The sequence below is a fragment of the Ancylobacter mangrovi genome, from assembly GCF_024752335.1.
Lineage (GTDB): Bacteria > Pseudomonadota > Alphaproteobacteria > Rhizobiales > Xanthobacteraceae > Ancylobacter > Ancylobacter mangrovi.
The window spans coordinates 620,685-794,430 of the sequence record NZ_JANTHY010000003.1 but is presented as its reverse complement, the minus strand read 5'-3'; the positions used below and the strand labels follow the sequence as shown (position 1 = coordinate 794,430).

Sequence of the window (173,746 nt, the reverse complement as noted above, 5' to 3'; positions counted from 1 at the left end):
GGGGCCGGTTTTTTCGGGGGGCCCCCCCCCGGGCCCCCCCCCCCCCCCCCCCCGGCCCCCCCCCCCCCCCCCCCCCCCCCAGTCACGGGGAATGCCTCATTGACCCTCGAGCACACTTCCGGAGCGGGGAGGAGAACGGAGCGCCGGTCATGCGTCCGGCATGGCTATCTAAGCGGCTGAGGCGCCGATTGACGGGTGAAGTCGTAGACCAGCGCCTCAGCCAAGTCCGACGAGGGTTGCGCACTCATCAGACGCAGTAATCTTAACCCGACTTCTGCGCGCGCTGCTGTTTCAATTTGTTTCGAAAAGGTTTCTTTAGACCCAACCTTCCCGTCGATCCCGGAACCGGCCGATAATTCAGCAACGTCAACGCTCTGTCAGTGCGGAGGGCTTCAGAGAACCTTGAGGTCGGGCTGAGGGAACCGATCGTTTGCTCACGTTTGCGGCGTCGGAAGCAGGCATTGGCTCCCGACGCCGCGTTATCGAGTTGTCGGCTGGCCTCTCAGTGACTCGGGACTTGCCTGCCTGGGGCGTGAAGGCCCGTCGTCGTGGCCTCGCCTTCCGGCCGGATCCGATACCAGATGGTGTAGAGCGCCGGCAGGAAGACGAGGATGAGGACGGTTCCGGCCGCCGTGCCGCCGATGAGCGTGTAGGCGAGCGAGCCCCAGAACACGGATGCCGTCAGCGGCGCGAAGGCCAGCACCGCTGCCAGCGCCGTCAATATGACGGGCCGGGCGCGTTGCACGGTCGCCTCCACCACGGCCTCGAACGGAGCGAAGCCGTTCTCCTGGTTCACGTGGATCTGGTCGATGAGGATCAGCGTGTTGCGCATCAGGATGCCGGACAGGCCGATCAGCCCGAGTATGCCGTTGAAGCCGAACGGGACCTGGAAGATCAGCAGCATCGGCACGACGCCCACCAGCCCGAGCGGCGCGGTGAGGAACACCATGAACATCGCGGAGAAGGAACGCACCTGCAGGATGATCACCAGCAGGGTGAGGCCGATCATTATCGGGAAGATGGGCGCGAGCGCGTCGTTCGCCTTCTTCGATTCCTCGGCATTGCCGCCGATCTCGATCCGGTAGCCGGGCGGGAGTTCCGCGATGACGGGCTGGAGTGCCTTCCACACCTCGGCGGTGACCTGCGGCGGCTGGAGTTCCTCATTGTAGTCGGCCTGCACGCTGATGGTGGGGATGCGGTTGCGCCGACGCAGCACCGGGTCCTCGGGGCGCACCTCGACATGGCCGATCTGGCTGAGCGGGATCGGCTGCCCGTCATGGTTGACGAGGGTGAGGTCGTCGAGACGGCTGAGATCGGGCTTTTCGCCGAGGTCGCTCCGCACCACCAGATCGACGGCGCGAATGTCCTCCCGGACCTGGGTGATGGTCACGCCGCTCAGCAGCACCTGAAGCTGTTCGGCGGCATCGATCGAGGTCAGGCCGATGGCCTGCAGCCGGTCCTGGTCGAGCACGAAATGAGCCGTGGGTACCTGCTCGCTCCAGTCCCGGTTGACCATGCGGGCATTGGGATCAGCCCGCAGCACCTTCTCGACCTTGTCGGCGATTCCGCGCAGCGTGTTCGCATCCGGCCCCATCACCCGGAAGACGACCGGGAAATGCGAATACGGGCCGAAGGTGAGCTGCGTCACGCGGATGCGGGCCTCGGGCGCGAGACCGTCCGCCACCGCCTGGCGCGTGCGCAGCTTCAGAGCATCGCGTGCCTCCTGGCTGTCGGTAAGGGCGATGATCTTGGCGAAGGACGGGTCGGGAAGCTCGGGGTTGTAGGCGAGCCAGAAGCGCGGGGCGCCGGCGCCGATATAGGTCGTCACCACCTTGGCTTCGGGCTGCTGGCGCAGCCAGTCCTCGACGTGGCGGGCGACGGCTTCGGTGGCGTTGATGCCGGTACCTTCCGGCATCTGCACCTCGACGAAGACCTCGCGTCGGTCGGAGGTGGGAAAGAACTGCTGCTTCAGGCTGCCCATGCCGACCACCGCCGCCACGAAGACGGTGAGGACGGCCGCGGCCACGAAGAACTTACGCCGGATCGACCAGGCCACCAGCCGACGGAAGCGGTTGTAGTTCGGGGTGTTGTAGATGTGCTCATAGGCGCCGCCTTCGATCTTGCGGATCTCCGGCAGCAGTTTCACACCGAGATAGGGGGTGAAATAGACGGCGACCAGCCAGGAGGTGAGCAGCGAGAAGCCGGTGATCCAGAAGATGTTGCCGGCATATTCGCCGGCGGAGGAGCGCGCGAAGCCAACCGGCAGGAAGCCGATGATGGTGATGACCGTCCCCGCCAGCATCGGCGCGGCGGTGTGCGACCAGGCATAGGAGGCCGCCTCCACGCGGTCCCACCCCTCTTCCAGCTTCACCACCATGATTTCGATGGCGATGATCGCGTCGTCGACCAGCAGACCGAGCGACAGGATGAGCGCGCCGAGCGTGATGCGGTCCAGCATGCGGCCCGTCACCATCATGATGACCAGCACGGCGGCAAGGGTGAGCGGCACGGCGGCGGCGACGACGATACCGACGCGCCAGCCGAGGCTGAGCAGAGAGACGATCATCACCACGCCGAGGGCGACGAAGAACTTCAGCGTGAATTCGCCGATCGCCTCCTCGATGTTGATCGCCTGATCGGTCACCTTGGAGATGGTGACGCCGGCCGGCAGGTCGTCGCCCAGCGTCGTCTCGGCCTGTGCCAGCGCCTTGCCGAGATCTAGGCCGTTCCAGTGGTCCTTCATCACCACATTGATGATCAGCGCCTCCTGCCCGTCATTGCGGATGAGGAAGCTCGGCGGGTCTTCGTAGCCGCGCTCGACCGTGGCGATGTCGGAGAGCTTGAGCACATGGCCGTTGGAGACGATCGGCGTGTCGCGGATCTTCTTCAGGTCGTCCAGCGCGCCGTCGAGGCGCAGGAACACTTCGGGACCGGCGGTCTCCACCGAACCTGCCGGCGCCACCGCGTTCTGCCGCTGCAGGGCTGCGAAGACGTCGTCGGGGCTGACCCCGAGAGTGGCGAGCTTCGCATAGGAGAAGTTCACGAATATGCGCTCGGGGCGCTCGCCCAGTATGTCGACCTTCTTGACGCCGGGCACATGCAGCAGCCGCTGGCGCACGGTCTCGGCGTGCCGGACCAGCTGGCGCGGCGGGAGGCCTGCGCCCTTCAGCGCATAGACCGCGAACACGACGTCGGAATACTCGTCATTCACGAAGGGGCCGATGGTGCCTTGCGGCAGCTTGCTCCTGAGATCGCCGAGCTCGAGCTTCTTGCGGGCCTGGTAGAACTGGTCCGGAACCTCTGCGGGCGGGGTGGAATCGAGCAGGAACAGCGTGATCAATGCGAGGCCGGGACGGGCGACCGTTTCGACGCGGTCGTAATAGTCGAGTTCCTGCAGTCGCTTCTCGATTGGATCGGCGACGAGGTCCTGCATCTCCTGGGCCGTGGCGCCCGGCCAGGCCGCGGTCACGGTCATCGCCTTGACGGTGAAGGCCGGGTCTTCCGCGCGGCCGAGCTTGAGATAGGCGACGAGGCCGGCGACCACGATGGCGATGATGAGGAAGAGCGTGACGCTGCCCTGGCGGACGGCGAGGGTCGAGAGGTTGAAGCGGTTCATTGCATGGCCGCCTTCTGCTCGGCGATCCGGATCTCCTGGTCGGCATGGAGATAGTGGCCACCGGTAGCGACGATGGTCTCGCCCGGCGCGACCCCGCCCGACAGCGTGACGCGCTCGGCGCCCAGCCTGCCGACGCTGACGGGACGGCGTTCCAGCCGGTCACCGTCGAGCACGACCCAGACGAAGAACCCCGATCCCTCGTCGTTCAGCGCCGCGATGGGGATGGAGGACAGCGGCGCCGCGTTGCCGAGGGGAATGCTGATCGTGATGGTCGCGCCCAGCGGAGCCTTTGCGGCATCTCCCTCCAGCACATAGCGCGCCTCATAGGTGCGCGTGTGCGGATCGGCGGCATCGGAGAGCTGCCGCAGCGTGGCGCGCCCCGTGAGGCGGTTGCCATAGAGCGTCGCCTGCGCCGGCGAGCCGATCTCGGGCCGCACCGACTCGGGAAGATTGACCGACGCTTCGCGCGCGCCGCGATGGGCCAGGCGCACCACGGTCTGGCCTGCGGCCACCACCTGGCCGGGCTCGGCCAGCGTGTCGACGATCACACCGTCCTCGTCGGCGAGCAGCTGCGAGTAGGAGCTCTGGTTACGTGCCACCTGGGCTTCCGCCTTGGCGGCTTCCAGATTGGCATTGGCCGTATCCAGCGCGGCCTTGGACTGTTCGTAGCGCTGCTGCGTCGCCCAGCCGTTCTCGCGCAGCTCGCGATACCGGACCTCGTCGGCGGCCGCCTGCGTGCGGACCGCGTCGGCGGCCGCGACCGCACGTTCCTTGGCCGCGATCTCGAGATCGAGATCGGTGCGGTCGATGCGCATCAGCGGCTGGCCGGCCGTGACGGTCTGGCCAGTGTCGACCAGCCGTTCCGTCACCTTGCCCGCTACGCGAAAGCCCAGATTGCTCTCGACCCGGGCGGCAACGACCCCGGTAAAGGCGCGCTCGACCGGCCGGGCGGCCTCGACCGTCGTGGTCTGGACGATACGGGGCGCCTGTCGCGGATCGGCCTGGGCTTCCGGCTTGCAGCCGCTGATGGCGAGCGCCGCGAGCGCTGTCGCGGCGAAGGCGAAGCGTTGAAAGGCGACCATAGGACCCTCCAGAGGAGTGGGTTGTAGAAATATTATGATCATCATATAAAACGACAGGTCACGCCCCGCAACCGTTAAAATGATGGTTGTCATTTTTTATCAGTCGTCATTGGTCCGCCGCCCTCGCAAGCAGCGAGGAGCCGTCGCGGCAATCAGGAGGCAGGGATGAGTCTGCAAACGCTCGCGTCCGCGACCGCTCCGGCCCGCTACAAGGCGGGAACGACAGACACCCGCGCCGCAATCGTTTCGGTGGCGGAGCGCTGGTGCCGACGCGTCGGTTTTCGCCGGACCGCGGTAGCGGATATCGCGGCCGAGCTCGGGATGAGCCCGTCCAATGTCTTCCGGTTCTTCAGCTCGAAGGCCGTCCTTGGCGACGCCGTGGCGGAGCGGGTACTCGGCGGGATCGTGGAGACGCTGCACGGCGTTGCCGCGCGCTCAGACCTTGCGCCACCGGACCGGCTGCGCGCGCTTCTGCTGGCCTGGGTCGAGACCACTGCGACCGTTCTTGGCACCGACGATCACATGCGGGAGCTGATCGAGGCCGGCATGGGCGAATCGTGGAAGGCCTGCGTCGAGCACACGGGCCAGATCGACCGCCTGCTCCGGCTGACCCTCGAGAGCGGGGCGGCCTCGGGCGACTTTGCCGTACGCGATGTCGCGGTGAGCGTCGGGTGCGTCCGGGCGGCGATGCTGGCCTTCACCTATCCGGGCCTGCTGGGCCAGGCCGCGCCCGACACGACGCCCCGGCAGATCGTAGCCTTTGTGCTCTACGCCGTATCGGTCGGCCGCTGCGCCCCGCCATCCGCATGGCCGGAGACGGCAAGACGTCCACGCTCGTTCCCCGCGACGGAAGAGCCGTCCTGATCAGGGTGCGCAGCGGTCAACGGCACGGCGCAAGGTCGCCTCCTCGGCACTGGTCTTCACGAGCGCCAAGGAGGCGCTGTGCGATGGCGGCACGTTGACCATCTTCTTTTATATGATAAATATCATTCAAACAGTTCGGCGGATGTGCAGGCCCGGTTCTCGCCCCCTCCCGCACGCTTCAGGCTGGGCGGAGCGCTCCCGGGGACACGTCGCAGTGGCGCCTCGCTCACCACGCCGAAAAAGGCAGCGATATCCGGCCGTTGATAGCGATCCATAGTTGGTCGCATCGAGGTCTGGGGCGACCATGACAAAGGAGGGCGATATGCCCCTCAGCAAGGCACACAAGGCTGAAACGCGCGAACGCATCCTGCAGAAGGCGAGCGAGCTGTTTCGGCGCGATGGGATCGACGGCGTCAGCGTGCCGGCCCTGATGAAAGAGGCGGGCCTCACGCATGGTGGCTTCTATGCGCACTTCGCTTCCAAGGACGAACTCGTCGCCGCAATCTTCGAACGCGCCTTGAACGAAACCTCGGAATATCTCGACGCGGCCGCCAAAGGAGCGGACTCGCCGGCCGATGCCGTCATCGACGCCTATGTCGGGGCATTCCATCGCGACCATCCCGAACAAGGCTGCGTCGTAGCCGCACTGGGCTCGGAAGCGGCGCGCGGGACGCCTATCGTCCGCGAAGCGCTAGCCCGCGGCGTTCGCCATGCCGCCCAGCGCCTGGGCGAAACCCTCCACCTCGGCGAGGATAGAGAGGACGAAGCTATTGCGCTCTATTCAAGCCTGGTTGGGGCGATGATTCTCTCCAGAGCCTGCAGGGACGATGCCTCCTTTTCCCAGCACATACTGGATGTGTGTCGAGCTGATCTGAAGAAACGGAAAGCTATTTCGTAGATCGAGATGCGTGGCGCCGAATTTTCGGGCCGCGGGATGCCTCAGTTCGACGAACTCTTCAGGATGGAGGTCAGCCCTTCCGGCCATGGAGCCCATGGCGAGCGACGAAACATCTGTCTTCGTCACCCGGCAACCGACATCCAGGCTCAAGACGCCGGGCGAACTCGCCGCAGCCGCTGTTGACCCAGCGCGGACGTACAGAAGGGCCCGTCGCCAGGGTACTGCCCAGGTGACTGAAGGGCCCGATCCGGGCATCGATCGGTTCGGCCATCACCCCGTCGCTCTGCCCTGCCCTCACGCAGTCGCGCCACCAGCAAGTCGTCGACATAACCCTGCGCATACCGGGGATCGGCATTGCGCGGGGCGATTTGGTCCCATTTTCGATGGATCAGATCGGGCCGACCGAACAGGCGGGCGGCGCACAGCTACTCATCGCCTCGGAATCCGACGAAGCGGGTGCACTCAGCCTTCGGCATGCTCGCCCCATGTTCATCCGAACCTGAGGCAACTTCTTTTGGCGGCAGAAAAACCGTTGAGAATGCTGGTGCTGCGAGAGAGGATTGAACTCTCGACCTCTCCCTTACCAAGGGAGTGCTCTACCACTGAGCTACCGCAGCGCCGGCGCATCGGGGGCCGTGCCCGCCGGAGCGCGGCGACGTTTGCCACAGCATGCCCGCGCGCGCAAGCTCGACCTTGCCCTTCATGCACCGCCGCTTCCCCCGGCCCCGCCGGCGCCCCTTCCGCACGGCCGCGTTACGCCCTATGGCAGGACGGGTCGGGGCGGCGCCGCGGGAGGCGCGGCGTCGGCGGCACGCCAGCAGGATGGAGCCCATGAGCGGAGAGGATCAACAGCAGCGGGCCGAACGCCTCGCCGCCGCCCTGCGCGAGAACCTGAAGCGGCGCAAAGCGCAAGCGCGCGGCCGCAAGGACGACGCCCCCGCGCGGGATACGGGCGACGCGACGGCCGGTTCCGGAGCGGACGCCGGCGAGGCGGCGGTGAGCGAGCCTGCAAAGGTGAACCCAACGCGGACCGGGTCGGAGTAGTTCTGCCCGGCCCCCCGCCCCTCTGCCCGCGCATAGGAAGCGAACCGGCACTGCGCGGACCGCCGCTTTGCGGCGACCCGCCACCGCCCGGTCCGACGCCGTTCGCCCGGCACGTCTCGCCTGCTCGTTGTGTCGCCGGCCCAGTCGCGCTAACCCTTGGGATCGGCATCCTGCCCGGCGCCACGAATCGGCCCGATACTCAGGGCATGGCCGAACCCGGCAAGGCGCTGCGCGCCGAGGGCCGCCGGGCGACACTGGGCAAGGAGTTTCGAACCTCATGGACCGCATCCGCATCATCGGCGGCAATCCGCTCAACGGGTCGATCCCGATCTCCGGCGCCAAGAACGCTGCCCTCCCGCTGATGATCGCGGGCCTGCTCACCGACGAGAAGCTGGTGCTGGAGAACGTGCCGCGCCTCGCCGACGTCGCCCTGCTCCAGCGCATCCTCGGCAATCACGGCATCGACATCACGGTCAACGGCAAGCGCCGCGGCGACGACGCCTATGCCGGCCAGACCATGGAAATCGACGCCCGGGTGATCGTCGACACCACCGCGCCCTACGATCTGGTCTCGAAGATGCGCGCCAGCTTCTGGGTCATCGGCCCGCTCGTGGCGCGCATGGGCGAGGCGAAAGTGTCTCTGCCCGGCGGCTGCGCCATCGGCACGCGCCCCGTCGACTTCCATCTCGACGCGCTGCGCGCGCTCGGCGCCGAGATCGAGATCGACGGCGGCTATGTGCTCGCCCGCGCCCCGAAGGGCCTGAAGGGCGCGCGCATCGTGTTCCCGAAGGTCTCGGTCGGCGCCACCCACACCGCGATCATGGCCGCAAGCCTCGCCGATGGCGAGACCATCATCGAGAACGCCGCGCGCGAGCCGGAGATCGTCGACGTCGCCGACTGCATCAACGCCATGGGCGGGCGCATCGAGGGACAGGGCACCGCGACCATCCGCATCGTCGGCGTGCCGCGCCTCAGGGGCGCGCGCCATTCCGTGCTGCCCGACCGCATCGAGACCGGCACCTATGCGATGGCGGTGGCGATGACCGGCGGCGACGTGATGCTGGCGGGCGCGCGGGCGGACCTGCTCGATTCCGCGCTCGACACGCTGCGCCAGGCGGGCGCCGAGATCACCGTCTCCAACGAGGGGCTCAAGGTGAAGCGAAACGGTGCCGGCATCTTCCCCGTCGACGTCACCACCGCGCCCTTCCCCGGCTTCCCCACCGACCTGCAGGCCCAGCTCATGGCGCTGACGACGCGCGCGGGCGGCACCTCGCACATCACCGAGACCATCTTCGAGAACCGCTTCATGCATGTGCAGGAGCTCGCACGCTTCGGCGCGCGCATCCATCTCGACGGCGAGAAGGCGACCATCGAGGGCGTGGAGAAGCTGACGGGCGCGCCGGTGATGGCGACCGACCTGCGCGCCTCGGTGTCGCTGGTGATCGGCGCCCTCGCCGCCGAGGGCGAGAGCATGATCCACCGCGTCTACCACCTCGACCGCGGCTTCGAGCGGCTGGAGGAGAAGCTCTCCGCCTGCGGCGCCGAGATCGAGCGCATCGCCGGCTGACCACCGCCAACGGAGGGTCGCCAACGGAGGGCCGCGCCGCACGGGGCGGCGTGCCGCACGGCGCAAGGGCGTGCGCCCGCGCATCTGGCATGCGCGGGCCGTTCATGTGTGCTTCTACCTAACCCCTTGCCGTGTCACACTCAGATCGCCATTTCCGGCTCGTGGCCAATGCGGGTTCATGGCCATTTCCGGCTGATGGCGATGCGGAGTTGAAAAATGGCGGGTCTCAAACTCATTGCGCTCGACGGCGAGGATCTGGCGGTCCTCTCGGTCCATCTCCAGGATGCGGTGGTGTCGGTCGCCGACATGACCTACCTGCCGAAGGAGCATCGCTTCGTCATGCTCGCCAACCGCTTCGACTGGGAAAAGGCGATCCAGGCCGAGGCGATGGCCGATCTCGACACCGCCCCCGGTGCCGCGGCCGCCGCGGCCGGCCCCTGCGTGCGACGCCGCTCGGGGCTGCACTTCGACCGCGTGCTCGGCGCGCGGGTGCGGGGCATCGACCTGAGGAACCGGCAGGGCGTGCTGAACCTGCTGGCGCTGCATTTCGCCGAGACCGACGCTCCCTCCGGCACCGTCACCTTCCTGTTCTCCGGCGGGGCCGAGCTGCAGCTCGACGTCGAGTGCATGGAGGCGGGGATGGAGGATCTGGGACCGGCCTGGGACGCCAAGGGCACGCCGTGCCACGAGGCCGATTGACGGCTCGTCCGGCCGGCGCGACATCCCGGCCGCCAGGACCGGCGCGGGACGGCGCACTTGTGTTCGGGCGGCCCGGTTGCGATAGGACGGGCCGACGCCCCGCCTGCCGCAGGACATGATGATGCCGCTTCGCCTCGACACACGCTCTCCCGATTTCGACGCCCGCTTCACCGCCTTCCTCGGCACCAAGCGGGAAGTCTCCGCCGACGTCGCGCAGGCGGTGGCGCACATCATCGAGGAGGTGCGCACGCGCGGCGACGCGGCACTGGTGGAACTCTCCCGCAGGTTCGACCGGGTCGACCTCGAGGCGCTCGGCATCCGCATCGGCGAGGCCGAGATCGATTCGGCGCTCGCGGCCTGCGATCCCGCGACGCTCGACGCGCTGAAGCTCGCCCATGAGCGCATCCGCTCCCACCATGCGCGCCAGCTTCCCGAAAGCGGGCGCTATGTCGACCCGATCGGCGTCGAGCTCGGCCATCGCTGGACCGCGGTCGACGCGGTCGGGCTCTACGTGCCAGGCGGCACCGCCGCCTACCCTTCCTCCGTGCTGATGAACGCGGTGCCGGCCAAGGTCGCCGGCGTCGGGCGCCTCGCCATGGTGGTGCCCGCGCCGGACGGGCAGCTCAACCCGCTGGTGCTCGCCGCCGCCCGGCTCGCCGGCGTCGACGAGGTCTACCGCGTCGGCGGGGCGCAGGCGGTGGCGGCGCTCGCCTACGGCACCGCGACCATCGCGCCGGTGGCGAAGATCGTCGGCCCCGGCAATGCCTATGTCGCCGCCGCCAAGCGCCACGTCTTCGGCACGGTCGGCATCGACATGGTGGCCGGCCCCTCCGAGGTGCTGGTGATCGCCGACGGCGCGCAGAACCCGGACTGGATCGCCGCCGACCTGCTGGCGCAGGCCGAGCACGACACCGCCGCCCAGTCGATCCTGATGACCGACGACGACGCGCTGGCCGAGGCCGTGATCGCCGCCGTCGAGCGCCAGCTCGCCACCCTGCCGCGCCGCGACATCGCGGCAGCGAGCTGGGCCGATTTCGGCGCCGTGATCCGCCTCGCCGGCCTCGACGAGGCGCCGGCGCTGGCCAACCGCATCGCGCCCGAGCATCTCGAGATCATGGCGGCCGACCCGGAGGCGCTGGTCGGGCATATCCGCCATGCCGGGGCTATCTTCCTCGGCGGCCACACGCCGGAGGCGATCGGCGACTATGTCGGCGGCTCCAACCACGTGCTGCCGACCGCGCGCTCGGCCCGCTTCTCCTCCGGCCTTGGCGTGCTCGACTTCATGAAGCGGACCTCGATCCTGAAATGCGGGCCCGAGCAGTTGCGCGCGCTGGGGCCGGCGGCGATCGCCATCGGCGAGGCGGAAGGGCTCGGCGCCCATGCGCGCTCGGTCGCGATCCGGCTCAACCTCTGAGGCGAGGCGATGGCGCAGGGCGAGGACACCGACCGCGCGTCCCGCCGGGAGAGCTGCGACACCCCCGACGGCGACGCCGGCCGCGCCAAGGCGGCAGGGAAGAAGGGCGACGCGCCGCGCGAGGCCGGGCGCGAGGCCGATCCGTTCCCGGACAGCCGCCGCCTCTCCGGGGTGACGCTGGACGCCGATTCGATCGGCCGCGCCAATCGCGACGTCGAGCATGAGCGGGCGGTCGCCATCTACGATCTGATCGAGGAGAACAGCTTCTCCCCGCAGGGCGACCCGATGCCCGGTCCCTATCACCTCACCATCGCATTGGCCGAGGGGCGGCTGATGCTGGACATCACCCGCGAGGACGGCGCGCCCGTGGTCCAGCACCATCTCTCGCTGAGCCCGCTGCGCCGCGTGGTGAAGGACTATTTCCTCGTCTGCGAGAGCTATTATGCCGCTATCCGCACCGCTACCCCGTCGCAGATCGAGGCCATCGACATGGGCCGGCGCGGGCTCCACAACGAGGCCTCGGAGCTGCTGCGCGAGCGGCTGAAGGACAAGGTCGACATCGATTTCGGCACCGCCCGGCGGCTGTTCACGCTGGTCTGCGCGCTGCACTGGAAGGGCTGAGCGTGGCCGTTCCCTCCGCTTCCGACGCGCTTCCCGGCCCGCTGGCCCGGCCCCGGCGCGAGCGCCCGCAATCCGTGCTGTTCATGTGCGGGCAGAACGTGGTGCGCTCACCCATGGCGGCGGTGCTGGCCCATCATCTGTTCGGCCGCTCGCTCTATGTCGGCTCGGCCGGGGTGATGAAGGGCGAGAACGACCCGTTCGTGCGCGCCGCCATCGACGAGATCGGCCTCGACCTCGGCCGCCACCGGCCGCAGACGCTGGAGGAGCTGGAGGAGAATGAGGGGCTCGGCTTCGACCTCGTCGTCACCCTTTCGCCCGACGCCCACCACCGGGCGCTGGAGCTGACCCGCACCAACGCGATCGACGTCGAGTACTGGCCGACCCCGGACCCGACGCTGGCCGGTGGCAATCGCGAGCAGCGCATGGACGCCTACCGCGCCGTGCGCGACGAGCTGGAGCAGCGAATCCGCGCGCGTTTCCGCCCGCGCTGACGAAAGAACCTTCTTCCGTGCGTCCCCGACGCGTCCCCTTGGGCGCAAAGCGACCTCCGGCGCGGATTTCTGCGGCCGAGGTGATTTCACAGGATCGGAAAATTCTCTAGCTTGCCGGTCCTTGCGACATGGCCCGCCGGACGATCCGGCGGGAAAAGGAGTTTTCGCGTGAGCGCCCGCCCCCAATTGGTGCTGGCCTCGGGCTCGCCGCGCCGGCTGGCGCTGCTGGCCCAGGCCGGTCTCGAACCCGACGCCCTTCTGCCGGCCGATATCGACGAGACGCCCGAGCGGGGTGAGCTGCCGCGCCGCCTCGCCCTGCGCCTCGCGCGCGAGAAGCTGATGGCGGCCGACGCGCGCCGCAAGGCCGGCGACCAGTATGACGAGGCCTATCTGCTCGCCGCCGACACGGTGGTCGGGGTGGGCCGGCGCATCCTGCCCAAGCCCGAGCTTTCCGAGGAGGCGGCCGACTGCCTGCGCCTGCTCTCCGGGCGCGCGCACCGGGTCTATACCGGCGTGGCGCTGATGACGCCGCGGGGCGGCGTGCGCACGCGCCTGGTGGAGACGCGGCTGCGCTTCAAGCGGCTGTCGCGCGAGGACATGGAGTTCTACATCGCCTCGCGCGAATGGCACGGCAAGGCGGGGGGCTACGCCATTCAGGGGCTGGCCGGCAGCTTCGTGATCAAGCTGGTCGGCTCCTACACCAATGTGGTGGGCCTGCCGCTCGCCGAGACGGTGGCCCTGCTCGCCGGCGAGCGGTTTCCCATCCATCACGCCTGGGCCACGGCCGAATGAGCCTGCCCGGCCAGGGAGGAGGACCATGAGCACTGACACGCCCGGCGACCGACACGCCGGCCGCCCGACCGCCCCCGCCTGCCCGATCTGCGGCAAGGCCGAGGCGGAGAAGTACCGCCCCTTCTGCTCCGCGCGCTGCGCGGACGTCGACCTCAACCGCTGGCTCACCGGCGCCTACGCCATCCCCGTGACCGAGGATGACGACGAGGACGGCGAGGAACCGACCCTGACCCCCGCCCCGCCGCGCGAGCGCTAGGGGCTGGGCTCGTAAAGAATGCGGGTTGGAGCGAGTGCCGATCCAAGGTACCGGAAAGCTCTTGGACGGCGTCTGCCGGGCGTGGGACGAACTGGGGAAGGCGGCTTTTTCGCTAGCCGACCATATGGACATGCGCCGGAGGAGACTCTATAAGGCGGCCCGCTCCGGACGGCTTTCGCCCGCGCCGGCGGCGCCCAGGTAGCTCAGTTGGTAGAGCATGCGACTGAAAATCGCAGTGTCGGTGGTTCGATTCCGCCCCTGGGCACCATTTCCTGGTCCCGCATGGTCCAGTGACATCCAAAATAATCAAATATTTCAATGAGATCGCGCTTCCAAGCTGTCTAATGTAGGCCGGTTCGGTCCATGGGCATCCGATAAAATTGTTGGTATCGCATGTTGGGGCTGTTGGTATCGCCCCAAAAGGACGCCGACGATGCCCCTTGCCGATACTGCATGTAGAAATGCCAAGCCTGACAAATCCCTCAAAAAGCTGTCCGATGGCGGAGGTTTGCAGCTCTGGATCCAGCCCTCCGGAAGCAAGCTCTGGCGGCTAGCGTATCGATTCGAGGGCAAACAAAAGCTACTGGCGATCGGGCCGTACCCGCTGGTATCCCTCAGCGACGCTCGGCGAGCCCGAGACGACGCGAAGCGGCTCTTACTGAACCGCCAAGATCCATCGGAGGCCAAGCGGGCTACTCGAGTCGCCCAGAGGAGCGGTCCGACTTTCCAAGAGGTCGCGGGGGAGTATGTGGCCAAACTCGAGCGGGAGAATCGATCAGAACAGACGATTTCGAAGCTCAAATGGTTGCTGAGCCTTGCGGAGGCGGATCTCGGCGAGCGCGAGCTCACAGGAATTAAGGCGGCCGACGTTTTCCCAGTGCTTCAGGCGATAGAGTTAAGCGGCCGCCGCGAATCGGCGCGACGGCTTCGCTCCACGTTGGGGGCTGTTTTTCGATTTGCAATCGCTACGGGACGGACTGAGTTAGACCCCACGATTGCACTGAAGGGAGCGTTGGCTGCGCCGATCGTCAAATCGCGCGCGGCCGTCACCGATCCGAGTCAGCTCGGTGGCCTATTACGGGCCATTGACGGATTCGACGGACAACCGACCACCCACGCCGCACTCAAGCTAATGCCAATTTTATTTCCCCGGCCTGGCGAACTTCGAGCTGCGGCGTGGGATGAATTTGATCTCGAACTGGGCGAATGGATCATTCCGGCAAGTCGCGCAAAAATGCGCAGGCCGCATAGAGTGCCGCTTCCTCTGCAGGCCCTAACCATCTGTTATTCGTCAACCGGCAACCCGCGCAGCAGGTCCAAGACCTTTGGCGAAAGCCGCAGCTGATGCTGCCCCTTAGTGGCGCCTCAAGCACGCCATCGCGAACGTCCGCTTTGCGGCGCCATCTCGGTCATCAATCTAGCGACGGCATCGGCCGAAGAGCGGACGTCAGCGACTTGGGGCACGTGGCACCATTGCCGCTGCGGAGCAGACATGCCCACATACATCAGCTATCGGCGTAAATGACATAGCTTTGGAACGAAGGCTGACGCGCAACAGCGCCGAGCGGTTGGATACTCAGCACCGTTTCGAGTAATTGTTGCTGATATTCGCGGCTGATAGACTGGCTTGCAAAAACCAGCCGATAAATCACTGGCGCAACGATCAGATCCATTAAGCGGTCCGGATCGTGAACTGCTTCTCCGCGTAGCGTGGCCTGATTTGCAAGCGTCTTGAGATTTGCGAAGGCGTAGCCAGCCGCCTGTCTCGCCACTGCTGCGTTGCCAACCCTTTCCTGCAGCAGCGTGCGACCCGGCCCCGACGAAATATCGTCGACGAACTGCTCAAGCCAGATGCGCAGATCCTCTCTAAACGAGCCTGTGTCAGGTGGGTCGCGGTCGCCGTGAAACTCTTCCCGGAGAACGGCGGTCAATAGTTCGGCGAATGTGTTCCAGCGCCGATAAATGGTGGAAGGGGTGACATCGGCCCGTGCGGCGATCATGGGCACCGTCAGCGCTTCTTCACCGACTTCCTTGAGCAGATCCCGAACCGCAGCATGCACAGACTTCTGAATCCGTTCGCTGCGTCCACCCGGACGAATGAGCGGGCGCTCAGACATCATTAACCTCTGATTAAGGGCTAAAAGCTAACCGTTCGCTTTAGTGGATGCCGAAAGATCGACTCCGCAACCAGCGATGAAGATACCAAAATGCGCCTGCGCGATGCTCGTCTCGTGACCACACTTGAGCAAAAACCTATCTCGAACCAAGCTCGGGTGGGGTACGACGCGCACACACTATCGCGCCGACGCCTGAAAATGGCTTTTGTGGTCTTTGCAGCGATCTATGGCGTTATCGCCATCCGGCTCACCTATCTCGCTAGCCAGGGCGCTCCTACCCAACCATCGCGGCAATTGCACGCCTCGTCGTCACGTCCCGACATCGTCGACCGTAACGGCTACCTGCTGGCAACAGATCTGCGGGTAGCGTCGCTCTATGCAGAGCCGCGCCGGATTTTGGACGTGGATGAGGCGATCGAGGGGCTGCAGAATATTCTGCCCGAACTGGACTTTGCCCAGACCTACGCGAAGCTCAAATCGGACTTGGCTTTCGTATGGCTGAAGCGGCAGTTGGCCTTCGAGCAGCAGCGGGCCATCACAGCCCTTGGCATCCCGGCGATCGGGTTTCGAGAAGAGACCCAGAGGTACTATCCCAACGGACGTGAGTTCTCTCACGTCATTGGACTGACCAACATCGATAATCAGGGCATCTCTGGCTTGGAGAAGTGGATCGATGGCCAGGGACTCACCGATCTAAATATCGCCGGACTCGGCAGATCGGTCGACTTCAAGCCGATCAAGCTATCTCTCGATGCACGCGTCCAGCATGTGCTGCACGACGAATTGTCTCTTGCCTTAGCGCGTTACAAGGCCGCGGCCGCCGGCGGGGTCATTCTCAACGCCAAGTCAGGAGAGATTGTCGCTCTCGTTTCTCTTCCGGATTTCGATCCGAACAACCCGCATGACGCGTTTGCTGAGGACAAGCTTAACCGCATTTCTGCCAGCACCGCGGAAATGGGTTCCACCATCAAAACCTTCACGACTGCCATGGCGATGGAGATCGGGAAAGCCTCTCTCTCTACAATGTTCGATGCCAGCCAGCCGATCGTTGTCGGGCGCCAGCGGGTCCACGACCCTCATAGCAAGGGGCGGCCGCTATCGCTTGAGGAGGTGTTCCTGTTCTCCTCCAACATCGGCTCCGCCCAAGAGGCGCGCCTGGTTGGTGTTGAGCAGCACCAAGCCTTTTTGACACGATTGGGACTGCTCACGCGCCTTGATACCGAATTGCCAGAAATCGCACACCCTGTTCAACCTCGACGGTGGTCGCAAGCGACGTCGATCACGGGGGCCTTCGGACATGGATTTGCCACCACCCCGCTGCAGACGGCCGTCGGCATCGCGGCCATTCTGAATCATGGACGATTGATCCCACCAACGTTTCTCCCGCGGACCGAGGCAGAAGCGAGCCGTCTCGCTACGATCGTTGTTGGGGAAAGGACCAGCCAGGCCATGCGCTATCTGTACAGGCTGAACGGCGTCAAAGGGTCGGGCCGCCGAGCGAATATTCCCGGCTTTCGCGTGGGCGGCAAAACCGGAACGGCTGAGAAGGTCATCGATGGTCGATACGCAAAGGACCGCAACTTCAATGCATTTGTGGCCGCCCTACCGATGGATGATCCCCAAATGGTCATTCTGGTTGTCATTGACGACCCAAAGCCGGAAAAAGTGGGCCAAGGCAATACGTCGGCAGCGAACGCCGCGCCGACAGCCGGTGCCATCATCAGACGTGCAGCCTTGATGTTGGGGCTTCGGCCTGAGCCCGACTTAGAAGAAGCAATCGTGGTTGGAGATTTTAAGAGGGATTTTGTTGTTCTTGGCGATGAGTAGGCCACGGCTGCGCGTGCTTGGCTCGCCGGCAGCAGAACGGCGGCTATCGGCCCCAGACCGGCCATTCGTCGTTGCCGCAGCACACTTCTGCTTATGGCGCGTTTACGCTGGCCTGCCTGAACCGGGCCGGCTCAAAAAGCCTCGTCGGCGAGGGACGGCTTTCCGGGCGAAGGTCGCTATTGAACGCCACCTCAACGTATCTGTGGACAAGGGGTAAATGGGTTTCGAACCGCCGAACTAAGTTGAATTGTTGGTATTTTTTTGCTTTTGCGCATCTAAAAAACAGATATTTGCTGATATATCAGCACTTTATCGATCCAATTCGATTCCGCCCCTGGCACCATTTCTTGATCCGGCGTGGTCCAGCAGCATCCTAACCTAGCAAATATCGACGAGATTACGCCTCAGTCCGGCCGGCTCGGATCAGCCCAATCCATCGGCATACGGCGAAATTGTTGGTCGCAGCGCCAACGACATCCCGCCGGGAGACGAGGCCGAGCATACCGAACTCGCCCTGACAGTCTACGACTTCAGCGCCTATCGGATTCCGTCGGGCTGGAGCGAGATCAAGCTTGGCAGCCTGGTGTTGGCGACCCCGACCCCGGCCCTGCGGGAGGGCAGCGCGGGAGTCGGGAGGTGCCAGGAACGGAAATGCGAGGTTTCCTCGATAGCGGATGCCCGTGAAGAAGACTTCAGCGCTTCATTCAGGGCATCGCTCTCGCGGCGCCGACGACGCCTGCCTGCGAACGTAGGAGATCGCTGGTCAAGACGCGATCACTTGGGTGCGGCGCAGTACCGATCCGTCGCCAAGCTCCGTGACGAGATCTAGATATTCCGCTTCCCGTCGTCGGGCGGTCACTCCCGCGGCCCTTCGGCATGGAGCCGGGCCATCCGGGCGCGCAGGCGCGGCACGGCCCAGTCGAGGAAACTGCGAACTTTCAGCGGCAGCGGATCGGCCGGCGTGTAGATGAGGTTCACCGGTAGCGGCTCGGGGGCGAATTCCGGCAGCAGGACCTGCAACTCGCCGGAGCGCAATTCGTCCGACACCTGGTAGGACAGCACGCGGATGATGCCGAGACCCGCCAAAGCCGCCTGAATAGCCGCCGCCGTCGTGTTGACAGCCAGTTTCGGGCGCGGCTCGACGGCAAATGCGACACTGTCCCGCCGATAGCGCCATTCCGGCGCGGTCGCAAAGCCCTGAAAGCTAATGCCGTCATGCTCCGCAAGATCATCCGGCCGGCGTGGCAGGCCTCGGCGGGCGAGATAGGCGGGGCTGGCGCAAAGCACCCGGCGCACCTCACCCACGCGGCTCGCGATCAGTGCGCTGTCCGCCAAGTGCCCGATCCGCAGGGCGACGTCGACATGCTCGTCCGCCAGGCTGATCTGCCGATCGACCAGGCTGAGCCGGAGTTTGATCTCCGGTTGTTCCTTGAGAAAATCCAGCGCAATGGGCAACAGGTGACGCTCGCCGAAAGCAATCGGCGCGGTTACGTGCAGCCCTCCGCGAAGCGCGCCGTAGTCGCCGGTCGCCTGGCGCTCCGCCGCTTCCAGTTCCTCCAATATCCGCCGCGACGCGGCAACAAAGGCGCGGCCTTCGTCCGTAAGGGCAAGGCCCCGACTGGTCCGCAGAACGAGGCGGACGCCCAGATGCTTCTCGAGGTCGGAGACCTTGCGGCTGACCGTCGCCAGCGGAGCGTGCAACCGTCGCGCACCGGCCGAGAGGCTGCCGGCCTCGACCACGGCCAGCAGCACCGACATCGCCTCGAAGCGATCCATCACGGACCTTCCAAAATTCGGGAGGAGAGCTTCCGAAAAGACAGAATACGCCCTCAAATCTGGATGTCCTAGCCTCTCAGCCGATCGGTTGGATCTAACGGTCGCTTCGTCGCACCGAATGACCCGAGGGAGGGTTTCATGCCTCATTTGAGCCGCCGTGCCTTTGTTGGTGGACTTCCCGTTGGCTTCATCGGCGCAAGCGTGCTTGGGGGCGGGCTCTCAAGTTTCGTCGGCGCGACTTCGGGCGTCGCTGCCACACCGCGGGCACCGGTAAGCGTGACGCCGCTGGCACAGATCCGCGTCGGGCGCTTCACGGTAACCGCTCTGACCGACGGCTATGCCGACATGCCCTACAATTTCTTCCCGGGGCGTTCAGCCGCCGAGGTGGAGCGGGCGGCGGTCTCGCAATTTGCGGCCCGGCCAAGCGGGGTACGGATCCTTTTCAACCAGTACCTGATCGAGGATGGCGAACGGCGCATCCTGATCGATACCGGTCCGGCCGGCTCAATCGGACAGACCGGCGCGCTGCCCGACGCGCTCGGCGTGGTCGGCCTGCAACGCGACCAAATCGATGCGGTGATCGTGACGCATATGCATCAGGATCACATGGGTGGTCTGATCGTCGATGGGCGAAACAATTATCCCAATGCGGAGCTCTATATCGACAGGCGCGACGTCACGCACTGGACGGATCCGGCCAAGCGCAACGGCGCCCCGGACTATCTGCAGACGAGCTTCCACATGGCCGAGGAGGTCGTGCGTCTCTATCCGAAGCTTCAGGCGATCGACGGCGAGCGCGAGATCGTGCGCGGCATTTCCATCGTCGACCTTACGGGCCACACGCCCGGCCATATCGGCGTTCGGATCGAAGATGACGGCAAGAGCCTCATCATGGTGTCCGACATGCTCTTTCCGGTGGTGCATCCCGGTGCGAGCGATGTCGGTTTCCTGTTCGAGCAGGATCCCCAGGCGGCACAGGCGATGCGAGAGCGCTTCTTTCCCCTCGCCGCCTCGGAAGGCGCCCTGATCGCCGCGACGCACATGCCATTCCCGGGACTTGGCCGTATCGTTGCCGACCAGGGGCAGATGCGCTGGCAGATTGCGGACTGGGCCCTGCAGGACTGACGTCGACTGCGGCGCGCCATCCGGATGGCCGCGGAGGTGGAATCGCCATGGCTTACAAGTACCTTGATATCGCTACGACACCATCCGTCGCTGCCGCGCAGGAGCACTATGGAAGTGCGGCACAATGGGCGCGGATGCGCGAGCGTGAAACCTCCGGCGAGCCCACAAGGGGGTGCTCCTCGGCCCGCCCCGAAAAGGCGTTCATCGCGGCACGTGACGGCTTCTACCTCGCGAGCGTCTCCGAAACGGGCTGGCCCTATGTGCAGTACCGCGGAGGCCCGGCGGGGTTTTCGCCACCATTGATGAAACGACACTCGGCTTCGCCGATTTTCACGGCAACCGGCAATACATCACCACGGGCAATGTCCAGGCGAATGATCACGTTTCGCTGTTCCTGACAGACTATGCGCGCCGTCAGCGCCTGAAGATCTTCGGCCATATGAAGGCCGTCGACGCTGCGGACGATCCAGCGCTGGCGAAGCGGCTGGAAGTGCCGGGCTACGCCGGCCGCGTCGAACGCCTTGCTCTAATCGCGGTGGAAGCGTTCGACTGGAAGTGCCCGCAGCACATCACCCCGCGTTTCACCGAGGTCGAAATAGCCCGCGCGATGGAGCCCTTGCGGTCGCGGCTCCAGCAGCTGGAAGCGGAGAATGCGGCTCCGCGCGCACGGCTTGCGAGCATTGGCGAGTAATCCGCCGCATCCTCCCCTGGCTCTTCACCGGAATGCGGATTTTCGGCTTGGCTTGCAGTCAGCCGTTGCGACCGGTCTCGGCACCTTCGAAAGCCAACGTTTCCGGCTGACGTGCTGAAGGTCGCAGCCGCGCGCAAAGCCCACGTTCCACGGGGCAGGCCACGCGCAGGTGCCCCTATGAGCGGCGGCGGGCGGGGATTGCACATATACTCCCGGCAGTATAATTCCGGTGCGTGGAACCTTTCAGTTCGCACGCGTCGGAGACTCAATGCCGCATTCGCCGGATGACAAGAAGCGTGCCCTGACGCGCCTGCGCCGTATCAAGGGGCAGGCCGAGGCGCTTGAGCGCGCCATCGAGGCCGGGGCCGAGTGCCGCCTGCTGCTCCAGCAGATCGCCGCGCTTCGCGGAGCCGCCGGCGGGCTGATGGCCGAAGTGCTCGACAGTCATCTGCGCGACACCATCGGTCCCCTGGCCGCGAAGGAAGGGGTTGCGCCGATGGCGGATGACCTCGACGACATCATGCAGATCCTGCGCACCTATCTGAAATAGTTGCACAACAATCCGGATAAAGGGAAAACTCATGAAATCGCGTGCTGCCGTCGCCTGGGAAGCCAAGAAGCCTCTGACCGTCGAGACCATCGAGATCGGCGGGCCGAAGCCGGGCGAGGTGCTGGTCGAGATCATGGCGACCGGCGTGTGCCATACCGATGCCTACACGCTCGATGGGCTCGACAGCGAAGGCAAGTTCCCCGCCATTCTCGGCCATGAGGGCGCGGGCATCGTGCGCGAAGTCGGCGCTGGCGTTACCTCGCTGAAGGTCGGCGATCATGTCATTCCGCTCTACACACCGGAATGCCGGAACTGCAAAACCTGCCTGTCGCAGCGCTCGAACCTGTGCACCTCGATCCGCGCCACGCAGGGCCAGGGCCTGATGCCGGACCACACCTCTCGCTTCTCCTGCGATGGTGGAGAAATCTTCCATTATATGGGCTGCTCGACCTTCTCGAACTTCACCGTGCTGCCGGAGATCGCGCTGGCGAAGGTCCGCGAGGACGCCCCCTTCGACAAGATCTGCTACATCGGATGCGGCGTCACCACCGGTATCGGCGCGGTGGTCTACACGGCCAAGGTCTGGCCCGGCGCGAACATCGTGGTGTTCGGCCTGGGAGGCATTGGCCTCAACGTGATCCAGGGCGCCCGCATGGTCGGCGCCGACAAGATCATCGGCGTCGACATCAACCCGGCCAAGGTCGAGATGGCGAGGAAGTTCGGCATGACCGACTTCATCAACCCGCTCGAGATCGGCTCCGACAAGGTGGTCTCCGCGATTCAGGACCTGACCGACGGCGGCGCGGACTTCACCTTCGACTGCACCGGCAATGTGAATGTCATGCGTCAGGCTCTGGAAGCCTGCCATCGCGGCTGGGGCACCTCGATCGTCATCGGCGTGGCGCCGGCGGGTGCGGAAATCTCCACCCGCCCGTTCCAGCTCGTCACCGGCCGAAACTGGCGTGGCTCGGCCTTCGGCGGCGCGCGCGGGCGAACCGACGTGCCGAAGATCGTCGACTGGTACATGGAGGGCAAGATCAACATCGACGACCTGATCACCCACACCATGCCGCTCGACGAGATCAACACCGCCTTCGACCTGATGCACGAAGGCAAGTCGATCCGTTCCGTGGTGATCTACTGATGGAGACGACGGCGATGGAAACGGTCTCGACGGCGAAGTCGCATGGCGGCGTGCAGGGTGTTTACCGGCACTCGTCGAAGGTCACCGGCTCGACCATGACCTTCGCCGTCTTCGTGCCGCCTCAGGCCGCAAGCGGGCCCGTGCCGGTGCTGTGGTATCTGTCCGGCCTCACCTGCACCCATGCCAATGTCATGGAGAAGGGCGAGTACCGCGCAGCGGCGGCCGAGCGTGGCGTCATCGTCGTCGCGCCCGACACCAGTCCGCGTGGCGCTCACGTCGCGGATGAGCCGGACAACTGGCAGTTCGGCTCCGGCGCGGGCTTCTACCTCGACGCCACGCAGGAGCCCTATGCCGCGCACTACAACATGTATTCCTATATCGTCGACGAACTGACCGCGCTCATCGCCGCCGAGTTCCCCGCCGACATGAAGCGTCAGGGCATTTTCGGCCACTCCATGGGCGGGCACGGCGCGCTCACCATCGCGCTGAAGCACCCCGATCGTTTCGCCAGTTGCTCGGCCTTCGCGCCCATCGTCCAGCCCTCGACGGCGGACTGGTCGCGGCCGGCGCTGGAGAAATATCTCGGCAATGACGAACTGGCCTGGCGCTCCTACGACGCGGTGGCGCTGATCGAGGACGGCAAACGCTTCCCGGAGTTCCTTGTCGATCAGGGCTCGGCCGACCCGTTCCTGAAGACCGGGCTGCGGCCGGAGCTGCTGGTCGATGCCTGCCAGGCCGCGGGCATCCCCGTCACGCTCAATATGCGCGAGGGGTACGACCACTCCTATTTCTTCATCTCGACTTTCATGGCCAGCCACATCGCCTGGCATGCGGCGCGGCTGGGGCGTTAGGAGGCTGATGTCAGCTTCCAGCGCCGTATGCTCGCCAGCCCTGCCTCGATCAAGGCTCCCAGATGGGAGGACTTCCGATTGATTTCCGCAGCGCCTCGGTGAATGTCTTCACCTTCGCGCTCGGCCGCGGCAGGGCGCGCAGGAGGTGGATGCCGGCCGGCGCCGAATTCCACGGCTCGTCCCCGAGCCGCAACCGGACCAGCCGCCCGGCCCTCACGTCCGGCCCGACGACCCAGCTCGGCAGGAACGTCGCTCCCAGGCCCGCCTCGGCAGCCGCGCGCAGGGCCTCGAAATCATCCGAACGGAAGGTAACCGTGCCGTTCCCGCCATGACCGGCCGGGCAGCCGATCACGTCGCGCCAGCCGAGAAGATCTGCGCCATGCAGCTTGTCGAGGAGGCAGTGCGATGAGAGATCGGCGACGCTTTCGGGCGTGCGCGCTCTGGCCAAATAGGCCGGGCTTGCCACCAGCAGCCTCGTCAGAAGCGCAAGCCTGGTCGCGATCAGCGTGCTGTCGATCAGCGCGCCCATGCGGATGACGACGTCGAGACGCTCGATGACCGGATCGGCGAGCCGCTCCGTCAGGTCGAGTTCCACGCGCAGATCCGGATGCTCGGCTTGCAATGCTGCGACAACCGGCAGGACATAACGTTTGCCGAAGGTCGGGAAGCAGGCGATCCGCAGCGTGCCCGAGACGGAGCCGGCGAAGGCGGCGACCTCCGCGTGGGTGTCGGCCAGCTCGTCGAGATGACGCTGGGCTCTTTCATGCAGCCGCTGGCCAGCATCGGTGAGCGTGAGCGCCCGCGTCGAGCGAATGAACAGGGCGACGCCGAGGTCCTCTTCCAACGCGTCGATCTGGCGGACGATCGCCGAGGGCGTGACCGCGCGCCGACGTGCTGCCCCGGAAAAGCTTCCCGCCCGGACGACATCGACGAAGGTGGCGAGGAATTCGACGAAATGGGGTCTCATCTTTGCGATCCAGGCAAAGCCGTTACCGGGAGGCTCAGGCTTATCATCGGCCCGAGACACTCGCATATTCGTGGCGTGCACACAGTGGCGGCGCCTCTTCGCCGGACCACAAACGGCGGCGTGGGGCGAGCCGGTGTTCCATCTCGCAAGAGAAGACCGGGATCCTAGCTATCTCGAAATACGCCTGGCCCAGTTACTGCGCATAACCGAGTGCGGCGTCGCACTTCAATGTATCGGCAGCTCCCATTCTGGGAAGATGGTCGTTGACGTCTGACACGAACGTTTATCGGGAAGTCAATTTCATGAAAATCCTGGCCGAAAAAATCCTCTCTCAGTCCGCCTATACCACAGAGATCGACGTACCTCTGGAGAAGGTCGACATCGCCGACTGGCTGTTCAACCTGCCCGAGGCGGAATATCTGCGCTGCTGCCCGCCCGACCATATCGGCTCCGGCGTCACGACGACGGATGACGGCCGCCGCATGGTCATCAATGTCGAGATGATCGGCACCGGGCTGGTCATCCAGCACTATGTCGCCGAGGAAGCCACCCCCAGCTACTGCCGGATGAACTCGATTTCCGATGTGTTCACGTCGGTCGGACGGACGCAGGTCAACGTGGTCTGGGAGTTGATCGCCGAGGCCATCGAAGGTGGGCGCACCCGCTATACCAATCGCGTCACCTCGCACCCCACCGACGTGTTCATGGACTTCCTCGCCGCCCATGGCCAGACGTTCGGGCAGGCCGCCGTGGCCCGGCAGGAGGCCGGCGGCGACCACAACCGCCGCGAGACGCCGCTTTTTGCCGCCAGCATCGCCCGCCGTGCGGTCGCCCGGGCGGCCGCGAAATGAAGGCGATCATGTACGACAACTTCGGCGAGGCGGACGTCGTCCACCTCGCCGAGGCGCCGATGCCGGAAACTCGTGCCGGCGACCTCTTGGTCAAGGTGCACACGGCCGGCGTCAACCGCGCCGATCTGCTGCAACGGCAGGGCTATTACGGCCGTCAAACTTACGGCGAGAGCGACTTGCTGGCCGCGGCGATCGGCGTGAAGCGCTCCTGCGTACCGAAGACGCGCGAGGTTCCGCCCGAACCCATACGGGAGGCAACCGCGCATCCGATCGTATCGAGCAGATGCAGCTTGATGCGATGGAGAACGGGAGCAGCCACCTCCTCGTAGCGCAGTTCCGCGGCGAAGGCGGCGACGGTCGCCGTCACGTCGTCGCTGCCCGGATCGGCAGACGCGCCGGGAGAGGCATCGGTCGATGCCGCATGCTCTGTCGTGGACATGTCGAACGTCGAAGCCAATGACCGCGCGGGTTCAGCGACGGAAATATTTCAGGAAGACGTGCCGCTCGATGGCCCCCGCCGTCAGCGTCAGCGGCAGGATAACGGCCACGAAGAAGGCCGCGGCCAGGGTCAGGACTTCCAGCGGACGGAAGGTGTGGATCGATAGGCGCTGGCCTTCATAGAGGATCTCGCCGACCGCGATGTAGCTGCCGAGCACGGAGTTCTTGATCGCCATCACGCACTGGCTGGTGAAGGGGAGAAGCACCCGCAGGGCAGCCCCGTGACGCGCAGCATCACCGTCAGGGGCTTCACGCCCACCGACATGCCGGCCTCGATGAGCCCACGATCGACCGCCTGCGCGCCGGCGCGGAAGATCTCCGCGAAGAACACGCCCGAATAGAGAGCGATGGCGAAGACGCAGGTCCAGAAGGCAGGCAGGGCCGGCCCCGTCAGGATCGGCAGGCAGTAATAGCACCACACCACCAGCACCAGCGGCGGGATCGAGCGGACCACTTCGATGATCGCAGTCGCGGATAGCGCAGCAGCCGAAGCACCGCCATGCGGTGACGATCTTCTCCACCGTGATGCGGCTGGGCTCCCTCACCGCGGCGGCGACGTCGCTCGGGATCGCGCAACCTTCGGTGAGCAAGTCGATCGCGCTTATGGAGCACCGGCTGGGCCTTCGCCTGTTCGAGCGCGTCCGCGGGCGCCTCGTGCCCACGGCCGAGGCGGGGCTGATCCTCGGCGAGGCCCTGCGCATCGAGGAGGAGCTCTCCCGCTTCGACCGCTATCTCGATGATGTGCGCCACCTTCGGGCGGGCCAGCTGAGAGTGGCCTCGACGCCCGCTCTGGCCCTCAATTTCCTGCCGCTCGTCGCCCGCAAGTTCCGCCAGCAGCTGCCTAGCTACGGCCTCTCGCTCGACATGCACCTGAACCATGAAATCGCAGGACTGGTCGAGCGCGGCCAGTACGACATCGGCCTCGCCGTCATACCCTCCGCGGATGAACGCGAGGACCTGACCGTGCTGCGCCGCGGCCGTAACGTCTGCGTGCTGCCGCAGGCGCATCCTCTGGCGACATCGCCCGCGGTCCACTGGGAGGATATCGACCCCGCCGAGCTCATCTACATCACCACGGATGCACGCCTCGTCATGCTGCTGTCAGCGGGCATCCCCGGCTTTCTCCACCACAGGCAATCGGCCACCGAGACCAATCGCTACTCGATTGCCGTGCGGCTCGTGCGTCAGGGCATGGGCATCACTTTGGTCGACGAATTCACGATCATCGACGCCGAAGCGGAGGGGCTGACGATGCGTCCCTTCGAACCGGAGCTCGAGGTGTCGCTCGTGATGGCGCTGGACTCGAAACGCGTTGCCCGCAAGGCGCTGAACGAGTTCACGACGTCCATTCATCTCACGCTGGATGAAGAGCTGGCCTCGCCGCGCGGCTGAGCGGCCCGCAATAGCGACATCCCTGCCAAAGCCGGCGGGAGGGGCGCTTCCTGCGTTGGAGCCGATGTCCGCTTCGGCTCGGGCACCTGGTCACGTTACCCAGCACGGGAATTCGCCCTGACGGCCTTCCCCGCAGCATCAAGGAACCGCTCGGCGTCGTCCATCAGGCGATACAGCCCTCCCAGCGGAGGCAGGAACCAGGGGTCGCCGGTGTAGAGCGGGTTCGCGGGCAGAGCGATCTTCTCGAAAACCGAGGGTGGATCGTCCGGCCGGAGAATGTTGCGCGCCGCGACATGGCCGAGATAGGCCATAACCGCGATGCCGCTGCCGTTGCAGCCGAGCGCGTAATGCATTCCCTCGTACCGGCCCACATGGGGCAGGTGGTCGAAGGTGAAGCCGAGATTGCCGGTCCAGGAGTGGGTGATCCTCGCGCCGGCGAGCTGGGGAAAGCGAGCGCTCATCGCCGCGTGGAGCAGCGCCCCGCTGGTGCGGGCGCCGACCTGCGTGAAGCGCGAGCGGCCGCCGAACAGCATCCGCCGGCCGTCGGGCGAGAGCCGATAGTAATAAAGAACCCTCTTGGAATCGACGACGATGCGACCGCCGGGCAGCAGCGAGGCGGCAAGGTCCAGCTCGAGCTCCTCGGTCGCGATCATGTGGCTGGCAACGGGGACGATGCGCCGGAGAAGGCCGGGCGTGGCCGGGCCGGTATAGCCGTTGGTCGCCACGAGAACCGCATCGGCCTCGATTGCCGCGCCGTCGGCGAGGTCGACCTTCCAGCCCGCATGGCGGCGCGAGAGCGAGCGAACCTCGGCCCTCGAAACGATCTGGCAGCCGGACGAGATCGCGGTGTCCAGCATGGACTTGTAGTGCAGCGCCGGATGCAGCGCCCCGGCGAGATCGACGCACAGGCCGCCGGCGTAGAAATCCGAGCCGATCTGCTCGCGCTGGCGCTCCGGAGGCAGCAGACGCGCCTGGTCGGGATGAAGGCGGTTCAGGGCATCGGCCTCCACCGCCATCCGCGCGAAATGCCCCGACGTCCACGCAGCGTCGAGGCGGCCGCAGCGCTTGTAGAGGGAAGCGTTGCCGCCTTCTTCGGCAAGGCGCTCGGTCAGCTCGAACGCCACCATCGCCTCGCGGGCGATCTCCCGGTTCCGGTCGGCCTGTCCGTGCCCGATCTCGGCACTGACCTGGCCGCCATTGCGGGTGCTCGCGCCCTCGCCGGGGGCGTTCCGTTCGAGGACGACGACGCCGAGCCCGGCACGCGCGAGCTCCGCACCCGCGGCGAGGCCGGTATAGCCGGCCCCGATGACGACGACGTCGGCACGCGCCGGAAGCGCAGCGCGGATGTGTACCGGCGCGTAGTCGTCCCACCAGAAGGGCGTGTCGCGAAAGTCTGGATGGAAGATCGCCCGGTTGGCGGCCATGGTGTCAGATCGAACGGGTGGGAACGTGGGGGCTGATGATCCAGAGCACGCGCGTGGTGGTGCTCCCCGGATTCGACAGGCGATGAGGCGACGCGGCATTGAACTGGAAGCCGTCGCCGCTCGACAGCAGCGCAACCCTCCCGTCCACCTCGAGGGACAGCGACCCATCGAGGACCATGCCGGCTTTCTCCCCCGGATAGGAGTAGGGCTCCTCTCCGGAACCGTTGCCGGGTTCGATGACCAGTTCCATCACCATCAGGTCGCCCATGCCCGGCGGGCAGATGAACTCCTTCACCATCAGGCCCTTGCCGAGATCGATGGTGTTGCGCTCGTCGACGCGGCGCACGAAGTCGGCCGGAGCGGGAGAAGGCGCCGGGGCTTCGCTGAACAGTTCCTGCAGGCTGACGCCGAGCGCCGTCCGCAGCTTGGTCAGCGTCCGCATGGAGGGGCTGACGCGCCCGCGCTCGATCTGGCTGAGGGTGCCGCCCGACACCTCCGACGCCCGTGCGAGCTCGTTGAGCGAAATGCCGCGCGCGAGCCGAAGCTTTTTGATCGCCTCGCCCGGCAAGGGGTCACCGTCGAGAGGGGTCGCCACCTTCTCCGCCGTTCTGCCCATCAAAACAAAACTCCCCCGCCCGTTCGTTTCGTTAAACTGCCATTCAATGCGACAAATTTGTGCAGTGATGCACACAGTGTCGTCAATTCTTATATCTTATTGATTTTCCTGTCATTATATTATTTTTGGCCGCCTTGACGGAGATATTTCGACTCTCTAACGTTTAACTAACTTACATATAGCGTTTTGATTGGCAAACGCTACGCGGCGACCCGGAGGGTGCCGAGGCGGGCAGGACGGAAAGTGCGATGAGCACCACGGAGCCTATCATCAGCTTTGAGGGCGTCGGCAAATGGTTCGGCGCCCTGCAGGTCCTCCGCGGCATCGATCTGGAGATCGAGGAAGGCAGCGTCGTCGTCATCTGCGGTCCGAGCGGCTCGGGCAAGAGCACCCTGCTGCGGGCGATCAACGGCCTGGAGCGGATTCAGGCCGGCACCATCCGCGTCATGGGACAGACGCTCGATGAACGCACCATCCGCTCGACCCGGTTCCGTGCCGACATCGGCATGGTGTTTCAGAAGTTCAGTCTCTATCCGCACCTGACGGTCATGGACAACATGCTGCTGGCGCCGCGCAAGGTGCGCGGCCAGCGCGCGTCGGACGTCGCGGTGGCAGCCCGGGCCCTGCTCGATCGCGTCGGCGTCGGGCACAAGGCGGACGACTATCCGAGCCAGCTTTCCGGCGGGCAGCAGCAGCGCGTCGCCATCTCCCGCGCGCTGATCATGCAGCCGAAGATCATGCTGTTCGACGAGCCGACCTCGGCGCTCGATCCGGAAATGATCCGCGAGGTGCTCGACGTCATGCGCGACCTCGCGCGCAGCGGAATGACTATGGTCATCGTCACCCACGAGATCGGCTTCGCGCGGGAAGTGGCCGACCGTGTGGTCTTCATGGACGAGGGCCAGATCGTCGAGGTCGGCGATCGCGATGCCTTCTTCGGCAATCCGCAGTCCGACAGGGCGCGGCGTTTCATCGACAAGGTGCTTCACCACTGACGCGGCCGGGGTCGCGCGGAATCAATGGAGGCGAATGTGCGTGGTCTGCTCAAGAGTGCGGGTCTTGCGCTCGCGGTTCTGACCGTCGGCTTCACCGGCGCTCATGCCGAGGGAACGCTCGACAAGATCAAGGAGCGCGGCAAGGTCATCTTCGGCGTGCGCTATGACTTCCCGCCGGTTGGGTCGGTGGACGAGTCGGGCAATCCCGTCGGCTTCGGCGTCGACCTCGGCAAGATGATCGCCAAGAAGCTCGGCGTGCCCGTCGAGTTTGTGCAGACGACCTCCTCGAGCCGCATTCCCCTGCTTCAGAACGGCAGCATCGACGCCGAGATCGGCGTCACCACGCCAACCGTGAAGCGCGAGGAAGTCGTCGACTTCACCATTCCCTACATCTGGGATTCGGTGGCCCTAATCATCAAGAAGGGCGCGAGCAAGAAGCTCGAGGACTATGCGCCTCCCAAGACGATCGCGGCGACTCAGGGCAGTGCCAATATCGACGTCGTGAAGGGACTGATGCCCAACGCCCAGTTCATCTACATGCAGGAATACCCGGACGCCGTGGTGTCGCTGTTGAACGGCAAGTCGGACGCGGTCGCCACCAACCGCATGAACGCGGCGGAGATCCTGAAGAAGTACGACCAGCTCGACATCTCGGACGATTTCTACCGCGATCCGCTGGCCATCATGGTGCGCCAGAACGACTCTCTGTGGAGGAACTACCTCAACAAGACGATCCAGGAATTCTGGAGCGACGGCAGCTACCAGACGCTCTACAAGAAGTGGTTCGGCACCGATCCCAACTTCATGATGTGGTCGCAGTACCGCCTGCAGCCGGGCATCGGCCAGTGAGCCGTCGGCTCACCCGCCCTCACCTCGCCCGAGGCTGAGCATGCATTGGGAGATTATCTGGGACTACCGGTTCGCCCTGCTCCAGGGACTGCAGCTCACCGTGCTGCTGTCTGTGGTGGGCATTGCCGGTAGTCTCGCCTGGGGCACGTTTCTCGCCTGCCTGGACGAGATCGGCGGCGAGGACGTCCGCTCCGTGGTAGCTGTCTACATCGAGATCATGGGCGACCTGCCAACCATCGCCCTGCTCTTCATTATCTATTTCGTCGCGGCGGCGGATGCCGTGCCGGCGGCGCTGCTGACCCTGATCCTTCATCAGGGCGCCTATATCGCCAGCGTCGTCATTTCGGGCTTCCGCACCCTGCCGCGCGAGCAGATGGAGAGCGCCCATGCCTCGGGCCTGACGCGCGTGCAGGCGCTCTGGCATGTCGCGCTGCCGCAGGTGATGCGCTCCGTCGTGCCGGCGATGGCGAACCAGTTTATTGAGGTGATCAAGAATACATCGGCGGCGATGCTGATCGGCGTGCACGAACTGACCTTCCAGACCCAGGAGATCGCGCAGCAGACCTTCCGCGGCTTCGAAGCCAGCACGGTCGTGACCGGGATCTACGTGGCGCTCGCGCTGGCGGTCGCCTATGGCGCGTCCACGCTGCAGAAGAAGTGGGGGGTGAAGTGATGAACGACGCGCTTCCTCTCGGTGCGCCGGTGCAGCGTCGGTCGGCCCTGCGCCGTCCCCTGAACTGGATCTGGATCGCCATCATCTGCGCCAGCGCCTACGGCATCACGCTGTTCGACTGGCACGTCGTTTGGGCGAGCCGCTGGCTCCTGCTTCACGGCATCGGCGTGTCCTGGCTGCTGACGCTCATCGGCATCGGCATCGGGCTGCCGGTGGGGATCGTGCTGGCGGCTGGCCGACTCTACGGCCCTCCCGGGATCCGCCACCTCGCCGTAGGCGTGATCGAGTTGGTTCGGGCGACGCCCCAGCTCATGATCATCTTCTGGATCTATTTCACCTATCCGGCCATCAGCGGCAGCGCCAGCCCGTCGGCATGGGGGGCCGCGATACTCGCGCTCTCCGCCATCGCGGCCGCCTATTTCGCGGAAATCATGCGCTCTGGCCTGCAGTCTGTGCCGGACGTGCAGATGGAAAGCGCGCATGCGACGGGCCTGTCGCTGTTGCAGACCTTTCTGCACGTGGTACTGCCGCAGGCGATCCGAAACATGTTCCCCGCGTTCATTTCCATGTTCGTCATGATCTTCAAGATGACATCCTTCGTCTATGTCATCGGGCTCGTCGATCTGTTTCGCGCGACCATCCTGATCAACAATCGGGAATACGCACCCTACACGCTGTATTTCTTCATGGGTGCCGTCTACGTCGTGTCGTGCTTCGCATTGACATCGATCTCCCGCCGCTTCGACCGCGCGGGGGCCACCAAACTCTGACGCCGCGCGATCCGCCGGCGCCCTCGGGGACTTCGACGATGAATGACAAGTGCCGGACGCTGCGCGATCTGATTGCCCAGCCGCGCCTCATACAGATGATGGGCGCCTATGATGCGCTCTCGGCGCAACTCGCAGAGCGCGCCGGCTTCGAGATTCTGCATGTCGGCGGCTATTGCCTGTCGGCCGCGCATTTCGCCATGCCCGACGTCGGCACCCTCACCATGTCCGAAGTCCTCGGCTTCGTACGCACGATCGCCGCGCGCACGACCCGGCCGATCATCGCAGACATCGACGACGGCTATGGAAACCATCTCAACGTGACCCGGGCGATCGAGGAGTTCGAGCGCGCGGGCGCGGCAGGCGTCCACATGGAAGACCAGATGCTGCCCAAGCGATGCGGCCACATGCAGGGCAAGCGGCTGGTCAGCAAAGAGGCCATGGTAACGAAGATCCGCGCCGCGGTGGCGGCCCGGACCAACCCGGATTTCGTCATCGTCGCGCGGACCGATGCGGTCGCCGTTTCCGGCTTCGACGACGCGCTGGACCGCGGGCGCGCCTATGAGGCGGCCGGGGCCGACGTCATCTTCGTCGAGGCGATCGAGACCGAGGAGCAGGCAGCGCTGGTGCCGAAGAGCTTCTCGGTGCCGACCCTGTTCAACTGGTGCATCGGCGGCAAGACGCCGACCCTGCCGGCGGCGCGGATCGAAGAGATGGGCTTCCGGCTGCTGATGTTCCCGGACATCCTGTTTCCGGTCGTCAAATGCCTGCAGGACTTCCACGCCGAGGTCCGGCGCGAGGGAACCTATCTCGGCTTTGCCGACCGCATCGTGCCGTTCCAGGAGTTCAACGACCTCGTCGGCATGAAGCGGGTGGAAGAGCTCGACCGGCTCTACGACCCGGCCTAGGCGCCGTCAGGCCGAGCGAGCGCCCAAGGCCGCCCGTCGGCCTGACGGGCTTCGAAGGCGGCGATTTCGTCGACGTGCTGCAAGGTGATCGCCACGTCGTCGAGGCCCTCGAGCAGGCGGTGGCGATCGGCCTCGGGAATCTCGAAACCGATCTCCTCGCCCCCGGATGTTGCCAGCACGCGGCGGCGAAGGTCGGCCGTGACAGTCTCTCCCGTTCGCGCCGCGCGCCACAGCCCGGTCATCCGGTCCTCCTCGACGCGGGCGGCGAGAATGCCGTTCCGCGTGCAGTTTCCACGGAAGATCGCGCCGAAGCTCGGGGCGACGATCACCCGGATTCCGAAATCCGCGATGGCCCACACCGCCTGCTCGCGCGCCGAGCCGCACCCGAAATTGGCGCCGGCGACGAGGATGCCCGCCGACCTCCAGGTCGGATCGTTCAGCACGAAGTCCTTCGGCGTGCCGCCGGCGTCGAAGCGATGGTCGTGGAACAGCAGGGCGGCATAGTCGGCCCGCCGCGAGCGCATGAGAAAGCGTGCCGGAATGATCTGGTCGGTGTCGATATTGGCCGCCGGCAGCGGAGCGGCGACGGCGGTGATCGAGGTCATGGCCTTCATGCGCGTGCGTCCACGATGCGCCCGTTCAGGGCCGCTGCCGCCGCCATGGCGGGGCTCATGAGATGGGTGCGGCTGCCCGGCCCCTGGCGGCCGGCGAAATTGCGGTTCGAGGTAGCGGCGCAGCGCTCGCCCGAGGGCACCTGTTCGCCGTTCATGCCCACGCACATGGAACACCCGGCCCCGCGCCATTCGAAGCCGGCCTCGAGAAAGACGCGGTCGAGCCCCTCCTCCTCGGCCTGGCTGCGCACCGTGTTCGAGCCCGGCACCACGACCGCCGGGACCCTCGCGTGGCCGCGCCGTGCAACGGCCGCCGCCGCGCGCAGGTCCTCGATCCGTCCGTTCGTGCACGAGCCGATAAAAACGCGGTCGATGGCGATGTCGGTCATGGCGGTGCCAGGCGCGAGATGCATGTAGTCCAGGGCACGCTCCATGCGCGCGCGCTGCGCGGCATCGATCGCCGAGCCCGGGTGGGGGACGGCGCCGGACACGGGAACCACGTCGTCCGGGCTGATGCCCCACGTCACCATGGGCTCGATCGATCCGGCATCCAGACGAAGCTCCCGGTCGAAATGTGCATCGGGGTCGGAAGCGAGCGCGCGCCAGTCGGCGACCGCCCGTTCCCAGTCGTCGCCGACCGGAGCGCGGGAGCGCCCCTTCAGCCAGGCGAAGGTGACGTCGTCAGGCGCGACGAGGCCGGCGCGTCCGCCCGCCTCGACGGTCATGTTGCATAAGGTCATGCGGCCCTCGACGCTCAGCCCCTGCACGGCGGAGCCCGCATATTCGATCATGTGGCCGGTCGCTCCGTTGGCACCCAGCTTGCCGATGAGGAACAGCGTCATGTCCTTGGCGCTGACCCCAACCGGCAGCACGCCGTCGATCGTCACCCGCATCGACGGGGAACGGGGAAACCAGAAGGTCTGCGTGGCGAGGATGTGCGTCTGCTCCGACAACCCGACGCCGATCCCCAGGGCGCCGACCCCGCCATGGGTGGCGGTGTGGGAATCGCCGCAGACGACGACCGTGCCCGGCAGCGAAATGCCCTGTTCGGGCATCATGACATGCGCGATGCCGCGGCGCCGGTCGTTGAGGTCGAACAGTTCGATCCCGTACTGCTCGGCGTAGCGCCGCGACAATATGATCGCGTCGCGGATTTCCTGGCTCGGTATGTCGTCGAGACCGAACCTGCCATGACGGGTGGGGACCGTATGGTCCATCGTCAGAAAGGTTAGGTCCGGCCGCCGCACCGGCCGGCGCTCGTCCTCCAACCTCTCCAGGCAGGTGAAACAGGTCTCGTCCAGATAATGCCTGTCGACAAAAAGAAGGTCTTCGCCCTCATTGGCGACGACGATGCTGCCGCGTAGTATTTTTTCGAAGATATTGTAGCTTTTCTGCATTCTATTTCACCAGCGCGGCGCAGCGTCGAAACCGTCTTTAGAATCGATCTATATGGACTATAAATAATCCCTATAGAGCGTCCTGTTCGATATTCGGAGAATGCAGCTTTCAGGCTATCCGGTCGATTCAAATTATTGAATCAGAGGATGGTAACCGGTTGTCCCATGCGCCCCGGCGAGATTTCTTTTTCCGGCGAGAACGGCGACGCGGACGCGATCGCGCAGGCCGGGAGCTTGGCTCCCGCCGTACGCCCGCGCCCGATTCTGCATGCTCGCGAGCCCGTCTGTGACCGCTGTCTGTCGGGCTGGTCGCCCGGTCCGCCGTGTCGCCCGCCAGGAGCAGACGAAACCTACGGGGCGTTCGGCACCCATTTCAGGATATGCACCGCGACAGCCGCCAGCTTTCCCGTGTCGACAACGTGAACCTCGACGTCGGCGTAGGAGCGGCGGGCCTGCGCATCGATGCGCGCGATCCGGTATGTCACGGCGATGGTCTCGCCTATCCGCACGCCCTCCAGAAACCGCACCCGGTCGTAGCCAAGCGAGACGGGCGTCTCGCCGCCGTCCCTGGCGTTGGCGCAGGCCATCGTCGAGCAGGCCGACATGTAGCCGACCAGCAGCGCGCCATGGGCGATGCGCCCGCCATAGGGCGTCTCGCGCATCGCCGCTTCATCGACATGGTTCGGCGACAGGTCGCCGGTGATGCCGGCGAAGGCATAGACGTCCGCTTCCGATACCGTCTTGCGGAAGCTGTAGCTCTGCCCGACCTCGACGTGAAACTCGCTCATCGAAACGATCTCCGCCTCTCAGGCCGCCGCGCGAGTGGCGGGGGCCCCAGCCTCGACACCACGCACCGACATGAGGTTGCGCATGCGCGAGCAGGCGAGTTCCGGCTCCAGCAGAACCCCGGCCTGATCGGCGAGGCGGAACAATTCCGCCAGATGCAGGGTCGAGCGCGCGCTCTCCTGACCATTGGCGAGCGTGAAATGGCTCTGGAAGCCGTTCAGCCAGGCGAGGAAAACGACGCCGGTCTTGTAAAACTGGGTGGGCGCACGGAAAATGTGCCGCGAGAGCGGGACCGTGGAGTCCATCAGCCGGTCATAGGCGGCGCGGTCGCCCTTTGCGAGAGCGGTGAGAGCGGCGCTCGCCGCCGGCGCGATGGCGTCGAAGATGCCCAGCAGCGCCTGAGAGTGATGGGTTGAATCGCCTGCGATCAAGGTGGGGTAGTTGAAGTCGTCGCCGGTGAACATTTCGACGCCGGCCGGAAGGCGAGCCCGCATCGAAACTTCCTTCTCCTCGGAGAGCAGTGACACCTTGATGCCGGCAACCTTGGAGGCGTTGGCCTTGATGATGTCGAGGCAGACGTCCATCGCCCTCCAGTGATCGTCATGGCCCCAGTAGCCGGCGAGAGCGGGATCGAACATCTCGCCGAGCCAATGCAGGATCACCGGCTCCGGGCTTTGGGAGAGGATGCGCTCATAGACCCGGCGATAATCGTCCGGCCCCGCCGCGGAACGCGCCAGAGCCCGGCTCGCCATGAGGATGAATCGGCTCCCCGACGAATGGACGGCGCTGCACTGCTCCTCATAGGCTGCGATGATCTCGTCGATCGTGCAGTCGCGGCCGGCGGCTAGCTGGTCTGTGCCGACACCGCTCGCGAGCAGCGCATTGGGCCCATAGGCACGCGCTTCCGCAGCGGTTCGGGTGATCAGCTCGAGGGAGGTCGGCCAGTCAACGCCCATGCCCCGCTGAGCGGTGTCCATGGCTTCGGCGACGCCGAGGCCCAGATCCCACAGATAGCGGCGATAGGTGAGCGTGGCCTCCCAGTCGACGGCGGTCTTCAGCCACGGATCAATGTCCGCGAACGGATCGACCGTCACATGCGCGGCCGAAAAGGCGATGCGGTTGAACGGCCCGGTGGCTCGGCGCGGGAGCGGCTCGCCGGCTTTCAACGCATAGCGTTCGAGTGCGCCGCTCGCCGTGGGAAGCGTGATGTCCATTGCAGGTCGTCCTTGTGATGTCAGGCGGCGCTGTCGACGGGCGCAGCAGTGTCGAAGAAGCGGGCGGACATGGTCTTCGGCTCGCGGATGATCGGCATGAAGCCCATGCGATCCAGGATGTCGGCCCGGATGTCGATCCCGGGGGCGACCTCGGTCAGTTCGACCCCCTCGGGGGTCAGCCTGAACACCGCGCGCTCGGTGACGTAGACGACCTTCTTTCCCTCCGCGATCGCCTGCTCGCCGCTGAAGGTGATGCCGGCGACGCGGTCGACCAGCTTGCGCACCTCGCCGTGCCGGTCGATCACCAGCCTGCCGTCGGCCACGCGGCTACGTGCGCCCTTGGTATCGAAGCTGCCGCAGAACACGACGGCCTTCGCCTTCTGGGTGATGTCGATGAAGCCGCCGGGGCCGCTGATCTGGCCAGCGAAATGCGACACGTTCACATTGCCGGTCCCGTCCATCTCGGCGAGGCCGAGGAAGGTCATGTCCAGTCCGCCGCCGCTGTAGAGGTCGAACTGCTCGGGCGAGGAGACGATGCCCATCGGGTTTGCGGCGATGCCGAACATGTCGCCGGTCAGCAGGTCGCCGCCATGAATGCCCTGCTCGATGGTGAACCAGAAATCCTTCTGGCGCCCCGTACGGAAGATGATCTCCGCCACGTCGGCCGACATGCCGAAACCGAAATTGAGCGTGGTGCCGGGGATGAGCTCGTCGGCGGCGCGGGCAGCGACGATGCGGCGGGCCGCGTCGTCCTTGCCACTGCTGCGCACCACGTCGCCGTGCTCGAGCCCGGCGAGCGAGAGATGGTAGCCGCCTTGGTAGGTCTGCTGCTGATCGGGACAGACGATGACGTAGTCGACCAGATTCCCCGGAACCGTCACCTCGCGCGGACGGATATGGCCGTTCGCAACGCGCTCGCGCACCTGCGCCACGACGATGCCGCCCGAATTGCGCGCGGCGAGCGCGAGGGAATAGGCGTCGAGATCCGCCGGCTCCTCGCTTGCGCTGATGTTGCCGGCTTCATCGACATAGGTGCCGCGGATCACGCCGACATCGACCGGGAACGGCTTGTAGCGCAGCACGTCCTTGCCATCGATGTGCATGAGCTCGACGATATCCTCGGTCGAGATCGCGTTGCAGCGCCCGCCCTGCTGCCGGGGATCGACGAAGGTGCCCAGGCCGACATGGGTGAAAAGGCCCGGGCGGCCGGCGCCGATCTCGCGGAACAGATGCATGATCGCGCCGCCGGGAAGGCAATAGGCTTCGATCTTGTTCTCCTGCGCCATGCGCAGCATGGTGGGCGACCAGACCCAGTGGCCGCCGATCACCCGGCGCACCATGCCTTCATGGGCGAAGCGGTTCACGCCGCGCCGCGCGCGGTCACCGAGGCCGAGCGCGTGCACCAGCGTAAGGTTGCGCGGCGTGCCCTGCGCAAGAAACGCCGCCTCGAAGCAGCTCAGCGCGTCGTCCGGCTCCATCAGGCCGCCGCCTGCGCCGCTGGTGGCGACGGTCGCGCCCTCCTTCAGCTCCGCCAGGATCGACTGGAGCTCCTCCTTGGTAACGATTTTCATCTTGGCTCCCTCGCGGGGTGCGGTCGGCCCTGCTTCGGGGCGACGCTTGGCAATGTAGGTAGAACGTTCTACTTTGCGCTCTGCCCCGCCGTCAAGACGCGCTCGGGCACCGAGGCGCCGACACGGAACGAAGAGGCATCGACGGCGCGCCGTCGTGAGCGAGGAAAAGATGGATCTCGTAAATATCGACCGCGATGGAGCCGTCGGCACGATCGTGCTGGCCCGTAGCGCGAAGCTGAATGCGCTGACACCACAGATGATCGGCGAAATCGGCTCTGCAATCGAGGAGCTCGAAGCTTCGCCGAATATTCGCGTCGCCGTTCTCACCGGGCAAGGGCGGGCATTCTGCGTCGGCGCCGACGTGAACATCTGGGGAAGTCTGACGCCGGAGGACGTTCGCCGCAGCTGGATCCTGAACGGCCATCGGGTCTTCCAGCGCATCGAGACCTCCCGCCTGCCGGTGGTCGCCGCGATCCACGGCATGGCCTTCGGCGGCGGACTGGAACTGGCGCTGGCCGCCGACATCCGGGTCATCGACGCCGAGGCCAAGGTCGCGCTGCCGGAAACCTCGATCGGAACCGTGCCGGGCTGGGGCGGAACGCAGCGTTTGAGCCGTCTCGTCGGGCTTCCGCGCGCGAAGCTCATGGCCTTGACGGGGCGTCGGATCGATGCTGCAACCGCACTGGCCTGGGGACTGGCGACCGACGTCTCCGAGCCCGGCGCGGCGTTCGCGAAGGCGATGGAAGTTGCGCACGAGATTGCCGGCATGGCACCCATATCGACGCAGATCGCCAAATCGATTCTCAACGGAGGTCTCGGAATTGGCAGCGATGCAACGTTCGAACTCCTTGCCGGCATGGCCGCCGCGGGCACTGATGATGCCCGGGAAGGCGTGCAGGCGCTGCGAGAGAGGCGCCCGCCGCACTTCAACGGACGCTGAAGCCGCCAATGAATGAGATCACGCCGCTCCGGCGCGTCACGATCATCGACATAGCCAAGGCGGCGGGGGTCTCGCCCTCGACGGTGTCGCTCGTTCTGCAGAAGAACGAGCGCATTTCGGCCGAGACGCGGCTGCGGGTCGAGGAGGTCATCCAGCGGCTCGGCTACAAGTACAATCGGAGCGCCGCCAATCTCAGGCGGCAGACCTCGCAGGCGATCGGCCTGATCATCAACGACATCTGCAACCCGTTCTTCGCCGAGATGACCGCCGGCGTTCAGCAGGGACTGGAGAGCACGGATTTCCTCGTGTTCCTGGTGGAGGCCGGCGACGACATCGAGCGCCAGTCGCGGGTCTATCGCTCGCTGGAGGAGCACGGCATCGGCGGGCTCATCATCTTTCCCGCATCGGAGACGAAGCCGGAATTCCTGGAGCGCATCGCCGCGGGCGGCACGCCGATCTGCGTGGCCGTCCGCCGGCCGCCGGATGCCGATGTGGACTATGTGGGACCGGACAACCGGCTGGCGGGCCGGATGGCGACGCGTCACCTCATCGAGCTCGGCCACAAGCGCATCGCCTTCATCGGCGGCGAAGCGCACAGCCCGGCGCGCATCGACCGCATCGCCGGCTATCGCGATGCGTTGCAGCGGGCGGGGATCACGTTCGAGCCGGCGCTATGCACGGAGAGCAGGCCCACCCGGGCCAACGCCATCGTTGATATCAACAAGGCCCTCGATCTTGTCGAGCCGCCTACCGCCGCGATCGGCTACAACGACAACGTCGCCATCGCCGCCATGCACGGCCTGCGCATGCGCGGGATCGAGCCGGGACGGGAGTTTGCGCTCGTCGGCATCGACGGCACGTCGGATGCCGAGCTCGCCTATCCCGCTCTCACCACCGTCGCGCTCCACGCGCACGACATCGGCCGCCGTGCCGCCGAACTGGTGCTCGAGCGCATCAAGATGCCCGGCCGCATCCACGAGAACGTCATCCTGCGGCCGAACCTGATCGTGCGGGCCTCCTGCGGCAGCCGGTAGCCGCTCACGGCGTCAGCTCCCAGAGAAGCAGGCAAACGAAAAGGGCGGCCCCGCCTTGCCGGGCCGCCCTTCATTCCTTGGTCTTTCCTTCGGGCTACGGCCCCAGGATCGGCCCCGCCAGATTGGGAAGGAACAGGTAGATCTGCGGAAGCATGATCACCGTCACCAGCACCAGCAGCATGGGCAGAAGCTGGATCATCGTGTCCTTGATCACCGCCTTGAGCGGTTCGCCCGACGCGGCCGTGGCGATGAGCAGGCATAGGCCATAGGGCGGCGTTACGAGGCCGAAGGCCAGCGACACGATGCCGATCAGCGCGTAGTGAAGCGGATCCATGCCGGCATGCTGGGTCAGCGGCTGAAGGATTGCGCCGACGATGACGATGGCCGGAATGGCATCGAGGAAGCAGCCGACGACCAGGAACACCCCGGCGACGAAGAAGCCGGTCGCGGTGATGCCCATGTTCCACTCGACCGCATGCGCGAGCAGCGCGTTGGGCACCTTGTAGTAGGCAAGCAGCCAACCGAACACGGAGGCCGTGCCGAGGCAAAACAGGGAGACCGCCGCGAACCGCCCGGTGTCGACGAAGGTCGCGAACAGCGACTTCAGGTTCAGCTCACGGAAGACGACCACCGCCAGCACGATGGCATAGCTGCCCGCGATCGCCGCGGATTCGGTGGCGGTGAACCAGCCGAAGATCTTTCCGCCCGCGATGATGAAGGGCATGAACAGGGCGGGTATGGCGACCAGCGCGGCGCCGGCGAGCTCCGCCAGGCTGGCGCGTGCGAAGCGGGGATAGTGACGCTTCGTTGCGTAGATGTGCACCGTCGCCATCATGGCGAGGCACAGCATCAGCCCCGGCAATATGCCGCCGATATAGAGCGAGCCGACCGAGATCGAGAGCGTCCCCGCCCAGATGACCATGAGTATGCTCGGAGGAATGATCACCGAGAGCACGGACGAGACAGCGGTGTTGGCGACCGAAAAGCTCTTGTCGTAGCCTTCCTTCACCATGGCGGGGATGAAGATCTTGCTCTGGCTCGCCGCATCGGCCGTCGCCGAGCCGCTGACGCCGGCGAACAGCACGCTGAGCACCACGTTCATCTGTGCGAGCGCGCCCGGGAAATGCCCGACCAGCGAGCGCGAGAGGCGCAGCATGCGGTCGGTGATACCGCCGGCATTCATCACATTGGCGGCGAGCAGGAAGAAGGGCACCGCCAGCAGCAGGAACGAATTGTAGGAGGAGTACATCTGGTCGATCAGGACGTAGAGATCGACCTGCGGATCGAACAGCAAGGGCGGCAGCGACGCGATGCCGAGCGCGAAGGCGACGGGCACGCGCAGCATGAGAAGCACGGCGAAGGTGCCGAGCAGAATGGCAGCAACCTCACCGGGCCCCATTTTCAGCCTCCTTCAGTACGGGCGCGGATTCAGCCCGGAGATAGCCGGCGACGGCGTCGTAGATGCTCTCGAGCGTGAAGGCGACCCAGCCGATCGCAGCAAACGGGAAGGCGCTGTAGACATACGCCATGTTGATGTCCGACATATCCGAGGTCATCCGCATGCCGAACTTGGTGTAGGAGACGCTTCCCCACAGAAAGGTCAGCGCGAACCCGAGTACACAGAGGCGAACGAAGAGCTGGGCGACCAGCGCGCCGAAGGCGGTCCGCGGCGTCGGCAGCAGATCGATGTCGAAATGTGCGTTCTCACGCACCGCGACGGCGGACCCGACCATGATCAGCCAGATCAGGTTGAAACGAGCGGCTTCCTCGGTCCACAAATAGGCCGGAATGATTTCGCCATAGCGGGCAAGTATCTGCATGCCGACCGGAATCATCAGCGATATGCAGAGTATTCCGAGCATGAGGACGAGGAAGAGGTGGTAGAACCTCAGCAAGCGTCGCATAGGCGGGTCCTCGCATTGGCCGCGGCCTACGCCGCGGCCTGGTCTTTCTGCCGGTCACGTCTGTCCAGCGTTCGGCGGCTCACTTGATGGCGCGGATGCGCGCCAGCACGTCCTCGGCGCCGAGCTCCTTGGCATAGGCGTCGATCACCGGCTGAACCTTCTCGTGCATCGCCTCGCGATCCTTGAACTCGTGGATGCGCACCTTGCCTTCGGCCGCCATCTTCTCGAGCGTGGCGGCATCTTCGGCACTCTCCGTGGCGCGCCACCAGGCCGCCGCTTCGGCGCCGGCCTTGACGATGGCCGCCTGCAGGTCAGGCGGCAGCCGGTCGAAGGTGGCGCCGTTGAACACGAGCGGGCGCACGGTGATGATGTGGCGGGTGCGGATCACTTCCGGCGCCACCTCGTAGAAGCGCATCTGCGCATTGGTCGACGCCTCGTTCTCCAGCGCGTCGATCACGCCGCTCTGGATGGCGTTGTAGATCTCGTTATACGCGATCACGCTCGGCACGATGCCGACCGCGGCGAACGCCTTGGCGTGGATCGGCGTGCCCTGCACGCGCATCTTCAGCCCGTGCAGACCGGCGAGATCGTCGGCCGGCTTCTTGGAGAGGATGTTGCGTTCGGCGCCGCCGCCGAGGCCGAGGATCTTCACATGGCCGCGCTTCTCGATGTCATCGATGATCGGCTGAAAGGCGTCGCCGGAGACCGCCTTCTTCCACTGATCCACGTCCTTGAACAGGAACGGCGTGTCGAGGATGCCGGCGCTCCGGGAGATCGGCGTCATGTGCGCCGGGGCCACGACAGCGAAGTCCACCGAGGTGCCGCGCGTCATCAGGCCGAAATAGCCGGCCTCGTTCCCGAGCTCGCCATTCTCGTGCATCACGAATTCGACGGGCTTGCCGTAGTACTTCTTCGTCAGCTCGGCGAATTTCTCCATCGTCCGGTTGAAGATGTGGTCCTTGTTGTAGGCGCTGGCGCCGTGAAGGACGATCTTCTCCTGAGCCATGGACGGGCCCGACATGCCGGCGAGCAAGGCGCAGCCCGTCAGGATGGCTGCGGCGAGCTTCAGTGACTTCATGAGGTTCCTCCTGTTTGTTCGATTGGCCACCGACTGCCCCCGCGGCACGACGGATCGTGATCCTCATGCAGCGTGAGCCGAACAGCGCCACGCTGCGCGGCGGCGGTGTTTCAGCAGCGGGGAAGAAAGCTTTTCGGGCCCCTCGCACGCGGACATGCGGGACTGCGGCGTCGGATGACCGCGACCGAAATGGGGGCCTTGGACATGAGTTCCTCCTGCAGGCCTTTGCGCCTTCTTGAGGGAGGTCTTAGCCCAGAGACAGCGTGAAGTACAACGATTTATCAACTCGACAGTGGCTTGACGCGCAGCAAATGCCGCATCAATTGTCTCGTAAAATATTGAAAAACAATGATTATCATCGATAACGCTGTGTCGTTAATTTTCCATCACGCCCCGGCAAGCTCTAAATGCGCCACAAATCCCCATGCCAAAGCCACCGCGGCATCGGTTTATGAATTAAAGCGTTATATATCAATGCTTTATAGTGATATAGCGCGCGGGATCGCGCCGCCTCGCGCCGTACTCGAAGGCCAAATCCGGGCGTCCGCAGCGGCCTAGACGCCTTGACGCACAGCAGAAATCTGGTCAAACGATATACCAATCGCGGGCCTCAGACCCGCCAGTTTTCGTTCGAGGATACGACATGAGGGACTATGCGCCTCCGGCTGCGCCGGATGGCCGGCCGGTAGCCTTCGTCACGGGCTCCAGCCGGGGCATCGGACGCGGAATCGCTCTGGCACTGGCATCGAAGGGGTTCGACATCGCCGTCCACGGCCGTTCGAATCTCATCGAAGCGCAGCGCACGGCCGAGGAGGTCGCCGCGCTCGGTGGCCGGGTCACAGCCCTCGTGGGCGACATCGGCGATCTTTCGCGGCACGAGGCGATGCTCGACCAGGTGGAGACCGCGCTCGGCCCGCTGACGACCTTCGTGAACAATGCGGGCGTCGGAGCGCTCAAGCGTGGCGACGTGCTCGAAGCTTCGGTGGAAAGCTACGAGCACTGCATGCTCTACAACGCCAAGGCGGCATTCTTCCTCACCCAGGCGGTGGGGCGGCGCCTGTGCTCGCGCCCGCGCGATCCGAGCCTCTATCACTCCATCCTGCTGGTCTCCTCGGTGAGCGCCGTCGCCGCCTCGACCAATCGCGGCGAGTACTGCGTATCGAAGGCGGCCACGGCCATGATCGCGCAGGTCTTCGCCGCGCGCCTCGCCGCGGAAGGCATCTATGTATTCGATCTGCAGCCCGGCGTGATCGAGACCGACATGTCGCGGCCGGCACTCGCCGACTATCAGCGCCGGGTCGACGAGGAGGGACTGACGCTCATCCCCCGCCTCGGGCAGCCGGCCGATGTGGGAGCCGTTGCCGCGTCGATAGCCTCGGGTGGCCTCCCCTACGTCTCCGGACAGGTGATCCGCGTCGACGGGGCGATGCTGCTTCCCCGCCTCTAGGCCCTGCCGCTGCCACTAGCACCCCAGAAAACAGGAGGAAACCATGTCCGACGCCGGAGCCGCCCTGCTCAGCATTACCGGGGAAACCCGCCTCTATTTCGTGATCGGCGATCCGATCCGGCAGGTCCGCTCGACCCAGCTCTACAACAAGATCGCGGCGGAGAAGGGCATCGACGTCGTGTTCGCACCGCTCCAATTCGCCGCAAACGATTTCGACGCCGCGGTCCGCGGCCTTCGCAGCTTCAAGAATCTCGCCGGCATCATCCCGACCATTCCGCACAAGCCGCGCATGATGGAGGTCGTCGACCGGATCGAACCGCGCGCGAAGCTGGTCGGCGCGGTGAACTCCATTCGCGTCGAGGTTGACGGCACCTGGGTCGGCGACACCTTCGACGGCGTCGGCTATGTGAACGGCCTCGAGTCCAGCGGGCACAATCCGGGCGGCCGTTCGGTCCTGCTGATCGGCGCCGGCGGCGCAGGTGCGGCGATCGCGGTGGCGCTGGCGGATGCGAGCGTCTCGCGCCTGCGCGTCGTCGACGTGGACGCGGGCAAGGCCGAGCGCGTCGTCGCTGCGGTCAAGAGCGCCTATCCCGCCATCGAGGTCGATACCGGCGCGCCGGTTCCCGCCGAATTCGATATCGTGGCCAATGCGACCCCGCTTGGAATGGCGGCGGGAGACCCCTACCCGATCGATCCCGCGACCCTCGTTCCGGGACAGATCGTCACCGACATGATCATGAAGCCGCCCGTGACGCCGCTGCTGCAGGCGGCGGAGGCGAAGGGCTGCCCGATCCAGGTCGGCTACCAGGCGTTGGTCGGTCAGGCTGAAGCGAACTTCAACTTCTTCGGCCTCGCCTGAGATCCGAGAAAAAGAGAGTCCGCCCGGTTCTGGCAGCCGGGCAGACTTCCTGTGTCAGGACTCCGCCAGCGCGCGGGTGAGCTCAGGCACCGCCGTGAACGCGTCGTCAACCAGCCCGTAATCCGCCACGGCGAAGATCGGGGCCTCCGGATCGGTATTGATCGCAACGATGACGCGCGAATCTTTCATGCCCGCGAGGTGCTGGATGGCGCCGGACACGCCGACCGCGATGTAGAGGTCGGGCGCGACGATCTTCCCGGTCTGCCCCACCTGCAGGTCGTTGGGCGCATAGCCCGCATCGACCGCCGCGCGGGTGGCGCCAATGGCCGCGCCGAGCGCGTCGGCGAGCGGCGTCAGAACGTCGTCGAAGCGCTTCGCGGAGCCCAGCGCACGTCCACCCGAGACGACGACGCGGGCCGATCCAAGGTCCGGGCGCTCGTGGACCGTCACGTCCCGGGAAACGAGCCGGCGCGCGGGAACCGGGGCCACACGCTCCCAGTCCGTCCACGACACCTCCTCGACCGGCGCAGGCGCTTGCGTCTCGGCCGCCGCCTCGAATGCGGTAGCGCGAATGGTGAGCACCTTGATCGGGTCGCGTGAGCGCAGGCGCTCGAGCGCGTTGCCGGCATAGAGCGGGCGCGTGAAGACGCCCTCGCTCTCGATGGCGACGACGTCGGCCACCAGCATCACATCGAGCAACGCGGCAAGGCGCGGCAGGAGATCCTTGGACGCGCTGGTCGCCGCCGCGACGATTGCGTCCGCACCGCGCTTTTCCGCGAGAGCCTTCAGGAGCATCGCCGCGGCCTCGACTGAAAGGTCGCCCGGCGCGTCGATCCGGAGCACGCGGTCGACGCCCGAAAGCTTCGCAGCCGCGGCGGCCAGCGAGTGGGCGCCGCCGAGCAGCACCACCTCCACCGTGCCGGTCAAGGCGCGAGCTGCGGTCGCGGCGCGTGCCGTCGCCGGCGAGATGGCATGTCCGTCATGGTCGGCAATGAGGAGCGTGGTCATCGTTCAGGCCCTGGCAAGAGTGCGGATATGGGCGGCAAGCTCGTCCACCGAGCCGACCTTCACGCCGGCCTTTCGGCCAGCGGGCTCGGCAAGCGACAGCCGCTCGAGACGCGGCGTCAGGTCGACCCCGAGGCTGGCCGCGTCGATGGATTCGAGCGGCTTCTTCTTCGCCTTCATGATGTTCGGCAGCGAGGCATAGCGCGGCTCGTTCAGGCGCAGGTCGGCGGTCACGACCAGCGGCAGCGGCAGCTCCCAGCTTTCGAGGCCGCCGTCAATCTCACGCGTGACGCGGGCGATGTCGCCCTCGATCGCAAGCCGGGACGCAAACGTGGCTTGCGGCCAGCCGAGCGTTGCGGCGAGCATCTGGCCGGTAGCGTTGGTGTCGTCGTCGATGGCCTGCTTGCCGAGCAGCGCCAGCCGCCCCTCCTCCCGGCGAATGACCTCCGCCAGCAGCCGCGCGACAGCGAGCGGCTCGGGCGACGTCTCGGCCACGAGGTGGATGGCGCGGTCGGCCCCCATGGCGAGCGCATGGCGAAGCGTCTCGCTGGCCGATGCGCTGCCGATGGTCACGGCAACGATCTCGCTGACCTTTCCAGCTTCCTTCTGGCGGATGGCCTCCTCGAGCGCGATCTCGTCGAACGGGTTCATGGCCATCTTCGTGCCGGTGAGTTCGATCCCGGAACCGTCCGCCTTGAGCCTGATCTTCATATTCGGATCGACGACCCGCTTGACCGCCACAATCGCTTTCATGCGAATTCTCCTCATCCAGCCGAATGCCTTTCCATAAATAACTAGTTAGTTACTTAAGATGCCATTGGCAACCCGCTTGGCGGGTTCAGCGGTCGCGCTGGCCATGCCGTTGGGCTAGAAGAGTCGCGGCCTGCAAAAGGAGCCGGCAAGGCAATCGGGGGGCATAGGGTGACGGACGGTCCAGGCGCCAAGGCCGAGAATGAATCGGAAAGCGCGGCTCCACGGGCCCGGACTCCGCGTCCGCGCGAGGCCGACGCTACGCGCCGGCGCATTCTAGACGCGGCAAAAGCGGAGTTCGCACGGCTTGGGCTGGCGGGCGGGCGCGTCGACGCCATCGCCGCGCGGGCGAAGGCCAACAAGCGCATGATCTACCACTATTTCGGCAACAAGGAGGGCCTGTACGTCGCCGTCCTGGAGGACGCCTATGGCACGATCCGCGCCGCCGAACAGCGGCTCAATCTTGCGGAACTGCCGCCCGAGGAGGCGATCCGCCAGTTGGTTACCTTCACCTGGAGTTACTTCATCAGGAACCCCGAATTCCTGACGCTGGTGAACACCGAGAACCTCCACCGGGCGCGCTACCTAAAGAAGTCCACCGTGATCCGCGAGTTGCACACTCCGCTGATCGAGATGGTGGGCTCCATCCTCGAGCGCGGCGTCGCCGCCGGCGTGTTTCGCGACGGCCTCGATCCCGTGCAGGTCAACCTGACCATCGCCGCGGTCGGCTACCACTACCTGAACAATCGCTTCACCGGGTCGATCATCTACGACCGCGACCTGAATTCGCGCGAAGCGCTCGACGAGCGCCTCGCCTTCAACGTCGACACCATCATGCGGCTCCTTCGGCGGGACTGATCACGGCTCAGGTCGCGCGGCGCTTGCATCGCCATGAGATCGAAAGTAAGTAACTAGATAGTTATAAATCACATCTCGGGAGCGCCTCATGTCCTTGTCCGAAACCCATGTCCAGATCCGCGACATGGCGCGTCGCTTCGCACAGGAAGTGGTGCGGCCGCGGGCGGAAGAGCTCGACCGGGACGAACGATTCCCCGGCGAGATCTATGAGGAGATGGGCCGTCTCGGGCTCTTCGGCATCACCGTGTCCAGCGACCATGGCGGAGCGGGCCTTGACGCGCTCGGCTACGCGCTGGTGATGGAGGAGCTTTCGAAGGGCTATTCCTCCGTCGCGGACCAGTGCGGCCTCGTCGAGCTCGGCTGCACGCTTCTCTCAATCCACGGCACCGACGCCCAGCGCGAGACATGGCTTGAAAACGTGATCGCCGGGCGGAAGCGCGTCGCCTACTGCATCACCGAGGCCGAGGCCGGCACCGACGTCTCCGGCATCCGCACCACCGCCGAGCGCACCGACGAGGGCTGGGTGCTGAACGGCGGCAAGCTCTGGATCCAGAACGCCCCACTCGCCGATATCGGCTTCGTGCTCGCGCGCACCGACAGGAATGCCGGCAAGCGCGGCATGACCATCTTCCTGGTGGAACTCAACCTGCCCGGCGTCACCCGGGGTCCGAAGGAGCACAAGATGGGTCAGCGCGCCTCGCAGGTCGGCGGGCTGACGTTCGACAATGTGCGCCTTGCTCCCGACGCCGTGCTCGGCACCGAGGGACGCGGCTTCCACATCATGATGAGCGTGCTCGACAAGGGTCGCATCGGCATCGCCGCACTGGCGCTCGGCATCGCCCAGGCTGGCCTCGAGGCCAGCCTCGACTATGCGCGGACCCGCAAGCAGTTCGGACAGACGATCTCCGAATTCCAGGGAATCCAATGGATGCTCGCCGACATGGCCAAGGATATCGCGGCGGCGCGCCTGTTGACCCACGACGCGGCGGCGAAGTTCGACGCCGGCGAGCCCGCCACGATGGCCTGTTCGATGGCGAAGTGCTTCGCGTCGGACGTCGCGGTCGCGCAGACCGCGAATGCTGTCCAGATCTTCGGCGGCAGCGGCTACATCCGCGGCTTCGAGGTCGAGCGCCTCTATCGCGACGCCAAGATCACGCAGATATATGAAGGGACGAACCAGATACAGCGCACGATCATCGCGCGTGAACTGCTTAAATAGTGAATTGCGACGGGCTATCCTGCATCGTCACGGACCGTCTTCGCGATTACTGAGCGGTGGACTGCGCGCGGCCGGGAGTTGAACGGCCACGTCCCACCTCTCTGAGCGCCTCACGCCACCCCTCTTGCTCCCCGGGACGCGCTCTTCAATCCACGGCCGCGCGCCCTCTTGGCTCTGTTCGTGACAGAAAAGTCGCGCGTACACCATGCCCTTGAAACGCTGCGGCCAGAGCGCGGCCATGATGTTGACGGTGCGCGCGCCCCAGTCGAAGCCGCCGAGGATCGCCGTTTCCACCTTCAGGGCGTCGAGGAAATCCATCGCATCCACGGCGAATGCGGCCTGCTGGCCGTTTCGTGCCGTCTTCCCGGAGATGAAGCGAGTGGTGCCGTAGCCCCTGAGATGGGGAACGAGCACGCGATAGCCGGCCGCGGCAAGCCGGGGCGCCACGTCCACATAGGCGTGGATGTCATAGGGCCAGCCGTGCAGCAGAAGGACGACGGGCCCGTCGGCCGGGCCTGCCTCGGCATAGCCTACATCGAGCGATCCGGCGCGCACCGTCTTCAACGGAGCGAAGGCCGCGTGGGCGTCGCGCCCGGCCGAGGCCTCGGCATGAGCCGTCGACGATGAAGCGGCCGGCTGCGCGGAGGCGGAGGACAGGGCGAGCGGGCCTGTTGCAAGACCGAGGGCGGCCAAACCGAGAAGGTTGCGGCGCTGAGGATCCATGTCGAACTCCATGAGACATTTCCGATTGCGAGTAATGACTAGGAGTAGATGGCGAATTATCCGCAGGCTGGGGAACATGGTGAGCCACGATAAGCGATCGCTCTTGCCGGGCCGCACGGGATCGCTGCTTGAAATTCAGCAAATCGGGTGTGCCAATGTTTCAACGTCGCTGGTCGATGACAGAGGCTTATCCATCCAGTCCACGACGTGGCTAACCGAGGCTGATGCGACGCTCGATGCCGATCTGGCCGAGGAATGCCTCGTCATGGCTAACGACGAGCAGGGCGCCGTCATAGGTGAGGAGGCCGCGTTCGACCGCCGCAATCGACTCGATGTCGAGATGGTTGGTCGGCTCGTCGAGGATGAGCAGGGAAGGAGGGCATGCTCCTCCGAGTACGCAGGCAAGCCCGGCACGCAGCAATTGCCCGCCACTGAGCATGCCGGCCAACTGGTGAGCCGCTTCCGCCCGGAACTCGAAATTGGCAAGGGCGGCACGGCACGCGTTCTCGCCTGTGCCGGGATTGAGCCGCAAAAAATTGTCGCGCAGGGTGGCCGCGAGATCGAGCATGCCAACGCTTTGATCGAGCATGGCCAATGCCACCGAGACTGTGACATGGCCGGCCGTGGGCAAGAGGCTGCCGATGATAAGCTTTAGCAGCGTGGTCTTACCCGATCCGTTCGGTCCCACTAGGGCGACGCGTTCAGGCCCCGTCATTGAGAGGGAAAAATGTCGGATGATCGGGTTCGCCGCACGATAGCCTCCCGTGACGTCGTCCAGGTTCAGGACCTGTCGGCTCGCCGGAAGGCCCGTCGATGGCAGCTTCACCGACATCGTTTGCAGAACCTCCAGGCGCGATCTGGCTGTCGAAGCCGATTCAGCCGCTCTCGTCCGTTGGTGTTCAATAAGCCGCAGACCGCTGGAGCGGCTCGCTTCCGCGTTGTTCTTGCGTCCGCCGACAACGATGCGGGGAAGGTCGCCGCGGGCGCCCTTGCGGGTCGCGTTCGCTTTGCGTCGGTCGCTGCGCTCGGCTGCGAGCTGAGCCTTGCGATGAGTCTCGGCCACCTGTTTCTCCGCATGAGCGAGGTCATGCTCAGCGGCGGCGCGTTCGGTCGCCTTGCGGATTCGATAAGCGCTCCAGTTGCCGCCATAGCGGGCGACACCGAGCGAGGTCAGCTCCACGATGGTGTCAACATGGTCGAGAAGTTCGCGGTCGTGGCTGACGATGATCGCGCCGGATCGCCAGCCAGAAACGAGGTCGATGACCAACAAACGGCCGGCGCGGTCGAGATTGTTGGTCGGCTCGTCCAGCAGGAGGAAATCCGGATTCCCGAAGATCGCCGCCGCAATGCCGGCCCGCGTCCGCTGTCCGCCCGAAAGCCTTGCAAGCGGCACGGCGGCATCAGCAGGCAAATTCATGCGCGTCAGCGCGGCGGCGAGACGCTCTTCGAGGCCCCAGTCGACATCGGGGAGTTCATCAATGGTCGCCTCGCCCGCCATGGCGCGATGCGCCAGCGCCAGCGCGCCCGAAGCTCCAAACAGATCGGCGATAGTCATCCCCGGATCGACCTGCGCCATTTGCGACAGACGACCAATTCTGCCGTTGGCACGGACAGCTCCGACTTGTGGCGCGATGTCGCCAGCGATCAGCCTGAGCAGGGAAGACTTGCCTGTGCCGTTGCGTCCGACAACGCCTGTCCGCTCAGGCCCGAAGGAAAGATCGAGGTCGGTAAAGAGCGAATTGCCATCCGGCGCGGTCCATGACAGTCCCGACAGATCGATTGACGCCATTGGTTTCATCATTCATTGCATAACGGCACGGCTCCGTATCGTTACAGAATACAGACCTAAAACGCAACGACGTCGTGTCGTTTTTGTGAGGGTGAGGTGTGCAGTGAAAAGCGAGTGTCATCCTGGCAGGCGGCTCGGCGGACGGCCGAGCAAAGAGGAAGCGGAACGCCTCGGCGCGAAAATCCTTGATGGCGCACGTGCCGTCTTCGGCACGAGGGGAATCGGACATGCGTCGCTGGATGAAATCGCGTCCGAGCTGGGTGTATCCAAGCACACGATCTATCGGCGCTATCCCGGCAAGGCGGCCTTGCTCGAAGCGGTTGTCGGTCGCGATATAGCGAGATTTCGGCAGGCGCTTGTCGCTGCCGGCGAGGCGGGCACGGAGCCGCTGGACAAGGTGCGGCGGATTGCCCGGAGCTATGTCGCGTTCGGCACAGCGCGCGACTATGCCGCCTTCTATCTCTCAGTGAACGCCGAAGCCGCCGTCAGTCCGTCATTGAGGGAGCAACTCGCCATATGGTCGGCCGCGGCATTGGAACCGCTGGCTGAGGCGGTAAGCGTCGCACAAGGAACAGGCGTCCTGCGACCGGGCGATTCCCTCTTGGCACGCGACGTCCTGATCGATCTCATGGAGGGGGTGAACAACCGTGTGCGCCTCGCTGCGGGTGTGATCCCAGATGTCGAGCGTTTGTTCGAGGACCGGTGGCAAGTCTTCCTTGCTGCGATGTCGACGCCGGCAGATCCTGGCCGCTAAACGAGTTCTAGAGAACGCGGCCACCATCAATCGTCACGCTGGCGCCAGTCATGTGGGCCGACAGCAGATCACCTCGGCCCTCCTTTGGCATGTTTGCAAGAGAGATTCGGTGTCGCGAAGTTCCTAGCCAAGATCAACTCCGACAATCTGATCGAGGACCAAGCGCTCTGTGGGCGCCGGAGATTTGGTGCGAACCTTACCGGCGCCCTCCGCACTAGGTGGCTCTGCTTGTGTTTCGGCATGGAAGATTGACCCCGTTGTGAGGGGGATCGGCGTGTAATTTTGCACGCCTCTTGGCTCATGGTCTGTCGTTTTGTTGCGACGGGCGGCTGGGGATGAAGGGCGTGAATACGATTGCGCGGATCCAGCGCGAGCATTTCGTGCGCGGCAAAGTCCATCAAGGAGATCGTGCGGGAGCTGCACGTCTCACGGAACACGGTGCGCAAGGTGCTGCGGACCGGAGCGACGGCATTCAGCTACGAGCGGGAGGTGCAGCCGCTGCCGCGGATCGGGCCTTGGAGGGATGCCCTGGATGGGCTGCTCGCCGGCAACGAAGGGAAGCCGGCGCGGGAGCGGCTGACGCTGATCCGCATCTTCGAGGAGCTGCGCAGCCAGGGGCATGAGGGCAGTTACGATGCGCTACGCCACTATGCCAAGGGCTGGCGGCGGGTGCAGGCGACGATGACGGCTGCGGCCTACGTGCCCCTGAGCTTCGCGCCCGGCGAGGCCTACCAGTTCGACTGGAGCCACGAGATCGTCCTGATCAACGGAACCATGGTATCGGTGCGCGTCGCCCATACGCGGCTGTGCCATTCGCGGATGCTGTTCGTGCGGGCCTATCCGCGCGAGACGCAGGAGATGGTGTTCGACGCCCACGATCGGGCCTTCGCCTTCTTCAAGGGCTGCTGCACGTGCGGCATCTACGACAACATGAAGACCGCGGTCGATGCGATCTTCGTGGGCAAGAAGCGGGCTTATAGTCGCCGCTTCCTGCAGATGTCCAGCCATTACCTGGTGGATCCAGTCGCTTGCACCCCCGCGTCCGGATGGGAGAAGGGTCAGGTGGAGAACCAGGCCGGGTTGGCGCGGGAACGTTTCTTCACGCCGCGCCTGCGGGTGAAGAGCTACGATGAGTTGAACGCCTGGCTGCTGGACCAATGCACCGCCTTCGCCAAGGGCCACCCGCACCCCGAGCGGCGGGAGGAGACCATCTGGCATGCGTTCGAGGCCGAGCGTCATGCCCTAGTGCCCTATGCCGGGCGGTTCGACGGCGTCCACGCCGTCCCGGCCGCCGTATCGAAGACCTGCCTGGTCCGCTTCGATAACAACCGCTACTCGGTCTGTGCCAGCGCCGTGGGGCGCCCGGTCGAGGCCCAGGCCGATGCGGAGCGGATTGAGCTGCGCCAGGATGGGCGGCCGGTCGGCTCCCACCCGCGCTGCTTCGGCCGGGACCAGACCATCTTCGATCCCGGGCGCTATGTGCCGGTCCTGGCGCGCAAGCCTGGCGCCCTCAGGAACGGCGCTCCGTTCAAGGACTGGGTTCTGCCCACGAGCCTCGATCGCGTCCGGCGCAAGCTCGCCGGTGCCACCGATGGGGACCGGCAGATGGTGGACATCTTCACCAACGTGCTGAGCGATGGGTTGCCCGCGGTCGATGCAGCGTGCGCCGAAGCTCTCGGCCAGAACGTCCACTCGGCCGACGTGATCCTCAACATCCTCCCCCGGTGCCGGGAGCCCGCAGCCCCCGTCACCATCATCACGCCCGACGCCTTGCGCCTCCGCCACGCCCCGAGCGCCGACTGCTCGCGATACGACCTGCTGAGGATATCCCCATGATGGAGCGTTCCCAGATCCTCGAGACCATGGGCGAGCTCAAGCTCCAAGGGATGAAGGCCGCCTACGACGAGATCATCGCCACCGCCGTCAAGCGCCAGCATGAGCCGCAACGCATCGTCGGCGACCTTTTGTCGGCGGAGATCTCCGAGAAGCAGGCCCGCTACATCAAGTACCAGATCACCATCGCCAAGCTGCTCCTGGCCAAGGACATCGACGACTTCGTGTTCGACGACACCCCCATCAACGAGACCTTGGTGCGCGACCTCGCCGGCGGCAACTTCCTCGCCCACCAGCGCAACGTCGTGTTGATCGGCGGCACCGGAACCGGCAAGACCCACATGGCCATCGCCATCCCGCGGTCCGCCATCCGAGGCGGCGCCAGAGGCCGCGTCTTTAACGTCGTCGACCTCGTCAACAAGCTGGAGGCCGAGGCCCGATCCGGCCGCCAGGGTCGCATGGCCGATTATCTCTCCCGCAAGGACTTCATCGTCATCGCCGAGCTAGGCTACCTACCCTTCGCCCAGTCCGGCGGCCAGCTCCTGTTCCGCCTCGTCAGCCGGCTCTACGAACAGACCTCGGTCATCGTCACCACCAACCTCGCCTTCGGGGAGTGACCGAGCGTCTTCAACAACCCCAAGATGACCACGGCCCTCCTCGATCGCCTCACCCACCACTGCGACATCGTCGAGACCGGAAACGAGAGCTGGCGTTTCAAGAACCGCGCCTGACCTCCGCCACCATTGACCCCGCTGCCGCTGCGCCAAACCAACGCTCCGCGGCAGTGGGGTCAATGCCCCAGACAGGGGTCAACATTCGGCGCCGATAGGGGGTCAGGTTTCCACGCCGATTGACAATTGGCGCCCAAAGCTAAGGCAATTGTCGGCGGAACGACGCTCTACGCGTCTTCTGCCGATAAAGCTTTGGCAATATCGCGGCAACTGACAGGAGGCATTCCGCGGGCTGGAGACGTTCTTGTAACCGGGCGGCGAAGGTTTCGCGGTCGACGCCAGCCTGATCCGGGCCGACGCCAACCGTCAGCGCTCGGCCGACGGCGCGGAGGACGTCGATTGGAACGAGCTGGCGACTTCGCGCCGCTCTGTCTGCGAATACCTCGACACGTTGGACGAAGCAGCTTGGGGCGCGGCGAGCGACACCCGGCCGAAGTTCGTGTCGCGGTCCGATCCCGCCGCGCAGTGGACCGGCGCTCATAAGGGTCACGCCTTCTTCGCCTACGCCACCAACTACCTGATCGACCTCGACCATGTCGTCATCGTCGATGTTGAGGCCAGCCGCGCGATCCGGCAGGCCGAGGTCGGCGCCGCGCAAACGATGGTCGAGCGGACCCAGGACCGCTTCGGGCTCTGGCCCGAGCGGCTCGCAGCCGACAGCGCCTATGGCTCGGCCGAGATGCTCGCCTGGCTGGTCCATGAACGCGGGATCGAGCCACACATCCCGGTGTCCGACAAGAGCGCCCGGACCGACGGCACCTTCAGCCGCTCGGACTTCGCCTATGACCACGCCCTCGATCTTTACACCTGCCCGGCCGGGAAGGAGCTGAGACCCCGCCAGAGGGTCTACCGAAGCTCGGCTCCGCTCGTCGATGACGACGGCATGATGCGATACCGAGCAAGCAAGTTCGACTGCGACGCCTGCTCCCTGAAACCGCAGTGCTGCGCAAACACGCCGGCCCGGAAGATCCCTCGCTCGATCCACGAGGGCGCTCGCGACATGGCAAGGGACATCGCAAAGACCGACGCCTACGCCGCCTCCCGGCGCGAGCGGAAGAAGGTCGAGATGCTGTTCGCTCACCTCAAGCGCATCCTGCGGCTCGACCGATTACGCCTTCGAGGGCCATGCGGAGCCCGCGAAGAGTTCTTGCTCGCCGCCACCGCCCAAAACCTCAGGAAACTGGCGAAGTTGGTCCCCACCCCGAGCCCAATCCTGGGCTGAAAGAGCCGAAAGGCCGCTCGTCTTCCGGCCGCCAGCTCGGGGCGTGCTGTCAAACAGCCGACTTCTTCAACGCAATCGGTCAGAAGCTGACACAGATCGTGTTGGTCGCTAATGACTGAAATGGGGTCGGAAGCCGCCGTTCCGCTGTCGGGGCGAAGGTCTTATTGAACGCCACCTCAACGTATCTGCGGACAAGGGGCAGATGGGTTTCGAACCGCCGAACCAGGTTAAATTGTTGGTATTTTTGCTGCTTTCGCGCGTCTAAAAAATAGATATTTGATTATATATCAGCACTTTATCGATCTAATTCGATGCCGCCCCTATCCTAATTTTCCTTAGACACCCATGGCTTAAGGCACCCACCCGACAGCCATCCGCTGCGCGGTTACGCTGTAAGCTCGAAGCGTGCAGCCGCTGCCCACAGCGCGGCGAGATCCAGTTCTTGATCGAGCGCGCGCAGGCGCCGCAGAAGCTCGTCGGCCGCTTCCGGCATCATGGCGCGCGCCGCGCACGAACGGAACTTCGCGGCGTGATCCTCCGCGCTCATCGGGCACTCGGGGTTGCCGATGGCGAGGTCCCGTGCACCGTGGATGGTTCGGCCGTCGCGCAGGCGAAACGTCATCCGGACCGGCGCCGTGCCGATGAAGCCGAGCGCCGCAAGCTCGGGCGACACGTCGAGCCGGACGGCCGCCATGAGCCGCCGCACCGCCGGCTCGGCGAGCGTCTCGAGCGCGAACAGGTCCCAGGTCAGCGGGCCATGCACGAGCGTCGCGGCCAGCGCGAACTCCATGGAGAAGCGCGCCTCCTGCGGCGTGCGCGGCGCGTGGACGACCAGTTCCCGCTCGGCGAGCAGGCTCACGCCGACTTGGATCTCCGCCACCTCGTCGGCGCCGAAGCCTTGCTCGGCCATGAGGTCGAGCGTGAGGTCGCAGGCCGGATGCGCGCCGCTGCAGCAGGGGAAGCGCTTGAACGCCAGACCGCGCTCGACGAGATCGAACGGCGCGCCGAACGGGAGGTCGCGGCCGGCGATCCGCGCGCGGGCCGCGGCACCGGCGAGGCATGCGACGTAGCCGTCCTGACCCTCGATCGCCGTGCGCGAGGCGGTGACGCCGGCGCGCGCGAGCGACACGGCCTCGAGCCCGTTGCGGGCCGCCATGCCGGCATGCCACGGCTTGGCCTGCGTCCCGAAGTTGGAGCGCACGCCGCCGGAACGCGACGCCGCGAGCCCGAGCGCATGAACGCATGTGGCCCGGTCGATATCCAGAAGAAGGGCGGCCGCGGCGGCGGCGCCGAGGGCGTAGAGCGCACCCGTGGTGTGCCAGCCGGCCTCGGAAACCTCCGGCATGCAGAACTCGGCGATGCGGTGCGCGACCTCCACTCCCGCGACATAGGCCCGGAGGGCGTCGGCACCGGAAGCGCCGACCTGCTCGGCAATGGCGAACGCCGCCGGGGCGACCACGGTGGTCGGATGGCCGATCGTCGTCCAGCTGGTGTCGTCGAAATCGAGCGCGTGGCCGGCCACCGCGTTGCAGAGCGCGGCGTTTTCGGGGTCGAGCCGCAGGCCGCCGGCACCGATCACCGTGGCGCCCATGCTGCCAAAGGCACGCTCCGCCGCCCAGGCGCGCACATTGCGGGCGACCGGCTCCGAGGCCCCCGCGAGGGCGACGCCCACATAATCGGCGAGCGCGGTGCGCGCGATGGCGACGACGTCGGTGTCGAGAGAGGTGTGGCGCAGGCCGGTCAGGAAATCAGCCGCCTGTTCGGCGACGCTGCGCCCGGCGCCCCCCGCGGCCCCAGCAGCGCCGGCCATCAGAGCACCTGGGACAGGAATTCCCGGGTGCGCGGGTCGCTCGGTGCGCTGAAGAAGGTCGCGGGCGGCCCGTGCTCGACGATGACGCCGTGATCGGTGAAGTAGATGTGGTCGGCGACGTCGCGCGCGAAGTTCATCTCGTGGGTCACCAGGAGGCAGGTCATGCCGTCCTCGGCGAGCTCGCGGATGGTGAACAGCACCTCCTTCACCGTCTCCGGATCGAGCGCGGCGGTGACCTCGTCGAACAGCATGATATCGGGCCGCATCGCGAGCGAGCGGGCGATGGCGACCCGCTGCTGCTGGCCGCCGGACAGCTCGCCCGGATAGCTGTCCTCTTTTCCGGTGAGCCGGACCTTCTTCATCAGGGCGCGGGCGCGCTCCTCGACCTCGCCCTTGTCCTGATGGAGAACGTGGATCGGCGCCATCATCACGTTCTGCAGCGCGGTCTTGTGCGGGAACAGGTTGTACTGCTGGAACACCATGCCGACCTTGCGGCGCAGCGCCAGCTTGTCGAGCTTGGGGTCGGCCACCTCGATGTTCTCGACCAGGATGGTGCCGGACGTAACCGGCACCAGAGCGTTGATGCAGCGGATCAGCGTCGACTTGCCCGAGCCCGACGGGCCGATGATGCAGATCACCTCGCCTTTCTTCACGTCGAAGCTGACGCCCTTCAGCACCTCGAGCGTGCCGAAGGATTTATGGACGTCGATCAGCTGGACGATGGGCTGATCGGGTGTCCAGGGGCGGGGGTCGGTCGCAGCGGCCATGCGTGAATGGTCTCTCAGCGGATGTGGAACCGGCGTTCGAGCCGGGCGGTGAACCGGTCGATCGGGTAGCAATAGAGGAAGAAGCAGAACAGGGCGAAGCCATAGAGCGGCGCGAAGAGTTCCGGCCGGCCGCCCTCGGCCGTGTGGACCTGCGCGGTGAGCGTCAGCATCTCGGAGACGCCGACGATCGAGGCCTGCACGGTCGCCATGGTGACGAGCGAATAGAGGTTCATCCACGGCGGCAGCATGCGCTTGACGCATTGGGGCAGAATGATCTGCCACATGGTCTGGCGCGGCGTGAAGGCGAGCGATTCCGCCGCTTCCCATTGCGTCGACGGCACGGAGCGCACGGCGCCGCGGACGATCTCGGCGACGTTCGCCATCACCGGCAGGGAGAAGCCGACCGTCGCCTTCACCCAGTCCGGCAAGGGGATCCGGACGCCGAACACCGTGATCTGGAACGGCACCAGGAACATCACGAAGAACAGCAGCACCAGCCACGGCGCGTTGCGGAAGAACTGCGTGAGCGACCAGCAGACGCGGGCGATCAGCGGATTCTCGGACAGCATGCCGAGACCGACACCGAGGCCCGCGCCCGTGCCGAGCGCCATCGCGATCATGGAGATCAGGATGTTGAAGGCGAAGCCGGACAGCAGCAGCGGCGCCCATTTGATGATGACGTCGAGCGGCGACAGCTGGGCGGCGTCCGCCTGCGCCCAGGCGGTCCCCGCGAGCAGCGCGAGGCCCGCGCCGATCAGCACGGCATGGACGGGCGCGAGGCGAGGCGTCCCCAGCCGGGTGGGCTCGATGCGGAACGGCAACAGGACCGGCAGCGGCGCGTCCGCATTCGTCTGCGTGTTCTTGGTGCTCATCGGCCATACCCCGGGATGCGCAGCGACTTCTCCCATCGGTGCATGATCCAGACCAGGATGCCCACCAGGATGCCGTAGGTCACGAACAGCACCAGCATCATCTCGAACACGTTCTGCGACTCCGACCAGATCTGCTTCACGGCGTAGAGCGTCTCCGGCACGGCGATCGCATAGGCGAGGGTCGTGGTCTTGAGCAGGTTGACGAGGTTGTTGTTCAGGGCCGGCAGGCACACCCGCAGCGCGAGCGGCAATATCACGTAGACATAGGCCTTGAGCCGCGTATAGCCGAGCGCCTCGGCGGCCTCCACCGTGGTCTTGGGCACGGCTTCGACGCCGGACCGGAAGATCTCGACATTGAAGGCGCCGGCGAACAGCGACAGCGCGATGATCGCCCACTCCACATTGTCGATGAAGGGCTGGCGCAGGCCGAACTGGTCCCGCCCCGCGGGAAGTATGGCGCCGATGCCGAAATAGAAGAAGAAGATCTGCACCAGCGGCGGCGTGTTGCGGAACAGGACGACGAAGCCGTTGACCGCGCCGCGCACGATGCGCGAGGGGGCGCTTTGCAGCAGGGCGCCGACCGCGCCGATCAGAAGGCTCGCCAGAATGGTGGAGACCGTCAGCAGGACGGTCATCCTCACACCGTCGACATAGCGGTGCCAGTCATAGGGGTCGTAGAAGACCGTGAAATTGAGACCCGTCGTTTCGTAGAGGTCTTTGAACCAGGCGGGTATGACGTCCATCGCGCTATCCGGTTGGCGATCCGTGAAAGGCGCGCCGTCTCAAAACGTCAGAAGACGCGGCCGACCCGAAAGGGGATCGGCCGCGCCATGCGATCAGTTGGTCGAGCTCTTCATCTTCTCGTACATGGCCTTCGAATACTCGGTCGGCTCGATGCCGAACTTCTTCTCCTCGGAGACGATGAAGCCGGTCTTCATCCAGTCCTTGGTCACGCCCTCGAGGAACTTCATCAGGCTTTCATTGCCGTTCGCAACCGCCATGATCCACGGCGCATCCAGAATGCCCTTCAGCGGCATTGCGTAGTCGCCGCTCCACTCGGAGTCGAGCAGCTTGCCCTGGATAAACGTCTGATCATAGAGATAGCCCACGCAATTGCCCTGCTTGAGCGCGAACAGCGGCTTCTCCGAGCCGTCGAAGGCGACGATCTTCACGCCGTACTTCTGGGCGACTTCCTTGTTGTACCAGGCGCCCGAGGTCGCGCAGAGCGGCTTGTCCTTCAGCTCGGACCAGTCCTTCACGCCGGCCTTCTTGGGCAGCAGCACGTTGACGAAGTCGGAATAGTAGGGCGGGTCGATGGCCTGCACGACCTTCCGGCGCTCCGGCTTGTCCGACATGGTCGCGATCAGCATGTCGACCTTGCCCTGCTGCAGGAACTCGATGCGGTTCGACGAGACGACCGGCACGAGCTCGAGCTTCACGCCCAGCCGCTTGGCGACGTCCGCCGCGAGGTCCGGCTCGATGCCGACCACGGCGCCCGACGGGTCACGGAAGCCGAAGGGCTTGTAGTCGGCCTTGACGCCAACGACCAGCGTGCCCCGCTGCTTGATGGCGTCGACACCGTCCGCCGCGTGTGCGGCCACGGGCGCGAGCACGCCGGCAAGGAAAAGAGCGATCATCGATTTGCGCATGCGAGGGAACCTTTCTTCGAAATTGGGACCAAGAGTGCCGTTCAGGTGATCGCAGCCGGCGAAAAACAAACCGCCGGACGTCAATTAGTGTGTCATGCGGAGGCGACTTGGAAGCGCTTAAGCGAAAAGGGGGTCAGGTCGAAGGTGCTAGGCGCGCCCGTGACCGCCTCGGCCACGGCCTGGCCGATGCCCGCCGAATGCTTGAAACCGTGGCCCGAACAGGCCGAGATCACCATCACGCGGTCCTGCTGCGGGTGGCGGTCGATGATGAAGCCGCTGTCGGGCGTGACTGTATACAGGCACGCGGCCGCCTGCGCGACCTCGGGCGTCACGCCGGTGACGCGGCCGGCGACATGCGCCTGCCACATCGCGGCGGATTCGGCGGGAGAGACCTGGCGGTCGAGGGCCTCGGCCGTCGTCGCGGCCGTGTACTGTTCCGTCGCCACCTTGAATCGATCGTCGCCGGGCAGCGGGGGGAAGCCGTAGAAATAATCCTCGTCGCCCGCCCCGTGCATCCAGATGAAGACCGGGGCTCCGGCGTGCGGCGCGGGGTCCTCCAGGCGGAACCAGTGCAGCACCTGCCGTCTCACCGTGAGCAGACGCTCGAACGGCGCGCCGAGCAGCGGCACCGTCCAGGCGCCGGCCGCCACCACGACCTGATCGGCGACGATCTCACTCCCGCCGACGCTTATGCGGACCGCATCGCCCTCCTGCCGGATCGATGTGACCTGCGCACCGAGCCGGAGACGGGCGCCGAGCGCCTGCGCCTGGTCCCGCTGGACCGCGATGCAGCGTTCCGGCCGCACATAGCCGCCGCCCGGCTCGTAATAGACCTTGTCGTCGCTCGAAATGCCCTCGAGCTGCGGAAACCGCCGGCGCGCCTCGGTCCCGTCGAGAACCTCGTGCGGTATGCCGAACGCCCGCGCCGTCTCGATCGAGCGCGCCACGAAATCCGGCTTGCCGTGATGGGACGACGCGCCTGAGCCCGGCGCGATGACGAGCACGCCGCACGCCTCCAGCAGCGGCTCGCCGGAGGCCGCCTCGAGCTCCCGCCAGATCGCGTGCGAGGCGAGGACGAACGGTACATAGTCGCCGCCTTCGCCGACGGCCTGGCGGGTGATCCGCGTTTCGCCGTGGCTCGAACCGAGATCATGCGGCGGCTCGAAGCGATCGATCCCGATCGCGTCGACGCCCCGCCGCGCAAGCTGGTAAAGCGTCGCCATGCCCATGGCACCAAGACCGACGACGGCAATCTGCGCCCGCTCCACGGCTCTAACGCCTCTTCTCTGCACAAAATGAAGTCATGTCGCAAAAACGATCACGGCATAGCGCCGGGGTCAATCGAAATGCGGCATATTCAGTAGATCTACAAAGAATCATTCGTTACGATGATAATGTTGTGATCGACCTCGATTTGCATACCTTCCGGATCGTCGCCGCCGTGGCGGATACGGGCAGCGTGACTGCGGCTGCTGAGCGCGCCGGGGTCACCCAGTCGGCCGTCTCGCAGGCTCTGCGGCGTGCGGAGGCGCTCATCGGCGCCCCGCTGTTCGACCGCAGCCGGCGGCCCCTCACACCAACCCATGTCGGGCGAATGGTTGCCAGCCGGGCGGACGAACTCGCCCGCGCGGCCGAGCGGCTGCTGGCCGATGCGCGGGCCGCCGCCGAACTGCCGGGGCGCATCGATCTGCGCATCGGCCTTGTCGATTCGCTGGCCGGCACCATCGGCGCGCGCATCGTGCGGGAGCTTGCCGACGGCGCCCTTGCCCTGACCGTGACCGCGTGGTCGGGCCTCGCCTTCTCCCATACGCGGGCGCTGATGCGCCACGAGATCGATGCGGCGCTGACCTGCGATCCGATGGAGGGGCTCGGCGGGGTCGAGCGGATCGTGGTGTTTCGGGAGCCTTATGTGCTGATCGCCCCGCGCACCGAGATCGATGCGGTGCGCGGCAAGGATTTGCGGGCCATCCTCGAGCGCTACCGTCTGGTGCGCCACAGTGCCCGCTCCTATGCCGGCCAGCATATCGAGCGGCATCTCGGCCGGATGGGGCTTCGCCCGCCACGGGCGTTCGAGTTCGACACCTCGGACGCTCTCGTCGCCATGGTCGCCACCGGCATGGGCGTCGCCATCACCACCCCGCTCTGCATCTTGCAGGGGGCGGCGCATACTGACGGCGTCGTGGCCATGCCGCTGCCGGGCACCGCCTTCTCGCGCGAATTGCTGCTGACGACGCGGCGCGGCGACTTCGCCGATCTGGCGCCGCGCATCGCGGAGGTCGCCCGCAGCATGACGCGATCCCACGCCCTTCCGCCGATGCTCGCCATGGCCCCCTGGCTGACGCCCCGGGCCCTCGCGCTCGATTGAGGCGCGGCGGGCGGCCGAGATCGGGCCGGCGCCCCGCGCCTCATTCACCTCGGAACCCAATCTCTCCCGCCGGGATATGCTTCCTCGCTTCGAGTCAGTGACAGAAAAGTCGCGCATACACGCAAAAATTGCGTTGGCCGAAGCAAGGTAATTTGCTGCCTCTCCTTACGTAATCTCCCACCGTAAGCTCGCTTCGCCGATGCAAGGCCGCTTTATGCTCGACGATACCATTCGAGTGTGAGCGCGCGTGGGAGGGGAAGACATGAGAAGTGTTCCCGCAATTCTGGCCGCGGTCGCGACGCTCTATGCGCCGCACGCCCGGGCGCAGGACGCGAAGCTCGCTCAGGAGCTCTCGAATCCGGTCGCCTCGCTCATCAGCTTTCCGTTCCAGTTCAACTACGACACCAACATCGGCCCGGCCAACGGTTCACGCGTCCTGCTGAACATACAGCCGGTCATTCCGTTCGACCTGAACGAAGACTGGAATCTCATCTCGCGCACGATCATCCCGGTGGTGTGGCAGACGGATGTTGCGGGCCGCTCCGGCGACCAGTTCGGCTTGAGCGATACGGTCCAGAGCCTGTTCCTTTCGCCCAAGGAGCCCGGCCCTGCCGGCATCATATGGGGCGTGGGTCCGGTATTCCTGTTGCCGACCGGCACGGACGACCTGCTCGGCAGCCGGCAATGGGGCGTGGGCCCGACCGCCGTCGCGCTCAAGCAGACCGGCGGCTGGACCTATGGAATTCTTGCCAACCACATCTGGTCCGTGGCGGGCGACGAGGAACATCCCGACGTCAACTCCACCTTCATGCAGCCCTTCCTGACCTACACGACCAAGGATGCGTGGACGTTCGCCGTCAACTCCGAGATGACCTATGACTGGACGGGGGAGAACTGGTCCATCCCCATCAATTTCCAGATCAGCAAGCTTCTTACCATCCACGATCAGCCCGTCAGCTTCCAGGCCGGCGTCCGATACTGGGCGCGGACCTCGGAATACGGCCCCGAGGGCTTCGGCGGCAGGCTGAGCGTGACCTACCTCTTTCCGACGCAATGACGATCTCTGCCGACGATCGCCGGTGAGCGACCGCCGTGAAAGGACGGGAGGGGCGGATGAAGGCCGGGGGAAGGCGGTCAGGCTCGTGGCTGGCCTGCGCGATCGTGGCCGGCGCGATGTCGACCGCGGCAGACCTGCATGCCGCCGAGAACGGCATCGGGTTCTACCTGCTCGGCGGGCGCGGGCCCATGGCGGGCTACATCCCGCCGCCGGGTTTCTACCTTCAGAACGACATCTATTTCTACAGCGGAAAGGCGGATGCGAACCGGCGCTTCCTTTCCGGCGGGCAGCTCATCGCCAATGTCCGCGGCGAGGTCCGCGCCGACTTCCTGACCGGAACCTGGGTCCTGCCGCCGCAAGTGCTGGGCGGGAACCTCGCTGTCGGCGTCCTTGTGCCGGCCGGCCGGCCGGAAGTGACCGCCAACATCCTGTTGAACCCGGCTGATGCCGATCCGATCGCGGGAAAGGTCACCGACGACGCCTTCGTCTTCGGCGATCCGGTCGCCTCGGTCGCGCTCGGCTGGCATTCGGGAAACTGGCACTGGAACGTCGCCGGCCTCCTCAACATCCCGATCGGCGATTATCGCGAGGGCGAGATCGCCAATCTGGCCTTCCACCGCTGGGCCGGAGACATCTCCGCCGCCGTGACATGGCTGGAGCCGACGAGCGGCATCGAGCTGTCCACGGCGGCCGGCTTCACCTTCAACGGCACGAACGACGTGACCGACTACACGACGGGCACGGAATTCCACGTGGAGTGGTCGGCCACCAAGGCGCTGACCAAGCAGCTCTCGGTCGGGCTCGTCGGCTATTATTACGACCAGGTCACCGGCGACAGCGGCGCCGGCGCGCGGCTGGGCGACTTCAAGGGCGAGGTGACGGCGCTCGGCGGCACCATCGCCTATAATTTCGAGCTCGGGCAAACCCCGGTGTCGACGCGGCTCAAGGTCTACCGCGAATTCGACGCGGTGAACCGGCTCGAGGGAACCTCGGCCTTCATCACCGTCGCCTTCCCCTTGTCGGTGACGAAGTAGAGAGGAACAGGCGCCGTCGCGGGACGTCTCATCCCCGTGGATCGGCCCGTCGCGGATTGAGCGGCGGCAGCGAGGCGCGACGCTCGGCATCGGCCCGCCGACGGCGGAGCGGCGCGAGGCTGGCGAGGAGACAGGACGCGTCGCCGCGCGCCCATGCGGTGCCCGCGAACAGCGTGCCAAGCAGCGGGCCCGCCGCGCGGGTCGCCTCGCGCTGCCGGTCCGCGGGAAGCAGCCGCGTCCACGCGGAGAAGCAGCGATAGATCTCGGCGGCGTCGCCCTGCGCGCAGGCGCGGCGAAGCGCGGCATAGGAGGCACGTTCGGGATCGGGCTGGCGGGTGCGCAGCCGGCGTATCGCCAGTAGCATTCCGAGGCCGAGCGCGGCGAGAAGCACCGCGCCGAGGCCGAAGACCAAGGGGGACATCCTCATCCCGCCTTCCGGCGCGGCGAGCATGGCGCCGGCGACGCGGATCGCGGCACCCTCGGCCACCGCTGTCTTGAGGCGACCGGCCGCGAGGTTCCACCAGGGCTGCTCCACCGAAGGCAGGTCGAAGCTGCCGCCGCGCTGGAACACATAGGTGATGCGGTCGGTCCTGTGGCCGGTGACGACGCCGCGATTGCTGGTGTCCTGGATGTCGGGCGGGTCGGCATAGACCCGCACGCCCTCTGGCGCCGCGGTTTCGAGGTCGCGCAGGGCGAGGCCCGGCACATCCTCGGCGCTGCGGGTGATGGTGCGCACGATGGCGTCGCCCGCCTTGAAGCGGCCGGCCGGCGGAGCGGACCATTGCTGCTTCAGCGACAATCGCCGCGTGGCGACAACCGGCCCGGACGGATCGACACCCGGCGGCACGACGACGGACAGTCGGACCGTTGATCCCTCGATGTCTCCCGAGACGTCACCTGCGCGGTCGAACAGCGTCACCGACGCCGGGGGAATGTCGAACGTGCCGCCGCGCCGCGGGTAGAGCGCGAATTCGAAACGCTGGCCGACATAGGTCTCTCCATCGAGGCTGTCGCGCATGGTCGTGCCCTGCGTCTCGAAGCGGATGATCTGCAGGCCCGGCACATCGGGCATGCCGACGCGCGGCGGTCGCGGCATCTCGCCACGAAACAGCACGTCGACATGAAGGACGACATGCTGGCCGATAACCGCACCGGAGGCGGGCTCGACGCTCTGGCGCACCACGACGGCGAGCGGGTGTGTGGCCGCTGGACCGGCTTCCTGCGCGGCAAGAGGCCCGCAAGCCAGCAGGAACAGAAGCGTCGCGAGCCAAGCCATCATCGCCTCGCCATCATCGCCTCGCCTCATTGCCCGGTGCCGGGCTGCGCCTCGAGCTGATAGGCGAAGCGTGCCCGCAGGAAATCGGCGGGCCTGGTCTGCACCCGCTTCAGCCAGAGTGCGCGTATCGCCGCGTCGTCCATCGGCGCGCCTGTGCTCTCCGTCTCCTCGCCGCGCGGATTTTCCGCATCCTTGTCGTAGACGATCTCGTCGGCGCCCTCGCGCTGGTCGCCGGCATCGGCACCGGGCGCCTTCAGCCGCTCCGCGCGCAGTTGCGCGATGCGCCGGTTCGCCTCGGCCTCGACCCAGCCCGGCCTCAGTTCCAGCGCATGGCCGTAGCGCGCGGCCGCCTCGTCATATTTGCCGAGCATGACGAGCGCATTGCCCTGATCGAATGCCGCATCGGGCGTATCGACGCCCGCGAAGGCCGCTTCCGCCGCCTTGAAATCGCCGGCGCGGAAATAGGCCACGCCGCGCCACAGCGGATCGCGGAACCGCTCCGCCGCCTCGGCCGGGCGGCCGTGTTCGAACAGGTAGCGGCCGCGCTGGTCGGGGCTGGCCCAGAGGTTCGCCCATCCCACGCTCCACGCGCCGACGGCGAGCCCCAGAACGAGGGCGAGGCCAAGCAGGGCAAAGGCGCGTCCCATCCTCATGCGAGCACCCATCCGCGCCGGAACCAGGCGAGCACCAGCAAAGCGAGCAGCGGCGTCAGCCAGTAGCCCGCATCCACCCAGCGCGCCTCCTCGCCCGGCGCGGGCGGAGGCGGCCCCGCGGTGGCGAGATGGCGGGCGATGCGTGTGACGTCGGCGTCGTCGAGGGTCAACGCGACGACATCGCCATGCAGCGCCCCGGCGGCGGCCTCGATCGAGGGCTCGCGATCCGCGCGATCCGGCGAGACGATGGCGAACAGGGTCACTGGCACTAAGGCATCCACCTCCTGAAGCGCCGGCGCGGAATCCGCGAACACCACGATCGAGCCACCCTGCCCGCCTTTCGCCAGCGTATCGGCCGCCAGCTTCACCGCATCGGCGAGCGCGTCGCCCGCCCGCGGCATCAGCTCCGGCGCCAGCGCCCCCGCCATCGACAGCACCACGGAAGCGTCCGGTGTCGGAGGCAGCACCAGATGCGCCGAGCCGGCATAGGCGACCAGCCCGCTGGGCGCTCCTTCGCGCAGCTCGAGCAGGTCCGCCATCTTCTGGCGCGCCCGGTCGAGGCGGGTGGGCGCGAGGTCGCGCTCCATCATGGAAGGCCGAACCTCGAGCACCAACATCGCCGGCCGCGCCGCCTGCGCGAAGGGGGACGGCATCTGCCGCCATGTCGGCCCCGCCACGGCGACGATGCCGACGATCCAGCCGGCCAGAAGAAGGCTCTCCGGGCTCAGCCATCCGCGCCGGTCCCCGCCCACGGTGAGATGCCGCAATAGCTCGGGAGCGATCTCCCTGCGCCAGCGCGCCGTCGTGTCCACTTCTCCCCTTTGCAGCCACCACAGCCCCAGCGCCGGCAGCATCAGCGCGAGCCACCAGGGCCGCAGGAAGTGGAACGGAGCGAGCGCCTCGATCATGGAACCGCCTCCGCCACCCGCCGGCGTGGCCGGCGCACCAGACGCATCGCCTGCGCCAGCATGGAAAGCAGCACGAGCGCCGCCAGCGGCATCCAGAACAGCTCGATCCTGGGCTGGAACGACACGGTCTCGACCTTGCGCGTCTCGATGCGGTCGAGCTGCGCATAGATCTGCGCGAGCTGCTCCCGGTCGAGCGCGCGGTAGAAGCCGCCGCCGGTCGTCTCCGCCACCTGCTTCAATGCCCCCTCGTCGAGCTTTTCCTCGCCGGTGGCGCCGGGATCGCCGATCGCCACCGTGTGGATGACGATGCCCTTATCCTTCGCCACCCGTGCCGCCTCCACCGGAGGCACCAGGCTCGCCGTGTCGTTGCCGTCGGTGAGCGCGATGATGGTCTTCGCCGGCGCCGCGGAAGCGGCGAACTGGTTGATGCCGAGGCCGATGGCGTCTCCCAGGACGGTGCGCGGCCCGGCCATGCCGACCTGCATCTCGCCCAGCAGCTGCCGCGCGAGCCCGAGATCGGCGGTGAACGGGACCAGCACGAAGGGCGAGTTGCCGAACACCACGACGCCGACGCGGTCGCCCTGCCGGCGGGCGAGGAAGTCCTCCAGCACTTGCTTCACCGCGGCGAGCCGGCTCACCTTGTTGCCGAACGGGTCGGTGAAATCCGCCGTGTCCATCGAGCCTGAAAGATCGACCAGCAGCAGTAGGTCGCGCGCGGGACGATCCTGGTGGATCGGCGGCAATATCCATTGCGGGCGCGCTAGCGCGGCGATGGTGAGAATCCAGCAGGCGAGAAGGGTCAGCAGCCGAAACAGGCTTCGCCGGCTGATGCTCACGCCCTCTCGGACCTCCGCCCCGGACAGACGGGCGAGATCGGCGAAGAACGGCACGCGTATCGCCGCGCGACGCCTCTGATAGGCGGGCAGCAGCCAATAGGCCAGCAGGGGTGCCGGCAGGAGCAGGGCGAACCATGGGCTGGCGAAGGACAGCATGGCTATCGCCCTCCCGGGTGGCGCTTCACCCAGCGCCGCGCGCTCGCCAGCAGGGCGGCCCCGTCCTCGGCGACGCCATTCGTGACACTCCCGGCAAAGCACGCCCTTTCGCGGAAGCCACCCTCGCCGCCGGTCCGGTCGAGAAAGGCAGCCCAGTCGGGTCCGGTGAGCGCGGCCACCTGCGGGCGCGGATAGGCGACGAGCGCGGTGCGCTTCAGGATAGTCGACAGTGCGACGACATCCGCCGGGCGCGTCACCGTCCCCAGCCCGTCGATCTCAGCCAGGGCCTGCCGCCGATAGGCGTTGCGGCGCCACCGTCGGGCGGCGGCGAAGGCGAGGAGGGCCAGCGCCGCCAGCAGCACGGCGGCCAGGACCCACCAGCCGGGCGCCGGCGGCCACCAGGGCGGGGGCGGCGGTACCACGATGTCCGCGAGGCGGGAGAGATCGGCCGCGTCGTCCATCACCCGGCCCTTGCGCGATGGTCCGCCGATACGGACCGCGTCAAGCGGCGTCCGAGCAGTTCGCGCAACTGGTCGGCCGTGTCCCGCCCGGTCGTCAGCGGCAGCACCGGAATGGCCCGCCGCTTCGAAAAGCCGTCGATGGCGTTGCGCCGCTCGGCAAAGGTCGCGGCAAAGTCGCCGCGAAGCCCGCGCCCGGAACTGTCGATCTCGATCTGCCGGAGCCCCTCCGCCAGAACGGTCCGGCCGATATCCGGCAGGCTGGCCTCGAGCGGATCTGACACGAAGATCATCAGCACGTCGTTATGCGCCATCATCTGCGTCACCAGCCGCACGGTCTCGTCATCCGCGCCTGCGGCGTCGGTGATCAGCGTCAGCAGCCCGTCATGGCGCAGCAGTTGCGGCACCTTGGCGAGGGCGGCGTTCAGCAGGCCGGGGTCGGAAGGGCGGGGATCGTCGGCCCTGAGCGCGCGATTGTGCCGGACGATGGCCTCGAACAGCGGCCCGATGGCGGCGCGCCGCGCCCGCGGCCGGATCTCGTCCATGCCGTTCTCGGAGAACACGATCCCGCCGATCCGGTCGCCGAGCGACACGACGCGCCACGCCGCCAGCGCCGCCGCCTCCGCCGCGACGACCGATTTCATCGCATGCCGGCTGCCGAAGAACATGCCGAGCCGCTGGTCGACCAGAAGCAGGACCGGGCGATCACGCTCCTCGCCATAGACGCGAAGCTGCGTCTCGCCGAGGCGGGCCGTGGCGCGCCAGTCGATGGCGCGCACGTCGTCGCCCTCGTAGTAGTGGCGCAGTTCCTCGAATTCGAGGCCGCGCCCGCGCAGCCGCGACGCGTGGCGGCCGGCGAGCAGCGAGTGGACCGGCTGCTTCGGCAGGAAGCTGAAGCCCTTGGCACGGTGATCGAGCCGCAGCAGATCGTCGAGCGTGATGTGGGCGCGGGCTTGCGGAAGGGCGTTGCGAGTCATGGCCACCCGCCTAGACCGCGACCGCCACCTGGCGGATCAGTTCGTCGATGACGTCGTCGGACGTCTTGCCGTCCGCTGTCGCCTCATAGGTCAGCGAGACGCGGTGGCGCAGGCAGTCATGGGCGACGTTCTGGACGTCCTCCGGGCTCACATAGTCGCGGCCCTGCAGCCAGGCGAAGGCGCGCGCGGCGCGGTCGAGCGCCAAGGTGCCGCGCGGGCTCGCGCCGATGCCGACCCAGTCCTTGAGCTGATCGCCGAATTCGGCCGGACGCCGCGTGGCGGCGACCAGCGCGACGATGTAGGTCTCCACCGCCTCGACCATCGTCATCGCGTCGATCTCGCGGCGGGCGTCGAAAATCACGCTCTGAGGTATCTTCGGCGGCGGCCCCTCGCCGCTCCCCGTCCGCTCGGCGCGCACCAGGCGCATCACCTTCGCCTCGTCCGCATCGCTGGGGTAGCCGATGGTGACGTGCATGAGGAAGCGATCCATCTGCGCCTCGGGCAGCGGATAGGTCCCCTCCTGCTCGATGGGGTTCTGGGTCGCCAGCACCATGAACAGTTCGGGCAGGCGATAGCGGGTGCCCGAGACCGTGACCTGCCGCTCCTCCATCGCCTCCAGCAGCGCGGACTGGACCTTGGCCGGGGCGCGATTGATCTCGTCGGCCAGAACGAGATTGCCGAATATCGGCCCCTTGCGGAACTCGAAGCTTCCCCCTTCCGCACCCTCGGCGCGGTAGATCTCGCCGCCGGTGACGTCCGAGGGCAGCAGGTCCGGGGTGAACTGGATGCGGCTGAATTCGCTCTCCAGCGCCTGCGACAGGCTCTTGATGGCACGGGTCTTGGCGAGGCCGGGCAGTCCTTCCAGCAGCACGTTGCCATTGGAGAGCAATGCGATCAGCAGCCGCTCGACCACGCGTTCCTGCCCGATGATCGAGGCATTGACGCGCTGCTGTATCTCGCGAACGGCATCAATCACCGCCATGTCGACCCGCCTCAAACGATTTTTCCGCCGGTCCACGCGCCGGCCGCCCGGTCCATGCGAGGTGAAGAAGCCCGGGCCCCCTCATGGCCCCCACCCTTCCCGCTTGGGGAGCTGGATGGTGTCCCGGCGCGCTCGCCACGCCGGGACACCGCCTCTGCGAAGGTCGCGGGCGCTACTGACCGCCGCCCGCGTTTTCGAACTGCTGTTCGAGGCGCTGCTGGATCTGGTCGATCGAGAAGCTCGCCGCCCGCTGGGCCGGCGGGAACTCCTTGAACGTCTCGAGGAACTTGCCGACCGCCACCTGCGCCGGCACGAGAAGATAGGCGCGGTCCAGCATCCAGTCGTAATAGGTGTTGGATGTGAGGTCGGCCCGCTCATAGGGGTCGGAGCGCAGGTCGAAGATCTTGGGCACGCGAAGCTGCGTGAAGGGCTCCGCCCAGATCCGCAGCGTGCCGGTCGCGCGCTGCTCGGAGAACACGAGCTTCCAGTTCTCGTAGCGCATCGCCACGACCTGCCCGTCATCGTTAAAGTAGATGAACTCCTTGCGGGCGCTCGTGTCGGTCTTGCCGGTCAGATAGTCGAGCTGGTTGTAGCCATCGAGATGGTTCTTGTACTGCTTGCCGCCGATGGTCGTCCCCTGAAGCAGCTTTTCCTTGATGTCGGGCTCGCCCGCGGCGGCCATGAGGGTCGGGAACCAGTCGAGGCCGGAGAAGATGCCGTTGGCGACCGAGCCGGGCTTGATGTGCCCCGGCCAGCGGATCATCGCCGGCACCCGGAAGGCGCCTTCCCAGTTGGTGTTCTTCTCGCTGCGGAACGGCGTAGTGCCGGCATCCGGCCATGAATTCTGGTGAGGGCCGTTGTCGGTCGTGTAGATGACGATGGTGTTGTCGGCGAGGTTAAGCTGGTCGATCTTGTCGAGGATGGTGCCGATCACCTTGTCGGTCTCGATCATCCCGTCCGCATATTCGGTGAGCGCGGTGAGGCCCGGCTTGCTGCGGTGCTCCGGCCGCACATGGGTGCGGAAATGCATCCGCGTCGTGTTCATCCAGACGAAGAACGGCTTGCCGGCCTTGGCCTGGCGGTCGATGAAGTCGATGGCCGCTCCCGAGGTCTCGTCGTCGACCGTCTCCATGCGCTTGCGCGTCAGGGGACCGGTGTCCTCGATCCTGCCGTCGGCATAGGAATGGAGAACGCCGCGCGGCCCGAACTTCTTCCGGAATTCCGGGTCCTGCGGGTAGTTGAAGTTCTCGGGCTCCTCCTCGGCATTGAGGTGGTAGAGATTGCCGAAGAACTCGTCGAACCCGTGGGCGGTGGGCAGGAACTCGTCGCGGTCGCCGAGATGGTTCTTGCCGAACTGGCCCGTGGCGTAGCCGAGGTCCTTCAGGGCGGAGGCCATCGTCACGTCGCTGGCCTGAAGCCCGACATCCGCGCCGGGCAGGCCGACCTTGGAAAGCCCGGTCCGCAGGGTCGACTGGCCGGTGATGAAGGTCGACCGGCCGGCGGTGCAGCTCTGCTCGGCGTAGTAATCGGTGAACTTGAGGCCTTCATCGGCGATCCGGTCGATATTGGGCGTCCGGTATCCCATCAGGCCGAAGCTGTAGGTCGACAGGTTTGTCTGGCCGATATCGTCGCCAAAGATGACGAGGATGTTTGGCTTGTCCGGTGGCTGCTGCGATTTTGCTGGGGTTATGGCCGTCAGGGATGTGGTCGCTGCGAACATGACGGCGCCCAGTAGCCCTCGAATACGCATTTTCGCCTCCCTCAACACGTTCGCGACGCCTCAAGTAATTCTTCGACATCGCGGCGAGTTTAAATCGAATTCCATCAATGAACGGAACTCTGGCGTTTTCGCCGGCCGCAGCATCGGGCGAGGATGACGTAAAGACAAGTCCAATTGATGTTGAAGCATCCGCAACCGGCCGCCGATCGGCGATTTGTTGCACCGCAGGCCGACCGCCGCGAGGACCCGGCATGCTCCCAGCATTGCCAGATCCTAGGTATCGAAAGACCATCGGCGCCGATGCCGGATAACTTCTTTCATGACCGAAGCACCGGCGCGTTCCCGGCCGGCGTCAGCAGGACCCGCCGATCGCCCTGGCCTCGATACCGCAACGCATCGACGATCACCGTGAAGGCGGCCGAGGGCTGGAGCCGGAAAACCCTTCGCGTTGCCTGCGCAGGCCCGGAACATGCCAAGCGGAGCGAAAATCCGGCCAATTCCGCCACCGCAGGACGCATCTTCGCCATGATGCTGGCTAGGAATACCGATCCTTGCCGGCCGCGATGCACGCCGAATCCAGCTCAGCCAAAGGCCGAGCCTGTCAGTCCGAATGTGCATCGGCAGTCTCCGGCGCCGAAGGATGCCCGGCGGGTCGCGCCCGCTGGCCAGTGGGATAGTGGGGAAGTTCAGGATCATGAGTATTGACGGCGGGAATGCCGATGCCCGCGGGCTCGGCGAGTTTGCCCCGTTCGGACGCCCGGCAGGCGCTTTCAGCCGCCGGTCGTTTCTTGTCGGCTCGGCCGTCAGCCTCGGCGCGCTGGGGCTCGCCGGCTGCGCGTCGGGGGGCATGACCCTCGCCGAGGCGCAGAAGGTCTACGGACCGGTGCCGGACGAGAAGTTCCCGATCCCCGCGGTCGACGTCAGCAAGGTCAATCCGAAGTACTACCGGCGGACCGTGCAGTACGAGACCAACGAAGAGCCCGGCACGATCATCGTCGACCCCTCCAACTACTACGTCTACCGCGTCGACGGCGAAAACTCGGCCACGCGCTACGGCGCCAATGTCGGCCGCCAGGGCTTCCTGTGGAGCGGCGACGCCTATGTCGGGCGCAAGGGGGAATGGGCGATCTGGACGCCGCCCAAGGAGATGATCCAGCGCCAGCCCGAGGCGGCGAAGTACGCCGGCGGTATGCCGGGCGGCCTCGACAACCCGCTCGGCGCCCGCACGCTCTATCTCTACCAGAACGGCACCTACACGCTGTACACGATCTACGCCACCAGCATCCCCGAGACGATTGGCTCCGGCATCACCAGCGGCTGCGTCGGGCTGCTGAGCCAGGACATGATCGACCTGTACGACCGCACGCCGGTCAACACCAAGGTGGTCGTCCTGCCGGCCTAGCAGGACGCTCGAAGCGCCGGCGGGCTCCCCGCCGGCAGGCACCTTGCGGGAAGGCTCCTCGCGGCGCCGCTACCCCGCGCGCGCCGGTCCCTCGCGTCCCTCGATCGCGAATTTTGGATCGACCAGCCCGGGAGCGGCGGTGGCGCCGCGCGGGACGATGGCGTCGACGGTCGTCTCGTCCTCGGCGGTCCAGGCGACGTCGAGCACCGCCAGATAGTCCTGCCATTGCTCGAAGGTCCGCGGGCCGACGATGCACGAGGTCACGTAGTCGTTGGCCAGCACCCAGGCGAGCGCGAAGGCGGTCGGCGGCACGCCCCGTTCGGCCGCGTAGCCGGCGATGCGCATGGCGGCGGCGACGGAATCGGGATGATAGGCGGCCTCCAGGATACGCCTGTCCGCCACCGCGACCCGGCTGTCGGGCGGGGGCGGCGCGTCGGGGCGGTACTTCCCGGACAGGATGCCCCGGGCCGTCGGGCTGTAGACGGCGACGCCGAGGCCGAAATGCCGGCAGGCGGGCAGCAGCTCGCGCTCCGCCGTGCGGTCCAGCGCGTGATAGAGCGGCTGGGAGACGACCGGGCGGTCGATGCCTTCCTGATCGCACAGGGCGCAGAGCGCCGCGATGCGCCAGGCGCTGTGGTTCGACACGCCGAAATAGCGGATCGCGCCGTCGCGCTGGAGCTGGCCGAGCGCGCGCACCGTTTCCTCCATCGGCGTCAGCGGATCTTCCATATGCAAGTACAGGATATCGACGTAGTCGGTGCCGAGCCGGCGCAGGCTCTGATGCGCCTCGTGCAGGATCCACTTGCGCGACAGGCCGCGGTCGTTGAGGCCGGGCCCGTTGCGATTGGCGAGCTTCGTCGCCAGCACCCATGCGTCGCGGTCGGCGGCGATCGCCTTGCCGACGATCTCTTCCGAGCGGCCGCCGGCATAGGTGTCGGCGGTGTCGATGAAGTTCACGCCCGCCTCGGCCGCCGCCGCGATCATGCGCAGGGATTCGGCTTCATCGGTGCGGGCACCGAAATTCATCGCGCCCAGCGCGAGGCGCGAAACTGTCAGGCCACTGCGCCCGAGGCGCCGTGCGGGCATATGCGTCGACATGCTGAAGATCCCGGATACGGAGCGGACTCCCGTCGCGCCCGCCATGAGGCGCGGCGGGAGGATAGCACCGATCCGCTCCCCCGCGCGGGCGCGACGGCGCCGATCACGCGCTTGCGCCCGCAGCGCCGGAACGCCGGCGCGCCTTGCGTAACGGCAGTGTTGCGGTAGAAGGACACCTTCCAATAAAGCGCCCCGAACGCGACAAATGACTTCAACTCATCACGAAATGCGTTTTAGCTGAAGGCGGGGCAGGACGGCGTGCAGCGGACGCCGTAGAAAAGGGGCAGCGCCGTGGTGGGGATCCGGCAGTCGTTCGGTCGGCTATTTATTGCACTTTCCGTGGCTCCGGCCGCGATGATGAGTCTCTCGGCAATCGGCGGCTCGGCGGCCTTCGCGCAGGCTTCGGGCTGCGACGTATGGAGCTGCAACACCGAGCTCCTGTCGAATTTCGGCACGCTCACCCAATCGAGCGCCGGCAAGGATATTCTGGACAAGAATCTCTCGACCGAGATCGAGATCTATTCCACCTCCACCTCGGCACAGAAGCAGACGGCGGCGCTCGACAGCCAGCTCCAGTCCCCGACGCTGTACTACAACATCTGGAACCACGCGGTCCCGCAGCTCAGCTACCTGTTCGACGCGGGCAACCTGCTCGCACCGGGAACGAATTTTCCCGACACGCACGGGGCCTACATCGCCAACACCTTCAATGCGGTCAACGCATTCGTCGACATTGCCGGCGGGCTAAAGAACTATTTCGGCAATAGCTCCACCCTGAACAGCTATGGCGAGCACTATAAGCCTCTGTCCATATACGCGAGTGACGCCGCCGGAGATCCCCGCCCCTTCGTGGTGTCGCCCGAGATCCACGGCAATCCCTGGACCCCCGACCAGGCATCGCCGCTGGCCGTGACGATTCAGCAATCCTCGAACGTGCCGCAGGGTTATCAGGCCCAGGACTGGGGAACCTATATCGACAACTCGGCCTTTCCCAGCGGCCATTCCACCATGGGCAACACCCTTGCCCTGCTCACGGGCATCATGGCCCCGGAGTACTTCAAGGACTTCCTCAGGGCCGGCGTGGAGTTCGGCCTCAGCCGCAACATCTTCGGCGTGCATTACCCGCTGGACGTCATCAGCGGCCGCATCCTCGCCACCTACAACATCGCCCAGTGGCTCAACGGCGTGAACTACGACGGCGTCTTCGTGCCGGACGACGACCAGAAAATCCTGTCCCTCCAGCCCGTGGACCTCGCGGCGGCCAGCGCGTCGCTGCAGGCCTATATCGGTTCGGGCGGAGGCTCGCCCTATGCCGCGAGCTGCGAGAACAACGTCATCGGGTGCATCCGCGCCGGCGTCATCCCGACCGCCGCGCAGTTCGCGCAGGACCGGCAGGACTATCTGAATCTGCTCACCTACAACCTGCCCGACCTCACCTCCACCACCGAGGCGCCCGTCGTGCCGGAGGGAGCGGAGGTCCTGCTGTCCACCCGCTTCCCCTACCTCACCGCCGACCAGCGGCGCGAGGTGCTGAGGACGACCGAGCTCCCGTCCGGCAACGTGTTCGACAACGGTAAGGGCTGGGCGCGGCTGAACCTGTACGCCGCCGCCGACGGCTTCGGCGCCCTCAATTGCGGCGGCGAAGGCTCGCAGGGGTGCATCCAGACGGTGACGATGAACGCCGCGCGCGGCGGCTACAACGCCTTCGACGTCTGGGCCAACGACATGACCGGCGATGGCGGCCTGGCCCTGCGGGGCAGCGGCACGCTCGTCCTCGCCGGCAACAGCCTCTACACGGGCGGCACCACCGTCGAGGGCGGCACGCTGGCCCTGACCGGCTCGATCGTCGGCCCGCTCTCCATCGGCCAGGCCGGCACCTTCTACAATGCCGGCACGGTCTCGGCGCGCGGCGGCTCGGCCGTGCACAATGACGGCGTCCTGATCAACGACGCGCTGATCGACAGCAATGTGAAAAGCACCGGCGCCTTCGGCAATAACGGCACCGTCACCGGGAGCGTCGAGACCGGCGGCCTGTTCTTCGGCACCGGCACGGTGCAGCGCGACCTCATGGTGAGCGCCGGCACCATCGCCCCGGGCAATTCGGTTGGCACTGTCACCGTCGGCGGCAATGTCACGCTGGCGCCGGGCACGACCTACCAGGCCGAATTCGCCCAGGACGGCACCGCCGACCTGATCACCGCCGGCGGCACCGTCGCGGTCGCGGGCGCGAACCTTCAGCTCAGCCTCGCCAGCCCGTATATCGGCCTGCGCCATTACGAGATCCTCGGCGCCGCGGGCGGCGTCAACGGCGCCTTCGCCGGCGTCAACGACCCGTTCGGCACCGCCTATCCCCTGCTCGACGCCGTGGTGTCCTACACCGCGAACGGCGTGGCGCTGGACACGGTGCGCAGCGACGTGCCCTTCGTGGCGCTGGCGAACACCGCGAACCAGACCGCCGTCGCCGCCGCGCGCGATACCATGCAAGCGGGCAGCACGCCGCTCGACGACGCCCTGCTGTCGCTCAATGCCGGCACCGCCCCGGCGGCCTTCTCCTCCCTCTCGCCGGAGATCAACGCCTCGGCCAAGAGCGTGATGATCACCGACAGCCAGTTCGTGCGCCGCGCCGTGTTCGACCGGCTGCGCACGGTGGACGGGAACGGCGGCGCCAACGACATCGCCGTCGCGCCGCTGTTCTACGGTGCACCGGCGCCGGTCCCGGCGGCGAGCGCGCCCTTCCCGACCAAGGCAGCCCCCGCCCCGGCCGAGGCCTCGCCCGGCACGCTGTGGGCGAGCGGCTTCGGCAACTGGTCGTCGATGAACGGCAATGGCGATGCGGCGGGCCTCGACAGCACCATCGGCGGCTTCTTCATCGGCGCCGACGGCGAGTTCCAGGGCTGGCGGCTCGGCGTGCTCGGCGGCTACAGCTCGGGCAGCATGGACGTCGACGCCCGCGCCTCCTCCGGCGACAGCGACAACTGGCACGGCGGCGCCTATGCCGGCCGCAAATGGGGCGCGCTCGCCCTGCGCACCGGCCTCGCCTATAGCTGGCAGGGCCTCGAGACGACGCGATCGCTGGCGTTCAACGGCTATGCCGACACGCTGAAATCCGACTATGACGCCGGCACCTTCCAGGCCTTCGGCGAGCTCGGCTACGGCATCGACACCGCGCTCGCCCATTTCGAGCCCTTCGCCAACCTCGCCTATGTGAACCTGCACACCGACAGCTACGGCGAACAGGGCGGCAGCGCCGCGCTGGTCACCGAGGGGTCGACCAGCGAGACCGGCTTCACGACGCTCGGCATCCGCACCTCGCTGCCGCTCGCCGTCGCCGGCGCCGACATGTCGTTCTATGGCAGCGTCGGCTGGCAGCACGCCTTCGGCGACACGACGCCGACCGACGTCTCCTACTTCGCCCTCGGCGGCGCCTCCTTCATCACCAGCGGACTGCCCATCGCCGAGGACGCGGCGGTGGTGGAGGCCGGGTTGCGGCTGGCGACATCGGAAAGGGCGAACCTCAGCGTCGCCTATTCCGGCCAGTATGGCGACGGCACCACCCAGAACGGCCTCAACGCGACGCTGAAGGTGAGCTTCTGATAGGCGCTGCCCGCCGCCGGAACGGCAGGCAACCGAGACGGTGGCGGGCCGGGAAAGCCGACCCGGTCCAACGCCGGGTCGGTGGCCGCGACGACGATGGTTACTTGCCCCGGCGCGCCGGACGGTGGCCCATCTTCCCTACCCGGGCCGCTCGACCAGCAGCCACGCCGCCCCCGCCGCGGCGAGGGTGCACAGGCCGGTGATCAGGAACACCAGCCAGTAGGCGCCGGTGGCGACCAGCAGCGTGCCGCAGACGGCAATCGCCACCGTGCCGCCGAGCATCTGGATCGACAGGTTCACGCCGCTCGCCTGCCCCTGCTTGTCGAGCGCTACCGCCCCCATCAGAGCCGGGCGCGCGGTGACCGCGATGCCCGGCATCACCGCGCCCCAGACGACCATGACCGCGCCGATCAGCAGCTCGCTGCGCAGCACCGTGCCGATGCCGATCGCCATGACGCAGAGCGCGGTGAGGAGAAGCGCCAGCGTCAGCGGCCCGCGCGCGCCCCGGGCGTCGCGGATCCGCCCGGCGAGGCGCGAGGTCAGCAGGGTGGGCACGATCGCGATCGAGACCAGCAGGCCGCTCTCGATCGGCGTCCTGCCGAGCACGTGCTGCAGGTAGAGCGCGACGAAGATGAAGACGATGGTCTTCTCGAACTGGAACACGGCGAAGACGATGTTGCCGCCGGTGAAGGTCGAGATCGCCAGCAGGTCGAGCTCGATGAGAGGCGCGGCGCGCTTCAGCTCGACGCCGACGAAGGCCGCGAGCAGCACGAGACCGCCCGCCAGCAGCGTGAGGATCGCGGGCGACGACCAGCCCCATTCGGTGGCCTGCATCAGCCCGATGGTGATCGCGGTCAGGGCGCCGACCAGAAGCGCCAGCCCGGCGCGGTCGAAGCGGGCGAAGAGCCCGGGGGCCCGGGTGACCGGCTTCTCGACATAGGCGAGCCACAGGGCGCCGACGGTGAGCAGCACGATCGGCAGGTTGATGAGGAAGATCCAGCGCCAGGAGATGGTCTGTGCGAACACGCCGCCGACCAGCGGCCCGGAGGCCATGAAGCAGCCGGCGAGCGTCGTCTGCACGGCGAACGCCATGCCGCGCCGCTCCGGCGGGAAGGTGTGGGTGACGATCGCCATCGAGGCCGGGAAGGTCACGGCCGCGCCGATGCCCTGCACCGCGCGCGCCGCGATCAGCCACCCGCCCGAGGGGGCGAGGCCCGCGAGCAGCGAGCCCAAGAGGAAGATCCCCGCGCCGACCGGGAACACGACGCGCCGCCCCAGCATGTCGCCGAGCTTGCCGCCGACGGCGAGGAAGCAGGTGAAGGTGAGCAGGTACGCGTTGACGACCCAGTGGCTCTCGACCTGCGACATGGCGAGGTCCGCCGACATGGTCGGCAGCGCCACACCGACCACGGTCTCGTCGAGCACGACGAGGCCGAGCACCGCGCTCGCGGCCACGAGCACCCACCACGGACGGGTAGTTTCGCTCAATTTGAACATCTCGCCCCCCGAAATTCCCCCGGCGATTGTCGGGGGAGTATCGACCGGGGAGGTGCCCGAGGAAAGCCGGGCGTGCCGAAGAGGTCGCGGGACGGCGCTCAGCGTTTGCGCCAGAGCGCGGCCCCGCCGGTTAGGCCGGCGTCGTTCGAGGCGATGGTGACGTTGTCCGGCAGGTCGATCTCGACATGCTTGGCGTTGCCGCCGCCGAGATAGAGCCGGTCGTAGTGGAGCAGGACGTAGAGCAGCTCGATGACCCGCTTCACATGCTTGTTCCAGTGCTTCTTGCCGTGCTTCTCGTAGGACGCGACCCCGAGATACTCGTCATAGGTCTTCTTGTGGTGGACCGGATGGTGCGCCAGCTCCATGTGCGGCATCAGCTCGCCATCGCGGAACAGCGCCGTGCCGGCACCGGTGCCGAGGGTGAGCACCATCTCCAGCCCCTTGCCGGAAACGATGCCCATCCCCTGCATCTCGGCGTCGTTGATAAGCCGGGTCGGGTGGCCGCCGAGCTGCTTCGACATGCTGTCGGCCAGCGTGAAGCCGGCCCAGGCGTCGGTGCCGAGATTGGGTGCGGTCAGCACCGTGCCGTGGCGCACCACGCCGGGAAAGCCGATCGAAATGCGGTTGAAGGCCGGCAGCCGGCCCGCCATGCCGGCATAGGCGTCGAGCAGCGCCGGCGGTGGACAGGGATGGGGCGTCTCGACGCGCTCGCGCTCGGAGAGCATCGCCCCGTCCTTGTCGATCACCGCGGCCTTCAGCCCGGTTCCGCCGATGTCGACGGCGAGAATGCCTGCCGCTTTGCTGGCCATCTTCTTCACTCCCTCACTGCGCCGTTTCGGCGGGTTCGGCGACCCGCCGGCTGGCGTCGGGCGCCTGCGGGTCCTGGCTGCCGTGGAACATGGTGCCCTCGCCGTCGATGGCCACCGCGAAATCCGTGCCCTCCCACTTGTCCGCCCCGGTCCAGAAGAAGGTGAATCGCAGATGCCGGCCATGCGCCGCCCCGCTGGTGGGCAGGTCGGCGATGTGGAGGCCGAAGGCGTTGGCGGCGGTCGGCGTGTCGTGGGTGGTGGCCCAGCCGTCGGCCGACCAGTGGATCACCGCCGGCGCGGGAAGCTCGATGCGCAGGATCAGGCCGGTCGGGATCGAGCGGAGCTTCTCGTTGAAGCGCCAGGTCCGGCGCGGCGAGGTCACCTTGTCCACCAGATAGCGCTGCACGGTCTGGGGCGGCATGTCGAACACCCGGCCGTCGCGCAGCGAGCGCATAAGCTTGATATGCTCCGAATGCGCCCACACCAGCGGCATGGCGCTGCCCGAGGGCCGGCCCTTGAAGAGTTCGCGCTCGGGGACGTCCTCGCTGTCCCAGACCTGTTCGGGCAGCAGCCCGCCGGGCCCGGCCGAATCCTCCAGCGTGACGAGAAGCTGCGCCGCGCGCACCAGATTGCCGGCGGCGATCTCGTAATGCGCGCGCTCGCCGGTCAGCAGCGGCCAGGCGCGGCCGATGCCGGTGCCGTCGAACGGCGCGCCGTCCTCGTGCTCGCCATAGCCGTCGCTGTTGTAGCGGTACCAGAGCGGGCCCTGCGGCAGCTCCACCTTCAGCAGCGCGTCGATGGCCTTGATGGTACCGAGTATGCGCGGGTCGTCCGGCGCCCGCAGGCCGAAGCGCACCAGCGCCAGCGCATCGGGGCTGATGAGCTGTGCCGCCGGCTTGTCGGTGTCGGCGGGCGGCCGGTTCTTCACCGGCACGAAGCCGTCCAGCGGCGAGGCCGCGTCGGCCGTCTCGACCGGAGCGATGCGCACATAGTAGCCCTCGACGCCAAGCTTCTCGGCGAGCTCGGTATTGGTGGCGAAGGTCCAGTGCTCGACGCAGTCGTTCCAGGCGTCGGCGGTCTCGCGCAGATAGCGCGCCTCGTCGCGGCGGCCGGCGATCTCCATCATGTCGGCGGCGGCGAGCAGGGCGGCGATCTCGACCGCCAGCGTGAAGGGCGAATAGCCCGCATCCTCCTCCCAGCGGTCCTGCCCGGTCACCGGGCCGTTGCGCAGGATGAAGGTGGCCGCGCGCGCCACCATGTCCATGTAGGAGGCGAGCTCGCCATGGCCGAAATGGCCGCCGCGCCGGATCATGTCGGTCAGCAATATGGGGAAGGCGCACTCGTCCATCTGCACGCCGCCCCAATAGGCGGAGCCGTCCAGCCAGACGTTCTGCGACCAGTGGCCGTCCTCTTCCTGGATCGCCCGCAGATAGCCGAGCACGGACTTCGCCTCGTCGACCGCGCCGGCGGCTAGCAGCCCGCCCGCGTTCTCCACCAGGTCGCGCGGCCAGACGAGATGGTAGCCGCCGAGGTCCTCGTCACCCTTGTTGAAACCCCAAGGGATCGACAGGCTGGCGATGATGGCGCCGGCGACCGAGCGCGGCTGGTGGGTGGCGAGTACGATGGTGCTGGCGCGGTAGGTGTTGATGTTCGAGCGGTTCTGCGGATGGTCGAGCGGCAACAGCGTGCCCTGCCAGGCTCGCCAGCCCTGTACATAGTCGCGGCGCAGCTCCTCGAAGCCGTCGAGCAGGCTGGAGACGGCGCGGAAGCCCGCCTCCTCCGGGCGCACCCCGAAGCCGAGCGCGATCAGCATCGTGCCGTCGCAGGCGGCGAGGTCGATCTCGGCGCTGAGCGCGACATTGCCGTGCTCGGCGCGCTGGTAGCGCTCGTCGAGGCAGCCGTCGTTGCGCAATTGCCGCCAGCCGTCCGACGCGCCGACATAGCCGACCGAGCGCGCCTTCCACGGCACCGAGCAGGCGAGCGCGAGCGAGACGCCCTGCCGGCCGGAGCCGAACAGCATCGGCGTGCCCTTGTACTCGCCGACCCAGGCAGAGTTGTCCGCGCCCGCATTGACGAGGTGCGGGGCGAGCAGCGCGAACAGCCGGTAGTCCGAGATGTCGCCGATCAGCGCCTCGAAGGTGACCTGCTGCAGCAGTGCTTCGCGGCGGGTGTCGGTGATGATCTGCTTCTGGATGCGCCAGCGCCCGTCCTGCGCGGTGTTGAGCAGGTGATAGGCCGGCACGCCGTGCTCGAGCACGCCGACCTCGTGGTCGGCGTCGCGCTTCTCCTCGGCGAAATAGCCGTCCGACGAGGTGACGAGAAAGCCGAAGTCGCGCGTGCAGGCGGCGTCGACGCGCGGATAGTAGATCTCGTTGAGAATGCCGTGGCTGAGCGTGAACCACAGCCGGCTCGCGGCGGTGCGGGCGGTGCCGACGCCCACCTTGGCGCTCGACGTCCAGCGCGCCGGGCCGCCCGGCCCGCCCGGCGGCGTGATGGCGTTGTCCTCGTTCATGGATGGTTTCCCCCACATCATTGGGCCGCCGATCTTCGTCGTGGCCGGGCCATAACCTGAAACCACACGCGCCGGCTGCCAAGCCCGCTCGCGATTTTCGCAGAGGCTTTATTCCGGGGCGGAAGCCGGGATCGGGGGAGCGGGTGGGTATTTTCACCCCCGCGGGGCCGGGAAAGCTAGCGCGCGCGGCCGTTCCAGGCCTCGCGCTGGGCGAAGACGCGCGTGACCTCGGCCATGTTCTCCGTGCCCCATGTGCACAGCGGCACCAGGGCGCCGGCGAGGCTGACCCCGAGCGGAGTGAGGCTGTAGTCGACGCGCGGGGGGACCTCCATGTAGTCGGTACGCTTCACCATCCCGTCGGCCTCCAGCTCCTTGAGCTGCTGGATCAGCATCTTGTCGCTGACGTCGCGCACGGAGCGGCGCAGCTCGCCGTAGCGGGTCGGGCCGCCCTGGGCGAGGAAGTACAGGATCAGCGGCTTCCACTTGCCCGAGATGACCCGCAGCGTGGCGTCGAGCCCGCAGGTGAAGCCGGGCAGCGTGGGCGTGCAGGCAAGGGGCGACGAAGGAGTGGCCTGCGGGGGAACGGTAGACGGGGGAACGGTCGGGTTTGCGCGATCGGATGACATTTTCAGGTACTTACCAAAAGGTGCATACTTGTAGATAGGTAGGCGCCCGGCCAACTCAGTGCAACCTTGAACAAGGAGCACATCATGAGCAGGCTAAAAGGCAAGACCGCGGTGGTGACCGGCGGCGGCAGCGGCATCGGACTCGGTGCCGCCAAGAGGTTCGTCGAGGAAGGCGCGTTCGTCTACATCTTCGGCCGCCGGCAGGAAGCGCTCGACGCCGCGCTGGCGGAGCTCGGGACGTCGGCGCGGGCGGTGCGGGGCTCGGTGACCGATCTCGCCGATCTCGACCGGCTCTATCAGGTGGTGAAGGACGAACGCGGCGGGCTCGACATCCTGTTCGCCAATGCCGGCACCGGCATTATCGCCCCGCTCGGCGAGATCACGCCCGAGCATTACGACCAGACCTTCGACGTCAACGTGAAGGGGCTTCTGTTCACCGTGCAGAAGGCGCTGCCACTGATGTCGTCGGGCGGGTCGATCATCCTCACCGGCTCGACCACGGGGGTGATGGGGACGCCGCAGTTCAGCATCTACAGCGCCACCAAGGCGGCGGTCCGCAACCTGGCGCGAAGCTGGGCACTGGACCTGCGCGACACTGGCATCCGCGTCAACGTGCTCTCGCCCGGGCCGACCCGCACCGAGCTGGCGATGGAGGTGGTGGGCGAGGACGTGCTGGAGGCGCTCGGCGCCACGACGCCGCTCGGGCGCGTGGGCGACCCGTCCGAGACCGGGGCGGTGGCCGCCTTCCTCGCCTCCTCGGACAGCAGCTTCATGACCGGCGGCGAGGTGTTCGTCGACGGCGGCCTGGCGCAGGTCTGAGGCGCAGGCTCCGAACACAAGAGCGCCGACCACAAGGGCTCCGGTGACGCACCGGGGCCCTTTTTGCGGGCTGGTCGCGCGCCGGCAGGCTCATTCAGCGCCGAACGCCTCCCGCAGCGCGGCGGCGATATCGGGCACCACCTGCGCCAGCACCACCTCGCCCTTCTGTGCCGAGGCGGCGGCCGCCGAGGAGAGCACGCCGGTGTCCGGGATCGGGCCGGTATCGAAGGGGTAGACGTCATAGGGCGGGAATGCTGCCGCCGGCCCATCGGGGATCAGCGCGCTGCGCACGAGATCGGGCCGGACATGCAGCATGACGGAGGTTTCCATCACCGCCGCGTGCTCCAGCTCCCAGCTCGGGAAGCCGTCCGGGAACAGCACCTGCTCGGTCGCCTTGGTGATGAACTCCCAATAGCCGAGCTTGATGATCTTCACGTCGTCGCGCCCCAGCATTGTCTGGTCGCGCAGGGCGAGGTCGGCGGCCTCCACCAGGAACCACTGGTTCTCCATATGGCCGTCGAACAGCACGATCCGGCGCACGCCATGGCGCACCAGCTCGTTGACGATGTTGCGTACGAGCCCGATCAGCACGTTCGCGTCGAGGCTGAGCGTGCCCGGGAAATGGTTGCCGCCGCCCGATTTCGGCTGCGACTTGTAGCCATAGGCGACGGGCGGCGCGACGAGGCCGCCGACCCGCTCGGCGACCGCGGTGGCGAGGGCCTGCGGCAGCAGCGTGTCGGTGGCGAGCGGCAGGTGCGGGCCGTGCTGTTCCACCGAGCCGATCGGCAGGAACACGATCGGGTTCGCCTTCACCCGTTCGACGAAGTCGTACCAGGTGAGGTCGGCGATCTGGGTCGGGGACGCGGCCATGTCAGAAGTTCCCCGACGGCGTGGCGGGCCACATGTCGCTGTTGCCGATCAGCCGGTGCACGCCGATGTCGATCTGGTTGCAGCGCCGATGGATGGCGTCGAAATAGGGCTCGAACGTCTTGTTCGCCCGCTCCACGCCCGAATGATACTCGTTGAAACCCGGCATCGCCGCCCTCAGCTCGGCGAGCAGCGCACCCTCGTCGACCTTGGTCAGGCGGCCGTTCTCGACCACGATCTCGCCGTTCACCATCACCTTCTCGATCGAGGAGCCGTTCTCGCAATAGACGAGGTGGTTGAGGATGTCGTTGCGCGGCGTGAAGCTCACCGTGTCGAGGTTGACGATCAGCAGATCCGCCTTCTTGCCCGCCTCCAGCGAGCCGGTCTCGTGCTCGATCAGCGCGCTGCGGGCGCCGGCGAGCGTGCAGGCGTGCAGCACCTCGGCCGCGCTCACCCACTGGCTGTAATCCGGCGTCGTCACCTTGTGGATCAGGCCGCAGGCATGCATCACGTCGAACATGCGCGGCGTGTCGTTGGAGCAGATGCCGTCGGAGCCCAGCGCCACGTTGACCCCGGCGTCGAGGAGCTGGCGCACCGGCGCGATGCCCGCGCCGAGCTTCTGGTTCGAGATCGTGTTGTGCACGATCGACACCCCCGCCTCGCCCATCAGCGCGATGTCGTCCGGCGTCACCCAGACCGAATGGGCGATGGTGGTCCCGCTGTGCATCAGGCCGAGATCGGCCATGTAGCGCATCAGCGTCTTGCCGTAGAGCACCGGGCCGGTGACGCCCTGCACCTTGGTCTCGACGATGTGGGTGTGGAACGGCACCCTCCATTCGAGCGCCAGCTCGTTCGCCGCCTGCATCAGCTCGGCGGTGCAGCGCTGCGGCGCCGAGGGGGCGAGCATGAAGCGGATGCGCCCCGCGCGGCCATGGAACTCGGCGTAGGCCTGCCTGGCGAAATCGACATATTCGGCGGCGGTCGGCACGCCGAGCCTGGCGACCTCGGCCTGCAGCTCGGCGGGAACGTGCTCGCGCGAGAAGGGGATGGAATCGAGGAAATCCTTGTCCATGACATGGCCGGAGACGGTGGCGCGGATGCCCGCGTCGTCATAGGCCTGCACCGCCGCACCGAGCTGGGAGAGCGACTGGCGCGGGGCCTCGAAGATGTCGTCGGTGAGGCAGGTGACGCCCGTCTTCAGCGACTCGATGGCGACCACCATGGAGCGCAGATAGATCATCCGCTCCGCCAGCGCCTTGGCTCCGAGGATCGGGTAGGAATAGAGCATCCACAGCTCGAGCGGCAGGTTGTCGTAGCGGCCCTTGAACAGCGCCTCGCCGGAATGCAGGTGCGAGTTGACGAGGCCGGGCATCACCAGCTTGCCGGCGCCCTCGATGATGGTCGCGCCTTCGGGCACCGGCAGGTCGGGACCGATCGCCGCGATGCGGTCCCCCTCGATGAGGACGTCGCCGGTGAAGGGCGTGCTGCCGGACGCCCCGCCCATGGCGAGTACGGTGGCGCCGCGGATAAAGGTCGACATCGGATCACTCCATGACTGGATGCAAGGGGGAAAGCGCGGTCAGGCCGGCAGGAAGAAGCCTTCGTCCTGCGGCCAGCGGGCGATGACGGCGTCGCCCGGGCTGAGCGGGGTGTTCTCGATCTGGCGCAGCGAGCGCTGGATGCGCAGCTCGGCGCCGCCGGCGGTCTCGAGGAACACCGTGACCGAGGAGCCGACGAATTCGAGCGTCACCACCTTCGCCTCGATCTCGTTGCCCGCGCCAGAGCGCGCGGCGCCGAGGTCGATCCGGTCGGCCGCCACCACCAGCGTCACCTCACCGCCCTCGCGCAGTGTGACGTCGGCGGGACGCGGCGCGAGAGCGGTGCCGAACGGGCCCTCGACCCGCAGCAGCCCCTCGCCCGCCGCCGCGGCGGTGCCGGAGAACAGGTTGTTGCCGCCGACGAACTCGGCGACGAAGCGATTGGCGGCGCGGCGGTAGATCTCGCGCGGCGCGCCGATCTGCTGCACCCGCCCCTCGCTCATGATCACCACCCGGTCGGCCATGGCGAAGGCCTCCGAATGGCTGTGCGTCACGCAGACGAAGGTGATGCCGAGCTCGCGGTGCAGCCGCACCAGCTCGGACTGCATGCGTACCCTCAGATGCGGGTCGAGCGCGGAGAGCGGTTCGTCGAGCAGCAGCATCTCGGGCTCGAGCGCCAGCGCGCGGGCGAGCGCGACGCGCTGGCGCTGGCCGCCGGAGAGCTGGTCGACGCCGCGCTCGGCAAAGCCGGCAATGCCCAGCCGCTCCATCCATTCCAGCGCCTTGCGGCGCCGCTCGGCCGCCGGCAGGCCGCGCTGCTTCAGCCCGAACTCGACGTTCTTCGCCACCGAGAGGAAGGGGAACAGCGCATAGTGCTGCCACACCAGCGGCGCCTCGCGCTCCCACGGCGCGTCCTCGTTGATGCGCCGGCCCCACAGGCGGATCTCGCCGCTGCTCGGCGTGTCGAGCCCGGCGATCATGCGCAGCGTGGTGGTCTTGCCGCAGCCGGACGGGCCCATCAGGGCGATGAACTCGCCCTTCTCGATCCCGAACGACACGTCCGCCACCGCGACCGTGTCGCCATAGCGCTTGGCCAAGCGGTCGATCTCCAGCATCGGGCCGGCTTTGCTTCCGGTCATGTCAGGCTTCCTTGCTGCGGCGACCGAGCAGCCGGCCGATCAGGATCTGGGCGAGGACGACCAGCGTCATCGAGACGATGAACACGATGGCGCCGATGGCGTTGATGCGCGGGCTCACCTGCCCCTGCAGCATGGCGAGCACCCGCACCGGCAGCGTCTCGTTCACGCCCGACACGAACCAGGCGATCATGAACTCGTCGAAGGAGACGGCGGCGGTGAGGAACAGCGAGGCGAGGATGGCCGGCAGGCAGAAGGGGATCACCACCCCGGTCATGGTGCGCCACGGCGTGGCGCCGAGATTGGCGGAGGCGCCCTCGATGTCGGGATCGAGATCGGCAAGGCGCATGCGCACCAGCGCCATGGCGAAGGGCGCCGCCAGCACCACATGGCCGACGGTGACGCCGGCGAGCGTGCCCGACAGGCCAACGCGCCCCTCGAAGGTGAGCATGGCGACGCCGAGGATCACCACCGGCACGGTCGGCGGCAGCGCCACCAGCGCGGTGTAGGCGATCTTGCCGACGAAGCGGTAGCGGTAGTCGACATAGGCGGCGGCGAAGCCGAGGAAGGTGGCGAGCACCGAGGTCGCGCCGGCCACGATCAGGCTGTTGGTCAGCCCGCGCTGGATGCTGGCATCGGCGAAGATCGCCTCGTACCAGCGCAGGCTGAACCCGGCCCAGGGCAGGCTCGGGAAGCGGTCGGCGTTGAAGGAGAACACCACCGTCGAGACGATCGGCGCGAAGATGAAGGCGAACACCAGCGCCGTCCAGGCGATGAGCGCCGCGCGGCGCAGCAGGTTGGCGTTCATCGCCGGCCTCCCCTGCGGCCATAGGCGAGGCCGAGCATGCCGGTCATCACCACGATCAGGGTGAGGATCATGATCGCCGCTACCACCGAGGCGCGCGGCCAGTGATTGCCGGACTTCACCTGGTCGGCGATCAGGATCGACAGGGTGGGCGGCTTGGAGCCGCCGAGATAGAGCGGCGCCACATAGTCGCCGAAGGCCAGCACGAAGGTGAAGGTGGCGGCGACGATCAGCCCGACCCGGGCCGAGGGCACGATCACCGTGAGGATGGTGCGCAGCCTGCCGCAGCCGAGATTGTGCGCGGCCTCGATCAGCGTCTTCGGCACGTTCATCAGCGCGAAGGTCTGCAGCAGCACGACCAGCGGCAGGGTGAGCACCAGATAGCCGACCACGGTGCCGGTCGGCGTGTTCAGCACCGAGACCGGGCCGAAGCCGAGCGGCGCAATCAGCGCGTTGATGATGCCTTCCGGGCTGAAGAAGATCTGCGTCGAGTAGATGCGCACCGGGTAGGAGGTGAAGAACGGCACCACCAGCATGAAGATGAGGAAGCGCCGGGTCGCCGGCTTCAGCCGGTAGGCAAGCGTATAGGCGGCGGGAAAGGCGACGAGGCTCGCGATCAGCGCGGTCAGCGCCGCCAGCCAGAAGGTGTAGACATAGGCGCTGCGGAAGAAGCCGGCATTGAGGATGAACCGCCAGTTGGCGAGCGTCGCGTCCGGGATCAGGCGGAAGTTCTTCACCGACCAGAAGGTCATCGCCACCAGGAAGCCGAGCGGCGTCACGAAGAAGGCGAGCTGCCACAGCAGCGGCGGCAGCCCCCACACCGCCGCGAAGCGCATGCGGGTCGCCCTGGCCGAGGAGGCCGTTCTCGCCGGAGAGGCCGGCGCGGGGGCCGGAGGGGCGCTTTGATCGGACATGAAGGGTCGCGGCGGCCTGTGCAAGCGTGGGCGGTGACGGGTGAGGAGCGGCGGCTGACGGGTCCGCGCCGGGCGGCCCGGGGGCCGTCCGGCGCGGCTTTCATGCCGTCGCCTCACATCGCCTTGAATTCGGACCAGGCGTCGTTCCAGTCCTCGATCGACTGCTGCACCGGCGTCTGGCGGATGTGGATCTTGCCGTCCTTGTACTCGTCCATGACGTTGCGCTCGTCGAAGGTGAGGCGCAACGCCTTGGCGTCGGCCGGATGCTCCTTGTTCAGTACCTCCCACCCCTTCTTGTTGGGGATCGAGGCCCAGTAGGCCGGCAGGATCGCCGAGCGCGCCTGGCCTTCCGGCGAGGAGGCGTACTGGATGAACGCCTTGGCGAGGTCCTTCTTGGTGGAGGAGGAGACGATCGACATCGACTCGGTCCACTGGATGCCGCCCTCCTTGGGGACGGTGGCGGAGACCGGCACGCCGTTCTTCTGCAGGAGCAGCACCACCCAGTCGCCGATGCCGGGGATGGCGGCGGCGGTGCCGTTGGTGAGCATCGAGAACTGGTCGGCCATCGAGTAGAAGCCCGACGCCTGCGGCTTCAGCGAGAACATCGTCTTCTTCAGCTTGTCGAAGGCGTCGGCGGAGATGTCGAAGGGCTTGCTGTTGCCGTCATAGAGGCTGAGGCAGCCCATGGTCGGCAGGTACCAGTCGAAGAAGCCGACCTTGCCCTTGATCTTCTCGTCCCACAGCACCTTGTAGGATTCGACGTCCTGCGCGCTCAGCACGTCGGTGCGGTAGGCGATGCCGAGATAGCCGAAGCGGATCATCACCGAATAGAGGTCCTCGCCCACCCAGTGCGGCGGGAAGTGCTGGAACTCCGGCCAGTAGTCGGCGAGCGGGTAGTCGGCGGGGTTCATCTTGTCGATGAAGCCGCCCTCCTGGAGCATGTGGATGTACTCGGCGTCGGCCAGCACCACGTCGAACGAGCCGGGCGGCGACTGGTTCATCAGCGCCAGCATCGGCTCGCCGCCGACATATTCCTTGGCGACGACCTTGACGCCGTACTTGTCCTCGAACGGCTTTACGAAGGCCGGATCGCCGTGGCCCGGCCAGCTCAAAAGGTTCAGCACCTTGTCGTCGGCATAGCCCGGCGCGGGCGCGTTCGCGGCGCCGACTGCGGCGGCACCGGCCAGCGCGCTGGCGCCCTGCAGGAAGCGGCGGCGGTTGAGCGGGTGAAGCAGGCCGCGGAAATCCGTGATCTTTCCGTCGAACTCAGTCATGGACGAAGGCTCCATCGGGAAGGTTGTTTGTTTGAAACCGTGCCGACGCTTTCTCCGGTCGACGCGGGCGGAAGGCGCGGCACGTCACAGAAACGGGTCGAAGCTCGGCATGGCGGCCCACTCGTCCAGCACCTCGCGGGCCTCGGGGCCCAGCAGGCGCCGCGCGGGCAGCGCGCGCTCCTCGACATCGGAGCGGACCATCGTGCGCAGCGGCGCGCAGTCGAGGCCGATCTGCTCGCAATCGCCGAGCGTGTTGGCGTAGTACATCTTCGAGATCTTGGCCCAGAACATCGCGGCGGCGCACATCTCGCAGGGCTCGCAGGAGGTGTAGAGCTCGCAGCCGGACAGGTCCCAGGTCTTGAGGTTGCGGCCGGCGTCGCGGATCGCCTCCATCTCGCCATGCGAGGTGGCGTCGTGGTTGTTGACGACGTTGTTGACGCCCTCGCCAACGATCACCCCATCCTTGACGATGACGCAGCCGAACGGCGCGCAGCCGTCCACCCGCATCTTGTCGCGGCTGATGTCGATGGCGCGGCGCATGAAGACTTCTGGCGTGCTCATTGGAGGACCTCGACGGGTACGGGGCGGAAGGCGGGAGGAACGGGATCGAAGGTGGGCCGGACACGCTCGAGCGCGGCCGCGAGGCGCACCACGTCCGCCTCCCCGAGCGCGCGGCCGACGATCTGGAGCCCGACCGGCATGCCGTCCGCGTCGAGCCCGGCGCAGATGCTGGCGGCCGGCTGGCCGGTCAGGTTGAACGGGTAGGTGTAGAAGACCCAGCTCAGGAGGTTGCGCTCGGACAGGTGCGCGGGCATGTCGAGCCCGGCATCGAGCGAGGTCACCGGCAGCACCGGCGAGACCAGCGCGTCGTAGCGCTCGAAGAAGCCCCGCATCTCCTCGCGCAGCGCGTAGCGGCGGAACACGGTCTCGTAATAGCCGCGCATCTCCTGCGACAGCGCGGCCTGCAGCACCTCGGCCACCGCAGGGTCGAGCAGCTCGCGCCGGGTCTCCACCACCTCGCGCAGGCGCGTGCCGACGCCGGCATAGAACTCGGCCGCCCACAGATCGGCGGGGTCGGAACCGAACACGGTTTCGACCTCCTCCACGACGGCGCCGAGCCCGGCAAGGCGCTCCACCGCCGCGCGCGTGACGCGCAGCACCTCCGGGTCCGGCCGGGCGTAGCCGAGCGTCGGGCTCCAGGCGATGCGCATGCCCGCGACCGGCGCGTCCACCGCCGCCTCGACATCGGGCACCGGCCCGGCGACGCTGAACGGATCGCGCGAGTCGTAGCCGGCGATGGCGGCGAACAGCATCGCCGCGTCGGCGACGTCCCGCGCGATCGGGCCGACATGGGCCAGCGTCGGCGTCGCCGAGGTCGGCCACACCGGCACGCGGCCGAACTGCCCCTTGATGCCGGCGAGGCCGGAGAAGGCACAGGGGATGCGGATCGAGCCGCCGCCATCGGTGCCGAGCGCGAACGGGGTGACGCCCGCCGCCACGGAGGCCGCCGCGCCGGCGCTCGAGCCGCCGGGCGTCTTGTCGAGGTTCCACGGATTGCGGGTGATGCCGGTCAGCGGGCTGTCGCCAATCGGCTTGCAGCCGAATTCACTGGTGGTGGTCTTGCCGATCAGGATGGCGCCGGCCGCCCTCGCGCGCTCGACCGCCGGCGCATCGACGCCGGCAATGTTGTCCGCCATGGCGCGCGAGCCGGAGGCATAGGGCGCGCCCTTCACCGCCATCAGGTCCTTGGCCGAGAACGGCAGCCCGTGCAGCGGGCCGGTCGCCTCGCCGCGCATCACCGCCGCCTCCGCCTCCCGCGCGGCTGCCATCGCCTCCTCCTCGAAGATGAGGAAGAAGGCGTTGAGGCTCGCCTGCGTCTCCCGCGCGGCGTCGAGCGCGGCACGGGTGAGCTCCACCGGCGAGATCTCGCGCCGGGCGATGCGCGCGCGGGCCTCGCGGGCGCCCAGCCGGGCAAAGGGAGCATGTGCTAGCAAACGGGACATCATCGCTTACCGCGTAGCAAAAAGGGTGCCGTATGCCGGACCGTCAGGCCGGCATACGGTCGGCACTTTCAATCGACGATGGCGAAGGCGCGCACCGGCGAGCCCGACCCGCCCTTGAACTTCAGCGGCGCCCCGAAGAACTGGAACTCGCCCTTGCCGATCAACTCTTCCAGATTGACCAGCCACTCCCAGTGGCTGATGCCGAGTTCGCGGCACAGCCGGTGCTGGGCGAAGATGTCGTCGGTGGGCTTGTCGGTCGAGGGGCCCTCGACGCCGTGCATCCGCGAGCCGCGCTCATAGAGCCACCGGGTCGCCTCGGCCGTCAGCAGCGGGTTCTTCCAGACCGAATCGAGGCGCGGATAGTTGCGCTGGTGGAAGCCGGTGCAGAGCAGCACGATGTGGCCGTCGACCTTCACCCCGGCCTTCGCCTCGGCCTCGGCCATGTCCTCGACGCCGATGTCGCCGAGATCGGGAATGTGCCTCAGGTCGAAGCACACCGCCTTGCCCATGAACATCTCGAGCGGCATCTCGTCGATCGGCGCGCCGTCCGGCTTCACATGGCGGAAGGCGTCGACATGGGTGCCGACGTGGTCGAGCATGGCGATGAAGTTGGTCTGGAACGTCATCGCGTCGCCCGGTACGCCGAGGCCGAGCGCCTTCGAGCTGTCATGACTCAGATGGGTGGTGATGACCGGGCGCTGGAAAAGCTTGTGCGCCGGCATGTTGTCTTCGATGAGCAAGCTCAGGTCGATGACGCGAGACATGGTCACTCCTTCACGATTGAACGGAAACGCGCCGCACGGCACGCTCGGGCGACGGCGTTTCCCTGCCCCGCCCGCCGGCCGGCGCCGGGCTCTCGAGGCCGAGCGGCAGCGTCGCGACCAGCGGCTGGCCGCGCCCAAAACCTTGATAAGACACGATTCATTCTCCTGTCGTCGGCAGGATTCGTGGTTCGGCGAGCGTCGTGGCCCGGATCTTCTGGGTGCCTAATCAGGCTAAATATAAGTGGCGCCTATCGACAAAGATTAATTTCCGATGGCTCATATAGGTTTGAGCTATTACAGCGAAACATAGGCAGCGACTATGAGCGCCAATTCTTCCCAAGCCACTGATTTCGCTTCATAGTTTCATGTTACCTGTCAATAGTTTGTGCATATGGCCTATTTTTTAGTCGTTTGACAAACGGCCGGGCGGCGGCAGAGTTGGCCGGGAAAGGCCGCCTCCATGGATTTGCGTCAGCTCAAATACTTCGTCCAGATCGCCGAAAGCGGCAATTTCTCCCGGGCCGCGGAAGTGCTGCGCATCGCCCAGCCCTCGCTCAGCCAGCAGATGAAGAACCTCGAAGACGAACTCGGCGTCGATCTGCTGCTGCGTCATGCCCGCGGCGTGACGCCGACCGATATGGGCCAACAGTTCTACGACCACGCCCGGCGCATCCTGCAGGAGGTGGAGCGCACCCGCGAGGTCGTGCGCTCGCAGTCGCAGAACCCCTCCGGCAAGGTCTCGGTGGGGCTGCCGACCTCGGCCTGCCGGGGGCTTTCGCTGCCCCTCATCAACGCCATGGCCGAACGCCAGCCCAACATCACGCTGCACCTCGTCGAGGCCATGACCGGCTATCTCGACGACTTCATCCAGATGGGCCGGCTCGACGTCGCGCTTCTCTACGACCACAAGGCGTTCGAGCACGTCGCTTGGACCGAGATGATGGTCGAGGACCTCATGCTGTTCGCCCCGCCCGACCATCCGGTGGCCGGCGAGGGGCAGATCGCCTTCCGCGACATGTTCAAGCTGCCGATCGTATTGCCCGGCGCGCCCAACGTGATGCGCACGGTGATCGAGCAGTTCGCCGCCCGCCACGACGTCGTGCCCCACGCCACCGCCTGCGACAGCCTGCCGGCGATCGCGCGCATGGTCGGCGCGCGGCGCGCGCTCGCGGTGATGCCGCATTTCGCGTTCGGCGACGAGATGGAGCGCGGCGAGATGGTCGCCATTCCCATCGTCGACCCCACCCCGTCCTGGCGGCTCTCGGTGGTGGTCTCCCAGCGCACGATGAACCCGCGCGGCAGCGAGGCCGTCGCCAAGGTGCTCGCCGACGTCATCGCCGAGATGGTGAGCGCCGGCACCTGGCAGGCGAAGCTTCGCGGCGAACGCGCCCGCCCCGACACCCTGCGCGCGGGCGCTCGCTGACGCCGCCCGAGCCGACTAGTGGATCACCTGCCGCAGGAACTCGCGCGCCCGCTCGCTCGCCGGCGCGGAAAAGAAGCGCTCCGGCGTGTCCTGCTCGACCACCGCGCCCTTGTCCATGAACACGACGCGGTCGGCGACCTCGCGGGCGAAGCCCATCTCGTGGGTGACGCAGACCATGGTCATTCCCTCGCCGGCGAGGCCGACCATGGTGTCGAGCACCTCCTTCACCATCTCCGGGTCGAGCGCCGAGGTCGGCTCGTCGAACAGCATGACCTGCGGGCGCATGCACAGCGCGCGGGCGATCGCCACACGCTGCTGCTGCCCGCCGGAAAGCTGGCCGGGATATTTGCCGGCCTGGTCGGGGATCCGCACCTTCGACAGGAAGTGCATCGCGATCTCGCGCGCCTCCCTGCGGGCGATGCCGCGCGCCTGCACCGGCGCCAGCATGCAGTTCTCGAGGATGGTGAGGTGCGGGAACAGGTTGAAGCTCTGGAACACCATCCCGACCTCGCGCCGCACGGCGGCGATGTCCTTCAGCGCGTCGGTGAGCTCGTGGCCGTTGACCACGATCCGCCCCCGGTCGTGCGTCTCGATGCGGTTGAGGCAGCGTATCAGCGTCGACTTTCCCGAGCCCGACGGCCCGCAGACGATGACGGTCTCGCCCCGCGCCACCTCGAGGTCGACATGGTTCAGGGCCCGGAAGCCGCCATAGAACTTGGTGACGCCTTCCAGCACGATGGCCGGCTCGGCCTGCGCGGGGCCGGCGAGCCTCGGCGTGGGCAGGTGCATGTTCATCGGCGGGACTACCGGTTCTGGTTGAGCTGGGTGCGGCGGCGCAGATAGGCGACGAGCTGCGAGGCCGTGCAGCAGATGACGAGGTAGACGACGGCGACGGCGAGATACATCTCCACCAGCCGGCCGTTGAGCTGCGCCAGCTTCGAGGCGGCGCCGACCAGGTCCGTCAGCGACAGCACGTAGACCAGCGAGGTGTCCTGGAACAGGATGATGGTCTGGTTGAGGATGATCGGGCTGGTGACGCGCGCCACCTGCGGCAGGATGACGAAGCGGTAGGTCTTGTAGGTCGACAGCGAGAGCGCCTGCGCCGCCTCGTACTGGCCCTTGCTGACCGAGCGCAGCCCGACCCGGATGATCTCCGAATAATAGGCGGCCTCGAACAGCGAGAAGGTGATGAAGGCGGTCCAGACCCCGCCGATCGGCATCGGCCGCCCGCCATTCATCAACGCGCCGAGCATCAGCGGCACCAGGAAGAAGAACCAGAACAACACGAGGATGAGCGGGATCGAGCGGATCAGCGCCACATAGCCGCGCGCGAGCTGGGCGCCGACCGGCACCTCGAGATGCTGCAGCAGCGCGAGGCCGGTGCCCAGCACCATGCCGGCGGCGAAGGCGACCGCCGTCAGCAGCAGCGAGAAACGCAGCCCCTCCCACAGATAGGGCAGGTTGTCGAAGACGACGCTGAAGTCGAGCTGGCTCATGAGGAGGCTCCCTCCGGCAGCCGGCGCGCCAGCAGCCGCAGGCTCTTCCTGCGGGCGGGAGGCGCCGTGCCGGGGATCCGCGCCCGCTCGTCGATCCAGTTCATGAGCTGGTAGGCGGCGAGCGCGAGCATGAGGTAGATGATCGTCGCCGCGCCGAAGGCGGCGAAGGTCTGGAACGCCTCCTCGCTGATCTGGCGGGCCTCGGCGGTGAGCTCGAGCAGGCCGATGGTCAGCGCCACCGAGGTGTTCTTGTAGATGCCCATGACCTCGCTGGTCAGGCTCGGCACGATCAGGCGCAGCGCCTGCGGCACCAGCACCAGCCAGTAGGTCCGGCGTTCGGTGAGCCCGAGCGCCGCGGCGGCCTCGCGCTGGCCGGCCGGCAGGGCCTCGAGGCCCGCCCTCACCTGCTCGGCGACGCGCGCGGCCGTGTAGAAGGACAGGCACACAAGGGCGGGGAAGAACGCGCCCCAGGGCGGGGGCATCTGCTTGATCCAGGTGCCGAGGCTCGCCGGCAGCAGCTCGGGCACCACGAAGTACCAGAGGAACATCTGCACCAGCACGGGAATGTTGCGGAACACCTCGACATAGACGCGCGAGAGGATGGCGATGGTCCGGTTCTCGACCGTACGGCCGATGCCGACCACCAGCCCGATCGCGAAGGCGAGCCACCAGCCGAAGAAGGCGAGGCTCAGTGTCCAGCCGAGGCCGGACAGCAGCCAGACGCCGTACATGCGCCCGTCCGAGCCCTGGTCGAATAGCACGGTGAACATCGCGCGCCTCCTTCTGCCCGCCGTGGCGCGGCGCGGTCGGGGGACCGCGCCGCCGGCAGGATCAGTAATCCACGACGTCGCTCGGCTTGGCGACGCGCTCCTTCAGAGCCTCGCTCATCGGGAAGTTGAGGTTCATGCCCTTGGGCGGGATCGGCGACACGAACCACTTGTCGTAGAGCTTGGTGAACTCGCCCGAGGCCATCAGCTTGCCCAGCACGTCGTCAACCGTCGCCTTGAACTCGGGATCGTCCTTGGAGAACATCAGCCCATAATAGGTCTTCGGGTACTGGTCCGACAGGAAGGCGAGCTTCGCCGGGTCCTTGTACTGGGCCTTCAGGCCGGCGAGCAGGATGTCGTCCTCCATGAACGCCGCCGCGCGGCCGGAGGTGAGCATCAGGAAGGATTCGGCATGGTCCTTGGCCTGGACGATGCTGAGGCCGAGGCCCTCCTTCTGCGAGATGCCCTGGGCGATGCCGACCGCGTTCGAGCCCTGGGTGACGACGACGGTCTTGCCCTTCAGGTCGGCGGCGGACGTGATGCCGCTGTCGGCCATGGTGAGCCAGGACGGCTGGCTGGCGAAGGTGGACACGCTGAAGCTCACCTGCTCCAGCCGCTTCTTGCTGCTGGAGGTGCCGCCGCACTCGATGTCGATGGTGCCGTTCTGGATCAGCGGAATGCGGTTGGACGAGTTCACCGGCACCAGGTTGACGGCGATCTTCTCGCCGAGATCGGCCTCGAGCCGGGTGACGAGCTTCGAGCAGAGGTCGAGCGAGAAGCCGATCGGCTTCTGGTCCGCCCCGAGATAGGAGAACGGGATCGAGGCGTCGCGATAGCCGATGGAGATCGCCTTGTTGGACTTGATGCGGTCGAGCGTCGGCCCGGCCTGCGCGGCGGAGAGCGTCAGCACCGACAGGGCGGCGGCGGAAAGGAACGCGGCCAGTTTCATCAGTTTGGTTCCCTCTGGTTGGTTATAGGGCATTGGCTTGACGGCGGGAGCGGGCGAACCGCATCCGGTCGCGGCTAGGCGGCCCTCGGCGAGCGTCCGGGCCGGACGCCGCGCTCGCGGACCACGTCGAGGAAGCGGTCGACGTCGGCGGCGGTGTTGAACATGCCGAACGAGATGCGCACGCCGTCGCGCTCGGGCGACAGGCGCACGCCGCGGCTGGCGAAATAGTCGAGCCACTCCTCGGCTGGCAGCGCGGCCACATAGATGTGCGGCGCCCGGTGGGCGCGCGCGCGCGGCCCCACCAGCGCGACGCCGCACGCATCGAGGCCCTCGATCAGCCGGTCGCCGAGGTCGAAGCAGTGGGCAGCGATGTTCTCGACGCCGATGGAGCCGATGAGATCGAGCGCGGCGCCGAGCGCGTGGGTCGCCGGCAGGTTGAAATTGCCGATCTCGAAGCGGGCGGCTGTGGGCGCCGGCTCGAGGTCGTCCGGCCGGGCGATCAGGTCTGCCGGCGGACGGGCGAGGCTGATGGCGGCGAGATAGGCCGGCTCGAGCTCAGTGCGGGTCCGGTCCCAGTAGAGCAGTCCAAGCCCCTGCGGCACCAGAAGGCCCTTGTGGGTGCCCGAGCCGATGAAGGTGGCGCCGACCCGCTTGACGTCGATCGGCACCACGCCGACGCCCTGCATGATGTCGAGCACGTAATAGAGGCCCGCCTCCGCGCACAGCCGACCGACGTCTTCGACGTCGAAGCGATGGCCCGCATGGAAGGTGACCTGCGACATCGAGATCGCCCGGGTGCGGGCATCGATGTGCGGCCGGAAGCTCTCCGCGTTCACCGTCTCCGTCATCGGAACGAAGCGGACCTCGACCCCCTTCCGGGCGAGGTTGAGGAAGGCATAGGCGTTGTTGGGGTGGTCGCCATGGACCATCAGCACGTTGTCGCCGGCGGCCAGAGGCAGCGCGTTGGCGGCGATGTTCATGCTCTCGGAGGTGTTCTTGGTGAAGGCGACCTCTTCGGGCGCGGCGTTGAGGAACGCGGCGAGCTTCGCCCGCGTCGCCTCCATCCGCTCGATCCAGACCGACTTCGGCCCCGCGGTCTCGTAGGCCTCCTCGATGAAGGTCTCGAGCGCCCGGCGGACCGGGGTCGACATCGGGGTCTGAAAGCCGGAGTCGAGGTAGGTCAGCCTCTCCGCGGCGGGAAACAGCTTCCTCACGGCCTCGACGTCGTAATGCTTCGTCATCATCGTCTCCAATCGGCCGGCGGACCGGCCCCGCCGCGCGGGCGCCGCCTTCCCGATGCCGATGCACTCACCGCGGGCGCTCGCGGGGAGCGGCCGCACTGCACAAAAACGGACCATCCGGCGCCGCCGATCAAAGGATAGGCGAAGGCGTCGTTCCGTCCATATGAATGTCATTTTATGAGTATTTTTTATTCCGATTTATGAGAATTTACTAGATGAATGATCGCCTCAACCGTGGAGCCGAGGCGCAAGAATGCGTGCCTCCGCGCTGGCGAAGTGCCTGTGTGGTCAAGCTTTCCGGGAAGGTCTCGGGGGTCGCGCGGCGCTAGGCGCCGTCGAAGTCGGCGTCCACCTGCAGGATGGTGTCCGACAGCAGCCGGGCAGCCCGCAGCAGCGGCTCGCGGAAGCGCTCCAGCTCCTCGAAGCTCACCCGCGCCACCGGCACCGAGACGCCGAGGCAGGCGAGCAGCGTGCCGTCCGGCGCCTTGATCGGCACCGCGCAGCCGACGACGCCCTTCACGAACTCCTCGTTCGTGCGCGCCCAGCCGGCGCCCCGCGTCTCCTCGAGCACCGCGAGCAGCCGGTCCGGGTCGACGATGGTGCGCTCCGTGTGCCGCTCCATCGCCAGCGCACGCACCAGCTTCTCCCGCGCCCGGGCGGGCAGCAGGCTCATATAGATCTTGCCGGTCGAGGTGCAGTGCAGCGGCGCGCCGTTGCCGGGGTCGAACTGAAGGCCCTGCGGGGCAGTGACGCGCACGCTGTCGACATAGACGACGAGATTGCTGCGCACGATGCCGATCTCGCACTGCTCGCCGATTTCCGCCGCGACGTTCTGCAGGACCGCGTGCCGGCGCGCCGAGCGGAAGGCGGAGCCGATGGTCTTTCCCGCCAGCACCACCAGCTTGTTGCCGACCACGTAGCGCCGCGTGCCCGCCGCACGCTGCAGCAGGCCCCGCGCCTCCAGATTGCCGATCAGCCGGTGCGCCGTCGGCAGCGGCAGGTCGAGAGTCTTGGCGATCTCGGCGGCCGACACCGCCTTGAGCTGCCCCGCGACGAACTCCAGCACGGCAAAGGCACGGTCGAGCGGGCCCTCAAGACTGGCGGGCGAGGTCACCTTGTTTCACCTTGAGCGTGGTTTCGGGACGGGATGCGGCACCGGCGCACGCCCCTTATGTCCCCACTCCCCCCGGCGGGCAAGGCGGCCGGGGGGAAGGTCGCGCCCGCCATTTCGGCTCGCCGATATCGCCGCGCGGATCAGGACACGCGCAGATAGGCGCGGGGCGATGCGCCGAGAACCCTCTTGAACATGGTCGTGAACGCCGCCGGGTTGTCGTAGCCGAGGTCGATGGCGATCGTCGTCACCGGCTGGCCGGCGGCGAGGCGCGGCAGCGCCGCCATCAGGCACGCCTGCTGGCGCCAGGCGACGAAGCTCAAGCCCGTCTCGCGCCGGAACAGGCGGGTGAAGCTGCGCCGGCTGAGGCCGAGCGCCTCGCGCCAGCCGTCGATGGTGTCGTGCGGTGTCGGGCTGCGCAGGAAGCGCCGGCAGCGCGCCGCCAGCGCCGGGCTGGCCGGCATCGGAAGAGACAGAGGGAGCGAGGGCAGATGGCGCATCTCGTGCTGGATCAGCGTCATCAGCGCCCCATCGCGTCCGTCGAGCTCGTACTCCGCCGGCAGCGCCACGGCTTCCGCCAGCAGGCTCGCCATCAGCGCCGAGATGCCAACCACCTGGCAGCGCTCCGGCATGCCGTGGATCGCTTCGGGCGCGAAATAGAGGCTGCGCATCCGCACCTCGCCCATCATCTGCACCTCATGCACCACGCCGGGCGGAATCCACATGCCGCGCTGCGGCGGCATCATCCAGGTGCCGTGCCGGGTGGTCGCCAGCACCACGCCGGTCGAGCCGTGCAGGAGCTGGCCGCGCCGGTGGTGATGCGGCGCGATGACGTGGCCGTCGGGATATTCCGAGCCGAACGCGATCACCGGGCGCGGCACGTCCTCGCGAAGAGTGGTCTCGTTCCGTCTCATCTCGTGGCCCACTCACGTAAGATATTGACCCTAACGAAGTAGCGGGCCGGCGGCCACCCACTATGTTGGCGGCCGAAGCGCCGGCTGCCCGGCGCGATGGTGGCGAGGAAATTCCCCATGAGCGAGGTCAGTCTGGAGCGGCCGAGGACGGCCGGCGCCACCGTGTTCCCGGTGCTCGCCGGCGCCAGCTTCTGCCACCTGCTCAACGACATGATCCAGTCGCTATTCACGGCGGCCTACCCGATCTTCAAGGGCGGCTTCGATCTCAGCTTCGCGCAGATCGGCCTGCTGACGCTGGTCTACCAGCTCACCGCCTCGCTGCTTCAGCCGCTGATCGGCATCTATACCGACCGCCGCCCGCAGCCCTATTCGCTGCCCTTCGGCATGGGCGTGACCATGGTCGCGCTGCTGGTGCTCGCCGTCGCCTCGAGCTACCCGATGCTGCTCGCCGCCTCCGCGCTGCTCGGCATCGGCTCGTCGATCTTCCACCCGGAATCCTCGCGCCTCGCGCGCCTCGCCTCGGGCGGCGCGCACGGGCTCGCGCAGTCGATCTTCCAGATCGGCGGCAATCTCGGCGCGGCGCTCGGGCCGCTGCTGGTGGCGTTCTTCGTGCTCCCGCACGGCCAGGCGAGCCTCGCCTGGTTCGCGCTCGCGGCGCTGGGTGGCATGCTCGTCCTCACCGCGCTCAGCCGCTGGTACACGAGCAACGGCCACGCCCGGCCGGCGGCGCGCGGCGGCGCGGTCATCCATCCCGATCTCACCATGCGGCAGGTCGGCGGCGCGCTGTCGGTGCTGTTCTGCCTGATGGTCTCGAAGTGGTTCTACCTCGCGACCTTCACCAGCTACTACATCTTCTTCCTGGTGGGCCGGTTCGGCATCCGCGACGCGCAGGCGCAGATTTATCTCTTCGTCTTCCTCGCCGCGGTGGCGGCGGGCACGCTGATCGGCGGGCCGGTCGGCGACCGGATCGGCCGCAAGACCGTGATCTGGGTCTCGATCCTCGGCGTGCTGCCCTTCGCGCTGGCGCTGCCCTATGTCAGCCTGCCGGCCACTGTCGCCCTCAGCGTGGTCATCGGCCTGCTGATCGCCTCCGCCTTCCCGGCCATCGTGGTCTATGCGCAGGAGCTGATGCCGGGGCGGGTCGGCATGGTGTCGGGCCTGTTCTTCGGGCTCGCCTTCGGCATGGGCGGCGTCGGCGCCGCGGTGCTCGGCGTGCTGGCGGACTGGACCAGCATCGACTTCGTCTACCGCGCCTGCGCCTTCCTGCCGGCGATCGGCGTGCTGGCCGCGCTGCTGCCGAATGTCGACCGGCGCCGGACGGCAGCGGGGCGATAGGCCGCCATCAGCCGCGCGCGGGCCTGCCGGCAGGCTTCTTCTTGCCGAGGTTGAGCGCCACCGCTTCCTGGAACAGCGCCTTGAAGGCGGCGGCGTCGACCGCCTCGCCCTCGCGGATGTCGATCGCCCGGCGCGTGCCGCCGCCGAAGCCGGCATTGAACAGGCCGGCGGGGTCCTGCAGCGCCGCGCCCTGGGCGAAGGTCAGCTTGACATAGGTCTGGTAGACCTCGCCGGTGCAGACGATCCCGGCGTGCTCCCACACCGGCACGCCGGAGGGGTTGGTGGGCTTCACCCACTTCACCGTCTCGACCACCTCGGGATCGGCCTCGTGGATCAGCCCGCGCATCCGCGCCAGCGCCTCGCCGCGCCAGCCGCCGAGGCTGGCGAGCTTCGCGTCGATCCGGGCCGACGGCGAATCCTGATCGGTCATGCGTCCCTCGCGATGGTCTTCCGGCCGCGCCGTGAAGGCTATCGCTTCTGGGTAGACGCCGCACGCCTCCCGCGCAACCGTCCCTCGGGCGCGGGCTAGTTCAGCCCGCGCGTCAGCACCGCCAGCCAGTCCGCCTCCGTCACCACCCCGACCGGCCGGCCCTCGGGATCGACGATGAAGACGGCATGGACCCGCTCCTCGGCATAGCGCGTCAGCAGGTCGATCGCCGGCGTGTGCGGTGCCGCCGTCGAGGCCGGCGACATGATGTCGGCGACGGTTCGCGCGGAGGGGTCGAGCTCGCGCAGCCCCACCGCGCCGGCCACGCGCCCTCCCGCGTCGAGCACCGGCAGGCGGCGCACATCCTTCGCCACCAGCAGCACGCGCGCCTCTTCGGCGGTCGCGGTGGCCGGCACCGAGACGACGTTCGCGCTCATCAGGTCGCGGCAGGCGAGCTGGCGATAGGCGCGCACCAGCGCGCGCTGCTTCAGCACCGCCAGCAGGGCCTCGAGATCCTCGGGGCTGATGTCGAAGGTCTCGCCCATCTCCTCGAGCGCCTGCGCGACGTCGCCGCGATCGAACGTCCAGGCCGGCGTGTCGGCCGGCTTCGGCGCCGGCGGCCGGTGCGGATAGGCGTGGCCGGACACGCGATGATAGAGCCACGCGCACGCGACCAGCACGACCGCATTCGCGCCCACCGGCAGCAGCGGCAGCAGGTAGCTCGACGAGCTGCCGGCGAACAGCCCGACCAGCGCGGCCGCCCCGCCCGGCGGATGCAGGCAGCGCAGCAGCGACATGGCGGCGATGGCGCCGCCGACGGCCAGCGCCGCGGCGAGCGCCGACAGCGGCATGTAATGCGCGATGACGACGCCGATGAAGGCGGAGACGATGTTGCCGCCGATGGCCGCCCAGGGCTGGGCCATCGGGCTCGCCGGCACGGCGAACAGCAGCACCGCCGACGCGCCCATGGGCGGGACGATCCAGATCAGCGGCGTACCTTCCTTCGCGGCGAGGCCGGTGATCAGCGCCGTCATGCCGATGCCGAACAGCGCGCCGAGGCTGGCGAACAGACGGTCGCGCAGCGTCGCTCCCGCGAGCATGGGTCGAAACAGCTTGGAACGCGCCGTGGTGGACAAGGTCATCTCCGGTATGTCGTCGGGAAGGGAGGAAGGAGCCGGCTCAGGCCTGGGCCGGCGGCTGCGCCCGCGCGCGGTCGAGCGTCAGGATCAGGCTGCGGAAGCCCTCCTCGCGCTCGACAAGGTCGGCCAGCGTGCAGCCGTCCAGCACCGCGAAGAAGGCCGCCATCGCCCGGTCGAGCACCGAGGACAGGCCGCACCCGCTCGACAGCGCGCAATGCGGGCAGTCGACGAGGTCGAAATCGTCCTCGGTGTGGCGCAGCAGAGCGCCGATGCGGATCTGCCCGGCCGGCCGCGCCAGCCGGAAGCCGCCGGCGCGCCCGCGCACGCTGGAGACATAGCCGGCCCTGCCGAGATCGTTCAGCACCTTCATCAGATGGTTGTGGGAAATGCCGTAGGCTGAGGCGATCTCGGAGATCGAGCACAGCTTGTCGCGATGCGCGGCGAGATAGAGCAGCACGCGCATGGCGTAGTCGGAATAGAGGGTGAGCTGCATGGGCGGCCTGTCTGGAAGCTTTCCAGGCGGTGAAAACATGTATACTATATACATGATTTAGACGGAGGCCAAGCGATGGTTGAGAGCAAACGCACGACCGGGACGGGGGTGGCCAGCGGAGCGGAGCTCGCTCAGGAAGGCGCGCCGCGCCCCTTCGTGATCGAGAGCCGCCATGCCGAGAGCGACGTCATCACCTCCTTCGTGCTGGTGCCGGCCGATGGCCGCCCGCCCCTTCCCCATGTCGCCGGCCAGCACCTCACCCTGCTGGTCGACCTGCCGGAAGCGGGCCTGCACAAGCGCAACTTCACCATCTCCAGCGCGCCGGACGGCGCCGGCTACCGCATCTCCGTGAAGCGCGAGCCGGAGGGGCTGGTCTCGCAATGGCTGCACGACAAGGCCGCGCCCGGCGCGCGGGTCGAGGTGGCGCCGCCCTCGGGCAGCTTCATCCTGCCGGAGGGAACACGCCCGGTCGTCATGGTGAGCGCGGGCGTCGGCCTCACCCCGATGGTCGCCATGCTCGAGGCCGCCGGCGCGGCGGGCGGCAGGCCGGGCCTGCACTTCGTCCACTGCACGAGGAGCCGGCGCACGCAGGCCTTCCAGCACCATGTGCGCGACCTCGCCACCGAGGCCGGGGCGACGACCACCTTCTTCCACACCCGCCCCGAGGAGGGCGAGGTCGAGGGCCGCGACTTCGACATCGCCGGGCGCCTCTCGCTCGACTGGTTGGCCGCCCACACGCCGGTCGCCGAGGCGGACTATCTCGTTTGCGGCCCGCTCGACTTCATGCGGACCTTCGTGCCGGGGCTGATCGAGGCCGGCGTGCCGGCGGAGCGCGTGCACTACGAGTTCTTCGGCGCCTTCGACGACCTCATGGGCGAGCCCTCCGACGGCCGGCCCGCCTCCGCGCCGTCGCCGGCGGCGCCCGGCCCGCGCCAGGGCCCGCGCCACGCCCGCGTGCTCGCCGGCTTCGCGCGCGAGGCCATCGGCGACGCCTTGCTCGACAGCGCCGGCGACGCCATCGTCGCCAGCGACGCGGCCGGCGACATCGTGCTGTGGAACGCAGGGGCGGAGCGCATCTTCGGCTTCGCCGAGGAGGAAGCGCTCGGCCGCTCGCTCGACATCATCATCCCCGAGCCGTTCCGCGCGCGGCACTGGGAAGGCTATCACGAGACCGTCGCCACCGGCAGCAGCCGCTACGGCGCCGGCGACCTGCTCGCCGTGCCGGGCCTGCACCGCGACGGACGGCGCCTCTCCATCGAGTTCACCATCGTCCTGCTCAAGGACGCGACCGGCAAGGTCACCGGCATGGTCGCCGCCGTGCGCGACGTCACCGCCCGCTTCGAGGAGACCAAGGCGCTGAAGAAGCGGCTGGCGACGCTGGAGCAGCAGGCGGCCGGCTAGTTCCGCTCCCCGCCCCGTGCCTCCTCCACCCGCCTGATCCGCCGGCCGGCCCCGTTCGTAGAGGCTTCAGGCAACGGATCGGGTGGTCGGACACATGGCATTCCTCATCAGCTATTTGGCGACGGGCATCGTGCTGCTGGCGGTCGACGCCGTGTGGCTCGGCCTGATGGCGAGCCGGCTCTACCGGCCGATGATCGGCGAGCTCATGGCCGACCGGATCAGCCCCGCCCCGGCCGTGCTGTTCTACCTGCTCTACGTGGCGGGGGTCGTCGTCTTCGCCGTGCAGCCCGCGCTCGCCTCGGGCCGCTGGACCACGGCGCTGATGCTGGGCGCATTCCTCGGCCTCGTCGCCTACGGCACCTATGACCTCACCAACCAGGCGACGCTGCGCAACTGGCCGACGCTGATCACCGTGGCCGACCTCGCCTGGGGCGCGGTGCTCACCGGGATTTCAGCCACGGCCGGCATGCTGGTCACGCGGGCGCTGACCGGCGGCGCCGGCTGACGCCCGGACGCCGCCGCCCGCACGCACGTCATCCGCGCGGGCGCAGAAGATAGTGGCTGACGCCCCATTCCTCGCCGCCGCGATGGCCGAACAGCCCGGCGGTGGCGAGGTAGAACAGGCGCCAGCGCCGTCGCCACAGCCCGCCCTCGGCGCCATAGACGTCGCGCAGCACCTCGTCGATCCGCTCGCGATTGGCGTCGAAACGCGCGAGCCAGTCCTCGGCGGTGCGCGCATAGTTGCGCCCGCTCCAGCGCCATTCGCCCTCGACCGCGAAGCCGTCACTCACGCAACGCACCAGCCCCTCGCTCGGCATGATGCCACCGGTGAAGAAGTGCTGCGCGATCCAGTCCTCCTCATCCGCATGGTCGAAGCGGTAGGGCACGGCGCGGTGGGTGAAGACGTGGAGGAACATCCGCCCCTCCGGCGCCAGCCAGCCCCGCGCCCGCTCCAGCAGCGCGCGCCAGTTGGCCATGTGCTCGAACATCTCCACCGAGACGATGCGCTCGAACCTGTCGCGCGTGTCGAAGGCGTTCATGTCCGCCGTCAGCACCTCGAGATTGGTGAGCCCCCGCGCCCGCGCCTCGCCCTCGATGTGGAGGCGCTGGGGAGCCGAGTTCGAGACCGCCACGATCCGCGACGCCGGGAAGCGCTCGGCCATGAAAAGGCTGAGCGAACCCCAGCCGCAGCCGAGCTCCAATATGCGCTGCCCGTCCTCGAGCCCGGCATGGGCGCAGGTTTCCTCCAGCGCGTGCAGCTCGGCCTCGGCCAGCGTCGCGGCGCCCTTGTCATAGAGGCAGCACGAATATTTCCGGTGCGGCCCGAGGGTGAGCGCGAAGAATTCCGCCGGCAGCTCGTAATGCTGGTCGTTGGCGCGCTCGGGATGCTCGGCGATGGGCCGTGCCGCCATCTCCTCGGCGAAGCGGCGCTCCGTGCCCGGCGGCTGCGCGGCGAGCGCGCGGCGGGTGCGCCCGACCAGCATGTCGATGCCGAGGCGCGTGAGGGAATCCGGCAGGGGCAGGCGCTCGGCGACGCGGCCGGCCGTGGCGATGAGGGTCATGTTCTCGAGCTCCGCTGGCGGCCCGGGGGACCGGGCCAGAACGCGTTGACCCGCCGCTGGTAGTCGCGGAACGCCCTGCCCCTCGAGCGCAGCATGTGCGCCTCCGTCGGCGGGATGCCGGAGACGTGGACGAGCAGCACATAGATGAGGAGCGGGGCGAGGAAGGCGGAGAAACCCAAGGGATGGGCGCCGGTGACGCTGATGGCGATGGCGGGATAGGCGAGCCAGCCGAGCCATTCGAAGAAATAGTTGGGATGGCGCGTCAGCCCCCACAGGCCGATGTCGCACACCTGCCCGCGCCGGGCCGGGTCGGCGCGGAACCGGGCGAGCTGGCGGTCGGCGACCGCCTCGCCCGCCACCGCCGCCAGCGCCAGCGCGATGCCGAGCCCGTCGCCCCAGCACCAGGACGGTGCGGGGTTATGCGCCGCGGCCATCATCGCGAGCACGAGCACGAGTGCGGCCAGCCCCTGGATCTGCAGGAACACGAACAGGCGCAGCGAGGCGTGCGGGCCCCATTCACGGCGCAGCTCGGCATAGCGCGGGTCGTCCTGCCCGCGCAGCGTGCGCGTCAGGATATGGCCGCCGAGGCGCAGCGCCCACAGCGCGATCAGCGCCGCCACCACGAGCTGGCGCGGCGGCCAGCCCTGCCCGACCGGCAGGAGGCAGGCGGCGACCCCGCCCGCCCCGGTGGCGAAGGACCAGACGGTGTCGACCCAGCCGTGATTGCCGCTGCGCTCGGCGGCGAGCCAGGCGCCGGCCATGGCGAGCGAAAGCCCGGCCGCAATGAGGAGGATGGCGGCGAGCGGGCTCATGTCGCCCCCTCCCCGTCCGTGACGCGGTTCACGAAGACGCTCACATCGTCGAGCACCGGCGCCAGCAGCCGCAGCGGCCAGGCGAAGGCGCCGAGCACGGTGCGATGGTCGACGCGCGGATAGACCCGCGTCGTCACCCGCCCGCCCCGCTCGCGGATGCGGGCGGCAAGGCGCTGGGTGTTGGCCGGCTCGACCGTGTCGTCATTCGCGCCGGTGGCGAGGAAGGCCGGCGCCTCGCGCCCCGTGACGAAGTTGATCGGCTGGCTCAGCGCCCGCTCCGGCTCCGGGCCGAAGATCGCCTTCAGCGTCGCGCTGTGCAGCGGCAGGAAGTCGTAGGGTCCGGCAATCCCGGCGAGGCCGGCGACGTCGCGCCGCGCGTCGAGCCCCTCGCCGGCCAGCCATTGCGGGTCGAACGTCAGCATCGCGGCGATGTGGGCGCCGGCCGAATGGCCGGCCAGCACCAGCCGGGCCGGGTCGCCGCCGAACCGGGCCGCGTGGTCGCGCACCCAGCGCACCGCCCTCGCCCCGTCCTTCAGGAAATCGGGAAAGCGCACCTCGGGGTAGACGCGGTAGTCGGGAATGAAGGTGACGATGCCCCGGCTCGCCAGCGCCGCGCCGACGAAGCGGTAGAGCGCACGCTCGCCCTCCTCCCAGCCGCCGCCATAGAAGAACACCACTACCGGCCTACCCGTACCCTCACTCGCGCCGCGCGGGGCGTAGACGTCGATGCCGTGGCGCGGGCCGTCGGCATAGGCGAGCCCCGTGGTCGCCACGACGTCTTCCAGCCGCGACAGCGTATTGAGCGCGGCGACCGGGGCGACAACGGCGGTCGCAGTGCCGCCGGCGAGCATGGTGAGCGCGACCAGCACGAGCTCGCGCATGGCGGCCTCAGAGCTTGATGAAGGGCTGGATCAGGCGGCCGAAGAAGCCGGTGAGCCGCATCGCGCCCTCCAGCGCGGCGAGGCAGATGCACTCGCCGTCCGGGTCGACGATCGGCTGGTGCTCGATCTCGTGGCCCATCTCGCTCAGATCGCCGGGCAGATAGCGCCCGTAGCCGTCGGAGAACGAGCCGACCAGCACCTGCGTGAACTCGGTGCCGACATGGCCGTGCTCGGGCAGCTTGCGGCCGGGCCCGACGCGCAGCAGCGTCAGCCGGGCTTCCGGGTCCTCCGGCAGCCGGACGGCGCTGGCGCGCACGCCGATGCCGATCCAGCGCCACGGCCCGAACTCGCAATCGGCCAGCGGCGCGGGAATGGGGATGCCGCCCGGCAGCAGCGACGGCGCGCGGCCGGACGAGGAACGCGCGGCCGCCGGCTTGCCGGGAGCCGCCCTGCCCGCCTCTTCCGCCTCGATGATGCCGAGCGCGGCGGCGAAGGCGTCCGGCGCCATCGGCACCGGCTCCATCTGTTCCAGCACCGCCCCGCCCACGGCCTCGAACTGCGCGAGGCGGGCGCGGCAGGCCGGGCAGCCGGCCAGATGCACCGCCACCACGCGCGCCGGGCCGGCGTCGAGGTCGCCGGCGGCGTAGCGCATCAGGGTTTCGTCCGTTGCGTGATGATGGATCGTCATGATTGGGCTTCCAGCAGCGCACGCAGCCGCCCGAGGGCGAGACGCACGCGCGACTTGACCGTGCCGAGCGGCAGGCCCAGCTCGCGGGCGATTTCCGAATGGGCCTTGTCGCCGAAGAAGGCGAGCCGCACCACGAGCGCCTGCTCGTCGGAGAGCGCCTTCAGCGCCGCCCGCACGCTGGCCTCGCGCTCGGCGGCGAGCAGCAGCGTCTCGCCGGAAGGCGCCGGCTCTTCCTCCACCGGCACCTCGCCCTCTGCGGAGCTCGCCACCCGTGCGCGCCGCAGATGGTCGATCCGCTGGTTGCGGGCGATGGTGAAGATCCAGGTCGACGCGCCCGCCCGCGCCGGATCGAAATAGGACGCCTTGCGCCAGACGTTGAGCATCGCTTCCTGAGCGACCTCCTGCGCGGTGTTGGCGGGCAGGCCCGATCGGCGCAGGAAGGCGTTCACGCGCGGGGCGAAGTAGCTGTAGAGCCGCGCATAGGCCTGGCGGTCGCGATCCTGCGCGACCTTGCGGATCAGCCCGGCGAGTTCGTCGCCGTCCGGCACCGCCTCGTCCTCCATGAGATGCGTCACGACCGTCCCCCGGCGCGCCGGCGGGGCGCCGGTAGGCATGGCGGATCGGGCATGGTCGAGCAGGGCATTCATGACCTCTTCTACGCACGGCCCGCGCTGCCGGATCATTCGCCGCCGGTCGATCCGACGGGTGATCCGGCGCCGGGGACGCTGCGTACAGACTAGACAAGCTCGCCCGATCGCTCCACCGGCCAGGAAACCGCGCGCCATGAACATTCGTCAGGACTTCGCGCCCGGCACGTCGCGCCGCATCGCCGTGGTCGGGGCCGGCATCGCCGGCCTCTCGGCGGCGTGGCTGCTCTCGCGGCGCCACGAGGTCACGCTGTTCGAGGCCGAGCACCGGCTCGGCGGGCACTCCAACACGGTGGAGGCGCACGGCACCCCGGTCGACACCGGCTTCATCGTCTACAACGAGGCCACCTACCCCAATCTCACCGCGCTGTTCTCCCATCTCGGCGTCGCGACGCGGGCGAGCGACATGTCCTTCGCCGTGTCGCTGGAGGGGGGGCGGCTGGAATATTCCGGCTCGGGCCTGCGCGGCCTGTTCGCGCAGCCGCGCAACCTCGCCTCGCCCCGCTTCGCCTCGATGCTCAAGGACCTGCTGCGCTTCTACCGGCAGGCCCCGCGCGACCTGCCCGCGCTCGGGCTCGCCAGCCTCGACGACTATCTCGACGCCAACGGCTACGGCCGCGCGTTCCGGGACGACCATCTCTACCCGATGGCGGCGGCGATCTGGTCGACGCCGGCGGCCGATGTGGGCCGCTATCCGGCGGCGGCCTTCGTGCGCTTCTGCGACAATCATGGCCTGCTGCAGCTCACCGGCCGCCCGGCCTGGCGCACCGTTACCGGCGGCAGCCGGAACTATGTCGCGCGGCTGCGCGACGACTATCGCGGCACGGTCGCCGCCGGTCACGCGGTCACGTGGATCCGGCGGCTCGCGGGCGGCGTCTTCCTGCGCACGCGGGACGGCACCGAGCACGTGTTCGACCACGTGGTGATCGCCGCCCATGCCGACCAGGCGCTGGCGATGCTGGAGACGCCGACAACGGCCGAGCGGGAGCTGCTCGGCGCCTTTCGCTACAGCCACAACGAGGCGGTGCTGCATTCCGACGCCCGGCTCATGCCGCGCCGGCGCGCCGCGTGGTCGGCGTGGAACTACCTCGCCGACCGGCGCGGCGCGGCGGAACCCGGTGAGACCGGCTCCGGTGGCGGGAGGCTCTGCGTCACCTACTGGATGAACCGGCTCCAGCACCTGCCGCAGGAGCGTCCGCTCTTCGTGACCCTCAACCCTGTCGCGCCGCCGGCCGAGCAGACCGTCGCCTACCGCACCACCTATCGGCACCCCATGTTCGACGCGCGGGCGATGGCCGCGCAAGCGCGCATGTGGTCGCTCCAGGGCGAGGGCGGGGTCTGGTACTGCGGCGCCTATTTCGGTGCCGGCTTCCACGAGGACGGGCTGCAGGCCGGGCTCGCCGTCGCCGAGGCGCTGGGCGGCGTGCGCCGGCCGTGGACGGTGGCGGAGGAATCCGGGCGCATCGCGCTGCCCGAGATCCCGGCGTTGCCGCAGATGCGGGAGTTCGCCTGATGAGCGCGCGGCACTCCGCCCTCTATGTCGGCTCGGTGATGCATGTGCGGGTGCGGCCGAAGCGCCACCGGCTGGCCTACCGCCTGTTCTCGCTGCTGCTCGACCTCGACGAACTCGGCGCGCTCGACCGCGAGCTGCGCCTGTTCTCGCTCAACCGCTTCAACGTCTTCAGCTTCTTCGAGCGCGATTATGGGAATGGCGACGGCCGACCGCTCAGGGCCTACGTCGAGCGCCTGCTCGGCGAGGCCGGGCTGGAGGGGGATGGCGGGCCGGTGCGGCTGCTCACCATGCCGCGCCTGTTCGGCTACGCCTTCAATCCGCTGAGCGTCTATTTCTGCCATCGCCGCGACGGCTCGCTGCTGGCGCTGCTCTACGAGGTGAACAACACCTTCGGCCAGCGCCACGCCTATCTGATCCCGGTCGCCCGGGGCGAGACGGCGCCGCTGCGCCAGAAGGCGGAGAAGCGCTTCTACGTCTCGCCCTTCATGGACATGGACCTCTCCTATGCCTTCCGCGTCGACCCGCCGGGCGAGGCGCTGCGCATCGCCATCCTCGCCAGCGACGCGCAGGGGCCGGTGCTGAGCGCGGTCCACACCGCCCGCCGCCGCCCGCTGGATGACGCCGGGCTCGCCCGCGTGCTGCTCGGCCAGCCGCTGCTGACGCTGAAGGTGATCGCCGGCATCCACTGGGAAGCGCTGCGGATCTGGATGAAGGGCATCGGCCTGCGTCCGCGCCCGCCGGCGCCCGAGCATCCCGTCACCGTTTCGCCCACGCACCGTTCCTGAGGACAGATGCCGATGCGCATGGACGCCAATCGCGCCACCGAGTTCGCCCGCCATCGCGACGCGCCGGCCGCCCCGCCGCTGCGGCTGCGCGAGGCAGTGCTGGCGCGCGTGCTGGGGCACCTCGCCATGGGCGCCCTCACCGTGGTGACGCCGGACGGGCGCAGCCTGTGCGGACAGGGGCGCCGGTCGGGGCCGGAGGCGACGCTGGTGCTGCACCGCTGGCGCGCGCTTCGCCGGCTGATCGTCGGCGGCGACGTCGCCTTCGCCGAGGCCTATGTCGCCGGCGACTGGTCGAGCCCGAACCTGCCGACCTTCATCGAGCTCGCGGCGCACAACCTGCCCGCGATCGCCGACCGCATCGCCGCCCTGCCGCCGATAAGGCTGTGGAACCGGCTGTGCCATCTGTTCCGGCGCAATTCGAGGGCCGGCAGCCGGCGCAACATCGCCTTCCACTATGATCTCGGCAACGAGTTCTACCGGCTCTGGCTCGACGCCGGCATGAGCTATTCCTCCGCCATCGCCATCGCCGCCGGCCAGAGCCTGGAGGAGGCGCAGACGGCCCGGCTGGAGCGCATCGTCGCGATGCTCGATGTCGCGCCCGGCCAACGTCTGCTGGAGATCGGCTGCGGCTGGGGCGCGCTCGCCGCCACGCTGGCGGGGCGCGGAGTCGACGTCACCGGCATCACGCTCTCGCGCGCCCAGCTCGCCCATGCGAACGCGCTGGTCGCCGCCGATCCGCATCTCGCGGCCCATGCCCAGCTCCGCCTCCAGGATTATCGCGATGTGACCGGGCGCTACGACCGCATCGTCTCGATCGAGATGCTGGAAGCCGTGGGCGAGGCCTACTGGCCGGTCTATTTCGCCAAGCTGCGCGAGTGCCTCGAAAGCGGCGGGACGGCGGTGCTGCAGGTGATCACCATCGACGAGTCCCGGTTCGAGGGCTACCGGCGCAACACCGACTTCATCCAGCGCCACATCTTCCCGGGCGGGATGCTGCCGACCAAGGCCCATATCGCCCGCCATGCCGCGGCGGCGGGGCTGGAGCTGGTCGAGACGCAGTTCTTCGGGTCCGGCTACGCGCAGACGCTGGAGCAGTGGCGCACCCGCTACGTCGCCGCGCGGGCGCAGATCGACGAGCTCGGCTTCGATCCCGAGTTCCACCGCCTGTGGGAATACTACCTCGGCTATTGCGAGGGGGGCTTTCGCGCCGGCGCCATCGATGTCGGGCTCTACCGGCTGAAGGGCTAGGCCCTCACTCGACCCGCGACCAGGAGACCGACCGGCAGATCAGGCCGCCGAGAATGCAGCCACGGGTCTCGAGCTGGTCCTTGCCGACCGTCATCCGCATCGAATAGGTCAGGTCGCGCTGGGGGTCGTAGGCCGTGCCCGCCAGCGTGTCCGCGTCCTGCGGCTGGAGGGCGAGCACCAGCCGGTCGCCCACAGCTTCGCCGCCGGACGTGTCGCCGATCCACAGATTGACCGCACAGATCTTGTCGTCGCACGGGGCGATGCGCACCCGCGCATTGCCGTCGCCGCGGTTCCACACGCCGAAGGGATCGGGCGAGCCCGCGCGGGCTGAGGCCGGGACGAGGGTGGCGGCGAGGGCTGGGGCGAGGGCGAGCACCAGGACAGGCGCGAGGCGGCGATGCATGACGATCCTCCCGACGGGACGCTAGGGGCTGTACCCTCTACGCATCGCGGGGTCGGTCGGATCGCTTCGCCGTTTCGGCGAATGGCCAGCCGGGCGGCCGGCGGCACCGCATTCGTGGGCGGCGGGAGCGGGAGGCGCGGCGGCGCGCCCCGGAAAGACGGCGGCGGACGGGCCGGAAGCGGGCGGCCCGCCGCGTCGTTTGATGTGAGGCCAGGCGTGCGGCCAAATATGCGGCTAGGCCGCCTGGCTGATCCCGAGCTCGATGTTGCCGCGCACCTCGACCTCGATCTCGAGCACCGACATCGGCGTGCCGCGCTCGAGGCGCACCTTCACATTGTCCCGCTCGCAGGGCACGTGCTTGGCGACCACGGCGAGGATGTCCTCGCGAAGGCTCGACAGCAGGTCGTTGCCGCCGAGCACCTGGCGCTCATGCGAGAGCAGGATCTGCAGCCGCTCGCGCGCCTGGGGCGCGCTGGTGTTTGAAAACAGGCGCTTCCACAACGTCATGCCGCCCTCCGCAGGAACTTGCCGAACAGCCCGAGGCGCTGCTTGGGCGCCTCCATGGCGATCTCCTCGCCTTTGAGGCGCAGCGCCGCGTCGTGATAGGCCCGCGCCGGCGCGCTGTTCGGCTCGTGGATGGAAACCGGAACGCCCATGTTGGAGGCCTTGAGCACGTCCGAGCTCTCCGGCACGATGCCGAGCAGCGGCAGGGAGAGGATCTCCAGCACGTCCTCGGTCTTCAGCATGTCGCCGCGCGCCGCGCGGACGGCGTCGTAGCGGGTCAGCAGCAGGCGCTTGTCGACGGTCTCGCCGCGCTCGGCCTTGAGCGTCTTCGCGTCGAGGATGCCGACGATGCGGTCGCTGTCGCGGACCGACGAGACTTCCGGGTTGGTGACGACGATGGCGATGTCGGCATGGCGCATGGCGAGCGTCGCCCCGCGCTCGATCCCGGCCGGGCTGTCGCAGACCACCCAGTCGAAATGGCGGGAAAGATCGCCGATCACCTTGTCGACGCCCTCCTCGGTCAGGGCGTCCTTGTCGCGGGTCTGCGAGGCCGGCAGCAGGAACAGCGAGTCCAACCGCTTGTCCTTGATCAGCGCCTGCGGCAGCCGGGCGTCGCCCTGGATAACGTTCACGAAGTCATAGACCACGCGCCGCTCCGCCCCCATGATCAGGTCGAGGTTGCGCAGGCCGACGTCGAAGTCGACGACGACCACTTTGTCGCCGGTCCGGGCCAGTGCGGCACCGATGGCGGCCGTCGTCGTGGTCTTGCCGACGCCGCCCTTTCCCGACGTGACTGTGATGATCTTAGCCATGCCTCGCTTCGCTCCTAAAGTGCGGCCATCCGCAATGTGTCGTCGGCAGTCCATACCCGCACGGCCTTCCCCCTGAAGGCATCGTCGATGTCTTCCGCCGTCCGGTAGATGCCGTCGACGGCGAGCAGTTCGGCTTCCAGCCGGGTGCAGAAGATCTGGGACTCGGCGCCGAAGGTCGCGCCTGCGATCGCCCGGCCCGCGAGGGTCCCGTAAACGTGGATCGACCCGCCGGCGATGATCTCGGCGCCCGCGCCGACCGAGCCGATGATGGTGACATCGCCCTCGAGGCACATGAGCGACTGGCCGGAACGGATGCGCCGCTCGACCAGCATGTTGACCGGGGTCGCCGGCTTGCGCGGCTCGGCCGGGGCCGGCGTCGCGACCTCGGCGGCCGCCGCGGCCTCGGCGACGGGAATGGAGGAATCGCGCCCGCCGCGCAGCACCGGCGGCATCGAGGCGTCGACCAGGCTGGGGCGCACGCCCTCGAGACCGGTCAGGCGAACGCCGCGGGAGGCGAGCTCGCCGATCCAGCGCTCCACATCCGCCTTGCTCTGCGCGGTGTCGGCGAAATCGAGGACCACGGTGCGGCCGGTGAAGAAGCCGGGCGAGCGCTGCACCCAGACGTCGAAATCGGCCAGCCATGGCTGAAGCGGGGTGTCGGCCACCAGCGTCAGCGCCATGAAGGAGCGCCCACGGAAACGGATCGACGGTCCGGTCTGGCTCACTGCGTTCACGGCTCGAATCTCCCCCCTCTTGGAGGGATAGATTCGGTTAATCTTGGTTAACGTCCGGTTAATCGGCCGGCGGTAAAGTATTGCTGCAAAGAGGTGTCCGGCTCCCTCCGGCAGGGTCGGCGGGGGCCTCTAGGCGCCGCCCGGCAGCCCCGACGCCTCGGCGAAATGGCGCCGGATCAGCGACTGGAATCCGGTCGCGGCGGAGGACATCGGCCGCCCCCGCAGGCGCATGATCGCCAGCGTGCCGCCGAACACGGCCGGGTCCACCGGCCGCGTCTCCAGCCGGTCGTCCTCGGGCAGCGAGGTGCTCGACAGGATGGTGACGCCGACGCCTGCGCGCACGAACTGAGCCACCGCGCTGTAGGTGTTGACGGTGATGGTGTAGTTCAGCCGGAATCCCGCGCTCGCCACCGCGCCGTCGAAGATGCGCCGCAGGTTCGAGGAGGGCGGCATCGACACCAGCGGCTCGTCCTTCAGGTCCTGCAGGCTCACCCGCTCGTAGCGCGAGAAGCGGTGCCCCCTCGCGAACACCACATGGTAGTGGTGCTGGCACAGCTTGTCGACGAACAGGTCCTCATAGGGCTCGCTCAGCGTGCCGATGCCGAAATCGACCTGCCCCGAGCGGATCATCCCCATCGTGTTGCTCTGGATGCCCTCGAATATCTGGATGATGACGTTCGGGTTCGCGCGCTTGTACTCGATCACCATGTTGGCGAGCATGTTGGTGGCGAACGACATCGGGCACGAGATCGCCAGATGACCGCGCGTCTGGTCGCGCAGCTCGCGTATCGCCTCCGAGCCGAGCTCGAGATCGTGCAGGATCCGCTCCGCCAGCGGCACGAACTCGGCGCCGGCCGTCGTCAGCGCGACATGGCGCGTGGTGCGGTCGAACAGCGCGATGCCGAGTTCCTCCTCCGCCGAGCGGATCATGCGCGACAGGCCCGGCTGCGAGAGCTGCAGTTCCGAGGCGGCGGCGATGAAGCTCGAATACTTCGCTACCGCGGTGATCGCCTTGAGCTGGCGGATGGACAGGTCCGGTATGTCTGACATGGCGGCGGTCCGTCGGAGCGGGAGCGGCGAGACCCGAGAGATATATGCGAAAATCGCATCAGTAAACGGTATCAGAAATTATTTGATATGAAGAACACCGCCACCTAGCATCCCTGGAACGGTTCCGGGGATGCGGGTGGAGGGACGATGAAAGCGGCGCAGGATATTGGCGGACGGTTCGACGCGGTCCTCTCCGCCCTGCTCGACGGCACCGCCGGCAGCCGCACCACGTTGCGGATCGACCTGCCCGAGTTCGGCTTCCACGTGAACGACGTCGCCGGCGAGGCGCGGCGGCCGGAGGAGAAGTCGCTGCGCGGCGAGACCGGCATCGACCAGCGCGCCGTCGAGACCGTGAAGTGGCTCGACCGCGAGCGCCGCCCGCTGATCCAGGGCGACCTGTCCAATACCGACGTGCCCGCCCCGAAGGCGCTGATCGATATTTACGGCGCGCGCGCCCAGATGCTGGCGCCGATCATCGTCAAGGACGCGCTGCAGGGCTGGATCTCGGTCCATTACAGCAAGGGCGCGCGCGACTGGAGCGCCGCCGACACCGCCGCCCTCGACGAGGCGGTGAAGAGCGTGCAGGCGATCATCGCCCCCTACGCCGGCCGCCTCTGAGGCGGGACGCCGCCGGCAAACACGGATCTTGCCGTCGGGCGGCATGCCCCGATGGCCGCGAGACTGATTGCCCGCCGTCAGGCGTCGAAGAAGCGCCGGCTCGGGCAAGGACAAGGCCGAACAAACAATCCAGAGGACGAAACTATGCGGAAGATGATCTGCGCGCTCGGCGCGTCCCTATTCCTGTTCGCCGCGCCCGTGCACGCTGCCGACTACCCAACCCAGCCGATCAAGCTGGTGGTTCCCTTCGCCCCCGGCGGCAGCGTCGACACGGTGTCGCGCATCGTCGGCCAGGAGCTCACCAAGGAGCTCGGCCAGTCGATCGTGGTGGAGAACCGCGCCGGCGCCGGTGGCAATATCGGCTTCGAGGCGGTCGCCGCGGCGGCGCCCGACGGCTACACCCTGCTCATGGCCTCCTCGCCGCTGGCGGTGAATGTCAGCCTCTACAAGAAGCTCGGCTACGACCCCGTGAAGAGCTTCGCGCCGATCTCGCTGGTCGCGCTGCAGCCGAACGTTCTGGTGGTCAATCCCGAGCTGCCGGTGAAGAGCGTCGCCGAGCTGATCGCCTACGCCAAGGCCAATCCCGGCAAGCTGAACTTCGGCTCCTCGGGTCTCGGCGCCTCGCAGCATCTCGCCGGCGAGCTGTTCAAGCGCCGCACCGGCGTCGACATGGTGCACGTCGCCTATCGCGGCGGCGGGCCGGCCATGACGGACCTGGTGGCCGGCCGCATCCAGCTGATGTTCGAGACCATCCCGAGCGCGATGCCCTACATCAGCTCCGGCCAGCTCCTCCCGCTCGCGGTGACGGTCGACAAGCGCTCGGCCCAGCTCCCGGACGTGCCGACCATGGCCGAGGCCGGCGTGACGGACTTCGTCGCCCGCGGCTGGCTCGGCATGGCAGCGCCCGCCGGCACCCCGCAGCCGATCATCGACAAGCTCAACGCGGCCGTGGTCAAGGCGCTGGCCGAGCCGGCGGTGGCGAAGCGCCTGACCGAGCTTGGCCTCGTCGTGCAGGGCACCAGCCCAGCCGAGTTCGCGAGCTTCCTCGATTCGGAGATCGCGAGCTTCCACACCCTGATCACCGAAGCGCACATCACGCTAAACTGACGGTCGAGTGACGCGCAGCGGCCGGCTGCGGCCGGTCGCTCGCACCCCGTGCCACAGAGAGTCAGCAGCATGAAGACGTATCGCATCGCCACCATTCCGGGCGACGGAATCGGACACGAGGTCATGCCCGAGGGCATGCGCGTGCTGGAGGCCGCCGCCCGGCGCTTCGGCTTCACCCTCACCTGGGACGAACGCGACTGGTCCTGCGAGCGCTTCCACCGCACCGGGCAGATGATGCCCGAGAACGGCCTCGACGAGATCGCCGGCCACGACGCCATCTATCTCGGCGCCGTGGGCTATCCCGGCGTGCCGGACCACGTCTCGCTCTGGGGCCTGCTGATCCCGATCCGCCGGAATTTCGATCAGTATGCCAATGTCCGCCCGGTGCGCCTGATGCCCGGCGTGCGCTCCCCGCTCGCCGACCGCAAGCCGGGCGACATCGATATGCTGATCGTGCGCGAGAACACGGAGGGCGAATATTCCGCCGTCGGCGCGCGCGAGAATGTGGGCACTCCGGAGGAGCGCGCGGTCCAGCAGAGCATCTTCACCCGCAAGGGCGTCGACCGCGTCCTCAGATACGCCTTCGAGGCCGCCGGCAAGCGGCGCTCCAGCGTGACCTCCGCCACCAAGTCCAACGGCATCGCGATCACCATGCCCTACTGGGACGAGCGGTTCGCGGAGATGGCGGCGCAGTATCCCGGCATCACCACGGCGCAGTTCCACATCGACATCCTGGCCGCGCATTTCGTGCGCAACCCGCAATGGTTCGACGTCGTCGTCGCCTCGAACCTGTTCGGCGACATCCTGTCGGATCTCGGCCCGGCCTGCACCGGCACCATCGCCATCGCGCCCTCGGCCAACATCAACCCGGAGCGGCTGCATCCCTCCATGTTCGAGCCGGTGCACGGCTCGGCGCCGGACATCTTCGGGCGCAACATCGCCAACCCGATCGGCCAGATCTGGTCCGGGGCGATGATGCTCGAGCATCTGGGCGAGCCCGACGCCGCCGCCGCCATCGTCGCCGCCATCGAGGCCGTGCTCGCCGAGGGTCCGCGAACGCCGGACCTTCACGGCAGCGCCTCGACGCAGGAGGTCGGAGCCGCGATCGCCGCGGCCCTGTGACGCCCGGCCGGGGCGCCGCCGGGTCCGGCCGGCGCCCCGATCGGCAGAGTGACAGGCGGGAATGCCTTCGATTAATGCTAAAACCGTATGAAAATGTCGATAGTTGAGCAAATCAGCATGAAACTTCGCATCCCGCGCCGGATCCGCCGCGCCGCCGGCCGCGCCGCGCCGGGCGGCCCGATCCGCCGCGCGGGCCGTGCCCGACCTGCCCAGTGAAATGGAGTGTCCATCGTGCCCCCTTCGGTAAATCTCGACCCGTCCACGGCATCGGCCCGGGAGGTCTCCTCATGGGCGTGATGGGACACGACCTGCTCGGGCAGGCCCTCAAGCAGCAGGGCGTCGACACCTTCTTCTTCATCATGGGCGCGCCGATGTCGTCCGGCGAGAAGGCGGCGATCAATCTCGGCATTCGCGGCATCGACGTGCGCCACGAGCAGGCGGCGGCGATGATGGCCCATGCCTATGCGCGCGTCGCCAACCGCCCCGGCGTGTGCATGGCCTGCTCGGGCCCGGGCACGCTTAATTTCGGCACCGGCCTCGCCACCGCTCTGGTCGACGGCGTGCCGGTGGTGGCCCTCGGCGGCTCCAGCCCGATCGGCGAATATGGCCGCGGCGCGTTCCAGGAGTTCGACCAGCTCGCCGCCATGCGCCCGCTGGTGAAATGGGCCGACCGGGTCTACGAGGCGCACCGCATCCCCGAGATCGTGAACCTCGCCTTCCGCCAGGCGCTGAGCGGCAAGCCCGGCCCGGTCTATCTCGATTTCCCGAGCGACATCCTCTACGCCGAGGTCGACGAGGCGAAGGTGGTATGGCCGAAGATCCCGCCCGACGGCCATCGCAGCCGCCCGGCCGGCGATCCGACGCTGGTGGCACAGGCGCTCGACCTTCTCGCCGGGGCGCAGCGCCCGGTCGTCATCTCCGGCAGCGGCGTGCTCTGGTCGGACGCGTCGGACAGGCTCGCCGAATGGGTCGCCCATACCGGCATGCCGCTCTACACCACCCCGCAGGGACGCGGCGTGGTGCCGGAGGATCACCCCGGCCTGTTCCCCAATGCCCGTTCGACCGCGCTGCGCGAGGCCGACGTGGTGCTGGTGGTCGGCACGCGGCTGAACTACGTGTTCGGCCAGGGCCAGGCGCCGCGCTTCGCCCGTGACGCGAAGCTGATCCGCATCGACATCGATCCCGGCGAGATCGCCTCCACCCCGCAGGTGGAGCTCGGCATCGTCGGCGATGCGCACACCGTGCTCGGCCAGCTCATCGACGGCGCCGGCGAGCGGGTCGCCGCCGCGCGCTACGGCGCCTGGATCGAACGCCTGTCCGCCGTCGAGGAGGAGAAGGCGGCGAAGTTCGAGGCCCAGCTCGCGACCGACCAGGTGCCGATCCACCCGCTGCGCCTGTGCAAGGAGATCCGCGACTTCCTGCCCCGCGACGCCATCCTCGCCGTGGACGGCCAGGAGATCCTCAATTACGGCCGCCAGTCGATCCCGACCTATGTCGCCCGCCACCGCCTCAATTCGGGAACCTTCGGCACCATGGGCGTCGGCCTGCCCTTCGGCCTCGGCGCCAAGGCGGCCAAGCCGGACGCGCCGGTGCTGGTGCTGCACGGCGACGGCTCGTTCGGCATGAACGGCATGGAGCTCGACACCGCCGTGCGCCACAAGCTGCCGGTGATCGTGGTCATCAGCCTCAATGGCGGCTGGACCGCCGACCCCGAGCGCATCAAGCCCGGCCGCGACCTCGGCTACACCCGCTTCCACGACTTCGCCGAGGCGCTCGACTGCGTCGGCGAATATGTCGAGCGCCCCGAGGACATCCGCCCGGCTCTGGAGCGCGCCGCCGCCGCCGTCGCGCAGGGGCGCACCGCCCTCGTCAACGTCGTCACCGACCACGACGCCCGCGCCCAGACGGTGCGCTTCACGAGGACGATGACATGAGCACGGCGCTCGCAAAGGCCCCCTCGATCGTTACCCAAGCCGGAGCCGACATGCCCGCCGCCCTCGACTTCCTCAAGCCGCGCTCGGTCGCCATCATCGGCGCCTCGCGCGATCCCTCCAAGCGCGGCAATCGGGCGATCCAGACCCTGCTCGACTGCGGCTATGCCGGCACCATCCTGCCGATCAACCCGAAGGAGACCGAGATCCTCGGCCTCCCCTGCTACCCCGACCTCGCCGCCGCGCCGGGGGAGATCGACCTCGCCATGGTGTGCACGCCCGCGCGCGTCGCCCCCGAGGTGATCGCCCTATGCGGCGAGCGCAGCGTGCACGGGGCGCTGGTGCTCGCGGGCGGCTTCAGCGAGGCGGGCCCGGCCGGCGCCGAGCTCGAGGCCCGCACGCTCGCCGCCGCCCGCACGGGCAATGTCCGGCTGATCGGGCCCAACACCAACGGCATGTTCGACGGCCATACCGGCCTCAACCTGACCGGCTGGCCCAGCGTCTACGCGGGCGGGCTCGGCGTGCTGTCGCAGTCGGGTAACGTCGCGCTGTCGCTGCTCGCCCAGAGCCACCAGAACGGCCATGCCGGCTTCAGCACCTTCGTCGGCGTCGGCAATGAGGGCGACATCCGGTTCCACGAATATCTGCGCTTCTTCGGCGACGACCCCAACACCAAGGCGGTCATCGTCTATGCCGAGGGCTTCAAGGACGGGCGCGCCTTCCTCGAGGCGGCGCGCGAGGTCGCCCGCCGCAAGCCGGTCGTCCTCTACAAGGCGGGGCGCACCGACCAGGGCGAGGGCGCGGCGCGCTCGCATTCGGGCTCGCTCGCCGGCAACTACGTCGCCGCCAGCGCCGCGCTGCGGCAGGCCGGCGTGATCCAGGTCGAGCGCTCCGACGAGATGTTCGTCGTCGCCGACCTCGTCTCGCGCACCGGCGGGCGCCCGACCCGCGGCGTCGCCGTGCTGTCGGAAGGCGGCGGCCCGATCTCGCAGGCGGCCGACGCGCTGGCCGAGCGCGGCCTCGACCTGCCGCCGCTGGCGGAAGCGACCGTGGCGGCGCTGCAAAAGATCACGCCCAACGCCTCGCAGCTTTCCAACCCGATCGACGCCGGCGGCGGCACCGATCCCCATCCGCGCTACATGCCGGCGTGCAGCCGCGAGATCCTCGCCGACCCGGCCGTGGATGCGCTGCTGATCGTCGGCTATTTCGGCGGCTACCAGGTGCGCTACGGCGCCTCGCTGCGCGAGATCGAGAACGAGGCGGCCCGCCAGCTCGTCGCCCTCGCCCGGGAACACGGCAAGCCGGTCGTGGTGCAGTGCCACTATGCCGAGTTCCCGACCGAGGCGATCGCGATCCTGCGCGAAGGGGGCATCGTCGTCGTCCGCTCGATCGAGATCGCCGCCGCTGCCCTCGCCGCCGCGCAGCGCTTCCACGAGGTCTCGACGGCGCCGGTGGACGAGGCCGGCGCGCCCCCGCCGGCGAGCGCGGAGGCGGCGCAGCTTGCCGCCACCGCCCGCACCGAGGGCCGCAGCGCGCTGCTGGAGCCGGAGGCGATGCAGGCCCTCGCCGGCGCGGGCGTCGCCATCCCGCCTTTCGCGCTGCTGCGCGCACCCGCGGAGGCCGCGCGCCTGCCGGCCGCGCTCCTCGCCGGCCCGGTCGCGCTCAAGATCGTCTCGCGCGACATCCTGCACAAATCCGACGTCGGCGGCGTGCGGCTCGGCATTTCCGGCGCTGCTGCGATCGAGGCCGAGAGCGCTGCGCTGCTCGCCCATATCGGCGCCACCTGCCCCGATGCCGACATCGCCGGCGTGCTCGTTACCCCGATGGCGGGCAAGGGGGTCGAGGTGGTGATCGGCGTGACCGAGGATCCCCAGTTCGGCCGCCTGCTGATGTTCGGCCTCGGCGGCGTGTTCGTCGAGATCATGAAGGACGTGGTGTTCCGCACCCTGCCCGTCAGCCGTTCCGACGCCCGCGAGATGCTGGACCAGATCCGCGGCCGGGCGCTGCTGGAAGGCGCGCGCGGCATGGCGCCGGTCGACCGGGAGGGACTGGTCGAACTCTTGCTTGAGGTGTCGGCGCTGGCGATGTCCGCGCCGGACTTCGTCGAGATCGACCTCAACCCGGTCATCGTCAATGCCGAGGGCTGCGCGGTCGTCGACGCGCGCATCCTGCTCGCGGGGGACGAAGGCTAGCGAGGAAGCTTTTTCGACAACCGGACCGCCCCGCACAAAGCATCCGTCAGTGATGCGCGGACCCGGCGGACAGCACCGAGAACCAGAGGTGGACGAATGTTGCAACGCGCTTTCAGAAGGCAGGATACCTGGGCCGGGCTGATGTTCCTCGGCGTCGGCATCGCCGCCCTGTGGATCGGACGGGACTATCCGACCGGCACCGCCACGTCGATGGGCCCGGGATTCTTCCCGGACCTTCTAAGCTTCCTGCTGTGCGGCATCGGCGCGCTGGTCACGCTGCGCGGGCTGATCGCCGACGGCGAGAAGATCACCGGCACCGCGCTGCGCCCGTTCCTCGTGCTCGTCGCCGTCGCCCTGTTCGCGCTCGCGGTGACGAGCGGCGGGCTGGTGCCCGCCATCGTCGTCCTCACGGTCGTGGGCGCCTGCGCCGGCCACGAGTTCCGCCTGCGCGAGGTTGCCGCCCTCACCCTCGCCCTGGCGGTGTTCTCGGTCGCCGTCTTCGACTGGGCGCTCGGCATGCACCTGCCGCTCTGGCCGGCGTGGTGACGTGATGGACGCGCTCTCCCACCTCGTTCTCGGCATGACGGTCGCGCTCACGCCGATGAACATCGCCTATTGCTTCGTCGGCTGCCTGCTCGGCACGCTGATCGGCGTCCTGCCCGGGCTCGGCCCGGTGCCGACCATCGCGATGCTGCTGCCGCTGACCTTCAACCTGCCGCCGGAAACCTCGCTCATCATGCTGGCGGGCATCTATTACGGCGCCCAGTACGGCGGGTCGGTCTCCGCCATCCTGGTCAACCTTCCCGGCGAATCCACCTCGGTCGTCACCTGCATCGACGGCTACCAGATGGCGCGACAGGGACGGGCCGGGCCGGCGCTCGGCATCTCCGCCATCGGCTCGTTCTTCGCCGGCTGCGTGGCGGCGCTGGTCATGTTCCTGTTCGCCCCGCTGCTGTCGAAGGTGGCGCTCAGCGTCGGGCCGACCGACTATTTCTCGATGATGGTGCTCGGCCTCATCAGCGCCGTGGTGCTCGCCAGCGGCTCGCTGCTGAAGGCGGTCGGCATGGTTATACTCGGCGTGCTGCTGGGCACGGTCGGCACCGACCTCAACACCGGCATGCGCCGCTTCACCTTCGACATCCTGTCGCTGTCCGACGGCATCGACTTCGTCATCATCGCGGTCGGCCTGTTCGCCTTCGCCGAGATCCTCGCCAACCTCGCACAGGGCGAGAAGCGCGAGGTCTTCACCTCCCGCCTCGGCCGGGTGCTGCCGAGCCGGGACGACATCCGCCAGGCGGCGGGGGCGATCGTGCGCGGCACTTTCCTCGGCTCGCTGCTCGGCGTGCTGCCGGGCGGCGGCGCGCTGCTCGCCTCCTTCGCCTCCTACACGGTGGAGAAGAAGATCGCCCGCGACCCGAGCCGCTTCGGCCGCGGCGCCATCGAGGGCGTGGCGGCGCCGGAATCGGCCAATAATGCCGGCGCGCAGACCTCCATGGTGCCGCTGCTCACCCTCGGCATCCCGCCCAACGCGGTGATGGCGCTGATGCTCGGCGCGCTGACCATCCAGGGCATCACCCCGGGCCCGCAGGTGATGAACTCCGATCCGCGCCTGTTCTGGGGGCTGATCGCCAGCCTGTGGATCGGCAACATCATCCTCGTCATCCTCAATTTGCCGCTGATCGGCATCTGGATCCGGCTGCTGCGCGTGCCCTACCGCATGCTGTTCCCCGCCATCCTGCTGTTCTGCTGCATCGGCGTGTACAGCATCAACCACGAGCCCAACGACCTCCTGTTCGCGGCGGTGTTCGGGGCGGTGGGCTACGGCTTCGCCAAGGTCGGCTGCGAGCCGGCGCCGCTGCTGCTCGGCTTCATCCTCGGCCCGCTGATGGAGGAGAACCTGCGCCGCGCGCTGCTGCTGTCGCGCGGCGACGCCGCGATTTTCATCACCGAGCCGCTGAGCGCGGCACTGCTGGCGGCGGCGCTGATCCTGCTGGTGGTGGTGGCGGCGCCCTCGGTGCGGCGCCGGCGCGAGGCGGCGTTCCAGGAATAGGACGGGAAGGACGGGCGCCGCGAGGCGTCCGCCGTCCCGGCCTCGGGGTCCATGCGCGGCGCGGCCGCGACGTCGACGGGAGTGCCTTCGACATGGCGAAAGTCGTGGTCCTGAGCACGGGAGGCACCATCGCCTCCCGCCACGACCCGGAGCATGGCGACATCCGTGCGGTGGCCGGCGGTGCCGAGCTCGTCGCCGATCTCCACGGCCTGCCGGACGGGCTCGATATCGAGGTGGTCCAGCTCTTCAATCACGGCAGCTACGCGCTCGGGCTCGACGACGCCTTCCGCCTCGCCCGGGCCGCGGACGAGGCGCTGCGCGCGCCGGACGTCTCGGGCATGGTCGTCACCCACGGCACCGACACGATGGAGGAAAGCGCCTTCATGGCCGAGCTGACGGTGCGCTCGGACAAGCCGGTCGTGTTCACCGGGGCGCAGCGGCTCGCCGAGGAGCCCGACCGCGACGGTCCGCGCAACCTCGCCGCCGCGATCCGCCTCGCGGCCGATCCGCGCCTGCGCGGTTTCGGGACGATGATCGCCTTCGACGAGGAGTTCCACGCCGCGCGCGACGTCACCAAGACCCACACCTCCCGGGTCGGCACCTTCCAGTCGGCCGAGCACGGCAAGCTCGGCGACGTCGACGGTGACCGCATCCTCATCTACCGCACGCCACGCGCGCGTGCGCCGTTCGACGTCGAGCGGGTCGAGCCCGCGATCGAGCTCGTGAGGCTCGCCATGGGCTGCGGCCCCGGCTTCTTCCACGCCGCGCGCGACGCCGGCGCCCGGGGCATCGTGGTCGAGGCGTTCGGCCGCGGAAACGTGACGCCCGGCGCGCTGGAAGGCATCCGCGCCTGCGTCGCCGACGGCCTTCCGGTGCTCATCACCTCGCGCTGCCCGCAGGGGCGGGTCGAGCCGATCTACGGCAATGGCGGGGGCAAGGACGTCGCGCAGGCCGGCGCGATCTTCGCCGGCGACCTCAGCGGCATCAAGGCACGCATTCTGCTTTCGGTCCTGGTCGGGGCCGGAGCGGCAATGGACGAGATCGTCGCGGCCGTCGGCCGCGTCGCAGACTGAACCCGCATCCGAGGAGGAGCAAATGGCGAAGGAAATCCTGTGTGCTTTCGGCGTCGACGTGGACGCGGTTGCCGGCTGGCTCGGCTCCTATGGCGGCGAGGATTCGCCCGACGACATCTCGCGCGGCCTGTTCGCCGGCGAGGTCGGCGTCCCGCGCATGCTCAAGCTGTTCGAGCGCCTCGGCATCAAGACCACCTTCTTCGTGCCGGGCCATTCGATCGAGACCTTCCCCGAGCAGATCAAGGCGGTGGCCGAGGCCGGCCACGAGATCGGCGTGCACGGCTACAGCCACGAGAACCCGATCGCCATGACCCCGGAGCAGGAGGAGACGGTGCTCGACCACTGCATCGCCCTCATCACCGAGGTCACCGGCAAGCGGCCGACCGGCTATGTCGCGCCGTGGTGGGAGTTCAGCGCCGTCACCAACGAGCTGCTGCTGAAGAAGGGCATCAAGTACGACCACAGCCTGATGCACCACGACTTCCAGCCCTACTATGTGCGCGTCGGCGACAGCTGGACCAAGATCGACTATTCCAAGCATCCCTCGGCCTGGATGAAGCCGCTGGTGCGCGGCACCGAGACCGACCTGATCGAGATCCCCGCGAGCTGGTATCTCGACGACCTGCCGCCGATGATGTTCATCAAGAAGTCGCCCAACAGCCATGGCTTCGTGAACCCGCGCGACATCGAGCAGATGTGGCGCGACCAGTTCGACTGGGTCTATCGCGAGCACGACTATGCGGTCTTCACCATGACGGTGCATCCCGACGTCTCCGGCCGCCCGCAGGTGCTGATGATGCTGGAGCGGCTCTTCGCCCATATCAGTTCGCATGAGGGCGTGCGCTTCACCACCTTCGACGCGATCGCGGACGATTTCGCCCGCCGCTCGCCGCGCCGGTAAGCGCGTCATGTGCGGCCTGTGCGGCGTGCTGGGCGGCGCCGCCCACTGGAGCGAAGGCATAGGCGGGCGCGACGCTTCGGGCACCGCGCGCCCGTGGCTGCGCCGCCAGGCGCGCCAGCGCTCGGTCGCGCTCGCCAACGAGATCCTGCGCCGCCACCGCGTCACCGTGCGCGACTGGCAGGGCACCTCCTTCACTGTCACCGGCCCGACCGGCCGGGTGGAGATCGCCGCCGACCTCGGCGAGCTGTGGGTCCGGGTGCAGGCGGTGACCGGCCGGCCGCTCGACCCGCTCGACCCGGCGCTGCTGGAGGCGCTGGATGGATGAGGCGCCGATCCCGGTGAATATCGTCACCGGCTTCCTCGGCAGCGGCAAGACCACGCTGCTGCGCCATGTGCTGGCGCATCCGGCCTTCGCCCGCGCCGCGGTGCTGATCAACGAGTTCGGCGAGGTCGGCCTCGACCATCTCCTGGTGGAGCGGCTCGACCCCTCCACCGTGCTGATGGAAAGCGGCTGCATCTGCTGCACGCTGCAGGAGGACCTGCGCACGGGCCTCCGCAACCTCCACGCCCGCCGCGCGCGCGGCGAGGTTCCCCGCTTCGACCGCGTGATCATCGAGACGACCGGCCTTGCCGACCCCGCGCCGGTGATGGCGACGGTGATGAACGACGCCATGCTGCGCCATCACATGCGCATCGGCAGCGTGGTGGCGACGGTCGACGCCGTGAACGCGCCGACCAGCCTCGGACGCTTCGCCGAGAGCCGCAAGCAGGTGGCGCTGGCCGACCGCGTGCTCCTGACCAAGGTCGACATCGCCGACGAGGACCAGTGCGCGCGCGCCCATGAGCACGTCGCCGCGCTGAACCCGCATGCGCGCATCGAGCGCACGGTGCAGGGCGCCGCCGGGCCGGACGTGCTGGCGGGGATCGGCAGCGCCGATCCGGCCGAGCGCAGCGCCGAGGCGCGGCAATGGCTCGACGCCGCCCTCTCCGCCCGCGCCCGGCTGCGCACCGGCCCGGCGCCGGAGATCGCCCGCGCGCGCCTCGCCCGGTTCCATGGCGAGGACGGTGCGGAGGCGGACGAAGTGCGTACGCTGGTGGTCACGCTGGACGAGCCGGTCGAATGGACCGCCTTCGGCCTGTGGCTCAGCCTGCTGGTCGAGCGCCACGGCGAGAAGATCCTGCGGCTCAAGGCGCTCTTGAACGTCGAGGGCTCGCCGACGCCGGTGGTGGTGCACGGCGTCCACGCCCTGCTACATCCGGCCGAGCATCTCGAGCGCTGGCCGGGCGAGGCACGCCAGTCGCTGCTCGTCTTCATCGTGCAGGGCCTGTCGCCCGCCCTCCTCGAGCGTTCGCTGCGCAGCTTCCTGAAGCTCGGCGCGCGGGTGCGGGAGGCGGAGAGCGCCGGTCAGGCGTAGGGTGTGCCGGCCATCGCCGCCGTCACGCCGGCCGTCCCCCGGTCGACGATGGCGAGGAACAGCGCCTGCGCCTGCCCGGGATCGCGCCCCTGCCGGGCGGCGCGGTGGGCCTCGATGAAGGCGGCGCCCCAGGTCGCGAGCAGTAGGTCCGCCGCCACTCGACCTGCCGCAATTCGAGTTCACGCCCGAGTGAGCCTGCCCGCCGCGCTCCGGCAGGCGGCGCCCGTCACGCTGCCTCGACGAGACCCGGCGTCCGCCGGCCGCGCACTTCCGCCTCCTCGAAATCGGCGGCGGTGATCGCCCGGTTGAGCGCGGCCAGCAGCTCCCGGGCGCTCTCCAGCGTCAGCTCGATGCCTGCCCGCGCGCCAGGATCGAGACCGGCATTGATGAAATCGAGCGTGATGACGTCGGCATGCGGCGCGTGGCGCGCATGGTCGTAGGCGACCACCGCCTGCGTCAGCGCGAACCACTCCTCGCCGCGCTTGGCCATACCGTCCGCGCCGATGATCTCAACGATCGACGTGCACATGCTGCACCTCCCTGTTCGTCGAAGGACTGCTAGCCGGCCAGATGCCGGCCGAAGAACGCGAAGATCCGGCCCCAGCCGTCCATCGCCTGTTCGGGCCGGTACATCGGCCGGTGCCAGTAGAAGAAGCCGTGGCTGGCGCCGTCATAGCGGTGGAACTCGTAGCTCTTGCCGTTCTTCTTCAGCTCCGCCTCGTGCTGGTCCACCTGCTCCGGGCTCGGCGCGCGGTCCTCGTTGCCGAACAGGCCGATCAGCGGGCAGGAGAGCCCGGCCGTCAGCGTGATCGGGGCCACCGGCGTCTTCTCGTTCAGTTCCTCCGGCGCCATCACCACGCGCCCGCCCCACAGCTCGGCGCAGGCGTCGACATCGTCCTTCCGGCAGGCATAGAGGAAGGCGTGGCGCCCGCCGGAGCAGGAGCCGAACAGGCCGACCTTGCCGTTGTGCCCCGCCTGCGCACGCGCCCATTTGACCGCCGCCGCGGTGTCGCCGATCACCTGCGCGTCCGGCACGCCGCCTTCCGCGCGCACCCGCGCGGCGACGTCGTCCGGGTCGCCGGCGCCGGCGCGCTCGTAGAGATTGGCACAGATGGCGAGATAGCCGTGATGGGCGAAGCGCCGCGTGGTCTCGATGTAGAACTCGCTCCAGCCGGGCAGGTGATGCACCAGCACCACGGCGGGGAAAGGCCCCTCTCCCTCGGGGCGGGCGACATAGGCTGTGATCGGGGTGCCCCCGTCACCGGCGAGAGTGACGTTCTCGCAGCTCATGCCTCGGTAGAATGACATCCCGGTTCCTCCGTCGTTGGCGCCGATTAAGATGGTCATTTATGGCCAAGGCAACATGACGAGTGCGTGAGCCGGCGCCCTCGCGACGCGAATGAGGCTTGGCTCATTCATTCTCGCCTTGTTGCCGCCCTATGCAGGCCGACCGGACTGGCATCGAGGTTCCCATGCGGTTTCATGCGTCTCTGACCCTCGCCCGCGTCGCGCTCATCGCCGCGGCCGCGCTCGCTCCCCTGAACGGCGCCTGGTCGCAGGACGCCCCGCCCCGTCATGGGCCGAGCTCTGGCGCGGAGCAGGATGCGCGGAAGGCAGGCCCTTCCGCCGGCCTGTCGCTGCCGGCCGATTCGGTTACCCGGCACGAGCTGGTGCTGGGCGATCGCACGCTGCGCTACACCGCGACCGCCGGCTCGCTGCCGGTGCGCGACACCAGCGGGCGCAAGCTCGCCGACATCGCCTATGTGGCCTATGTGCTCGACCGCGCCCCGGACGAGGCCCCCGCGTCGCGCCCCGTCACCTTCGCCTTCAATGGCGGGCCGGGGGCGGCCTCGGCCTATCTCAATCTCGGCATGATGGGTCCCCGGCGGCTGCGGGCGGGCGGACAGGGCGATTCCCCCTCGAGCCCGCCGCTGCTCGTCGACAATGTGCAGAGCTGGCTCGACTTCACCGACCTCGTCTTCGTCGATCCGGTGGGCACCGGCTTCAGCCGCTTCGCTTCCGACCGCGACGAGGACCGCAAGCTGCTCTGGTCGGTCGAGGGCGACTACAAGTCGCTCGCGCGGGTCGTCACCAACTGGCTGCGGCAGAACAACCGGCTGGCCTCGCCCAAATTCCTCGTCGGCGAGAGCTATGGCGGCTTCCGCGTGCCGAAGATCGCCCGCGAACTGCAGACCGGCGACGGCATCGGCGTCTCCGGGCTGGTGATGCTCTCGCCGGTGCTCGACTTCACCTATGAGCGCGACAGCCGCTCCTCTCCGCTGAAATGGGTGGTGCCGCTGCCCAGCATGGCGGCGACGCGGCTGGAGCGCGAGGGCAAGCTCTCGCCCGACGCGCTGCACGCGGCCGAGAGCTACGCCACCGGCGACTATCTCGCCGACCTCATGAAGGGGCCGCGCGACCGGCAGGCGGTCGCGCGCATGACCGACCGGGTGGCGGCGCTGACCGGGCTCGACCGGGACGTCATCGAGCGGCTCGGCGGCAAGGTCGACACCCGCACCTTCCTGCGCGAGATCGACCGCGACCGGCAGATGGTCGCGAGCCCCTATGACAGCAACGTCGCCGCGCTCGATCCCGACCCGGACTCCGCCCGCGACCGCGCGCCGGACGCGGTGCTCGACGCGCTCACGGCGCCGCTCACCAGCGCCATGCTCGACTATTACGCCAACGACCTGAAGTGGCAGCTGGAGGGGCGCTACTTCCTGCTCAACGACCAGGTCAGCCATCGCTGGGACTATGGCGAGGGGCGCGGCGACCGCGAATCCATGAGCGAACTGCGCGACGTGCTCGCGCTCGACCCGCGGGTGCAGGTGATCGTGGCGCACGGCTTCACCGATCTGGTCACGCCCTATTTCGAGAGCCGGCTCCTGCTCGACCAGCTTCCCGCCCTCGGCGACCCCTCCCGGGTGCGGCTAGAGCTTTTCCCCGGCGGCCACATGTTCTACTGGCGCGACGGCTCGCGCGCGGGCCTGCACGACGCCGTGCGCTCCATGGTCGAGGCCAAGCAGGGCTAGGGGCGGCAAGCCCGCGCCGGCAGGGGCTACATCCCCTCGCCGGCGTCGTGCGGCAGGCGGGCGAAGCAGGGCACGGCGAGCAGCACGCCGGCCGCCGCCACCAGAAAGCCGACATGGAACTGCGGCAGCCCCGCGCTCGCGCTGCCCGAGAGCATCACCGCGAACTGCAGCGTGCCGGCGATCACCGCCACGCCGAGCGCCTGCGGCAATTGCTGGGCGGTGGCGAAGATAGGCGTCGCCGCCGACATCCGCTCCGAGGGCACGTCGACCAGCGCCAGCGCCCCCATGGTGGTGAGCGAGATGGTGCGGGTCACCCCGTTGAACAGCACGAGCAGGAACACCGCCGGCATCGCCCAGCCGGGCTCGAGCAGCGAGAAGCTGGCGATCGAGGCGGCATAGACGAACGTGTTCACCATCAGCACGTGGCGCATGTTGAGCACCCGGATCGCGAACCGCACCATCGGCTTGGTCATGAACGCGCCGAGCGCGCTCGCCAGCAGCACGCCGCCGCTGCGCGTCGCCGAGAGGCCGAAGCCGATCTGCATCGACAGCGGGATCAGGAACGGCACCGAGGCCATGCCGATGCGCACGAAGCAGCCCGCCAGCATCGTGGCCCCGAAGGTCGGGATGCGCAGTATGTCGAGATCGATCAGAGGGTGCGGGTGGCGGCGGGAATGGCGCACCAGCACGAGCGCCAGCATCACGCCGCCGGCGAGGCAGGCCGCCGGCACCGCGGCCGGCACCAGCCCGCGCCCGATCGTCTCCAGCCCGCCGACAATGGCCGCCAGCGAGACCGCCACCAGCACCATGCCGGTGACGTCGAGCGGCGGCGGCCTTTTGGTCGGCACGTCGCGTATGTAGCGCGCGACCATGGCGATGCCGGCGATGCCGATCGGGATGTTGATCCAGAACACCGCGCGCCAGGAGATCAGGTCGGTCAGGAAGCCGCCGATCAGCGGCCCCATCACCGGCCCCACCAGCGCCGGCGTGGTGAGCCAGGTGGTAGCGGTGAGGAATTCCTCGCGCGGCACGTCGCGCAGCACCAGCAGCCGGCCGATCGGGATCATCATCGCTCCGCCCACGCCTTGGAGCGAGCGGAACAGGATGATCTCGGCGAGGCCGTTGGCGGTGCTGCACAGGGCAGAGGCGATGGTGAAGCAGATGATCGCGGTGATGAAGAGCCGCTTGGCGCCGAACCGGTCGGCCAGCCAGCCGCTCACCGGCACCGAGACGGTCAGCGCCACCAGATAGGCCGTGATCGCGCCGCTGAGATGGAGCGGCGGCAGCGCGAGGTCGCGCGCCATGGAGGGCAGCGCCGTCACCACGGCGGTGCCGTCGAGGTTCGACATGAAGATGGCGCAGGCGACGATCACCGCCTTCAGCCGGGTGCCGGCGGCCGGCCCGGGCGGGCGGGCGGCGGGCGATGCGACGGCGGCGTCCGTCGGCTCGGAGCGGACTAGCGGCTTGTGCATCGGCGGACCGGCCAGAGCGCGCGCATGGCTTTCTCCCGGCGCCCCGGCCGGGCCGGAACGCCTCCCTTCGGCCAGGGCAGGGCGGAAGAAACTTTCGTCGCCGTGGTCGGACTCGATGCCGCTTCGTACCGGCCCGCCGGCCATCCGGCAATATGGCGCGCTCACGCAATGGGACGGGTATGGCCCGGCGGCATCACGTGACGCAGGAGGAGGTGGCGCGGGAGGTCGGCGCCTCCGATCCGGCGGCACAGGCCGGCGGCGAAGGCGGCGAGGACCTCGGCGTAGTCGGGGTGTCCGTGCGACAGCGCCGGATGGTTCTCAACGATGGTGCCGGCGGGGGCGATGGCGGCATTGGCCATCAGCACTCGCCGCCGCCGAAGCGCTCCTCCACCGCCTCGACGAGCGCGTCCAGCCCCTCGCGATCCGACACGTCGACCGGGAAGGTCCCGAGCTCGGCGGTGGCGGCGTGGTGCCGGCGGCCCGACAAAACGAGGTGCGCGCCTCCCCCTCGCCCGGCCCCTCGCCTCATGCCCCGCGACGGGCCCGCCGACTGCCCGCCCTCGTTGGGGTAACCTTGCGCCATCTCCCGCCATAAGGCATGCTTTTTGCCCATGGATCGAGCCGATGCGCGGAGCTGATGGACTTTGGGAAAAGGCCATCGTGGCCAGTCGCGTGAAGGCTGCGAGGCGGTTGCAGGCATGGGACCACAGCCGACGGAACCGGACGATCGCGCGCTCATCTTCGGCCCGTACCGACTGCATCCCAGCCGCCAGAGCCTGAGCCGCGACGGCGTGCCGGTGCGCATCGGCGCCCGCGCCTTCGACCTTCTCACCCTGCTCGTGCGCCGCTCCGGCGATCTGGTCAGCAAGAAGGAGCTGCTGGAGTTCGGCTGGCCGGACACCTTCGTTCACGAGGGCAACCTCAAGGTGAACGTCGCCGCGCTGCGCCGCGTGCTGGCCGGGACCGAAAGCGACGCCTCCGATGCGTCCTATATCGCCACCGTGCCCGGCCGCGGCTACCGCTTCGTCGTCCCGGTCGCGGTCGAGCCGGTAGCGCCGCCCGCCGAACCCTCGCCGCCAATTTCCCCCGCCGTGTCGGTCCATTCGAGGACCCTGCCCGCGCAGCGCCCCCTGATCGGGCGCCGGCAGGAGATCGCGCGGCTGGCCGACCGGCTCGCCGGCGCGCGCTGCCTCAGCATCGTGGGGCCCGGCGGGGTGGGCAAGACCACGGTCGCAGTCGCCGTCGCCCATGAGGCGCGGGCCGGCTTTGCCGACGGCATCTCATTCGTCGACCTGTCGACCATAGACGACCCGCAATATGTGCCGGCGGCGATCGCGGCCGGCATCGGCGCGCGGCAGGCCGCCGACGACGGGCTCGCGGGGATCATCGACGCGCTGCACGAGCGGCGCGTCCTGCTGCTGCTCGACAATTGCGAGCACCTCGCCCCCGCCGTCGCCGCGACGGTCGAGCGGCTGACGACGGCGCTGCCGCTGCTCACCGTGCTCGCCACCAGCCGCGAGCCGCTGCGCATCGCGCCCGAATATGTGCACCGCCTGCCGACCCTCGAAGTGCCTGCCCCGGGCCGGGCCATGACGGCGGAGCAGGCGCTGGAATTTCCCGCCATCCGCCTGTTCGTCACCCGCGCCCGGGAGCGCTGCGACTACGCGCTCACCGATGCCGACGCCCCGCTGGTGTCGGCCATCTGCCAGCGGCTCGACGGCATCGCGCTGGCGATCGAGCTCGCCGCCAGCAAGACCGGCGCCTATGACGTCGCGACCCTGCTGCAGATGCTGGAGCAGCGCTTCCAGCTTCTCAGCAACGGCCCGCGCCAGGCGCCGCTGCGCCAGCAGACGCTGCTCGCCACGCTCGACTGGAGCTACCGCCTGCTCTCCGACGACGAAGCGACGCTGCTGCGCCTCCTCTCGGTCTTCGCCGGCGTGTTCCACCTGCAGGACGCGATCGCGGTGGCCGAAGCCGCCGGCCTCGCGCCGGCTCAGGCGATCGACGCCATCGAGCGGCTGACGGCGCGCTCGCTGGTGGCGGTCGAGTATCGCGACGGCGCGCTGCACTACCGCCTGCTCGACAGCACCCGCGCCTATGCGGGCGAGCGGCTGGCCGCGGCAGGCGAGCAGGACCGGGCAATGGCCCGCTACGCCCGGCACGTGCTCTCCCTGTTCGAGCGCGCCGACGAGCAATGGTCGTGGCGCGAGAAGCAGGAATGGCTGGCCGAATATGCCGGGCGGATCGACGACCTGCGCAAGGTGATGGCCTGGGCGTTCGGCCCGAAGGGCGGGACCGGCGCCGGCGGGGACGGGCTGTCGGGCATCCGCATGCTCGGCGTCCGCCTCACCGCCGCCGCCATCCCGCTGTGGGACGAGCTCTCCTCGGTGGCCGAGGCCCGCGCCCGCGTCGACAGCGCCCTGCTCGCGGTCCGCGAGATCGGCGACTGCCCGGCCGAGCTCAAGATGAAGCTCGCCGGCGCCCGCGCCTCCGGCATGAACTTCGCCCAGACGCTGGTGCCCGAGACCGAGGCCGCCTGGCTCGACTGCTACCGGCTGGGGGTGGAGGCGGACAGTCTCGAATACCAGCTTCGCGGCCTGTGGGGGCTGTCGATCTATCTCGTCTTCACCGGCCGCCCGCTGGAAGCGATCGGGCGGCTCGGCGAACTCATGGAGCTCGCCGAGGCGCATGCCGACTGGTCCGCCATCCATGAGGGCGAGCGGGTGCTGGCCATGGCCGAGACCTATATCGGCCGGCTCGCCAGCGCCCGGCTGCGGCTCGACCGGCTCGCCGCCTACTATCGCCAGCCCAAGGAGCGCGCGCGCATCGCCCGGTTCCAGCTCGACCGGCTGGTGGCGATCGGCTGCTCGCTCGCCTTCCTGCTCTGGCTCACCGGCGGGCCGGCGCGGGCGGCGCGCGTCGCCGAGGACGCGGTGGACCGCGCCGAGGCCATCGGCCACATCGTCTCGCAGTCGAACGCGCTGGCGTTCGGCGCGATACCGATCGCCCTGTGGTCGGGCGACGAGGATGGCGCGGCCCGGTTCCAGGCCATGCTGGAGGATAATCTCCGGCGCGAGAACATCGCCGTCTGGAGCCCGCTCGGCCGCTTCTTCCGCAGCGCGCTCAGGGCCCGGCAGGGCGCGCCGGGCGGGGTCGCCGAGATGAAGGCGCGGCTCGCCGAACTGATCGCCGGGCGGTTCGTGGTGCGCGCGCCGATGTATCACTGCATGCTCGCCGAGACCCTGCTCGCCGCCGGCGAGATCGAGGAGGCGCGCGGCGCGGTCAGGGACGCGCGGGCGAGCGTGCAGGCGCAGAGCGAGATGTGGTGCCTCGCCGAGGTGCTGCGCCTCGACGGGCTGGTCCATCTGCGCGCCGGCCGGCCGGAGGAGGCCGAACGGCTCATGGCCAAGGCCATCCGCGCGGCACAGGAGATCGGCGCGCTGTCGCTCGAGGTGCGCGCCGCTCTCGCCCTCGCCGCCAAGCTCGAGGCCGAGTGCCGGCTCGGCGAGGCGGTCGAGGTGCTCGAGGCCTGCCACGCCCGCTCAGCCGGCGAATACGACTTCGCGGACCTCGCCGCCGCGCGCGAGCGCCTGCGCGAAAGCATGGGCAAGCGGGGCCAGCAGACCGCCTCGGCCTGAACGGCCCGGCGAGCACAGGAGCGCGCAGGCCGCACGCCTGCCACCGGCCCGCCGGCGGAAGGAATGCGATGACGCCCGACCACGCCCTGCCGTCCCGCGCCCGCGCCTGGACGATGGTCCTGCTGCTGACCCTGGCCTACACGGTGTCCTTCGTCGACCGCATGGTCATCAGCCTGCTGGTCGAGCCGATAAAGGCGGACCTCGCGCTCAGCGACACCGAGCTCTCGCTGCTGCAGGGGCTGGCCTTCTCGATCTTCTACTCGACCATGGGCCTGCCCTTCGGCTGGCTGGTGGACCGCGCCTCGCGCAAATGGATCGTGGTGGCCGGCGCCACCGCCTGGTGCCTGTCGACCGTCGCCTGCGGCCTCGCCGGCTCGTTCGGCCGGCTGTTCCTCGCCCGGGTCGGGGTCGGGGCAGGCGAAGCCTCGCTGTCGCCCGCCGCGGTGTCGATGATCGGCGATTCCTTCCCGCCCGAGCGGCGCTCCCTGCCGCTCGGCGTCTATGTCGGCGCCGCCTCGATCGGCTCGGGGCTGGCGCTGATCGGCGGCGGAGCCGTCATCCGTGCGGTGGAGCAGGCGCCACAGATCGAGTTGCCGCTCTTTGGCATCGTGCGCTCCTGGCAGGCCACCTTCATCATCGTCGGCCTCGCTGGGCTGATCGTGCCGCTGCTGATGGCCATCCTGCGCGAGCCGGCCCGCCGCGCCGAGCCGCAATTCGCCGATCGCCCGCAGACCGTCACGCTGCTCGGCTGCCTCGCCGCCCATCGTCGCTTCTTCGCCTGCCAGTACGGCGCGATCGCGCTCTACGGGGCCATCGCCTTCGGCCTGCTGGCCTGGATCCCCGCCTTCTTCATCCGCCGCTTCGGCTGGAGCGCCGCCGAGACCGGCCTGAAGTTCGGCCTCGTCCTGCTCGTCGCCGGCGTGCTGGGCTCCTTCGCCGGCGGCGCGCTGGCGAGCCGCGCCCGCGGACGTGGGCTTGCCACCGCCAATATCGATATCGCGCTGCCGGCCATCGTGCTGGTGGCGCCGCTCGCGGTGGCGGGCTTCCTGGCGCCGCAGGCCGGCACCGCGCTCGCCTTCCTCGCCCTCGCATGGGCCTGCTATTCGCTGCCGGTCGGCCTGCTGATCGGCGCCATCCAGGACGTCGCGCCGCCGCGCCTGCACGGACGGACGGCGGCGGTCTACTACCTCGTCATCGGCGTGCTCGGCCTGACCTTCGGCCCGCTGCTGGTGGCGCTGCTGACCGACCACGTCTTCGTGCGCCGCGAGGAGATCGGCCATTCGCTCGCCGTCGTCGCGGGGTTGCTGGCGCCGCTTTCCGCGCTCGTCATGTTCATGGGGCGCGGCGCCTATCGCCGCGCGTTGAGCGGCGCCTGACGGGCCGGAGCGTCACGAGGGGCAGTGCGCCCCGGTCGCGATCCAGGCCTCGATCAGCGCGCCGAACGCCTCCTGCGTGCCCGGCGCCGGCTCGCGTCCCGCGCCCGGGTGCCAGGCCCAGCCGACCAGATGGTCGGTGCCCATATGCTTGAGGATGTCGGCGAGCGAGCGCCCGCCATTGCGCGCCGGGTCCTTGATCTGGCGGCAGATCTCGCCGAGCGTCAGCCCCTGCCAGGCCATGCTCGCCGGCGCCAGCAGCCACTGCTCGGCGCCCGGCACCGAGCCGACCCGGGTGCCCGGCAAGGTCGTGTTCTCGAACCGGTGGCAGGAATGGCAGTTCAGCCCGGCGACGCCCATGCCGCTCTCGCTCGCCTGGATCGGCGGCATGTGCGGGTGCAGGTCGTCGCCCTGGGTCGGGCTGCGGGTGGCCGGATGGCAGTTCATGCAGCGCGGATCGGTGATGACCCGCGCGGCCTCGGTGAACAGCGCCCGCGAGCGCGCATCGGTGGCGGCGATGGAGCGGAACTCGGCGACGCTCTTCAGCGCCCCGCCGCCCGAGGCCGCCGGGTCGCCCGATGAGCCGCTGGCGACCGCGATCATGCCGGTGATCGCCGCTCCCGCGACCAGCGCCACCAGCGCGGCACGGCCGGCTTCGCGCAGCTGTTGCCCCCGCATGGTCAGCTCCCGCTGAGTTCGGCGGTGTCGATCGGCAGCGAGCGCAGCCGCTTGCCGGTCACCGCGAAGATCGCGTTCATCAGCGCCGGCGCCACGCCCGGCGTGCCGAGCTCGCCGATGCCCCCCGGCGCCTCCCCGCTCTCGATGACATGGACCTCGATCTCGGGACATTCGTTGATGCGCAGCACCGGCTGGTCGTCGAAATTGCTCTCGACAACCGCGCCCTGCTCGATGGTGAGCCGCCCGTAGAGCGCTGCGCTGAGCCCGTAGACGATGCCGCTCTCCACCTGCTGGTGCAGCACCTCGGGATTGACCACCTGCCCGCAATCGACGGCGCAGACGATGCGCTCCACCTTCAGCGCCCCGTCCGGGCCGACATGGACCTGTGCGATGGTGGCGGCGAAGCTGCCGAAGGCCGCCATCACCGCGACGCCGCGCCCGTGCCGCGGCCCGAGTTCCCCGCCCCAGCCGGCCCTGCCGGCGGCGAGCTCGAGCGCCGCCAGCAGGCGCGGATTGCCGGAGAGCAGCCGGCGCCGGTACTCCACCGGATCGATGCCGGCGAGATGGGCCGCCTCGTCGATCCCGCCCTCGATGGCGGGCGCGTTGCGGGTCGGGCCGACCCCGCGCCAGTTGCCGGTGAGCATGCCCTCCGGCGCCTCGTGGCGGGCGAACTCGACCCGCTTGTTCGGGATGGCGTAGGGGCTTTCGGCGGCGTCGATGATGTCGAAGTCGACCCCGTCCTTGAAGAAGATCGGCAGGAAGCGGGCCATGATGGCCGGCCCCACAACGCGGTGGCGCAGCGCCACCGGCATGCCGTCCGGCCCGAGCCGGATGTCGATCCGGCTGAGGTTGAGGTAGCGGTAGGAATCGTGCCGCACGTCCTCCTCCCGGCTCCACACCACCTGGACCGGCCCCTCGACCTGCTGCGCCACCCGTACCGCCATGGTCACGCCGTCATGATCGAGCCGGCGGCCGAAGCCGCCACCGAGCAGGTGGTTGTGGACCGTCACCTTCTCGGCCGGAAGGCCGGTCACCTCGGCGGCGGTCTGGCGGGCGCGGCCGGCGACCTGCGTGCCGACCCACACCTCGCAGGAATCGGGGCGCACATGCACCGTGCAGTTCATCGGCTCCATGGTCGTGTGCGGCAGGATCGGCATGCGGTAGACGGCCTCGACGACCGGCCCGCCGGTCGCCGCCTCGACATTGCCCTCGTTCACCGCCACCAGCGCGTCGCCCGCCATGGCGGCCTCGGCGCGGCGCTCCAGCTCGTGCGTGGTGAGGTTCGCATTGGCGCCGCGATCCCAGTCGATGCGCAGCGCCGCCAGCCCCTTGCGCGCGGCGCCGGTATGGTCGGCCACCACCGCCACCGCATCGCTCAGCCGGACCACCTTTCGCACGCCCCGCACCTTCAGCGCCTCCGCGTCGTCGACCGAGGCGAGCGTGCCGCCGAAGGTCGGGCAGATGCTGATGGCGGCGAAGGCGACGCCCGGCGGCCGGGCGTCGAGCCCGAACCGGGCGGTGCCGTCGACCTTGGCCGGCGTGTCGATGCGCCGGGCCTGCTTGCCGATCAGCCGGAACGCGCTCGCCGGCTTCAGCGGTACGTCCTGCGGGAGCGGCATGCTGGCCGCCTTCTGCGCCAGCTCGCCATAGGCGAGGCGCCGCCCGCTTGCCTCGTGGATCACCTCGCCCGCCTCGGCGCGGCAGCTCGCCGCCGGCACGCCCCATGTGTCGGCGGCCGCCGCGACCAGCATCAGGCGCCCGGTCGCGCCGGCCTTGCGCATCGGCTCCCAGAAGCCGCGAATGCTCACCGAGCCGCCGGTGATCTGGTCGCGCAGCACCGGGTGGGCGTAGAGCGCGGGATTGGCGGGCGCCGGCACGGCGACGATCTGGTCGAGCCCGACCTCCAGCTCCTCGGCGAGCAGGGTCGACAGGCCCATATAGACGCCCTGCCCCATCTCCACCGAGGCGATGACAAGCTCGATGGGGCCGGCCGGCGGGATGCGGATGAAGGCGTTGAGTTCGGCCGTCTCGGCGGCCTGCGCCGTCCCGATCAGCCGCGGCGCGATGATGAGGCTGCCGCCGGCGAACAGCGCCGACACCACGAAGGAGCGGCGCGAGAGCCGCAGATCGTTGGCCCGGGCGAGAATACCCATCTCAGCCTCCCTTGCCGGCCGGTACGCCCGCCGCCGCGCTCTTGATGGCGGCGCGGATGCGCGGATAGGTGCCGCAGCGGCAGATATTGCCGGCCATGACGGCGTCGATGTCCTCGTCCTCCGGCGCCGGGTTCTCGTTCAGCAGCGCGGTGGCGGACATGATCTGGCCGGACTGGCAGTAGCCGCACTGGACGACCTCCTGCTCGAGCCAGGCCTGCTGCACGCGGTGGCCGGTCGGCGTGTCGCCGATCGCCTCGATGGTCGTGATCGGGGAGGTGCCCGCGCTCTCGACCGCCGTCACGCAGGAGCGCACCGCCTGCCCGTCGAGATGGATGGTGCAGGCCCCGCACTGGGCGACGCCGCAGCCGAACTTCGTGCCGGTCAGGCCGATGACGTCGCGCAGCACCCACAGCAGCGGTGTGTCGGCGTCGACGTCGACCGCATAGTTCCTGCCGTTTACATTGAGCGAAAAGGCCATCGGGAGGCTCCTCTCCTGAACACTGCCTAACGGTATGACGTACGCAGGGGAATGTTAGTATTCGCCCCCGACCCCCGCGAGTTAAAATTGGTAAAATTGAAAGCTGCGCCGGGTGGCGAGGGACGGTTCGCCCGCCTTCGCCTTTACCGGTTTTCACCAGGATTGACGGGCGCGCGCCGCGCGGCGCGCTAGGCTGCGCGCGCGGCGGCCGCTCCGCCTCGTGCCGCAGCACCTCGCCCACGACAAGGAAGCCCGACATGCCCGACGTCGCCGCCCTTTTCTCGCCGACGCGGATCGGCGCCATCGAGGTCGCGAACCGCATCGCCATGGCCCCGCTGACGCGCTCGCGTGCCGGCATGGACGGGGTGCATTCGCCGCTCGCCGCCGACTATTACCGCCAGCGCGCCTCGGCCGGCCTCATCATCACCGAGGCCACCAACATCTCGCGCCAAGGCCGCGGCTACGGCGCGGCTGGCGAAGGAGGCCGGCTTCGACGGCGTCGAGGTGCACGCGGCGAACGGCTACCTGCTCGACCAGTTCATCCGCGACAGCACCAACCGGCGCACCGACGCCTATGGCGGCCCGATCGAGAACCGCACCCGGCTCGCCATCGAGGTCGTCACCGGCGTCGCCCAGATCTGGGACGCCGACCGGGTGGGCGTGCGGCTCTCCCCGCTCACCCGCTCGGCCGGCGACACGCCGCTCGACAGCACGCCGCAGGCAACCTACGGGCATCTGGCGCGCGAGCTCGGCACGCTCGGCCTCGCCTATCTGCACTGCGTCGAGGGCCAGACGCGCGGACCGAACGCGGCGGACGCGTTCGACTTCAAGGCGCTGCACGCGGCGTTCGGCGGAAAATACATCGCCAATAACGGCTATGACCGGCGCCTCGCGATCGACGCGCTCGCCTCGGGCTATGCCGACATGGTGGCCTTCGGCCGGCCCTTCATCGGCAATCCCGACCTGGTGGAGCGGCTGCGCCGCGACGCAGCGCTCGCCGAGGCCGACCGGGCGACCTATTACGGCGGCGGCGCCGAGGGCTACACCGACTATGCCCGCCTCGACGAGGCCGCCCTGCCCTGGCGGGTGCGGCAGCGAAAACGCCGTTGGACAGGGGCCGCGATCTGCTGGCAGCATCCGCCGGCGCTCCGGCCGCCGGCCCGGTTTTCCCCGCCGGCACCGCCTTCGTCGACATGCCCATTCGTGCGATCATCCCGCCAGCAACAGGAGACGTCCGATGAACATCTCCCCACCTGACCGGCGCGGCCCCGCCGGCGACGGCGGCATGCCAACAGATCCCTATGACCGGCCGGGCCAGACCTTCCCGAAGCTGCCTCCCGCCATGGTCGAACGCATTTCGCGCTACGGCGAGCCGGCGAGCTTCGACGGCGGCGACTACCTGTTCGAGGTCGGCGACCGCGGCGTCGACTTTTTCCTCATCCTCGACGGCGCGGTCGACATACTGGAGAGCGACGGCCGCGACGGGCACGTGCTCATCATCACCCACGAGCCGGGCGAGTTCACCGGCGAGCTCAACCACCTCACCGGCCGCGCCGTGCTGGTGTGCGCCCGCGCCGCCCGCCCGACGCGGGTGATCCGTGTGACGCGGGACGCGTTCCGGCGGATGGTGAGCGCCGAGCCGGATATCGGCGAGATCATCCTGCGCGCCTTCATCCTGCGCCGCGTCGGCCTGATCCAGCACGCCGAGGGCGGCACGGTGGTGCTCGGCAGCGGCCATTCGGCGAGCGCGCTGCGGATCCAGAGCTTCCTCACCCGCAACGGCTACCCGCACCGCGTGATCGACATCGACCACGACGCCAGCGCCCAGCAGGCGATCGAATCCTTCCATCTCGGCCCCGGCGCGCTGCCGGTCGTCATCCTCAGCGGCGAGCAGGTTCTGGAGCATCCCACCAACCGTGCGCTGGCCGACGCGCTCGGCATCACCGAGGAGCTCGACCCGGACCATGTCTACGACGTTGCGGTCGTCGGCGCCGGCCCGGCCGGCCTCGCCGCCGCGGTCTACGCGGCCTCCGAAGGGCTCGACACCATCGTCATCGAGGCGGTCGGCCCGGGCGGGCAGGCCGGCAGCAGCTCGCGCATCGAGAACTATCTCGGCTTCCCGACCGGCATTTCCGGGCAGGCACTGGCCGGCCGGGCGCAGGTGCAGGCGCAGAAGTTCGGCGCCCGCCTGGTCGTCGCCAAGGCGGCGACCAGCCTCGACTGCAGCGACTTCCCCTACCGGGTGAGCCTCGACGGCACCGAGACCATCGCCGCGCGCACCATCGTGGTCGCCACCGGCGCGCGCTACCGGCGGCTCGACGTGCCCGACCTCGCCCGCTTCGAGGGCCAGGGCGTGCATTACGCCGCGACCTCGCTGGAAGGCCGGCTGTGCGTCGACAGCGAGGTGGTGGTGGTCGGCGGCGGCAATTCGGCCGGCCAGGCCGCCATCTTCCTCTCCGGCAAGGCCAGCCACGTCCACATACTGGTGCGCGGCGAGGGGCTCACCGACACCATGTCGGACTATCTGGTGCGGCGGATCGTCGAATCCTCGGCCATCACGCTGCACCCGCGCTGCGAGATCACCGCGCTCATCGGCGAGGAGTGCCTGGAGGCCGTGCGCTGGCGCGAGCGCGGCGGCGCCGAGACCGAGCGGCAGGTTTCGAACCTGTTCCAGATGATCGGCGCGGAGCCGAACTCCGACTGGCTCAGCGGCTGCGTCGCGCTCGACGACAAGGGCTTCGTGAAGACCGGCTACGTCCATGACGACCGGGTCGGCGTGGCCCAGCACGCGACGAGCATTCCCGGCGTGTTCGCGGTCGGCGACGTGCGGGCGGATTCGGTCAAGCGCGTCGCCTCCAGCGTCGGCGAGGGCTCGGTGGTGGTGCACGCCATCCATGGTTGGCTCGCGAGCCTGGCGGCGGCGCGCTGACGACGCTTCGGGAAGGGCAACAGGAAAGTCCGGTCGGCCGATGATGCAGCCAGAATCCGCGAACCGGCTGGACCGGCCGGTGGACGAGAGCCTCGACCACGTGCTCGGCTCGGAGCGCGCCGAGATGACGCTGGTCGAATATGGCAGCTATGCCTGCCCCTATTGCCGCGCCGCCAATGAGGAGATCGCCCATGTGCGCGATCATTTCGGCGAGCGGGTGCGCTACGTCTTCCGCCACCGCCCGCTCACCGGCAGCGACATCGCCCGCCGCGCCGCCGAGCTGGTGGAGCGCGCGGGCGACGCCGAGCGCTTCTGGCACGCCCATGTGAAGCTGATGACGCGCTCGGCGACGCTGACCGAGGAAGACCTGGTCGCGGTCGCCGCCGATCTGGGCCTGACGAGCGAGGACCCGCGCCGCTCGGCGGAGGAGGAAGGGCGCGCCAAGGCCCGGGTCGCGGCGGACACGGCGAGCGCGCAGGCGAGCGGCGTGCGCTTCACCCCTACCTTCTTCATCAACGGGCGCCGCTATGACGGTCCGTGGGACGAGAGTTCGCTGGCGGACGCGATGCTCGGGCGGCTCGGCCACCGGGTGCAGTCGGCGGCGATCGACTTCGCGAGCTGGGGCCCCTCGGCCGGCATCCTGCTGCTGGTGGCAACGATCCTCGCGGTCATCCTCACCAATTCGCCGCTCGGCCCGGGCTTCGAGAACCTGCTGCACCAGGAGCTCGGCCTGCTGGTGGGCGATGCCGCGTTCCGCATGTCGCTGCTGCACTGGATCAATGACGGCCTGCTGACGATCTTCTTCCTCGTCGTCGGGCTGGAGATCAAGCGCGAGATGACGGTCGGGCGCCTCGCCAGCGTGAGCACGGCGGCGCTGCCGATCGCCGGCGCCATCGGCGGCATGGTCGCCCCGGCGCTGATCTACCGGATGGTCATCCCCGACGGTTCCTGGGCCCATGGCTGGGGCGTGCCGATGGCGACCGATACGGCCTTCGCCGTGGCGCTGATCGTTATGCTGGGGCGGCGGGTGCCGGTCGAGCTGCGCATCTTCCTCACCGCCGCCGCCATCGTCGACGACATCGGCTCGATCGCGGTGGTCGCGCTGTTCTATTCGGGCGAGTTGCGGCTGGACTACATGGCCGCCGCGCTCGTGCTCGCGCTGTGCCTATGGGGGCTCAGCCGTTCCCATGTCTACCGCGTCTCGCCCTATGTGCTGGTCGGCGTCGCGCTGTGGGCGTGCGTCCATGCGAGCGGACTGCACGCGACGCTGGCGGGGGTCATCCTCGCCCTCGCCATCCCGACCCGCCCGCCGGCGAACCTGCGCGCGCTCACGCTCCAGGCCGACACCATCATCGCCGCCGAGGCGCATCAGGGCGACGCCCTGCGGCACGGCCCCTCGCTGCCGGCGATGCGGGCGCTCGACGCCATCCACGACCGGCTGGAATCGCCCGCCGACCGGCTGCTGCGGCACGCCAGCATGCGCTCGAGCTACGTCATCCTGCCGCTGTTCGCGCTCGCCAATGCCGGCGTCGCGCTCACGCCCGACCTCTGGCACGGGCACGAGACGCTGATGCTCGCCATCGTCGCCGGGCTGGCGCTGGGCAAGCCGCTCGGCATCGTCTCGGCCTGCGCCATCGCGGTGGGCTCAGGGGTCGCCGTGAAGCCGGCGGCCTATTCGTGGCTCCAGCTCGTGGGCGCCGGCATGCTGGCCGGCATCGGCTTCACCATGTCGCTGTTCATCGCCGGGCAGGCCTTCGCCGAGCCCGCCGATTTCGCCGCCGCCAAGATCGCCGTGTTCATGGCCTCGATCCTGTCGGCCGTCGCCGGCGTGCTGGTCTTGTCCATCGCGGCGCGGGCGAAGAGCCGCGAGGCGGCCGGGCACGGGAGCGGAGACGGAGCCGCGGACGAGGCCGCGCGCGCGGCCTCCCCGGTCTGACGGCGCCGGGTCCGCCGGCGCCCCCGTCAGCTCTCGAGCAGGTTCTCGCGCAGCGTCGCGCCGGTGTAGCGCGTGCGCAGCCGGCCGCGGCGCTGCAGCTCCGGGACGACAAGGTCGACGAATTCCTCGAAGCAGCCGGGCGTGTAGGTCGCGGCCAGCATGAAGCCGTCGGCGCCGCCATCGTCCATGTAATGCTCGATCTGGTCGGCGATGTCCGATGCCGTCCCCACCGCCACCGGCATGCCCATGCCCTGGGCGTAGATCATCGCCGCCTCCTTCACCGTCACCGGCGCGCCGCCCTTGGCGTAAATGATCGATTCGAACAGGCCCTGGATGCCCGGCACCTCGATGTTCTGCACCACGGCGTCGAGCGGGAACTTGGAGAAGTCGAGCCCGAAATGGCCGGACATCCAGGCCAGCGCGCCCTCGGGGGGAATGCAGGCCTTGATCCGCTCGTACTTGTCCTGCGCCTCGCTGCGCGTGTCGGCGACCACCGTCTGCAGGCCGAAGATCAGCTTCACCGAGCCCGGCTCCCGCTTGAACTTGTTGGTCAGCCGGTCGTCGAGGTCGTTCGTATACTGCTTCATCCGCTCGACATTGGGATGCACCGCGAAGATCGCCTCCGCATGCCGGGCGGCGAAGTCGCGCCCCTGCCCGGACGAGCCCGCCTGCCAGAGCACCGGCCGGCCCTGCGGCGAGGGCGCGCAGAAATGGCGGCCGTTGCAGGTGTAGTACTTGCCCTGGTGGTGGACCACCTTGACCTTGGCGGGGTCGGCATAGATGCCCGAGGCCTTGTCGGCGATGATGGCGTCGGGCTCCCAGGAATCCCAGAGCTTGTAGCAGACCTCCATATACTCCTCGAGCCGCTCGTAGCGCCCGCTGCGGTCGGTCATGGGCTGCCCGTAGGCGTCCCACTCGCTCTTCGAGTAGGAGGACACGATGTTCCAGGCGACGCGGCCGGAGGAGAGGTGGTCGAGGCTCGAGAGCCGCCGGCACATCGAGTAGGGATGCTCGAACGCCGTCGACAGCGTTACCCCCACGCCCAGATGCTTCGTGGCGGTGGTGATGATCGGCACGATGGTCGAGGGCTCGTGGGTCGGGCACTGCACCGCCCATTTCACGATGGCGTCCGAGCTGTCCTCGTGGGTGTTGTAGGGGGCGAGCTCGTCGGCGATGAACATGGCGTCGAACAGGCCGCGCTCCATCGTGCGCGCCATGTGCTGCCAGTATTCGGGCCGGGCGAAGTCCCAGCCGATCTTGTCGCGGGCATTGCGCCACATGCCGGTGGCGTGGCTGTTCACGCCGTGCTGGATGAAGCCGAGAAGATGGGCGTGCTTCTTGTTCTTTGTCGTCATGTCTGGCGCCTCGCGCTGCAGTCGTCATGAAGCGGGCATGGCCGCGGCGGCGGCCATGCGGACTGTTCGGAAGGGGCGGTCGTCGATCCCGCGAAGATCGGGCCCGCGAGGTCAGGCGCTGGGGCGCTCGACGAAGAACGCGACACCGATGCCGGCGGCGGTGCCCAGCACCATCAGCGGCCCGGCATAGATCCACATCGGCGCCACCCCGACCAGCGCGATGACGGTGGCCGAGATGACCACCGAGATCGCCGCCATGCCGACATAGTTGTAGTCGGGCACCTCGGTCGGCTCGGGCTTGCCGCGCCTGTACTCGATGACCGCGTTGCGGAGGCCGCGCGCGAACCCCGCCAGGAACAGGGCCGCCGCGCAGATGCCGAGAACGAGAATGAGCGTGTACATCGTCATGTCCTTCTGAAAATCCGTGAGGGAGAAGGCCCCGCCACCCGGGCGGCGAGGCGGCGCGCTCTCATTCGGCCCCCGGGGCGGGGCTCGCGATCTCGTCCGACACGCGCCGGAGCTGCGTGACGTCGAACTCCTTGCTGTCCATCAGCCCGCAGCCGACCACCGCGAGGCCGCCGATGGCCACGATGGAGAGCGTGCCCGCCAGCTCGCCGACCATCTCGTAGATCGGCATGCCGATGGCGATCGAGGCGACGACCCCGCCGACGAAGCCGACCGTGTTGGTCTTCGGCCACAGGATGGCGAGGATCAGCGGCAGCAGGATCGAGGTCTTGAGGGCGTAGGTCGTCAGGACCAGCGTGGTGAAGTCGACCCCGGACAGCACGATGATGGTGGCGATCACGCCGCCCAGCAGCACCGAGAACTTGGTGATCGGGAACAGCAGCCGCTCCGGCGTGGCCGGGAAGTAGCGCTTGACGATGTCGACCGCGACGATCGACGACAGCGCCGAGCTGGCGCCGTCGATGGTCGAGTAGCAGGCGGCGAGGATCACCAGCACGTAGAGCAGCACCAGCGTCAGCGGCAGGCCGATATGCGCGACGATGTAGGGGCCGATGGCCGCGATGTCGCCGCCGATGTCGGCCGGGGTGAGGCCGGCGGCGATGCCGACCAGCCCGAGCATGCCGAGGCAGATCGGGATCGGGTAGAACAGCGCGCCCGCCCACAGGAAGGTGCGCCCGACGTCGCGGCTCTTGATCGCCCAGACCTTCTGCCAGAACGTCTGGTCGGACACGGTGGCGGCGAGCAGGCCGAAGGCGAGCGTGATGCCGAAGCCGGCCGCCGCGTCGGGCCGCAGCACGGAGAGGTTCTGCGCCCCCGCGTCGCCGACCGCGTTGAACACCGCCTCCGACCCGCCCGGCACCGCGGCGAACACCGCGGCGACGATGATCGCCGCCGGCACGGTGATCATCAGCGTGTTCAGCGTGCCGGTCAGCACGCTGGTCCACAGCCCGCCGAAATAGGAATAGGCGAGCACGCAGACGATGCCGACGATGGTCGCCACCTTCCAGTCGATGCCGAACACGGTGGAGACCACCACCGAGGTGCCCTTCAGGTTGATCAGGATCTCGAGGATGATGCCGAAGATCATGGTCAGCGTGACGATGCCGGTCGCCACCCGCGAGCGCTCGAAGCGGTACTGGATGAACTCCGAGATCGTGTAGCCCTCTGGCATGTTGCGGCGCAGCACGCGGGCGAAGGGGATCATCGCCATCACCGCCAGCCCGTTCGGCACCACGAACCAGAACAGGCCGGACAGGCCCCACTGGAAGGTCATGGCGGAGCTCATCATCACCGCCATGGCCCAGGTCCATACGGAAATGACCGAGGCGACGCCGAAGCCGAAGCCGACGCGCCGGTCGGCGATGATGAAGTCGTGCGTGTTGCGCACCAGCAGCGTCTTCACGGCGTAGGACAGGGCCAGCGAGAACAGTCCGAGCCCGATCATCGACGCGAAGCCGAGCGAAGGCGTGAGACTCGGCATAGACGCAAATATCGACTTGTCCATTTCGATCTTCTCCGCAGTTCTAGAGGATGTGGTGAAGTCTGTGATAGGTTCGCTTGCAGTACAGAAGCGGGTCCCCATGGTCCGATGCCTGAGCCGCCGAGACGTCGCAGAGCACGATGACGTGGTCGCCCGAGGGGATGATCTCGACCACCGTGGCCGCGATCTGTCCGATCGCCCCCTCGATCAGCGGGGCATGCGGGATATCCTTGGAAATACCGACATCGTCGTAGCCGCCGGGATCGGCCCGGCGGGCGAAGCGCTCGGAGAGGATCTGCTGCTCGGCATGCAGCACCGAGATGCCGATCGCCGCGCCCGGCCGCAGGCAGGCGTGGCTGTCGCTCGCCCGCGACAGGCAGAACAGCACCCGCAGCGGGTCGAGCGACACCGAGGTCACCGAGGTCGCGGTGAAGCCGTGCACGCGCCCGCCGCGCCAGAACGAGACCACGCAGACGCCGGAGGCGAGCCGGCTGAAGACGTCCTTGAAGCGTCGCCTCACGTCGTCCGGGGTGGGGATCGGATCCGGGGTCATCCTATGCCCCCTCACTTCGCGGTCAGCTCGAGCGGCCGCGAGGTGCGCAGCGGCCGGATGACGTGCTTCATGAACGGGCCGGCGTCGCGCATCGGGTCGTCGAACTGGCACACGATGCGGTTCAGCCCGATCGATTCGAGCTTGGGGATGCGCTGGCGGATGTCCTCGAAGGAGCCGATCAGGCCAAGTTCGAAGCCGGCATTGGAATCGACCATCTGGTCCTCGGACAGCGAGGACCACGCCGCCGCGCCCGAATCCCCGATCACCTGGCGGAAGAAGTCGATCGTGTGCGGGTTTCGCCGCGAGACGACCGACTTCCACCGCTGCCGCGCCTGCTCGCTGGTCTCGGTGGCGATGACGTAGGCGTTGGCGGCGACGAGGATGTCGCGCCCCCAGCTGTTGGCCTCCTGGCGGATGTTCTCGATCCGCTGCTTGAGCTCCTCGTCGCTCATGCCGTTCAGGAACAGGCAGTGCCCCCATTCGGCCGCCATGCGCACGGCGCGGTCGGAATGGCCGGCGATCCAGATCTCGGGCAGCGCCGCCGGGTCGAGGCCATAGCTGGGCGGCGCGCCGATCCCGCCCTCGCCGGCGCCGTCGTCTCCGCCCGCCATCGCGTCGGCCGGCGGCTGGAACAGCCCGTGCAGCGAGCGCAGGAACTCGGCCGCGCGGTCGTAGCGCCCGTCATGGTCCAGCCAGTCGACGCCGGAGAGATCGAACTCCTCCTTCCACCAGCCGCAGACGATGTTCATGCCGAGCCGGCGCTCGGAGATCTTGGACAGCGTGTCCAGCATCCGCGCCACCAGGAAGGGCGAGCGGAAGCCCGGCTTCACCGCCGCGCACAGCCCCACCTTGTTGGTCACGGCGGCGATGGCGGCGAGGATGCTCCAGGCGTCCGCGACGCTCTCGCCCGGGCCGTGAATGCAGTTGAGCAGGTTTTCGGACGCGTAGAGGAAGTCGAAGCCGAGCGCCTCCGCCTGCTGGGCGATCGCGAGGCAGGCGGCGACGTCGGGTCCCGTTGGCGCGTCGAGGGAGCGCAGCCATCCCCCATACACCGGAAGCCAGATGCCGATTTCCATCGTAGTTCTCACCAGTTCATCACACGACGGATCGATGGAGCGACGGCCCGGCCCGTTCCGGCGCGACGGGCGCCCGGACCGGCCGGCGGCGTTCTCGATCTCGGTGCCTTCAGGGCAAGCGCCGCGCCAGAATTTCCCTGCGGCAGCGAAACGGTGAGTTTGCCCGCTATTTGATCGGCTATGGCCATAAACTAGGCCGAAAATGAGCAATTACTGAGCAATATTTGGAATGACATGCATTCCATTCATGGTTGGAGAATATTATTAATGGAGCGACGCCATCTTCATGCAATGCGACGCGGGAGATGAGCGGGACTTATCCTGCGGCGGGACAGTGACCGCTTTGGCGGCATGGGCCGGCGGGGCGTGGTGGGAATTTGAACGGCGCCCGGCGCGGGTGCCGCCGGGATCGGCCGGGGCCGGTTCGGCGACCGCGGCGCCCGGGAAGGAGGCCGGCGGTGACCTTCGAGCAGATGCGGATCTTCCTGGAAGCGGCGCATTACGGCAGCTTCACCTACGCGGCCGAGCGGCTGGGCATCACCCAGTCGGCGGTCAGCGTCTGCATCAAGAAGCTCGAGGAGAAGCACGCCGTCGCCCTGTTCGAGCGCTCCGGGCGCCGGCTCGTGCTGACCGAAGCCGGGCAGGTCCTGCTCGGCGAGGCCGAGCGCATCCTGCGCGACGTCGAACTGACCATCCAGCGCATCGAGAGCCGGCGGCCGGCCGACCCGTTCGCCATCGTCGCCTGCACCGGCAACGCCTATGACCACTGGATGGCCGGGATCGCCTGCGCCGCCGGCGCACCGCAGGTCAATCTGGTGCGTGCCGGCCTCGACGAGGTCACCGCCTGGGTGATGCGCGGCAGCGCCGATGTCGGCCTCACCAGCGTGATGCCGAGCCACCCGCAGTTCCGCCAGGTGCGCGTCTTCGCCGACCGGCTGATCCTGTGCGCCCATCCCGGCCGGGCGCGCGAGGTGCCGGAGGCGATCGGCTGGCGCGAGCTGGAGGAGCACGGCCCCGTCATCTGGGAGCATGGCGACCTCGCGCCGACGATCCTGGCCGGCCTCGCCGCGCAGCGGCTGGACCCCGGCCGCCTCGCGCCGGCGAAGCTCAGGCTGGCCTCGAGCATGGCGGTGATGTCGGCGCTGCAAAGCGGGCACCACCTCGGCCTGGTGCCCGAGCGGGCGGCGGGCCCGCTGCTGCGTGCCGGCCTGCTGGCGCGTGTCGGCGCGCTGGAGATCCCGGTGCCCTACTGGATGTTCGCGCTGCGCGAGCGGGACATCGATGCCCTCGCCGCGCATACCGCGCGCGCCGCCGGCGCCGCTCTCGCACCGGTGGAGGCCGCACCATACGTAAAGGCGTGACAGCGCCCACGCGGCTCCCCGGTGCGCCTCAGCCCGGCTTGCGCACCAGAAGCCCGTCGACGAAGACGTCCATCAGCCGCACCACATTGGCCTGCCAGCCGACCTGGTCGTGCAGGTAGCACATGCCGACCAGCGCCCGCAGCAGGTCCTCGGCGCTCACGTCGTCGCGGATCTCGCCCGCCTCGACCGCGCGCGCCAGCAGGAGGCCGATCGCCCGCGTCAGGCGCTCGAAGCTGTAGGCGTAGAGGTCGGATGAGCCGTAGGAGGCGATCGCCAGCGCGGCGAGCATGCCCTTCTTGGTCGAGACGAGGTCGACATTGGCGCCGAGCCAGCGGCGAAGCGCCTTCACGGGGTCGGGCTCGCTCTTCAGCTCTTCGGCGAAGTCGCCGAGCTGGTCAACCTCGCGCCGGTAGACCGCCTCGAACAGCGCCTCTCGGGTGGGGAAATGCCGGTAGAGCGTGCCGATGCCGACGCCCGCCCGCCGTGCGACCGCCTCGAGGCTCGCATCGGGACCGCCGGCGCTGAACACCACCTTGGCGGCGTCCAGCACCCGTTCGCGGTTGCGGATCGCGTCCGCGCGCGGCTTACGCGCGATTTTCGGCTCGGCCTCTCCCATCGGATTCCAACTGGTCCGCCAGATTCGAACGGCTTCACCCTGCCGCTTGCAAAGCGGAGGGTCCCTCCGTATAATGATTCCAGATGGGCCACGCGAGAGCCCATCCATTACGCCGGGCAAATTTGGCGTCCCGATGACGCCTCCCTCCCAACCCCCGGCTTCCCGCCGCACCCGCGTGCGGCCCTCAACGACATTCGACGACGACACTGATCGGAGTTCCGCATGACTTTCTCCATCAGCCTCACCGTGAACGGTGTAAGGCGCGACGTCGAGCTGGACAACCCACGGGTGACCCTGCTCGACCTCCTGCGCGAGCGACTTCAACTCACCGGCACCAAGAAGGGCTGCGACCGCGGCCAGTGCGGCGCCTGCACCGTGCTGGTCGACGGCCGGCGCATCAATTCCTGCCTCGCCCTGGCGCTGAGCCATGACGGGGCCGACATCCGCACCATCGAGGGCGTCGCCGAGGACGGCCACCTCCACCCGGTGCAGGAAGCCTTCATCGCCCATGACGCGCTGCAGTGCGGCTTCTGCACGCCGGGCCAGATCATGAGTGCCATCGGCCTGATCCAGGAAGGCCGGACGGACGGCGATCCCGAGCGCGTGCGCGAGGGGATGAGCGGCAATCTCTGCCGCTGCTCGGCCTATGCCGGCATCACCGAGGCGGTGCTCGACGCCCAGAAGAAGCTGGCGGATGCCGGCGGTACCGATGCGGGCCGGAGGGACGCGGCATGAACGATTTCGACTATATCCGCCCCGCCACCGTCCCCGAGGCGGTCGCGGCCGCGGCGGCGCCCGGCGCGGCCTATCTCGCCGCCGGCACCAATCTCCTCGACCTCATGAAGGGCGGCGTCGCCCGGCCCGGCCGGCTGGTCGACGTCACCCGCCTGCCCGGCCTCGACACCGTCGAATGGCTGGAGGACGGGGGCGTGCGCATCGGTGCCATGGTGCGCAATGCTGACCTCGCCCACGATCCGCGCTTCGCCGCGTCCTTCCCGGCGGTGGCGGAGGCCCTGCTCTCGGGCGCCTCGGGGCAGCTGCGCAACGCGGCCAGCGTCGGCGGCAACCTGCTCCAGCGCACGCGCTGCGCCTATTTCGCCGACCTCGACAGCGCCTGCAACAAGCGCGTGCCGGGCTCGGGCTGCGACGCACGCGCCGGCGAGAACCGGCTGCACGCCGTGCTCGGCTGGAGCGATGCCTGCATCGCCACCCATCCGTCCGACTTCTGCGTGCCGCTGGTGGCGCTCGACGCGGTGGTCGAGATCGAGGGCCGCGGCGGCCGGCGCGAGGTGCCGCTCGCCGAGCTGCACCGCCTGCCCGGCGACGCACCGGAGAAGGACACGGCGCTGGAGCCCGGCGACCTGATCGTCGCGGTGCGCCTGCCGCCGGGGGCTGCCGCCTTCGCCGGCCATGCCCGCTACATCAAGCTGCGCGAGCGCACCTCCTACGCCTTCGCCGTGGTCTCCGCGGCGGCGATGCTGCACCTCGAGGGCGGGGTGATCGCCGAGGCCCGGCTGACGCTGGGCGGGGTCGCGGCCAAGCCCTGGCGTGACGCCTGGGCCGAGCAGGCCCTCGCCGGCGCCCGGCCGGACGAGGAAGCGTTCCGCCGCGCGGCGGAGCTCGCCCTCGCCGGGGCCCGCCCCTCTGGCGACAACGCCTTCAAGATCGAGCTGGCCCGCCGGCTGGTGATGCGGGCCCTCGCGCTCGCCGCCTCCGGCACGCCCGAGCGCGTGCCCGCCCTGCCCGGCTCGCCCTTCTCCTCGCTTCCGGAACTGCACCATGACGTCTGAGATCAGCCTCTCCACGGTGCCGGCCCATACGAGGCACGGCTCCAATATCGGCCAGCCCCTCACCCGCCGCGACGGCGTGCTGAAGGTGACGGGCGCGGCCACCTATGCCGCCGACAACCATCCCGAGGGCATGCTGTTCGCCGTCATGGCGACCAGCTCCATCGCCCGCGGGCGCGTCGTCGCGCTCGACGTCGACGCGGCCAAGGCCCATCCGGGCGTGGTCGACGTGATGACCCCGGCGCACAAGCCGGAGCTCGCCATGGACCCGGACGCGAAGACCAACCCCTTCATGTTCCGGCTCGACCTGCTGCAGAACGACCTGGTGCGCTACGCCCACCAGCCGATCGCGGTGGTGGTCGCGTGCTCGCTCGAGGCCGCGACCGAAGGCGCGGCGCTGCTCGCGCCCCGCTACGAGGAGGAGCCGGCCCGGGTCGGGCTCGACGCCGACGAAAGCTTCGAGCCGGCGGCGATCGGCATCGGCTCGCCCGCACGCATCGAGCGCGGCGACGTCGAGGCCGCGCTCGCGGGCGCCGAGCACCGGCTGGAGGCGACCTACGAGACGCCGGCCCAGTACCACAACGCCATGGAGCCGCACGCCATCGTCGCGGCGTGGGACGGCGACACGCTCTCCATCGACACGCCGAGCCAGGGCCTGGCGATGGCGCAGGGCCGGCTCGCCGGCCTGTTCGGCATCGCGCCGGAGAACATCCACATCCGCAGCCCCTTCCTCGGCGGCGGCTTCGGCTCCAAGGGCCTGGTCTCGGGACCGCAGGTGCTCGGCATCATGGCGGCGAAGCTGGTGGGACGGCCGGTGAAGCTGGTGCTGCGCCGCGACCAGATGTACGGGCCGGTCGGCCATCGCCCGCCCACCCGCCAGACGCTGCGCCTCGGCTTCGACGGCGAGGGGAAGCTCTCCGCCCTCCACCACCACGCCAAGACCGTCTCGAGCACCTTCGACGACTTCTTCGAGCCGGCGGCGGACATCTCCCACACGCTCTATGCCGCCCCCGCCATCCTCACCTCGCACGAGGCGGTGCGGGCGGATATCGGCACCCCGCTCTTCATGCGCGCCCCGGGCGAGGCCACCGGCTCGATCGCGCTCGAAGGGGCGATCGACGAGGCCGCCTTCGCCTGCGGCATGGACCCGCTCGCCTTCCGCCTGAAGAACTATGCCGAGGTCGAGCCGATCTCCGGCAAGCCCTTCTCCTCCAAGGCGCTGCGCGAATGCTACCGCCAGGGCGCCGAGCGTTTCGGCTGGTCGCGCCGCACGCTCGAGCCGCGCAAGATGCGCGACGAGAACGGCTATCTGGTCGGCTGGGGCATGGGCACGGCCACCTTCCCGGCGCTGATGTTCCAGGCCGAGGCGCGCGCGGTGCTGCGCCGCGACGGCTCCGGCGTGATGGAGACCGGCGCCCACGACATGGGCCAGGGCGCGTGGACCGCCCTCGCCCAGATCGCGGCCGACGCCCTCGGCCTCGATCTCGACCGGACGGAGTTCCGCGCCGGCACCTCGGACCTGCCCGATGCCGGCATCGCCGGCGGCTCGGCCCACACCGCCACCGCCGGCATGGCGATCCACAATGCGGGCGCGGACGTGGTCGCGAAGCTCGCCGCGCTTGCCACCGGCGACGAGCGCTCGCCCCTGTTCGGTGCCGGCAATGCCGGCGTCGTCGCCCGCGAGGGACGGCTCCACCGGCGCGACGACGAGAGCCGCAGCGAGGGCTATGGCGACATCCTCGCCCGCGCCGGCCTCGCGCAGATCGAGGGCAAGGGCGCGGCCGCACCCGACCCGTCGGCGCAGGAGACCTACGCCATGCACGCCCATGGCGCGGTGTTCGCCGAGGTGAAGGTGGACCCGGACCTCGGCCAGGTGCGCGCCACGCGCCTCGTCGGCGCCTTCGCGGCCGGGCGGGTGATCAATCCCCGGATGGTGCGCAGCCAGTTCTATGGCGGCATGATCTGGGGCATCTCCTTCGCCCTCCACGAGCACGCCGTCATGGACCGGCGCTCCGGCCGCATCCTGAATGCGGACCTCGCCGAGTACCACATCCCGGTGAATGCCGACGTGCCCTCGCTCGAGGCGCTGATGATCGAGGAGCACGACCCGCACGTGAACGCGCTCGGCATCAAGGGCGTGGGCGAGATCGGCATCACCGGCTCGGCCGGCGCGGTGGCGAACGCGGTCTGGCACGCCACCGGCGTGCGGGTGCGCCACTTCCCGATCGGGCTCGACGACCTGCTGGTGCCGGCCGCGGCCTGAGCCGCCCGCGCACCTCTCTCCCGGCCGCTCCGTTCCCCGCGAACGGGGCGGCCGTCCCCCTCACCGCTCCGGGGCGGGGAACATCGCCTTGTCCACCTTGGCGTGGACGCCCCAATTGCCGTCGGCGACCTGCGTCACGCCGAAATCGACCGCCACCGACATCAGCGAGATCGCCTCGTCCTCGTCGAGCTCGTAGCGCTCCATCAGGAACTTGCGGGTCGCGCGCACCGCGCTGCGCAGCGCCCGGCTCAGCGAGGAGCGCTTGAACACCTCGGACTGCGCGTTGCGCCCGAGCTCGCGCAGATAGTTGGTGTAGCTGAAGCCGTGCAGCAGGAAGGCGCCTTCGGTCTCGATGAGCGGCGCGTTGAGCCCGTTCAGGAACGCCTTCTCGGTCTCGCCCCTCTTGTGCAGCACCAGCCTTATCTCGCCGGTCAGCGAGCATTCCAGCGCCGTGCCGCTGATCTCGCCGTCGCCCTGCGCCAGATGCGGGTCGCCGACCGAAAGCAGCGCGCCGGGCACGGTGACGGGGAGGTAGACCGAAGAGCCCTTGCCCGCCCGCCAGTTGTCGACATTGCCGCCGAAATAGCCGGGCGGGACGGAATCGACGATGTCGCTCTCGCGCGGCGCCACCGCGATGAAACCGAAATGCGGGCGCACCGGCACGCGCACGCCCTTCATCACGCCGTGGCGCTCGGTGAGCCGGGCGTGGTCGACCGGGATGCCGGGATAGTCGATGGTCTCATGCACCACGCCGAACGGGTCGGTCTGCGGCACCCAGCGGAAGGAATAGACCGCCTCGGCATAGCCGCTCTCGCCGGCCGCGTCGGTGCGGTAGATGGTGACGACCTCGCGCTTGCGCGGCTCGTCCAGCAGGTCGTCATGGTGGAAGCCCCAGGCGGAGGCGGCGTTGCTGCCGAAGGCCTGCCCGGCATAGGCCGGATTGGCGCAGGGGCGCGGGCGCAGGTCGCGTATCTGCACCTCCAGCACGTCGCCCGGCTCGGCGCCGTGGACGAAGATCGGCCCGGTGCAGATGTGCACGCCGAACCCCTCGCCGGCGCCACGCCCGAAGATGCTGGCATTGACCGGCCCCGCGCCGCGCCGGTCGACCGCCTTGTAGTCCCGGCTCCAGCGGAACACGCTCTCCGCGCCCGGATCACCCTTTATCATCCGCTCATGGTCGTCATAGGCGTGCTGGGTCAGCGTCTCGACCGTGACGATGGCGCCCGAGCGCACGCGCAGCACCGGCGGGATGGAGCGGCTGAGATAGCCCCAGTGCACGGTTTCGCGCGACACGGGAAGATGGTGGCGGCCGGGCTCGGAGGGCTCCGGCGCCCGCGCGCGGGCCTCCGTGGCAGGCGCGTCGGCCTCCTCCGGCGCGGGCACGGGCGAGGGCCCCGGCCGCATCGGGCGCACCCCGCTATGGATCGGCCGGCCGCGGGTCCAGCGCGTCTCCACCGCGCCGCTGCTCGACTTGCGGAACTCGCGCGGGGCGATGCCGTAGGCGGCGCTGAACACGCGGCTGAAATGGGCCTGGTCGCCGAAGCCCCAGCGATAGCCGATCTCGGCGATGCTGCGGTCGGCATGGTGCGGGTTGATCAGGTCGAGCCGGCAGCGCTCCAGCCGGCGGTGGCGCACATAGTCGGAAAAGGCGCGGTCCTGCCCCTCGAACAGGCGCTGCACGTAGCGCGGCGACAGGCCCTCGGCCTTGGCGATGTCGGCGACCGAGAGGTCGGGCTCGCGCAGCCGCGCCTCGATCTGCGCGCAGACGCGGGCGAGATGGGCGGCCTGCACCTGGGTGGCGTTGTCCTCCTCCGGGCGCGCTTCGGCCAGCAGGGCCGAGAGCACCAGCTCGGTGATCGCGCTCTCGGCGGCGATCAGCTCGCCATCCTCCATCATCGCGAAATTGGCCGCCAGCGCACGCATCATCGGCCGCGTGGCGGCGGCCGAGACGCTCTCGCCGAGCACGATCGTCGCCACCTCCGCGCCGCGACCGATGCGCCCGGCCAGCCGCTCGCGGGGCACCCGCAGCAGCAGCAGCTCGAAATCGTTGCGGAACTGGATCGTGCCGGCGGCGAGCGGATCGCACACCCACAGATCGCCATCAGCGAATTCGAACGCACGCCGGCCGGTATCGGTGAGATGCCCGCGCCCGTAATGCACGAAGCCGATCAGCACGCTGTCGGCCTCGTCCGCCCGCGTCTTCAGCACCTGCGCGGTTGAGCGCAGCAGGGCGAGCGTCGCCAGCGTCGGCGAGCGCTTGATCGAGATCTCGCCGAAATGGAACGCCGCCCCCTTCGGCCACTGGTCGGACAGCGACAGCGTGCCCAGCGTCTCGCGCCAGGCGGCCTCCTGCTTGCTTGCGGGAAAGGCGGCGATCGAGACCGGGACGGTGCGGCTCATGGCGCGGATCTTCAACGGAGGAGGTCGGCAAGCGGCCGGCGGAGCTGTTTGACGATTGGCGCACAAAAACTTGTCTGGCGCCAGCCCGGCGGGGATGCCCACTTCCCGGGCATGCCCTGACAACCATTTGTGGTTGCATTATAAACGGCGATTTCATGCTTTTTCGTCGCGGACCCGCACACGCATTTCTGCACCACAGGGGGCATTGCCGCACTGCGGTATAACCGGGATATTCCGGCCACGCATCGCCCAACGGAACCCGTCGGGGCGCAAACATCAGAGGGATTCGAGATGGATCGTCGTGGATTTCTGGGCGCCGGCCTCGCCGGTACTGCGGCCGTCGCCACCGTCGCCGCGCCGCACGTCGCCCGCGCGCAGCAGACGTTCAACTGGAAGATGACCAACGCCTACGGTCCCGGCTCGCCCTTCTATGTCGTCGGCCCGGGCAGCCCGACCTATTTCTGCGATCTGGTCGGCAAGATGTCGGGCGGCCGGCTCAACATCCAGCACTTCGCCGCCGGCGAGCTGATCCCGGCGCTGGAGGGCTTCGACGCGGTCTCCGCCGGCACGGTCGAGATGAACGCGGCCAACTCCTATTACTGGGCCGGCAAGGTGCCGGCGGCGCAGTTCTTCACCTGCGTGCCGTTCGGCCTCAACTTCCAGGGCCAGACCGCGTGGATCTACCATGGCGGCGGCCTGCAGCTCTGGGAGGAGCTCTACGAGCCCTTCAATCTGGTGCCGATGCCGCTCGGCAATACCGGCGTGCAGATGTCCGGCTGGTTCCGCAAGCCGATCGAGAAGGTCGAGGACTTCCAGGGCCTGAAGATGCGCATCCCGGGCCTCGCCGGGAAGGTCTACGCCCAGCTCGGCGTCGATGTGAAGCTGCTGCCCGGCGGCGAGATCTTCCCCGCGCTGGAGCGCGGCGTGATCGACGCGGCCGAGTTCGTCGGCCCCTACCAGGACCGTCGCCTCGGCCTGCAGAAGGCGGCCAAGTACTACTACACGACCGGCTGGCACGAGCCGAACAACGTCACCGAGCTGGTGGTCAACAAGGCCGCCTGGGACAGCCTGCCCGACGACCTGAAGGAGATCGTGCGCACCGCCGCCGCGGCCTGCAACGTCATCAGCCACACCTGGTGCGAGGCGACCAATGGCGAGGCGATGACCGACCTCGTGCAGAACCAGGGCGTCATCGCCGGCCCGCTGCCCAAGCCCGTGGTGGACAAGCTGCGCGAGGTCACCAAGACCACGCTCGACCAGCTCGCCGCCTCCGACCCGAAGATTCAGAAGGTCTATGACAGCTTCAACGCCTTCGCCGCCCAGCACAGCCAGTGGGCCGGCCTGTCGGAAGCGGTCTACCAGACCCAGATCCGCAGGGGCGCATGAACGAAGCGCTGGAAAGATGCGCCCGCGTCCTCGACGCCATCGTCGAGGTCTGCGGCCGGGCCGCGGCGTGGACGGGCCTCGCGCTCGTCCTCGTCATGGCCGGCAACGTGCTGGCGCGGTACATTTTCAACGTCGGCTCGGTGGCGATGCAGGAGCTGGAATGGCACCTGATGTCGCCGCTGACGCTGCTGTGCATCGCCTACACGGTCAAGCATGAGGGCCATGTCCGGGTGGACATCGCCTATGCCCGCTTCCCCGCCGTGGTGCGGGAGGTGATCGACCTGTTCTCCGCGCTGTGCGTGGTGGCGCTGTCGGTGATCGTGATCGTGCTGTCCTGGCATTACGTCAAGCAGTCCTACGTCATCGGCGAGGGCTCGCCCGATCCCGGCGGCCTGCCCTACCGCTTCATCCTCAAGGCGATGATCCCCGCCGGCTTCGCGCTGCTGCTGCTCCAGAGCCTCGCCGCGACCCTGCGCGCGATCCAGCCCTTCCTTGGCGGCGGGTCCCATCCCGCCTCGCCGGTGCCCACCGATGCCCGTCAATGAAATCCTGGCGATGTCCTGCATCGCCTCCTTCTTCGTGCTGCTCCTCGCCGGCGTGCCGGTGGCGCTCACGCTCGCCATCAGCGGCTTCTTCTTCGGCTGGCTGGGCTTCGGCACCACGCTGTTCAACCTGCTGCCGGCGCGCATCTACGGCGTCACCGCCAACTACACGCTGATCGCCATCCCGCTCTTCGTGTTCATGGGCGTGATGCTGGAGAAATCCCGCCTCGCCGACGAATTGATGGACGTGATCGGCCACGTCTCCGGCAGCCTGCGCGGCGGCATGGGGCTCGGCATCGTGCTGGTCGGCATGCTGATGGGGGCGACCACCGGCATCGTCGGCGCCACCATCGTCACGCTCGGCCTGCTCACCCTGCCGACCCTGCTGCGGCGCGGCTACGACAAGAGCCTCGCCTGCGGCGCCATCTGCGCCTCCGGCACGCTCGGCCAGCTCATCCCGCCCAGCACGGTGCTGATCCTGCTGGCCGACATCCTCGGCGAATCGGTCGGCACGCTGTTCGCGGCCGCGCTGATGCCGGGGCTGCTGCTCACCGGCGTGTTCTGCATCTACATGATCGTCGTCGGCATCGTCTCGCCGGAGAAGGTGCCCGCCGTCCCGATCGAGGAACGCCGGGCCATGCCGCGCGGCGAATTGTGGCTGAAGGTGCTCAAGGTCGGCCTGCCGCCGATCGGCCTCGTGCTCGCCGTGCTCGGCTCGATCATCGCCGGCATCGCGGCGCCGACCGAGGCCGCCAGCATGGGCGCGCTCGGCTCGATCCTGGTCGCCGCCATCGCCCGCCGCTTCACCTGGAAGGTGCTGGTGGCGACGGTGCAGTCGACGGCACGCATCACCGCGATGATGTTCTTCGTGCTGATCTGCTCGCAGGTCTTCGCCCTGTCCTTCCGCGGGCTCGGCGGCGAGCGGCTGGTGCACGACGCGTTCTCGCTGGTGCCGGGCGGCACCAACGGCATCATCATCTTCATGCTGGCGATCATCTTCGTGCTCGGCTTCTTCATCGAGTGGATCGAGATCAGCTACATCGTGGTGCCGATGTTCCTGCCGCTGCTGAACAATGCCGGGGTCGACCTGGTGTGGGCCGCCGCGCTGATCGCCACCGTGCTGCAGACCTCGTTCCTCACCCCGCCCTTCGGCTGGGCGCTGTTCTATTTGAGGGGCGTGGCGCCGCCCGAAGTCGCGACAGGCGACATCTACCGCGGCGTGCTGCCCTTCATCGCGCTGCAGATCGCCGCCGTGGCGGTGGTGTTCGCCTTCCCGGACCTGGCCACCTGGCTGCCCCGGGCCATCGGCTGGTAGCCGGAGTACCCATCACATGCTCAACACATCGCGTGCCCGCCGGGGCATGGTGACATCGCCGCATCATCTGGCGAGCGAGGCGGGCCTGCGCGTGCTGCGCGAGGGCGGCAATGCGGTCGAGGCGACGCTCGCCATGGCCGCGGCCCTGGCCGTGGTCTACCCGCACATGACCGCGATCGGCGGCGACGGCTTCTGGCTCGTCGCCCCGCCGGGCGAGGCGCCGGTCGGCATCGAGGCCTGCGGGCGCGCCGCCGCGCGCGCCACCCCCGCGCTCTATCTCGACGCCGGGCTGGAGGTCATTCCCCCGCGCGGTCCGCTCGCCGCCAATACCGTGGCCGGCACCGTCTCCGGCTGGGGCGAGGCGCTGGCGCTCAGCGCCGAGAAGGGCGGCCGGCTGCCGCTGTCCCGGCTGGTCGAGGACGCTGTCTGGCACGCGCGCAACGGCTTCCCCGTCACCGCCAGCCAGAGTGAGCTGACGGCGCAGAAGCTGCCCGAGCTCGCCGACGTCGCCGGCTTCGCGCCGAGCTTCCTCGTCGACGGCGCCCCGCCCGCGACCGGCTCGGTGATGAAGCTCCCTGCGCTCGGCGACACGCTCGCCCGCCTCGGCACCGAGGGGACGGACGCCTTCTATCGCGGCGCGCTCGCACGCGAGATCGCACAGGACCTCGCCGCGGCCGGCTCGCCGGTGAGCGCCGAGGACCTCGCCGCCTGCCGCGCCCGGCGGGTGGCGCCGGTGTCGGTCGGCCTTCCCGGCATGATGCTCTACAACATGCCCCCGCCCACGCAGGGCCTGTCCTCGCTGATGATCCTCGCCTTGTTCAGCCGGCTCGGTGTCGACGCGGCGGAGGGGTTCGACCATGTGCACGGCCTCGTCGAGGCCACCAAGCAGGCCTTCCTGGTGCGCGACCGGATCGTCGGCGATCCCGACGCCATGGGCGAGGACCCGCGCGCCTGGCTCACGGATGAGGCGCTGGACCGGCTCGCCGCCCGCATCGATCCCGCCCGCGCCCTGCCCTGGCCGGCTCCGCCCTCGGCCGGCGACACGGTCTGGCTCGGCGCCATCGACGGCGAGGGGATGGCGGCGAGCTTCATCCAGAGCATCTATTTCGAATTCGGCTCGGGCGTCGTGCTGCCGCAAAGCGGCATCGTCTGGCAGAACCGCGGCTCCAGCTTCCAGCTCCGTGGCGAGGGCCCGCGCGTGCTGGCGCCCGGCCGCAAGCCGTTCCACACCCTCAACCCGGCCTTCGCCACCTTCGCCGACGGGCGGCGCATGGTCTACGGCACCATGGGCGGCGAGGGCCAGCCGCAGACGCAGGCGGCGCTGTTCTCGCGCTACGCCCTGTTCGGGCAGGAGCTACAGGCGGCGATCACCGCGCCGCGCTGGCTGCTCGGGCGGACCTGGGGCGCGGAGACCGTCACGCTGAAGCTCGAAAGCCGCTTCCCGCCGGAGCTCGTCGCGGCGTTGCGCGAGGCCGGGCACGACGTCGAGGTCGTGGCGCCGTTCGACCAGATGATGGGCCATGCCGGCGCTATCGCGCGCCATGCCGACGGCGTGCTGGAAGGCGCCGGCGACCCGCGCAGCGACGGCGGGCCGATGGGCTTCTGACGAGCGGGCCCGTCCTCGCTCACCGGCTCGACGAGCCTCCCGCATGCGGGGGCTGGTAGCCGTCGTCCAGCGTCTTCAGGAAGGCGACCACGTCGTCGATCTCGGCCTCGGTAAGCGCCGGCCGGTCGCCCGGCTTGCCGCCGAAGGGCGGGTCCTGGTTGAGGTTCTGCCGGTAGCGCTCGGGCAGGTCGTCATAGATGGCCACGCTGCCGTCGGCCCGGCGCGGGTAGAAGCGCTCGGGCTGCACGTCGCGATAGACGTAGAAGGCCACCGCGTCGCGCAGGCTGGTGAACGCGCCGTTGTGGAAGAACGTCTTGCGTCGCGCCACGTTGCGCAGCGAAGGCGTCTTGAACAGGCCGCAATAGTCGGCCTCGCCGGCGAAGTCGGTGCGGTAGGGCCCGCACAGGCCGAGATCGTAGTAGTTCGGGTCCTTGTTGGCGGGAATGGCCCGGTTGCGCGGCAGGCCGAGCGCGATCATGCCGTAATCGGTGAACTGCGGCGGCGTGCCGGTGGCGTCCACCTGGCTGCGATGGCAGCTCGCGCAATTGCCCTTGTTCTCGTCCTCGAACAGCTTCAACCCGCGCGCCTCTGCGTCGCTCAGCGTCGCCTTGCCGGCGAGATAGGCGTCGAACTTGCTGGTGTAGGGATAGAAGGTGGCGGGGTCCTGCTCGAATGCTTCCAGCGCCGCCACCACGGTGCGGAACAGCGCGGCGTCGTCGCCTCCCCCGGAGAGCGCGCGCACCTCGCCCGCATAGGGCGCGGCGCGCACCGAGGCCACCACGGCGGCCGGGCTCGCATTCGCCATCTCGTTCGGCGCCAGCAGGGGAAAGCGCGCCTGGTCGCGCCCGCGATCCGCCCGCCCGTCCCAGTCGAGCCCGCCGGTCGGCCCATTGTCGACGCTGGGGTCGCCCTCCTCCTCGCCGTCGAACTCGTGCTCGGTGAAGGCGGGCGTCACCTCGATATAGGTCAGCGAGGGCACGGCGCGCACGCCCGGCTGGTCGAGATGCGGGCCGCCGAGGCGGATCGGCGCCGCATCCGCCGGCGAGAAGCCCGCCGACGGCGCGTGGCAGGAGGCGCAGGCCAGGGCGTGCGAGGCCGACAGGCTCGGGTCGAAGAACATCTTGCGCCCCAGTGTGGTGAGCGCGTCCGCCCGCGCATAGGCGTCCGCCCGCGACAGCACGCCCGAGACCGCCATCGCCGGCGCCCCCGCCATCGCCACAGTGAGCGCCGCGAGCAGACCGATGCCGGCGGCACGCAGCGAGCGGGAAACGCCAGCCCTGCGGGCGATCACCATCACGCACCGCGCCCCCTTCTCCTTCCGCTCCCTCGTCACGCTGCGCTCTCCCTCGAAACCGGACGCGCCGGCGCGCGTGCCGGTGAATCGTTGGGCCAGTTCCATGACAGCGGCGTGATGGCGGCCGCCGGAGGATCACGAAACTGCAATATGACAGGCGTAGCTAAGAATAATTCCAAGCGCTCGACGGCTTGTCTCGTGGCGTGTGCCAGTCGTTCGCCCGAAAGGTGGAGAAGAAAATATGCATCCGCTTCGCACGTTGCTCCTGACTGGCGCGTCACTGGTTGCCTTTGCGGCAACCATATCTTCCGCAGCGGCAGTCGATCTCGACAAGATCGATACGGTTGTGGTGATCTACGCGGAAAATCGTAGCTTCGACAATATCTACGGCACGTTCCCGGGCGCGCGCGGCCTTCAGGAGGTCACCCCCCAGGCGGCGCGGCAGGTGGATCGCGACGGCAAGCCGCTCGCCGAGCTTCCGGCCATCTGGGAGGGGCTCACCGCCAAGGGCGTGACGCCGGTCGTGACCCAGGCCAAGACCGAGCACCTGCCCAACGCGCCCTTCGCCATCGACGGCCCCAAGGGCTTCGACACCGCCGACAGCGTCATCACCCGCGACCTGTGGCACCGCTTCTATGAGGAGCAGATGCAGATCGACGGCGGCAGGAACGACAAGTTCGCCGCCTTCGCCGATTCCGGCGGGCTGGTGATGGGCAACTACGCCCATGCGCAGCAGCAATTGTGGGACGTGGCGAAGGAGTACACGCTGGCCGACAACTTCTTCCAGGGCGCGTTCGGCGGCTCCTTCCTCAACCATTTCGAGCTGATCTGCGCCTGCATCCCACGCTATCCCGACGCCGGGAACAGCCCGGCCAAGGGGCTGGTCTCCAAGGTCGAGCCAGACGGCGTGACCCTGACGCCGGCCGCCAACGCGCCCGGCTCGGCGATGGACGGCCCGCCCAAATTCGCCAACAGCTCGAACCTGACGCCGGACTTCTACGCGGTGAACACCATGCAGCCGCCATACCAGCCGAGCGGCAACCCGCCGACGGAGCAGTCCGGCCCGGCCTATGCCGACCCCTCGGTCGCCACCACCCTGCCGCCGCAGCATGACGTCACCATCGGCGACCTGCTCAGCGCCAAGGGCGTGGACTGGGCCTGGTATGCGGGCGCCTGGCAGGCGGCGCTGGACGGCAAGAACGCCAAGCCGGTGCCGAACTTCCAGTACCACCACCAGCCGTTCAACTATTTCGCCCAGTTCGCGCCCGGCACCCCGGCGCGGGCCGCGCATCTGCGCGACGGCGGCATGAACGGCACCGCCTTCATCGCCGACATCGACGCCGGCAAGCTGCCGGCCGTGACCTTCTACAAGCCGCAGGGCAACCTGAACCAGCACGCCGGCTACGCCTCGGTGGCGGCGGGCGACGCGCATATCGCCGACGTCATTGCCCACCTTCAGAAGAGCCCGCAATGGGGCCACATGCTGGTGGTGCTGACCTATGACGAGAATGGCGGCTTCTGGGACCATGTCGCCCCGCCCCGGGCCGACCGCTGGGGCCCGGGCTCGCGCATTCCCGCCCTCATCGTCTCGCCCTTCGCCCGGAAGGGCTTCGTCGACCACACCCAGTACGACACCACCTCGATCCTGCGCTTCATCACCGAGCGCTGGAACCTGCCGGTGCTGCCCGGCCTGATCGAGCGCGACGACGCGCTCGCCGCCCATCACCAGCCGCCCATGGGCGACCTCTCCGGCGCGCTCGACCTGTAGAGCGGCCGGTCTGTCCAAGCGCGAGGGCGGCCCGGCGGCCGCCCTTTTGCGTTGCTGCCGGGCGTCTGCCGCCCCGGGCCGCGAAAAAACTGCGCGGGAGCGAAATAGATCGCCCGCCCCGGCTGTCTCTCTGCTGCAGGTCGCGATCGCCGCGACGATGCAACAAGGAGAGAACCGATGCTGAAGACCCTTTCGCTTGCCGTCGTGATCATGGCCGCCGCCGCGGGCAGCGCCCTCGCCGCGCCGGCCATGGCCGGCAAAACCGCCAAGGGCGAGGCACTCGTGGACGCCCACGGCATGACGCTCTACACCTTCTCCAAGGACGGCAAGGACATGTCCGCCTGCAACGGCAAATGCGCCGAGAACTGGCCGCCGCTGATGGCCGCCAAGGGCGCCAAGGCCGAGGCCGGCTATTCGATCGTGACGCGCCAGGACGGCTCGCTGCAATGGGCCTACAAGGGCAAGCCGCTCTACACCTTCGTCAAGGACGAGAAGGCCGGGGACGCCTCCGGCGACGGCCTGCTCAACGGCGCCTGGCACGTCGCCAAGCCGTGATGCGAACGGCATCGGCGCCGGCCCACCCGGCGCCGGCGCCTTCCGGTCCGCGGCACCGGCAGGGAAGCGATCAGGGAAGCGATCGCCATGGCGAAGGCTGACAGGGACGAGCTGATCGAGGGCGAGATTCCCGCCCTGCGGCGCTACGCCTATGCGCTGACGCGCGACCACGAGGCCGCCGACGATCTGGTCCAGGACTGCCTCGAGCGCGCGCTCTCGCGCTGGCACCTGCATCGCGGCGCGGATGCGCTGAGGCCGTGGCTCTTCACCATCCTGCGCAACATCTTCATCAACGCCTACCATGCCGGCCGGCGGCGCGGCGCCAGCGTCCCGCTGGAGGAGGCGCCCGCGCCCGCCGTCTCGCCGGGCCAGGAAGGAGCGCTGGACGTGAAGGATGTCATGGCCGCGCTCGACCGGCTGCCGGAGGACTACCGCTCGCTGATCCTGCTCGTCGGCGTCGAGGAGTTCTCCTATTCGGAGGCCGCCGACATCCTCGCCATCCCGTCCGGCACCGTCATGTCGCGCCTCGCGCGGGCGCGCCGCAAGCTGCGCGAGCTTCTGGAGGGTGAGGCCATCCCATTCCTGCGGAGAGTCAAATGAAGGGCCCTCACACCCCGATCGGCGAGGACGATCTCCAGGCCTATATCGACGGGCGCATCGCGCAGGACCGCTTCGCCCTGGTCGAGACCTATCTCGACGAGCAGCCGGAGGTGCGCGCACGCCTTGAGCGCGAGCGCCGTCAGGTGGAGGTGCTGAGGGAACAGTTGCGGGCGAAGTTCGAGGAGCCTGTGCCCGCGCGCCTGCGCGTTTCCAGCATCCGCGCCGGCCGCCGGCGGCGCTCCCGCGGCTGGATGCGCGCGGCAGCCGCGGCGGTGCTGATCTTCGCGCTCGGCTGCGGCAGCGGCTGGGTGCTCGGGCGCGGCGCGCCGGCCGCGCCACCGGGATCGCGCCTCGCGGCGGCCGACGCGGTGTCGCAGGGCGCCATGGCCGCCTACCGCACCTATGTGGTGGAGGTGGCGCATCCGGTCGAGGTCGGCGCCGAGCACGAGAAGCATCTGATGACCTGGCTCTCGAAGCGGCTCGGCCGACCGCTCGAGGCGCCGGATCTCAGCGCCTTCGGCTACGCGCTGATGGGCGGGCGCCTGCTGCCGGCCCGCCGGGGCGCGGCGGCCCAGCTCATGTACGAGAACGCCGGCGGCGAGCGCCTGACCCTCTATGTGCAG

Annotated in this window: 156 protein-coding genes, 2 tRNA genes and 8 pseudogenes (1 of these 166 running past the window's edge); 79 read left to right on the top strand and 87 right to left on the bottom strand. The window is 68.4% G+C overall.

Translation table 11 applies throughout. The features are described 5' to 3' along the window. Positions 1–502: 502 nt before the first annotated feature. Positions 503–3,616 (bottom strand): efflux RND transporter permease subunit, encoded by a 3,114-nt coding sequence (locus NVS83_RS13360; protein WP_258739732.1) that lies wholly within the window; start codon positions 3,614–3,616, stop codon positions 503–505. Continuing rightward, positions 3,613–4,698 carry an efflux RND transporter periplasmic adaptor subunit gene (locus NVS83_RS13355; RefSeq protein WP_258739731.1) on the bottom strand — a complete coding sequence of 362 codons (1,086 nt, stop codon included), beginning with the start codon at positions 4,696–4,698 and terminating at the stop codon, positions 3,613–3,615. Before NVS83_RS13355 ends, NVS83_RS13360 begins: the two co-directional genes overlap by 4 nt. Positions 4,699–4,863: 165 nt before the next feature. Here NVS83_RS13355 and NVS83_RS13350 point away from each other — a divergent pair, with 165 nt between their 5' ends. Together NVS83_RS13350 and NVS83_RS13345 are read left to right on the top strand one after the other, a co-directional pair. Further along, complete coding sequence (locus tag NVS83_RS13350) at positions 4,864–5,562, top strand: TetR/AcrR family transcriptional regulator (protein ID WP_258739730.1); 699 nt, start codon at positions 4,864–4,866, stop codon at positions 5,560–5,562. Positions 5,563–5,884: 322 nt separating this feature from the next. Beyond that, on the top strand, positions 5,885–6,460 hold the full coding sequence (locus tag NVS83_RS13345; RefSeq protein WP_258739729.1) for a TetR/AcrR family transcriptional regulator: 576 nt from the start codon (positions 5,885–5,887) through the stop codon (positions 6,458–6,460). A gap of 542 nt (positions 6,461–7,002) precedes the next feature. Here NVS83_RS13345 and NVS83_RS13340 read toward each other — a convergent pair. Next, a tRNA-Thr gene (locus NVS83_RS13340) sits at positions 7,003–7,077 on the bottom strand. Between the two features lie 214 nt (positions 7,078–7,291). On the opposite strand from NVS83_RS13340, the gene NVS83_RS13335 reads away from it, so the two are divergent. The 10 genes and pseudogenes from NVS83_RS13335 to NVS83_RS13290 form a co-directional block, all read left to right on the top strand. After that, entirely contained in the window at positions 7,292–7,504 is a 213-nt protein-coding gene (locus NVS83_RS13335) for a hypothetical protein (RefSeq protein WP_258739728.1), read from the top strand. A 277-nt stretch (positions 7,505–7,781) separates the two neighbouring features. Further along, on the top strand, positions 7,782–9,071 hold the full coding sequence (gene murA / locus NVS83_RS13330) for a UDP-N-acetylglucosamine 1-carboxyvinyltransferase (RefSeq protein ID WP_258739727.1): 1,290 nt from the start codon (positions 7,782–7,784) through the stop codon (positions 9,069–9,071). A 216-nt stretch (positions 9,072–9,287) separates the two neighbouring features. Further along, positions 9,288–9,770, top strand: coding sequence for a DUF2948 family protein (locus tag NVS83_RS13325; protein WP_258739726.1), 483 nt, complete (start codon positions 9,288–9,290; stop codon positions 9,768–9,770). 121 nt (positions 9,771–9,891) lie between these two features. Then, entirely contained in the window at positions 9,892–11,184 is a 1,293-nt protein-coding gene (gene hisD, locus NVS83_RS13320; RefSeq protein WP_258734939.1) for a histidinol dehydrogenase, read from the top strand. Positions 11,185–11,355: 171 nt separating this feature from the next. Continuing rightward, the gene (locus NVS83_RS13315) at positions 11,356–11,805 is read left to right on the top strand and encodes a UPF0262 family protein (protein ID WP_374114626.1); all 450 of its coding nucleotides are present in this window, start codon (positions 11,356–11,358) and stop codon (positions 11,803–11,805) included. Between the two features lie 83 nt (positions 11,806–11,888). Then, a complete protein-coding gene (locus NVS83_RS13310) occupies positions 11,889–12,296 on the top strand; it encodes an arsenate-mycothiol transferase ArsC (protein ID WP_258734955.1) in 408 nt (135 codons plus the stop codon). A gap of 168 nt (positions 12,297–12,464) precedes the next feature. Continuing rightward, a complete protein-coding gene (locus tag NVS83_RS13305; protein WP_258739724.1) occupies positions 12,465–13,088 on the top strand; it encodes a Maf-like protein in 624 nt (207 codons plus the stop codon). A gap of 25 nt (positions 13,089–13,113) precedes the next feature. Beyond that, entirely contained in the window at positions 13,114–13,344 is a 231-nt protein-coding gene (gene yacG / locus NVS83_RS13300) for a DNA gyrase inhibitor YacG (protein ID WP_258739723.1), read from the top strand. A 192-nt stretch (positions 13,345–13,536) separates the two neighbouring features. Next, positions 13,537–13,612, top strand: a tRNA-Phe gene (locus NVS83_RS13295). Positions 13,613–13,777: 165 nt separating this feature from the next. Next, a pseudogene (locus NVS83_RS13290) lies at positions 13,778–14,635 on the top strand (tyrosine-type recombinase/integrase); the annotation flags it as partial. Positions 14,636–14,849: 214 nt separating this feature from the next. Here the strand turns inward: NVS83_RS13290 and NVS83_RS13285 are convergent. Next, complete coding sequence (locus NVS83_RS13285) at positions 14,850–15,461, bottom strand: TetR/AcrR family transcriptional regulator (protein WP_258739721.1); 612 nt, start codon at positions 15,459–15,461, stop codon at positions 14,850–14,852. 90 nt (positions 15,462–15,551) lie between these two features. On the opposite strand from NVS83_RS13285, the gene NVS83_RS13280 reads away from it, so the two are divergent. Then, entirely contained in the window at positions 15,552–17,288 is a 1,737-nt protein-coding gene (locus tag NVS83_RS13280) for a peptidoglycan D,D-transpeptidase FtsI family protein (RefSeq protein WP_258739720.1), read from the top strand. Between the two features lie 855 nt (positions 17,289–18,143). Here NVS83_RS13280 and NVS83_RS13275 read toward each other — a convergent pair. Beyond that, the gene (locus NVS83_RS13275) at positions 18,144–19,064 is read right to left on the bottom strand and encodes a LysR family transcriptional regulator (RefSeq protein WP_258739719.1); all 921 of its coding nucleotides are present in this window, start codon (positions 19,062–19,064) and stop codon (positions 18,144–18,146) included. 138 nt (positions 19,065–19,202) lie between these two features. Between NVS83_RS13275 and NVS83_RS13270 the strand changes: the two genes are divergently transcribed. The 5 genes and pseudogenes from NVS83_RS13270 to fghA all read left to right on the top strand — a co-directional run bounded on the left by NVS83_RS13270 (position 19,203) and on the right by fghA (position 23,425). Further along, on the top strand, positions 19,203–20,189 hold the full coding sequence (locus NVS83_RS13270; RefSeq protein WP_258739718.1) for an MBL fold metallo-hydrolase: 987 nt from the start codon (positions 19,203–19,205) through the stop codon (positions 20,187–20,189). 47 nt (positions 20,190–20,236) lie between these two features. Further along, positions 20,237–20,880 (top strand): annotated as a pseudogene (locus NVS83_RS13265) (pyridoxamine 5'-phosphate oxidase family protein). 268 nt (positions 20,881–21,148) lie between these two features. Then, positions 21,149–21,430, top strand: a complete 282-nt coding sequence (locus NVS83_RS13260; protein ID WP_258739717.1) for a metal/formaldehyde-sensitive transcriptional repressor — start codon at positions 21,149–21,151, stop codon at positions 21,428–21,430. A 31-nt stretch (positions 21,431–21,461) separates the two neighbouring features. Next, entirely contained in the window at positions 21,462–22,574 is a 1,113-nt protein-coding gene (locus NVS83_RS13255) for an S-(hydroxymethyl)glutathione dehydrogenase/class III alcohol dehydrogenase (protein ID WP_258739716.1), read from the top strand. 14 nt (positions 22,575–22,588) lie between these two features. Further along, the gene (fghA, locus tag NVS83_RS13250; RefSeq protein WP_258739715.1) at positions 22,589–23,425 is read left to right on the top strand and encodes an S-formylglutathione hydrolase; all 837 of its coding nucleotides are present in this window, start codon (positions 22,589–22,591) and stop codon (positions 23,423–23,425) included. Between the two features lie 49 nt (positions 23,426–23,474). Here the strand turns inward: fghA and NVS83_RS13245 are convergent, their stop codons facing one another. After that, positions 23,475–24,392, bottom strand: coding sequence for a LysR family transcriptional regulator (locus NVS83_RS13245; protein ID WP_258739714.1), 918 nt, complete (start codon positions 24,390–24,392; stop codon positions 23,475–23,477). A gap of 302 nt (positions 24,393–24,694) precedes the next feature. On the opposite strand from NVS83_RS13245, the gene NVS83_RS13240 reads away from it, so the two are divergent. Beyond that, the gene (locus tag NVS83_RS13240; protein ID WP_258739776.1) at positions 24,695–25,243 is read left to right on the top strand and encodes a hypothetical protein; all 549 of its coding nucleotides are present in this window, start codon (positions 24,695–24,697) and stop codon (positions 25,241–25,243) included. Beyond that, entirely contained in the window at positions 25,240–25,572 is a 333-nt protein-coding gene (locus NVS83_RS13235) for a hypothetical protein (RefSeq protein ID WP_258739713.1), read from the top strand. Before NVS83_RS13240 ends, NVS83_RS13235 begins: the two co-directional genes overlap by 4 nt. A gap of 141 nt (positions 25,573–25,713) precedes the next feature. On the opposite strand, the gene NVS83_RS13230 is transcribed toward NVS83_RS13235, so the two are convergent. Together NVS83_RS13230 and NVS83_RS13225 are read right to left on the bottom strand one after the other, a co-directional pair. Then, positions 25,714–25,920, bottom strand: a complete 207-nt coding sequence (locus tag NVS83_RS13230) for an ABC transporter permease family protein (protein ID WP_258739712.1) — start codon at positions 25,918–25,920, stop codon at positions 25,714–25,716. Continuing rightward, positions 25,917–26,210 (bottom strand): annotated as a pseudogene (locus NVS83_RS13225) (ABC transporter permease subunit); the annotation flags it as partial. The pseudogene NVS83_RS13225 and the gene NVS83_RS13230, both read right to left, overlap by 4 nt. A gap of 35 nt (positions 26,211–26,245) precedes the next feature. Here NVS83_RS13225 and NVS83_RS13220 point away from each other — a divergent pair. Beyond that, positions 26,246–27,133 carry a LysR family transcriptional regulator gene (locus NVS83_RS13220; RefSeq protein WP_258739711.1) on the top strand — a complete coding sequence of 296 codons (888 nt, stop codon included), beginning with the start codon at positions 26,246–26,248 and terminating at the stop codon, positions 27,131–27,133. Between the two features lie 95 nt (positions 27,134–27,228). On the opposite strand, the gene NVS83_RS13215 is transcribed toward NVS83_RS13220, so the two are convergent. Further along, on the bottom strand, positions 27,229–28,557 hold the full coding sequence (locus tag NVS83_RS13215; RefSeq protein WP_258739710.1) for an NAD(P)/FAD-dependent oxidoreductase: 1,329 nt from the start codon (positions 28,555–28,557) through the stop codon (positions 27,229–27,231). A 4-nt stretch (positions 28,558–28,561) separates the two neighbouring features. After that, positions 28,562–29,173, bottom strand: a complete 612-nt coding sequence (locus tag NVS83_RS13210; RefSeq protein WP_258739709.1) for a helix-turn-helix domain-containing protein — start codon at positions 29,171–29,173, stop codon at positions 28,562–28,564. A gap of 248 nt (positions 29,174–29,421) precedes the next feature. Between NVS83_RS13210 and NVS83_RS13205 the strand changes: the two genes are divergently transcribed. Genes NVS83_RS13205 through NVS83_RS13185 form a run of 5 tightly spaced genes read left to right on the top strand, consistent with a single transcriptional unit; the run spans position 29,422 to position 33,365 of the window. Continuing rightward, complete coding sequence (locus NVS83_RS13205) at positions 29,422–30,168, top strand: amino acid ABC transporter ATP-binding protein (protein ID WP_309486199.1); 747 nt, start codon at positions 29,422–29,424, stop codon at positions 30,166–30,168. A 36-nt stretch (positions 30,169–30,204) separates the two neighbouring features. Beyond that, positions 30,205–31,017, top strand: a complete 813-nt coding sequence (locus NVS83_RS13200; RefSeq protein ID WP_258739708.1) for a substrate-binding periplasmic protein — start codon at positions 30,205–30,207, stop codon at positions 31,015–31,017. 40 nt (positions 31,018–31,057) lie between these two features. Next, entirely contained in the window at positions 31,058–31,690 is a 633-nt protein-coding gene (locus NVS83_RS13195; protein WP_258739707.1) for an amino acid ABC transporter permease, read from the top strand. After that, positions 31,690–32,460 carry an amino acid ABC transporter permease gene (locus tag NVS83_RS13190; protein ID WP_258739706.1) on the top strand — a complete coding sequence of 257 codons (771 nt, stop codon included), beginning with the start codon at positions 31,690–31,692 and terminating at the stop codon, positions 32,458–32,460. Before NVS83_RS13195 ends, NVS83_RS13190 begins: the two co-directional genes overlap by 1 nt. Before the next feature lie 38 nt (positions 32,461–32,498). Beyond that, positions 32,499–33,365, top strand: coding sequence for an isocitrate lyase/PEP mutase family protein (locus NVS83_RS13185; protein ID WP_258739705.1), 867 nt, complete (start codon positions 32,499–32,501; stop codon positions 33,363–33,365). Here NVS83_RS13185 and leuD read toward each other — a convergent pair. From leuD to NVS83_RS13160, 5 genes are all read right to left on the bottom strand, one after another. Beyond that, positions 33,362–33,979 carry a 3-isopropylmalate dehydratase small subunit gene (gene leuD, locus NVS83_RS13180; protein WP_309486198.1) on the bottom strand — a complete coding sequence of 206 codons (618 nt, stop codon included), beginning with the start codon at positions 33,977–33,979 and terminating at the stop codon, positions 33,362–33,364. The two genes, NVS83_RS13185 and leuD, sit on opposite strands and share 4 nt — an antisense overlap. Next, entirely contained in the window at positions 33,976–35,373 is a 1,398-nt protein-coding gene (leuC, locus tag NVS83_RS13175; RefSeq protein WP_258739704.1) for a 3-isopropylmalate dehydratase large subunit, read from the bottom strand. The genes leuD and leuC overlap by 4 nt, the downstream gene beginning before the upstream one ends. Before the next feature lie 350 nt (positions 35,374–35,723). Next, positions 35,724–36,161 carry a MaoC family dehydratase gene (locus tag NVS83_RS13170; protein ID WP_258739703.1) on the bottom strand — a complete coding sequence of 146 codons (438 nt, stop codon included), beginning with the start codon at positions 36,159–36,161 and terminating at the stop codon, positions 35,724–35,726. Positions 36,162–36,179: 18 nt separating this feature from the next. Beyond that, positions 36,180–37,373, bottom strand: a complete 1,194-nt coding sequence (locus NVS83_RS13165; protein ID WP_258739702.1) for a dihydrodipicolinate synthase family protein — start codon at positions 37,371–37,373, stop codon at positions 36,180–36,182. Positions 37,374–37,393: 20 nt separating this feature from the next. After that, complete coding sequence (locus NVS83_RS13160; protein WP_258739701.1) at positions 37,394–38,944, bottom strand: acyl CoA:acetate/3-ketoacid CoA transferase; 1,551 nt, start codon at positions 38,942–38,944, stop codon at positions 37,394–37,396. A gap of 154 nt (positions 38,945–39,098) precedes the next feature. Between NVS83_RS13160 and NVS83_RS13155 the strand changes: the two genes are divergently transcribed. Together NVS83_RS13155 and NVS83_RS13150 are read left to right on the top strand one after the other, a co-directional pair. Further along, complete coding sequence (locus NVS83_RS13155; RefSeq protein WP_258739700.1) at positions 39,099–39,884, top strand: enoyl-CoA hydratase/isomerase family protein; 786 nt, start codon at positions 39,099–39,101, stop codon at positions 39,882–39,884. 8 nt (positions 39,885–39,892) lie between these two features. After that, on the top strand, positions 39,893–40,918 hold the full coding sequence (locus NVS83_RS13150; protein ID WP_258739699.1) for a LacI family DNA-binding transcriptional regulator: 1,026 nt from the start codon (positions 39,893–39,895) through the stop codon (positions 40,916–40,918). Between the two features lie 94 nt (positions 40,919–41,012). Here NVS83_RS13150 and NVS83_RS13145 read toward each other — a convergent pair whose 3' ends face one another. The 3 genes from NVS83_RS13145 to NVS83_RS13135 form a co-directional block, all read right to left on the bottom strand. Beyond that, a complete protein-coding gene (locus tag NVS83_RS13145) occupies positions 41,013–42,317 on the bottom strand; it encodes a TRAP transporter large permease (RefSeq protein WP_258739698.1) in 1,305 nt (434 codons plus the stop codon). Further along, positions 42,304–42,822: a TRAP transporter small permease gene (locus tag NVS83_RS13140; RefSeq protein ID WP_258739697.1), complete on the bottom strand. Its 519-nt coding sequence runs from the start codon at positions 42,820–42,822 to the stop codon at positions 42,304–42,306. The genes NVS83_RS13145 and NVS83_RS13140 overlap by 14 nt, the downstream gene beginning before the upstream one ends. Before the next feature lie 79 nt (positions 42,823–42,901). Further along, positions 42,902–43,900 carry a TRAP transporter substrate-binding protein gene (locus tag NVS83_RS13135; RefSeq protein ID WP_258739696.1) on the bottom strand — a complete coding sequence of 333 codons (999 nt, stop codon included), beginning with the start codon at positions 43,898–43,900 and terminating at the stop codon, positions 42,902–42,904. Between the two features lie 643 nt (positions 43,901–44,543). Between NVS83_RS13135 and NVS83_RS13130 the strand changes: the two genes are divergently transcribed. After that, positions 44,544–45,347: a 3-ketoacyl-ACP reductase gene (locus NVS83_RS13130; protein ID WP_258739694.1), complete on the top strand. Its 804-nt coding sequence runs from the start codon at positions 44,544–44,546 to the stop codon at positions 45,345–45,347. Between the two features lie 43 nt (positions 45,348–45,390). Next, the gene (locus tag NVS83_RS13125) at positions 45,391–46,206 is read left to right on the top strand and encodes a shikimate dehydrogenase family protein (protein WP_258739693.1); all 816 of its coding nucleotides are present in this window, start codon (positions 45,391–45,393) and stop codon (positions 46,204–46,206) included. Positions 46,207–46,260: 54 nt separating this feature from the next. On the opposite strand, the gene NVS83_RS13120 is transcribed toward NVS83_RS13125, so the two are convergent. Then, a complete protein-coding gene (locus NVS83_RS13120; RefSeq protein ID WP_258739692.1) occupies positions 46,261–47,214 on the bottom strand; it encodes an electron transfer flavoprotein subunit alpha/FixB family protein in 954 nt (317 codons plus the stop codon). Positions 47,215–47,217: 3 nt separating this feature from the next. Further along, positions 47,218–47,964 carry an electron transfer flavoprotein subunit beta/FixA family protein gene (locus NVS83_RS13115; RefSeq protein WP_258739767.1) on the bottom strand — a complete coding sequence of 249 codons (747 nt, stop codon included), beginning with the start codon at positions 47,962–47,964 and terminating at the stop codon, positions 47,218–47,220. 168 nt (positions 47,965–48,132) lie between these two features. On the opposite strand from NVS83_RS13115, the gene NVS83_RS13110 reads away from it, so the two are divergent. Together NVS83_RS13110 and NVS83_RS13105 are read left to right on the top strand one after the other, a co-directional pair. Continuing rightward, on the top strand, positions 48,133–48,819 hold the full coding sequence (locus NVS83_RS13110) for a TetR/AcrR family transcriptional regulator (protein WP_374115047.1): 687 nt from the start codon (positions 48,133–48,135) through the stop codon (positions 48,817–48,819). 88 nt (positions 48,820–48,907) lie between these two features. Continuing rightward, positions 48,908–50,038 (top strand): acyl-CoA dehydrogenase family protein, encoded by a 1,131-nt coding sequence (locus tag NVS83_RS13105; protein ID WP_258739691.1) that lies wholly within the window; start codon positions 48,908–48,910, stop codon positions 50,036–50,038. Between the two features lie 201 nt (positions 50,039–50,239). Here the strand turns inward: NVS83_RS13105 and NVS83_RS13100 are convergent. After that, a pseudogene (locus NVS83_RS13100) lies at positions 50,240–50,773 on the bottom strand (alpha/beta fold hydrolase); the annotation flags it as partial. A 199-nt stretch (positions 50,774–50,972) separates the two neighbouring features. After that, positions 50,973–52,550 (bottom strand): ABC-F family ATP-binding cassette domain-containing protein, encoded by a 1,578-nt coding sequence (locus NVS83_RS13095; protein ID WP_258739689.1) that lies wholly within the window; start codon positions 52,548–52,550, stop codon positions 50,973–50,975. A gap of 103 nt (positions 52,551–52,653) precedes the next feature. On the opposite strand from NVS83_RS13095, the gene NVS83_RS13090 reads away from it, so the two are divergent. The 4 genes and pseudogenes from NVS83_RS13090 to NVS83_RS13070 all read left to right on the top strand — a co-directional run. Then, positions 52,654–53,304, top strand: coding sequence for a TetR/AcrR family transcriptional regulator (locus NVS83_RS13090; RefSeq protein ID WP_258739688.1), 651 nt, complete (start codon positions 52,654–52,656; stop codon positions 53,302–53,304). A 335-nt stretch (positions 53,305–53,639) separates the two neighbouring features. Next, positions 53,640–55,243 (top strand): annotated as a pseudogene (gene istA, locus NVS83_RS13085) (IS21 family transposase). Continuing rightward, a pseudogene (gene istB, locus NVS83_RS13080) lies at positions 55,140–55,868 on the top strand (IS21-like element helper ATPase IstB). Before istA ends, istB begins: the two co-directional pseudogenes overlap by 104 nt. Before the next feature lie 253 nt (positions 55,869–56,121). Beyond that, a pseudogene (locus NVS83_RS13070) lies at positions 56,122–57,090 on the top strand (transposase); the annotation flags it as partial. 385 nt (positions 57,091–57,475) lie between these two features. Here NVS83_RS13070 and NVS83_RS13065 read toward each other — a convergent pair. The 6 genes from NVS83_RS13065 to solA all read right to left on the bottom strand — a co-directional run bounded on the left by NVS83_RS13065 (position 57,476) and on the right by solA (position 63,417). After that, complete coding sequence (locus NVS83_RS13065) at positions 57,476–58,900, bottom strand: MmgE/PrpD family protein (RefSeq protein ID WP_258739687.1); 1,425 nt, start codon at positions 58,898–58,900, stop codon at positions 57,476–57,478. Continuing rightward, positions 58,900–59,667 (bottom strand): amino acid ABC transporter ATP-binding protein, encoded by a 768-nt coding sequence (locus NVS83_RS13060; protein WP_309486197.1) that lies wholly within the window; start codon positions 59,665–59,667, stop codon positions 58,900–58,902. Before NVS83_RS13060 ends, NVS83_RS13065 begins: the two co-directional genes overlap by 1 nt. A 14-nt stretch (positions 59,668–59,681) precedes the next feature. Further along, the gene (locus tag NVS83_RS13055; protein ID WP_258739686.1) at positions 59,682–60,539 is read right to left on the bottom strand and encodes an amino acid ABC transporter permease; all 858 of its coding nucleotides are present in this window, start codon (positions 60,537–60,539) and stop codon (positions 59,682–59,684) included. After that, on the bottom strand, positions 60,536–61,282 hold the full coding sequence (locus tag NVS83_RS13050) for an amino acid ABC transporter permease (RefSeq protein WP_258739685.1): 747 nt from the start codon (positions 61,280–61,282) through the stop codon (positions 60,536–60,538). The genes NVS83_RS13055 and NVS83_RS13050 overlap by 4 nt, the downstream gene beginning before the upstream one ends. Positions 61,283–61,375: 93 nt before the next feature. Continuing rightward, positions 61,376–62,188, bottom strand: coding sequence for a transporter substrate-binding domain-containing protein (locus tag NVS83_RS13045; protein ID WP_258739684.1), 813 nt, complete (start codon positions 62,186–62,188; stop codon positions 61,376–61,378). Positions 62,189–62,280: 92 nt separating this feature from the next. Then, a complete protein-coding gene (solA, locus tag NVS83_RS13040) occupies positions 62,281–63,417 on the bottom strand; it encodes an N-methyl-L-tryptophan oxidase (protein ID WP_374115062.1) in 1,137 nt (378 codons plus the stop codon). Positions 63,418–63,587: 170 nt separating this feature from the next. On the opposite strand from solA, the gene NVS83_RS13035 reads away from it, so the two are divergent. The 3 genes from NVS83_RS13035 (at position 63,588) to NVS83_RS13025 (ending at position 66,644) form a co-directional block, all read left to right on the top strand. After that, positions 63,588–64,553 carry a LysR family transcriptional regulator gene (locus NVS83_RS13035; protein WP_258739682.1) on the top strand — a complete coding sequence of 322 codons (966 nt, stop codon included), beginning with the start codon at positions 63,588–63,590 and terminating at the stop codon, positions 64,551–64,553. A gap of 262 nt (positions 64,554–64,815) precedes the next feature. Then, positions 64,816–65,610, top strand: a complete 795-nt coding sequence (locus tag NVS83_RS13030) for a transporter family protein (RefSeq protein WP_258739681.1) — start codon at positions 64,816–64,818, stop codon at positions 65,608–65,610. 116 nt (positions 65,611–65,726) lie between these two features. Continuing rightward, complete coding sequence (locus tag NVS83_RS13025; RefSeq protein WP_258739680.1) at positions 65,727–66,644, top strand: SphA family protein; 918 nt, start codon at positions 65,727–65,729, stop codon at positions 66,642–66,644. Between the two features lie 28 nt (positions 66,645–66,672). Here NVS83_RS13025 and NVS83_RS13020 read toward each other — a convergent pair whose 3' ends face one another. From NVS83_RS13020 to NVS83_RS12985, 8 genes are all read right to left on the bottom strand, one after another. After that, on the bottom strand, positions 66,673–67,920 hold the full coding sequence (locus NVS83_RS13020) for a BatD family protein (protein WP_258739679.1): 1,248 nt from the start codon (positions 67,918–67,920) through the stop codon (positions 66,673–66,675). Between the two features lie 26 nt (positions 67,921–67,946). Continuing rightward, entirely contained in the window at positions 67,947–68,573 is a 627-nt protein-coding gene (locus NVS83_RS13015; protein WP_258739678.1) for a tetratricopeptide repeat protein, read from the bottom strand. Then, positions 68,570–69,481, bottom strand: coding sequence for a vWA domain-containing protein (locus NVS83_RS13010; RefSeq protein WP_258739677.1), 912 nt, complete (start codon positions 69,479–69,481; stop codon positions 68,570–68,572). The genes NVS83_RS13015 and NVS83_RS13010 overlap by 4 nt, the downstream gene beginning before the upstream one ends. After that, positions 69,478–70,473, bottom strand: a complete 996-nt coding sequence (locus NVS83_RS13005) for a VWA domain-containing protein (RefSeq protein WP_258739676.1) — start codon at positions 70,471–70,473, stop codon at positions 69,478–69,480. The genes NVS83_RS13010 and NVS83_RS13005 overlap by 4 nt, the downstream gene beginning before the upstream one ends. A gap of 2 nt (positions 70,474–70,475) precedes the next feature. Then, positions 70,476–70,934 (bottom strand): DUF4381 domain-containing protein, encoded by a 459-nt coding sequence (locus tag NVS83_RS13000; protein WP_258739675.1) that lies wholly within the window; start codon positions 70,932–70,934, stop codon positions 70,476–70,478. Beyond that, positions 70,934–71,908, bottom strand: coding sequence for a DUF58 domain-containing protein (locus NVS83_RS12995; RefSeq protein WP_258739674.1), 975 nt, complete (start codon positions 71,906–71,908; stop codon positions 70,934–70,936). Before NVS83_RS12995 ends, NVS83_RS13000 begins: the two co-directional genes overlap by 1 nt. Before the next feature lie 10 nt (positions 71,909–71,918). Further along, on the bottom strand, positions 71,919–72,890 hold the full coding sequence (locus NVS83_RS12990; protein WP_258739673.1) for an AAA family ATPase: 972 nt from the start codon (positions 72,888–72,890) through the stop codon (positions 71,919–71,921). A gap of 172 nt (positions 72,891–73,062) precedes the next feature. Then, the gene (locus tag NVS83_RS12985; RefSeq protein ID WP_258739672.1) at positions 73,063–74,610 is read right to left on the bottom strand and encodes an arylsulfatase; all 1,548 of its coding nucleotides are present in this window, start codon (positions 74,608–74,610) and stop codon (positions 73,063–73,065) included. Positions 74,611–74,787: 177 nt separating this feature from the next. On the opposite strand from NVS83_RS12985, the gene NVS83_RS12980 reads away from it, so the two are divergent. Together NVS83_RS12980 and NVS83_RS12975 are read left to right on the top strand one after the other, a co-directional pair. After that, positions 74,788–75,315 (top strand): hypothetical protein, encoded by a 528-nt coding sequence (locus NVS83_RS12980; protein ID WP_258739671.1) that lies wholly within the window; start codon positions 74,788–74,790, stop codon positions 75,313–75,315. After that, positions 75,305–76,012, top strand: a complete 708-nt coding sequence (locus tag NVS83_RS12975; protein ID WP_258739670.1) for a L,D-transpeptidase family protein — start codon at positions 75,305–75,307, stop codon at positions 76,010–76,012. Before NVS83_RS12980 ends, NVS83_RS12975 begins: the two co-directional genes overlap by 11 nt. Before the next feature lie 69 nt (positions 76,013–76,081). Here NVS83_RS12975 and NVS83_RS12970 read toward each other — a convergent pair whose 3' ends face one another. Further along, positions 76,082–77,098, bottom strand: coding sequence for an aldo/keto reductase (locus tag NVS83_RS12970; protein ID WP_374115061.1), 1,017 nt, complete (start codon positions 77,096–77,098; stop codon positions 76,082–76,084). A gap of 369 nt (positions 77,099–77,467) precedes the next feature. Between NVS83_RS12970 and NVS83_RS12965 the strand changes: the two genes are divergently transcribed. Further along, the gene (locus NVS83_RS12965; RefSeq protein WP_258739668.1) at positions 77,468–80,704 is read left to right on the top strand and encodes an autotransporter domain-containing protein; all 3,237 of its coding nucleotides are present in this window, start codon (positions 77,468–77,470) and stop codon (positions 80,702–80,704) included. Between the two features lie 138 nt (positions 80,705–80,842). Here NVS83_RS12965 and NVS83_RS12960 read toward each other — a convergent pair whose 3' ends face one another. The 4 genes from NVS83_RS12960 to NVS83_RS12945 all read right to left on the bottom strand — a co-directional run bounded on the left by NVS83_RS12960 (position 80,843) and on the right by NVS83_RS12945 (position 86,148). Continuing rightward, complete coding sequence (locus NVS83_RS12960) at positions 80,843–82,192, bottom strand: MFS transporter (protein WP_258739667.1); 1,350 nt, start codon at positions 82,190–82,192, stop codon at positions 80,843–80,845. A 107-nt stretch (positions 82,193–82,299) separates the two neighbouring features. Further along, a complete protein-coding gene (locus tag NVS83_RS12955) occupies positions 82,300–83,010 on the bottom strand; it encodes an ROK family protein (RefSeq protein WP_258734902.1) in 711 nt (236 codons plus the stop codon). Between the two features lie 13 nt (positions 83,011–83,023). Continuing rightward, positions 83,024–85,522 carry a glucan 1,4-alpha-glucosidase gene (locus NVS83_RS12950; protein WP_258739666.1) on the bottom strand — a complete coding sequence of 833 codons (2,499 nt, stop codon included), beginning with the start codon at positions 85,520–85,522 and terminating at the stop codon, positions 83,024–83,026. A 176-nt stretch (positions 85,523–85,698) separates the two neighbouring features. Continuing rightward, on the bottom strand, positions 85,699–86,148 hold the full coding sequence (locus NVS83_RS12945) for a winged helix-turn-helix transcriptional regulator (RefSeq protein WP_374115046.1): 450 nt from the start codon (positions 86,146–86,148) through the stop codon (positions 85,699–85,701). An 84-nt stretch (positions 86,149–86,232) separates the two neighbouring features. Here NVS83_RS12945 and NVS83_RS12940 point away from each other — a divergent pair, with 84 nt between their 5' ends. After that, positions 86,233–86,967, top strand: coding sequence for an SDR family NAD(P)-dependent oxidoreductase (locus tag NVS83_RS12940; protein WP_258739665.1), 735 nt, complete (start codon positions 86,233–86,235; stop codon positions 86,965–86,967). Between the two features lie 90 nt (positions 86,968–87,057). On the opposite strand, the gene NVS83_RS12935 is transcribed toward NVS83_RS12940, so the two are convergent. From NVS83_RS12935 to NVS83_RS12895, 9 genes are all read right to left on the bottom strand, one after another. Then, entirely contained in the window at positions 87,058–87,837 is a 780-nt protein-coding gene (locus tag NVS83_RS12935) for a creatininase (protein ID WP_258739663.1), read from the bottom strand. 1 nt (position 87,838) lies between these two features. Then, positions 87,839–89,374, bottom strand: a complete 1,536-nt coding sequence (locus tag NVS83_RS12930) for an amidohydrolase family protein (protein ID WP_258739662.1) — start codon at positions 89,372–89,374, stop codon at positions 87,839–87,841. Positions 89,375–89,413: 39 nt separating this feature from the next. Beyond that, positions 89,414–90,511: an ABC transporter ATP-binding protein gene (locus NVS83_RS12925; RefSeq protein ID WP_258739661.1), complete on the bottom strand. Its 1,098-nt coding sequence runs from the start codon at positions 90,509–90,511 to the stop codon at positions 89,414–89,416. 1 nt (position 90,512) lies between these two features. After that, positions 90,513–91,316, bottom strand: a complete 804-nt coding sequence (locus NVS83_RS12920) for an ABC transporter permease (protein ID WP_258739660.1) — start codon at positions 91,314–91,316, stop codon at positions 90,513–90,515. Next, on the bottom strand, positions 91,313–92,149 hold the full coding sequence (locus NVS83_RS12915; RefSeq protein ID WP_258734895.1) for an ABC transporter permease: 837 nt from the start codon (positions 92,147–92,149) through the stop codon (positions 91,313–91,315). Before NVS83_RS12915 ends, NVS83_RS12920 begins: the two co-directional genes overlap by 4 nt. Before the next feature lie 191 nt (positions 92,150–92,340). Further along, positions 92,341–93,501, bottom strand: a complete 1,161-nt coding sequence (locus NVS83_RS12910) for an ABC transporter substrate-binding protein (RefSeq protein ID WP_258739659.1) — start codon at positions 93,499–93,501, stop codon at positions 92,341–92,343. An 84-nt stretch (positions 93,502–93,585) separates the two neighbouring features. Next, positions 93,586–94,062 (bottom strand): nucleoside deaminase, encoded by a 477-nt coding sequence (locus NVS83_RS12905; RefSeq protein ID WP_258739658.1) that lies wholly within the window; start codon positions 94,060–94,062, stop codon positions 93,586–93,588. After that, on the bottom strand, positions 94,059–95,495 hold the full coding sequence (locus NVS83_RS12900; RefSeq protein WP_258739657.1) for an amidase family protein: 1,437 nt from the start codon (positions 95,493–95,495) through the stop codon (positions 94,059–94,061). The genes NVS83_RS12905 and NVS83_RS12900 overlap by 4 nt, the downstream gene beginning before the upstream one ends. A gap of 77 nt (positions 95,496–95,572) precedes the next feature. After that, positions 95,573–96,268, bottom strand: coding sequence for a cyclase family protein (locus NVS83_RS12895; protein WP_258739656.1), 696 nt, complete (start codon positions 96,266–96,268; stop codon positions 95,573–95,575). 460 nt (positions 96,269–96,728) lie between these two features. On the opposite strand from NVS83_RS12895, the gene NVS83_RS12890 reads away from it, so the two are divergent. Then, entirely contained in the window at positions 96,729–97,691 is a 963-nt protein-coding gene (locus NVS83_RS12890; protein ID WP_258739655.1) for a LysR family transcriptional regulator, read from the top strand. A gap of 15 nt (positions 97,692–97,706) precedes the next feature. On the opposite strand, the gene NVS83_RS12885 is transcribed toward NVS83_RS12890, so the two are convergent. The 7 genes from NVS83_RS12885 to NVS83_RS12855 form a co-directional block, all read right to left on the bottom strand. Further along, positions 97,707–98,480, bottom strand: coding sequence for an amino acid ABC transporter ATP-binding protein (locus NVS83_RS12885; RefSeq protein WP_258739763.1), 774 nt, complete (start codon positions 98,478–98,480; stop codon positions 97,707–97,709). A 14-nt stretch (positions 98,481–98,494) separates the two neighbouring features. Next, complete coding sequence (locus tag NVS83_RS12880; protein ID WP_258739654.1) at positions 98,495–99,187, bottom strand: amino acid ABC transporter permease; 693 nt, start codon at positions 99,185–99,187, stop codon at positions 98,495–98,497. Beyond that, positions 99,184–99,957, bottom strand: coding sequence for an amino acid ABC transporter permease (locus NVS83_RS12875; RefSeq protein ID WP_258739653.1), 774 nt, complete (start codon positions 99,955–99,957; stop codon positions 99,184–99,186). The genes NVS83_RS12880 and NVS83_RS12875 overlap by 4 nt, the downstream gene beginning before the upstream one ends. A gap of 61 nt (positions 99,958–100,018) precedes the next feature. Further along, a complete protein-coding gene (locus tag NVS83_RS12870) occupies positions 100,019–100,903 on the bottom strand; it encodes an amino acid ABC transporter substrate-binding protein (RefSeq protein ID WP_258739652.1) in 885 nt (294 codons plus the stop codon). A gap of 74 nt (positions 100,904–100,977) precedes the next feature. Beyond that, positions 100,978–102,144, bottom strand: coding sequence for an aminotransferase class V-fold PLP-dependent enzyme (locus NVS83_RS12865; protein ID WP_258739651.1), 1,167 nt, complete (start codon positions 102,142–102,144; stop codon positions 100,978–100,980). 325 nt (positions 102,145–102,469) lie between these two features. Next, a complete protein-coding gene (locus tag NVS83_RS12860) occupies positions 102,470–103,258 on the bottom strand; it encodes an IclR family transcriptional regulator (protein ID WP_258739650.1) in 789 nt (262 codons plus the stop codon). 140 nt (positions 103,259–103,398) lie between these two features. Further along, a complete protein-coding gene (locus NVS83_RS12855; RefSeq protein WP_258739649.1) occupies positions 103,399–104,169 on the bottom strand; it encodes an AraC family transcriptional regulator in 771 nt (256 codons plus the stop codon). 117 nt (positions 104,170–104,286) lie between these two features. On the opposite strand from NVS83_RS12855, the gene NVS83_RS12850 reads away from it, so the two are divergent. After that, the gene (locus NVS83_RS12850) at positions 104,287–105,504 is read left to right on the top strand and encodes an MFS transporter (protein WP_258739648.1); all 1,218 of its coding nucleotides are present in this window, start codon (positions 104,287–104,289) and stop codon (positions 105,502–105,504) included. Between the two features lie 7 nt (positions 105,505–105,511). Here the strand turns inward: NVS83_RS12850 and NVS83_RS12845 are convergent, their stop codons facing one another. From NVS83_RS12845 to NVS83_RS12835, 3 genes are all read right to left on the bottom strand, one after another. Then, the gene (locus NVS83_RS12845; protein WP_258739647.1) at positions 105,512–105,934 is read right to left on the bottom strand and encodes a DUF1801 domain-containing protein; all 423 of its coding nucleotides are present in this window, start codon (positions 105,932–105,934) and stop codon (positions 105,512–105,514) included. Positions 105,935–106,029: 95 nt separating this feature from the next. Next, positions 106,030–107,073, bottom strand: coding sequence for an HPP family protein (locus NVS83_RS12840; RefSeq protein WP_374115045.1), 1,044 nt, complete (start codon positions 107,071–107,073; stop codon positions 106,030–106,032). A 37-nt stretch (positions 107,074–107,110) separates the two neighbouring features. Further along, complete coding sequence (locus tag NVS83_RS12835) at positions 107,111–107,563, bottom strand: Rrf2 family transcriptional regulator (RefSeq protein ID WP_258739645.1); 453 nt, start codon at positions 107,561–107,563, stop codon at positions 107,111–107,113. Positions 107,564–107,638: 75 nt separating this feature from the next. Between NVS83_RS12835 and NVS83_RS23460 the strand changes: the two genes are divergently transcribed. Both NVS83_RS23460 and NVS83_RS12820 read left to right on the top strand, forming a co-directional pair. After that, positions 107,639–108,964 carry a PAS domain S-box protein gene (locus tag NVS83_RS23460; RefSeq protein ID WP_309486195.1) on the top strand — a complete coding sequence of 442 codons (1,326 nt, stop codon included), beginning with the start codon at positions 107,639–107,641 and terminating at the stop codon, positions 108,962–108,964. Positions 108,965–109,058: 94 nt separating this feature from the next. Then, the gene (locus tag NVS83_RS12820; protein ID WP_258739644.1) at positions 109,059–109,469 is read left to right on the top strand and encodes a DUF2177 family protein; all 411 of its coding nucleotides are present in this window, start codon (positions 109,059–109,061) and stop codon (positions 109,467–109,469) included. Positions 109,470–109,497: 28 nt separating this feature from the next. On the opposite strand, the gene NVS83_RS12815 is transcribed toward NVS83_RS12820, so the two are convergent. From NVS83_RS12815 to NVS83_RS12795, 5 genes are read right to left on the bottom strand one after another with little or no spacing between them, the layout of a single operon-like run. After that, positions 109,498–110,526, bottom strand: coding sequence for a cyclopropane-fatty-acyl-phospholipid synthase family protein (locus NVS83_RS12815; protein ID WP_258739643.1), 1,029 nt, complete (start codon positions 110,524–110,526; stop codon positions 109,498–109,500). Beyond that, on the bottom strand, positions 110,523–111,338 hold the full coding sequence (locus NVS83_RS12810) for a DUF1295 domain-containing protein (RefSeq protein ID WP_258739642.1): 816 nt from the start codon (positions 111,336–111,338) through the stop codon (positions 110,523–110,525). Before NVS83_RS12810 ends, NVS83_RS12815 begins: the two co-directional genes overlap by 4 nt. Next, the gene (locus NVS83_RS12805) at positions 111,335–112,219 is read right to left on the bottom strand and encodes an alpha/beta hydrolase (protein ID WP_258739641.1); all 885 of its coding nucleotides are present in this window, start codon (positions 112,217–112,219) and stop codon (positions 111,335–111,337) included. Before NVS83_RS12805 ends, NVS83_RS12810 begins: the two co-directional genes overlap by 4 nt. A 7-nt stretch (positions 112,220–112,226) precedes the next feature. Next, positions 112,227–112,907, bottom strand: a complete 681-nt coding sequence (locus NVS83_RS12800) for a ChrR family anti-sigma-E factor (RefSeq protein ID WP_258739640.1) — start codon at positions 112,905–112,907, stop codon at positions 112,227–112,229. Then, positions 112,904–113,470 (bottom strand): sigma-70 family RNA polymerase sigma factor, encoded by a 567-nt coding sequence (locus tag NVS83_RS12795; RefSeq protein ID WP_374115060.1) that lies wholly within the window; start codon positions 113,468–113,470, stop codon positions 112,904–112,906. Before NVS83_RS12795 ends, NVS83_RS12800 begins: the two co-directional genes overlap by 4 nt. A 220-nt stretch (positions 113,471–113,690) precedes the next feature. Between NVS83_RS12795 and NVS83_RS12790 the strand changes: the two genes are divergently transcribed. From NVS83_RS12790 to NVS83_RS12780, 3 genes are read left to right on the top strand one after another with little or no spacing between them, the layout of a single operon-like run. After that, positions 113,691–115,067 (top strand): NAD(P)/FAD-dependent oxidoreductase, encoded by a 1,377-nt coding sequence (locus NVS83_RS12790; protein WP_258739638.1) that lies wholly within the window; start codon positions 113,691–113,693, stop codon positions 115,065–115,067. Further along, a complete protein-coding gene (locus tag NVS83_RS12785; RefSeq protein WP_258739637.1) occupies positions 115,067–115,852 on the top strand; it encodes a DUF1365 domain-containing protein in 786 nt (261 codons plus the stop codon). The genes NVS83_RS12790 and NVS83_RS12785 overlap by 1 nt, the downstream gene beginning before the upstream one ends. Before the next feature lie 6 nt (positions 115,853–115,858). After that, entirely contained in the window at positions 115,859–117,100 is a 1,242-nt protein-coding gene (locus NVS83_RS12780; protein ID WP_258739636.1) for an SAM-dependent methyltransferase, read from the top strand. Positions 117,101–117,104: 4 nt separating this feature from the next. Here NVS83_RS12780 and NVS83_RS12775 read toward each other — a convergent pair whose 3' ends face one another. The 5 genes from NVS83_RS12775 to NVS83_RS12755 all read right to left on the bottom strand — a co-directional run bounded on the left by NVS83_RS12775 (position 117,105) and on the right by NVS83_RS12755 (position 120,603). Further along, positions 117,105–117,503, bottom strand: coding sequence for a DUF2147 domain-containing protein (locus NVS83_RS12775; RefSeq protein ID WP_258739635.1), 399 nt, complete (start codon positions 117,501–117,503; stop codon positions 117,105–117,107). A 234-nt stretch (positions 117,504–117,737) separates the two neighbouring features. After that, a complete protein-coding gene (gene minE, locus NVS83_RS12770; protein ID WP_258734866.1) occupies positions 117,738–118,010 on the bottom strand; it encodes a cell division topological specificity factor MinE in 273 nt (90 codons plus the stop codon). After that, positions 118,007–118,819, bottom strand: coding sequence for a septum site-determining protein MinD (gene minD / locus NVS83_RS12765; RefSeq protein WP_258734865.1), 813 nt, complete (start codon positions 118,817–118,819; stop codon positions 118,007–118,009). The genes minE and minD overlap by 4 nt, the downstream gene beginning before the upstream one ends. A gap of 14 nt (positions 118,820–118,833) precedes the next feature. Beyond that, positions 118,834–119,553 (bottom strand): septum site-determining protein MinC, encoded by a 720-nt coding sequence (minC, locus tag NVS83_RS12760; RefSeq protein WP_258739634.1) that lies wholly within the window; start codon positions 119,551–119,553, stop codon positions 118,834–118,836. A gap of 129 nt (positions 119,554–119,682) precedes the next feature. Further along, positions 119,683–120,603 (bottom strand): LysR family transcriptional regulator, encoded by a 921-nt coding sequence (locus tag NVS83_RS12755; RefSeq protein ID WP_258739633.1) that lies wholly within the window; start codon positions 120,601–120,603, stop codon positions 119,683–119,685. Positions 120,604–120,750: 147 nt separating this feature from the next. Between NVS83_RS12755 and NVS83_RS12750 the strand changes: the two genes are divergently transcribed. The 11 genes from NVS83_RS12750 (at position 120,751) to NVS83_RS12700 (ending at position 133,012) form a co-directional block, all read left to right on the top strand. Continuing rightward, positions 120,751–121,221 carry a GAF domain-containing protein gene (locus NVS83_RS12750; RefSeq protein ID WP_258739632.1) on the top strand — a complete coding sequence of 157 codons (471 nt, stop codon included), beginning with the start codon at positions 120,751–120,753 and terminating at the stop codon, positions 121,219–121,221. Positions 121,222–121,365: 144 nt separating this feature from the next. Continuing rightward, the gene (locus NVS83_RS12745; protein WP_258739631.1) at positions 121,366–122,328 is read left to right on the top strand and encodes a Bug family tripartite tricarboxylate transporter substrate binding protein; all 963 of its coding nucleotides are present in this window, start codon (positions 121,366–121,368) and stop codon (positions 122,326–122,328) included. 69 nt (positions 122,329–122,397) lie between these two features. After that, the gene (locus NVS83_RS12740; protein WP_258739630.1) at positions 122,398–123,450 is read left to right on the top strand and encodes a tartrate dehydrogenase; all 1,053 of its coding nucleotides are present in this window, start codon (positions 122,398–122,400) and stop codon (positions 123,448–123,450) included. A 287-nt stretch (positions 123,451–123,737) separates the two neighbouring features. Then, positions 123,738–125,384, top strand: coding sequence for a thiamine pyrophosphate-binding protein (locus tag NVS83_RS12735; RefSeq protein WP_258739629.1), 1,647 nt, complete (start codon positions 123,738–123,740; stop codon positions 125,382–125,384). Then, positions 125,381–127,573, top strand: a complete 2,193-nt coding sequence (locus NVS83_RS12730; RefSeq protein ID WP_258739628.1) for an acetate--CoA ligase family protein — start codon at positions 125,381–125,383, stop codon at positions 127,571–127,573. The genes NVS83_RS12735 and NVS83_RS12730 overlap by 4 nt, the downstream gene beginning before the upstream one ends. A 96-nt stretch (positions 127,574–127,669) precedes the next feature. After that, on the top strand, positions 127,670–128,119 hold the full coding sequence (locus tag NVS83_RS12725; protein ID WP_258739627.1) for a tripartite tricarboxylate transporter TctB family protein: 450 nt from the start codon (positions 127,670–127,672) through the stop codon (positions 128,117–128,119). Between the two features lie 4 nt (positions 128,120–128,123). Next, complete coding sequence (locus tag NVS83_RS12720) at positions 128,124–129,623, top strand: tripartite tricarboxylate transporter permease (protein WP_258734856.1); 1,500 nt, start codon at positions 128,124–128,126, stop codon at positions 129,621–129,623. 92 nt (positions 129,624–129,715) lie between these two features. Next, positions 129,716–130,696 (top strand): asparaginase, encoded by a 981-nt coding sequence (locus NVS83_RS12715; protein ID WP_258739626.1) that lies wholly within the window; start codon positions 129,716–129,718, stop codon positions 130,694–130,696. Positions 130,697–130,718: 22 nt separating this feature from the next. After that, on the top strand, positions 130,719–131,597 hold the full coding sequence (locus NVS83_RS12710; RefSeq protein WP_258739625.1) for a polysaccharide deacetylase family protein: 879 nt from the start codon (positions 130,719–130,721) through the stop codon (positions 131,595–131,597). 7 nt (positions 131,598–131,604) lie between these two features. Further along, positions 131,605–131,922, top strand: a complete 318-nt coding sequence (locus NVS83_RS12705; protein ID WP_258739624.1) for a hypothetical protein — start codon at positions 131,605–131,607, stop codon at positions 131,920–131,922. Continuing rightward, entirely contained in the window at positions 131,915–133,012 is a 1,098-nt protein-coding gene (locus NVS83_RS12700) for a CobW family GTP-binding protein (RefSeq protein WP_258739623.1), read from the top strand. The genes NVS83_RS12705 and NVS83_RS12700 overlap by 8 nt, the downstream gene beginning before the upstream one ends. Here the strand turns inward: NVS83_RS12700 and NVS83_RS12695 are convergent. The 3 genes from NVS83_RS12695 to NVS83_RS12685 all read right to left on the bottom strand — a co-directional run bounded on the left by NVS83_RS12695 (position 133,003) and on the right by NVS83_RS12685 (position 134,320). Next, complete coding sequence (locus tag NVS83_RS12695; protein WP_309486194.1) at positions 133,003–133,170, bottom strand: hypothetical protein; 168 nt, start codon at positions 133,168–133,170, stop codon at positions 133,003–133,005. The two genes, NVS83_RS12700 and NVS83_RS12695, sit on opposite strands and share 10 nt — an antisense overlap. Positions 133,171–133,238: 68 nt before the next feature. After that, positions 133,239–133,541: a DUF6295 family protein gene (locus NVS83_RS12690; protein WP_258739622.1), complete on the bottom strand. Its 303-nt coding sequence runs from the start codon at positions 133,539–133,541 to the stop codon at positions 133,239–133,241. A gap of 29 nt (positions 133,542–133,570) precedes the next feature. Beyond that, entirely contained in the window at positions 133,571–134,320 is a 750-nt protein-coding gene (locus tag NVS83_RS12685; protein WP_258739621.1) for a dienelactone hydrolase family protein, read from the bottom strand. Between the two features lie 164 nt (positions 134,321–134,484). Here NVS83_RS12685 and NVS83_RS12680 point away from each other — a divergent pair, with 164 nt between their 5' ends. Further along, positions 134,485–136,044, top strand: a complete 1,560-nt coding sequence (locus NVS83_RS12680) for a S10 family peptidase (protein WP_258739620.1) — start codon at positions 134,485–134,487, stop codon at positions 136,042–136,044. 26 nt (positions 136,045–136,070) lie between these two features. Here the strand turns inward: NVS83_RS12680 and NVS83_RS12675 are convergent, their stop codons facing one another. From NVS83_RS12675 to NVS83_RS12665, 3 genes are all read right to left on the bottom strand, one after another. Beyond that, positions 136,071–137,516 carry an MFS transporter gene (locus tag NVS83_RS12675; RefSeq protein ID WP_258739619.1) on the bottom strand — a complete coding sequence of 482 codons (1,446 nt, stop codon included), beginning with the start codon at positions 137,514–137,516 and terminating at the stop codon, positions 136,071–136,073. Between the two features lie 161 nt (positions 137,517–137,677). Further along, positions 137,678–137,875: a hypothetical protein gene (locus tag NVS83_RS12670; RefSeq protein ID WP_258739618.1), complete on the bottom strand. Its 198-nt coding sequence runs from the start codon at positions 137,873–137,875 to the stop codon at positions 137,678–137,680. After that, positions 137,875–138,003, bottom strand: coding sequence for an SDR family oxidoreductase (locus tag NVS83_RS12665; RefSeq protein ID WP_258739617.1), 129 nt, complete (start codon positions 138,001–138,003; stop codon positions 137,875–137,877). The genes NVS83_RS12670 and NVS83_RS12665 overlap by 1 nt, the downstream gene beginning before the upstream one ends. A gap of 211 nt (positions 138,004–138,214) precedes the next feature. On the opposite strand from NVS83_RS12665, the gene NVS83_RS12660 reads away from it, so the two are divergent. Continuing rightward, positions 138,215–141,154: an ATP-binding protein gene (locus NVS83_RS12660; RefSeq protein ID WP_258739616.1), complete on the top strand. Its 2,940-nt coding sequence runs from the start codon at positions 138,215–138,217 to the stop codon at positions 141,152–141,154. A gap of 68 nt (positions 141,155–141,222) precedes the next feature. Next, positions 141,223–142,530 (top strand): MFS transporter, encoded by a 1,308-nt coding sequence (locus NVS83_RS12655; protein WP_258739614.1) that lies wholly within the window; start codon positions 141,223–141,225, stop codon positions 142,528–142,530. A gap of 12 nt (positions 142,531–142,542) precedes the next feature. Here NVS83_RS12655 and NVS83_RS12650 read toward each other — a convergent pair whose 3' ends face one another. Genes NVS83_RS12650 through NVS83_RS12640 form a run of 3 tightly spaced genes read right to left on the bottom strand, consistent with a single transcriptional unit; the run spans position 142,543 to position 145,836 of the window. Next, positions 142,543–143,205 carry an Isoquinoline 1-oxidoreductase subunit gene (locus NVS83_RS12650; RefSeq protein WP_258734842.1) on the bottom strand — a complete coding sequence of 221 codons (663 nt, stop codon included), beginning with the start codon at positions 143,203–143,205 and terminating at the stop codon, positions 142,543–142,545. Positions 143,206–143,207: 2 nt separating this feature from the next. Next, positions 143,208–145,358, bottom strand: a complete 2,151-nt coding sequence (locus NVS83_RS12645; protein ID WP_258739613.1) for a xanthine dehydrogenase family protein molybdopterin-binding subunit — start codon at positions 145,356–145,358, stop codon at positions 143,208–143,210. Between the two features lies 1 nt (position 145,359). After that, on the bottom strand, positions 145,360–145,836 hold the full coding sequence (locus tag NVS83_RS12640) for a (2Fe-2S)-binding protein (protein ID WP_258739612.1): 477 nt from the start codon (positions 145,834–145,836) through the stop codon (positions 145,360–145,362). Between the two features lie 257 nt (positions 145,837–146,093). Here NVS83_RS12640 and NVS83_RS12635 point away from each other — a divergent pair. From NVS83_RS12635 to nhaA, 3 genes and pseudogenes are all read left to right on the top strand, one after another. Beyond that, positions 146,094–146,907, top strand: a pseudogene (locus NVS83_RS12635) (oxidoreductase); the annotation flags it as partial. 166 nt (positions 146,908–147,073) lie between these two features. Then, complete coding sequence (locus NVS83_RS12630; RefSeq protein ID WP_258739611.1) at positions 147,074–148,765, top strand: FAD-dependent oxidoreductase; 1,692 nt, start codon at positions 147,074–147,076, stop codon at positions 148,763–148,765. A 40-nt stretch (positions 148,766–148,805) separates the two neighbouring features. Continuing rightward, positions 148,806–150,701, top strand: a complete 1,896-nt coding sequence (gene nhaA / locus NVS83_RS12625; protein WP_258739610.1) for a Na+/H+ antiporter NhaA — start codon at positions 148,806–148,808, stop codon at positions 150,699–150,701. Positions 150,702–150,727: 26 nt separating this feature from the next. On the opposite strand, the gene NVS83_RS12620 is transcribed toward nhaA, so the two are convergent. The 5 genes from NVS83_RS12620 to NVS83_RS12600 form a co-directional block, all read right to left on the bottom strand. After that, positions 150,728–152,056, bottom strand: a complete 1,329-nt coding sequence (locus tag NVS83_RS12620; protein ID WP_258739609.1) for an LLM class flavin-dependent oxidoreductase — start codon at positions 152,054–152,056, stop codon at positions 150,728–150,730. 111 nt (positions 152,057–152,167) lie between these two features. Next, on the bottom strand, positions 152,168–152,458 hold the full coding sequence (locus NVS83_RS12615; RefSeq protein WP_258734835.1) for a hypothetical protein: 291 nt from the start codon (positions 152,456–152,458) through the stop codon (positions 152,168–152,170). Positions 152,459–152,525: 67 nt separating this feature from the next. Next, positions 152,526–154,001 (bottom strand): sodium:solute symporter family transporter, encoded by a 1,476-nt coding sequence (locus NVS83_RS12610; protein WP_258734834.1) that lies wholly within the window; start codon positions 153,999–154,001, stop codon positions 152,526–152,528. Between the two features lie 43 nt (positions 154,002–154,044). Next, positions 154,045–154,554 carry a flavin reductase family protein gene (locus NVS83_RS12605; protein ID WP_258739608.1) on the bottom strand — a complete coding sequence of 170 codons (510 nt, stop codon included), beginning with the start codon at positions 154,552–154,554 and terminating at the stop codon, positions 154,045–154,047. Positions 154,555–154,565: 11 nt separating this feature from the next. After that, positions 154,566–155,630 carry an LLM class flavin-dependent oxidoreductase gene (locus NVS83_RS12600; RefSeq protein WP_258739607.1) on the bottom strand — a complete coding sequence of 355 codons (1,065 nt, stop codon included), beginning with the start codon at positions 155,628–155,630 and terminating at the stop codon, positions 154,566–154,568. Between the two features lie 458 nt (positions 155,631–156,088). Between NVS83_RS12600 and NVS83_RS12595 the strand changes: the two genes are divergently transcribed. Next, positions 156,089–156,991 carry a LysR family transcriptional regulator gene (locus tag NVS83_RS12595; RefSeq protein WP_258739606.1) on the top strand — a complete coding sequence of 301 codons (903 nt, stop codon included), beginning with the start codon at positions 156,089–156,091 and terminating at the stop codon, positions 156,989–156,991. A gap of 28 nt (positions 156,992–157,019) precedes the next feature. On the opposite strand, the gene NVS83_RS12590 is transcribed toward NVS83_RS12595, so the two are convergent. Then, complete coding sequence (locus tag NVS83_RS12590; protein ID WP_258739605.1) at positions 157,020–157,607, bottom strand: TetR/AcrR family transcriptional regulator; 588 nt, start codon at positions 157,605–157,607, stop codon at positions 157,020–157,022. A gap of 222 nt (positions 157,608–157,829) precedes the next feature. Between NVS83_RS12590 and NVS83_RS12585 the strand changes: the two genes are divergently transcribed. From NVS83_RS12585 to NVS83_RS12575, 3 genes are read left to right on the top strand one after another with little or no spacing between them, the layout of a single operon-like run. Continuing rightward, complete coding sequence (locus NVS83_RS12585) at positions 157,830–158,342, top strand: (2Fe-2S)-binding protein (RefSeq protein ID WP_258739604.1); 513 nt, start codon at positions 157,830–157,832, stop codon at positions 158,340–158,342. Further along, positions 158,339–159,397, top strand: a complete 1,059-nt coding sequence (locus NVS83_RS12580; protein WP_258739603.1) for an FAD binding domain-containing protein — start codon at positions 158,339–158,341, stop codon at positions 159,395–159,397. The genes NVS83_RS12585 and NVS83_RS12580 overlap by 4 nt, the downstream gene beginning before the upstream one ends. After that, a complete protein-coding gene (locus tag NVS83_RS12575) occupies positions 159,387–161,657 on the top strand; it encodes a xanthine dehydrogenase family protein molybdopterin-binding subunit (protein ID WP_258739602.1) in 2,271 nt (756 codons plus the stop codon). The genes NVS83_RS12580 and NVS83_RS12575 overlap by 11 nt, the downstream gene beginning before the upstream one ends. Before the next feature lie 60 nt (positions 161,658–161,717). On the opposite strand, the gene NVS83_RS12570 is transcribed toward NVS83_RS12575, so the two are convergent. Further along, positions 161,718–164,057, bottom strand: a complete 2,340-nt coding sequence (locus NVS83_RS12570; protein ID WP_258739601.1) for an acetamidase/formamidase family protein — start codon at positions 164,055–164,057, stop codon at positions 161,718–161,720. Between the two features lie 291 nt (positions 164,058–164,348). Here NVS83_RS12570 and NVS83_RS12565 point away from each other — a divergent pair, with 291 nt between their 5' ends. The 4 genes from NVS83_RS12565 to NVS83_RS12550 are packed head-to-tail and all read left to right on the top strand — an operon-like array spanning position 164,349 to position 168,906. Then, on the top strand, positions 164,349–165,443 hold the full coding sequence (locus tag NVS83_RS12565; protein WP_258734824.1) for a TRAP transporter substrate-binding protein: 1,095 nt from the start codon (positions 164,349–164,351) through the stop codon (positions 165,441–165,443). After that, the gene (locus tag NVS83_RS12560; protein WP_258739600.1) at positions 165,440–165,988 is read left to right on the top strand and encodes a TRAP transporter small permease subunit; all 549 of its coding nucleotides are present in this window, start codon (positions 165,440–165,442) and stop codon (positions 165,986–165,988) included. Before NVS83_RS12565 ends, NVS83_RS12560 begins: the two co-directional genes overlap by 4 nt. Beyond that, positions 165,975–167,300 carry a TRAP transporter large permease gene (locus NVS83_RS12555; protein WP_258734822.1) on the top strand — a complete coding sequence of 442 codons (1,326 nt, stop codon included), beginning with the start codon at positions 165,975–165,977 and terminating at the stop codon, positions 167,298–167,300. Before NVS83_RS12560 ends, NVS83_RS12555 begins: the two co-directional genes overlap by 14 nt. Positions 167,301–167,316: 16 nt before the next feature. Further along, a complete protein-coding gene (locus NVS83_RS12550; protein WP_258739599.1) occupies positions 167,317–168,906 on the top strand; it encodes a gamma-glutamyltransferase family protein in 1,590 nt (529 codons plus the stop codon). Positions 168,907–168,925: 19 nt separating this feature from the next. On the opposite strand, the gene NVS83_RS12545 is transcribed toward NVS83_RS12550, so the two are convergent. After that, positions 168,926–170,200, bottom strand: a complete 1,275-nt coding sequence (locus tag NVS83_RS12545; RefSeq protein ID WP_374115059.1) for a cytochrome-c peroxidase — start codon at positions 170,198–170,200, stop codon at positions 168,926–168,928. A gap of 241 nt (positions 170,201–170,441) precedes the next feature. On the opposite strand from NVS83_RS12545, the gene NVS83_RS12540 reads away from it, so the two are divergent. The 4 genes from NVS83_RS12540 to NVS83_RS12525 all read left to right on the top strand — a co-directional run. Beyond that, the gene (locus tag NVS83_RS12540) at positions 170,442–171,968 is read left to right on the top strand and encodes an acid phosphatase (RefSeq protein ID WP_258739598.1); all 1,527 of its coding nucleotides are present in this window, start codon (positions 170,442–170,444) and stop codon (positions 171,966–171,968) included. Positions 171,969–172,145: 177 nt separating this feature from the next. Further along, positions 172,146–172,523 carry a COG4315 family predicted lipoprotein gene (locus NVS83_RS12535; RefSeq protein ID WP_258734819.1) on the top strand — a complete coding sequence of 126 codons (378 nt, stop codon included), beginning with the start codon at positions 172,146–172,148 and terminating at the stop codon, positions 172,521–172,523. Positions 172,524–172,610: 87 nt separating this feature from the next. Next, the gene (locus NVS83_RS12530; protein ID WP_258734818.1) at positions 172,611–173,123 is read left to right on the top strand and encodes an RNA polymerase sigma factor; all 513 of its coding nucleotides are present in this window, start codon (positions 172,611–172,613) and stop codon (positions 173,121–173,123) included. Beyond that, on the top strand, positions 173,120–173,746 hold the 5' portion of the coding sequence (locus tag NVS83_RS12525; RefSeq protein WP_258739597.1) for an anti-sigma factor family protein. Its footprint extends 186 nt past the window's final position; the window shows 627 of its 813 coding nt (coding positions 1–627); its start codon is at positions 173,120–173,122; the stop codon falls past the right edge of the window. The genes NVS83_RS12530 and NVS83_RS12525 overlap by 4 nt, the downstream gene beginning before the upstream one ends.

Bases quoted from the DNA above. Each gene is read 5' to 3' on its own strand.
- NVS83_RS13360 (WP_258739732.1), bottom strand. From the start codon at position 3,616: ATGAACCGCTTCAACCTCTCGACCCTCGCCGTCCGCCAGGGCAGCGTC.
- NVS83_RS13355 (WP_258739731.1), bottom strand. From the start codon at position 4,698: ATGGTCGCCTTTCAACGCTTCGCCTTCGCCGCGACAGCGCTCGCGGCG.
- NVS83_RS13350 (WP_258739730.1), top strand. From the start codon at position 4,864: ATGAGTCTGCAAACGCTCGCGTCCGCGACCGCTCCGGCCCGCTACAAG.
- NVS83_RS13345 (WP_258739729.1), top strand. From the start codon at position 5,885: ATGCCCCTCAGCAAGGCACACAAGGCTGAAACGCGCGAACGCATCCTG.
- NVS83_RS13335 (WP_258739728.1), top strand. From the start codon at position 7,292: ATGAGCGGAGAGGATCAACAGCAGCGGGCCGAACGCCTCGCCGCCGCC.
- murA (WP_258739727.1), top strand. From the start codon at position 7,782: ATGGACCGCATCCGCATCATCGGCGGCAATCCGCTCAACGGGTCGATC.
- NVS83_RS13325 (WP_258739726.1), top strand. From the start codon at position 9,288: ATGGCGGGTCTCAAACTCATTGCGCTCGACGGCGAGGATCTGGCGGTC.
- hisD (WP_258734939.1), top strand. From the start codon at position 9,892: ATGCCGCTTCGCCTCGACACACGCTCTCCCGATTTCGACGCCCGCTTC.
- NVS83_RS13310 (WP_258734955.1), top strand. From the start codon at position 11,889: ATGTGCGGGCAGAACGTGGTGCGCTCACCCATGGCGGCGGTGCTGGCC.
- yacG (WP_258739723.1), top strand. From the start codon at position 13,114: ATGAGCACTGACACGCCCGGCGACCGACACGCCGGCCGCCCGACCGCC.
- NVS83_RS13285 (WP_258739721.1), bottom strand. From the start codon at position 15,461: ATGTCTGAGCGCCCGCTCATTCGTCCGGGTGGACGCAGCGAACGGATT.
- NVS83_RS13280 (WP_258739720.1), top strand. From the start codon at position 15,552: ATGCGCCTGCGCGATGCTCGTCTCGTGACCACACTTGAGCAAAAACCT.
- NVS83_RS13275 (WP_258739719.1), bottom strand. From the start codon at position 19,064: ATGGATCGCTTCGAGGCGATGTCGGTGCTGCTGGCCGTGGTCGAGGCC.
- NVS83_RS13270 (WP_258739718.1), top strand. From the start codon at position 19,203: ATGCCTCATTTGAGCCGCCGTGCCTTTGTTGGTGGACTTCCCGTTGGC.
- NVS83_RS13260 (WP_258739717.1), top strand. From the start codon at position 21,149: ATGCCGCATTCGCCGGATGACAAGAAGCGTGCCCTGACGCGCCTGCGC.
- NVS83_RS13255 (WP_258739716.1), top strand. From the start codon at position 21,462: ATGAAATCGCGTGCTGCCGTCGCCTGGGAAGCCAAGAAGCCTCTGACC.
- fghA (WP_258739715.1), top strand. From the start codon at position 22,589: ATGGAAACGGTCTCGACGGCGAAGTCGCATGGCGGCGTGCAGGGTGTT.
- NVS83_RS13245 (WP_258739714.1), bottom strand. From the start codon at position 24,392: ATGAGACCCCATTTCGTCGAATTCCTCGCCACCTTCGTCGATGTCGTC.
- NVS83_RS13240 (WP_258739776.1), top strand. From the start codon at position 24,695: ATGAAAATCCTGGCCGAAAAAATCCTCTCTCAGTCCGCCTATACCACA.
- NVS83_RS13235 (WP_258739713.1), top strand. From the start codon at position 25,240: ATGAAGGCGATCATGTACGACAACTTCGGCGAGGCGGACGTCGTCCAC.
- NVS83_RS13215 (WP_258739710.1), bottom strand. From the start codon at position 28,557: ATGGCCGCCAACCGGGCGATCTTCCATCCAGACTTTCGCGACACGCCC.
- NVS83_RS13210 (WP_258739709.1), bottom strand. From the start codon at position 29,173: ATGGGCAGAACGGCGGAGAAGGTGGCGACCCCTCTCGACGGTGACCCC.
- NVS83_RS13205 (WP_309486199.1), top strand. From the start codon at position 29,422: ATGAGCACCACGGAGCCTATCATCAGCTTTGAGGGCGTCGGCAAATGG.
- NVS83_RS13195 (WP_258739707.1), top strand. From the start codon at position 31,058: ATGCATTGGGAGATTATCTGGGACTACCGGTTCGCCCTGCTCCAGGGA.
- NVS83_RS13190 (WP_258739706.1), top strand. From the start codon at position 31,690: ATGAACGACGCGCTTCCTCTCGGTGCGCCGGTGCAGCGTCGGTCGGCC.
- NVS83_RS13185 (WP_258739705.1), top strand. From the start codon at position 32,499: ATGAATGACAAGTGCCGGACGCTGCGCGATCTGATTGCCCAGCCGCGC.
- leuD (WP_309486198.1), bottom strand. From the start codon at position 33,979: ATGAAGGCCATGACCTCGATCACCGCCGTCGCCGCTCCGCTGCCGGCG.
- leuC (WP_258739704.1), bottom strand. From the start codon at position 35,373: ATGCAGAAAAGCTACAATATCTTCGAAAAAATACTACGCGGCAGCATC.
- NVS83_RS13170 (WP_258739703.1), bottom strand. From the start codon at position 36,161: ATGAGCGAGTTTCACGTCGAGGTCGGGCAGAGCTACAGCTTCCGCAAG.
- NVS83_RS13165 (WP_258739702.1), bottom strand. From the start codon at position 37,373: ATGGACATCACGCTTCCCACGGCGAGCGGCGCACTCGAACGCTATGCG.
- NVS83_RS13160 (WP_258739701.1), bottom strand. From the start codon at position 38,944: ATGAAAATCGTTACCAAGGAGGAGCTCCAGTCGATCCTGGCGGAGCTG.
- NVS83_RS13150 (WP_258739699.1), top strand. From the start codon at position 39,893: ATGAATGAGATCACGCCGCTCCGGCGCGTCACGATCATCGACATAGCC.
- NVS83_RS13145 (WP_258739698.1), bottom strand. From the start codon at position 42,317: ATGGGGCCCGGTGAGGTTGCTGCCATTCTGCTCGGCACCTTCGCCGTG.
- NVS83_RS13140 (WP_258739697.1), bottom strand. From the start codon at position 42,822: ATGCGACGCTTGCTGAGGTTCTACCACCTCTTCCTCGTCCTCATGCTC.
- NVS83_RS13135 (WP_258739696.1), bottom strand. From the start codon at position 43,900: ATGAAGTCACTGAAGCTCGCCGCAGCCATCCTGACGGGCTGCGCCTTG.
- NVS83_RS13130 (WP_258739694.1), top strand. From the start codon at position 44,544: ATGAGGGACTATGCGCCTCCGGCTGCGCCGGATGGCCGGCCGGTAGCC.
- NVS83_RS13125 (WP_258739693.1), top strand. From the start codon at position 45,391: ATGTCCGACGCCGGAGCCGCCCTGCTCAGCATTACCGGGGAAACCCGC.
- NVS83_RS13120 (WP_258739692.1), bottom strand. From the start codon at position 47,214: ATGACCACGCTCCTCATTGCCGACCATGACGGACATGCCATCTCGCCG.
- NVS83_RS13115 (WP_258739767.1), bottom strand. From the start codon at position 47,964: ATGAAAGCGATTGTGGCGGTCAAGCGGGTCGTCGATCCGAATATGAAG.
- NVS83_RS13105 (WP_258739691.1), top strand. From the start codon at position 48,908: ATGTCCTTGTCCGAAACCCATGTCCAGATCCGCGACATGGCGCGTCGC.
- NVS83_RS13095 (WP_258739689.1), bottom strand. From the start codon at position 52,550: ATGGCGTCAATCGATCTGTCGGGACTGTCATGGACCGCGCCGGATGGC.
- NVS83_RS13065 (WP_258739687.1), bottom strand. From the start codon at position 58,900: ATGGCCGGCGCTGCTGGGGCCGCGGGGGGCGCCGGGCGCAGCGTCGCC.
- NVS83_RS13060 (WP_309486197.1), bottom strand. From the start codon at position 59,667: ATGGCCGCTGCGACCGACCCCCGCCCCTGGACACCCGATCAGCCCATC.
- NVS83_RS13055 (WP_258739686.1), bottom strand. From the start codon at position 60,539: ATGAGCACCAAGAACACGCAGACGAATGCGGACGCGCCGCTGCCGGTC.
- NVS83_RS13050 (WP_258739685.1), bottom strand. From the start codon at position 61,282: ATGGACGTCATACCCGCCTGGTTCAAAGACCTCTACGAAACGACGGGT.
- NVS83_RS13045 (WP_258739684.1), bottom strand. From the start codon at position 62,188: ATGCGCAAATCGATGATCGCTCTTTTCCTTGCCGGCGTGCTCGCGCCC.
- solA (WP_374115062.1), bottom strand. From the start codon at position 63,417: ATGGGCATGGCGACGCTTTACCAGCTTGCGCGGCGGGGCGTCGACGCG.
- NVS83_RS13030 (WP_258739681.1), top strand. From the start codon at position 64,816: ATGAGAAGTGTTCCCGCAATTCTGGCCGCGGTCGCGACGCTCTATGCG.
- NVS83_RS13025 (WP_258739680.1), top strand. From the start codon at position 65,727: ATGTCGACCGCGGCAGACCTGCATGCCGCCGAGAACGGCATCGGGTTC.
- NVS83_RS13020 (WP_258739679.1), bottom strand. From the start codon at position 67,920: ATGGCTTGGCTCGCGACGCTTCTGTTCCTGCTGGCTTGCGGGCCTCTT.
- NVS83_RS13015 (WP_258739678.1), bottom strand. From the start codon at position 68,573: ATGAGGATGGGACGCGCCTTTGCCCTGCTTGGCCTCGCCCTCGTTCTG.
- NVS83_RS13010 (WP_258739677.1), bottom strand. From the start codon at position 69,481: ATGATCGAGGCGCTCGCTCCGTTCCACTTCCTGCGGCCCTGGTGGCTC.
- NVS83_RS13005 (WP_258739676.1), bottom strand. From the start codon at position 70,473: ATGCTGTCCTTCGCCAGCCCATGGTTCGCCCTGCTCCTGCCGGCACCC.
- NVS83_RS13000 (WP_258739675.1), bottom strand. From the start codon at position 70,934: ATGGACGACGCGGCCGATCTCTCCCGCCTCGCGGACATCGTGGTACCG.
- NVS83_RS12995 (WP_258739674.1), bottom strand. From the start codon at position 71,908: ATGACTCGCAACGCCCTTCCGCAAGCCCGCGCCCACATCACGCTCGAC.
- NVS83_RS12990 (WP_258739673.1), bottom strand. From the start codon at position 72,890: ATGGCGGTGATTGATGCCGTTCGCGAGATACAGCAGCGCGTCAATGCC.
- NVS83_RS12985 (WP_258739672.1), bottom strand. From the start codon at position 74,610: ATGTTCGCAGCGACCACATCCCTGACGGCCATAACCCCAGCAAAATCG.
- NVS83_RS12980 (WP_258739671.1), top strand. From the start codon at position 74,788: ATGTTGAAGCATCCGCAACCGGCCGCCGATCGGCGATTTGTTGCACCG.
- NVS83_RS12975 (WP_258739670.1), top strand. From the start codon at position 75,305: ATGAGTATTGACGGCGGGAATGCCGATGCCCGCGGGCTCGGCGAGTTT.
- NVS83_RS12970 (WP_374115061.1), bottom strand. From the start codon at position 77,098: ATGCCCGCACGGCGCCTCGGGCGCAGTGGCCTGACAGTTTCGCGCCTC.
- NVS83_RS12965 (WP_258739668.1), top strand. From the start codon at position 77,468: ATGAGTCTCTCGGCAATCGGCGGCTCGGCGGCCTTCGCGCAGGCTTCG.
- NVS83_RS12955 (WP_258734902.1), bottom strand. From the start codon at position 83,010: ATGGCCAGCAAAGCGGCAGGCATTCTCGCCGTCGACATCGGCGGAACC.
- NVS83_RS12950 (WP_258739666.1), bottom strand. From the start codon at position 85,522: ATGAACGAGGACAACGCCATCACGCCGCCGGGCGGGCCGGGCGGCCCG.
- NVS83_RS12945 (WP_374115046.1), bottom strand. From the start codon at position 86,148: ATGTCATCCGATCGCGCAAACCCGACCGTTCCCCCGTCTACCGTTCCC.
- NVS83_RS12940 (WP_258739665.1), top strand. From the start codon at position 86,233: ATGAGCAGGCTAAAAGGCAAGACCGCGGTGGTGACCGGCGGCGGCAGC.
- NVS83_RS12935 (WP_258739663.1), bottom strand. From the start codon at position 87,837: ATGGCCGCGTCCCCGACCCAGATCGCCGACCTCACCTGGTACGACTTC.
- NVS83_RS12930 (WP_258739662.1), bottom strand. From the start codon at position 89,374: ATGTCGACCTTTATCCGCGGCGCCACCGTACTCGCCATGGGCGGGGCG.
- NVS83_RS12925 (WP_258739661.1), bottom strand. From the start codon at position 90,511: ATGACCGGAAGCAAAGCCGGCCCGATGCTGGAGATCGACCGCTTGGCC.
- NVS83_RS12920 (WP_258739660.1), bottom strand. From the start codon at position 91,316: ATGAACGCCAACCTGCTGCGCCGCGCGGCGCTCATCGCCTGGACGGCG.
- NVS83_RS12915 (WP_258734895.1), bottom strand. From the start codon at position 92,149: ATGCGCTTCGCGGCGGTGTGGGGGCTGCCGCCGCTGCTGTGGCAGCTC.
- NVS83_RS12910 (WP_258739659.1), bottom strand. From the start codon at position 93,501: ATGACTGAGTTCGACGGAAAGATCACGGATTTCCGCGGCCTGCTTCAC.
- NVS83_RS12905 (WP_258739658.1), bottom strand. From the start codon at position 94,062: ATGAGCACGCCAGAAGTCTTCATGCGCCGCGCCATCGACATCAGCCGC.
- NVS83_RS12895 (WP_258739656.1), bottom strand. From the start codon at position 96,268: ATGTCTCGCGTCATCGACCTGAGCTTGCTCATCGAAGACAACATGCCG.
- NVS83_RS12890 (WP_258739655.1), top strand. From the start codon at position 96,729: ATGGATTTGCGTCAGCTCAAATACTTCGTCCAGATCGCCGAAAGCGGC.
- NVS83_RS12885 (WP_258739763.1), bottom strand. From the start codon at position 98,480: ATGCACCTGCCCACGCCGAGGCTCGCCGGCCCCGCGCAGGCCGAGCCG.
- NVS83_RS12880 (WP_258739654.1), bottom strand. From the start codon at position 99,187: ATGAGCCAGCTCGACTTCAGCGTCGTCTTCGACAACCTGCCCTATCTG.
- NVS83_RS12875 (WP_258739653.1), bottom strand. From the start codon at position 99,957: ATGTTCACCGTGCTATTCGACCAGGGCTCGGACGGGCGCATGTACGGC.
- NVS83_RS12870 (WP_258739652.1), bottom strand. From the start codon at position 100,903: ATGAAACTGGCCGCGTTCCTTTCCGCCGCCGCCCTGTCGGTGCTGACG.
- NVS83_RS12865 (WP_258739651.1), bottom strand. From the start codon at position 102,144: ATGACGAAGCATTACGACGTCGAGGCCGTGAGGAAGCTGTTTCCCGCC.
- NVS83_RS12855 (WP_258739649.1), bottom strand. From the start codon at position 104,169: ATGAGACGGAACGAGACCACTCTTCGCGAGGACGTGCCGCGCCCGGTG.
- NVS83_RS12850 (WP_258739648.1), top strand. From the start codon at position 104,287: ATGAGCGAGGTCAGTCTGGAGCGGCCGAGGACGGCCGGCGCCACCGTG.
- NVS83_RS12845 (WP_258739647.1), bottom strand. From the start codon at position 105,934: ATGACCGATCAGGATTCGCCGTCGGCCCGGATCGACGCGAAGCTCGCC.
- NVS83_RS12840 (WP_374115045.1), bottom strand. From the start codon at position 107,073: ATGACCTTGTCCACCACGGCGCGTTCCAAGCTGTTTCGACCCATGCTC.
- NVS83_RS12835 (WP_258739645.1), bottom strand. From the start codon at position 107,563: ATGCAGCTCACCCTCTATTCCGACTACGCCATGCGCGTGCTGCTCTAT.
- NVS83_RS23460 (WP_309486195.1), top strand. From the start codon at position 107,639: ATGGTTGAGAGCAAACGCACGACCGGGACGGGGGTGGCCAGCGGAGCG.
- NVS83_RS12820 (WP_258739644.1), top strand. From the start codon at position 109,059: ATGGCATTCCTCATCAGCTATTTGGCGACGGGCATCGTGCTGCTGGCG.
- NVS83_RS12815 (WP_258739643.1), bottom strand. From the start codon at position 110,526: ATGACCCTCATCGCCACGGCCGGCCGCGTCGCCGAGCGCCTGCCCCTG.
- NVS83_RS12810 (WP_258739642.1), bottom strand. From the start codon at position 111,338: ATGAGCCCGCTCGCCGCCATCCTCCTCATTGCGGCCGGGCTTTCGCTC.
- NVS83_RS12805 (WP_258739641.1), bottom strand. From the start codon at position 112,219: ATGCGCGAGCTCGTGCTGGTCGCGCTCACCATGCTCGCCGGCGGCACT.
- NVS83_RS12800 (WP_258739640.1), bottom strand. From the start codon at position 112,907: ATGACGATCCATCATCACGCAACGGACGAAACCCTGATGCGCTACGCC.
- NVS83_RS12795 (WP_374115060.1), bottom strand. From the start codon at position 113,470: ATGGAGGACGAGGCGGTGCCGGACGGCGACGAACTCGCCGGGCTGATC.
- NVS83_RS12790 (WP_258739638.1), top strand. From the start codon at position 113,691: ATGAACATTCGTCAGGACTTCGCGCCCGGCACGTCGCGCCGCATCGCC.
- NVS83_RS12785 (WP_258739637.1), top strand. From the start codon at position 115,067: ATGAGCGCGCGGCACTCCGCCCTCTATGTCGGCTCGGTGATGCATGTG.
- NVS83_RS12780 (WP_258739636.1), top strand. From the start codon at position 115,859: ATGCCGATGCGCATGGACGCCAATCGCGCCACCGAGTTCGCCCGCCAT.
- NVS83_RS12775 (WP_258739635.1), bottom strand. From the start codon at position 117,503: ATGCATCGCCGCCTCGCGCCTGTCCTGGTGCTCGCCCTCGCCCCAGCC.
- minE (WP_258734866.1), bottom strand. From the start codon at position 118,010: ATGACGTTGTGGAAGCGCCTGTTTTCAAACACCAGCGCGCCCCAGGCG.
- minD (WP_258734865.1), bottom strand. From the start codon at position 118,819: ATGGCTAAGATCATCACAGTCACGTCGGGAAAGGGCGGCGTCGGCAAG.
- NVS83_RS12755 (WP_258739633.1), bottom strand. From the start codon at position 120,603: ATGTCAGACATACCGGACCTGTCCATCCGCCAGCTCAAGGCGATCACC.
- NVS83_RS12750 (WP_258739632.1), top strand. From the start codon at position 120,751: ATGAAAGCGGCGCAGGATATTGGCGGACGGTTCGACGCGGTCCTCTCC.
- NVS83_RS12745 (WP_258739631.1), top strand. From the start codon at position 121,366: ATGCGGAAGATGATCTGCGCGCTCGGCGCGTCCCTATTCCTGTTCGCC.
- NVS83_RS12740 (WP_258739630.1), top strand. From the start codon at position 122,398: ATGAAGACGTATCGCATCGCCACCATTCCGGGCGACGGAATCGGACAC.
- NVS83_RS12735 (WP_258739629.1), top strand. From the start codon at position 123,738: ATGGGCGTGATGGGACACGACCTGCTCGGGCAGGCCCTCAAGCAGCAG.
- NVS83_RS12730 (WP_258739628.1), top strand. From the start codon at position 125,381: ATGAGCACGGCGCTCGCAAAGGCCCCCTCGATCGTTACCCAAGCCGGA.
- NVS83_RS12725 (WP_258739627.1), top strand. From the start codon at position 127,670: ATGTTGCAACGCGCTTTCAGAAGGCAGGATACCTGGGCCGGGCTGATG.
- NVS83_RS12720 (WP_258734856.1), top strand. From the start codon at position 128,124: ATGGACGCGCTCTCCCACCTCGTTCTCGGCATGACGGTCGCGCTCACG.
- NVS83_RS12715 (WP_258739626.1), top strand. From the start codon at position 129,716: ATGGCGAAAGTCGTGGTCCTGAGCACGGGAGGCACCATCGCCTCCCGC.
- NVS83_RS12710 (WP_258739625.1), top strand. From the start codon at position 130,719: ATGGCGAAGGAAATCCTGTGTGCTTTCGGCGTCGACGTGGACGCGGTT.
- NVS83_RS12705 (WP_258739624.1), top strand. From the start codon at position 131,605: ATGTGCGGCCTGTGCGGCGTGCTGGGCGGCGCCGCCCACTGGAGCGAA.
- NVS83_RS12700 (WP_258739623.1), top strand. From the start codon at position 131,915: ATGGATGAGGCGCCGATCCCGGTGAATATCGTCACCGGCTTCCTCGGC.
- NVS83_RS12690 (WP_258739622.1), bottom strand. From the start codon at position 133,541: ATGTGCACGTCGATCGTTGAGATCATCGGCGCGGACGGTATGGCCAAG.
- NVS83_RS12685 (WP_258739621.1), bottom strand. From the start codon at position 134,320: ATGTCATTCTACCGAGGCATGAGCTGCGAGAACGTCACTCTCGCCGGT.
- NVS83_RS12680 (WP_258739620.1), top strand. From the start codon at position 134,485: ATGCGGTTTCATGCGTCTCTGACCCTCGCCCGCGTCGCGCTCATCGCC.
- NVS83_RS12675 (WP_258739619.1), bottom strand. From the start codon at position 137,516: ATGCACAAGCCGCTAGTCCGCTCCGAGCCGACGGACGCCGCCGTCGCA.
- NVS83_RS12670 (WP_258739618.1), bottom strand. From the start codon at position 137,875: ATGGCCAATGCCGCCATCGCCCCCGCCGGCACCATCGTTGAGAACCAT.
- NVS83_RS12660 (WP_258739616.1), top strand. From the start codon at position 138,215: ATGGGACCACAGCCGACGGAACCGGACGATCGCGCGCTCATCTTCGGC.
- NVS83_RS12655 (WP_258739614.1), top strand. From the start codon at position 141,223: ATGACGCCCGACCACGCCCTGCCGTCCCGCGCCCGCGCCTGGACGATG.
- NVS83_RS12650 (WP_258734842.1), bottom strand. From the start codon at position 143,205: ATGCGGGGGCAACAGCTGCGCGAAGCCGGCCGTGCCGCGCTGGTGGCG.
- NVS83_RS12645 (WP_258739613.1), bottom strand. From the start codon at position 145,358: ATGGGTATTCTCGCCCGGGCCAACGATCTGCGGCTCTCGCGCCGCTCC.
- NVS83_RS12640 (WP_258739612.1), bottom strand. From the start codon at position 145,836: ATGGCCTTTTCGCTCAATGTAAACGGCAGGAACTATGCGGTCGACGTC.
- NVS83_RS12630 (WP_258739611.1), top strand. From the start codon at position 147,074: ATGAACATCTCCCCACCTGACCGGCGCGGCCCCGCCGGCGACGGCGGC.
- nhaA (WP_258739610.1), top strand. From the start codon at position 148,806: ATGATGCAGCCAGAATCCGCGAACCGGCTGGACCGGCCGGTGGACGAG.
- NVS83_RS12620 (WP_258739609.1), bottom strand. From the start codon at position 152,056: ATGACGACAAAGAACAAGAAGCACGCCCATCTTCTCGGCTTCATCCAG.
- NVS83_RS12615 (WP_258734835.1), bottom strand. From the start codon at position 152,458: ATGTACACGCTCATTCTCGTTCTCGGCATCTGCGCGGCGGCCCTGTTC.
- NVS83_RS12610 (WP_258734834.1), bottom strand. From the start codon at position 154,001: ATGCCGAGTCTCACGCCTTCGCTCGGCTTCGCGTCGATGATCGGGCTC.
- NVS83_RS12605 (WP_258739608.1), bottom strand. From the start codon at position 154,554: ATGACCCCGGATCCGATCCCCACCCCGGACGACGTGAGGCGACGCTTC.
- NVS83_RS12600 (WP_258739607.1), bottom strand. From the start codon at position 155,630: ATGGAAATCGGCATCTGGCTTCCGGTGTATGGGGGATGGCTGCGCTCC.
- NVS83_RS12590 (WP_258739605.1), bottom strand. From the start codon at position 157,607: ATGGGAGAGGCCGAGCCGAAAATCGCGCGTAAGCCGCGCGCGGACGCG.
- NVS83_RS12585 (WP_258739604.1), top strand. From the start codon at position 157,830: ATGACTTTCTCCATCAGCCTCACCGTGAACGGTGTAAGGCGCGACGTC.
- NVS83_RS12580 (WP_258739603.1), top strand. From the start codon at position 158,339: ATGAACGATTTCGACTATATCCGCCCCGCCACCGTCCCCGAGGCGGTC.
- NVS83_RS12575 (WP_258739602.1), top strand. From the start codon at position 159,387: ATGACGTCTGAGATCAGCCTCTCCACGGTGCCGGCCCATACGAGGCAC.
- NVS83_RS12570 (WP_258739601.1), bottom strand. From the start codon at position 164,057: ATGAGCCGCACCGTCCCGGTCTCGATCGCCGCCTTTCCCGCAAGCAAG.
- NVS83_RS12565 (WP_258734824.1), top strand. From the start codon at position 164,349: ATGGATCGTCGTGGATTTCTGGGCGCCGGCCTCGCCGGTACTGCGGCC.
- NVS83_RS12560 (WP_258739600.1), top strand. From the start codon at position 165,440: ATGAACGAAGCGCTGGAAAGATGCGCCCGCGTCCTCGACGCCATCGTC.
- NVS83_RS12555 (WP_258734822.1), top strand. From the start codon at position 165,975: ATGCCCGTCAATGAAATCCTGGCGATGTCCTGCATCGCCTCCTTCTTC.
- NVS83_RS12550 (WP_258739599.1), top strand. From the start codon at position 167,317: ATGCTCAACACATCGCGTGCCCGCCGGGGCATGGTGACATCGCCGCAT.
- NVS83_RS12545 (WP_374115059.1), bottom strand. From the start codon at position 170,200: ATGGTGATCGCCCGCAGGGCTGGCGTTTCCCGCTCGCTGCGTGCCGCC.
- NVS83_RS12540 (WP_258739598.1), top strand. From the start codon at position 170,442: ATGCATCCGCTTCGCACGTTGCTCCTGACTGGCGCGTCACTGGTTGCC.
- NVS83_RS12535 (WP_258734819.1), top strand. From the start codon at position 172,146: ATGCTGAAGACCCTTTCGCTTGCCGTCGTGATCATGGCCGCCGCCGCG.
- NVS83_RS12530 (WP_258734818.1), top strand. From the start codon at position 172,611: ATGGCGAAGGCTGACAGGGACGAGCTGATCGAGGGCGAGATTCCCGCC.